A 222715-nucleotide genomic window follows, 5' to 3' on the forward strand; every position below is an offset into this window, starting at 1 on the left:
CAGCACGTTCAACTCAGAAGCCGTCAGCTTCAGATCGGCCAGCTCCGTCGCGAGCACCTGCAACGTCACATGCGTGGCCCGCTGCAGCAACACCAGCAACAACTCGTCACTTTCCACGGATCCAGATTATCCGGATCCGTAGTAATTGCCTAGGTGTTTCTGTGAGCCGCCTCACGCCGGGGAACGTCTGCCTGGATGACCTCCTCTTCTGGGTGTCCGAACAACGAGGAGGGGTCATGCGACGGATTGTTGCCGGAGTGCACATCGCGCTCGCGGCGCTGCACGTCTACTGGGCGACAGGATCGACTTGGCCTGCAGGCGATGAGCGGAGCCTGTCGCTGGCGGTTCTGAACGCTCCGGTCAGCTTCGCGCCGGCAGTGGTGTTGCCTCTCGCAGCACTGCACCTGTTCTTGGCGGGCGCAGTACTCACCAGTGCACGCTGGAGCCTCAGCAGGCTCGTGGTAGGCGGTCTGGCGGCGGGGCTGGCGGCACGCGCGGCTATTGGGCTGGTGTGGATCACTGGTGCGGGCGACGCGGGTCGTGCCTTCTACTGGCTCAACCTGGTGCTCTACACGCCGCTGTGTATCGCCCTGTGTCTTGCAGACTTGAAGATGCTAAGGATGCGGCGGCTGAAGGTAGCTGTCGTCGCGGGCCCGGTGGCTGTCGTACTGGTAGGCGCGTTGGTTGCCTACGGGTACCAGGCGACGGAGCAGCCCCACCCAAGCGCGTCGGCTGACTCCCGCTACGTGGACACTCCACTGGCGCGTGTGCACTACCTACAGCGGGGCAGCGGTTCACCGGTGGTCCTGCTGGCGCCGGGCGCTTCACCTGCCGCCGCGTGGGACACCGAGCTGAACGCGCTGGCACAGCAGCACACGGTCTACGCAGTCGACCTCCCAGGGCAAGGTGAGACACGTCTGCACGACAAGGCGTTCCCGTTCGACCTGGACGGCATGACGCAGGCGCTAGGTCAGTTCCTCGACGCCCTGCATCTCCAGAGCGTCGCACTTGCCGGCAACTCATGGAGCGGTGGCTGGGGCCTCGCTTATGCGCAGCGGCACCCGGAGCGGGTCAGCAAGCTCGTCCTGCTCGCTCCCACAGGCCTGGACGAACCGGACGCCTGGAGTTGGGAGATTCTCAAGCTCCCGCTGGTCGGCGAGGCGCTCGCGAAACTCGGGACCGGCCGCGGCACGGTCGAGTCCGCGGTCCGTGGCCTGTTCGTGCACAAGGACCTGGTCACGCCGCAGCTCGTCGACGCGATGTGGATCCCCGGAACGTATCGTGACAACGTGCGATCCCTGTACGCGCTCGAGCGCGGTCTCGACTGGAGCGTCACGGAACGCGCACTGCCGTCGACCCGGCAGCCGACGCTCGTGGTCTGGGGTGACCACGACACGATCCTGCCGGTCGAGCAGGCCGCCCGCTTCGGGAAGCTGTTGCCGAACGCAACCGTGCACGTCCTCCCCGGCTGCGGTCACGCGCTCACCGTCGACTGCCCCGGCCAGGTGTCACGGCTGCTGGCCGCCTTCGTCGAATGATCGAGGCGGCGAGGGTCCGCGCGGCCCAGCGCGGTGACAGCGTGGCGATGAACGACGTCCTGGACGCGTTGACGCCGTACGTCGGGAAGATCTGCGGGCCGATCGCGCTGGCCGACGGGCCGGACGCGGCGCAGGAGGCGCTGATCGCGATCTTCCGGGGACTCCACAGCCTGCAGGAACCCGCGGCGCTGTTCGGCTGGGCGCGTGCGATCGCCGTCCGCGAGGCGATCCGGGTCGCGCGGCGCGGGCAGCGGCAGCAGCCGGCCGAGCTCGCGGATGTCCCGGCCGCGGACGATCCGCAGCTTGCGATCGACGTACAGGACGTGCTCGAAAGGCTGTCGCCCGAGCACCGGGCGGTCCTGGTGCTGCGAGACCTCGAAGGACTGGACGAACAGGCAGCGGCCGCCGTGCTGGATGTCCCGCCGGGTACGGCGAAGTCCCGGCTGCACCGCGCGCGGGCGAGCTTTCGGAAGGCGTGGAGATCATGAACTGGCCACAGGTGGAACTCACGGACGTCGAGCGGTTCCGGGCGCTCGCGGCCGGTGTGCCGGGTGCGGCGGTCACCGAACGCGTCCTCCCGTACGAGCCCGGCCAGGTGAAGGCGATGCTCGCCGATCTCGACGTCTTCGCCGAGATCCACGCGGATCTGGAGTCGGCGACCCTGCTGGAGCGCGACGGCGACCGGGTCGTCGTCCGGGCGAAGGGAGCCCGGGGACAACGCGCACGGCTGGAAGGTCAGTTCCGTCCGGGCTGGTGCTGGCTGCAGAGCCGCTTCGTGATCATCGGTACGGCGGTCGCCGCCGAACCGGGCGGCGGCACGCGTGTTGCGCTGACCGGAGGCATTCGCGTACCGGGCCGGGCTGCGATCGTCCCGATCAGGGTGCGACAGGAGAGCGCCAAGACGCTGGACCGGCTGCAGCGGTTGCTGGAAGGTTGAGCAGGCCTGCCGGGAGTGCGGCGAGGAGGGCGTCGGCGTGGCGACGGTAGCCGAGGTTGTTGGGGTGGAACGCGTCGGGGGCGAGCAGGCCGCGCCACGGTGGGCGGGCGTATCGCGACACCTCGGCGACCGGCAGGCCGCGGGACGTGGCTGTGGTGCTGATCAGCTGGTTGATGCCCGACACGTACGGGCTCACCGCGCCGCCGATCCGCCAGAGCCGGTCCGGCACCGTCAGGTCCATCACGACAGATGACGAAGGGAGCCGGTCGATCACCTGGTGCAGGCGGTCGCGGAAGCGCTTCGGCGGTGTGGCCAGGATGTCGTTGTTGCCGATGCCGCAAGTGACCAGGGCCGGAGTCAGTCCGTCCAGCAACGGGAGCTGGTCGTCCAGCACGTGCTGGGTCTGCGCACCGGACCGTGAGAGGTTCAGCACCCGCCACGGCGTGCCCTTACGGCGCAGGGCGTTCAGCACCTGGCCGACGTACCCGTGCAACGGCGAGGACGCGCCAAGTCCTTGCGCGGTCGAGTCTCCGAGCACGACCCAGAGCGGCCCGTCGCCGGTCAGCGTCAGAGAGTTCTGCTGCGTCCAGTACTCGGCGTACGTCCGCGCCTGGACGTCGACGAGCGCCACGCCGTCCACCCAGCGCTGGATCGCCAGCCGCGAGCTGGTCCGCTCCGCCTCGCCCCACCGCATGATCGCGCGATGCAGCGCTCCGATCGGTGTCATCGATCCCCCCAGCACATGAACGGCAGGTGACCGACGAATGTACAGGCGGAAGGTTAACAACCTCTTCGACGGCTCAGAGCGCGCGCAGCAGCACCAGGCAGCGGGGAGCGAGCGGCACTGTCGCGCCGGCCTCCACCTCGGTCACCATGCTGTTGCTGGTGTCCAGCACGACCTCGTAAGCCGGTGCCCACGACGCGTCCGGTACGACGACATTGCGCGTCTCCGGTGTCGCGTTCAGAGCCAGCAGGAACGAACTGTCGGTCAGCGCGTTGCCCTCGGCGTCGGTCGCTCGCAGCGCATCGCCCCGCAGGAACATGCCGATCGTCCGGAGGCTGCCGTCGAACCAGTCCGCGTCGGTCATCTCGCCGCCGTGCGGTGCGATCCACGACAGGTCCTTGCGGCCGCCCGACACCACCGGCTGACCGGAGAAGTAGTGCCACTGGCGCAGCGCGGGGTGTGCGGCGCGCAGTGCCAGCAGCTTCTTCGTCAGCTCGAGGTGATCGGACCACGCGGCCGGCAGCGACCAGTCGAACCAGGACAACGAGCTGTCCTGGCAGTAGGCGTTGTTGTTGCCGTGCTGCGTGCGTCCGCACTCGTCGCCGGCGGTGATCATCGGGACGCCGGTCGACAGGATCAGCGTGGACATCAGGTTCGCCATCTGCTGCTTGCGCAACGCGATCACGCCGGCGTCGTCGGTCTCGCCCTCGACGCCGCAGTTCCAGGAGCGGTTGTCGTCGGTGCCGTCCCGGTTGTCCTCGTGGTTCGCCTCGTTGTGCTTGTGGTCGTAGCTGACCAGGTCCCGCAGCGTGAACCCGTCGTGCGCGGTGACGAAGTTGATCGACGCGTACGGGTAGCGGCCGTCGTCGCCGTACAGGTCGCTGGACCCGGACAGCCGGTAGGCGAGGTCCTTCACGCCGTCGGAGGTGTTGCGCCACACGTCGCGGACGCTGTCGCGGAACTTGCCGTTCCACTCCGACCACGGCGGCCCGAAGTTGCCGACCTGGTAGCCGAACGGGCCGACGTCCCACGGCTCGGCGATCAGCTTCACCCGGCCCAGCACCGGGTCGGCGGCCACCTCGGCGAGGAACGGGTGGTCCGGGATGTCGACCTCGTGCCGCTCGTTGCGCACCAGTGTGACGGCCAGGTCGAACCGGAACCCGTCGACGCCCATCTCCTCGACCCAGTACCGCAGCGAGTCCATCACCAGCCGCCGGACCTGCGGATGCGACGTGTCGACCGAGTTGCCGGTCCCGGTCACGTCGTACATCGCGGCGCCGTGCGCGAGCCGGTAGTAGGCGCGGTTGTCGATCCCGCGGAAGCTCAGGGTCGGTCCGTCGAAGCCGCCCTCGGCGGTGTGGTTGTAGACGACGTCGAGGATGACCTCGATGCCCGCGGCATGGAACGCGGCCACCATCGCCTTGAACTCGGCCACCTGCTCGCCGCGCGAACCCGACGACGAGTACGGCGCGTGCGGCGCGAAGAAGCCGAGTGTGTTGTAGCCCCAGTAGTTCGGCAGGCCGCGCGCCGCGATCGAGGGCTCGGTCAGGAAGTGGTGGATCGGCAACAGCTCGACCGACGTCACCCCGAGCTCGGTCAGGTACCTGATCACCGACGGATGCGCGAGCCCGGCGTACGTGCCGCGCTGGTGCTCGGGTACGTCGGGGTGCAGTTGCGTGAAGCCCTTGGTGTGCAGCTCGTAGACGACCGTCTCGCCCCAGTGCACCGGCTTGCTGATCGGCGGCGGGGGATCCGACGGCGCGACGACCACGCCGACCGGCACGTGCCCGGCCGAGTCGGCGTCGGAGGAGTCGTAGATCACCGGGCTCGCGTAGTCCAGGGCTCCGTCCACCGCCCGCGCGTACGGGTCGAGCAGCAGCTTCGACGGGTTGAAGCGCAGGCCGTGCGACGGATCGAACGGGCCGTGCACGCGGTACCCGTACCGCTGCCCGGCGCCCACGCCGGGCACGAACCCGGTCCAGAACTCGCCGGTGTGGGTCAGATCCAGGTTCCGCTGGCTGCCGTCGTCGGCGATCAGCGCGAGCTCGACGCGCTCGGCCGCCGGGGCCCACAGCGTGAACGTGGTGCCATCGGTCTGGACCACTGCGCCGGGACGCGGAGCGGTGCCGGCGGACAAGCCGGCAGCATCCGGGGCGGCGGTCGCTTCTGTCACCGGGACATTCTGCACAGGTCGCTGCCAGTTCACGACAGTGAGGTGGTTGTGTTCGTGAGACGGTAGTTGTGAACGCCTGTGCGCAGTGATAGGCAAGGACCGTTACTAATTTACCCACCCCAGGGGAACACATGTCGGAAGAGTTGGCCGGTCTGACTGTCGGTCTGATCGGCGCGGGCAACATCTCGCGTATCCACGCCGCGTCCTGGAAGGCCGTCGGCGCCCGGGTGCTGGTCTATTCGCTGGAGGGCGCGGAGGAACTGGCGGAGCAGTTCGGGCTCGAGGTCGTGCCGTCGCTGGACGGTGTCCTGGCCGAGGCCGAGTTCGTCGACATCGTCACGCCGTCGGCGACGCACAAGGAGATCACGCTGGCCGCGATCAAGGCCGGCAAGAACGTCATCTGCGAGAAGCCGCTGACGCTGACCGCGGCCGACTCGCACGAGGTGATCGACGCGGCCGCGGCGGCCGGCGTCCGGCTGTACCCGGCGCACGTGGTGCGGTACTTCCCGGCGTACAAGGCGGCGTACGACGCGATCCAGGCCGGGCGGATCGGCGAGGTCGCGGTGGCGCGGTTCTACCGGCAGGCGTCCTCGCCGGCCGGTGCGGGCTGGTACCGCGAAGTGGCCCGGTCCGGCGGCGTGATCATGGACCTGATGGTGCACGACCTCGACCAGGCGCGCTGGCTGTGCGGCGAGGTCGCCACCGTGTACGCCGTACAGAACCCGCCGACCGTGGACGGGGTCAGTCCCGTGAACGTCGCGGCGCACGTCACGCTGACGCACGAGTCCGGAGCGGTCAGCCACTGTCGTGCGACCTGGGGAGCAACCGGCACGACGTTCCAGACCGGCTTCTCGGTCGCCGGTTCGAGCGGCGTCCTCAAGTTCAAGTCCGACAGCGACACGGGCTACAAGGAAGAGCTGCAGAACGGCGCTACCGCAGGCGACCTGCTGATCCCGGAGTCGTCGCTGGGGGAGAGCCCGTACCTCACGCAGCTGCGTGAGTTCGCGATCGGCCTGCGCGGCGGCGCGGAGCCGCGGGTGCTCGCGTCCGACGGCGCGACCGCGGTGTACCTGGCCGAAGCGGCCCGCGCCTCGATGGAGTCGGGTCAGCCGATCGACATGAAGACGTTCGTCTCGACGGGAGCAGTGGCATGACTTTGAAGGTCGCGATCGCGTCGTTCGCGCACGTCCACGCGGGTTCGTACGCGCACCTGCTGGCGTCGTTGCCCGAGATCGACGTGCTGTCCGCCGACCCGGACGGTGCCACGGCGCCCGACCCCGGTCCGCGCGGTGCGGAATTCGCCGCGCAGTTCGGCATCCCCTACGTCGACTCGTACGACGAACTGTTCGCCTGGGGCCCGGACGCGGTGGTGGTGACGTCGGAGAACGCCGGCCACCGTGAACTGGTCGAGCGGGCCGCCGCGGTCGGTGCGCACGTGCTGTGCGAGAAGCCGCTGGCCACCGAGGTCGCCGACGGCGAGGCGATGCTCGCGGCGTGCGAGGCGGCCGGGACGATCCTGATGATCGCGTACCCGGTCCGGTTCGCGCCGTCGTACGCGCAGCTGCGGGCGAACGTCGAGGCGGGCCGCCTCGGTGACGTGTTCGCCGTACTGGGCACCAACAACGGGAAGATTCCGTACGCCGCCCGGCAGTGGTTCACCGACGCCAAGCTGGCCGGCGGCGGAGCGCTCGTCGACCACACCGTGCACTGCGCGGACCTGATCGACGGCCTGACCGGCGGCGCGTCCGCGACCCGCGTGTATGCCGCGGCGAACCGGATCCTGCACCAGGACAAGGGTGTGGAGGTGGAGACCGGCGGGCTGGTGACGATCAACTACGACAACGGGCTGCTGGCAACCATCGACTGCTCGTGGAGCGTTCCGGACAACGGCCCGACCTGGGGCGGCGTGACGCTGCAGGTGACCGGTACGAACGGGTCCGTCGAGATCGAGCCGTTCGCGACGCACGTCGGCGGCACGGACGCCGACGGCGAGGTCTTCCTCGGCATCGGCGGCAACCTGGACGCGTCGCTGCTCGACACGTTCCTGGACGCCGTCCGCACCACCGGCCCGGCGAAGCCCGGCCAGGCCCCGGCCGTCGTACCCCAGCCGGACGGCGCGGTCGGCCTCCGCACCCTGAAAATCGTCGACGCCGCCCGCCGCTCCGCGGCGTCCGGCCAGGCGGTGGACCTGTAACACTCACCAACCTGCCCGGACGGCCGTCGCCCACGCTCAGGCGCGGCCGTCCGGACTGGTTGCACGGGGTTTGATGAGTGCTGGGCGTCCGCATCCGGTACCGTTCCCGGGGATGTGACCCGTGGGTAGGCGCACAGGCAAAGGAGCGGATGCATGGGCGAGTTCGTCAATCTGACCGTGAGTGACGGGGTCGGGACGATCCGGCTGGACCGGCCGAAGATGAACGCGCTGAACGTCCAGGTCCAGGAGGAGATCCGGGCCGCCGCTCTCGAGGCGGCCGCGAGCGACGAGGTCCGGGCGGTCGTGATCTACGGCGGCGAGCGGGTTTTCGCGGCCGGCGCGGACATCAAGGAGATGGCCGACATGTCGTACGCCGACATGGCCAAGCGCTCCGGTCCGTTGCAGTCCTCGCTGTCCGCGGTCGCCGCGATCCCGAAGCCGACGGTCGCCGCGATCACCGGGTACGCGCTCGGCGGCGGCTGCGAGCTCGCGCTCTGCGCCGACTATCGGATCGCCGCCGAGGACGCCAAGCTCGGCCAGCCGGAGATCCTGCTCGGCATCATTCCGGGCGCCGGCGGCACCCAGCGGCTGTCCCGCCTGGTCGGCCCGTCGAAGGCCAAGGACCTGATCTACAGCGGCCGGTTCGTGGATGCCGCCGAGTCGCTCCAGATCGGTCTGGTCGACAAGGTGGTGCCGGCCGCCGAGGTGTACGACGCTGCCGTGGCGTGGGCCGCGCAGTTCTCCAAGGGCGCGGCGATGGCGCTGCGCGCGGCCAAGGAGGCGATCGACTCCGGTCTGGGCGTCGACCTGGCCACCGGGCTGGAGATCGAGCGCACGCAGTTCGCCGCGCTGTTCGCCACCGAGGACCGCAGGATCGGGATGAAGTCCTTCGTCGAGAACGGCCCGGGCAAGGCCGAGTTCAAGGGAAAGTAGATGTCTGCAACCGAGAAGCCGGCCGCGACTGCCGAAGAGGTCGAGGCGGCCTGGAACGACAACAAGCTCGCCCAGGTGCTCTACCACGACTGGGAAGCGTCGACGTACGACGAGAAGTGGTCGATTTCGTACGACGAACGCTGCGTCGACTACGCCCGGGACCGCTTCGTCGCGGTTGCCGGATCGCGCGGCTGGCCGTACGGCAAGACGCTCGAGATCGGCGCCGGCACCGGCTTCTTCACGCTGAACCTCAAGCTGGCGGGCGTCCTCGACGAGGCGCACGTCACCGACCTGTCGCCGGGCATGGTCGAGGCCGCGAAGAAGAACGCGAAGACGCTGGGCTTCGCGATCGAGGGCGAGGTCGCCGACGCCGAGAGGCTGCCGTACGACGACAACACGTTCGACCTGGTCATCGGGCACGCGGTCATCCACCACATCCCGGACGTCGAGCTGGCGTTCCGCGAGATGCTGCGGGTGCTGAAGCCGGGCGGCCGGTTCGTGATCTGCGGCGAGCCGACCAGGTACGGCGACTTCGTGGCCCGGCGGCTGTCCCGGTTCACCTGGTGGGCGACCACCAACGTGACCAAGCTGCCCGCGCTGGCGCACTGGCGGCGGCCGCAGGAGGAGCTCGACGAGTCGTCCCGCGCGGCCGCGCTGGAAGCGGTCGTGGACCTGCACACGTTCGACCCCGACACGCTCGCGCGGACCGCGGCGCGAGCGGGCGCGGCCGAGGTGCGGACCGTGACCGAGGAGTTGCTGGCGGCCTGGGTGGGCTGGCCGATCCGGACGTTCGAGGCCGCCGTACCGGAGCAGAAGCTCGGGTTCGGCTGGCGGATGTTCGCCTACAAGTCGTGGCTGCAGCTGTCGAAGGTCGACAAGGTGCTGTCGTCCGTCGTGCCGGACGAGCTGTACTACAACGTCTCCATCACTGGAGTGGCAAGCAAGCAGTAGGGTGTTGCGATGCGGTTGCTGTCCGTGGCGAATCTGCGCTGGGTGGTGCGCCATCGGGCGTGGACGCCGTACTACCTGAAGCGCTACTGGCGGTTCGCCTGGTTCAAGCTGCGCCACCCGCAGGTGATCACCGAGGGTTTCGTGTTCCTCGGCAAGCATCTGGAGATCGTGGCGCGGCCGGGGCACGGCCGGATCGTGCTGGGCAAGTGGGTGCACCTCGGCGACGAGACCCGGCTGCGCGCCCACGAAGGCACGCTGCGGATCGGCGACAAGGTCGTGTTCGCCCGCGACGTCACGGTGAACTGCTACCTGGATGTGGAGATCGGCGCGTCGACGCTGATCGCGGACTGGACCTACATCTGCGACTTCGACCACAAGACCGAGGACCTGGACCTGCCGATCAAGGACCAGGGCCTGGTGAAGTCGCCGGTCCGGATCGGCCCGGACTGCTGGCTGGCCACGAAGGTCACGGTCACTCGCGGTACCGACATCGGCCGCGGCGTGGTGATCGGCGCGAACAGCGTTGCCCGTGGCAACATTCCGGCGTACGCCGTGGCGGCCGGCGTACCGGCCAAGGTGCTCGGCGACCGCACCGAGCGGTACGCCGCCAACGTCGAGCGGCGCAAGTATCTGGCCGGCCTGGCCGACGCGAACGACCGGACCACCGCGCTGCTGCGATCCGGTGTGACGCCCAGTGAGAAGCCCAGCGAGAAACCCCGTGAGAAACCGTCCGTGGAGACACCTCCTGCGCCGCCGCGAAGCGTGGCGCCGGAGGATGCGGGTGGTGATGAGGTAGAAGCAGAAGGTGAAAAAGAGAGCGTGAGGGGTTCTCAAGTTACTCACCAGTCGGGCACTATGACCCCCACATCCGGTCGGACGCCCACGAGCGGATGAGCATCGGCATCGGAGAGGAGAAGTAGCGTGGCCGACCGGACCGCCGATCCAGCTGACCGGTCGCCGCTCGACCAGGCCGCGGCCGACACCTCGATCACGCAGGCGCGGACCCGCGCGGTCGATCCGGTCCCGATCGTGGCCGGGCCAGGAGCCCCCGGCGGCGCTACGTTGGAACCAGTGCTTGAAACGAACGAGTCAGACATGGGCGTGAACACCAGCGTGAACCCGGAAGCACAGGCAGTGGATGGCACCGACCGTATGGACGGTATGGACGGCGCGGACGGCAGTACGGCGGTGGCGCCGGTGGCGGGTGCCCGCCGCAGGCTGTCGCCGCGCCCGGTCCCGGTCAGCCGGCGCCGGAGACCGCCGGCCGCTGCGGTGAGCACGGACGAGGAACGGACCCCGGCTGAGGAGATGGACGACGTGGGTACGCAGGACGAGAAGGCGACGGCTGCCGAAGCCGGCAAGGCCGGTACGACGCCGGACGCCGGCGCGGCGGCGACCGGCACCGGTTCGGGTGCGGCGACCGCGACGAGGACCGCCCGGCCGAAGACGGCCGCGGAGATCGTGGCCGAGCAGCGGGCCCGGGAGAAGGCGGCCGAGGGCGCGACACCGGATGCGGCCGGCTCGGAGGATGCCGCAGCCGGTGCGCCGGAAGGCGCCGCGAAGGAGGCCGGGGACAAGAAGCCCGCTCCTGCAGCGACCTCTGGTGCGGCGACCGGCAAGCCGGTGACACCACCATCCGGTGCCTCGGGCAACAAACCGCCGGCGGCCAAGGGCGGCTCGTCGGGATCGGGGTCCGGCAAGGGCAAGCAGGCGCTGACCTCGGTCGGCTCCGGCGTCCGGAAGCTGCGCAACCTGATCGCGTCGCTGATCTGGCTGGCCGCGGTGCTCGCGGCCGCGGTCCTCGCGCTCGGTGCGCTGTTCACCGCGCTCGACCAGACCAACCAGAGCAACGAGATCGTGCGCTGGATCCTGGAGCGCGGTCACGACCTGGTCGGCCCGTTCAAGGACCTGTTCCGGCTGGAGACCGCGAAGAACACCCTGCTGGTGAACTGGGGGATCGCGGCGCTGGTCTACCTGATCGCCGGCAAGATCCTCGAGCGGATCGTCCGGCCCTAGCGTGCGGGCCTAGCCCTTCGGCCGCGCAACGAGCAGCAGATCGAGAGATTCGTCCAGGTCTCCTGGGCGGATCTCGAAGTCGGCGTACGTCGTACTCCGCACGAGCGCGGCCAGTTGGTCGTCCCACTGGTCGTGCCCGGCGGCGAGCTGTGCGTCGACACACGAGCCGTGCTGCGCTTCCCAGGACATCAGTCGTTCGCCATGGTGCAGTCCGAGCGCCTGCGTGATCACGAAATGCGGCTCGAGCAGCTCGGCGAACTCGGCGGCGGTGAGTTCGCGCGTGTGGTACCAGTTGCCGCTCGGGAAGGTCAGCCGGTTCGGCGTACTGAGGACGAGCGTCCCGTCCGGTACGAGGATGCGCGCGCACTCCGCGACGAACCGCGGCTGCTCCCACAGGTGCTCGATCGTCTGCAACGACGTGACGGTCCCGAAAGCGCTGTCGGCGAAGGGCGTCTGGACGAGATTGCCGCGCGCGGCATTGACCTGTGGATAAACCCGGCGGACGTGCCGCAACGTCGTATCTTCATAGTCGAGACCGGTCACGGAGCTCGCCCCGGCCAGCCGGAGCAACTCCGCGCCGTAGCCCTCGCCGCAGCCGGCGTCGAGGAACCGCCCGGTCCCGATCGGCAGTTCGGCCGTGATCCAGCGATAGGCGGCGTCGTGGCGCGCGAACCAATAGTTCTCGTGCCAGATCCCGGGCGCGGTCCTCTCGCCGGTGAGCGGTAACGTCTCGGTCACCTGCGTCAGACTAGTCGCATCCGAGACTGTGATGGGACTCGCACGCAGTTTATGTTTCTCGCGGGTAACATCCGTGGCAGGCTTGGCAGAGACCGTTAACCAGAAGGGGTCCCACACGCTATGAAGATCGTCGTCTGCGCGAAGTTCGTGCCGGATGCCACCGCGGACCGCCGCTTCCGCTCGGAGGACAACACGGTGGACCGGGCCGGTGTCGACGGGCTGCTGTCCGAGCTGGACGAGTATGCCGTCGAGACCGCACTCACTGTCAAAGAGGCCGGCGACGCCGAGGTGACCGTTCTCACGGTCGGCCCGGAGCAGGCCGCGGACGCGGTGAAGAAGGGTCTGCAGATGGGCGCGGACGCGGGCGTCCACGTGCTCGACGACGCGATCCACGGGTCGGACGCGGTCGCCACGTCGCTGATCCTGTCCAAGGCGCTGGCCAAGCTGGAGGCCGACCTGGTCGTGTTCGGCATGGGGTCGACCGACGGCGGCATGGGCGTCGTCCCGGCGATGGTGTCGGAGCGGCTCGGGCTGCCGGCCGTGACGCTGGGCTCGGAGGTGACCGTCGACGGGCAGACCGTCCGGATCCGCCGCGACGGTGACACCGCGAGCGAGACCATCGAGGGCACGCTGCCGCTGGTGCTGAGCGTTTCCGACCAGGCCAACGAGCCGCGGTACCCGTCGTTCAAGGGGATCATGGCGGCGAAGAAGAAGCCGGTCGAGACCTGGACGCTGGCGGATCTCGAGCTGACGCCCGAGCAGGTCGGCGGTTCGAGCGCGTGGACCGAGGTGGTCGAGGTGACCGCCCGTCCGGCGCGCACCGCCGGCACGATCGTCACCGACGAGGACGGCAGCGGCGCTGCCGGCCTGGTCGAGTTCCTGTCCACGAACAAGTTCCTCTGAGGAGCGGCTGAGTAATGTCGAACGTTCTGGTTCTCGTTGACCACACCGCGGGCACGGTCCGCAAGACGACCGCCGAGCTCCTCACGATCGCCCGTCGCCTCGGTGAGCCGGTCGCCGTGTTCATCGGCGAGGGTGTCTCCGACGCGCTGCCGGCCCTGGGGCAGTTCGGCGCGACCAAGGTGATCGCGCTGAGCAACCCGGAGCTGTCGCAGTTCCTGGTGGCGCCGAAGGCCGAGGCGCTGCAGCAGGTCGCGGCCAAGATCGAGCCGTCGGCGATCCTGATCTCGTCGAGCGCCGAGGGCAAGGAGATCGCGGCCCGGCTCGCGGTCAAGCTCGACTCCGGGCTGATCACCGACGCGGTCGACGTCCAGTCCGGCGACGGCGGTCCGGTGACGACGCAGTCGGTGTTCGCGGGCAACTTCACCGTCCAGGCGAAGGTGACGCACGGCACGCCGATCATCACCGTCAAGCCGAACGCCGCGACCCCGGAGGCAGCCGAGTCGTCGCCGGAGGTGGAGGAGTTCGACGTGACGATCTCCGACGCCGCGAAGACGGCGCGGATCACCGACTCCAAGCCGCGCGAGGCGACGGGTCGTCCGGAGCTGACCGAGGCCGCGATCATCGTCTCCGGCGGTCGTGGCACCGGCGGTGACTTCGGCCCGGTCGAGTCGTTCGCCGACTCGCTCGGCGCCGCGGTCGGTGCGTCCCGCGCGGCCGTCGACTCGGGGTGGTACCCGCACGCCTACCAGGTCGGCCAGACCGGCAAGACAGTGTCGCCGCAGCTGTATGTCGCGGCCGGCATCTCGGGTGCGATCCAGCACCGCGCCGGTATGCAGACCTCGAAGACGATCGTCGCGGTCAACAAGGACCCCGAGGCCCCGATCTTCGAGCTCGTCGACTACGGCGTCGTCGGCGACCTCCACAAGGTCCTCCCGGCTGCCACCGAGGAAGTCACCAAGCGCAAGGCCTGAGCAAGCCCCGTGAAGGCCCGGCCCGGATCATCCCTGGCCGGGCCTTCGCACGTCTCGTCCGACGCGCAGCGCATCGGCTGACCGGAACCGCTAGGTGGTCAGCTCCCGGCGGATGGCGGCCAGGTCTTCGGTGGTCGCGGCGTGCCGGGTGTCGGCGCTCTTGAGGTAGTCGGCGAGTGCGGTCGCGGCCGTGGTGCACCGCTCGTTGAGGTTGCTGACCTCGCCCGCGGCCCGTGTCCTGTCGTTGGCGACGGCTCGGCGCAGCGACAGGTAGCTGTTGAGGCCGAACGCCATCACCACCAGACCGACGACGATCCAGAACCAGTGCAGCAGCAGCCCGAGCCCGATCGCCACCACGGCGCCGCCGGCGAGCAGACCGATCGGGACGGCGCGCTGCCCGGTGGTCACGACACCGCCGGCCGCGGTGAGCGTGGAGGTCGCCTTGCCCAGTTCGAGCGGGTCGGGACCGTCGGCGCGAATCGTGATCGTGTGGCCGCCGCTCTCGACGGACACCTGCGTCGGCCCGGGGAGTTCGGCGGTCTTCGCCAAGGACTCCACCCCGGGCAGCGCCAACGGCCCGACGACGCGCAGCGCGGTCGCCGACAGGTGCGGGTCGGCGGACAGCCCGAGGTCCTCGGTGAGCAACGTGTCGACCGTGCCGGCCGGATCCTCCAGCGCCATCGCCGCCGACTCGGGTGAACCGGTGACCCGTGCCCGCAGTACGGCGATCCGGGCCAGCGTCTCGCGCTCGGGGTCGCTGCCTTCGGAGATCAGCAGGCGCAGCATCGCCGCCGGGCTGTCCTTGTCGGGCTGGCCGTCCGCGTCGGCGTCGCGACGGGACCTGCCGTCGCGACGGGATGCTGCGGCGTCGTCGGGGGTGCGGTCGGTCTTGCGCTCCTCGGGGTAGTTCAGCTCCGGGTCGGGCTCACGGGCCGCGGTGTTGCCGACGATCGTCTCGACGGCGTTCCGGATCCGGCTCAACCGGTCCCCGGCCTCGTCCTGCGGTTCGGTCGCCTTCAGTCGCGGGCCGCGCGGGCGCGACGAGCTGCCGCGCATCTCGAGCCGGGACAGCCAGGCGCCGTCGGGCGACGCGGCCGACTGCAGGCGCTTCACGACGAGCTCCAGGCCATCCGGTCCGAAGCCGCCGCGCGCGGCTGTCGTCCAAAGCACCCGCTGCACCCTGGTCAGGCTCCCGTCGGCGGCCGGCGCGCCGAACGCGACGTCCAGCCATTCGGTGCGCACCTGGTGCCGCTGCCCGAGGACCGCCAACGCCAGTGACAGGTAGATCGACGTACGGCGCTGGTCGAGCTCCATCGCCGTACTGACGGCCTGCTCGGCGGGCTTCCCGGCGTGCAGGCCGATCAGGGCTTCGGTGGCGGGACCCAACCAGTACCGGGCGACGGGCTTGCCGGTCTCCGGGAGCTCGGTGCTGGACGCCATCGCGGACAGGACCCGGGTGGCGTAGCGGCGGAGCTCGGCGGCGTCGACGAAGCCGGCCGTCTCGTGGCGGAGGTCGGACAGCTCGACGAAGGCGTCGAAGGCCCGCGTCAGGCTGTCCACCCGGTTCTGCAGGCCGCCCTGGATCCGGGACAACTGGGAACGCAGGCTCGAGGTCTCCTGCCGCGCGTACGACATCTCGCTCTCCAGGTTGGAGAGCTGCTCGTTCTGCTTGCGCTCGGTCCACCAGTCGGACATGCTCCGCCTTCCGCTCCACCGGATGTTGCTCTCCGGAAGGATGGCGGGTGAGCGGGTCATCACAACCAGACCGGCCGCCGCGAGTCGATGCCCGTGCCGTACTGCGGGTCGCCGCCGGTGACCAGGATCCAATGCTCGGTCGGGCGGGCGCGATACAGCCGGATGTCGTCGTGCAGCTCGTCGACGGAATACGCGCGCAGCTCCGGGTAGCGCGCGGCATAGAGCGCCACGCACCGCTCCAGTTCGTCGTCCGGCACCTGTGTGGCCCGGGCGCGGAAGTACACCGCCGACGCGCTGCCGATCGGGACGCTCGAGTCGAAGATCGCGATGCTGATGTCCGGCCGCTCGGCCACGTTACGCGAGTGCAGCGCGTCCGGTGACGACACCCAGTAGAACGCGTCGTGCCCGTCGGGGGTGAAGTAGACCGGCGTCACCCAGGGCAGGCCGTCGGCGCCGACCGTCCCGAGCACCAGGTACTTGTTCGCTTCGACGACCGCCGCCGCACGCCGGTCGAGGATCTCCTGGGTCATGGCTTCTCCACGTCGTACGTCAGGTGGGTCGCGTTCGGCGTGCTCGTGCTCTCGCGGGGCACCAGCCGGATCGGCGCCAGCGTGGTGCGCTCGAACAGCGGCGTACCGTCGCCGAGCACGATCGGCGCGACGTGGACGCGCAGCTCGTCCACCAGCCCGGCGTACAGGTACTGCCGGCACAGGTGCCCGCCGCCCATGATCATCACGTCCTGCGCACCCGCCGCGTCGCGGGCCAGCTTCAGCGCGGGCCGGATCCCGTCCGGTACGAACTCGAACCAGCCGTCCAGCCGGACCCGGCTCGGCGGGTTCGACGTCACCACGAAGATCGCCGGCCGCTCGCCGCTGAACCCGTCGGCGCTCCAGCCCTGCGGACCGTCGATCAGGTCGAACGTCCGGCGGCCCATCAGGACGGCGCCGATGCCCGTGGATGTGCGCTCGAACGCTTCCCGGTCCGCGTCCGTCTGCTCGCCGGTGATCCAGTCGTGCAGCGGCTCGCCGCCGATCCCGAGACCGTGCGTGAGGTCCGCGCCCGGCCCGGTGACGAAGCCGTCCAGCGACATCGTGATGTCCAGCAGTACTCGTCCCATGGTCTTCTCCTGACTTCCGAGGTTGTCGTTCCACCATCGGCGGGGGCGGTACGGAAAGTCGTCCGTACCGGCCACGGAAGGACCACGGATCCCGCATGATGGGCCAATGGCTGGTCCGAAGGACGTGTCGGCGCGGGAGGCCGAGGTGCTCGCCGCGCTCGCGGGTGACCGTTCGAACGCCCAGATCGCCCGGCGGCTGCAGATCAGCGTCCGGACCGTCGAGAGCCACATCTCCTCGCTGCTGCGCAAGTACGGCGTCGCGGACCGCCACGAGCTCGCTGCCCTGGCCGACGCGCAACCGGAGGGCTTCAGCACGCCGACCGGTCCGGGGACGACGTTCGTCGGCCGCGAACACGACCGCGCGGAGCTGATCAGAGCACTGGGCAGCAACCGTCTCGTCAGCCTGCTCGGCCCGGGGGGTGTCGGCAAGACCCGTCTTGCGCTCCAAGTCGCCGCAGAGGTCGCCGACAGGTACCCGCACGGCGGCGCCGTGGTTGACCTGGTCCCCGTACGGCCCGGCTTCGTCGTCGCGGCGGTCGCCGAGGCGCTGCAGGCCACCGAGCAACCACCGCAGACCCTCACGGACGCAGTACTCGAGCGCCTGAAGCGCGGGCGCACTCTGCTGGTCCTGGACAACTGTGAGCACCTGCTGGACGACGTAGCCGGCTTGGTCGCCCGCATCCTCACTGAGGCGACCGAGACCGCCATACTTGTGACCAGCCGCGAGCGTCTCGGCGTAGCTGGCGAGCGGCCGGTACAGCTCGGTCCGCTGATGCTGGGAAGCGAAGCAGAGCAGTTGTTCCGGGACAGGGCCGCTCTGGTCGCGCCTGAGCTGGCTGACGACAGTCAGCTCGCGCGCAAGGTGTGCGCCGAGCTGGACGGCGTACCGCTGGCGATTGAGCTGGCTGCGGCCCGTGCGGGCTCGCTGGGGCCGGACGGGTTGCTGGCAGCGCTCGACGACCGGCTGCGGCTGCTCTCCGGAGGGCGTGGGCCTGACGAGCGACACAACTCCCTGGCCCACGTGATCGGCTGGAGCTACGACCTGCTCGGTGAGGACGAGCGCAGGTTGTTCCGGCGACTCGGGGTCTTCGTCGGGGGCTTCGACCTAGCTGCGGCCGCCGGTGTGTCGCCGGACAGCACGAAGAGCGAGCTGAGCGACCTCCTCGGTCGGCTGACCGACAAGAGCCTCCTGCACCGCAGCCTGTACGCCGGGACGAGTCGCTGGCGGATGCTCGAGACAGTGCGCGTCTTCGCCCTGGAACAGCTGAAGGACGAGTACGACGAGGTCGCCGCGCTGCACGTGGCGTGGGCCGCCGCGGTGGCGACCAGGCTCGAGCAGCAACTGGAGGCAGGGGAGGACTGGCAACAGGAGTTCGACCTGCTGGCGCCCGACCTGCGCGCGGCGCGGGGCGACGTACGGCCGCTTGCTCGCACACTCGCCCACCTGACCTTCGCCCGGCGGCGCTTCCTGGAGGCGCGGGAGCACTACCTGGCCGCCGCGGACAACGCAGGCACCGCCGCTGAGCTGTACGACGATCTGCGCGACGCCGCCGATGCCGCGATGGTGGTCGCAGACGGCGAACACGCGTACCGGTTGATGATGCGGGCGGGCGCCGACGGGAACCCGGACGCGCTCGGGTACGCCGTCACGATCCTGAACCGCTACGAGATGACCGACCCCGCCAGGCTGCCGGACGACCGTGGCGCCGGACTGCTGCCCGACACCGGCGGAGACGATGTGGTCAGCGTGCCGCTCCAAGTCGCGCGGGCCTGGATCGACCGATTCGATCTCGCGTCGGCCGAGGCCGCCGTCCGCGCGGCCCGGCAGGGGACCCACCCGCTGGACCTGCTGAGCGCGCTGGACGCCTACGGCATCGCGGTCGCGGCCGCCGGGCGGCTCCGCGACGCGGACGCGGTCGCGAGGGAGCGGCTCGCCATCGCGGTCACGCTGCCCGATCACGAGCCGCGGGCCGTTGCCGAGATCGTCGACGCGTTCCACTCCGCCTCGACGTCGGCGGTCGCGGTCGGCGATCTCGTCGAAGCGGTCCGGCTGGCGCGGCTGACGGACGACCCGGTGCACGGTCACCCGTACATCACCGCCCCGCGCAAGGTTCGCGCCTACGCGCTCAGCGGGATGTTCGACGAGGCCGTGGCCGCTGCTGACGTGATGTGGAACGGCTGGCGGGCCGCCGGCTGCCCGCCGCGGGTCTGGATGGCCTCGGCCGCCGCGGCGGCCGCGCTGGCCCACGGGCTGCTCGGCACCGGCCAGGAGACGGTGTGGCAGGCCCGCGCCCTCGAGATCGCGCGCGTCACCGACCCGGCCGACGATCCCGGCCTGGCCGCGCCGGCCGCCTTCGTGGAGGCCCGGCTGCTCGTCCACCGCCACGACACCGGCGCTGCGGTCGCGGGAGCGGCGGCGGTGGTCCAGCGCGCCTTCGAGCCGTTTCCCGAGCCTTGGTGGATCCCGTACGCGCATGCCGCCGGCGCGGAGCTCGCCGTCGTGTCCGGCGATCCCGGCGCGGCGCAGTACCTCGACCGGGCGGCGAGCGAGAACGCCTGGGCCGACGCGGTCCTGCGCAGGGCCCGGGCCCGCCTGACCGGGGACCGTGCCGTGCTGGCGGAGGCGGCCGGGATGTTCGGGCAGATCGGTGCGTCCTTCGAGCAGCGGCACACGCTGGAACTCGCGCGCTGACTCCCGAGGAGCGGGAACACGGGTGCCGGACATACCCTTGAAACTGTTATGACTCCTCCCGACCGCCGCACGGTGTACCTGGACCACGCGGCGACGACTCCCATGCTCCCGGCCGCGATCGAGGCGATGACGCAGCACCTCGCCCGGACTGGTAACGCTTCGTCACTGCACGGCTCCGGCCGGTGCGCGCGGCGGACGGTCGAGGAAGCGCGCGAGTCGCTCGCCGCCTCGCTCGGGGCCCAGCCGAGCGAGATCGTGTTCACCTCCGGCGGCACCGAGGCGGACAACCTCGCGCTCAAGGGCCTGTGGTGGTCCCGGTTGGCCGCGGACCCGCGCCGGCGCCGGATCCTGCTGAGCGGTATCGAGCACCACGCGGTGCTCGACCCGGCGGTGTGGCTCGGCCGGCACGAGCACGCCGAGATCGAGTGGCTCCCCGTCGACGAGCTCGGCCGGGTCGGTCCGGACGACGTCCGGCGGGCCATCGAGCGCGACCCGGAGTCGGTGTCGTTCGTCACGCTGATGATGGCCAACAACGAGGTCGGCACGCTGCAGCCGGTCGCCGAGGTCGCCGCCATCGCGCAGGAGTACGGCGTGCCCGTGCACACCGACGCCGTGCAGGCGATCGGGCAGCTGCCGGTGGACTTCGGCGAGCTCGGCGTCGACGCGATGACGGTGTCCGCGCACAAGCTCGGCGGGCCGTACGGGATCGGGGCGCTCGTCGTCCACAAGGAGACGCAACTGACGCCGATCCTGCACGGCGGCGGCCAGGAGCGCGACGTCCGGTCCGGCACCCTCGACGTCCCCGCGACCGCCGGGTTCGCGGTCGCGGCCGAGCACGCGGTCAAGCACCAGGCCGACGAGGCGCGCCGGCTGACCGAGCTGCGCGACACCCTGATCGCCGGCATCACCGGCACGGTCGAGGGCGCGCTGCTGTCGGGGGACCCCACGGGCCGTTTGCCCGGTAACGCACACTTGTCCTTCAGCGACTGCGAGGGCGACTCGCTGTTGCTGCTGCTCGACGCACGCGGCATCGAGGTCTCGACCGGATCCGCGTGCAACGCCGGGGTCGCCGAGCCGAGCCACGTGCTGCTGGCGATGGGGTACGACGACCAGCGGGCCCGCGGCTCGCTCCGGTTCACCCTCGGGCACACGAGTACGCGCGCCGACATCGACGCCGTACTGGACACCATCGGGCCGGTCGTGGAGCGGGCGAAGTCCGCCGGTCTGCAGAACGTGGGAAGGAACACCTGATGCGGGTACTCGCAGCCATGTCGGGCGGAGTGGACTCCGCCGTCGCGGCCGCGCGGATGGCCGAGGCCGGGCACGACGTGACCGGAGTGCACCTGGCGCTCAGCCGCAACCCGCAGTCGTACCGCAGCGGCGCCCGCGGGTGCTGCACGATCGAGGACTCCCGCGACGCGCGCCGGGCCGCCGACGTGATCGGCATCCCGTTCTACGTGTGGGACCTGGCCGAGCGGTTCCACGCCGACGTGGTCGAGGACTTCGTCAGCGAGTACGCCGCCGGCCGGACGCCGAACCCGTGCTTGCGCTGCAACGAGAAGGTCAAGTTCAGCGCCGTCCTGGAGCGGGCCCTCGCGCTCGGCTTCGACGCGGTCGCGACCGGGCACTACGCGCGGATCGTGGATACGGCGTCCGGCCGTGAGCTGCACCGCGCGGTGGACCCGGCCAAGGACCAGTCGTACGTGCTCGGCGTCCTGACCCAGCAGCAGCTGGCGCACGCGTTCTTCCCGCTCGGCGACACGGTCAAGACCGAGGTCCGCGAGGAGGCCGAGCGGCGGGGGCTGTCGGTGGCGGCCAAGCCGGACAGCCACGACATCTGCTTCATCGCCGACGGCGACACCGCGGGCTTCCTCGGCGCGCAGCTCGGCGAGGCGCCGGGCGACATCGTCGATGCGCAGGGCAACAAGCTCGGCGAGCACCAGGGCACCCACGGCTTCACCATCGGCCAGCGCAAGGGCCTGCGGATCGGTACGCCGGCCGCGGACGGCAAGCCGCGCTTCGTGCTGGACATCAGCCCCGTCGACCGCACCGTCACCGTCGGCTCCCGCGAGGAGCTGGCCGTGTCGGAGCTGACCGCCTCCAAGCCCCGCTGGTGCGGCCCGCCGCCGGCCGCGGAGCTCCACGCCACGGCTCAGCTCCGCGCACACGGCGAAGAGGTGGCAGTCGTCGCTTCGGTGCTGGGCGATCAGGTGCAGGTCTCCTTCAAGGAGCCCACGTCCGCTGTCGCCCCTGGGCAGGCGGTTGTGCTGTACGACGGCACCCGTGTCATCGGCTCCGCGACGATCGACTCGGTCCAGCGCGCCACCGCCGGCGTATGACGACAACAGGCCTGGGCTCCGTCCCCGGCGACGACATCCGCGAGTGGATGCGGGCAGTACTCGAGCTGGTCGACCTCCCGTTCCTGCCCGAGCTCCCGGCGCGCCCGTACGGCGACATGCTGAGCCGGACCGTCGCCGTGCTGACGGAGCTGGCCGCGGACCTGCAGCCCGTGGGGTGGCGGCTGACCGGTGGCGGGGACGCGCGGGCCAGTCTGGATCAGCGGCGGGCGCGGGCGTTGCTGCAGGAAGACCTGGACGTGCTGGAGGAGTACGCCGACGGGTATGAGGGCCGGCTGAAGGTACAGGTCACCGGCCCGTGGACCCTGGCGGCTGCGATCGAGCGGCCGCGCGGGGACAAGGTCCTGGCGGACCACGGTGCACGGCGGGATCTCGCCCAGGCGCTGGCGGATGGTGTGCAGCAGCACGTGGCTGAGGTACGGAAGCGGGTTCCGGGCGCCGAGGTCGTGTTGCAGGTGGACGAGCCCGGGCTCCCCGCCGTACTGGCCGGGGCGGTTCCGACGGCCTCCGGCTGGAGCAAGCACCGCTCTGTCGACGGTCCTGGCGCCGTGGAGCTGCTCAGCCTGTTCACCACCGGCGGGCCGACCGTCGTTCACTGCTGCGCGGCCCGGCCGCCGATCGAGGTCTTCACCAAGGCAGGCGCGAGCGGGGTCGCCGTGGACACGGCACTGCTCAACACCGCGGCCTGGGACCAGATCGCCGTCGCAGCCGAAGCCGGCACGAGCATCTACGCCGGCGTCGTACCCACCACAGGCGCCCTGCCCAAGGCGGAACAGGCGGCCGAGCCGCTCGTACGCCGCTGGCGGGAGCTCGGCCTCGACCCGCAGTTGCTGAAGCAGGTCGTCATCACGCCGGCCTGCGGGCTCGCAGCGGCTCCGTCACCGGCCGACGCCAGGGCGCGCCTGAAACTCCTCCGCGACATCGCCGACGTGGTCGGAGAAGCCGCCGACGAATGAGCCGGAACTGTCCGTGAGGCCCCGCCTCCACACCCGCCGCCGGAGGCGGCGTGACCACGAAACGTCGGTGGGCAGTTGTAAGTTCTCTTCATGAGCGACAACGGCGGGGCTCCGGCGGATGTGCGGACGCGGCATGCGGACCTGAGCAAGGAGATCGAGGACCACCGGGCGCGGTACTACCTGGCCAGCGCCATCATCTCGGACGCCGACTTCGACGCGCTGATGCACGAGCTGCAGGGCATCGAGGAGGAGTACCCGGAGCTCCGGACACCGGACTCGCCCACCCAGAAGGTCGGCGTGCCGATCTCGACGCTGTTCACCCCGGTCCAGCACCCGATGCGGATGGAGAGCCTCGGCAACGCGTTCTCCGCCGAGCAGATGGAGGCCTGGGCGAAGCGGCTGGAGCGCGAGGTCACGGTCCAGCAGATCACCGACAGCGGGTTCCTCTGCGAGCTCAAGGTGGACGGCCTCGCCCTCGATCTCGTGTACGAGAACGGCAAGCTGGTCAGCGGCGCCACCCGCGGTGACGGCCGCATCGGCGAGGACGTCACGCCGAACGTCCGCACGATCAAGAGCATCCCGGAGCAGCTGCGCGGCGACGAGCTGCCGGCCTTCCTGGAGGTCCGCGGCGAGGTCTACTTCCGGGTCGAGGACTTCGAGGAGCTGAACGCGCAGCTCGTCGAGGCCGGCAAGGACGTGTTCTCCAACCCGCGCAACAGTGCGGCCGGGTCGCTGCGCCAGAAGGACCCGCGGGTCTCGGCCGGCCGGCCGCTCCGGTTCGTCGTGCACGGCCTCGGCAAGGTCGAGGGCCACCACATCGGCCGGCTCTCCGAGGCGTACGACCAGCTGAAGGCGTGGGGCCTGCCGGTCAGCGACCGCGCCCGGCGGGTCGGCACGCTGGACGAGGTCAACGAGTTCATCGCGTACTACGGCGAGAACCGGCACTCGGTCGACCACGAGATCGACGGCGTCGTGGTGAAGGTCGACGAGGTCGATCTGCAGCGCGCCCTCGGGTCGACCTCGAGTGCGCCGCGCTGGGCGATCGCGTTCAAGTACCCGCCGGAAGAGGTCAACACCAAGCTGATCGAGATCGAGGTGAACGTCGGCCGCACCGGCCGGGTCACCCCGTTCGCGCACATGGAGCCGGTCCGGGTGGCCGGGTCCACGGTCGAGTACGCGACGCTCCACAACGCCAAGGAGGTCGCACGTAAGGACGTCCGGCCGGGCGACACCGTCGTCCTGCGGAAGGCGGGCGACGTGATCCCCGAGGTCCTCGGACCGGTCGTCGACCTGCGCCCCGAAGGCCTGCCGGCCTGGGAGATGCCGACCCGGTGCCCGTGGTGCAACACGGTGCTGGCGCCCGCCAAGGAGTCCGACGTCGACATCCGCTGCCCGAACTCGCAGTACTGCCAGGGTCAGCTGCGCGAGCGGCTGTTCTACCTGGCCGGGCGGTCCGCGTTCGACATCGAGGGGCTCGGGTTCAAGGCGGCCGACGCGCTGATCCGCGACGGGCTGATCGCCGACGAGGGCGACCTGTTCGCGCTCACCGAGGAGAAGCTGGCCGAGAGCGCGTTCTTCACCACCAAGGCCGGGGCGCTGTCGGCGAACGCTCGCAAGCTGGTGGCGAACCTCGAGGAGGCGAAGACCAAGCCGCTGTCCCGGGCGATGGTGGCGCTGTCGATCCGGCACGTCGGGCCGACCGCGGCCGCGGCGCTCACCGAGGTGTTCGACAACATCGACGACGTGCGGGCCGCGAGCGAGCAGCAGTTGGCCGAGATCGAGGGCGTCGGGCCGACCATCGCACAGGCGATGATCGAGTGGTTCCAGGTGCCGTGGCACCAGGCGATCGTGGACAAATGGCAGGCCTCTGGCGTCGTGATGCGCGAGGAGCGCACCGGGCCGGCCTTGCCGCAGACGCTGACCGGGCAGTCGGTCGTCGTGACCGGGACTGTCGAGGGATTCAGCCGCGACGAAGCGACCGAGGCGATCGTCGGGCGCGGCGGGAAGGTCGCCGGCTCGGTGTCGAAGAAGACCTCGTTCGTGGTCGTCGGCGAGTCGCCCGGATCGAAGTACGACAAGGCCGTGCAACTCGGCGTACCGATCCTGGATGCCGCCGGCTTCCGGGTCCTGCTCGAGGACGGCGCGGACGCCGCCGCCGCGGTGGCGACCACGCCCGCGGCGGACGAGTCGTAACGATTTCGCCAGTCTGCGAACCGGATGGATCCAGTGACGGCTCTGATCCGTCCGACTGTTAACTTTGCACGTCGACACTGGGTCAGAAGGAGCAAATATGACGACGCCGCCGCAGGGACCGTGGGGTCCTGGGCAGCCGGGGGGCCAGCCAGGCGGGCAGCACGGGGGACAGGGTGGCCAGCCGCCGCAGCAGGGCGGCTGGGGACAACAGCCTCCGGGCCAGGGCGGTGGCTGGGGCCAGCGTCCGCAGCAGCCCCAGCAGGGTCAGCCGCAGCAAGGCCAGCCGCAGCAGGACCAGCCGCCGCAGCAGGGCGGTTGGGGCCAGCAGCCTGGTCAGGGGCAGCCCAGTCAGTACGGTCAGCCGCCGGCGGGCGGTTGGGGTCAGCCGCCGCAGCAGCAGGGCGGCGCCTACCAGCAGCAGTCGTGGGGCCAGCGCCAGCAGCAGCAAGGCGGGTGGCACCAGCAGCAGAGCGGTCCGGGCCAGCAGTGGCAGCCGGGCGGTCCGGGCTCCAAGGGCCCGGGTGGCATCGGCAAGGAGAAGCTCCCGCTGCTGATCGGCGGCGGCGTGGTCGGCCTTGTGGTGATCGGCCTGCTGGTGTTCCTCGGGATCCGTGCGTTCGGCGGTGACGACGAGCCCACGACGCAGCCCACGACCACCACGGAGCCGACCGGCAACGGCACCCCGAACCCGACCGGCTCCCCGTCGACGTCGGGCGGACCCGGCCAGAACGGCGAGCTCGGCAACGCGACCGGCCAGGCCAAGGCCGCGACCGAGAAGCTGCAGGGCTTCGGCTTCGGCTGCAGCGACCTGTTCAACACCGGTCAGGGCGCGCACCGCGGCTGCTTCAAGCAGGACGGCCGCAAGGAGTCCGAGGCGATCTTCCAGTTCTCGCCCGACGGCACCATCATCGCGGTCCGGCTGCAGGCCCAGGACGACGACAACTTCAACAACGCGCAGGTCTCCTTCGACCAGCTGCTGCAGGCGCTCGGCAACGACACCTTCGGCGCCGACCAGGTCAAGAAGATCCAGGAGTCGGTGAAGACCGGTCAGCGCTCCGACGAGGTCGGCACCAGCTGGGGGGAGTTCCAGCTCAGCAACCAGGGCCAGAGCGTGCGGCTGTCCGGCCACAAGTCCGGCGAGGACTCGATGGACCTGCCGGACCAGACCTTCGACACCACCCAGGCGCAGCTGGTCGCGGCGCTGAAGGCCAAGGGCTACGTCTGCACGACGTCCTGCAAGAAGGACGTCGGCAAGTACGGCTACCAGCGGGTCTTCTTCTACGCCAGCAGCGGCAAGGGCATCAAGGACATCGAGGTCAGCGCCTCCGGTGAGGCGGCGGACGCGAAGAAGGCGCTGCCGGCCGCACTCGGCGACGCGTTCGGCGCCCTCAAGGGCGGGAACATCGAGGCCGTGAAGTCGTACGTCGACGCGCACAACGACGGAAAGTCGTACGCTGCTTATGTCGGCGGGTGGAAGGTCGAGATCAGCGGGAACAGCTCGGCCAGCTACACGTCGCAGCAGGTCTCGATCTCGTACGAGTCGTTCTACGCCTGAGCATCCTGACGTAGTGGCACGGAGGACGGTGTGAAGTTCCCCCGGGAGAAGCGGGAGTCGCGGACGGTGGCCCAGCCACCGCCCGAGGCCGTCCAGCGCGTCGACGGCGGCGGGCCCTGGGGCCCGACCCAGTTCGACCTCCCGGACCGGAACGGCAGCAACAGCCAGGCGATCCTAATCGTCAGCCTGGTCGGGCTCATCGTCCTGCTGGTGATCGCCGGCCTCTGGGCCCTCGCCTACTTCCAGTTCACCTGAACCACAGCTGAGCCCCGCTCGATCCGTCGAGCGGGGCTCTCGCGTTCCCAGCACCCCCGGCCACCCCCGCCGTACGGCCGCGGACGCATCAGCACGCGAGGGGTTATCCCCTCGCGTTGGGGGTTCTCCGTTGGTCTGCGAGGGGAGAACCCCCAACACCAGGGGATAACCCGTCGGACATGACCTCGGATGCCGGCCACGCCGGCGGGCCGATGGGCCCGCGCGGTCTGGTGCGCGCGGTCAGGAGGTGGCGCGGATGGTGACGGCCAGGGAGGCCAGGTAGGACAGGCGGGCGACCTCGGAGCCCAGGAACTCGGGGCCGCCGCGACGGCCGATCACCAGGATCCGGCGGTCGGACTCCAGCGGCGCGGCGACCAGGACCGACTCCGAGAGGCCCTTGTGGTCCGGCGCCTCCAGCGTGGTCGCCTTCTCCATCGGGAGCCAGCGGCCGGCCACGTCGCCGAACTCCGGCGTCGCACTGGTCTCCAGCGCGACCTTCACCTCGCTGCCGGTGCCGTCGAGCAGCGCCGCCCAGTCCGCGTGCAGCACGGCCGGTGACTGCTCGACCAGGATGTCGATCGCGTCCGCGGGCGCCGACGTCATCTGCTCGACCGCTTCCAGGTCCATGTGCAGGCCGCCGCCCGCGCCGTACCGCGAGAACCAGATGACCTCGACGTCCGGGACGCTGTTGCAGGCGGACACCAGCCGGTCCGGGAGCACTCCCGGTGGCAGGTCGACCACGATGTCGTCGACGGCGGTGCCGTTCTCGCGCCGGTGCTCGACGATCTCGATCGCATGGATGTCGGCGTTCACCTCACCGAGGGCAGTCGCCACGGTGCCCAGCGATCCGGGTCGGTCCGGGATGATCAAGCGCAGCAGGAACACCGAACGATCATCTCCCAGCCGATCACCTTGCGCGTAACGCCTTGTCGCCGCCCATGTTACAGAGCGGTAGGGGAGGACACGCCCGCCCATCTCATCCGGCCGTTGTCCACACCCCTGGGGACGGGGAAACGCGACCGTCACACCGGACCACTAGGATGACTGGGTCGTGGCGGAAAGCGCTACGGGAAGTCCTGCGAACCATTGGATCAGTTCATGCCATCGATTACCCGCGAAGAGGTCGCGCACCTGGCGCGACTGGCGCGGATCGAGCTCACCGACGACGAGCTCGACCACCTCGCGCCGCAGCTCGACCAGATCATCACCTTGGTCGGGCAGGTCAGCCAGGTGGCGGCGGACGACATCCCGCCGACCTCGCACGCCCTGCCGCTGACCAACGTGATGCGCCCGGACGAGAACGTCCCGTGCCTCACGCCCGAGCAGGCGCTGTCCGGCGCGCCGGCCGCGGAGGAGCAGCGTTTCCGGGTGCCGCGGATCCTGGAGGAGGACTGACCATGGCCGACCTCACCAGGAAGACCGCGGCCGAGCTCGCGGAGCTGATGACGTCCGGGCAGGCCAGCTCGGTGGAGATCACCCAGGCCCACCTCGACCGGATCGCCGCCGTCGACGGCGCCGTGCACGCGTTCCTGCATGTCGACACCGAGGGCGCGCTGGCGCAGGCGAAGGCCGTCGACGACAAGCGCGCCGCGGGTGAGCAGCTGTCCCCGCTGGCCGGTGTGCCGTTGGCGCTGAAGGACGTGCTCACCCAGGAGGGTGTGCCGACCACGGCCGGTTCGAAGATCCTCGAGGGCTGGAAGCCGCCGTACGACTCGACGGTCGTGAAGCGGCTGAAGGACGCCGGGATCGTGATCCTCGGCAAGACCAACATGGACGAGTTCGCGATGGGCTCCTCCACCGAGAACTCGGCGTACGGCACCACCCACAACCCGTGGGACCTGGGCCGGATCCCGGGCGGTTCCGGCGGCGGCTCGTCCGCGGCCGTCTCGGCGTACGAGGCGCCGCTCGCGATCGGCACCGACACCGGCGGCTCGATCCGGCAGCCCGGCGCCTTCACCGGCACGGTCGGCGTCAAGCCGACGTACGGCGGCACCTCGCGGTACGGGCTGATCGCGCTGGCCTCCTCGCTGGACACGCCGGGCCCGTGTGCGCGGACGACCCTCGACGCGGCGCTGCTGCACGAGGTGATCGCCGGTTGGGACCCGATGGACTCCACCTCGATCAACCAGGACGTCCCGCCGGTGGTCGAGGCGGCGCGCAACGGTGACGTCGCCGGTCTGCGGATCGGCGTCGTGAAGGAGCTCGGCGGCGAGGGCTACCAGCCGGGCGTCGAGGCCCGCTTCCACGAGGCGGTCGAGCTGCTCACCAAGCTCGGCGCCGAGGTGGTCGAGGTCTCCTGCCCGCACTTCCAGTACGCGCTCCCGGCGTACTACCTGATCCTGCCGAGCGAGGCCTCGTCCAACCTGGCCAAGTTCGACGCGATGCGGTACGGCCTGCGCGTCGGCGACGACGGGGAGAACAGCGCCGAGAAGGTGATGAGCCTGACCCGCGAGGCCGGCTTCGGCGCCGAGGTGAAGCGCCGCATCATGCTCGGCACGCATGCCCTGTCCAGCGGGTACTACGACGCGTACTACGGCCAGGCGCAGAAGGTGCGGACGCTGATCGCCCGCGACTTCACCAACGCCTACGAGCAGGTCGACGTGCTGGTCTCGCCGGCCACGCCGACGACCGCGTTCGCCATCGGCGACCGGATCGACGACCCGATCGCGATGTACAAGAACGACCTGTGCACGATCCCGTCCAACCTGGCCGGTAACGCGGCCGCGTCGTTCCCGTGCGGCCTCGCCGACGAGGACGGCCTGCCGGTCGGTTTCCACGTGATGGCGCCGGTGATGCGCGACGACCTGCTCTACAAGGTCGGCGCCGCGCTGGAGTCCGCGCTGGCCGAGCAGTGGGGCGGCGTACTGATGACCAAGGCTCCGGAGCTGGAGGTGACCCGATGACTGCCGAGGTCCTCGAAATCGACGACGCGCTGGCGCAGTACGACCCGGTGATGGGCCTCGAGGTCCACGTCGAGCTGAACACGAAGTCGAAGATGTTCTGCGGCTGCCCGACCGAGTTCGGCGCGCCGCCGAACACCCAGACCTGCCCGGTCTGCCTCGGTCTGCCCGGCGCGCTGCCGGTGGTGAACGCGAAGGCGGTCGAGTCCGCGATCAGGATCGGTCTCGCGCTGAACTGCGAGATCGCGGAGTGGTGCCGGTTCGCCCGGAAGAACTACTTCTACCCGGACATGCCGAAGAACTTCCAGACCTCACAGTACGACGAGCCGATCGCGTTCAACGGCTGGACCGAGGTCGTCGTCGACGGCGAGACGTACCGGATCGAGATCGAGCGCGCGCACATGGAGGAGGACACCGGCAAGTCCACCCACATCGGCGGCGCGACCGGCCGGATCCACGGCGCCTCGCACTCGCTGGTCGACTACAACCGGGCCGGCATCCCGCTGATCGAGATCGTCACCAAGACGATCGAGGTCCCGCCGGCGAAGGCAGCTGCGGTCGCCCGGGCGTATGTGAGCATGCTGCGCGATCTGCTGCTGTCGCTGGACGTCTCGGACGTCCGGATGGACCAGGGCTCGCTCCGTTGCGACGCGAACGTCTCGCTGAAGCCGCACGGTTCCACTGCTCTGGGCACACGGACCGAGACCAAGAACGTGAACTCGTTCCGTTCGGTCGAGCGCGCGATCACCTACGAGATCACCCGGCAGGCGGCGATCTTGTCGTCCGGCGGCAAGATCCTGCAGGAGACCCGGCACTGGCACGAGGACACCGGCATTACCACGTCCGGCCGGGAGAAGTCCGACGCGGATGACTACCGGTACTTCCCGGAGCCCGACCTGGTTCCGGTCGCGCCGTCGCGCGAGTGGGTGGAGGAGCTGCGCGGGACGCTGCCGGAGGCGCCGTCGGTCCGGCGGGCACGGTTGCAGCAGGACTGGGGTTTCACCGACCTCGAGATGCGCGACGTCATCAACGGCAACGCGCTCGAGCCGATCGTCGCGACGGTCGAGCTCGGTGTCACACCGGCCGCCGCGAAGAAGTGGTGGCTGGGTGAGCTGGCCCGCTCGGCGAACGAGTCCGGTCAGGAGCTCGACGCGCTCGGCGTCGGCCCCGCCGAGGTCGCCGAGGTCCAGAAGCTCGTCGACGACGGCACGCTGAACGACAAGCTCGCCCGCCAGGTCTTCGAAGGCCTGCTCGCCGGCGAGGGCACCCCGGCCGAGATCATCGAGAAGCGCGGACTGGCCCTGGTCTCCGACGACTCCGCCCTCCTGGAGGCGATCGACCGCGCCATCGCCGCCAACCCCGACGTCGTCGAAAAGGTCAACTCCGGCAAACCCGCCGCCGCCGGCGCCCTGATCGGCGCGGTCATGAAGGACATGCGCGGCCAAGCAGACGCCGCCAAGGTCCGCCAACTCCTCAACGAGAAGCTCGGCATCTGATCTGATCGAGGGGGTGCAGGTCGCTGCACCCCCTCGACGGTCAGGCTGCGTTCTTCTGCTGTGAGTGGGGAGCGTCGGCGATGACCTCGCGCTCGACGCGGCCGTCGTCCACGTCGGCGGCGTCGGCGAGGAGGGTCTGGGCGACCGACAGTTCCTCGGCCGTGCAGCGGACCTCGTAGCGGGTCGGCAGGACCTCAGTGGTCACGGCTTCGGGGCGATTACGGACCAGCCCGCGGAACAGCCCCCCGAGCGCCCCGACGAGTACGCCGTACACAAATCCCCACACCACAACGGCGAGACCGTTCAGCGTCGTTTCGGCCACCAGAGTGACGAAGACCGCCGCGAGTACCCCGAGAAGCGCGCCGTGCGCGGCGCTGACCAGGGTGAGCCTCACGGCCGGGACGGTTCTGCGTCTGGTGGCCTGCCGGAGTCCGGCGCCGACGATCTCCAGGTTGGCCGCTGTCATCCCGTAGCTTCTGAGGTACTCGACTGTTCGCTGAGCATCGTCGAATCTGCTCACCGATGCGATCACGCTGTTGGGGACGCCAGACGCCTGGCCGGTCGGCATACCGATCTCCTCCTCAGGTCGTTTCCTTCCAACAAGTACCAGACGACCGAAGAGCTGAAACGGTTGACTTCTCAGGAGGTGCTGATCGTCACGCGCAGGATCCGGTCGTCGCCGTCGCGGGTGTCGCCGCGGCCGTCGGTGTTCGACGTGGTCACCCACAACGACCCGTCCGGCGCGGTCTCGACCGTACGCAAACGCCCGTACTGATTGGTGAAGAACGGCTGCGGCTCACCGACCCGCTTGCCGCCCGCGACCGGGATCGCCCAGAGCCGCTGGCCGCGCAACGACGCCATGAAGATGTACCCCTTGGCGAACGCGATCCCGGACGGCGACGCGTCGGCCGTGTGCCACTGGGCGATCGGGTCGGTCATGCCGTCGAGCTGGCTGATGCCTTCCGCAGCCGGCCAGCCGTAGTTCGAGCCGGGGGCGATCGCGTTCAGCTCGTCCCAGGTGTTCTGCCCGAACTCCGCGGCGTACAACTGGTCGCCGTCGAACGCGAGCCCCTGGACGTTGCGGTGGCCCTTGGTGATCCACACCCGCCCGTCCGGGTTGCCCGGCGCGGCCTTGCCCTCGGTGGTGATCCGCAGGATCTTCCCGCCGAGCGAGTCGTCGTTCTGCGAGTTCGGCCGGTCCGACCCGTCGCCGGTCCCGGCGTACAGGAACCCGTCCGGACCGAACCGCAGCCGCCCGCCGTTGTGGATCGCCGCGGCCGGAATCCCCTCGAGGATCACCTGCTGGTCCGACAACTTCCCGCTCTGGTACGTGATCCGCGCGATCCGGTTGTCGTCGCCACCCGAGTAGTACGCGTAGAGGTACGGCTTCCCCGGATACCCCGGATCCACCGCGAGCCCGAGCAGCCCACCTTCGGACGACGGGTTCACCCCATCCACCTCACCGACGTCACTCACCTGCCCGTCGGCGATCCGCTTGATCTTCCCCGAATCCCGCTCCGCCACCAACGCACTCTTGTCAGGCAGAAACGCCAACCCCCACGGCACCTCGATCCCCGTCGCCACCGTCGAAGCCACCGTCAACTTCACCGCCCCCACAGCCCCGCTCGCCGTACCCGAGCTCACAGTCGCCGGCGCCGTCCCCGCCCCCGACGACGAGTCCTCCGAACACCCCACCACCAACGCCAACGCCGCCACCACCACCGCAGCCCGACCGCGCACGCCCGTCTCCTCCACTAGCCCTGCCCCCAAGCTAGCGACAACCACCAGCCCGCACCGCCGGAATGACCCGACCTGCAATCAATTCGAGAGACCGCACGCCGACCCTGGCAGGACTTGATGCGCCCGGCGTATGACTCACCAGGTGGGTCTCAGCGGGAAGTGGGAGTTGCCGCGGTGGTCGGGTTTTGCGGCGAGGACCTGGTGGAGCTGGATGGTGTTGTGTTCGAAGCCGGCTCGGCTGGCGGCTAGGTAGAGGCCCCAGATCTTTGCGGTGGGGTGGCCGACCTCGGCGACGGCCTCGTCCCAGTGGGTGACCAGGTTTTCGTTCCAGGCGGTGAGGGTGAGGGCGTAGTGCTCGCGGAGGTTCTCCTCGTGGCGGACCTCGAAGCCGGCGTCCTGGGCCTCGGTGATGATGCGGCCGGAGCCGATCAGTTCGCCGTCGGGGAAGATGTAGCGGTCGATGAACGCGCCGGTGTTGCGGAACCGGTTGTCCGGCCGGGTGATGCAGTGGTTGAGCAGCCGGCCGCCCGGCTTGAGCCGGCTGTGCAGGAAACCGAAGTACGACGGGTAGTTCCGGACGCCGATGTGCTCGGTCAGGCCGATCGAGCTGATCGCGTCGAAGTCGTACTCGGGGACGTCGCGGTAGTCCAGGAACCGCACCTCGGCGCGGTTCTCCAGCCCGTCCCGCTTGATCGCCTGCGCTGCCCATTCGGCCTGCGCCGCGGACAGCGTGACGCCCAGCGCGGTGACGCCGTACTCGCGGGCCGCGTGCCGCACCATGCCGCCCCACCCGCAGCCGACGTCGAGCAGCCGCATGCCCGGCTTCAGGTCGAGCTTGCGCGCGACCAGGTCGTACTTCTCGAACTGTGCCTCTTCCAGCGTGGCGTCCGCGGTCGGGTAGACCGCGCACGTGTACGTCATCGACGGCCCGAGCACCCACTCGTAGAACGTGTTCGACACGTCGTAGTGGTGGTGGATCGCGGACTTGTCCCGCGCCTTCGAGTGCCGCAGCCCCTCGAAGGTACGCCGCCACTTGGGCAGGTGCTCCTGCGGCGGGGGAGGCGGCGGCTTCAGGTGGCTCCACCCAAGGCTGCGGAGGATCCGGACGGCCTCTGCGGCCTTCGGCCGGTGGAAGTGGAACTGATCGAGGATCAGCCGCATCAGGTCGTACGGGTTGCCCGGGTGGACGCCGGTGATCTCCAGGTCGCCCATCACGTACGCGCGGACCATCCCGAGATCGCCGGGCGCGGTCAGGATGTACGACAGCCCGCGCTCGTTGGCCAGATGCATGTGAATGGGCGAGTCCGAGGGACCCGCCTCGCTGCCGTCGTACGCCGAGAACCGGAACGGCAAAGCGTCCGGAATCACGGCCGTGAGGGCTTCGGCGATCGATACCTGCTGGGTCGCGAGCGTCGTCATCGGCGCGTCACCGCCTTTTCGTAGAGCCCGGTGAGCCGGGCGTCCGGGTCGTAGCGTTTCTTCACCTCGTCCAGCGCTGCGACGTTGTAGAGCCGGTCGAAGGTCTCACGGTCGTAGTAGGCATCGGAGTACAGCGACTTGTGGCCGCCGAAGTCGGTGACGGCGGCCTCGATCCGCCGGTTCACGTCGCCGTCGGCGGCGCCCGGCGCGATCGGCACGGTGCCCCAGAAGCCGACGTTGACGTACGTCTCGCCGGGCTTCAGTGGATACAGCGGCCAGGACGCCGCGCCGCGCAGTCGCAACGGGCAGAGCCAGACGGGCCGCATGCCCACGTTCGCGTCGAACCAGCGCAGGAACTCCGCCAGTCGCGCGACCGGGATCTCCACGTCCTGCACCACGCGCTCGCGGTCCGCATGGCCGCGGCGGCGGTTCAGCCGGGCGGCGATGTGATGCCGGTTCTCGAAGCCGACGAACTTGTAGAACACGTCGCTGCGTCGCCAGCGGCGAGGCCACAACCGCCGTACGACGGGCTGCTGCGCGCCGAACGCCCTCGAGCACCAGAACCAGTCGGTGTCCCAGCGCCACAGGTAGTCGTGGGCGGTGAGGAAGTCCCGCTGCCGCTGCTGGATCGAACGGTAGTAGATCTGCTGACCTGTGTAGTCGCTGGTGCGGATCGCGGCGTCGCTGTTGCGGCCGAGAGTGAGGTACGCCTCCGACGGGCTGAACGCGACGCCGTCGACGAAGTGCACCGGCTCACCGTCGTACGTGCCGGAGGCAACGATCTCGTCGATGGCCGGCGCGAGCTCGTCCAGGCCGAGTCGGACGTGCCGGAGCGCGACGTACGGCGAGATGCGGTCGAGTTCGATGCGCAGCCGGGTGGCGTACCCGAGCGTGCCGTAGGAGTTCGGGAACATCCGGAACAGGTCCGCGTGCTCGCCGGAAGGCTGCGCCGTGACCACGTCGCCGGCGCCGGTGAGGATGTCCAGCTCGAGCACGGACTCGTGCGGCAGGCCGGCGCGGAACGACGACGACTCGATGCCGAGCCCAGTGACCGCGCCGCCGAGGGTGATCGTCTTCAGCTGCGGCACCACCATCGGCATCAGGCCGTACGGAAGGGTCGCCGCGACCAGGTCCTCGTATGTGCACATGCCCTGGACGTCGGCCGTGCGGGCGGCCGGGTCGATGCCGAGGACACCGGTCAGCTTCGACACGTCCAGCCCTGGACGGTCGACCGCGGCCCGCGGCCGGAACAGGTTCGAGCTGCGCTTGGCCAGCCGAACGGGCTCGCCCGGCGGGATCAGTTCGTACGACTCCCGCAGCCGCCCGACGGCCTGATCGTGCGCGACCACCACCGCCCTGTCCGATGTCGAAGGCACCGATCCAGAGTACGACGACGGCCGCTCCGTGGCACCGGAGTTCAAAACTGTCCACGATCCCGAGTAGGTTGAAACGCATGGTTGACGTGGTGAAGGCATGGCTTCCGTGGGAGGACCCCGCCGGGTTCCTCGGCGGGGTGCCCGACGGGTTCGACGTGGACTTCTATGCCGGCGGCGAGCGGCCCACGTCGCTCGACGAGGTGGAGTTCTACGTGCCGAGCTACATGGGCGGCGGTGACGTGTTCGACGTCATCCGCGACATGCCGGCGCTGAAGGTCGTGCAGCTGCAGACGGCCGGGTTCGAGCACGCGCAGTCGCGGCTCGCCGACGGCGTTACCCTGTGCAACGCGCGCGGCGTGCACGACGCGTCCACGGCCGAGCTGGCGGTCGGGCTCATCCTCGCGTCGTTCCGGAACCTGCCGCGTGCGATCCGTGACCAGGAGCGCCAGGTCTGGCCGGGGTCGTACGACGAGGTCGACGACTCGCTCGCCGACCGCACGGTGCTGATCCTCGGGTACGGCGCGATCGGCGAGGCGCTCGAGCGGCGGCTGACCGGGTTCGAGTGCGACGTGATCCGGGTCGCCCGGAGTGCGCGGGACGGCGTGCACCCGATCGCGGAGCTGCCCGAGCTGTTGCCGCGCGCCGACGTCGTCGTGCTGCTGACCCCCGCGACGCCGGAGACCAAGCGGATGGTGGACGCCAAGTTCCTGGCCTCGATGAAGGACGGCGCCCTGCTGGTGAACGTCGCCCGCGGCATCGTCGTCGACACCGACGCGCTGCTCGCCGAGCTCGGGACGCGCCGGATCCGGGCCGCGCTCGACGTGACCGACCCGGAGCCGTTGCCCGCCGGACATCCGCTGTGGTCTGCTCCGAATGTGCTGATCAACCCGCACCGCGGCGGCGCCTCGACGGCGTTCGCGCCGCGGGTCGCGCGGCTGGTGCGTGCGCAGTTGCAGCGCTACGCGTCCGGGGAACCGTTGATCAACGTGGTGGCTGGGCCGCCACGCTAGAACACGCTGGGACACGCTAGGAGGAGGACGACGATGTCCGAGGCCGTACTGCTGATCGGTACCAAGAAGGGGCTCTGGATCGGCCGGAGCGACGCTGCCCGCAAGGACTGGCAGCTGGACGGGCCGGTGCCCGAGTTCGAGATGCAGGGCGTGTACGCCGTGGGCATCGACACCCGTGGCGACCGGCCTCGGCTGTTCGTCGGCGGCACCAGCGAGCACTGGGGGCCGGCGGTCTTCCACTCCGACGACCTCGGCAAGAGCTGGGCGGAGCCGCCGGAGGGCTCGATCGGGTTCCCGGAGGACGCCGACGCGTCGCTGGAGCGGGTCTGGCAGATCCAGCCGGGACCGCCCGGTCAGCCGGGCGTCGTGTACGCCGGGTCCGAGCCGCAGGCGCTGTGGAAGTCGACCGACGGCGGGGTGACGTTCGAGCTGGTCCGCGGTCTGTGGGACCACCCGCACCGGTCGGAGTGGGGCGCCGGGTTCGGCGGCGCGGCGATCCACACCGTGGTGCCGCACCCGACCGATCCCGACCGGGTGAGTGTGGCGATGTCCACCGGCGGGGTCTACCGGACCGCCGACGGCGGCGCGACCTGGTCCCCGGCGAACCAGGGGATCCAGGCGAAGTTCTTCCCGGACCCGTACCCGGAGTTCGGCCAGTGCGTCCACAAGCTGGCCGCGCACCCCGACGCACCGCAGCGGCTGTTCGCGCAGAACCACCACGGCGTGTACCGCTCGGACGACGGCGGCGCGGTCTGGACGTCGATCGCGGACGGTCTGCCGTCGGACTTCGGGTTTCCGATCGTGGTGCACCCGCACGAGCCCGAGACCGTGTACGTGTTCCCGCTGGTCGCGGACGCGAACCGGATTCCTACCGGGGCGCAGTGCCGGGTCTTCCGGTCCCGGGACGCCGGCGCCACCTGGGAGCCGCTGGCGGCCGGACTGCCCGACGTCTCCTACGTGCCGGTGCTGCGGGACGCGATGTCCACCGACACCGCCGATCCCGCCGGGGTGTACGTCGGCACGCGGGACGGCTGTGTCTACGCGAGCCCCGACGCCGGCGACGGCTGGGTCGAGGTCGCCCGGCACCTGCCCGACGTACTGACAGTGCGCGCCGCGGTGGTCGGATGATCGGCGTCCGGCTGCCCACGGTGCTCCGGCCGTTCGCGGGCGGCGCCGAGCGCGTCGAGGTCGAGGCGCGGAGCGTGGCCGAGGCGTTCGCCGCGCTCGACGCACCGCTGCGCCGGCGGCTGACCGACGAGCAGGGGGCGATCCGCCGGCACGTCAACATCTACCTCGGTGACGACAACATCCGCGATCTCGACGGTCTGGGGACGTCGCTCGACGACGGCGACGAGCTGTTGATCCTGCCCAGCGTCGCGGGCGGCTGACGGCGCGCGAAAACAAAAGACTGCACTTCCGGGCGCCGCTTGGTTAGCGTCGGGCGGCATGAGCAACGTCCTCCTGCTGACCGGGCCGTCCGGCTCCGGCAAGACGACCGTGGCGCGACTCGTCGCGACCGACGCGCCACGGCCCACGATGCACCTGACCACCGACGAGTTCTACCGCGGTATCCGCACCGGCTTCGTCGCGCCGTACCTGCCCGGTGCGGAACGCCAGAACGAGGTGGTCGTCGAGGCGATCGTGGCCACCGTCGCCGTCTATGCGCGCGGCGGGTACGACGTGGTGGTCGACGGCATCATCGGCCCGTGGTTCCTCGCCCCGTTCCGTGCGGCCGCGGCGGCGGGCGAGTGGGCGATGTCCTACGTCGTCCTGCGCCCGGACCTCGGGACGACGCTGCAGCGCGGACAAGCCCGGCCCCAGCCCGAGTTGACCGACGCCGACGCCCTCACCGGGCTGCACGGCGCGTTCGCCGACCTCGGCGCGCTGGAGCCGCACGCGCTCGACACCACCCGGCTCGACCCGGACCGAACGGCCGCCGAGGTCCGCAAAGCCGTTGCCTCCGGCTCCTACCTGCTCAACGCCAGCGGATGAGGACAGGCTGTGACCGTCGGCGCCGAGGGGTTGTGACCCTGTCCCGGCCGACCTAGATTCGCGGGTGGGGGCCGGCGGCTGGGCCGTCGCCTGGGGGGTGCCCGGGGGGAGGGGCACCTCATGCATGCATTCCTGCACCGCCTCGGTCGCGGGGCGGCACATTTCCATTGGCTCGTGATCGGCGGCTGGCTGGTGGCCGTTGTCGCGCTGTTCGTGCTCAAGGGTGCGTTCGGCGGCACGTATTCCAACAACTACACGGTTCCGGGCAGTGAGTCATCCGCTGGTTTGAACATCCTGAACAAGGACTTCAGCACCGCCGGCGGCTATTCGGGCTCGATCGTGTTCCACGCGAAGTCCGGCACGGTGGCCGAACACTCCGCGCAGGTCAAGTCGTCGATGGACGCCGTCGCGAAGCTGCCCGACGTGGTCAGCGCCGTCGACCCGCTGGCGACCTCGCAGACGGCGTACATCTCCAAGGACGGCAGCATCGTCAACGCGCCGGTCTCGTTCTCGGTGGTGCCGGCCGCACTCGACAGCTCGTACCTCGACAAACTCGACGCGGCGGTCGAGCCGGCCCGCGCGGCCGGCCTTCAGGTCGAGTACGGCGGCGGCGCCGGTCAGATCGGCAAACAGGCCGACGACCTGCCCTCGGAGGCGATCGGTCTGCTGCTCGCGCTGGTGCTGCTGTTCCTGATGTTCCGGTCCGTCGTCGCGGCCGGACTGCCGCTGCTGTCGGCGGTCTTCAGCGTCGGCGGCGGACTGGCGATCCTCGGTCTGCTCGCGGCGGTGAAGACGTTCCCGGTGTCCGCGCCGACGGTCGCGACCTTGCTCGGCCTCGGGGTCGCGATCGACTACGGACTCTTCCTGGTGTCGCGCCATCGCGAGCAGTTGGAGGACGGGATGAGCGTCCGCGAGTCGGCGGGACGGGCCGCCTCCACCTCCGGTGCGGCCATCGTGGTCGCCGGTGGGACGGTCGTGATCGCGATCCTCGGTCTGTACGTGTCCGGCGTACCGTTCGTCGGCGCGCTCGGGCTGTCGTCGGCGATCGTGGTCGCGGTCACGGTGCTGGCCGCCCTGACGCTGATCCCCGCGCTGCTGGGGCTGGCGAACCTGAAGGTCCTGAACCGCAAGGACCGGCACCACCTCACCGAGGAACGCGAACTCGAGGCCGGCCTCCCGGATGATTCCGCGGTCGCCGCGCATCGTGCGGAGGAACACGAACGCCGCGACGCCGCGCACGAGCGGAGTGCGTTCGCGCGCTGGGGCCGCAAGGTGAGCGCCCGGCCGTGGCCGTTCGGCATCGCCGCGACGCTGGTGCTGCTCGTCCTGTCGATCCCGCTGCTGTCGATGAACCTCGGCCAGCTCGACGCCGGTACCGACCCGGCCCAGGACTCCAGCCGGAAGGCGTACGACCTGATTGCGCAGGGGTTCGGCCCGGGAGCCAACGGTCCGCTGACGGTCGTCGTCCAGCTGGAGTCGGTGAGTGCGGCCGACAAGCAGTCGGTGCTCAGCGGCCTGGCTTCGACGCTGCAGAAGACCCCGGGCGTGGCCGCCGTCCAGCAGCCGAGCACGAACAGCGCCGGGACGACCGCGATCATCAACGTCGTCCCGACCACGTCGCCGTCGTCGGCCGACACCGAGGACCTGGTCAACCGGATCCGTGACGACGTGCTGCCCGGCCAGAAGGAACCGACGTACGTCGTCGGCACCACCGCCGGGTACGTCGACTTCACCGAGAAGGTGGGCAGCCGGATGCCGTGGCTGATCGGGGCCGTGGTGCTGCTCGCGTTCGTGCTGCTGACGGTGGCGTTCCGCTCGCTGCTGATCGGCGTGAAGGCCGCGGTTCTCAACCTGTTGTCGGTCGGGGCCGCGTACGGCGTGATCGTCGCGGTCTTCCAGTGGGGCTGGGGATCGTCGCTGGTCGGGATCGACGAGAAGGTGCCGATCCCGTCGTTCGTGCCGATGCTGATGTTCGCGATCGTGTTCGGGCTCTCGATGGACTACGAGGTGTTCCTGCTGTCCCGGGTGCACGAGGCCTGGATCGCGACCGGGGACAGCCACCGCGCGGTCGCGATCGGGATCGGCGCGACCGCGCGGGTGATCACCACGGCGGCCGCGATCATGATCGTGGTCTTCCTGAGCTTCGTCCAGGACGACGACCCGACGGTGAAGATGCTGGCGGTCGGCATGGCCGTGGCCGTGCTGATCGACGCCAGCATCGTCAGGATGATCCTGGTCCCGTCCGTGATGACGCTGCTCGGCCCGCGCGCCTGGTGGCTGCCGCGCTGGCTGGACCGGATCGTGCCCGACATCCAGCTCGAGGGCGGAGCGCCGTCGGCGCCCCCGGCGCCACGGGAGAAGGTGGGCTCGGCTCCCTGATCAGTGCCGGAACAACCGGACACCGGTCACGGTCCGGCGGATGCCTCGCTCGGCGCACGCCGCGGCGACCTCGCCGGACCGGATCGACCCGCCGGGCTCCACGATGTGCGTGACGCCGTACCGCTGCGCCTCGTCGACGTTGTCGCTGAAGGGGAGTACGCCGTCGGACACCATCGTGACGCCGGTGAGCGGCTCGTCCGAGCGGCGGGACCACCACAGCGCGGCCTTCTCACCGGCCAGGCGGGTGCAGTCGACGCGGGACTGCTGGCCCGCGCCGATGCCGATCGCCACCGTGTCCTTCACCATCACCACGGTGTTCGACTGGGTGTAGCGGGCGACGATCAGGCCGAGCACGGCATCGTCGGGGAGGTCGCGCGGCACCGGCAGCGCGTCGCGCTCCTGCGTAAGCCGCGCGCCGAAGATCTCCCGTACCTCCTCGGCCGGCGGCTCGAACTCCGGGTCGACCTCGAGCACCAGGTAGGTTCCGCGCTTCTTCGCGGCCAGGATCTCGACGACGCCCTCGTCGTACCCGGGCGCGATGATCCCGTCCGAGACGACCCGCTTCAGCACGCCGGCCAGCTCCAGGTCGACCGGATGCGAGACCGCCACGAAGTCGCCGTACGACGACTTCGGATCGGCGTCCCGGGCCCGGGTGTACGCCGCCGCCACGGTCTCGCCGAGCGCCGCGCCGGCGGGGGAGACGTGCTTGTACGACGCCGCCGCCGGCCTTCCGAGCGCCTGCGCGGCGTCGCGCACCAACTGCCATCCGGTCAAGGCGTCGAGGATGTTGATGTACGACGGTTCGCCCGCGACCACCGTGAACGGCGGGTGCTCGACAGCGGCCGTTTGATGAGGATTCGTTCCGTACCGCAGGCGCATCGCGACCTCCGAGTCGATCGGAGGCGCCCAGGCGGACGACGCCCTGTAGTTCGCTCCCTGGTGGTGATCCACCCTCGCCAGTCGCGGTGCGGCCAGACTACTTCGTGGCGCGGACGACGAGCATCGGCGCGTCCGCGGTCGGCGGCTCCCCGTGCCACCCGCTCTCGATCGTCACGCCGGTGAACCCGGCCTGCCGCAGATCGGCGGTGATCTCCTCGGCCGTCCGGAAGTACAAGACGTTGCGGTAGACCGCGTCGTGGCCGTCCGGGAAGACGTTGTGGGCATCGAACACCACGCGCCCGCCGGCGATCTCGATCAGCTCGAGCCACTCCTTCAGATGTCCGGCCGCGGTGTCGCGCTCGCCGTACGTCGCGTCGCTCGTCCACTGCTCCCACGCGCGGGCCGCCGGGTTGCGCGACTCGAACGCGAACATCCCACCGGGACGCAGCGCGGCGGCGAGCGCTGTCACCGACGCCTGGTGTTCCGCGACGTGCATCATCGTGTTGCCGCTGCTGACCACGAGATCCGCATCGCCGCTCGGCTCGACCACGTGATGGTCGCCGTCGATCCAGGTGACCGCCTCGGCGCCCGGCTGGCGGCGTGCGTAGCCGAGCATCGTCGGGCTCGGGTCGATGCCGATCACCGCCCGGCCCGGCGCGACGAGGGACCGGGTGAGGAGACCGGTGCCGCAGCCGAAGTCGATGACCTTCGTCGTGCCCTCGGCCAGTGACCGGTAGTAGGCGTGGTCGTCGCCCGGCGGGTTGTCCAGGTCGTACAGATGCACCAGCTGCTCGTCGCCGTACGGATCGTCAGTCACGTATCGCATGCTAGGCAGCCGCGTCGGCCGCGGACCAGGAAAAGAGGGGAGCCGGTGCGGGGGACGAGTTCCGCACCGGCTCGATCAGGGGATCAGACCGCGGAGACCCAGGCGTAGATGTCGGCGGGACGGCCGGCGTTCCCGGCGTGCTGCGGGTCGAACGGCCCGTGCTTGCGCACCTCGTTGCCCGAGTTGCCCTCGACCGTGCTGATCCTGCCGTCGGTGCCGACGGCAACGACCACGCCGGTGTGCACGCTGGTGTCGGTGTCATCCGGGCCGGTGCCGTAGAGCACGATGTCACCGGGCTGCATGCCGGTGTCGCCGTCGTGCGTGCGGCCCTTTCCCTGGCCCCAGGTGTAGATGTCGCCGGTGAAGCCGTAGTTGGGGATCTGGATGCCGGCCTGCCGCCAGGTCCAGGTGGCGAAGTGCGCGCACCACGCCTCGCACGGTCCGTACGGGTTGCAGTTGCTGCCGGGCGGTGTCTCCTGCTGGCCCACCTCGCCGTTGGCCGCGTTCACGATGGTTGTCCGGGTGTCGGCCGCGGCGGCGGTCAGCGACAGCGATCCGCAGAGGGCGACGGCAACGGCCGCCACGAGCATTCGTACCGAGAGGCGCATGGTCACTCCGATCGGGAGAGGGGGCGGTGGAAACCTTCGAGCGCGCGACCCCAGTATGTGACTGATTAACCTCACAGAGCCATTGCGGCGGCATCAAGTTACCGACACGCTGATCGTAAGACGGCTGTCCCAGATATTGAGACACAGGCGAGCCCAACTTGACCCGGTCGCCGGTTGTCGGCGAATAATGCCTACATGCGATCGATTCTCCTCGTACTTGTGCGGCGCGCCGACTGACGCGACCACAGAGTCGAGCGCGCCCCTTCAGCCAACCCGGCGGAAGGGGTTTTTTGTTGCCAATGCGACTATCTGCGACCCAGTAGCGCGGCGGGAACGACCACGAGCGAGGATGGATCGGTCGCGAAAAGCGCAGCTTTTTCGGCACAACAGCGTGACTGACTGAGGGAAGGCACTCATGAGTGAGCAGCTGACCGGGGCACAGGCTCTGATCCGCGCACTGGAACATGCCGGGGTCGACACCGTCTTCGGCATCCCGGGCGGCGCGATCCTCCCGGCGTACGACCCGATGCTCGACTCGACCCAGATCCGCCACATCCTGGTACGTCACGAGCAGGGCGCCGGCCACGCCGCCCAGGGGTACGCCGCGGCGTCCGGCAAGGTCGGCGTCTGTATGGCCACCTCGGGACCGGGCGCGACGAACCTCGTCACCCCGATCGCCGACGCGTACATGGACTCGGTGCCGCTGGTGGCGATCACCGGGCAGGTCGCGAGCGCCGCGATCGGCACCGACGCCTTCCAGGAGGCCGACATCCGCGGCATCACGATGCCGATCACCAAGCACAACTTCCTGGTCAACAACCCGGACGAGATCGCCACCACGATCGCCGAGGCCTTCCACATCGCCTCCACCGGCCGGCCCGGCCCGGTGCTGGTCGACGTGACCAAGGACGCGATGCAGACCAAGGGCGTCGACTTCCAGTGGCCGACCGAGCTCTCGCTGCCCGGCTACCGGCCGGTGACCCGCCCGCACCCCAAGCAGGTGCGTGAGGCGGCCCGCCTGATCGCCGCGGCCGAGAAGCCGGTGCTGTACGTCGGCGGCGGCGTGATCCGTGCGCAGGCCAGCGCCGAGCTCAAGGAGCTCGCCGAGCTGCTCGGCATCCCCGTCGTCACCACGCTGATGGCCCGCGGCGCCCTGCCGGACACCCACGAGCTGCACTTCGGGATGCCCGGCATGCACGGCTCGGTGTCCGCCGTCGGCGCGCTGCAGCGGTCCGACCTGCTGGTCTGCCTCGGGGCCCGCTTCGACGACCGCGTGACCGGCCGGCTCGACTCGTTCGCACCGGAGGCGAAGGTCATCCACGCCGACATCGACCCGGCCGAGATCGGCAAGAACCGCGCCGCCGACGTGCCGATCGTCGGCGACTGCAAGGAGGTCATCACCGACCTGATCGCGGCGCTGCGCACCGAGATCGCGAACACCGGCCGCACCCCGTCGTACGACGCGTGGCGCAAGCAGCTCGACGCGGTCCGCGCGCGCTACCCGCTCGGGTACGACGAGCCCGAGGACGGCACGCTGTCGCCGCAGCACGTGATCAAGCGGATCGGCGAGATCGCCGGACCGGACGCCGTCTACACCGCGGGCGTCGGCCAGCACCAGATGTGGTCCGCGCACTTCCTGCCCTTCGAGAAGCCCGGCCACTGGCTGAACTCCGGCGGTCTCGGCACCATGGGGTACGCCGTGCCGGCCGCGATGGGCGCCAAGGTCGCGCGGCCGGACAAGACCGTCTGGGCGATCGACGGCGACGGCTGCTTCCAGATGACCAACCAGGAGCTCGTCACCTGCGCGCTCGAGGGCATCCCGATCAAGGTTGCCGTGATCAACAACCAGTCGCTGGGCATGGTCCGGCAGTGGCAGACGCTGTTCTACGACAAGCGCTACTCCAACACCGACCTGCACTCGGCCCGGATCCCGGACTTCGCCAAGCTCGCCGAGGCGATGGGCGGCGTCGGGCTGCGCTGCTCGGACAAGGACTCGGTCGACGCGACCATCGAGAAGGCGATGGCGGTCAACGACGCGCCGGTGGTCGTCGACTTCGTGGTGCACCGCGACGCGATGGTGTGGCCGATGGTCGCCGCCGGCGTCAGCAACGACGAGATCCAGATCGCCCGCGACATGGCCCCGACCTGGGACAGCGAGGAACTGTGATGAGCAAGCACACTTTGTCGATCCTGGTCGAGAACAAGCACGGTGTGCTGGCCCGCGTGGCGGCGCTGATCTCGCGTCGCGGGTTCAACATCGACTCCCTCGCGGTCGGTCCGACCGAGCATCCCGAGGTGTCCCGGATGACCATCGCGGTCAGCGTGGACGAGCAGCCTCTGGAGCAGATCACCAAGCAGCTCAACAAGCTCGTCAACGTGATCAAGATCGTCGAGCTCGAGCCCACGCAGACCGTCCAGCGCGAACTGCTGCTGGTCAAGGTCAAGGCGGACACCCTGACCCGCGGACAGGTGCTGGAGACCGTCCAGCTGTTCCGTGCGAAGGTGGTCGACGTGGCACCGGACGCGATCACCATCGAGGCGACCGGCAATCCCGAGAAGCTCGAAGCCATGCTCCGGGTGCTGGAACCGTTCGGCGTCCGCGAGCTGGTGCAGTCCGGCATGGTCGCGATCGGCCGGGGCAGCCGCTCCATCTCCGACCGCACCCTGCGACCGGTCCCGGTGCCGCCGCCGCACGTCCAGTCCGGACCCCCGAACGTGCAGGCGCGACCCGCTGATCGCCAGCCTTCGCACCCGGTACCGGCGCCGCCGCCGGGCCGTACCGCCGCCGCCGTACCGAATCAACACTAAGGAGAAGTGCCCGAAGTGGCTGCTGAAATGTTCTACGACGACAACGCCGACCTGTCGGTCATCCAGGGCCGGCACGTGGCCGTGCTCGGCTACGGCTCCCAGGGCCACGCCCACGCGCTCTCGCTGCGCGACTCCGGCGTCGACGTCCGCGTCGGCCTGCCCGAGGGCTCGAAGAGCCGCGCCAAGGCCGAGGCCCAGGGCCTGCGGGTCGTCACGCCGGCCGAGGCCTGCGAGGAGGCCGACGTGATCGTCGTCCTGGCGCCGGACCCGGCCCAGCGCAAGCTCTACACCGAGGCCATCGAGCCGAACCTGGTCGACGGCGACGCGCTGGTCTTCGGTCACGGCTTCAACATCCGGTTCGGCTACATCAAGCCGCCGGCGGGTGTCGACGTGTTCATGGTCGCCCCGAAGGGCCCGGGCCACCTGGTCCGCCGTGAGTACTCCGAGGGCCGCGGCGTCCCGGTGCTGGTCGCGGTGGAGCAGGACGCCACCGGCAAGGCCTGGGACCTGGCCCTGTCGTACGCCAAGGGCATCGGCGGCCTGCGCGCCGGCGGTATCAAGACCACCTTCACCGAGGAGACCGAGACCGACCTGTTCGGTGAGCAGGCCGTCCTCTGCGGTGGCGTGTCGGCGCTGATCCAGGCCGGCTTCGAGACGCTGACCGAGGCCGGCTACCAGCCCGAGGTCGCGTACTTCGAGTGCCTGCACGAGCTCAAGCTGATCGTCGACCTGATCTACGAAGGCGGCATCGCCAAGCAGCGCTGGTCGGTCTCCGACACCGCCGAGTACGGCGACTACGTGTCCGGCCCGCGGATCATCGACGCGTCGGTGAAGGCCCGGATGAAGGAGGTCCTCGGCGACATCACCGACGGCACCTTCGCGGCCCGCTTCATCGCCGACCAGGACGCCGGTGCGCCGGAGTTCGCCGAGTTCCGCAAGCAGAGCGAGGCGCACCCGATCGAGGCCGTCGGCAAGGAGCTGCGCGGCCTGATGGCGTGGGTCAAGTCCCACGACGAGGACTACGTCGAGGGCAGCGCCGCCCGCTGACGAACACGCAGTGCAAGGCCCGGACCATCCAGGTGGTGGTCCGGGCCCTTTTCTTTGGCACAATCAGTGAGGGGTTCGTTGTGAGCAGGTGATGGGGGAGGTTTCCTATGGACGGTCGCGAGCAGCCGCGACCGCCGCGGCGGGTTCCGGCAGGCGCCGGGACGCTCACGCAGATGGAGACCCCGCGCCGCCCGGCCCACCCCTCCGAGCCGCAGCCGCGCCGCCCGTGGATCTTCGGCCGGGTCCTGGCCGGGTTCGTCGTCCTGCTGGTGATCGTCGCGGGCGGAGCCGGCGCAGGCTGGTACATCCGGCAGCAGACCCTCCGTATCGACACCGCCGCGGTGCTGGCGTCGGCCGGCCCGGCCGTCGTCCGGGTGCTCGCGAGCACGTGCGCCGGCACCGGTGAGGCCTCCGGCGTCCTGATCGACAACGGGCGGATCCTGACCGCCACCTCGGCGGTCGACCAGCCGAAATCCATCGTCGTGATGGCGCCGGACGGCCGGATCCGGCGCGCCAACCTGCTCGCCACCAGCGCGGACGGCGTCGCGATCCTGCAGTCGATCGGCTTCGACGAGTCGCCGCTGCGGCTGCCGAAGGCGGACCCCGACCCGAATGCCGAACGTGCCCTGGTCGGCTACACGGCCGCGGGCAAACAGGTCGTCAACGCGGTCGGGTCGGAGGCCGACCCCGAGGCGCTGAGCCAGTTCATGAACGCGGCCAAGCTGGGCGGCCCGGTCGTCAGCAAGTCCGGCGAGCTCGTCGGCCTGGTCACCGGCGACACCGTCCAGGCCAGCACGATCGTCGCGCTCAGCAAGCTCCGCGGATACGTCGCCCAGGCGCCGTCCGGCGTCACGGTCGGGACTCTCGGGGACTGTGCGCAGTCCCGCGGTCCGCAGGGCGCCATCGCGCCGGAGCTGCAGGTCGCCGGTACGCCGCTCGCACAGGAGGCGCGGCAGCTGCTCGCCGGCTACCTGACGCTGGAGAACCAGCAGGACTTCGCGGCGCTGCAGGCGCTGTACTCGCCGAAGTACGCCAAGGGCATGACCGAGGCCGTGGACCGGAACAAGCACCAGACCACGTACTTCTTCAACCCGCGAATCACCGACCTGGCGCCGGACGGGTCCTCGGTCCGGATGGCGTACAACGTCATGTACTCGCCCGAAGCGAAGGGCGCCGGCGGCCAGAACTGCAGCCGGCTGGACACGAGGTTCTCCCTGGTCAGGTCGCGTGGCAAGCTGGTCATCGACGCCACCAAGGCGTTGGGAGGCTCGCCCGCCTGCGACACGAACTGACCGGCATCCGGGTGCCCGCGCGGGCCGCGCGACGGACGCGGTACCATCGACCCAGCGGGCACAGCGCGGTGCTCTGTTCTTGATGAGCCCCTACCGCTTCTGCAGGAGATTCCTCCATGACTGACGTAACCCGGCCCGTCGTCCTGATCGCCGAAGAGCTCAGCCCGGCCACCGTCGAGGCGCTCGGCCCCGACTTCGAGATCCGGCACACCAACGGCGCCGACCGCGCCGAGCTGCTCCCGGCCATCGCCGACGTCGACGCCATCCTGATCCGCAGCGCCACCAAGGTGGACGCCGAGGCCCTCGCCGCCGCCAAGCGCCTGAAGGTCGTCGCCCGGGCCGGTGTCGGCCTGGACAACGTGGACGTGAAGGCCGCCACCCAGGCCGGGGTGATGGTCGTGAACGCACCGACCTCCAATATCGTCAGCGCCGCCGAGCTCGCGGTCGCGCTGCTGCTCGCCGCCGCGCGCCGGGTCCCGGCCGCGAACGAGTCGCTGAAGAAGGGCGAGTGGAAGCGCAGCAAGTACTCGGGTGTCGAGCTGTTCGAGAAGACCGTCGGCATCGTCGGCCTCGGCAAGATCGGCGTCCTGGTCGCGCAGCGGCTGGCCGCCTTCGGCATGAACGTGATCGCCTACGACCCGTACGTGCAGGCCGGCCGGGCCGCGCAGATGGGCGTCCGGCTCGCGACCCTGGACGAGCTGCTGGCGACCAGTGACTTCATCTCGGTGCACCTGCCGAAGACCCCGGAGACCATCGGCCTGATCGGCGACGAGCAGCTGCACAAGGTCAAGCCCGAGGTCGTCATCGTGAACGCGGCCCGCGGCGGCATCGTCGACGAGCAGGCGCTTTACTCGGCTTTGAAGGAAGGGCGCGTGGCCGGCGCCGGGCTGGACGTGTTCGCGGCCGAGCCGTGCACGGACTCGCCGCTGTTCGAGTTCGAGAACGTCGTCGTCACGCCGCACCTCGGCGCGTCCACCGACGAGGCGCAGGAGAAGGCCGGGATCGCGGTCGCGAGGTCGGTCCGGCTCGCGCTGTCGGGCGAGCTGGTGCCGGACGCGGTCAACGTCCAGGGCGGCGTGATCGCCGAGGACGTCCGGCCCGGTATCGCGCTGACCGAGAAGCTCGGCCGGATCTTCACCGCCCTGGCCGGCGGCGTCGCGCAGCAGCTCGACGTCGAGGTCCGCGGCGAGATCACGCAGTACGACGTGAAGGTGCTCGAGCTCGCCGCGCTCAAGGGTGTGTTCGCCGACGTCGTCGAGGACAACGTCTCGTACGTGAACGCGCCGTTGCTGGCCGCCGAGCGGGGCCTCGAGGTCCGGCTCGTCACCGACCACGACAGCCCCGAGCACCGCAACCTGATCACGCTGCGCGGCACGCTCGCCGACGGCGCCCAGGTGTCGGTGTCCGGCACGCTGGTCGGCGTCCGGCAGTCGGAGCGGCTGGTCGAGATCGACGGGTTCGACCTGGAGGTCGAGCTGTCCGCGCACCTGGCCTTCCTCACCTACGAGGACCGGCCGGGCATCGTCGGCCAGATCGGCCGGATCCTCGGCGACGCCGACGTGAACATCGCCGGCATGCAGGTCAGCCGGGACCGCAAGGGCGGCAAGGCGCTGGTCGCGCTGTCGGTCGACTCGAAGATCGAGCCGGCCGTCCTCGACGACATCAGCGCCGCCGTACAGGCCGACACCGCGCGCACGGTCGACCTCGAGGCGTGATTCACCCCAACGGCTGATTTACTGAAGGCGGTCAGCCGCCCGCAGGCGCATGGCGGCTGACAAGGGCCCGAGCTCCATAGCTCGGGCCCGCTTTCATGTCTCGGGCTGTGCCTAGTGGCGGGTGGCGAGGAGGACGGCGGCGTCGGGGGCGACCATCACCTCGACGGTGGTGAAGCGCTTGTCCATCAGCCATTCCTGGCGGAGCGTGTCGACGCGGCCCTCGTACATCGGCGGCCAGACGGCCGACGGGGTGAAGTCGTCGAGTACGACGAAACCGCCCGGCTCGACGACGTCCGCGATCACGTCGCGGGCGGACAGCTTCGCCTCGCGCGCGTCCACGAACAGCAGCGCGAACGGCCCGCGCTCGATCAGCGCGGTCCAGTCGGCCGAGACGACCTCGATCCGCTCGTCGGCGGCGAACAGCTCCGCGACCGCCTGCGCGAGCTGCGGATCGCTCTCCGCGGTGACGATGTTGGTGCCCTCACCCGCGCCGCTGCGCAGCCACGCCGAGCCGACGCCGCAGCCGGTCCCGAGCTCACCGAGCAGGCCGGTCTTCGAGGCCGCGAGGGTGGCGAGCAACCGGCCGGTCTCGTTCCTGGTGGAGCTGACGAACCCGCGCCGGCCGGACAGGCTGAGGGCCGCCGATACCAGCGGCGGCAGTTCTGGAGGAGCACTCACCGGGTGAGAGTCGCACAGGTCCGGTCCAGCGCCCGCACTGCGATCTCAGATAGCGGGACAACCTGCCCGCATGGTGGAGGAATAGTCGGATGTGCGAGTAAATTCGTGCGCATCCTGCCGCCCACGACATCCTTGGGAGGAGCAGCATGTACGAGATGTATCCAGCCAACTGGCCGGCGATCGACGCCCGCGAGCGCAAGGCGACCCGGCGTCGCCGCGCCGCCCGTCCGGCGGGTGACGAGGTCAAGGCTGTCCAAGAGGCCATGAACCGCCGCGACAATGGGGGAGAACCCAAGAAGTGAGCGAGAACAAGTTCTTCACGCTGGCCGTCGTTCCCGGTGACGGGATCGGACCGGAGGTCACCACCGAGGCCCTGAAGGTCCTCGACGCGGTAGCCGCGCAGCACGGCGTGACGTTCGAGCGGACCGAGTACGACCTCGGCGCGAAGCGCTGGCACGCCACCGGTGAGACGCTGCCGGACGCCGAGCTGGAGGCGATCCGCGGGCACGACGCGATCCTGCTCGGCGCGGTCGGCGACCCGAGCGTCCCGTCCGGCGTCCTCGAGCGCGGTCTGCTGCTCAAGCTCCGGTTCACCCTCGACCACTACGTGAACCTGCGGCCCTCGAAGATCTACCCGTCCGTCGGCTCCCCGCTGGCGAACCCGGGTGCGGTGGACTTCGTCGTCGTCCGCGAGGGCACCGAGGGCCCGTACGTCGGCAACGGCGGCGCGCTCCGCGTCGGCACCCCGGCCGAGATCGCCACCGAGGTGTCGGTCAACACGGCGTACGGCGTCGAGCGGGTCGTCCGCGACGCGTTCGCCCGCGCCCAGGCCCGTCCGCGCAAGAAGCTCACGCTCGTGCACAAGAACAACGTGCTCGTGCACGCCGGCCACCTGTGGAAGCGGACCGTCGACAAGGTCGCCGAGGAGTTCCCGGAGATCGCCGTCGACTACCTGCACGTGGACGCCGCGACGATCTTCCTGGTCACCGACCCGGCGCGCTTCGACGTGATCGTCACCGACAACCTGTTCGGCGACATCATCACCGACCTGGCGGCCGCGATCACCGGCGGGATCGGGCTGGCCGCGAGCGGCAACATCAACCCGGACCGGACCGCGCCGAGCATGTTCGAGCCGGTGCACGGCTCCGCGCCGGACATCGCCGGCCAGCAGAAGGCCGACCCGACCGCGGCGATCCTGTCCGCGGCCCTGCTGCTCGAGCACCTCGGCCTGAGCGAGGCGGCCCGCGCGATCGAGGCGGCCGTCGAGGCGGACATCGAGGAGCGCACCGGCGCCGCCCGCAGTACGTCCGAGATCGGCGACGCGATCGCCAAGCGCGCGGCGGGCTGAAGGGCGACACTCGCATGACCACTTGGCCTAGAGGTACGGTGCGCTTATGAGCGCCGATCTGCAGTTCACCGTTGAGCCCGACACCCAACCGGCCAGCGACGACCAGCGCGCCCAGATCCTGGCGAACCCGGGATTCGGGCAGTACTTCACCGACCACATGGCGATCGCCACCTGGACGGCCGAGAAGGGCTGGCACGACGCACGGATCACCGCCTTCGGACCGCTGGAGCTGTCTCCGGCGACCTCGGTGTTCCACTACGCCCAGACGATCTTCGAGGGGATGAAGGCCTACCGGCATCCCGACGACTCGATCCACCTGTTCCGCCCCGAGGCCAACGCGGTCCGGTTCCAGCGCTCCGCGCACCGGCTCGCGCTGCCCGAGCTGCCGACCGCGGCGTTCCTCGACTCGCTGCACAAGCTGGTCGAGATCGACAAGGCCTGGGTGCCGGGCGGCGGCGAGACCTCGCTGTACCTGCGGCCGTTCATGTTCGGCTCGGACCCGTTCCTCGGCGTCCGCCCGTCGGCCCAGGTCACGTACTGCGTGATCGCCTCGCCGGCCGGGTCGTACTTCGCGAACGGCGTGAAGCCGGTCCGGATCTGGCTCAGCGAGGAGTACACCCGCGCGGCCCCCGGCGGCACCGGCGCGGCGAAGACCGGCGGCAACTACGCCTCCTCGCTGCTCGCCCAGGCCGAGGCGATCGAGCAGGGCTGCGACCAGGTCGCGTTCCTCGACGCGGTCGAGAAGAAGTGGGTCGAGGAGCTCGGCGGGATGAACCTGTACTTCGTCCTCGACGACAACTCGGTCGTCACGCCGGAGCTGTCCGGCACGATCCTCGAGGGCGTCACCCGGGACTCGATCCTGAAGCTGGTCACCGACCTCGGCTACACGGTCACCGAGCGCAAGATCTCGGTCGACGAGTGGCGTGCCGGCGCGGAGTCCGGCAAGGTGCGCGAGGTGTTCGCCTGCGGCACCGCCGCGGTCGTCACCCCGGTCGCGTCGCTGAAGTGGAAAGACGGCGAGACCACGATCGGCGACGGCGACGGCGGCCCGGTCACCGCGGCCGTCCGCACCGCCCTCCTCGACGTCCAGTACGGCCGCGTGGCCGACCCGCACGGCTGGATGACCCGCATCGCCTGAGGAACGACGAACGGCCCGGTGGATCGAACCACCGGGCCGTTGTCATGTCCGGCGCTTGAGGTACCAGCCGATCGTGTTCAGCACGCCCAGCACCAGCCAGAGGCCGATCGCCAGCACCGGCGCTCCGGTCCACCCGAACTCGCTGTACTCGCCGGAGTCCGGTTTCAGCAGCACGATCACGATCGTGTCCGCGAGTCCCACGTAGGCGCACACGAACGAGGCGAGGGTCGTCGGCGCGGCCAGGGCGACCACGACGAGGACGGCGTACGCGATGAACAACCAGTTGGCGGCGCTCCCGAGAGGCTCGGCGTCCCGGGCCATGCCCAAGCCGCTGTAGATGCGCACGCTGTCGCGGCCGTACTCCCGGATCAGCCAGGTCGGCGTCAGCGTGACGAGCACGGCCAGCGCGGTCGCGTAGCCGAGCAGCTGGAAGCGCAGTTGCTCGAAGCCGTTCGCGTCGCGCGGCGGCAACGGCGCCTTCAGCACGTTCAGGTTCACGTCTTCAGGCTCGCTCACCGGTGATTTCCTGTCCCGCAGTGTCGTTTCACAGGATCTTTTCAGGTCTGAGGGTCGGACAGTTGGTCGCTGTCTGTCGCTGCGGTTCGATAGGGTCGGGCGGTATGAGCGGCTTCCCGGACGAGGTTGAGGCGTACTACGCGGAGCTGGGCGAGCGGCGCGGGTGGTCCGGGGAGACCGTCGCCGCGATCCGGTCGACCGTCGAGCTGATCCGGGACCTGGATCGCGGGACGGCGTCGCGGACGTACGGCGCGGCCGTCGACGACTACGGCACCGACTGGCTCTACGAGGCCGTCTGGCACGAGCGTGAATGGGTCGTCGTCCGGCAGCTCGGCGTCGGCGAGGACGGCGAGGTCACACGGTACTGGTGGCAGCGCCTGGAAGACGACGAGGGGATGCTCACCGACCGGTCCCTCGACCGCGACGACTGGGGCCTGCGGCCGCTCACCCGCGAGGACTTCTACACCGCCTGGGACGACCCGGGCTGGTCCCTCACCGCCTGAACAGCCGGCCCACTCCGGCCTGCCGCCGCCCTCGGCTCGCACGACGGGACGGGACTCGTTCGAGCGGATAACCCTTCGTGTTGGGGGTTCTTCGTTCTCACACCAGCGAAGAACCCCCAACACGAGCGGTTATCCGCTGGTGCGACGGATGTCGCGGTGGTGGGTGGGACCGGCAGGGAGTGCTGCACTGGGGCGGGCGCTGGAGTACTGGTCGGCGTACTGAATGTTCGTGATGCGAGACGGGGACCTCATGGTCCGGACATTGTGTGGCAGACTGCAAAACGTCATGAAGCACTATCGGGTGATTATTTCCTAGGCGCGCTCAGCAAGCTGTACCTGAGCGCGCAGACCTCTCGCACCTTGCGGGAGGTTTTTTGTTTGCCTGACAACCCCTCCGGAAGGCCGGCCCATGAGCATCTCGGACGATTTCCACGTCTACGACACCACCTTGCGCGACGGTGCGCAGCAGGAGGGTCTGGCGCTGTCCGTGGCCGACAAGATCGCCATCGCGCAGTACCTGGACGAGCTGGGGGTCGGATTCATCGAGGGCGGCTGGCCGGGCGCCGTCCCCAAGGACACCGAGTTCTTCGAGCGGGCGAAGACCGAGCTGCACCTGCGGAACGCGACGTTCGCGGCGTTCGGGGCGACCTGCAAGCCGGGGTCGGCCGCCGCCGACGACCCGCAAGTGGCCGCGTTGCGGGAGTCGGGCGCCGCCGTGGTCACACTCGTTGCCAAGAGCCACGACGCGCATGTCGAGCGGGCCCTGCGCACGACGCTCGACGAGAACTTGCGGATGGTCGCCGACACCGTCCGGCACCTCCGCGAGAGCGGCCAGCGGGTCTTCCTCGACACCGAACACTTCTTCGACGGCTATCGCGCGAACCGCGCCTACGCGCTCGAGGTGGTACGAGTAGCCGCCGAGGCCGGGGCCGACGTCATCGCGCTGTGCGACACCAACGGCGGGACCCTGCCGCGGGAACTGCAGGACGTCGTCCGCGACGTCCTCGCCTCGACCGGGGCCCGGCTCGGCATCCACGCCCACAACGACGGCGGTTGCGCGGTGGCGAACTCGATCGCCGCCATCGAGGCCGGCGTCACGCACGTCCAGGGCACGATCAACGGGTACGGCGAGCGCACCGGCAACGCCGACCTGCTGGCGGTCGTCGCCAACCTCGAACTCAAGCGGGACATGCGACTCCTCCCGCCCGGCAAGCTCGCGGACTCGTTCCGGATCGCGCACGCGATCGCCGAGGTGACGAACGTGCCGCCCTCGACCCGGCAGCCGTACGTCGGGCTGTCCGCGTTCGCCCACAAGGCGGGCCTGCACGCCAGCGCGATCAAGGTCGACCCGGACCTCTACCAGCACACGGATCCGGCTCGCGTGGGCAACGACATGCGCATGCTGGTCTCCGAGATGGCCGGCCGGGCGAGCGTCGAACTGAAGGGCCGGGAGCTCGGGTTCGACCTCGGCAACGACCGGGAGCTGGTCAGCCGGGTGACCGAGCGGGTGAAGGACCTGGAGGCCCGCGGGTACACGTTCGAGGCGGCCGACGCGTCGTTCTCGCTGCTGCTCACCGAGGAGGTCGACGGCAAGCGGCCGAGCTTCTTCGACGTCGAGTCGTGGCGGGTGATCACCGAGTCGCGCGCCGACGGCGAGGCCGTGTCGGAGTCGACGGTGAAGCTGGTCGCGGGCGGCGAGCGGGAGGTCGTCACCGGCGAGGGCAACGGTCCGGTCAACGCGCTCGACCACGCACTGCGGGCCGCGATCGAGCGTGCGTACCCGGTGGTGAACAAGTTCGACCTCGTCGACTACAAGGTCCGCATCCTCGACCAGGGCCACGGCACCGACGCGGTGATCCGCGTGCTGATCGAGACCGCCGACGGCGAGGGCTCGTGGGTGACGGTCGGCGTCGGCCACAACATCGTCGAGGCGTCCTGGGAGGCGCTCGTCGACGGCGTCACCTTCGGTCTGCTCCGCCACAAGGAGGTCGCGCGATGAGCCTGGTCGCGGTCGAACGCGCCGTCACCACCTTCTCGGCGCAGGTGGTCGAGGTCGAGGGTCTGCTGGCGCGGGTCGCCGTACTGCTGAACCCGTACGACGTCCGTGAGCTTGCGCTGTCGCTGGACGACGGCACGCTCCAGATCGTCGTCGAGGGCAACGGTTTCGACGCCGACCGGGTCGCCGCCCGCCTGGAGAAGGTGATCGGCGTCCTCGAGGTGTCCATCAGTTCCAACTGAGCAGTTCAATCTGGACAGTTCAGGCCGCCGGTGAGGTGCGGGTCGATCGGGCGGCTGGATCGCAAGCCCGCAGTTGTGGGGCATTCGTTCGGTGGGTTGATCGCGCAGAAGATCGCCGGCGAGGGCGCGGCGGTCGGTGACGCTGACGTTCGACGAGTTCAAGTACGGCTGGGCGAACGGCCTCGACGAGGAGGTGGCCCGGCAGCTGTACGACGAGTTCCACGTGGCGGCGTCCGGCGTACCGATCTTCCAGGCGGCTGTCGCCAACCTGAACCCGTTCAGCGAGACCAAGGTCGACTTCAAGGCGGCGAACAGGGGGCCGATCCTGTTGATCTCGGGGGAGAAGGACCAGACGGTTCCGCACGCGATGACCTACGCGGCCTACAGACGGCACAAGAAGAACTCCGGCGTCACCGAGTTCGTCGAGCTCCCGGGCCGCGGCCACTCACTGGTGATCGACAACGGCTGGGAACAGGTCGCCCGCACCGCGCTCGACTTCGTCCACAAGTACGCCTGAGGTGGAAGGCCCGCGGGGCGGCGAGTTGCGCCGCGGGCCTTCCGGTCTCGGTGGGTCGCCCGGCCGGTCGGGTGTCAGTCCCAGGTGAGTCCGCCGGCGGACTGGTACTCGATGACGCGGGTCTCGAAGAAGTTCTTCTCCTTCTTCAGGTCCATCACCTCTGACATCCATCCGAAGGGGTTCCGCGTTTCACCGAAGATCGGTTCGAGACCGATTTGTTCCGCTCTGCGGTCGGTGACGAAGTGCATGTACTGCTCGCAGAGGTCCGCGGTCAGGCCGAGCATGCCGTTCGGCAGCGTGGCCCGGCCGTAGGCGACCTCCAGCTCGCACGCCTCGGTCAGCATCTGCCGGACCTCGGCCTGGAACGCGGCCGTCCACAGGTGCGGGTTCTCCTGTTTGATCTGGTTGACGCAGTCGATGCCGAAGTTCAGGTGGATCGACTCGTCGCGCAGGATGTACTGGTACTGCTCCGCGATGCCGACCATCTTGTTCCGCCGGCCGAGCGACAGGATCTGCGCGAACCCGGTGTAGAACCACATCCCTTCGAACACCACGTAGAACGCGATCAGGTCGCGCAGGAACGCGGTGTCCGCCGCGGGTGTCCCGGTGCGGAACTCCGGATCCTCCAGATGCCGGGTGTACTTCAGTGCCCAGGCGTCCTTGTCGGCGATCGACGGGACCTCCCGGTACATGTTGAACAGCTCGCCCTCGTCGAGACCGAGTGACGTGCAGATGTACTGGAAGGTGTGCGTGTGCACGGCCTCCTCGAACGCCTGGCGGAGCAGGTACTGCCGGCACTCGGGGTTGCTCAGCTGGCGGTAGACCGCGAGCACGATGTTGTTGGCCACGAGGGACTCGGCGGTGGCGAAGAATCCCAGGTTGTGCTTGAGCATCAGCCGCTCGTCCTCGGTGAGGCCGTCCTTCGACTTCCAGAGCGAGATGTCGGCCTGCATGGAGACCTCGGTAGGCATCCAGTGGTTGTTGCAGGCGGCAAGGTACTTCTCCCACGCCCATGTGTACTTCAACGGCAGCAGTTGGTTGACGTCCGCGCGCGAGTTGATCATCGCCTTGTCGGCAACTTCCACCCTTGCCGCTCCAACCGAAATGGTGCTCACTGGCAGGCCTCGCAGTCCGGGTCGTCGAGGGAGCAGACCGCTCCGGTGGGTTCAGGGAGTGCTACCGGTACGGCGTTCAGACGGCCGTCGGTGCCCTGCAGAGTGGACTTCTCCACGTGGGTCGCTGACTGGGAACGTAGGTAATAAGTCGTCTTGAGTCCATAGCGCCAAGCTGACCGGTAAAGCTCGTCGAGCGCGCGGCCCGACGGTTGCGCCATGTAGAGGTTCAGCGACTGCGCCTGGTCGATCCACTTCTGCCGCCGCGACGCCGCCTTCACCAGCCAGTGCGGATCGATCTCGAAGGCCGTCGCATACAGCTCGCGCAGGTCGGCCGGGATCCGCTCGATCCGGGCGAGCACGCCGTCGTGGTACTTCAGGTCCGACACCATCACCTGGTCCCACAGCCCGCGGGCCTTCAGATCGGCGACCAGGTACGGGTTCGCGACGGTGAACTCACCGGACATGTTCGACTTCACGAACAGGTTGCTGTACGTCGGCTCGATCGACTGGCTCACCCCGCAGATGTTGGAGATCGTCGCGGTCGGCGCGATCGCCATGACGTTGGAGTTGCGGAGGCCGTCGCGCAGGACCTTCGCACGCAGCGCGTCCCAGTCCAGCTGCGTGCTCCGGTCGATGATCACGTCGCCGTCGCGCGCGGTGTGCAGCAGGTCGAGCGAGTCGATCGGCAGGATCCCGAGGCTCCACAGCGATCCGTCGTACGACGAGTAGCGGCCACGCTCGGCGGCCAGCTCGCTCGAGGCCTCGATCGCGTGGTAGCTGATCTGCTCCATCGACCGGTCCGCGAACTCGACCGCCGCGTCCGACGCGTACGGGATGCGCAGCGTGAACAGCGCGTCGGCGAATCCCATCAGACCGAGGCCGACCGGGCGGTGCCGCTGGTTGGCGCGCTCCGATTCCGGGGTGGTGTAGAAGTTCACGTCGATGACGTTGTCGAGCATCCGCACCGCGGTCTTCACGGTGTCCCGCAGCAGGTCGGCGTCGAGCCCGTCCTCGGTGAGATGAGCGACCAGGTTGACCGAGCCGAGGTTGCAGACCGCGGTTTCGTCGACGGTGGTGTTGAGGGTGATCTCGGTGCACAGGTTCGACGAGTGGACGACACCGTCGTGCTGCTGCGGCGAGCGCAGGTTGCAGGCGTCCTTGAAGGTGATCCACGGATGCCCGGTCTCGAACAGCACGGTCAGCATCCGCCGCCACAGGTCGACCGCCTTGACCCGCTTGAACACCCGGATCTCGCCGCGGTCCGCCGCCTCCTCGTACCGCACGTAGGCCGCGGCGAACGCCGCGCCGTACAGATCGTGCAGGTCCGGCACCTCGTCCGGCGAGAACAACGTCCACTCGCCCCCGGCCTCGACCCGCCGCATGAACAGATCCGGCACCCAGTTGGCCGTGTTCATGTCATGCGTCCGCCGCCGCTCGTCCCCCGTGTTCTTCCGCAGCTCGAGAAACTCCTCGACATCGATATGCCAGGTCTCCAAATACGCACAGACCGCGCCCTTACGGCGCCCGCCCTGATTCACGGCTACTGCCGTGTCGTTGGCTACCTTCAGGAACGGGACGACGCCTTGGGACTCGCCGTTGGTGCCTCGGATGTGGGCGCCGATGCCGCGGACCGGGGTCCAGTCGTTGCCGAGGCCGCCGGAGTACTTGGCGAGGAGGGCGTTGTTGCGGATGCCGGTGAAGATGCCGGACAGGTCGTCGTCAACGGTGGTGAGGAAGCAGGACGACAACTGGGGCCGGGTGGTGCCGGAGTTGAAGAGGGTCGGCGTCGAGGACATGAAGCGGAACGAGCTGAGCAGTTCGTAGAACTCGATCGCCCGCGCGTCGCGGTCGTCCTCGCGCAGCGCCATCCCCATCGCGACCCGGAGGAAGAAGGCCTGCGGCAACTCGTAGCGCACTTTGCCGAGGTGCAGCAGGTAGCGGTCGTACAGGGTCTGCAGGCTGAGGAAGGTGAAGTTCAGATCGGCGTCGGGCTTGATCGCCGCCGCGAGCCGGTCGAGGTCGAAGCGGCCGAGCTCGGGGTCGAGCTGCCCGGCGTCGATGCCCACCTGGATGTAGCGCGGGAAGTAGTCGGGGTACGCCGTGGTCATGTCGGCCTGGCTGGCCTGACGGGGCTCGCCGTGGACGCGGCCGAGCGCCTCGCGGCGGATCTGGTCCAGCAGCAGGCGGGACGTGGCGTAGCTGTACTGCGGCTCGGTCTCGACAGACGCCCGGGCGGCCATGACGAGGGCGAGCTCGACCTCGTGCTCGGCGATGCCGTCGTAGCAGGCACCGAGCGTCTCGTTCAGGATCTTCTCGGGGTCGACGGCGTCGAGTCCGAGAGCGGCCTCGGTGACGACCACCCGGAGCCGGTCGACGTCGAGCGCCGCCCGGCTGCCGTCGGCCGCGCGGACGGTGAGCGGAGGAGGATCGGTGACTCCCGCCGCGTCGGCGGGAGTGCGCGCCTTGGTCCGCTCCTCGCGATACAGGACGTAGGCGCGGGCGACCTGGTGCTCGCCGGCGCGCATCAGCGCCAGCTCGACCTGGTCCTGGATGTCTTCGACCTGCACGCTGCGGGCCCTCGCGCCGCGGCTGGTCAGGGCAGTGACGACCCGGCCGGTCAGGTCGGTCACCAGATCGCGGACCCGGTGCGTGCCGCCGGCCTCGGCACCCTCGACGGCGAGGAAGGCCTTGGTCATGGCGACGGAGATCTTGGTGGCGTCGAACGGTGTGCTGCTGCCGTCGCGGCGGACGACGGTGAGCTCCGTCCGGAGGTCTGCGGTGGCCGCAGCCGATGAGGAAGCAATGGTCACAGGTGTGTGCTCCAGGAGAGTTCGGAGACCCGGGACCACGCGAGCGGACGCACGACGGGACCGGCGGCACCGGCCGGGAACACCGCCGTCACGTCCTGCGATCCACCCGCGAGATCTCGGACCGCGTGCACCGGCGGTGCACGCGCCGGTGGCAGGTATCCGGACTCGCGGGCACCGTTCGACAGCGTGTCCGCTCACCGTTGCGGGGCAGCTCCGGAGTTGCACCGGATTCCCCTGTTGCCCCGGGACGATCAACATCTTGTGGTTTTGCTCGCCCCGAACCACCAGCAGTAGTGATGCTAGGCGGAGTCTCCTAGATCTTGTGGTAGCGCCACGCCGCGTGTCGCACATGTTGTGGTCCTCACGCCGCGACCGCGTAGAGGTCCTGCAGGGTCATGATCTCGGAGCCGTGATGGATCAGCTCACGGTTCAGCCTGAGGATGACGTGGCCGAACGGCTCGGAGGCGTCCAGTTCATTCGCCTGGCTCAGGCCGACCGTCATCGCCTCGTCCTCGTCGAGGGCGGCGATCGCGTCCCGCCAGGCCTCGACCCAGTAGGTCAGCCAGGCCACCGCATCCCGGGCGTTGCCGTGCAGGGTGATGTCGTCACGCCCCTGCCGGCTCTCGCCGAACGTCCACTCCCAGCGCTCGAAGAACATCTCGGTCAGGTGCGCGATCAGCCACGCGATCGTGCGTGGCCCGCGATGGTCCGGCTCGGCGGGCCACTGCGCGACCCACTCGCCGGAGCCGAGCGCGCGGAACTGCCCGGCATAGTGCCGCCGGACGACGGTGAGCGCCTCACTGCTCGGTCGCCAGAAGTACTGCTCGTCGGTCAGTTGGGCGAGTCGTCCGGACAGCACCATCCAGCTGAAGCCGAGCTGTCCGCGGACCATCGCCATCGCCGACGGCCGGTGCAGGATGTCCCAGTCGAACGCCTCCGGCATCACAACTCCCCTGTACGATCGAACATGTGTTCGAATTCTTGCTCGATCGCGACCGGAAAGTCAAACCACCTAGTGTGTCGGTCCTGGCCTCGACGGGACCGGTCTGCTAGGCGGCTCGACCCGGGTGTCCGCGGCCGGGCTCGCGAACCGGCGCTCCAGCAGCGTGAAGGCGTCGATCAGCTCCGGCGCCTCGTAGACGCGGTTGCGGCGCCCGTCCGTGATCTCGCGCAGGATGCCCGCCTCGACCAGCCGGGCCAGGCCCTGGTTCGCGGCCTGTTGCGAGCGGTCGATGAGCTGAGCCGCGGCGGCGAGGGTGAGGACCGGCGCGGCCGGAAGTGCCTCGATCAGTAGCTCGGCCGCGGAGCCGGCCCGCACCGGGTCCGCGCGTTCCCGCCAGGCAGCTTTCAGATCGGCGGCGGTCTGCTCAAAGCGCGCGGCCTCGGCGGTCGCGTGCGTGCAGGCGGTCGCGAACATCCGCAACCACGGGTTCGCGGCCGCGCGGGCCTTCGCGGTCGTCGCGCGTCCGACGTACCGGAATGCGGTCAGAGAGTCGACGTACTCCGCGGCGTGAGTGGCGAGTGCGAGCGAGACCGGCGGCACGGTGCGCGTGACCAGTCCGTCGGCGCGCAGGATCAGGTGGATCAGCGCGCGGCCGGTGCGGCCGTTGCCGTCGGCGAACGGGTGGATCGTCTCGAACTGCGCGTGCGCGATCGCGGTCTTGGCCAGCACCGGCAGCGGTGACTCGCGCACGAACGTCATCAGATCCGCGAGCAGGTCCGGGATCAGCTGGGCCGGCGGCGGCACGTAGTACGCCTCGGCGGGGGAGCGGCCGCCGATCCAGTTCTGCAGGTAGCGGATCTCGCCGCCGTACTCCGGGGTCGGCGAGTGCGCCATCAGCCGGCGATGTGCCTCGAGCAGGTGCTCGACCTCGAGCTTGTCGCCGGCCTGGACGGACTCGGTCACCCACGTCATCGCGTCCACCGCACCGAGGACCTCCTCGGCGGTCACGTCGTGCACGCGGTCGCGCAGTACGTCGGCCTTCAGCAGCCGGCGCGCACCGACGACGAGGCCTTCGATGTGCGACGACCCGACCGCTTCGGCGCGCAGCAGCAACCGCGCCAGCGCCTCGCTGTTGGTCAGCACGGCAGCGGTCGCGTCCAGGCGGGCCAGGTCGCCGGCGGCGTCCTCGAGCAGCGCCAGGACGTCATCGCTCAGGTCGAACTCGCGCCCGGCCAGCGGATCCGGGAAGTACAGCTCGTACGACCCGCCCAGGCGCTCCGCCCGGGTGAACCCGTCGGGGTGCCCGGGCCAGCGGTGCAACTCAACCCGTGCCATACTCTTATTCAAGCTTATCCACAAACCTTGAACAAGGGCTGCGGAAACCCAACGCTGACTGGACCCCGGTTGTGGGCACACTTCTGCCTGTGACCCTGGACGCGCAGACGCAACGGATGGTGGCCGCCAACGAGGCCGACTGGAATGCTCGCGCCCCGCTGCACGCGGCGAGCGACTTCTACGACCGGCCCGCGGAGTTCTGGTTCGCGGACTACGAGTGGGAGGATCTGGGCCCGCTCGACGGCCGCGACGTCCTGCACCTGCAGTGCCATCTGGGTACCGAGACGATCGAGTTCGCGCGCCGGGGTGCGCGCACCAGCGGACTCGACCTGTCGGAGAAGTCGCTCGAAGCGGCCCGGGAGATCGCGCGCGAGGCCGGCGTCGAGGTCGACTACCTGCACGCCAACGTGTACGACGCCGTGGGTGCGGTCGGTGGCCGGCAGTTCGACGTCGTGTACACCGGCAAGGGCGCGCTGTGCTACCTGCCCGACCTGCAGCAGTGGGCCGAGGTGGTCCGCGATCTGCTCAAGCCCGGCGGCGTCCTCTACCTCGTCGAGTTCCACCCGCTGCTCAACGCGCTCCGCGAGGTCTCGCTCCCGGGCGAGTCCGACGAGTTGGTGCTCCGGGCCGACTATCTGGAGGGGCGCGGCCCGATCGCGCACGACTCGACCGTCACCTACACCGGCGACGAGGTGCCCGGCCGCCAGACCAGCTACGAGTGGCGGCACGGCCTCGGCGAGATCGTCACCACGCTCGCTTCCACAGGCTTTCAGGTCACCGGGCTGCGCGAGTCGGACGTCCTGCCCTGGCCCCGCTGGGCGGCGATGCGGCAGACCCCGGACGGCTGGTGGCGCCTGCCGGACGACGCCCCTCGCATCCCGCTGTTCTTCGCGCTGAAGGCGATCCGATGACCCGCGCGGACCGCGAACAGGACCTGATCGCCTACTACACCGGCGAGATCCACGCCCGCGTCGGCCGGGACCTGCCCGAGCCACGTGTCGCCCGCCGTACGGCGTACCTCGATCAGCTCCGCCTCGAAGGCCGCGACACCGTGCTCGAACTCGGCTGCGGCCCCGGCCGCGACGGCCAGGCGATCGCGGCGGCCGGTTTCACCTACACCGGCGTCGACCTGTCGCCGGCCAGCGTCGAGGCCTGCCGCGAGCTCGGCCTGCACGCGGAGGCCGCGTCGGTCCTCGAACTGCCGTTCGGCGACGCGACGTTCGACGCCGGCTGGACGATGAGCACCTTGCTGCACGTGGCGGACGAGGACCTCGATCAAGCGCTGCGGGAGATCGTCCGGGTGCTCCGTCCGGGCGCGCCGCTGGCCGTCGGCCTCTGGGGCGATGTCAGCGGCAGGGAACACGTCTGGGACGACGGCAAAGGCTACGGCCCCGGCCGCTTCTTCAGCATCCGCAGCGACGAGGGGATGCAGGAAGTCCTAGGCCGGCACGGCGAGCTGGAGCAATGGACCACCTGGAACGACGGCGGCGCCATGCACTACCAATGGGCAGTGCTCCGGGTCAGCGCTTCCTAGGCCCGCGGATCGCCACGTACAGCAAGGCAACGCCGAACGCCGCGACGATCGGGCCGACGGTGGCCCAGAGGGTGCTGCCGGTCATCGAGCTGCCTTTGAGGTAGCCGAGGCCTTGGAGCGTCCAGACGCCGCCGATCGCGATGAGCAGAGCGGCGAACGCGATGGCGACGATCTTTCCCATGCAGTGAGGCTAGCCGAGCAAGTCGTCGCAGAGGTCGACGAGTTGCCGGCGGAGTGGGCGGGCGCGGTCGGCGAAGCCTCGCTGGGCGGCCGTGTACTCCGCTTTGCCGTCGGGTGTCTCGATGCGCACGGGGGAGTAGCCGAGCGGCTGGAGGTCGTACGGCGAGGCGCGCATGTCCAGCGTGCGGATGTCGCGGGCCAGCTCGAAGCACGACAGCACGAGCGAGCTCGGGGTGAACGGCATCAGCTTGCACGCCCACTTGTAGAGGTCCATGTTCGCGTGCAGGCAGCCGCCCTGTTCCAGCACCGGCTGCGACTCGCGGCTGGGCTGCAAGGTGTTCAGCGGGCGCGCCGAGTCGGTGAAGAACCGGAACGCGTCGAAGTGCGAGCAGCCGATCTTGTGCGATTCGACGACCTGATCGGTGCCCTCGGCCCCTAACCGCAGCGGCCAGGACGCATGCCGTACGTCGGGGGTGCGGTACACCATCGCCCACTCGTGCAGGCCGAAGCAGCCGAACTGGGGCTGGCGGTCGAGCGTGGACGCGAGCAGTCGGCGGATCCACCTGATGCTGTCGGCGCGGCATTCGATCTCGGCCGGATCGAGCGACGCCGTCCCGTCGACGACGACGTACCCCCGGCGATCGCCATAAGCAGCAGCCTCTTCCAGCCGCACGCCCGGCCCCGGGTGCCAGACCCGCAACTGATTGGGACGGGTCGGGTAATAGGTGAAGAGGAAATCCTCGACGGGATGTGCCTCGCGCCGCGTTCGTCGTTCCAGGTGACCGGCCAGCAGGACGTCGACGCGCGCGGTGTGCTCCTCGGCGTACGACGTCCACTCGGCCAGTGTCAGCGTGGTCATAGGTCGAGGGCGAAGGCGTACAGATCGACGCCCGGGATGGGGGCCCAGTCACGCTCCGGGAGGCGGACGAAGCCGAGCCGCTCGTAGATGCGGTGCGCGGTCGTCATGTAGGCGGCGCTGCTCATCACGATCCTGCGGTGGCCGAACTCGCGGGTGCGCTCGATGCAGCGTTCGGTGAGCGCGGTACCGACGCCGAGCCCTCGCGCACGGCCGGCGACGCCGAGCATCCGGAACTCGCCCTCGTCGTCCAGGCCGATCTCGCGGTAGACGGAGCCGACAGGACAGTAGGTGACAGTGCCCAGCAGGCCGGACGGATCCGCCGCCACCCACAGCTCGGCCTTCGCCGCCCGGTCAGCCGCGGCACGCAGCGTCATCGCGTAGTCACCGCGCACGAACCCGTCGTGGGAGTAGGCCTCCACGGTCAGGTCGCCGACGGCGTCGTACTCGGCGGGAACCGCAAGGCGGATGTCGAAAGTCACCGCCTAACTGTCTCATCCCACCCCGACGGTAGGCTCGGCCCGTGCGTATCGCCAGATTCTCCGTGGACGACGAGCCGAGGTACGGCGTCGTCGAGACCGACGACCCCGAAGGGCTCGTCGGCACTGTCAACGTCCTCGACTCGGACCCGCTCTACCGGTCGGCGCAGTTCACCGGGGAGAAGCTGCAGCTCGCGGACGTCCGCCTGCTGGCGCCGGTGATCCCGCGCAGCAAGGTGGTCTGCGTCGGCCGCAACTACGCGGCGCACGCCGCGGAGCTCGGCAACGACGTGCCGAAGGAGCCGATGATCTTCCTGAAGCCGAACACGAGCGTGATCGGCCCGCGGGACGGCATCGTCTACCCGGAGCAGACCAACGACCTGCACTTCGAGGGCGAGCTGGCGATCGTGATCGGCCGGATCTGCCGGGACCTGCCCAAGGAGCGGGTCAACGAGGTGATCTTCGGCTACACGATCGCGAACGACGTGACCGCGCGTGATCTGCAGAAGAGCGACGGGCAGTGGGCCCGGGCCAAGGGGTATGACACGTTCTGCCCGCTCGGTCCGTGGATCAGCACCGAGTTCGACGCCTCCGACGTGCGGGTCAGCACCGAGCTGAACGGCGAGCCCAAGCAGGACGGGCGGACGTCGCAGTTCATCTTCGACATCCCCGAGGTGCTGGCCTACATCACCTCGTTCACCACGCTGCTGCCCGGGGACGTGGTGCTCACCGGTACGCCGGCCGGCGTCGGCCCGATGCTGCCGGGGGACGAGGTCTCGGTCAGCGTCGAAGGCATCGGAACCCTGACGAACAGGGTGATCGTGCGTGACTGACCCCGTGCTGGGCGATCTCGAGCCGCACGAGGTGCGCGTCCGGTTCCCGCCGTCGCCGACGGGTCTGCTGACCGTCGGCAACATCCGCAGCGCGCTGTTCAACTGGGCCTTCGCCCGGCACTTCGGCGGCAAACTGGTGCTCCGGATCGAGGACACCGACACCTCCCGCAACACCGAGGAGGGCTACCGGTACACCTACGACGCGCTGCGCTGGCTCGGTCTGACCTGGGACGAGGGTCCCGAGGCCGGCGGCGAGTTCGGCCCGTACCTGCAGTCCGAGCGGATGGAGCTGTACGCCGACGTCGTCGCGAAGCTGATGGCCGCGGGCAAGGCGTACCACTGCTACTGCTCGCAGGAGGAGCTCGACCAGCGCCGCGAGGCGGCCCGCACGGCCGGCCAGCACAGCGGGTACGACGGCCACTGCCGCGATCTCACACCCGAGCAGGTGCAGGCGTACGTCGGCGAGGGCCGCCGGCCCGTGGTGCGGCTGCTGATGCCGGACCACCCGATCGTGTTCGACGACCTGGTCCGCGGCGAGATCACCTTCCTCCCGGAGAACCTCGGCGACTACGTCCTGGTCCGGGCGAACGGCTACCCGCTGTACCCGTTGGTGAACCCGGTCGACGACGCGCTGATGGAGATCACGCACATCCTGCGCGGCGAGGACCTGCTGTCGTCGACGCCGCGGCAGATCGCGCTCTACGAGGCGCTGGCCGAGATCGGCATCGGCAGCGGCCGGATCCCGCGGTTCGGCCACCTGCCGATGGTGATGGGCGAGGGCAACAAGCGGCTGTCCAAGCGGGACAAGGGATCCGGCCTGACCGAGTACGTCGACCGCGGGTTCCTGCCCGAGGGCCTGCTGAACTACCTGGCGCTGCTGGGCTGGTCGATCGCCGAGGATCGCGACGTGTTCACGATGGCGGAGATGGTCGAGGCGTTCGACATCCGCAAGGTGAACTCGAACGCGGCCCGCTTCGACCCGAAGAAGTGCGAGGCGATCAACGCCGCCCACATGCGGCTGCTCCCGCAGGACGAGTTCGCGCGGCGGATGGTCCCGTTCCTGGCCGCGGCCGGTGCGCTGCCGGCGGAGCCGTCCGCGGAGCAGCTCGCCGTCCTGCAGGCCGCCGTACCGCTGGTGCAGGAGCGGATGAACACGTTGTCGGAGTCCGACGAGATGCTCGGCTTCCTGTTCGTCGACGAGGCCGCGTTCACGGTCGATCCGGATGCCGCTGCCAAGGTGCTGACCGGTGACGCGGACGCCGTACTCGATGCTGCCGTGAAAGCGCTGTCGGACCTCGGCGGCACGGACTGGACGACCGCGGCGATCGAGGCCGCGCTCCGGGCGTCGCTGATCGACGGGCTCGGGCTGAAGCCGAAGAACGCGTTCGGCCCGGTCCGGGTGGCGATCTCCGGCCGCCGGATCTCGCCGCCGCTGTTCGAGTCGCTGGAGCTGCTCGGCCGGGACAAGTCCCTGCACCGCCTCGAGCGCGCCCGCCGTACGGCGTCATGAACGAGAAGACGGCGTTGACGCCGTACCTGCGGCTGCTGAAGAACGACGCGACCCCGCGCTCGTACGTCGTGCTCGGCGCCTTCACGATCCTCGTCGGCTGGCTGATCGCGGGCATCGTCATCCTGGGCGCGCAGATGGCGATCCGGGAGGACCCGCCGGGGACGCTGTCCTGGTTCGGGCTGCTCGCGACCAACCTGACGCTGATCCCGCTGATCCCGCTGTCGGTGTACGTCGCCCGGGGGCTGAACAAGCAGACGCCGGGTCTGCTGTCGTCGGTGGTCGGCCGGATCCGGTGGCGGCCGCTGGCCTGGTTCGCGCTCGTCGCGGTCGTGCTCGAGCTGATCTCATTCGCGATCATCCAGCTGGGCGACGTACCGCTGGCCATCGGCGAACGCCACGGCGGCGGGATGGCGCCGGACGCGATCGCGGTCGTCCTGGTCACGCTGCTGACCTCGCCGATCCAGGCCGCGGGGGAGGAGTACTACTTCCGCGGGTATCTGCTGCAGGCCGTCGGGGCGTACGCCCGGAGCTGGGTGGTGGCCGTGCTCGTCACGGGCTTGCTGTTCACCGCCGCGCACGGGATCTGGCCGTGGGAGAGCCCGGCGCTGTTCGTGGACCGCCTCGCGTTCGGTCTGGTCGCCGGACTGCTCGCCGTCCGGACCGGTGGCCTGGAGGCCGGCATCGCGTCGCACGCGGCGAACAACGTGGTGACGTTCGTGTTCGCGGCGTTCACCGACACCGTCGGGGCGAGCCTGGGTGTGAAGGACGCGCCCTGGCCGCTGGTCACGATCGACGTGCTGAAGTTCGCGGCGTTCGGCGCGATCGCGCTGTGGATGAGCGGGCGGATGAAACTCGAGACCCGCTCCGAGTTGCCGCTGAGCGCCTTGTCAGTAGGCGGTCCGCGACAGGTGTGACGGGAGTGACAACGCGCCGGAGGGGGCTCGTTTTGCTGTCCGGTCCCTGCCTCGGGTAAGCTCTCCGAGCCGGGTTGATGAGGGCGGAAACGAACTCTTCGACTCAGTGAAATGCCTTTGGGGTATGGGGTAATTGGCAGCCCGTCTGATTCTGGTTCAGTTAGTCTAGGTTCGAGTCCTAGTACCCCAGCGGATTGGACCGCACCGATGAAAATCGGTAGAGTTCAACCTCGTTGCCCGGGCGCAAAGCCCGGACGACAAACCTCTGGCCCCGTTGTGTAGCGGCCTAGCACGCCGCCCTCTCAAGGCGGTAGCGCGGGTTCGAATCCCGTCGGGGCTACCAGAGATCGACAGCCTCCCATCCGGACGGATGGGAGGCTGTCGTCATTGAGGGGCGTCATTCCGGTTTACGGACCACCGGGACCGGTTGGTGTCTGCGGGCAGCCTCGTGGGCCAGCCTCGGCGTCAGTGCCCGGCCGCCGGCGAGAAACCTCCGCAGTTGCGTGAAGCGGCCGGCCGGAAGGCTGAAGTCTGCCAACGCCCGATCCACCCGCACATGGACGCCACCCGCGACAGGCGTCGCGGTACCGACGAATGCGGCGTTCTGCTGACCGGTGAAGACCTCCGCATGCTCGTGGAACGTCAGACAGGCCCGGCCGGTGGCCGAGGCGCCGAATGAACCGGTCTGGACCACGAACCCGTCCGCGACCCGCTCGACTCCCAGCGATCGCACCGGGAGCGGCCAGCCTTCGGCATCGCGGACCGTCAGCACCGGGTTGCCGAGTCGCAGCGCGCGCTCGGCTCCCGGCCGCCAGTCGGCCGGCGGCGCGGCCCACGCCGGTGGTGCCGCCCCATCAGGTGCCGGGTCGGACGGCGGCGCGGTGACGCCGGCCGCGGCGTCCCATCGCAGCGGTTCGGCGTCGAGACGGCCGCCGGGCCACCACAGGATCCGCAGCGGCGTGACTTCGATCCACAGCCGGCTCCAGTACCACTGCTGCCGTCGTGCGACGAACCATGGCTGCCCGGCCACCGTCTGCGGCAACTTCTCCAGAATGCGACGCAGGTACAGGTCCGTGTTGCCCTGCAGATCAGCGTCCCGGACCGTCGCCAGACCCTGAACCAGCACCACCGGAGCGTCACGCAGTCCCGAACCGGTCGGATCGGAGAACAGCAGCGCCACGCGCGGGTCGTGCCGGGCACGCTCCGCCTTGGCCGGATAGGTGAGGCCGGTGCTCACGTCGATGGTCGCCGAAGCGGAGTCGTGATACGGCGTCAGCGGCCAGGTGATCGGTGCACCGGACCGGGTCAGCGACGCGTACTCGCAGGTGATGGCTCGCTCGACGATCGGCAGGACGGCAGCCGGCCAGACGGAAACCGCCTGTGTGGACAGTGCGTTCATGATTCCCCCTTGTGGTTGTGACGAGTGTCCGGCCAGGTCCTTGGGATCGGCTTGGGGTTCGGCCACAAGTGCTTTCCAAGCGGGTGCCCGCAGGGTCGGAACATCGGCTCGAAAGGAAGGAATCATCATGACGATCGTCGATCAGCGGCGGCTGCTGCCCGGACAGGCGGCCGCGCCGCCCGGCCCGGTGGACGTGACCTCGATGTACGTCGTGCACCACGCGTTCCGTCGCGACCTCACCGCGTTCAAGGCGGCCGTGATCGGCACGCCGCTGGAGGATCGCGACACCTGGCGGGCACTCGCCGGGCGGTGGGGCAAGTTCCGCGAGATCCTGCACAAGCATCACACCGGCGAGGACGCCGGTCTGTGGCCGCTGCTGATGGCCAGGGCGAACTCCGACGGCCGGGCCACGCTGGAAGCGATGGAAAGCGAGCACGCCGAGATCGACCCGCTGCTGACGTCGTGTACGGCGGGGTTCGAGCGGCTGGCGGCGTACGCCGACGCGGATGCCCGGGACGCGCTGGAGGTCCGGATGGTCGCCCTCAAGGAACACCTGACGCGACACCTCGACCACGAGGAACGCGACGCGATGGCGCTCGTCCAGCGCTACCTGGTCAACGCCGACTGGCATCGGCTGGAGCAGGAGCACTTCAAGCCCGGTTACGCTCCGCGGGACATGCCGTTCCTCGCATCCTGGATCATGTACCGGCTACCGGCCGAACACTTCGGTCAGGTCCGCGCATCGATGGCCGGCCGGCCGATGGAGCTGTTGTGGCGGCTGCTCTGGCGACGGCCGTTCGAGCGACGGGAGCGGCTGGCGTTCCGTTACGTGTGAATCAGAAGCCGCCGCGATCCCGCTGCTCCCGGAACCATCGTGCGGCCAGCGGGATCTCCCATTCCGCACACAACTCCAGCGCCCGGTCGGCGTGCCTGGTCGCAAGCTCCCGATCGCCCGTCGTCATCGCGGTCAGGGCGAGAAAGGCATCCACAGGACCGAGCGGGACGGAGAACCCCGCACTGCAGACCCAGCCGGCGAACGGGCTCAGCCACTGGTACAACGACCGTGCCGGACCCGGCTGTGCGTAGGCATAGGCGACCTCGGCGGCGGCGCAGTGCTGATGCATCGACAACCAGTCGTCGTTGGCCGGAATCACCAGCTCGCCGTTGCCGAGGGCCCGCGCCTCGTCGATGCGGCCGGCGCGGACCAGGAGCCATTGGATCGTGAGGTCGACCGGGATCGGGCTGTGCGACCCGAGCGCTGCGAAAGCCGGCGCCATCTCCGCGGTGCGACCTCGCCAGACCTCGATGCCGGCGAGGCCCGAGACCAGTGACTCCTCGCGCTGCGGGAACGACGCCCCGGCGATCAGCTCGCGCCGCTGCTCGAGCAACCGCTCCGCTTCGTCGAATCGTCCCCGCATCGCCAGCCACGGCGCCTCGAGTTCGCTGACGACCACGAGCGCGTACGCCAGCCGCCGCGGTCCGGCGATCGACCGCACCTGCCGCATCTCGTCCCACATCTCCGCGACCCGGCCGAGCTCACACGTCGCGATCACCCGGATCGTGCGGGCCAGCGCTTCGCGGACCGGATCGGCGAGTTCGACCGCGGCGGCCACGGCCTCGTCGGCCAGCCGCAGCCGGTCCGGCGCGGTGGCGGGACGCCAGGTGGCGATGAACGCGGCCTGACAGGCCCACACCAGCAGGGCGCGGTCGCCGAGCCTGCGCGCCATCGCCATGCCCTGCTCGCTCAACGCCTCCCGGTAGGCGGGTGCGTCGGAGTGATACAGCTCGGTCGCCAGCACCAGCAGCGCCCGGCAACGCAGTTCGCTGTCCTCGGCCGGCAGCTCTCGCAAGGCCCGTCGCAAGGTGCTGATGATGTACGGATCCGTCTGCCCGTACGGTCGCGTCTGCCACAAGGCGCCCTCGGTCGCGCCCACTGCCGCCCGTGTCATCCGTACGACGTCACCCAACTGCTCCGCCTCGTGCACCGCCGCGGTCAGGGCGGCGTCCAACGAAGCCCGGTCCACGGACCACCGGCACGCGTCGGCACGTGCCATCAACAGGTCGTACCGGTCGAGCGGAGTTGCGGAGCTGTCGGTCTGCTGTACGTCGAGCGCTGCCGCGAGCAACGCTGCCGCTTCGTCGTAGGCGTACAGCCGGATCGCGCGCTCGGCGGCAACGGCTGCCGCTCGCCAGGCTCGTGCCGCATGGGCCGGCCCGGCGGCCAGCCAGTGTCGTGCTGTCTCGGACGGCGCCGCGTCAGTAGCCTCGAGCACCTGGGCGATCGCCGCGTGCCGGCGAGCGCGCCGCGCCGCTGGCAGGCCGGAGTACACCACGTCGCGAACCAGCGCGTGGGCGAAGCGGAACCGCTCCACCCGCTCGCCCTCGGCGATCACACCGGCGGCCAGCGCGGGATCGAGGACGTCGAGGAGTTCGTCCGCGTCGCGGCCGGTCGCCGCGGCGAGAACCGCGAGATCGAACTCACGGCCGATCACAGCGGCTGTCCGCAACAGCTCACCGGTTGCCTGTGGCAACCGTGCGACCCGGCGCGCGACGACGTCCGTGACTGCTGCCGGCACGTCGCCGCGGCCGTCCCGGAGCAACTCGACCAGAAAGAACGGGTTCCCGTCCGTCCGCGCACGGAGCGCCTCGGCTTCCTCCGTGCCGGGCTTGTGACGGGTGGCGGCCTCGACGAGTTCGGCCGCCTCGGAGGTCGTCAATCCGTGCAGATCGAGGCGTAGCGCATGCCGCCGACCGAGGGACTCGGCAACGGCCGCGAGCTGAGCGGTGAGCTCGGGAGCTGCCCTGCGGGTGGCGACGACGAGCAGTCGTCCGGTGTCGAGCACGTCCGCGAGATGCCTCAGCAACTTGAGCGACGACGGGTCTGCCCAGTGCAGGTCGTCGAGGGCGATCAGCAGCGGGCAGGTCCGCGACGCCGCAACCAGGATGTCCGCGGTCATCGTCCACAGCCGGAACCGCGCTGCGTCGACGTCTGCCGCCGACGGTCCGACGAGTCCGGACTCCAGCAAACCGGTCAGCTCGGCGAGGTCACGCCGTACCTGCTCCGGGAGGCCGGCCTCCGCGAGGGTCCGGAGGATGCGGATCCACGGCCACAGCGGTGGTGCGCCCTCGTCCTCCGAACACCGCCCGCTGAGTACGGCGAATCCGCGCGAACGCGCCCGGGCCGCGATCTCCGACGCCAGCCTGGTCTTGCCGATGCCCGGCTCACCGACCAGTACGGCGAACTGCGGCGCCGCGGTCGCCTCGTCGAGCAGCCGTTCGAGCGCCGCGACTTCGGCGACCCGTCCGGCCAAAGGCCACTGCGCCCCGGCAACGGGCCCGGTAGGAGCTGCCACGGTCTTCGGCCGCCAGACCAGTTCGGGGTCCTGGCGGAGTACGGCGACCTCCAGCTCCCGAAGCGTCGTACCCGGGTCCAGCCCGAGCTCGTCCGCCAGGATCTCCCGAACCCGGCGCAGCGCATCAAGCGCGTCGGCCTGCCGACCGGTGCCCGCGAGCGCCAGGACACGCAGTGCCCACAGCCGCTCGCGCAGTGGATGCTCGGCGGTCAGAGCCTCCAGCTCGGCGGCCAGCGTTGCGTGTTGACCGAGCGTCAACCGGGCGATCGCGCGGTCCTCGAGAGCCACCAGCCGGAGCTCCTCGAGTCGTCCTCGTTCGGCGACGGCCGCGGGAACGTCGTCCAGATCGGAGTACGGCGTACCTCGCCACAAGGCCAGCGCGTCGTCGAGCGCCCTGACGACCTCGGTCAGCTCCAGCGGTTCGAGATCCGGCGCCGTGACCGTGCCTGACGACAGACCGAGCCGGAGATGTGCCGCATCGACCGTCGTGCTGAACCGGGCCGAGTCGAGGCAGTCCGCGGGCAGCCGCAAGGCATAGCCCGGCGCGACGGTCACCACGGTCTTCGCCAAGGTGCGAGCCGGCCGGTCCGGTTCCAGCGCCTTGCGCACGCCGGCGAGGTACACCTGCAAGGTCGGCAACGCGCTGGGCGGCGGACTGTCCCGCCAGAGCATGTCGATCAGGCTGTCCACCGGCACCGGCTGCCCGCCGTACAGCGCAAGGGCCGAAAGCAGCATGCGTTGCTTCCGGCCACCGAGTTCGACCGGCGCGCCGTCCCGCAGGACCTGAGCCGCCCCGAGAATCCCCACCCTCACCACCTGAGAGTACGTCGCCGATGCGGTGGACAGCTCAGGTCTAAGCGCTTAGTCTAACCGCTTAGACCGATCAATCGGGGCCGCTGGAGAAGAGGGAACCCCTGTGAAGCGACTACTTCCCGCCACGATCGTTGCCGTCGCTGCCCTGGTCGCCGCGTGTGGTGGCTCGCCCGACGCGGGCGCCCCGGCCGCGGCGGACCAAGGTCCGGAGACCGGGACGATCACGTTCACGGGCACCGACAACGCCGAGACGTACCAGCCCGTGATCAAGGCCTTCGAGGCGAAGAACCCCGGCATCAAGGTGACCTACACCCAGATCCCGTTCGACCAGTTCAACGCGACCATGCAGCAGCGGCTGAGCGCGAAGGACGCCGGCATCGACGTGTACACGGTCGACGAGCCGCGCGTCTCGCAGCTGGCCGCCAAGGGCTTCCTCACCGATCTGAGCGACCTCGACGAGCAGGTCAAGACGAAGTTCAGCGCGACGGCGTCCAAGACCAACCACTTCCGCGACAAGCTGTGGTCGTTGCCGATGTGGAACTCGACGCAGTTCCTCTTCTACAACAAGACCGCGCTCGCCAAGGCGAAGGTGACCCCGCCGACCGCGGACCCGCAGCAGCGCTGGACGTGGGAGCAGGTCGAGGCCGCCGGCCGGAAGGCGATGCAGTCGGGCGGCACGAAGTACGGCCTGTTCATGGAGCAGCCCGAGGCCTACTACCAGCTGCAGCCGCTGGCCGAGTCGCTCGGCGGCGGATCCGGGATCGAGGGCGACGACGCGCTCACCCCGGCGGTCGAGACCGACGGCTGGAAGAAGGCGATGCAGTGGTACGGCGCGACGTTCGCGAGCGGAATGTCGCCGCGCGGCATCGGCGGGTTCCAGACCGGGCCGGTGTTCGCCGCGGGTGATGTCGCGTTCTTCGTCGGCGGCCCGTGGGACCTGAAGATCTTCGGCAGCTCGAAGATCGACTGGGGCGTCGCCCCGCTGCCGTACTTCCAGGGCGGCAAGCCGGTCACGCCGACCGGTTCGTGGTCGCTCGGCATCAACCCGGCGTCCAAGCAGCAGGGGATGGCACGCAAGTTCGTCGAGTTCGCCACGCTGGACGCGGCCGGCAACCTGGCCACCACGAGCACCACCACGATCATCCCGGCGAATCTCGACGCGCAGAAGCAGTACACCCCGCAGCTGGACGGATTCTCCGGTACCAAGACAGCCGGCGCGGCGGCGATCACGACGTACGAGAGTGAGCACACCGCGGTGTCGCGGCCGGTGAGCGTCGGGTACATCCAGTTCGAGGAAGTCATGGGCAAGGCGTTCGCGGACATCCGCAACGGGACCGATCCGGCCGCGCGGTTGCAGGAGGCGACCCGGCAGCTGACCGACGCCTGGAAGTCCATTAAGTGAGGCAGCGGCAAGGGCTGATCGCTCTCGCGTTCCTGGCGCCGGCGCTGGTGTGTCTCGCCGTCCTGCGAATCGTCCCGGCGATCTCGGCGGTCGTCGAGAGCTTCTACACCGAGAGCCTGCTGCGCGGCGGCCGGGTGTTCGCGGGCCTGGGCAACTACACGGACCTGCTGTCGAACAAGGACTTCCGGCAGTCGGTCGGCGTGACGCTGCTGTTCACCGTGCTGGTGAACCCGATCCAGGTCGTGGTCTCGTTCCTGCTCGCGGTCCTCTTCACCCAGAGGGCCGCGGGCGCGCGACTCTGGCGCACCCTGGTCATCCTGCCGATCGCCACCCCGCCTGCGGTGTCGGCAGTGATCTGGAGCGTCATCTACCGCCCCGACGGCCTCGCGAACGGCGTCCTGGAACGGCTCGGCCTGCCCGCGCAACCTTTCCTCACCTCGCCGAGCCAGGTGCTGCCGTCGCTGATCGTGCTGCTGTCCTGGATCGGCGTCGGGTACTGGATGCTCTTCCTGATCGCGGGCATCCAGGAGATCCCGGCCGAGGTCCGCGAGGCCGCGCTGCTCGACGGTGCCGGCCCGTGGCGCCGGATGGTGTCCGTCGTCCTTCCGCTGGTCCGGCGCCCGCTCGCGTTCGTCCTGGTCGCCGACACGGTCTCGAACCTGCTCGTGTTCGCGCCGGTGCAGATCCTCACCAAGGGCGGCCCGAACGGCAACAGCAACCTGCTGATGTACGACGTGTACAGCCGCGCCTACGCGATCGGCGACATCCACGTCGCGCAGGCCGAGGTGGTCATCCTGGTAGCGCTGACGCTGGCGATCGTGGCCGGGCAGTTCCGCCTGCTGCGAGGTGACCAGTGAAGCGCGTCAGCCTCTCGGTGCTCGGCGGCGTCGTCGGCCTGCTGTTCTTCCTGCCGCTGCTGTGGGTGGTGACGAACTCGCTGCGCCCGGGCTCGGAGACGTTCGCCAACCTCAGTCCGCTGTCCTGGCAGACGTTCCTCGAGCTGCGCCCGACGCCCACCAACTACGCGTCCCTGCTGGACAGCGCGATCGGACGCGCGACGCTCAACTCGATCCTGGTCAGCGCGGCCACGGTCGTGCTCGGGCTGGCGGTCTGCGCGAGCGCGGCGTTCGGGCTCGCGGCGTTCGAGTTCCGGGGTCGCGGGCTGCTGTTCGGCGTCGTCGTCCTGAGTTTCCTGGTGCCGTTCGACGCGATCGCGATCCCGCTGTCCACGATGTTCCGGGACTGGCACCTGACGAACACGTTCGCCGGGCTGGTGCTGCCGGGGATCGGCAACGGGATGGCGATCTTCCTGCTCCGGCAGTTCTTCCTCGGCATCCCGGCCGAACTCGTCGAGGCCGGACGGCTCGACGGCCTCGGCTGGTTCGGGGTGTTCCGCTGGATCTACCTGCCGCTGTCGAAGCCCGCGCTGATCGGCGCCGGACTGATGCTGTTCCTGTTCCAGTGGCAGGCCTACGTCTGGCCGCTGCTGATCGGCACCGACGCGAAACACATCCTCGGCCCGGTGGCGTTGTCCAACCTGCAGGGCCAGAACTTCACCGACTACGGTCTCGTGTTCGCGGGCGCCGTCGTCCTCACCGTCATCCCGCTGGTGGTCATCGCCGGCTTCCAGCGGTACTTCGTCCAGTCCGTGTCGAGCACCGGACTCAAGTGAAGGAGATCCCACAGTCCATGCAGCGATCCCTCATTCTCGATACCGATATCGGCTCCGACGTCGACGACGCGATGGCGCTCGCCCAGATCCTCGGCAGCCCGGACCTCAGCCTGGTCGAGGTGCACACCGTGTACGGCGACACGCGGCTGCGGGCCCAGCTCGCCCGGCGGTACGGCGTACTGGCCGGCCGGGACCTGGACGTCGTACCCGGTCTCGCCGAACCGTTGTCGGGCCGGGAGGTCTGGTGGGCGGGGCACGAGGGCGCGCTGCACGACGACCTGTCCCAGGAGACCATCGGCGCCGGCACTGCGCCCGAGCGGCTGGTCGCACGGCTTCGCGAGCACCCTGGTGAGCTCGACGTGGCCGCGATCGGCCCGTTGACCAACGTGGCCAAGGCTTTGGAGCTCGAGCCCGAGGTGCCGCGGTGGATCCGGCATCTGTGGGTGATGGGCGGATCGTTCGGTGACGACAAGGCGGAGCACAACTTCACGTCCGACGACGTCGCCGCGCAGGCCGTCCTGAACGCGGGGATCGCGACGACGGTCACCGGGCTGGAGATCACCCAGCAGGTCACGATCGGTGCCGACCTGCTGGGGCGGATCCGGGCCGCTGGTCCGTTGGGGGCGGCGTTGGGCGCGGACATCGAGCAGTGGTGGGCGTACTGGAGCGAGACGTGGAACGTGCCGCATGACCCGGTCGCGGTGCTTGCCCTGAGTCGCCCGGAACTGTTCGAGGTGTCCGACCCCGGCCGGGTCTCGGTCGTGGTCGGGGGTGAAGGGGCCGGGCGGAGTACGTTCACCTCTGATCCAGGCGGCACGGTGCGCATCGTCACGGGGGTGGATGCGGAGCGGGTCGCGGAGGAGATCACGGGGCGGATCGTGGCCGCGGGGACGGCTTACGCTGTGCAGCGTGGGGAGATCGATGGCGACGGCGCGTGATGTCGCGGAGCGGGCCGGTACGTCCACCGCGGTCGTCAGCTATGTCTTCAACAACGGCCCGCGGCCCGTGTCGGCGGAGACCCGCCGGCGCGTGCTGGAGGCCGCGGCCGAGCTGGACTACCGGCCGAACATCCTCGCCCGCGCGCTGAGCGCCGGCCGCACGTACTCGCTCGGCCTGCTGATCCCGCAGATCCGCAACCCGTACTTCGCGACGCTCGCCGAGCACCTGGAGAACCACGCGCGCCGGCACGACCACCTGCTGCTGATCGGTGACTCGGCCGGGGACCCGGAGCAGGAGTCGGCGCACATCGGCTCGTTCATCGAGCGCAAGGTGGACGGCGTCGTGCTCGTGTCGTTGCTCGTGGAGCCGGCGATCCAGCGGTTCGCGGCCGCCGGCGTACCGGTGGTCGCGCTGCATCCGGTGCCCGACGGGGTGACGGTGTCCACGCTCTCGATCGACTACGTCGCGGGCGCGGAGGCGTCGGCGACTCACCTGCTGTCGCACGGCTACCGGACCCTCGGCGTCGTCACCGGCCCCGAGGAATCACCCGGTACGGCGGAACACCGCCGCGGCATCGAGCGCGCACTGACGGCGCATCCGCGGGCCTCCGCGCGGTACGTCGCCGCGCCCGTCTCGCGATTCGCCGCGCGGGACGCCGTACGGCCGTGGTTCGCGCAGAAGCGGCCGCCGCGGGCGATCTACTGCTCGACGGACGAGCAGGCGTTCGGCGTCCTGTTCGCGGCCTGGGAGGCCGGGCTGCGGGTGCCGGAGGACGTGGCGGTGATGGGCTTCGACGGCACCAGCGAGTGCACGGTGACGATCCCGCCGTTGGCCAGCGTGCGGCAGCCGATCGAGGAGACCGCGCGGCGGGCTGTCGAATTGTTGCTCGATCGCACCGACCCACCCGCCGCCCGCCACGTCCTCGACTACGAACTGGTTCCGAGCACCTCCTGCGGTTGCACCGAATCCGGGTAGCCTGAACGGATGGCTGTCGAGTTCAATCACACGATCGTGAATTCCAGCGACAAGTTGGCGTCGGCGCGCTTCCTGGCCGGCCTCCTGGGTCTCCCGGAGCCGAGTAGCTACGGACCGTTCGCCGTGGTGCAGCTCGGGAACGGTACGTCGCTGGACTTCGCCGATGCCCATGGACAGCCGCACTCGCAGCACTACGCCTTCCTGGTGACCGAGCAGGAGTTCGACCAGATCCACGCCCGGATCGTCGAGCGTGGCCTCACCTACTGGGCCGACCCGTTCCACCGGCGCGAGGGTGAGATCAACACCAACGACGGCGGGCGCGGTCTCTACTGGAACGATCCCGACGGGCACAACCTCGAGATCATCACCGTGCCGTACGGCGGTACCCCCTGACCGTGCCGGCCTAGGCAGGGGCCGGGCTGGAGTGGGCCGGACCTGAGTGGGCCCGCCGCACCGACAACCCGACGGCGATCAGTACGACGCCCCAGACGAGGGCCGTGACGCCCAGCAGTACGGCGATGCCGACCGCGCCCGCGCCGGGGTTGGCGGCGAAGAGGATGCCGATGAACAGCGACAGCAGGCCGCTGACGACCAGCAGCCAGCGCGGCATCACCTGCTGACTGCTGAACGCGCCCGCGAGCTCGAAGATGCCGCGGATGATCAGCCAGACCCCGAGGATCCAGGTCAGCGCCTTGGCGGTCATACCGGGACTGGTGATCGCGAAGAACGCCGCGAGCAGGGCGATCACGCCGAGCGTGATCAGCCACAGGCGGCTGCCCCCGGACTCCCGCTGGAAGGCCTGGACGATCGACCCGATCCCGTCCACGAGGGCCCAGAACCCCCAGAGCAGAACCAGTGCGATCGCCGTGTGGATCGGCCACGCGATCGCGAGAATCCCGAACACGATGCCGACCGCACCGCGCACCAGCAACATCTTCCACCCGAGAGTCAGCCAGTCCCGCTCCATGTGGACCTCCTTGTGGGTTCTTCCCTTCATGGTGATCCGGCGACGCACCTCACGGCAATGACCGGTTTACTGTGGGTGTGTGGCCCTGGCTGTCTGTCTGCTGTTCGACCGCCGCACCGATCGGCTCCTCCGGTCCCTGTGGGGCCGGCTGGAGGAACTCGGCGTGCCGACGCTGGAGACGCACACCCACGGCCACCACGTGCCGCACCTGTCGCTCGCAGTGCTGCGCGAGTGGGACCACGACAAGGTCATGAAGGCCGTGCAGCCGTTGCTGAGCGATCAGACGGTCGAGCTGTTCTTCGATGCGCTGGGCACCTTCCGGCGCGGCCGGGCCTGGTTGGCGCCGGCCGTGGGCGTCGAGGCGCTGCAGCTCCAAAGTGAAGTGGTGTCAGCGGTTGTCGATACGGGTGCTGATCTCCATCGGCACTACAGACCAGGTAGATGGGTGCCGCACTGCACTCTCGCACCACGGGTCCCGTTGGTCGCGTTGCCGGTGCTGGCCGCGGCCGTGTACGACGTACTGCCCCTCGAAGCGACCGCGGACCGTGCCGCCCTTGTCGACAGCGGCACCGGCCAACTCTGGCCGGTGCCGACGCGCGGCTAGCCGGTGGTGTATTCGACGTGGAGCAGCGCCGCCCCTGCGGGCTTTCCGTCGTAGGCGCGGGCGGTGCGATGCCCGGTGCCGGTGATGACGAGCGCCAGGGCATTGCCGCTGGCCCAGCCTGGTCTGCCGACGACCTCTCGTAGCACCGAGCTGAGATCCGGGGTGCGCTGGTTCGCTCCGGCCTCTCCGACGAGCGTCCAGGCCGCCGGAGTCCATGTGGCCGCGGCCGTACCCAGGGTTCGGGTCGACGGCTTGGTCGACGACGTGAAGGCGGCGGCGTTGTCGGCGGACTGGGCGCGGACGGTCAGGCTCGTTGCCTCGCTCTGGACCTCGTCGGCCTCGAACTGGACGTAGGCCTTGGTGACCGTGGCGCCGGCCGGGATCGTGAGGCCCGGGAAGCGGAGGCCGACCTTCTGGTTGGAGCCGTCGTACACGAGTTCGAGATCGGAGCTGGTCGCGTAGTAGCTGCCGGTGGCGGACTCTTCGACGTCGTCGGCGCCGGCCGCGATCCGGGTTTCGAGCGTGGCCGACCCTGGAGCCGGCGCTGGTTGTACGACGACCTGCACCGTGTCCGAGGCAGTCAGCTGACCATCGGACGCGGACAGCTGGAGCACATAGGTTCCGGCTGTGCCGAAGGTGGCGGTCGTGTCCACTGCCGCGGCGTTCGCGAAGCTGACGGATCCCGGGCCGCTGACTTGACTCCACTGCGTGGTGATCGGGCCGTCGTCGGTCGCGGTTCCGTCCAGGGACGCCGTGCTCGGCAAGGTGACGGTCTGGTCCGGGCCCGCATCGACGACCGGCGCGCGATTCGGCGGCGGCGTACCGGTTGTGTACTCCACGTGGAGCAGTGGTGCCCCGGCGGGTTTGCCGTCGTAGGCGCGGGCAGTGCGATGACCCGTACCGGTGATGACGAAGGCGAGTGCGTTGCCGGCGGTCCAGCCCGGCCTGCTGACGACTCCCTGTACCACTGCGCTCAGGTCTGGTGTGCGCTGGTTCGCGCCGACCTCACCCACCAGGGTCCAGGCTGCCGGTGCCCAGGAGGCAGCCGCGGCGCCGAGAGTTCGGGTCGACGGCTTGGTGGTGGAGGTGAAGGCCGGGGCGTTGTCGATCGCCTGGGCGCGGATCGTCAGGTTGGTCGCCTCGCTCTGGGTCTCGTCGGCCTCGAACTGCAGGTAGGCCTTGGTGATCGTGGCACCCGCGGGCATTGTCAGGTTCGGGAACCGCAGACCCACTTTCTGGTTCGAGCTGTCGTAGACGAGCTCTAGATCGCTGCTGGTCGCGGCGTAGCTGCCGGTCGCGGATTCCTCGACGTCGTCGGTGCTCGCGGCGATCCGCCGATCGAGGACCGACGATCCTGGCGGCGGCGCCGGCGCCACCACGATCTGCGCGGTGTCCGAGGCGGACAGGTCGCCGTCGTCGGCCGTCAGTTCCACCACGTAGGTGCCCGCCGTACTGAACGTCGCTGTGGTGTCCACCGCAGCCGGATCGGCGAACGTCACCGTCCCGGGACCGCTCACCATGCTCCACCGCGATGTCAGAACGCCGCTCGGCAGGCCGTCGTCGCTGACAGTCCCGTCCAGTGTCGCCGCGGCCGGAAGTACCACCGACAGATCAGGTCCCGCACTCACCCCGGGGGCCCGGTTCGAGGGCGCGCCGGCGTACTCCCAGTACCCGAGGTCCGGCGCCGCCCCCACGTAGTCACTCGCCGGGATGCTCAGCACCTGCTCGCCGTTCCAGGTGTACGACGACGTTCCGGCGTCGATCGCCGGGCTCCCGGGCCAGAGCCGGAAGTTCTCGTACAGCAGGGGATCGGCGAACACCGACGAGGCCGGAGGGATCCCTTCCTCGTAGTCGGCCGTGTTGTGCCAGAAGAGGTTGTAGGCCACGGCCGACGCGCCGGTGACCCGCCGGAGTGCGGTCGCCCTCGTCCCCGCGAAGATGTTGTTCAGAACAATGCTGTTCGCGCCGCCGACCACGCCGTAGTTCTCGATCGAGAAGGTGTTGTTGGTGACGTACACCCGCTCGGCCAGCGGGGCCCCGCTGAAGTCCTCGTTGGTCTGCTGGTTCGGCAGGCAGCCGATCGAGGCCGCGCCGTTGTGGTCGAAGGTGTTCCGGTCGACAGTGACGGTCCGGCTCGAGGCACCGTCGGAGTCGATCAGCTGGATCCCGTCGGAGTCGTTGCGAACGAACCGGTTCCGCCGGATCACCACGTCGAGCGCCGGGCCGACGTACGGGTACATCCGGAACTCGATGCCGTCGCCCTGGTTCTCCTGGATCGTGCTGTCCAGCAGGGTCATCGCCACCCGGCCGTTGATGTCGATCCCGTCGTCGGTGTTGGCGACGAAGACGTCGTGGTCGAAGAGCGCGGTCGAGTCGTTGCCGAAGTCCGCACCGTCGCCGTTCGCCGTCAGGCGGCTGTGTGTGACGGTCACCCGCGCGTTGCCGCGGACACCGTCGACCCCGTTCGCGATCGTCAGCCCGTTCACCACGCTGCCGGCGGAGCGCGACCCGAACTCCAGTACGGCGTTGCCCGCGCATCCGGACGCTCCACCGCAGGCGTTCGCGACGTACCCGCTCAGGACGGTCTGGTCGATGTACGCCGGATCACCTGTGGTCTGGTACCAGGAAGCGAACGTCAGCACCTTGTCCTGGACCCACACACCGCCCGTGTAGGTGCCGGGTGCGATCAGGATCGTGTCGCCGCTCGAGGCCGCCGACACCGCGGCCTGCACCGTCGGCTGGTCGGCCGGAACCCTGATCACCGCCCCGGCCGCATGAACAGGCGTGCTGGGCAGCGTGACGCCGGCGATCGCCAGGGCGATCGCAGCCAGCAGGGCGGCGGGACGACGAGAGATGCGCTCCATCTTCGGACTGTAGGAGCGCCGGCGGGGCGTCCACACCGCCCAACTGGCGTAGATCGGTCTGCTCCCCGCAGTACCGGAGATGTCTATCCGGGCAGTTACTCCGAGGCGCGGCGGAGGGCTTCGGACAGGCGCTCGGCGGCGGCCATGACGGCGGGGGCGTGCATGCGGCCGGGCTGGCGGGAGAGGCGCTCGATCGGGCCGGAGACCGACACGGCCGCGATCACCTTGCCGCTGGGGGAGCGGACCGGGGCGGAGACCGACGCGACGCCCTGCTCGCGCTCGCCGACGGAGTGCGCCCAGCCGCGACGCCGTACGCCGGCCAGGGCGGCCGCGTTGAACGACGCGTTGTGCAGACCGCGGTGCATCCGCTCCGGGTCCTCCCACGCGAGCAGTATCTGAGCGGCGGAACCGGCCGCCATCGTGAGCTGGCTGCCCACCGGGACGGTGTCGCGCAAGCCGGACGGACGCTCGGCGGCGGCGACGCACACCCGGTACTCACCCTGGCGGCGGAACAACTGCGCCGACTCGCCGGTGATGTCCCGCAGCCGTGCCAGCACCGGGCCGGCGGTCGCCAGCAGCCGGTCCTCGCCGGCGGCCGAGGCCAACTCGCTGAGTCGCGGGCCGAGCACGAAGCGTCCCTGCATGTCGCGGCCGACCAGGCGGTGGTGCTCGAGAGCGACCGCCAGGCGGTGAGCCGTCGGACGTGCCAGACCCGTGGCCGCCACGAGTCCGGCCAGGGTCGCCGGCCCGGATTCGAGGGCGGACAGCACGAGGGCTGCTTTGTCGAGAACACCGACTCCGCTAGAGTTGTCCATGAGACGATATTGCCGTCTCGAATCGTGGAACGCAAGTCGCTTCGGCAGCCCAATCGAGAGCACTGTGAGCGAAAGCACCCTCGACCACACAAACATTCTCAAGGGAGAGTCTGATGGGTAGGACGTTGTCGGAAAAGGTCTGGGATGCGCACGTGGTGCGCCATGCCGACGGAGAACCCGACCTCCTCTACATCGACCTCCATCTGGTCCACGAGGTCACCAGCCCGCAGGCCTTCGACGGGCTCCGGCTGGCGAACCGCCCGGTCCGGCGGCCGGATCTGACGATCGCGACCGAGGACCACAACGTCCCGACGTTCGACGTCGACAAGCCGATCGCCGACCCGGTGTCGCGGACGCAGGTGGACACGCTGCGCAAGAACGCCGAGGAGTTCGGCATCCGGATCCACACCCTCGGCGACCCGGACCAGGGCGTCGTGCACGTGATCGGCCCGCAGCTCGGCCTGACCCAGCCCGGGATGACCGTGGTCTGCGGTGACAGCCACACGTCGACGCACGGCGCGTTCGGCGCGATTGCCTTCGGCATCGGTACCAGCGAGGTCGAGCACGTGCTGGCCACCCAGACGCTGATGCAGGCCCGGCCGAAGACCATGGCGGTCACCGTCGACGGTGTGCTGCCCGAGGGCGTCTCGGCCAAGGACCTGGTGCTGTCGCTGATCGCGAAGGTCGGCACCGGCGGCGGCCAGGGCTACATCGTCGAGTACCGCGGCGAGGCGATCCGGGCGCTGAGCATGGAGGCCCGGATGACGATCTGCAACATGTCGATCGAGTGGGGCGCCAAGGCCGGCATGATCGCGCCGGACGAGACCACCTTCGAGTACCTGAAGGACAAGCCGCACGCGCCGCAGGGCCTCGACTGGGAGGCGGCCGTCGAGTACTGGAAGAGCCTGGCCACCGACGAGGACGCGTCGTTCGACCGCGAGGTCGTGCTGAAGGCCGAGGAGATCACGCCGTTCGTCACCTGGGGCACGAACCCGGGCCAGGGCGTGCCGCTGGCGGCCACGGTGCCGTCGCCGGACGACTTCGACAATGAGAACGACCGGGTTGCCGCCGAGCGCGCCCTGGAGTACATGGGCCTGACCGCCGGTACGCCGCTGCGCGACATCCACGTGGACACGGTGTTCCTGGGGTCCTGCACCAACGGCCGGATCGAGGACCTGCGGGCCGCGGCCGGCGTGCTGGCCGGGCGGAAGGTTGCCGAGGGCACTCGGATGCTGGTGGTCCCGGGCTCCGGACGGGTCCGCCTGCAGGCCGAGGCCGAGGGCCTGGACACGATCTTCAAGGACGCCGGCGCCGAATGGCGTGGGGCCGGATGCTCGATGTGCCTGGGGATGAACCCGGACCAGCTGGCCCCGGGCGAGCGCAGCGCTTCGACGTCCAACCGCAACTTCGAAGGCCGTCAGGGCAAGGGCGGTCGCACCCACCTGGTGTCGCCGCTGGTCGCCGCCGCGACCGCCGTCACCGGAACGCTGGCCGCTCCGGCCGACCTGCCGCCCGTCGCCGTACCCGCGAACGCCTGAGGAGCAACGGAATCATGGATGCCTTCACCCAGCACATCGGTACGGCGGCCCCGCTGCGCCGCAGCAACGTCGACACCGACCAGATCATCCCGGCCGTGTACCTGAAGCGGGTCACCCGGACCGGCTTCGAGGACGGGCTGTTCGCGGCCTGGCGCAACGATCCGTCGTTCGTCCTCAACCAGCCCGAGTACGACGGGGTCTCGGTGCTCGTGGCGGGACCGGACTTCGGCACCGGATCCTCGCGGGAGCACGCGGTCTGGGCCCTGCTCGACTACGGGTTCCGCGTGGTCGTGTCGTCGCGCTTCGGTGACATCTTCCGCGGCAACTCGGGCAAGGCCGGTCTGCTCGCGGCCCTGGTGACGCAGGAGGTCGTCGAGCAGCTGTGGACCACGATCGAGGCCGACCCGGGCACCAAGGTGACGGTCGACCTGGAGAACAAGACGATTTCGGCCGGTGACGTCTCGGCGCCCTTCGAGATCGACGACTACACGCGCTACCGGCTGCTGAACGGTCTGGACGACGTCGGCATCACCTTGTCCCACGAGGCCGACATCGCTGCCTACGAAGCAACCCGGCCGTCCTTCAAGCCGGCCACCCTTCCGGCCAAGGCCTGAAGCTCTCGCAGGGTTATCGCCCCCGTAACGTTTGGATGGCCGGGGGCGATAACTCTGGTGTTACCCTTCAGGGGTTGGAAGAACCAGGTGTGCGAGACCAAGGAGGTGAGGCGCTGATGACCAACAGCAGTGACCCCTCCAGACATACCGGTCTCGCTCGGCCTGTGGGGGGTCTTTTCCTCTAGTAGTAGCAGGGTCGGGCAGACGTGTGCTGATCACTCACCCGCACCACATCGCTCCTGGAGGACTCATGTCCGACCTGCGCCTGCGCACGTTCCGTGCGTTCAGCCGTACTCCGTCACTGCGCGCCGCCGCCCGCAAGCACGCCGCAGCCGCCGCGCCCGCGATCGAGCCGGCCGACAAGCAGCACCGCGATCCGCAGAAGCCCAAGGGACACAGCGTCGTCGACAGCGCGATCTACTGCGGCGGCAACCGGATCGCGTCCCCGCAGTCGCTCGCGGACACCTACACGGCGCTGCACACGTCTCCGCAGAGCCTGGCCTGGATCGGGTTGTACCGGCCGGACAGCCGCGAGCTCGCCTCGCTGGCGCAGGAGTTCGACCTGCACGAGCTCGCGATCGAGGACGCCAACGAGGCGCATCAGCGGCCCAAGCTGGAGCGGTACGGCGAGACGCTGTTCGTCGTGCTGAAGGCCGCGCGGTACCGGGACGCGACCGAGGAGGTCGAGTTCGGTGAGGTGCACGTCTTCGTCGGCCCGGACTTCGTGGTGACGGTCCGGCACGCCGAAGCGCCCAACCTGGCAGCGGTACGGCGCCGGGTGGAGCGCGATCCCGACCTTCTCGGCCGCGGCGCCGAGGCTGTGCTGTACGCGATCATGGACAAGGTCGTCGACGGGTACGCGCCGGTGGTCGCCGGACTGGAGAACGACATCGACGAGATCGAGACCGAGGTGTTCCGCGGCGATCCGAAGGTGTCGCGGCGGATCTACGAACTGTCCCGTGAGGTGATCGAGTTCCAGCGCGCGACCAGGCCGCTGGTCGGGATGCTCGAGCAGCTGCGCGGCGGTTTCCAGAAGTACGGCGTGGACGAGGAACTGCAACGTTCACTGCGGGACGTGGCCGACCACGTCACCGAGGTGGTGGAGAAGGTCGACGGTTTCCGCGAACTGCTCCGCGACATCCTGACGGTGAACGCGACGCTGGTCGCGCAGCAGCAGAACGAGGAGATGAAGAGCCTCGCGATCGCCAGCAGCGAGCAGAACGAAGAGGTGAAGCGGATCTCTGCCTGGGCGGCGATCCTGTTCGCCCCGACCCTGATCGGCACTGTCTACGGGATGAACTTCGACAAGATGCCGGAGCTGCATTGGCAGTACGGATACCCCTTCGCGATCGGCCTGATGGCCTTGGTGTGTGGAGGTCTGCACCAGATCTTCAAGCGCCGCGGGTGGCTCTGAAACCCCTGCTGGGACCCGTATCGGGTGAAATTGTGGCCCGAATCGCCTAAAACAAGGCAAATTTGCCGCGTTGGTGTTTGTGCATGGCGGTTTGAGTCCATAACGTTCCTGTGAGATCGAGCGCTGTGCTCGACGCCTAGTGTTCACGGAGGGAAGCAGTGAACAAGAGCCAGTTGGTCGAAGCGCTCGCAGTGCACTTCGACGGAAACCGCCGCCAGGCCCAGCACGCACTGGAGTCGGTGATCGACACCGTCCAGCGTGAGCTGACCAAAAAGGGTGGCAAGGTCGCCATCACCGGATTCGGTGCCTTCGAGGCCATCGAGCGTGGGGCGCGCATCGTGCGCAACCCGCGGACCGGTGAGACCAAGCGCGCGAAGAAGACCACGGTGCCGAAGTTCCGCGCGGGTGCGGAGCTGAAGGCCGTCGTCTCCGGTGCGAAGAAGCTGCCGAAGCTGGTCGTCCCGAAGCCGGCCGCGACCGCCACCAAGGCGGCTGCCCCGGCAAAGAAGGCCGCCCCGGTGAAGGCCGCTGCCACGAAGACCGCCGCTGCGAAGAAGACGGTCGCGAAGAAGGCCCCGGCCAAGACGGTCGCCAAGAAGGCTCCGGCCAAGACCGTTGCCAAGAAGGCCCCGGCCAAGACGGTCGCCAAGAAGGCCCCGGCCAAGACCGTTGCGAAGAAGGCGCCGGCCAAGAAGGCCCCCGCCAAGAAGACCGCGGCGAAGCGCACCGCTCGCTGATCTTCACGCACTGCGGCAGACCGCACAAAGTGCGAAGGCCGGTCACCCCGTACCAGGGGCGACCGGCCTTCGCCGTGTCTGCCCTCTGTTACAGGCGGGTGCCGAACTCCACTTTCGTCACGGTCGTTGCCGCACCCGACCCGGAGGTCTCGATCCGCACCCGCTGGCCCACCCGCAGATGGAGGACCGGGGTGTCGGAGATGGCGTGCACGGTGAACGGGAGCTCGATCCCGGTGTCCGTCAGCACGGTGCCGGAGAACGTGTCGCCGTCGTACGCGCTCACTGTCGCTTGCATGTCAGCAGGCTAGACCTTCGGTCCCGGTCGCGGCACCGAGAACCAGCGACATCACGTCCGCGGTCGCCGGGCCGACGCCGAGCTGTACGGCGTGCGCGAGATCGGCCGCGGTGTCGACGTCGCGGCGTACCGACTCGATCGCGGTCAGCTCGATCGGGACCGCGCCGGACGCCTGATGGGCCAGGGCGGATCCAACACCGAAGCGGGGATCCAGCGCCACACCGGGCCCGGCGGCGAGCAGCGTCGTCCCGGTGCCGGGCAGGTCCACCACGAACGAGCGCGGCGGCGTACACGCGGCGAGCGCGGCGGTCAGCTCGGCCGGGCGCAACGCGGGCAGGTCGGCCGACAGCGCCACGACACCGTTGCCTGCGAACTCGGCAGCCGCCACAGTTGCTCCATGCAGCAAGGCTTCGTTCAGACCGGCGGCGGGCAGGTCCGGGACCACGCGCGCGCCGGCGGCGGTGACGTCCGCGGCCACCAGCGCGTCGTCGGTGACCACCAGCACCATGTGCACCAGGGGAGAGGCCAGAGCGGCCGCAGTAGTGTCGACAGCGAAGGCACGGGCCAGCTCGGGACGGTGCTGAGGGTAGGCCGGAGCGAGCCGGCTCTTTGCGATCGCCGTACGCTTCACCGGGATCACCAGGGTCCAGGGAGCGACCTGTAGGTCTGCCATCAGGCAGGATTCTCCCATGACCGACGGCGGGTACGAGCACCAGGAGGCAGCTGTGGACGCGAGGCAGGCGGATCCACGGCCGCCGCGTGGGTTCTGGTTCGGGGTGATCGTCGCGCTCGTGAAGCCCTTCATGATCGCGTTCACCAAGTGCCGGTTCACCGGCCGCGAGAACATGCCGCGGTCCGGCGGGGTGGTGTACGTGCCCAACCACATCTCGCACTTCGACCCGGTGGTGCTCGGGTACTTCATCTGGGAGTGCCGGCGGATCCCGCGGTTCCTCGGCAAGGCGTCGGTGTTCAAGATCCCGGTGCTCGGCACGATCATCCGCGGCGCCGGGCAGATCCCGGTGTACCGGGACTCCGCGCAGGCCGCGGACGCGTTCCGGGACGCGGTGGCCGCGGTCGAACGCGGTGAGTGCGTGGGCGTGTACCCGGAGGGCACGATCACCCGCGATCCCGCGATGTGGCCGATGACCGGGAAGACCGGGGCCGCGCGGATCGCGTTGATGACCGGCTGCCCGGTGATCCCGGTCGCGAACTGGGGAGCGCAGGAGATCCTGCGGTCGTACACCGGGAAGATGCGGTTCCGGCTGCTGCCGCGCAAGACCCTGCAGGTGCGGGCCGGGAAGCCCGTCGACCTGAGCGCCTTCGAGGGCAAGCCGCTGACCAACCAGCTGTTGCACGAGGCAACCGAGGTGATCATGGCCCGGGTCGCCGAGACGCTCGGCGAACTGCGCGGCGAGGAACCGCCCAAGGAGCTCTACGACCTCCGCAAGGCCCGCAAAGCCGAAGGCGAGGAGAAGGCATGACGGTACTGATGCCACGCCTCCGGCGCGGCAGGTCATCGGGCTTCGACTCCCGTTCTTCCCTCGTCGCTTCGGTCGCTACGCTCCCTACGCTCCTCAGTCCAGAACGGGAGGCCCGATGACCAAGGTCGCGGTGTTCGGCGCGGGTTCTTGGGGGACGGCGTTCGCCACGGTGCTGGCGAACGCGGGGAACCAGGTGTCGGTGTGGGCCCGGCGGGAATCGCTGTGCGAGGTGATCAACACCCGGCACGAGAACGCCGAGTACCTGCCCGGAATCCGGCTGTCCGAGGCGATCACCGCGACCCACGACCCCGCCGAGGCGGCCGACGGGGCGGAGGCCGTCGTCCTCGCGGTGCCGTCGCAGTCGTTGCGCGACAACCTCGCGGACTGGGCCGGCGTGCTGCCGAACGCCGTACCGCTGGTCAGCCTGATGAAGGGCGTCGAGCTCGGGACGACGAAGCGGATGAGCGAGGTGATCGCCGAGCTCACCGGCGCCGGCCCGGAGCGGATCGCGGTGGTCTCGGGCCCGAACCTGGCGCGCGAGATCGCCGAGGGGCAACCGGCTGCCTCGGTGGTGGCCTGTGCGGACGAGGGGACGGCGGCGCGGTTGCAGAAGCTCTGCCATTCGCCGACGTTCCGCCCGTACACGAACAACGACGTCGTCGGCTGCGAGCTCGGCGGCGCCTGCAAGAACGTGATCGCACTCGCGGTCGGTATGGCGGTCGGGCTCGGGTTCGGCGACAACGCCCGGGCCTCGGTGATCACCCGCGGACTGGCCGAGATCGCCCGCCTGGGGACGGCGCTGGGCGCCGACGAGCACACGTTCTCCGGGCTGGCCGGACTCGGCGACCTGGTGGCGACCTGCTCGTCGCCGCTGTCGCGCAACCGCACGTTCGGCGAGAAGCTCGGCCAGGGCATGACCGTCGCGGACATCGCGAGCGGCACCCGTCAGGTCGCCGAGGGTGTGAAGTCCTGCGCCTCGATCAGCGAGCTGGCGCACCGGCACGACGTCGAGATGCCGATCGCCGAACACGTCACCAAGGTGGTCGCCGGCGAGATGACCCCCAAGGACATGCTCTTCAGCCTGGTCTCCCGCTCGGCGAAGTCGGAACGCTGGGGATGATCCCGGAGGCGTTCGCCAAGGTCACCGTCGAGCGCGAAGGCGCTACTGGGCAGGCGTGGCTCGACGAGCTGCCCGGGATCGTCGAGGACCTGCTGGACCGCTGGGAGCTCCAGCGCAACGGCGACGTACTGCACGGCCAGGTCGGCGTGGTGGTGCCGGTGCGTGGAGACGCAGTGCTCAAGGTGTCCTTCCCGCATCCCGGCAACGTGCACGAGCCGGATGCTTTCGAGGCCTGGGACGGGCGTGGCGCGGTGAAGCTGTACCGGCGCGACGACGCCCGGTACGCGATGCTGCTCGAGCGTACGAACACCAGCACACTTGCCGAGCACATGGGTGAGATGCTCATCCCCGCCGACGCTGTCGACGCCGCGGCGATTGCCGGGGATCTGCTCCGTCAGTTGACGATCCCGGCGCCGGCCGGACTGCCGCGCATGTCCGATCAGGCCGGCGCGTGGGCCGAGCAGTTGCACCAGGACGCGGCCGAACTCGACCATCGGTTGCCATCCGCGGTCGTGGACCAGGCGCTGTCGGTCGTCGAGGACCACTGCCGCGAGCAGCCGGAGACCTTGATCCACGGTGACTTCCATGCGCGGAACATCCTGCGGGCGGACCGCGAGCCCTGGCTGGTCGTCGACCCGAAGGGGTACGTCGGCGATCCGGCGTACGACGCGGCGTTCTTCCTGCGCACCCGGGCGTACTACCTGTTCGTCGGTGGCCTCGCCGTCGACGAGCTGATGCCGTATCTGGACAAGGAGCTCGAGCGGTTCGCCGAGGCGTCGGGGATCGACGCCGAGCACATCCGCCGCTGGACGCACCTGGTCATCGTCCAGTCGGCGTTCTGGACCCGCCGGCACGGCTTCGGCCGCGCCCGGAGCGGCGACCACCTCGACGAAGTCATCACGCTCATCGACAAGATCGCGACCACTTGGGTCAGCTGAGCGTGTGGGCGACGACGAGCGCGGCCGCACCCAGCAGGGCGGCGTCCCGGCCGGTGCGGGACGGGACCACGCGCAGATCGGTCGTGGCCAGGGGCAACGACCGGGCGTAGACGGTTTCGCGGAGGCCGGCCAGCAGACTGTCGCCGGCTTGGGCGAGGGAGCCGCCGACCACGATGACCGACGGGTTGAGCAGGCTGACCGCGGCGGCCAGGACGGTACCGATCTCGCGGCCGGCCTGGCGGATCGCGGTGGTCGCCTCGGTGTTGCCGGCCCGGACCAGGTCCACGATGTCCTGGCTGGTCTCCCTTCCGAGCTTGGATGCGAGCGCGGCCGCGGAGGCGATCGCTTCCAGGCAGCCGGTGTTGCCGCAGCGGCACAGCTCTGTATGACCCGGCGCCTGGATGTGGCCGATGTCCCCGGCCGCACCCTGCGCGCCGCGGTGCAACCGGCCGCCGCTGATCACGCCCGCTCCGATGCCGGTGGCAACCTTCACGAACAGCAGGTGCTCGACGTCCGGGTACGCCGTCGCGTGCTCGCCGAGCGCCATGATGTTCACGTCGTTGTCGACCAGCACCGGCCCGGGCAGCTCCCGGCGCAACCGGCCGACGACGTCGTACGAGTCCCAGCCGGGCATGATCGGCGGATGGTTCGGCCGCCCGGTGCTGTGCTCGACCGGGCCTGGTAGCCCGACGCCCGTTCCGGCCAGATCCGTGCGGGACCGCCCGGCTTCCTGCAGCAACGCCTGACCGGCCGCGGCCACGGCGTCGAGGACGACCTCCGGCCCCTCGGCGATCGCCAGGCGGCTCGTCGTGCGATGCAGGATCGCACCGGTCAGATCGGTGAGCGCGACCGACAGATGAGTCGCGCCGACGTCCGCGGCGAGCACGAGCCGAGCAGTCGGGTTGAACCGGAACCGCGCCGGTGGCCGCCCGCCGGTCGAGGCCGCTTCGCCTGAGGGCACCACGAGCCCCTCCGCGAGCAGTGCCTCGATCCGCCCGGTCACCGTGGACCGTGCGAGGCCGCTGCGCTCGATCAGCTCGGCCCGGGTCCGCGGCTGCCCGTCGAGGAGCAGTCGCAGCACCGCGTCCGCCGTACCGATAGCGCTCATCACCCGGACTTTCGTCGTACTGGCCGTGGACTTTTGCTTGACAGGGTTCAAAAGGGTCCCATAGCGTCCTTCGACGTGTCCACCAATGCGCGAAAGCTCAGGGTCGGGATCGTCGGTGGCGGGTTCATGGGCCGGGTCCACGGCCGGTCCGCGCTGGTCTCGGGAGCGACCGTCGTCGGTGCCGTCGGCTCGTCGCCCGCGCGGGCCGAGGCCGCGGCCGAGGCGACCGGCGCCGAGCGCGGGTTCGCGAGCCTGGACGAGCTGCTGGCCGCCGACATCGACGTCGTGCACATCTGTACGCCGAACAACACGCATCGCGATGTCGCGCTGAAGGCGTTCGAGGCGGGCAAGCACGTGGTCTGTGAGAAGCCGCTGGCCACCTCGGCCAAGGACGCCACCGGACTGGCCGCCGCAGCGCACGAGGCGGGCCTGGTCGGCGCCGTGCCGTTCGTCTACCGCTACCACCCGATGGTCCGCGAGCTGCGCACCCGGATCGCCGCCGGCGACGCAGGTGTGATCACCAGCCTGCACGGCTCGTACCTGCAGGACTGGCTCGCCGGTGCGGACGACCAGAACTGGCGCGTGGACGACACGACCGGCGGGCCGTCGCGGACGTTCGCCGACATCGGCTCGCACTGGTGCGACCTCACCGAGTTCGTCACCGGCGACCGGATCGCCGCGATCAGCGCGCAGCTGCGGACGGTGCGGGCGCAGCGCGGCGGCGTCGAGGTCCGGACCGAAGACCTCGCGACCGCGCAGTTCCGGACCGAGGCCGGTGTGGTCGGGACGATCGTGGTCAGCCAGGTCGCGGCCGGCCGGAAGAACCGGCTGTACCTGGAGGTCTCCGGCACCGAGTCGAGCTTCGGCTTCGACCAGGAGGACCCGGACCGGCTCTGGGTCGGCCGCCGCGACGCCTCGCAGCTGCTCACGCGGGATCCCGAGACGCTCAGCCCGCCGGCCGCGCGGGTGAACCGGCTGCCGGCCGGTCACGCACAGGGGTACCAGGACGCGTTCGACTCGTTCGTCGCCGACAGCTACGCCGCCGTCCTGGGCGACCGCCCGGACGGCCTGCCCGATTTCGCCGCCGGAGCGCGGTCCGCCCACGTGGTCGACGCCGTACTGCGGTCCGCCGCGGACGGCAGCGCCTGGATCACCGTCGACAACTCCTAGGAGCCTTTGAGATGCCTCGTCCGATCACTCTCTTCACCGGTCAGTGGGCCGACCTGCCGTTCGAGGAGGTCTGCCAGTTCGCGTCCGAGGCCGGGTACGACGGCGTCGAGATCGCCTGCTCCGGTGACCACTTCGACGTCCAGCAGGCCGTCGACGACGACTCGTACGTCCAGGGCCGCAAGGACATCCTGGAGAAGTACAACCTGCAGGTCTTCGCGATCTCCAACCACCTGGTGGGGCAGGCGGTCTGCGACGACCCGATCGACTTCCGGCACCAGGCGATCGTGCCGTCCCGGATCTGGGGCGACGGCGACGCCGAGGGCGTCCGGCAGCGCGCCGCCGAGGACCTGAAGAACACCGCGCGGGCGGCCGCGAAGCTCGGCGTGAACACCGTCATCGGCTTCACCGGCTCGTCGATCTGGCAGTACGTCGCGATGTTCCCGCCGGTGCCCGCGGAGCGGATCGCGGCCGGCTATCAGGACTTCGCCGACCGCTGGAACCCGATCCTCGACGTGTTCGACTCCGAGGGTGTCCGGTTCGCGCACGAGGTGCACCCGTCGGAGATCGCCTACGACTACTGGACCACCACGCTCACGCTGGAGGCGATCGGGCACCGGGAGGCCTTCGGCCTGAACTGGGACCCGTCGCACATGGTGTGGCAGGACATCGACCCGGTCGCGTTCCTCTGGGACTTCAAGGACCGGATCTACCACGTGGACTGCAAGGACACCCGGATGCGCGTGGGCGGCGGCCGCAACGGCCGGCTCGGCTCGCACCTGCCCTGGGGCGACCCGCGGCGCGGCTGGGACTTCTACTCCACCGGTCACGGCGACGTGCAGTGGGAGGACTGCTTCCGCGTGCTGAACTCGATCGGCTACGACGGCCCGATCTCGGTCGAGTGGGAGGACGCCGGTATGGAGCGCAAGGTCGGCGCGGCGGAGGCGGTCAACGTCATCCGCGCCTTGGCCTTCGACAAGCCGGAAGCCGCCTTCGACGCGGCCTTCGCGACAGACAAGTAACTAGCGGTTGTCGCGCCCCGCGACGAAGCCCAGCGTGACCTGCGTGGCTGCGAGTACGGCGAACACGACGAGCGTCGTACTCCAGCCGCCGGTCACCTGGACCAGGTAACCCGCAACGACCGGACCAGCTGCGGCGAGCGTGTAGCCGACCGCTTGTGCCATGCCTGACAGCTGGGTGGTTTCGTGGTGGCCGCGGCCGCGGAGGCTGATCAGCGAGAGCGCCGCGACCAGCCCGGCGCCCTGGCCCAGTCCGCCGACGACTGCCCAGACGATCGCCAGGTGCGGCGCCAGCAGCAGACCGAGCAGGGCAACGAGGATCGGCGTACTCGCCGTCATCAAGCCGGCCCGCTGGTTCGTCGGATGCTTCAGCAGCAGCGGGATGCTGAGCCCGCCGATCAGCCCGAACACCTGGAAGACGAACAGGTGCACACCGGTGGACCGCTCGGAGACGTCGCCGGTGGTGATCTCGATGGTGGGCAGCCAGTTCACGAACAGGTAGAAGCTCGTCGACTGCAGTCCCATGAAGCCGGTCACCAGCCAGGCCATCGGCTGCCGCCAGACGCTCACCGGCGGGGCCTCGTCGGCTGCTCTGGCGGGCGGCATCGGCTCCGGTGACAGCGTCCGCGGCAGCCAGATCACGGCGACCACGACGGCGAGCCCGCCCCAGACCGCCAGGGACAGTCGCCAGTCGACCGCGTCGGCGATCGGTACGGCGAGGATCGAGGCGATCGCCGCGCCGCCGGTGATGAAGGCCGTGTAGATACCGGTCGCCCGCGAGACGTGGGCGGCGTAGTCCCGCTTGAGGATGACGGGCACCAGGACGTTGCCGACCGCGATCGCGCCGCCGACGACGGCCGTGCCGATCCACAGCCCGGCCTGGCCTGTGTACGGGCGGAGCGCGCTGCCGGCTGCGAGCACCAGCAGCGAGACGAACACCGCCCGCTCCATGCCGAACCGCCGGGACGCGAGGTGGACCAGGGGAGAGGCCGCCGCGAAGGCGAGCAGCGGCAGCGTGCCCAGCAGGCCCTGCGCGGCCTCGCCGAGTTGCAGGTCGAGGCCGATCCGGGGCAGCACCGGACCGACCGCGGTCAGTGCCGGCCGCAGGCTCAGCGCAACCACGAAGGCGGTCGCGGTGATCAGCGACGACCGCCCTCGAGTCATCGGTTCGGTCAGCACTGCCACGACACACCTCTCCTGAGCTCTCGTGTAGATGTCCTACATTTATATACTGTAGGGCATGACGATGAACGGTCCGGTGCGCCAGGTGCCGCTGGCGCTGCAGGTCTCGGAGCAGTTCCGGGCGCAGATCGAGTCCGGCGCCTGGCCGCGGGGCACGCGGATCCCCGGCGAGAATCAGCTCGCGAGCGAGCTCGGCGTCAGCCGCGGCACGGTGCGGGAGGCCCTGCGATCCCTCAGCCTGACCGGTCTGCTCGAGCCGCGCGTCGGCGACGGCACCTACGTCCGCGCGACCAACGAGATCACCGGCGTCCTGGTCCGGGACGAGCTCTCGGCGTCACTCACCGACGTCCTCGACGCGCGCGCCGGCATCGAGGCGGCCGCCGCCCGGCTCGCCGCCCAGCACGCGGCATCGGCCGACCTGACGCCGCTCACCGACGCGCTCGAGGCCCGCGCCGCGGCGCTCGCAGCGGACGACCTGGACGCGTTCGTGATCGCCGACACCGACTTCCACCGCGGTGTCGTCGCCGCGAGCCGGAACCCGTTGCTGCTGCGGCTGTACGACGCGCTCGCCGAGGTGCTCGCCGCGTCGATCCAGCAGACCGCGACGATCCCCGAGGACCACCGGATCCTCGATGCGCACCTCGACGTCCTGGAGGCGATCCGCGTCGGCGATCCGGAGGCGGCGAGTCAGGCGTCGTACGCGCTGATCGAGTCCGTCAAGATCGCGGGATCCGGCCAGTAGTAGCGGAAGCAGGCGGGTTGTCCGTTGAGCCGGCGCGGGTCGCCGCCGGGCGGCGGGACGTCTTTGCGGTCGCCGCGGATCCCGCAGCGCGCCTCGTAGAACGCCTGCGCGGCGGTGTTCTGCTCGAGCACCCAGAGGAAGATCCCGGTGTCCCGGACGTGCTCCGCCGTGAGCGCGAGCAGCCGGGTGCCGATCCCTTGCCGCTTGAGCGGTGCCCGGACGTGCAGGTTGTCGACCAGAGCGCCGTACTTCGGGTCCGCGTCGAACACCACGTGCGCGAGCCCGATCAGCTGCCCGTCATCCTCCGCCACGGTCGTCCGCGTGCCCTCGCGGGCCGCAAGCCGCCGGGCCCACATCGCGCCGAGGTACTCCGGCGACTCGTCGTCGAGGAAGGCATCGGCGTACGCGCCGCGGTAGTGCCGCCGCCAACTGTCGCCGTGCAACTCCGCGACCGCCGCCGCGTCCTCTGCTCCAGCTACCCGGAAGGTCGTCATCCCACGATTCGTATCACCGGGGAAGGACGTCGCCGGGCGCTGTCCGGGTGGTGGTCGACAGCACCCGGGCGAAGACGGCCAGGCACGCCGCCAGAGCGGTGACGACGACGAACGAGACGGTCAGGCTGCTGGCCTGCGCGATGCCGCCGATGATCGACGGCGCGACCAGGCCCGACGCGTACGTGATGGTGGCGACGCCCGCGATCGCCTGGCTCGCGTTGTCGCCGGTGCGGCCGGCCGCCGCGAAGGCGAGCGGTACGACGACCGCGATCCCGACGCCGATCAGGCCGAAGCCGGCCATCGCCACGGCCGCGTTCGGCGCGACGACCACGAGCAGGCCGCCGAGCGTCGCGATCACGCCGCTCCAGCGCACCGTACGGACCGCGCCGAACCGGTCGACCACCGCGTCGCCGGTGAGTCGCGCGATCGCCATCGTCAACGCGAACCCGGTCGTCGCACCGGCCGCGACGCCGGCCGAGCTGTCCAGGATGTCGCGCAGGTACACCGCCGACCAGTCCAGGCTCGCGCCCTCGGCGAACACCGCGCAGAACCCGACCGCACCGATCAGCAACGCCGACTTCGGCGGCAGCGCGAACCGCGCCGGCGGCTCCTCGTCGTCCTCGGGGTGGATGTTCAGCACGAACTGGCACACCACCGCGCCGACGAGCGTGAGCACGACGGCGGCGATCACGTGATGGACCTGGGCGCTGAGGTTCTTGTGCGCCGCGATCGTCCCGACCGCGGAGCCGAGCAGGGCGCCCGCGCTCCACAGGCCGTGCAGCCCGGACATGATCGACTTCTTCAGCCGGTGCTCGACCTCGACGCCGAGTGCGTTCATCGCAACGTCGGCCATCCCCGCCGTACCGCCGTAGATCAGCAGGGCGGCGCAGAGCGTCAGCAGGCCCGGCGCGAACGACGGCAGGATCAGCGACAGCGTCCAGAGCGCGAGCAGCCCGCGGAGCGCGTTCCGGGTGCCGAACCGGTGGCTGACCCGGGCGGCCAGCGGCATCATCAGCGCCGCGCCGAGGGCCGGGAACGCGAGCGCCAGCCCGAGCTGGCCCGCGGACACCCCCGCGTGCTCCTGGATCCACGGGACCCGGGTCGCGAACGACCCGGTCACCGCTCCGTGCACGCAGAAGACGGCGGCCACGGCGTACCGCGATCGCCGGACGAGTGTGGTGTCATCGGTCACAAGCAAACACGCTATCTGTTTGAACGATCAGGCGGATGGTAGTTTTTTGCGCATGAGAAGTGCGGAACGGCACCAAATGATCGTAGAGCGACTGCAGGCCGTCGACCGAGTGTCGGTCCAGGAGCTGGTCGAGGCGACCGAGGCCTCCGACATGACGGTACGCCGCGATCTCGACTTCCTGGCCGCGCAAGGCGTCCTGAAGCGGGTCCACGGCGGCGCGGTGTCCGCGATGCCGTCCGGTCTCGAGCCGCCGCACTCGCTGCGCGCCCAGGCCGCCGTCGCCGCCAAGCAGGCGATCGCCCGCGCGGCCGTCGAGCACCTCCGCGACGGCGAGACGATCGTGCTCGACAGCGGTACGACGGCGCTGGAGACCGCGAAACTGCTGCACGACCGCGCGCTGACGGTGATGCCGCTCTCGCTGCACGTCGCGCACGAGCTGGCCGACGCGCCGCGGATCCGGCTGCTGATGCCGGGCGGCGAGGCCCGCAAGGGTGAGCTGTCGCTCGTCGGTCCGCTGACGGTCGCCTCGCTCCGCGCGCTCCGGTTCGACGCCGCCGTCCTGAGCCCGTGCGCCTTCAGCCTCGACGCGGGGCTGACGGCCTTCGACCTGGGTGACGCCGAGGTCAAACAGGAAGCTCTGAAGGTCGCCAACCGATCCATCGTGCTCGCCGACGGCGCCAAGTGGGACCGGGCCGCGCTCGCCTACGTCTGCGCCGCCGACCGCCCCGATCTGATCATCACCGACGACTCCGCACCCGAGGACCAACGAACCTTGCTGACCCAACGCGGCACCCTCGTAGAGGTGGCCTCTTGAGCGCCACTGACATCCAGCTCCAGACCGCACCGCCCCGAGCCGCCCGTGTCGCCACCTGGCTGTACTTCGGCCTGAACGGCTTCGCCGTCGGGATGTGGGTGGTGCACATCCCGAGCATCGAGCAGGCGACCGGGATCACCCACAGCACGCTCGGGCTGCTGCTGCTCGTCCTCGGCGGCGCCGCGTTCATCGGCATGCAGGTCGCCGGTCCGCTCGTCGACAAGCTCGGCCAGCGCCGCCTCGTCCCGGCCGCGGGCATCCTGCTCGGCATCGCGCTCGCCGGACCCGGCCTGGCCACCAACTGGTGGACGCTGGGGCTCACGCTGATCCTCGTCGGCTTCGGCAACGGCTCGATCGACGTCGGCATGAACGCGCAGGCCGTCGTCGTCGAACGCGGCTACCCGCGACCGATCATGGCCGCCTTCCATGCGATGTGGTCGATCGGCGGCGCGATCGCGGCCGTCATCGGCGCGGCCACGCTGCGCGCCGGCGTACCGACCGAGGTGACGCTCGGCCTGGCCGGCCTGGTCTGCATCGTGCTCTCGCTGGCCGCCAGCCGCTTCTTGCTGGAGGCAACCGTCTCCGACGAGGACGCGGACGACGCGGCACCGCGGGAGAAGCCGCCGGCGAAGCTGGTCTGGGCGCTCGGCGGGCTCGCGTTCGGCCTGATGCTGTCCGAGGGCGTGGCCAACGACTGGGCCGCGCTGCACTTCCGCGACATCCTCGACACCTCGGTCAGCACGGCGGCCTACGCGTACGGCGCGTTCGCGGTCGCGATGACCGTCGGGCGGTTCCTCACCGACCGGGTGGCCGCCGTCGTCGGCCCGGCCGCGATCGTGCGCTGGGGAGCCGCAATGGCCGCGGCCGGTCTGACCCTGGTGATCGTCGTGCCGTGGGTGCCCGTCGCGCTCGTCGGCTGGGCGGTCTTCGGCCTCGGCCTCGCGGGCGGCGTACCGCAGCTGTTCACCGCCGCGGGCAACCTGGACCCGCGCTCGTCCGGCGCCCTGATGGCCCGTGTCGTCGGTCTCGGGTACGTCGGCCTGCTCGCCGGGCCGGCGCTGATCGGCGGCCTCGCGCACTGGATGCCGCTGAACATCGCGTTCATCCTGCCCGTGGTGCTGTGCGTGCTGACGTTCTTCGGCGGGCCGGTGCTCAACTCGAAGCGCTGAGGGCCTGCTCCAGGTCGGCCCACAGGTCGTCGGGGTGCTCGATACCGACGGACAGCCGGATCAGGTCCTCGGGGATGGTCGGCACCTCGATCGGCCAGCGGCGGCGGCGCTCCAGCATCGACTCGACGCCGCCGAGGCTGGTCGCGTGCACCCACAGCTGCGTGCACTCGCAGAGCTTCTGGGCGCCGGCCGCGTCGCCGCCGAGCTCGAAGGCGAGGATCGCGCCGAAGCCGGACATCTGCGCGGCGGCGCGGTCGTGTCCCGGGTCGTCCGGCAGGCCCGGGTAGCGGACCCGGCTGACCCGCGGATGCGCGCGCAGCCGCTCGGCCAGGAACAGGGCGTTCGACTGGGCCCGCTCCAAGCGGAGGGCGAGCGTGCGCAGGCCGCGGAGCGCCAGCCAGGCCTCCATCGGTCCCGGGATCGCGCCGAGACTGCGGCGGCGGAGCTCGATCGCCGACCACAGGTCTTCGTCCGCGGTGACGACGGCACCCAGGACGACGTCGGAGTGCCCGGCGATGAACTTGGTGGCCGAGTGCATCACGACGTCCGCACCGAGCCGCAGCGGCTGCTGGAGCAGGGGAGTCGCGAACGTGTTGTCGACGACCACGGTCGCGCCCGCGGCACGACCGGCCGCGGCGAGCGCCGGGATGTCGGCGACCTCCATCGCGGGGTTGGTCGGCGACTCGATCCACAGCAGGTCGGCGCCGTCGACTGCCCGGACGGCCGCGTCCGTGTCGGCTATGCCGACCCGGTCGACCGTCAGCCGGCCGGTGGCCGCCTGCTGATCGAGCAGCGCGAGGACACCGGAGTACCCGTGCTGCGGCGCGACCACCCGGCCGCCGACCGGGACCAGGTCGATGACGGCCGCGGCGGCCGCCATCCCGGACGCGAACGTCAGCCCGCGACCGCCCTCGAGCTGCCCGAGGGTCTCCTCGAGCGCGGTCCACGCGTCGTTCCCGAACCGCCCGTAGCCGCGATCCCCGCCGGCGACGTACGTCGAGCTGAACACCGGGGACTCGCCGAGCGGCGCGTTCGGCACCCGCTCGGGCCGGCCCGCGTGGACGACGACGGTGGACGGATCGAGGTCAGGAGTCATGCCCGAATTGTCCCTGGCCGCTCGGCGGGGTCAGAGCGCGGGGGAGGCCGGTACGCCGGGCAGCGGGACGCCGCCGGCGCGCAACAGCCGCATCGCCCGCCGGGCGAGTGTCTTCGCGTCGACGGTGCCGGGGCTGTCGACCCAGACGCGGACCACGTTCTCGATGATGTTCATCGTGATGCCGGCGGACAACGCGGCGACGAACTCGATGCTGCGCAGGTCGTCGCCGGGCAACCGGCGTACCAGCACGTCGGCGAGGTCGTTGCGGAAGCGCCAGATCAGCTCGTTGAGGTGCGCGCTCACGGACGCGGTCTGTTCGGCCAGGTCGAACACCGCGCGGATCCGGTCCGGGTTGCGCTCCAACTGCTCGAGAACCCGCTCGATCACCGCGCACAGGCCGTCCGGCAGGTTCATCGCGGGCTGGTCGTGGAACCAGCTGACCGCGTCCGCGAGGCACTCGTCGACGAACTCCAGGACCAGCCCTTCCTTGGTCGGGAAGTACCGGTACAGGGTGCTCGGCCCGACCTCGGCGGCCGCGGCGATCTGCTCGACCGTGGTGCGGCCGAACCCGTTGTCGCTGAACAGCTCGAACGCCTTGTCCGCGATCAGCCGGCGGGTCCGCTCCCGCTTCACCTCGCGCAGTCCCATGGCGGGCAGGGTACCGCCTGCGACGCGCCGCAGGGTGTTCCTTATCGGGAGCGTCAGCCATATGGTAGTCACTACCAAATTCCCGTTGGGGGTGGCGATGACCGAGAGCTTTCCCGTCGGCAGACCGTCCGGCTGCCCGTTCGACCCGGCGCGCGAGTACGCCGCGTACCGCCGGACCGAGGAACTCGCGAAGGTGGCGACGCCGGCCGGTGTCGACGCCTACGTGATCAGCCGGTACGACGACGTCCGCACGCTGCTCCGGGACAACCGGCTGAGCTCGCGACTGGCGCCGTCCGATCACGTCGTCCCGGACGCGGATCTGGAGCGGGAGGTGGAGTCGGGCTCGATCCTGCAGGTCGACGGCGCGGCGCACAAACGCCTCCGCAGGCTGCTGGCGACCGAGTTCGCGGCGCGGCGGATGGAGGCGATGCGGCCGCGGATCGCCGCGATGATCGACGAGCGGATCGACGCGATGCTCGCCGCCGGAGGACCCGTCGACCTGGTGAAGGAGTTCGCGCTGCCGATCCCGTCGCTGGTGATCTGCGAACTCCTCGGCGTCCCGTACGCGGACCGCGACGAGTTCCAGGAGCGGAGTGCGTTGCTCGTCCGCGTCGACGGCTGGACCGACGAGATCGGCCGGGCCAGTGACGAGCTGAACCAGTACATCCTCGGGCTGGTGCTGGCCAAGCAGGCCAGGCGCGAGGACGACCTGCTGTCCCGGCTGATCACCCGCGGCGAGGAGTCCGGTACGCCGCTGAGCCTGGAGGAGCTCGTCACGGTCGGGGTCACCTTGCTGATCGCCGGCCACGAGACGACCGCAAACATGATCGCGCTCAGCACGCTCGCGCTGCTGCGCAACCCTGACGAGCTCGCCAAGCTGCGATCCGATCCGACGCTGGCGCCGGCGGCGGTCGAGGAGCTGTTGCGCTACCTGTCCGTCGTGCACTTCGGGCTGTTCCGGCAGGTGACCGACGAACTGCCGGTCGGATCCTCGACGATCGAGGCCGGCGGGTTCCTGATCGCGGCGCTGTCCTCGGCGAACCGTGACGAGACGGTGTTCCCGGACCCCGACCGGCTCGACGTGGAGCGCGAGGCCGCGGCGCATGTCGCCTTCGGGTTCGGACCGCACCAGTGCCTCGGCCAGCAGTTGGCGCGGGTCGAGCTGCAGGAGGTCTTCACCCGGCTCTTCACGCGCATCCCGACCCTGCGGCTCGCCGTACCGTTCGAGGAGATCGACTACAGAAACAACACGCTCGTGTACGGAATGGCAGCGTTGCCAGTCGCCTGGGACGCCCCGATCTGAACATCTCTTAACCGAACCCCGGTCGGAACCAGATCTCCGGGCCGCTACAGTCGAGCCGGTGAGTGAGTACTCAGAAGGTCAGCGCAAGCCCCGGGTCGCCGTCGTCTTCGGCGGCCGGTCGAGCGAGCACGCCATCTCGTGCGTGACCGCCGCGAACGTCCTGCAGGTCATCGACCGGGACAAGTACGACGTGGTCCCGGTCGGCATCAGTACCAGCGGGCACTGGGTGCTGGAGAGCGGCGACCCGGAGCGGCTGTCGATCACCGACGGCAAGCTCCCCGAGGTCGACGTGACCGCGATGCCGGTGCTGTTCGGCGCGAACCGCGAACTCGTGGTCAGCGAGCCGGGCCAGGTGCCGAGCACGCTCGGCGCGGTCGACGTGGTCTTCCCGCTGCTGCACGGCCCGTGGGGCGAGGACGGCACCATCCAGGGCCTGCTCGAGATGTCGGACATCCGGTACGTCGGTTCCGGCGTCCTGGCCAGCGCCGTCGGCATGGACAAGCACTACATGAAGGTCGTCTTCGAGGGCGCCGGGCTCGAGGTCACGCCGTACGTCGTGATCCGCGACCGGGACTGGATCCGGGACCCGGAGGCGTGCCGCGCGTCGGTCGACGCGCTCGGCTACCCGGTGTTCGTGAAGCCGTGCCGGGGCGGGTCGAGCCTCGGGATCAGCAAGGTGACCAGCCGCGACGAGCTCGACGAGGCGGTCGCGGTGGCGCGGGCGCACGACCCGAAGGTGATCGTCGAGGCGTCGGCGAAGAGCCCGCGGGAGATCGAGGTCGGGGTGCTCGGCGGGCCGGCCGGCCGCGCCCCGGAGGCCAGCGTCTGCGGTGAGATCGCGGTGTCGGGCGGCGGGCACGACTTCTACGACTTCGAGACCAAGTACCTGCCGGAGGGCGAGGAGTACACGGCGCTCTCGGTGCCGGCCGGCCTGCCGTCGGAGATCGCGGACGAGATCCGCGCGAAGGCGCTGATCGCCTTCGACGCGATCGAGGCCGAGGGTCTGGCGCGCGTCGACTTCTTCCTGGACGCCGACAACCGGGTCGTGATCAACGAGATCAACACGATGCCCGGCTTCACGCCGACCAGCATGTTCCCGCGGCTGTGGGCGGCGTCCGGCAAGGACTACGCGACGCTCGTCGAACACCTCCTCACCCTGGCGATGACCCGCCCGACCGGCCTGCGCTGAGAGTCGCGCGGTGGTCCTGGTCGACACGCAGCACGGGCCTGTTGCCGGGACCGACGCGCTCGCGTTCAAAGGCATCCCGTACGCCGCGCCGCCGGTCGGGCCGAACCGCTTCCGGCCGCCGATCGCGCCGGAGCCGTGGACCGCGCCCCGGGACTGCCGCGGCTACGGGCCGACCGCGCCGCAGACCGCGCCCGAGGGCGTGATCGGCGCGCTCGTTCCGCGGGTGATCGTCCCTGGGGACGACTACCTCAACCTCAACGTGTGGACGCCGGCGCTCGACGGGCAGGCGCCGGTGATGGTGTTCGTCCACGGCGGCTCGTTCACGAGCGGGTCCGGAGCGTTGTCGGTGTACGACGGCTCGCGGTTCGCGCGTGACGGCGTCGTCCTGGTGACGATCAACTACCGGCTGGGCGCCGACGGTTTCCTGTGGTTCGGCGACGGGACGCCGAATCTCGGGCTGCTCGACCAGATCGCCGCGCTGACCTGGGTCCGCGACAACATCGCCGCGTTCGGCGGCGACCCGGGCAACGTGACGATCTTCGGCGAATCCGCCGGGGCGATGAGCGTGTGCACGCTGCTCGCGATGCCGGCCGCCGACGGGCTGTTCCGGCGGGCGATCGCGCAGTCGGGCGCCGGGCACAACACGATCAGCGCGGCGAGCGCTCGGACTGTCGGTAACCGGCTGGCGGCGATGCTCGGCACGGCGCCGACGCGCGAGGCGATCGCGGCCGTGCCGGTGCCGAGGCTCCTCGCCGCACAGGACAGCCTCAGTCGGCAGGTGATGGCCAGGCCGCGTGCCAAGGTGTGGGGCGATGTTGCCCGGACACTGCTGCCGTTCAGCCCGGTGGTCGACGGTGAGCTCCTGCCTGCCGCCCCCATCGGCGGAATCCGGCCGGACGTCGACCTGATGATCGGCACGAACAGCGAGGAAGCCCGGCTCTTCCTGGTCCCCACCGGCCTCGCCTCGCGTCTCAACACGCCCGCGCTGTACGCCGCGGCCGCGCTTCGCTTCGGGCTGCCGGCCCGCGGTGTCCGTCGCTACCGGGCGAATCGTCCCGGCTCCACGCCAGGCGACGTCCTGGCCGCGATCATGACGGACTCGTACTACCGCATCCCCGCGATCCGGCTGGCCGAGGCCCGGCCCGGCGCTTTTGTGTACGAGTTCGGCTGGAGGTCGCCTGCCTGCAACGGGACGCTCGGCGCCTGCCATGGCCTCGAGCTCGGGTTCGTCTTCGACAACCTGGACGATCCTGCGGCGACGCCGATGCTCGGCGCCGCCCCGCCGCAGCACCTCGCGGACCTCATGCACCGGACCTGGATCGACTTCGCCCGCACCGGCGACCCCGGCTGGCCGCCGTACACCCGCGAGCACCGCGTCAGCCGTCATTTCAACACCGCTTCCGGCACCACCACGAACGACCGCGTCGACGAACGCCTCGCTTGGCCTCGCCGCTGAGCAGTCACAGCCTGTCGGCCCGGGCACGCAGGTAACGCTGTTGCGGGACGCTCGTCGTCCGCGTCGCCGCCTGCTCGTACGCCGCTCGCGCGCCGGGCACGTCACCGGACATCTCCAGGAGATGTGCCCGGACGGCCGGCAGCCGGTGGTCGGCGGCGATCCGCTGGTCGTGCTCGATCGAGCCGAGCAGCGCCAGCCCGTCGTCAGGTCCGCGCGCCATCGCGACCGCGACCACGCGGTTGAGCGCGACCATCGGATTGTCGGTGAGCTGCAGCAGCACCTCGTACAACGCGACGATCTGCGGCCAGTCCGTCTCCTCGGCCGTCGGCGACTCGTCGTGCACGGCCGCGATCGCCGCCTGCAGCTGGTACGGCCCGACCGGTCCTCGGGGCAGCGTTCGCGTGATCAGCTCGACGCCCTCGCGAATCAGCTCCGGGATCCACAACGACCGGTCCTGCTCCGCCATCGGCACTAGCTCGCCGAGCGGCCCCGTCCGCGCCGGCCGACGGGCGTCGGTGAGCAACAGCAACGCCAGCAACCCGGCGACCTCGGCGTCGTCCGGCAGCAGCCGGTGCAGCATCCGCGCCAGCCGGATCCCTTCGGCGGCCAGCTCGACCCGCTGCAGGCTCGGCCCCGTCGTGCTCGTGTAGCCCTCGTTGAAGATCAGGTACACGACCTTCAGCACCGCGCCCAGTCGCTCATCGCGGTCGGCCGGCAGCGTGAACCGCGCGCCGCTGTTCTGCACTGTCGTCTTCGCCCGGGTGATCCGCCGCGTCATGGTTGCCTCCGGCACCAGGAACGCCCGCGCGATCTCCGCCGTCGTCAGACCACCGACCGCCCGCAACGTCAACGCGATCTGCGACGCCGGCGACAGCGACGGAGGACAGCACAGGAACAACAGCACCAGCGTGTCGTCCGTGTCCCCGACGGACTCGCCCTGCGGCGCCCAGGCAGCGACCCGGTCCTCCCGCCGCTGACGAGCCTGCTCCCGCCGGAGCAGATCCGTCAGGCGGCGCGAGGCGACCGTGATCAACCAGCCCCGCGGACTGTCCGGCACGCCGTCCACCGGCCACTGCTGCGCCGCCGCGAGCAGCGCCTCCTGCACCGCGTCCTCAGCCGTGTCGAAATGCCCGAACCGCCGGACGAGCGCCCCGAGAACCTGCGGCGCCAGCTCCCGCAGCAGTTCGTCGAGAGCGCCACTCATGTCCGGTCACTCCACCAGCTCGTCGCGCCCCTCGACGATCGGCCGGATGTCCGCATACGCGGTCGCGCGGGCGAACTCGGGCGCCGGCGTGTCCCCGAGCCGCGCCGCGATCTCGGTGGCCCGGTCGAACGACTCGCACTCGACGATCCAGTACCCCGCGAGCACCTCCTGCGTCTCGGCGTACGGCCCGTCGGTCACCACGGACTGCCCGTCCTTCGACCCCAGCCGCCGGGTGAGCACCGGCGCCGCCAGCCCACGCGTCTCGACCAGCTCCCCGGACTCGACCAGGTCGTTGTTGAACTTCTCCATGAACGCCCCCATCGCCGCGAAGTCCTCCGGCTTCCACGCCGGCTTCGCGGTGTCCTTCCCCGCCATACCGTCGTAGTCCTGCTGCGACGCATACGTCAGGATCATGTACTTCATCAGCTTCTCCCGTCGTCCGAGCACCCACCACCGGGCACTTCCACCCGAGACGTCGCCCCCGCGCGCCGCAACCGGACACGAACCAGCAGACGATTTTCGATCTCGCCAGGGAGTATGCCAACCGGCAGAAGTCCCGGGGCCCGGCCGCCGTCAGCCGCCGCCAATTGGTGACCTGCGACCGGCTACCTGTCCCCACCCGGAGCCCGCACTTCATGGGTTCACCCCGCAGGTTGTCCGTTCGCCGCTCGCACACCACGGGTGAAGGGGCAACGGCGAAGGTGAACCCCTGAAACGGTCGGGAGGGGGCGCAGCGCTGCGCGGGTTGTCAGGTGCAGGGTGTGACGAGTTTGTTGTGTTTCTGGACGGCGTCCGAGACGTCGGTGAGGGCGTTGGCTTCGGGGGAGTACTTGGAGGGGACGGCGACCTCGAAGTAGAGGGTGCGGCCGATGGTGGTGAAGATGAAGCCGTTCTGGACCTGTTTGGCGAACCAGCCGACGCCGTTCACCTCGAAGCACTGGGACTGGGCCTCGGCCATGCCGGCGGGGGCGGCGACGCCGCAGGCCATCTCGATGGGCGGGTCGCCGTACGCCGTGGTGAGCGGGCTCTTCGGCGAGGTTTCCCGGCGCTCGGCGTCCAGGACTTTGTCGGGGAGGGCCTTGATCAGGTCCGCGCAAGCGGCCGCGACCTCGGGGCCGGGGGAGGGGACGGGGACGGGCGTCGCGCCGGGGCTGCACCCGGCGACCAGCAGCAGCGCGAATGCCGCGGCCACGCCCCGGGACACGCCGGACCGCAGGAACGGGACCGGCCCGGCCGCAGCGGCTCGGGCGCGCGCCGATCCGGCGAACAGGTGCTTGGGCATCCGAAGAAGTGGCGTGCCGGGGCTCAGATGTGGACGACGGGGCAGGTCAGCGTGCGGGTGATGCCGGGGACGTTCTGGACCCGGGCAACCACCAGTTTGCCCAGCTCGTCGACGTTGCGGGCTTCCGCGCGGACGATCACGTCGTACGGACCGGTGACGTCCTCGGCCAGGGTGACTCCCTGGACCTCGGCGATCTGTGCGGCGACGTCGGCCGCCCGGCCGACCTCGGTCTGGATCAGGATGTAGGCCTGGACCACCACGTCGTTCTCCACTCAGTCGTCCTCAGCTGGGCTCCAGCCACAGTACTGCCAGGTGGCTGGGCGTACTCGTTGCCCGGTCACGGTACCGCCTAGACTCCGGTCAGCGATATGGGAGGTCTGCTGACGTGACAGAGACGTTGGGGAGCACGGGTGAGTTCGGCCTGATCGCGGCCGTCACCAAGGGGCTGTCCAAGAGTGAGGACGTCCTGGTCGGTCCTGGCGACGACGCTGCCGTGATGGCGGTGCCGGACGGCCGCATGGTGATCACGACGGATCTGCTGGTCGAGGGCCGGCACTTCCGCCAGGACTGGTCGTCGGCGTACGACGTGGGCCGCAAGGCCGCCGCGCAGAACCTGGCCGACGTGGCGGCGATGGGCGCCCGCCCGACCGCGCTGGTGGTCGGTTTCGGCGGCCCCGCCGACCTGCCGACCGCCTGGGCCCTGGAGCTGAACCAGGGCCTGGTCGACGAGTGCGATCTGGTCCGGGCCAGCATCATCGGCGGCGACACGGTCCAGTCCGACAAGATCGTCGTCTCGGTGACCGCGTTCGGCTCGCTGGACGGCCGTGCGCCGCTCCTGCGGTCCGGTGCCCGCCCGGGCGACGAGGTCGCGTACGTCGGGCGCCTGGGCTGGGCGGAGGCGGGCTGGACGGTGCTGGCGCGCGGGTTCCGCTCACCGCGGGCCGTCGTCGAGGCACACAGGCGCCCGCAACCGCCGTACGCCGAGGGTCCGCGGGCTGCGCTCGCCGGAGCCTCTTCGCTGTGTGACGTGAGCGACGGCCTGCTGGCCGACCTCGGCCACATCGCGACGGCGAGCGAGGTGATCATCGACGTCCACACGAAGGCGCTCACGGTGCCCGAGCCGCTGCAGGCGGTGGCCGCCGCGACCGGTGTGGACGCGCTGCGCTTCGTGCTGACCGGCGGCGAGGACCACGCCCTGGTCGGTACCTTCGAGCCGGCCGACGTGCCCGAGGGCTGGACCGTGATCGGCTCGGTTGCTGAGGGCAACGAGGAACGCCCGCCCGGGACCGTGACCGTCGACGGCTCGCCGTATGCTGCGGAGACCGGCCACGCCCACTTCAGGAGTTGAGATGCCGCCCCCCAGAGTGCTGACGATCGCCGGCTCCGACTCAGGTGGCGGAGCCGGCATCCAGGCGGACCTGAAGGCGATGCTCGCCAACGGCGTGCACGGCATGAGTGTGCTGACCGCGATCACCGCGCAGAACAGCCTCGGCGTCCAGGGCGCCTGGGAGCTGCCGGCGGAGCAGGTGCGTGCGCAGTTCCGCAGTGTGGTGGACGATATCGGCGTCGACGCCGTGAAGACCGGCATGCTGGCGTCCGAGTCGATGGTCCGCGTGGTCGCCTCACTGCTGCGGACGCTGCCGCCGGAGGTGCCGGTCGTCGTCGATCCGGTGTCGGTGTCCAAGCACGGCGACGCGCTGCTCGCGGCCGACGCGATGGAGGCCGTGCGCACGGAGATCGTCCCGCTCGCCACGGTCCTCACACCGAACCTGACCGAGCTCGGACCGGTCTCCGGTGTCGACCTGGAGACGGTCGAGGACCGGGAGCTCGCCGCGAAGGCGCTGCTGGACGCAGGAGCGGACTGGGTGCTGGTGAAGGGCGGTCACGACGTCGGCACGGCGTCGGTCGACGTGCTGCACGGTCCCGGCGTACGGCGTGCGTACAGCGCGGTCCGCGCCGACAACAGGCACACGCACGGCACGGGCTGCACGCTTGCGAGCACCATCGCGTCGTACCTTGCTCGTGGGTACGACGTACCGAGTGCTGTGGGCGCGGCGAAGGAGTACGTGACCGGTGCGATCGGGGCCGGGTTCGCGCTCGGCGACGGTATCGGTCCGGTCGATCACGCGTGGAGATTCCGAGGGAGTGCCACTTGAGCAAGCAGCAGCCCCCAGTCGACGGGTACTGCGAGCAGTGCGGTTTCAACTACGACACCGGTGACCTGCAGGGCACGGTGACCCTGCTCATCCGGCAGTCGGCGGACTGCAGCATGGCGCTGACGAAGGCAGCGGCCGGTCCGGACCCGAATGTGGTGCGGCTGCGGCCTGAGCCGGAGGTGTGGTCCGCGATCGAGTACGCGTGCCATGTCCGCGACGTCCTCGAGGTGCAGCGGCACCGGATCGCGCAGTGTCTGGCCGAGGACCGGCCGGTGTACGCGCCGATGGACCGCACCGGCCGGGTGAAGCAGCAGAAGTACGAGGACCAGGACCCGATGGAGGTCGCCGCCGAGCTGGTCCGCTTCGCCAAGGAGTTCGGCGCCGCGGCGCGGGTCCTCCGGCCGCAGGAGCTGGGCAAGCTCGGCCTCTACAACTACCCGGTCCGCGCACCGCGCACCCTCGGCTGGATCATCCGCCACACCGCCCACGAGATCCAGCACCACCGCCACGACATCATCGAGATCCTGGCCCAGGTGGAGCCTCCGATCGTCCCCAAGCCGACGGTGGACGAGGACGCCGGGGAGGTCCGGTCGCCGGATCTCGAGCCGTCTCAGGAGGCGTGAGCCGCGAGCTCCCGCACGATCGGGTCGCGGGCGGCCTCGAGCCGGCGCATCACCTGCGGAATCGGCGTGCGGTTGAGCTGTCCGGTCACGCCGAGGATGAGCTGGTCGTGCGGCGGCCCGAGGCGGATGGCGCCGCACCACCAGCCGAGCCGCGCCTCCTCGTACTCCGTCGCCCGGCCGGTCTCCGCCGCCTGGCGGACGCGCGCCTCGTACCTGCCCGGGAGCGTGATGGTGCGGGCAGTGTGCCGCGGTAGCCCGCGGCGCAGGACCCGTTCCATCGCCTCGGGATGGTCGACCGCGACGAGTTGGGCGCCGGCCATCCCCGGAAAGGTGTCGTACTCGAACCGCGTGGGCCACTCGCGGGCCATGAACCGGCCCTGCGGACGATCGTGGGCGGAGTCGGCGATGGCGAGGTAGCCGGTCGCGTCGGTGTGCGCGACCCAGGCGATGGCGCCGGTGCGTTGATGCAGCTCGTGCAGGAACGGCCGGATCAGGTCGGACTTGCAAGCGAGCCGCTCCGCGGTCCTGGCGAAGGCGCGCATCCGAGATCCGAGTTGGTAGCCGGCAAGGTCACGCTCCAGCAACCGCCGGCGGACGAGGTCGTCGGCGATCCGCCGGACGCTCGGCTTCGGGATGCCGGTCAGCTCGGTCAGCCTGGCCAGTCCCGTCGGCGCTCCGGTCTCGGCGAGCACGTCCAGGATCGCGAGCACCCGCCCCGTCACGGTGTGGTCGTCCATCTCCGGCCCCCTGTCCCCTGTGCTCCTTCCAGGGTGGCAGCTCAGCGTGTCGGTGTGCAGCCGATTTTGTGATCCTGCCGTGTCACTGAGTGACCCGCGACGCGTGCCCGGCGCCGATCGTGGTGGCGATAGTTGTCGCAACCAACGGGAGGGGACGGCGATGGCCGAGCAGAACGAATGGCGTTTCTGCACCAAATGCAACAGCTTGTTCTACAACGGGTACGACGCGAAGGGCGCCTGTGCCGCGGGCGGATCGCACACCGCGATGGGCTACGACTTCATGCTGCCGTACGACGTGGCGCCGACGGCGTACGCGCAGGACGGCTGGCGCTTCTGCACGGGGTGCCAGGCGATGTTCTACGACGGGTCGCCGGACCAGGCGCCCTGCCCCGCGGGCGGGAGCCACGCCGCCGCGGGCTTCAACTTCGTGCTGCTGCACGACGTGCCGGGAACGCCGACGGCGCAGACGGAGTGGCGCTTCTGCGGCGGCTGTCACGCCATGTTCTACGACGGGTACGACGACAAGGGGCGGTGCCCGCGCGGCGGCGCGCATGCCGCGCTCGGGTACGGATTCGTCCTGCCGCACAAGCCGGACGGCGAGGTGCCCGCACCGGTCGTGGCGCTGCGCTACACCGGGATGATCTGCTTCGGCGAGGTGGACGTCGAACTCGACGGCGAGGACGAGATCTACATCCTGACCACCGCGATCACCTCGGAGAACGGCAACCCGGTCGTGCGGACCGAGCGGCACCCGATCGGTGTCGGGACCTACGAGCACGTCAACCAGGGCGGATCGTGGGACGGCCCGGTCGCGGCCTGCTACCAGGGCCCGGCGCAGGACGTGTCGATCGTGGTCACGGTGATGGAGCACGACGAGGGCGATCCGGACAAGTACCGCGAGACGGTCGAGTCGGTGGCGCGGGCCGGCTCCATCGCGCTGCTCGGCGCCGGGATCCCGGTTCCCGACTGGGCGGAGAAGCTCGCCGTGGACCTGGTGAACGGCCTGCTGGATCTCGGCGACGACAACCTCGGCGTGGTCTCGAAGTCCTTCCGGCGCAGCGAGTTGCTGGCGGAGGCGGACAAGCCGCGGCTGGAGGAGCAGGGCGTGAAGTACACCTGGTTCACGATGCACAACGCCGAAGGTTCGACGTACAAGGCGTACTTCGACGTCGTGCCGGCCTGAGCCCCGCTCTCAGGACCGGTGGGCGACCCAGGCCGCGATCGCCGGTTCGCTGGTGAGGTGGTCCAGCGCGAGTGCGGCCGCGCCGCGGAGCGGGCCGTCCGGCTGGTGAGTGGCCTGGAGTACTGGCGGGGGAGCGCCGCGGTGGAACGTCATGAGACCGCTCAGGTAGGCCTCGGTGAACGTGTCCTCGGCCGCGGCGCGGAGGGGTATCGCCAGACCTCCGATGGTCACTACGTCCGGGTCGTGCGCGTTCACCAGACCTGCGATGCCGTAGCCGAGCGCCGTGACCACCTTGGTCACGGCTGCTCGGGCAGCGCGGTCCGTGCGCCGGAGTACCTCTTCCGTGTACGCAACGGGGTCGTCCGGCGTCGGCTGCTTGAGGTGGCGTGCCAGGGCGCGTCCGTCGATCTCCAGGTCCCAACAGCCGCGTGCACCGCATGGACAGGGGCGAGAGCGGTCACCGAGGGGCATGTGGCCGTACTCACCGCCGGCTCCCGACGCGCCCTGTGCCGGTACGCCGTCGATCAGCAGCGTCCCGCCGATACCGACCTCGATGATGAGGTGCACCGCCGTACCAGCTCCGGCGGCTGCGCCTGTACGAGCTTCGGCCACGCCACTCAGCGTCGCGTCGTTGCCGGCGAGCAGCGGCACGCCCGTGCCTTCAGTGACCTGCGTGAGGTCCAGCTCTACCCACTCGAGAGTGGGAGCCTGCATCAGGTGGTTGTCGCGGACAGTGCCCGGTACGGCGAGGCTGACCATCTGGAGCCGAGCGCCGTACCGCTGCTTGGCCTGCTCCACCTCGCGTCGTAGGTTCTTCAGCACGACCTGTGCGCGCCGACTGCGGTGCCGCTTGTTCTGCGGGTCCTGCAGTGAACCGTCGAGCGCTACGACCGCACTGCGCCAACTGCTCTGCCGCAGGTCCAGTGCCAGCACCACAGGGCCTTGCGGATGCGGCTGCAGCACTGTTGTCGGCCGGCCGCGTCCCTGACTGGGGGCAGGTACTTCTGTCAGCAGATGTACGTCGCGTAGCCGAGCGGTCACCTCTGTCGCCGACCCGGTGCTCAGGCGCAACGCCCGCGCGACCGCGGCCCGGGTGATGCCGGGCTGACGGGTGAGCTGGGTCAGGACGTCCGCAGCCGTCTGCCATTGCCCCCGGCGCACTGGAGTCATCGGTGTCCTTCCCCTTATGCTCGGAGGACGAGTTTAATGGGAGGGGTCATGGAGATCCGGGACATCCGCGCCGTGCTGTTCGACATGGACGGCACGCTGGTCGATTCGGACGCGGTCGTCGACCGGAGCTGGAGCCGTTGGGCGACCGAGTTCGGCCTGGTGCCGGCCGAGGTGCTCGCGGTCGCGCACGGCAACCCGGCGATGGCGACCGTGGCGCACTTCCTGCCCGACGCATCGACGGCCGATCGGACCGCGGCGTGGGCCCGGGCGTTCGATCTCGAGGTCAACGACGTCGCCGGTGTGGTGGCCAAGCCGGGTGCGCTCGACCTCCTCGGCACGCTGGAGCGGATCGGCCTGCCGTGGGCGGTCTACACCAGTGCGCCGGCCCAGCTCGCGAAGGTGCGGCTGACCGCGGCCGGGATCGCGCCGTCGGTCCTCGTCACGGTCGACGACGTCAGTCGCGGCAAGCCGGACCCCGAGGGGTACCTGCGGGCGGCCGAGCTGCTCGGCGTACCGGTGAAGCGCTGCCTGGTGGTCGAGGACACGGTGGTCGGACTGTCGGCCGGGCAGGCGTCGGGTGCGCTGACGGCCGGGCTGAAGGGCATCCCGGCGGACATCGAGCTGCCTGACCTGCACCGCCTCGATGCGCTGTTCAAAGGTCTGGAATGACCGCGCAGGCTCCGGTACAGGCTGGGGCCCGCGCCGACGAGGTGCGGATCGGTGTCGCGCTGTCGGCGATGGGGTTCGTGCTGGCCGGGCTCGGGGCGTGTGTGGCGATCCTCGCGCGGGATCTCGACGAGCCGACCAGCCGGCTGGCGCTGCTGTCGTCCGGGTTCGCGGTCGGGCTGCTGCTGGTGGCGGTCGTCGGCCCGCGGATGCTCCGGCGGTGGCAGATGCCGACGGTTCTCGGGCTCGGCTCGGTCGTCTGCGCGCTGGGTGCGGTCCTGATCGCGGTCGCCCCGTCGTACGGCGTCGCGATCGCCGGCGGCCTCCTGGTCGGTCTCGGTGGCGCCCTGCTCGTCCTGGTCGCCCCGCTGATGCTCAACGGCCCGGCGGCCGCCGCCCGGCTGAGCCGCGTCAACGCGGTCGCCAGCGGGACCGGAATCCTGGCGCCGCTGGCGATCGGCACGCTGGACGGTCTGGGCCCCAGCGGACGGCTGGCCATGCTCGCCGCAGCCCCACCGCTCCTCGCGCTCGCTCTTCTGACCCGCCGCTCCAAGGCAGGGAAGCGAACCCAAGACGTCGAGCCGCCCGTGCCCGTCCTGATCGACTCCGCCCCGGCCGTCGGACTGGGCCGGAAGTGGCGCCGAGTGGGCCGGCGGGTCGTTGTCGACGTGGGGGTCGGTTGGCTGCGCGTCGTGCTCGCCGTGGCCGTGGAGTTCTGCTTCGTGGTGTGGGCGGTGGCTCGGCTGGTGGCTGCCGGCCTGCCGACGGCGACCGCCGCGCTGCTGGGCAGTGCGTTTCCGATCGGTATGGCGGTCGGCCGGGCGATCGGCCCGATCCGCTGGCGCGGCTGGTCGCCGGTGTTCCCGTCCGGCCTGCTCGCCGCGTGCGGGACCTTGCTGGTGAGCATGGTCGACGTACCGGCCGTGGTCGCCCTCGGACTGGTCGTCGCGGGTCTCGGCGTCGCCCCGCTGTATCCGGTGACGCTCGCAGCCCTCGTCGCGATCCCTGGCATCAGTTCGGCCCGGCTCGCGGCGGTCGGCGCGATGGCCTCCGGTACGGCGATCCTGGTCGCGCCGGCGCTGCTCGCCGTCCTCGCCCGGGTCGTCGACCTGCGGACGGCGTACCTGGTCACGCTGCCGCTCATCGGCGTACTTTTTCTGCTGAGCCGTCGATCCGACCGGGCCGCGTTCGTATAGGGGTGAACGAGCCCGAAACGACGAACGAGGTGGCGTGATGTCCGAACTGAAGCTCCTGCTGGACGGCCTGGCCTTCCCCGAGTCCGCGCGCTGGCACGACGGCCGGCTGTGGTTCTGCAACTGGATCGAGCAGCAGATCGTCGCGGTCGACGCGGCCGGGAAGACCGAGACCTTCGAGGTGCCGGTCGAGCGCCTGATGGGCTGGTCGATCGACTGGTCGCCGGACGGCCGGCTGCTCGTCACCGGCGACAAACTGCGCCGCTACGAGCCGGACGGATCGATCACCGTGCTCGCCGACCAGGGCGCGAACGAGCTCGTCGTGGATGCCCGCGGCAACATCTACCTGAACGGCGCGGACTTCGACTTCGTCGGCGGCGAGGAGCCGGTGCCGGGCTGGATCCGGCTGGTCACACCGGACGGTCAGGTGCGGGAGGTTGCCGACGACATCCAGTTCCCGAACGGCATGGTGCTGACCCCGGACGGGCGGACGCTGGTGATCGCGGAGTCGTTCGCCGGCCGGCTCACCGCGTTCGACGTCGCGCCGGACGGCGGGTTGTCGAACCGCCGCGTGTACGCCGAGAACCTCGGCCCGGACGGCATCGTGCTCGACGCCGAGGGCGCGATCTGGTCGCAGACCTGGGGCGGAGGCGTGGTCCGGGTGACTGCGGGCGGCGAGATCCTGGAGCGCGTCGACATCCCCGAGAACCGGGCGCCGTTCTCGCTCACGCTGGTGGACTTCGACGGACCGGCGCTGTGCGTGCTGACCGCGGAGTGGCGGATGGACGACAGCATCGCCGACAACTTCGGCCGCCTCACCGATGGCCGGCGGACCGGGCAGGTGCACACGATTCCGGTCGCCGTCCCGCCCGTTGCTCGCTAGCATCGCGGGCATGGAGTGCTTCGCCGCCGGGCGTACCCGGCGCTGACCCCGGCCTGTCGCTGCCTGCGTGCCTGCGACGGGCCGGGCGCGCCTGCCCGTTTCCTTCATTTGTGAGAGGCACACTCCATGCAGATTCGTTCGTACGTCGACGGCGACCTGGCCCGGCTCGTCGACCTCACCATCGACACGTTCGGGCCGTTCTACGAGGAATCGTTCCGGCCGCTGGTCGGTGACCTGATCTTCACCCGCCAGCACGGCGACTGGCGCGGCGACTACCGCAGGCAGCTGCCCGGGTTGCACGATCCGGCGGCGCACAGGTACGTCGCCGTGGCGGAGGTCGACGGCGTACCGGTCGGGTACGTCGCCTGGCACCTCGACACCGAGCGCCGGCAGGCCACGGTCGAACTGCTCGCGGTCGCACGCGAGCATCGGCGCTCGACCATCGCGACCGCGCTCTGCGAGCACGCGTTCGCCGCGATGCGCACCGAGGGAGCGCAGTACGTCGAGATCGGCACCGGCGGCGACGCCTTCCACGCCCCGGCCCCTAAGGCTTGGCGTGCTTGCCGACCATCCGGACGAGGGTGTCCGGTGGGATGACCTTGACGTGCGGTGCGAGGCCGTCGACGACCGTGAGGACGTCGTCGACGGACTTGCTCCAGGCATGCCACACGACGATCGAGTAGCCGGCGGTCGAGAACGGGTTGCGGGTCGCGGTGTTCAGCTCGGCGGTGACCGACGCCTCGTCGGCGCCGTCGAGCCCCTCCCAGAGCATGGTGCGTGCGGAGATCACCGGCTTCCCCTCGGACCACACCACCTTGCCCTTGAGGCCGTCGTACCGCGAGTACTCGAGATAGACGAGGCCGTCGATCTCGGGACGCTTCAGGTACGACGACCACAGCCGGGTGTTCTCGAACGCGTCGAAATCGATGATCTGCGCCACCGAGAGATCGGACCGGCCCATCGCCTGCGCGAGCGCCGCGGTGTGCTTGTCCAGCGCGGCGGCGGGGTAGCGGCTCGGGTACATGTACCCGCCGCCCGACGGGCCGACGACCCAGCGATCTTTCCGCGACTGGTCGTAGAACCACCGCATCACCGACGGCGCCAGGTCGATCAACGACGGCGAGATGCCCCAGCCGAGATCGACTTCGCCACGGCGCGGACTGCCGAACCAGCGCGGATCGGTCGGGAAGTCGCCGAGTGCCCACTGGATGTTGTCCCCGTCGGTGATCAGGAAACTCACGTAGTGCGCGTCCGGATCCGGCTCCGGGAGCTTGGCGGAGACCTGTTGCGTCACGCGGTCCTCGCGGATGCCCGACAGGACCGACAAGTTGCGGGCGTGGTCGGCGGGCAGGGCTTTCACGCCGGTGGCGGAGTTGACGCCGATGAAGGCGTCCTCGCCCGCCGAGGCGTCGCCCCAGCCGATGACGGTGCCGTCGTCGTCCAGTGCTCCGACCACGCCGGCGCGGAACTCCGAGTTGCCGTCGAAGAAGGCGAGCGCCCCCGCCATCGTGACGTAGTCGCGGAGCCGCTCCGGGATGTCCGCGCGCTGCTCGACCACGACGTCATGCCGCAGCCGGGGCCAGTAGGTCTCGAACACCCAGCGGTCGTCCTTGTCCCGCACGTCCAGGACCTTGCGCAATCCGTTGCGGATCGCGAGTGCCTCCAGGCTTTCCTCGACCGCCACGGCACCTGTCACGCCGGCGAGCGTGGTCGCGACGTTGACCGACGGGGTTCCGGCACGAAACAGAACGTAACCGCGGACGCCGGACCGGCTGACGGTCTTCCACAGGTCACCGGTGCGCGCCCGGACGCCGTACCGTGCCACGAGGTCGTCGAGCCAATGCTGGTACCCGAGCCCGGGCAGGTTGAGGTAGAGCGATTCGCCGCCGCGCCGGGCCAGCAGGCCCTGCAGCGTCGTCGCCAGGGTCCGCTCGGGCAGGCTCAGCGAGGACTCGTCGAAGACGTTCAGCAATTGCGGCCGTTGCCCCTTGGGGTACGCCGACGGAGCGGGTGCGGCGCCGAAGGCGAGGGACGGCGAGACGGTGGCGGCGAGCCCGAGCCCGGCGGTGAGACCGAGGGCGTGGCGGCGCGAGAGTCGGCGATCGGACATGGGGTGCCTCCAGGGAGCGGCTGGTGGACTGTCCTACGTTGTCAACAAGGGGCGACGATGCCACAGCCCCCGCGCCGTCACAAGACCTCAGACCGGAATCGGCAGGCCATGCCGCCGAAGAAGGTCCGCCAGAGCTGGTACGCCGGCGGACAGGTCGTAGTACTCCGCACGCAGCCCGACGCTCAGCGCACCGGCCACGTTGTCTTCGTTGTCGTCGATGAACAGCACGGCCGGCGCCGGCACCCGCAGGGCGCCGAGGATCGCCCGGAAGTACGCCGGATCCGGCTTGGCCAGCCCGAGGTCGCACGAGTAGAACGTCTGGTCGAACCACGCGCCGTACCCGCGTTCGTCCTGCATGATCGCCCGCCGGTACGCCTGCTGGTTGGTCGCGAGGTGGCACCCGACGCCGGCCGTGCGCAGCGACTGGATCAGCGCGATCACCGCGGGCTCGGCGTCGAACCAGTTCCACGGCTCGAGGGCGTCGGCGAGCGATGCCGGCGAGTCCCAGCGCCGCAGGACGTCGGCCACCGCGTCGCGGAAATCGCCCTTGCCGACGAGCGCCGGCTTCTCGGCCCGCATCAGGTCCGCGACGAACGCCTCGCCGTCGGCGGGCACGAGCGCGGTCAGGCGCGACCACCAGTCCCGGGACGGGCGCTGGACGACCCCATCGGCATCGAAGAGGACGGCGGAGACGGCGGGTGAGCTCATGCCGTCATCTTGTCACCGGACCTTGACCGGTTCAGTCGGTATGCGCTTACCTACTGGCTACGTAAACATATGTGGACACCTTCCGGCGAAAACCAACAGAAAGCGCCAGGTGAGGCTATGACCCTGAGCAGAAGGCACTTCCTCGCGGTCGGCACGTCAGCAGCAGCAGCCGCAGCCGCCGCGAGTCTCACCGGCTGCGGATCCCGCAGCTCACTGGGCGGATCGCACGAGCTCAGCATGTGGACATGGGTCGGATCCGTCAACGACGACCTGATCGGCCAGGCAGAGCAGGCGATCCCCGGGTTCGACGCCATGAAGCTGGCGATGACCCGGATCGGCTCCAACTACAAGACCAAGGTGCTGACCGCGCTGGCCGGCAAGTCCCTCGTCCCGGACATCGTCGCGATCAACGACGACGTCGCGACCTACTTCCCGAACGCCGACCAGTTCCACGACCTGTTCGAGCTCGGCGCGAAGGGCCTCGAGAAGGACTTCCTGCCCTGGAAGTGGAAGCTCGGGATCACGCCGGAGAACAAGATGATGGCGTACCCGATGGACACCGGGCCGACCGCGCTGTTCTACCGCAGCGACATCCTCACCAAGGCCGGTGTCGACATCGATCCGGCCGCGGTCGCGGAGCTCGCGCCCGACTGGGACGCGTACATCGAGCTCGGCAAGAAGCTCAAGCAGGCCGTGCCGGGCTCGGCCATCACCGACAACATCAGCGGGATCTTCGACTACCGGATGGCGCAGCAACCCAAGCGTTACATGACCGAGGACGGGCAGTACATCGGCGACCAGGACCACGTCCGGCAGGCGTTCGACCTGGCCGTCCGGGTCGTCAAGGAAGGCCTCTCGGCGAACGCGCAGAACTCGACCGACAAGAACGCGGTCGTCACCAACGGCAAGCTCGTCGCCTACAACGCGGCCGTCTGGTGGGCCCAGCTCGGGCCGAAGAACGCGGCGCCGAAGACCAAGGGACTCTGGCGGGTGACGGCGGCTCCTGGTGGCGCCGGCAACCGCGGCGGGTCCTTCCTGGCGATCACGAAGTACTGCAAGAACCCCGAGGCCGCGTTCGCGTTCATCAGCTGGCTGGAGTCGGCGAAGAACCAGGCCCAGGCGTTCCTCGACCCGGTGCTCTTCCCGTCGACGCCGGCTAGCTACACCGACCCCAAGCTCGCGGCGCCCGACCCGTTCTTCGGCGGCCAGAAGATCGTCGACGTGTTCGCCGAGTCCGCGAAGAAGTACCCGGGCGCCTTCTTCTCGCCGTACGACAGCATCGTCGGTACGCCGATCGGCAAGGAACTGGTGAACGTCGAGGCCTCCGGCAAGGACCCTGACGTCGCCTGGGCGGACGCCCAGCACCAGGTCGAGCGGGAACTCACCCGGGCGGGGGCGATCTGACATGGCCGTGACCAGCAAGACGGCCCCAGTTGCCGTCACCGCGACGGCCATCCCCGCGGAGAAGCCGCCGAACAAGTACCGCCAGGCCCTTCCGCAGTACGCCGCCGTCGCGCCGTTCTTCGTCCTGTTCGCGATCTTCGGCGCGTTCCCGGTGCTGTTCTCGATCTGGATCTCGTTCCACTCCTGGGACGGCATCGGGCAGATGACCTGGGTCGGCCTCGAGCAGTACCGCTACCTGCTCAGCGACGCCACGTTCTGGCAGACGATCGGGAACACCCTGATCATCTGGGTGCTGTCCACCGTGCCGATGCTGCTGCTCGCGCTGGTGATCGCCAACGCGCTGCACAACGCGACCCGGCTGCGCACCTTCTACCGGATCGCGTACTTCATCCCGAACGTCACCTCGGTGGTCGCGATCACCCTGGTGTTCGGCTCGATCTTCAGCAACAACTTCGGCCTGCTGAACGCGTTCCTGCAGTCGATCGGAGTCGGCCAGGTCGAATGGCTGACCTCGCCGTGGGGCATCAAGATCGCGATCGCGACGATCGTCACCTGGCGCTGGGTCGGCTACAACGCGATCATCTACCTGGCCGGCCTGCAGGCGATCTCGGCCGACGTGTACGAGGCCGCCAAGGTCGACGGCGCCAGTCCGCGGCAGACGTTCTGGCGGATCACCGTGCCGATGATGCGGCCGGTCATCCTGTTCACCGCGGTCACCTCGACGATCGGCGGTCTGCAGATCTTCACCGAGTCCCGGGTGCTGTTCGGCGACACCAACAACATCGGCGGACCCGGCGACGCCGGTCTCACCATCGTGTCGTACCTGTACCAGAGCGCGTTCATCAAGAACCAGTTCGGGTACGGCGCCGCGATCGGCTGGGCGCTGTTCATCCTGATCGTGCTGTTCAGCATCATCAACTGGCGGCTGATCGGCGGCACCGACGACGAACGCCTGACCCGACGCGCCGCTCGGCGGGTGGAACGCAGGATCGCAGCCCAGAATGCCAAGAGGGAGGCCGCAGATGTCCGTTGAACGCGTGCGCACTGCCGTCGGTCACGTCGTGCTGATGCTTGGCGTGCTCGTCTCCCTGTTCCCGTTCTACTGGATGGTGGTGATGGCCTCCAACACCACCCCGGACATCTTCAGCTACCCGCCGAAACTCGTGATCGGCTCGCACCTGTTCGAGAACATGGGCAAGGTGCTCGACAACATCGACTTCTTCGGCTCGATGCTGCTCACGCTGGTCGCGTCGCTCGGCGTCACCGTGCTGGTGCTGTTCTTCGACTCGCTCGCCGCGTTCGCGTTCGCGAAGTACCAGTTCCCCGGCCGGAACCTGCTGTTCGGGATCCTGCTCGCGACCTTCATGATCCCGTCCCAGCTGGCGCTGGTGCCGCAGTTCGTGACGCTCGCCGAGTTCGGCTGGATCGGGTCGCTGAAGGCCCTCATCGTTCCGGGCGCGGCGAACGCGTTCGGGATCTTCTGGATGCGCCAGTACGCCAAGGGCGCCATCCCCGACGAGCTCATCTCGGCCGCCAAGGTCGACGGCGCCGGGTTCTTCCGGCAGTACCTGACCGTCGGCCTGCCGGTGCTCCGGCCCGGTCTGGCCTTCCTCGGGATCTTCACCTTCATCAACGTCTGGAACGATTACCTCTGGCCGCTGATCGTGATGACGGACCCGAACCGCCTCACCCTCCAGGTCGCCCTCGACCAGCTCAACGGCATCTACGGCACCGACTACTCGATGGTGATGGCCGGTGCGCTGATGAGCGTCATCCCCCTGATCGGCGTCTTCCTGATCGGTGCCCGCTCGTTCATCGCGGACCTCGCAGCAGGCGCCATGAAGTTCTGACCCGAAACCACAACCAACAACGGGATCTCCTTTGACTGACCACAAGCTCCGCTGGGGCATCATCGGCACCGGCAACATCGCGTCCCGGTTCGCCAGTCAGGTGCCGACGTCGGCGACCAACGAGGTCGTCGCCGTCGGCAGCCGGTCGCTGGAGTCGGCGAACTCGTTCGCCGACAAGTGGGACATCGCCAACCGGCACGGCTCGTACGACGACCTGCTCGCCGACGAGGCCGTCGAGGCGGTGTACATCGCCACCCCGCACCCGATGCACGTCGAGTGGGCGATCAAGGCGGCCGAGGCCGGCAAGCACGTGCTGTGCGAGAAGCCGCTCGCCATCAACCGGGCGTGGGCCGAGGCGATGATCGAGGCCGCCGTACGCAACGACGTCTTCCTGATGGAGGCGTACATGTACCGGTGCCTGCCGCAGACCAAGCTGATCACCCAGCTGGTCCGCGACGGCGAGATCGGCGCCGTCCACCAGATCCAGGCCACGTTCGCGTTCGCCGCCGGGTACCGGCCGGAGAGCCGGATCTTCGCCGACGACCTGGCCGGCGGCGGCATCCTCGACGTCGGCGGGTACCCGGTGTCGATGGCCCGGCTGATCGCCGGCGCCGCGATCGGGCAGCCGTACGCCGAACCGGCCGCCGTGAACGCGGTGGGCCATGTCGGCGAGACCGGCGCCGACGAATGGACCGTGGCGACGCTGTTCTTCGACGGCGGCGTCACCGCACAGGTCAGCACCGGCGTCCGGCTCGCCGACCGGAACCAGGTCCGGATCTACGGCAGCAAGGGCTACCTCCAGGTCGACGACCCGTGGTTCGGCGGCGACGGCAAGCCGAACAAGGTCGTCCTGCACAAGGTAGGGGAGGAGCCGCGGGAGCTGTCCGCGGAGCCGGCCCTGATCTACACGGCCGAGGCCGAGGCGGTGCAGGCGGCGATCGCCTCCGGCGCGCAAGAAGCGCCGGAGATGAGCTGGGCGGACACGCTCGGCAACCTCACCGTCCAGGACCAGTGGCGGGCCGCGATCGGGCAGCAGTACGCGAGCGAGCGGGACGACGCGATCATCCCGACCGCGACCGGCCGGCCGCTCAGCCGGCGCGCCGACGCCCCGATGACGTACGGCACGGTGCCGGGCGTCGACAAGCAGGTCTCCCGGCTCGTCATGGGCGTCGACAACCAGCAGACGCTGCCGCACGCCGCGGTGATCTTCGACGACTTCGTCGAGCGCGGCGGGACCACCTTCGACACGGCGTACATCTACGGCGGCGGGCGCGGTGAGAAGCTGCTCGGGCAGTGGATGACGTCGCGCGGCAACCGCGACGACGTCGTGGTGATCGGCAAGGGCGCGCACACGCCGTACTGCGACCCCGAGTCGATCACCCGGCAGTTGCACGAGAGCCTCGAGCGGCTGCAGACCGACCACGTCGACCTGTACTTCATGCACCGCGACAACGAGGACATCGCGGTCTCGGAGTTCGTCGACGTCCTCGACGAGCACTTCAAGGCCGGCCGGATCAAGGCGTTCGGCGGCTCCAACTGGTCCACCGAGCGCTTCGACGAGGCCAACGCGTACGCCGAGGCGAACGGCAAGCAGCCGTTCACACTGCTGAGCAACCACCTCAGCCTCGCGCGGGCGTACGACGTACCGTGGGCGGGCTGCCGGCACGTCAGCGACGACGCGTCGCAGAAGTGGCTGCGGGAGCGGCAGGTCGCGCTGTTCCCGTGGTCGAGCCAGGCGCGCGGGTTCTTCACCGGGCGGGCCAAGCCGGAGGACACCTCGGACGCCGAACTGGTGCGCTGTTTCTACTCCGACGAGAACTTCCGTAGGCTGGACCGGGCGCGGGAGCTCGCGGCGGCCAAGGGCGTCGAGCCGACGGCGATCGCGCTGGCCTGGCTGTTGCACCAGCCGTACCCGGTGTTCCCGCTGATCGGGCCGCGGCACGTGAGCGAGACCCGGACCTCCACGCCGGGGCTGTTGGTCACGCTCACCGAGGACGAAGTGGCCTACCTCACTGCCTGACGGCCGAATTGGTGGGCGGCTGACACCCATGTAACATGATCTGTCGGAGTAACGACCCTGAACACGGAGAATCATGTCTAAGAAGTGCGATGTCTGCGGCAAGCAGCCGACGTTCGGCAACAGCGTTGCCCGCCTGGGTAAGGGCGCGATGATCCGCCGGGTCAAGGCTCGCACGCCGCGGCGGTTCAACCCCAACATTCAGCCGGTCAAGGCGCTCATCAAGGGCACCCCGACCCGGATGAAGGTTTGCACGTCCTGCATCAAGGCCGGCAAGGTCCAGCGCGTCGTCGGCTGATCTCAGCTTTCACTCCGTGTAGGGCCTTTCGGACAGGCGCCCGGGCAACAGCCCGGGCGCCTATTCGCGTTCCCGGGCGCTTGAGTCTGCCCGCTCCCGCCGCAGTACACGCGGAGGGATATCCCCTCGGGTTGCGGGTTCTCCGGTCGTATGCGAGCGGAGAACCCACCAGAGGAGCGGATATCCCCTCGCGTGGGAGCCGACGGCGGGCCGACCGGCGTCTCCGGGCGCCTCTTCACGTCTCCGCGCGGCCCCGCGCGGCGCATCCAGGCACGGCGGGGCATTTGAGTGGTTAACCCCTGCGGGAGGCCGTTCGCCCTCGGTGTGCAGGGGGTGAAGGGGCCGGGTGAGTGGTTAACCCCTGAATTGGCCGCCTGGCGGGCCGCCCCTCGCCGGGCTGGGCTGGTGGGGGCTGATGGGGACTGCGTGGGCAGGTCAGCGGTGGTGGGCGATGACGGTGATTTCGTTGCGGTTGTGGTGGAGCTGGCGGGCGTGGCGTACGTCGTACTGCTCGCGGAGCACGTCGAGGCCGCGGCGGGCGCCGTCGAGCGGGTTCCGGCCGCCGCCCTTCAGCGTGACGATCGCCAGACCGTCGCGGCGCAGGTGCCCGGCCGCGTCCAGCATCATCCGGGCGCTCGTCACCTGGTCCATCCGCATGTCGTTGACGACCACGTCGAAGCGCACCCGGTTCGCGGCGAAGAACCGGCCCGCCGTCGTCGCCTCGTGGTGGATCCGGCGGTCGCCGCGCAGCCGCGGATCGAGCGCCCCCGGGTCGACCGACCACACCTCCTGCCCGTGCTGCCGCAGGATCCGCGTCCAGCCGCCCGGTGCGGCGCCGAGGTCGACGGCCTTCCCGTGCGCGGGCAGCTCCAGCCCGAAGGTCGCGATCGCCTCCTCCAGCTTGAACTCCGACCGCGACACCCGCTCGTCGCCGCGGGCCAGCCGCATCCGCCCACCCGGCCAGTCCGACAGGCTGTCCGCGCGCCGGTTCAGCCCGAGCAGGATCGCCTTCCGGCCGACGAAGCACGAGACGACGTACTCCTGCCCGGAGCGCGTGACGGCCACGCCGCGGCCGGTCAGGGCCTCCTCGATGCGGTGGTAGTACGACCCGCCGGTCCCGGCGTCGTCGGTCCAGGCCTGGACCGCGAGCGCCTCGGGGTACTGCGGAAGCTCACCCAGGATCACCTCGGCGAGCTCGTACGACGGCGGCAGCTCCTCGAAGCTCGCGATCTCCTCGGTCAGATGCCGGACGAACATGATCCGCCCCGCGTCGCAGGCCGCGGCCAGGTCGCGCACCGACGGCCCGTCGACCCGCCCGAGCTCCGCGCCGACCCGCTGGATCCGCACCTCGCGCCCGAACTCGCCCCGGATCTCGCGCACGGCCAACTCGTAACTGTCGGCCGCCGCCGAGAACAACACACTCCTGCCACCGCTCACCCGGGAACCCTACGCGTTAGCCTTCCGGGCGTGGAGGAACTGACCGTTGAGGTGCTGCGAGCCTGGGCCCGGACCGCGCTGGCCGATCTGGCGCTGGCGCGGACCGGGATCGACGAGCTGAACGTGTACCCGGTGCCGGACGGCGACACCGGCACCAACCTCTACCTGACCTGGGAAGCCGCCTGCGACGCGCTGCCCAAGGGCGAGCTGAGCTTCACCGAGGCGATCCAGGCCTTCGGCCGCGGCGCGCTCCTCGGCGCCCGCGGCAACTCCGGCGTGATCACCTCCCAGCTGATCCGCGCCTGCGGCCTCCGCCTCGACGAGAACCTGCCGCACGACCGCGAGAGCGGCGTCCTGGCCGACCCCCGGATGAGCGAGGCCGCCGCGTTCGCCGACGCGCTCACGTACGCCGCCGACGCCGCGTACGGGGCCGTCGCGCAGCCCGTCGAAGGAACCATGCTGACCGTCGCCCGCGCGGCCGCCACCGGCGCGATGACCGCCGCCAACGACGGCAAGACCCTCGCCGACGTCTGCCTCGCCGCGGTCGCCTCCGCCCGCCAGGCGCTGAGCAGGACGACCGAGCAGCTCGACGTACTGCGGCGCGCGGGCGTCGTCGACGCCGGGGGAGCAGGTCTCGTGGTGATCCTGGGCGCGATGGAGTCGGTGCTCACCGGCCGGCACGTGCGGGTCGACGTCCCCGCCCGGGTCGAGCCGCAGGGCGACAGCGCCGAGAGCCAGGACGGGCCGGCGTACGAGGTGATGTACCTGCTCGACGCGTCCGACGACAAGATCGGCGACTTCCGGCAGAGCCTGGCCGCGCTCGGCGACTCGGTCGTCGTGGTCGGCGGCGACGGGCTCTGGAACGTCCACGTGCACACCGACGACGTCGGCGCCGCGATCGAGCACGGCATCGACATCGGCCGCCCGCACCGGATCCGCGTCACCCACTTCGACGACCAGACCCACCACCACGAGCCGGCTCCCGGCCGGGCGGTGATCGCGGTCGTCGCCGGCGACGGACTGGCCGGCCTGTTCGCCGAGGCCGGCGCCCGGATCATCCGCGGCGGCCCCGGCCGGCGCTGCTCCACCGGCGAGCTGCTGCAGGCGATCGAGCAGTCGCAGGCGCCCGAGATCGTGATCCTGCCCAACGACCAGGACTCGATCGCGGTCGCCGAAGCCGCCGCCACCGCCGCCCGCCAGGACGGCCTCCGGGTCGCCGTGATCCCGACCCGCGCGCAGGTCCAGGGCCTCGCCGCGATCGCCGTCCACGACCCCGAGCGCAGCTTCGACGACGACGTCGTACACCTGTCGGCCGCCGCCGGGCAGACCCGGCACGGCGCCGTCACGATCGCGGTCAAGGACGCCTGGACGATGGCCGGCCGGTGCCGGATCGGCGACGCGCTCGGTGTCGTCGACGGCGACTTCGCGCTGATCACCGACGACCTCGAGGCGGCCGCGCTCGGCGTCGTCGACCGGCTGCTCGGCGGCGGCGGCGAACTGCTCACCGTCGTCACCGGCCGGGACGCCGACCCGGCACTGGCCGACGCCGTGGAGCGCCACGTCCGCCGGCACCGCAAAGATGTCGACGTCATGGTGTACGACGGAGGACAGGACAGGTATCCGCTCCTGATCGGGGTCGAATGAGTGGTGTTGGAATGAGTGGCGATATGGACCGCAAGCTCCGGGACTTCCTCGGGGCGAAGACGGCGAAGACGTTCGCGGAGGTGCTCGAGATCGAGACCGTCGGCGAACTGCTGCGGCATTACCCGAGGCGGTACCTGAAGAAGGGCGAGCTGACCCCGTTCGACGAGCTGGAGGTCGGCGACCAGGCCACCGTCAACGGCCGGGTCAAGAAGGTCACCGCCCGGACGCTGGACACCAAGCTCGAGATCAAGGCCGAGGATGCCTACAAGTTCCGCAAGAAGCGGACGATCACCAAGGTCGTGGTCACCGACGGCCGCAACGACATCGAGCTGGCGTTCTTCAACCAGCCCTGGCTGCTGGAGAAGCTGAAGCCGGGCACCGCCGCCCTGTTCTGGGGCGAGGTGACGATGTTCCGCACCACCATGCAGCTGAAGAACCCGGGCACCGAGGTGCTCGACGAGGAAGACCTCACCGAGGCCGAGATCGAGCGCCGGGCCCGGCCGTTCCGCCCGCTCTACCCGGCGACCGCGAAGTTGCCGACCGCAACGATCGAGCGGTCGGTCAAGATCGTCCTGGACAGCCTCGACGACCGCGTCGAGGACCCGATCCCGGACCTGATCCTGCGCAGCGAGCAGCTGATGGGGCTCCGCGAGGCCCTGCAGAAGGTGCATCTGCCGGACGCCGAGAAGGACATCGACGACGCGCAGCGGCGGTTCCGGTTCGAGGAAGCGCTGGTGATGCAGACGATCCTCGCCCAGCGCCGCGCGGTGACCGACGCGCTGAACGCCGTACCGCGGCCGCGCGTGACGGGCCGCTTGCTGGACGAGTTCGACCAGCGGCTGCCGTTCGCGCTGACCGAGGGCCAGGCCGAGGTGGGGGAGGAGATCTTCGCCGACCTCGCGCGGCCGCACCCGATGCACCGCCTGCTGCAGGGCGAGGTCGGCTCCGGCAAGACCGTCGTCGCGCTGCGGGCGATGCTGTCCGTGGTCGACAACGGCGGCCAGGCCGTCCTGCTCGCGCCGACCGAGGTGCTCGCCGTCCAGCACCACAAGACGCTCACCAAGATGCTCGGCGACCTGGCCGAACAGGGCATGCTCGGCGGCGCGGAGAACGCCACCAAGGTCGGGCTCCTGACCGGCTCGCTGAACGCCGCGGGCCGCCGTACGGCGATGCTCGACGCGGCCAGCGGCGCGGCCGGGATCGTCGTCGGCACGCACGCGCTGCTGGAGGACAAGGTCCAGTTCGCCGACCTCGGGCTCGTCGTGGTCGACGAGCAGCACCGGTTCGGCGTCGAGCAGCGGGCCGCGCTGAGCGCGAAGTCCGGCGACAACACCCCGCACGTGCTGGTGATGACCGCGACGCCGATCCCGCGGACGGTCGCGATGACCGTGTTCGGCGACCTCGCGGTCTCCACCCTCACCCAGCTCCCGGCCGGCCGGTCGCCGATCCAGTCGTCCGTGGTCCCGGCCAAGGAGCGGCCCGACTGGCTCCAGCGGGCCTGGGCGCGCGTCCGCGAGGAGGTCGCGAAGGGCCACCAGGCGTACGTCGTGTGCCCGCGGATCGGGGACGACGTGAAGAACGCGACCGACGAGGAAGGCGAGCTGGTCGCCGACGACGAAGAAGGCAAGAAGCAGGCCCGGCCGCCGATCTCGGTACTGCAGGTGTCCGAGGCGCTCGCCGAGATCCTGCACGACCTGCGCGTCGAGATCCTGCACGGGCGGCTCCCGGCCGAGGAGAAGGACGCCGTCATGTCCCGGTTCGCGGCCGGTGAGATCGACGTCCTGATCGCGACCACGGTGATCGAGGTCGGGGTCGACGTCCCGAACGCCTCGACGATGGTGATCATGGACGCCGACCGGTTCGGCATCTCGCAGCTGCACCAGCTGCGCGGCCGGGTCGGCCGCGGCAAGGTGCCCGGGCTGTGCCTGCTGGTCACCGACCTGTGGGCAGGCTCCACGTCGTACGGGCGGCTGGACGCGGTCGCGTCGACGACCGACGGGTTCGAGCTGTCGAGGATCGACCTGGAGACCCGCCGGGAGGGCGACGTCCTCGGCGTCGCGCAGTCCGGCCGCCGTTCGAGCCTGAAGCTGCTCAGCGTGCTCCGCGACGAGGACATCATCCTCGCGGCCCGGCACGTGGCGAACTCCATCGTCTCGGTCGACGCCGAGCTGGCCGAGTACCCGGCGCTACGGTCCGTCGTCCGCAGCGCGCTGGAGTCCGAGACCACCGAGTATCTGGAGAAAACTTGACGCGCATTGTCGGCGGAGCGGCGGGTGGGCGGCGGATCGGCGTACCGCCCGGGAGCGGGACGCGGCCGACCGCGGACCGGGTCCGGGAGGCGCTGTTCTCGTCGCTGGAGTCGGAGTTCGGCAGCTTCCACGGGCTCGCCGTGCTCGACCTGTACGCCGGATCGGGCGCGATCGGGCTGGAGGCGCTGTCCCGAGGGGCCGCGACGGCCGTTCTGGTCGAGTCGGACCGGCGGGCCGCCGACGTGATCGCCGCCAACATCAAGGTGGTCGGTCTGCCCGGCGCCACGCTGCTGACCCGGCCCGTGGAGAAGGTCACGGCCGGTGAGCCGCCGGCGGTGTTCGACCTGGTGTTCGCGGACCCGCCGTACAAGCTCGAGACCGTGGAGCTGCAGGACGTCCTGACCGACCTGGCCGCGAACGGCTGGCTCGCCGGCGACGCGGTCGTGGTCGTCGAGCGCGGGAAACGCGAGCCGTGGGACTGGCCGGAGGGATTCGCCGCGCTGCGCGACCGCAAGTACGGCGAGGCCCGGCTTTGGTACGGTCACCGCCATGAGTAAGGCGGTCTTTCCAGGGACCTTCGACCCGCCCACGGTCGGGCACCTCGACATCGTCACCCGGGCGGCGGCCGCCTTCGACGAGCTGATCGTCGCGACCGGCGTGAATCAGTCGAAGAACCGGTTGTTCGGCCCGCAGGAGCGGATCGAGATGCTCACCGAACTCGTCGCCCCGTTCCCGAACGTCCGCGTCGGCGGTTTCGAGGGGCTCCTGGTCGACTACTGCCGGGCCGAGGGCGCCGGCGTGATCGTGAAGGGCCTGCGCTCGGCCGCCGACTACGACTACGAGTTGCAGATGGCGCAGCTGAACCGGCGGATGACCGGGGTCGACACGTTCTTCCTGCCGACCGCGCCGGAGAACGCTTTCATCTCCTCGAGCTGGGTGAAGGAGATCGCCCGCCTCGGCGGCGACGTCAGCACGTTCGTGACATCGGCCGTTCACGCTCGGTTACTGGACACGCTCTAGCATCCCCCGGATTGGGCGCGAAGCCGCGGAGTTGGTAGTCTTGACAACCGGTCTCGACGAGACCGAGTTCATGCCTGCCCACGCCTGAAAGGTTTGCTCTGAGCGTCTTGGACCCGCGGTCCCCTCTCGTGATCGACACGCACGAGCTGACACGCCGCGCCGGGTCCCAACGCGAAGTCACCTTCACGGCGCCGGCGCCGGCAGATCTCGGAATCGACGTGATCGGCGTCCCCGAAGGCGATCCGATCCAGTTCGATCTACGGCTGGAATCGGTGGTCGAAGGGGTGCTCGTCACCGGAACGGCCCGCGGCCGCCTGGTCGGGGAGTGCGCGCGGTGCCTGGTCGATATCGAGGACGAGTTCCTCGCTGACGTCCAGGAGCTGTACGTCTATCCGGAGAGCGACGCCGAGCCGGACGAGGCCAGCCGGATGGAGGGCGATCTGATCGACCTCGAGCCGGTGCTGAGGGACCAGGTGGTGCTCGCACTGCCGTTCCAGCCGTTGTGTACGGACGACTGTCCAGGTCTGTGCCCCGACTGCGGGGTTCGCCTGGCGGACGAGCCCGGCCACAAACACGAGGAGCGGAGCGACCCGCGCTGGGCCGCCCTCGGCGGACTGCTCGACGACAAAGAGCAGGACAACTGAAGACAGCTCCACCAGCAGTACCGAAAACGTCAGACTGAGCCGGCCGGGTCCACCAAGGCCTCCGGCCGAACCGAGGAGTCATAACCGTGGCCGTTCCGAAGCGGAAGATGTCGCGCAGCAACACCCGCAGCCGCCGGGCCCAGTGGAAGACCACTGCCCCGTCGCTGGTCACCTGCGTGAACCCCGCCTGCCGCGCGAAGCACCTGCAGCACACCGTTTGCCCGAACTGCGGCCAGTACGGCGCCAAGGGCGAGCGTCGCCAGGTCGTCGAGAGCTAAACGGCACCAACCCAGTGAACTCTGCCAACGAAACGGGGCTCTACGCCGAGCTGAACCAGCGGCTCGGCGTATCGCTGGCTGACGAACTACTGGAGCACGCCTTCACCCACCGCTCGTACGCGTACGAGAACGGTGGGCTGCCGACGAACGAGCGGCTGGAGTTCCTCGGGGACTCCGTGCTCGGCGTCATCGTCACGGAGTCGCTGTTCCGGAACCACCCGGACCTGAGTGAAGGCCGCCTGGCCAAGCTCAGGGCCGCGGTGGTCAACATGCGTGCGCTCGCGGGTGTCGCCCGCGAGCTCAAGCTGGGCAAGTACCTGCGGCTCGGCCGCGGGGAAGAGGCCACCGGCGGCCGGGACAAGTCGTCGATCCTCGCCGACTGCGTCGAGGCGCTGATCGGCGCCGTCTACCTGGACCGCGGCTTCGAGGTCGCGGGCGGGGTGGTGCACCGGCTGTTCGACGACCTGATGGAGTCGTCGGCCCGGCTCGGCGCCGGCCTGGACTGGAAGACCTCGCTGCAGGAGCTGGTCGCCCAGCTCGGCGTCGGCGTGCCGGAGTACGTGATCTCGGAGTCCGGACCGGACCACGCGAAGACGTTCGAGGCCCGGGTCCGGATCGGCTCCGACACGTACGGTCACGGCATCGGCCGGAGCAAGAAGGAAGCCGAGCAGCAGGCCGCCGAGACTGCCTGGAAGGCTCTGCGCGCCGCGCATCCCGACAGCGTGGACCCCTCGCAATCCTGAGTTGCCCGAGCTCCCGGAAGTAGAAGTCGTACGGCGGGGTCTGGCCGAGTTCACCACCGGCCGGACCATCGAGTCCGTCGAGGTGCTGCACCCGCGCCCGGTACGGCGGCACGCCGCCGGGCCGGAGGATTTCGTGTCCCGGCTCAAGGGCCAGGTGTTCGCCGAACCCGCCCGCCGCGGCAAGTACCTATGGCTGCCGTTGACGTCCGGTGATGCGGTACTCACCCATCTCGGAATGAGCGGGCAGTTCCGGGTCCAGCCGGTCGGCGCGCCCGACGAACCCCATCTGCGGGTCCGGTTCCGGTTCGCCGACGGCGGCGGAGAGGTCCGTTTTGTGGACCAGCGGATGTTCGGTGGTCTGTCCTACTCCGAGGGCGGCGCCGAGTTGCCCGCCGAGATCGCCCATATCGCCCGCGACCCGTTCGATCCTCTGTTCGATCAGGACGCGGCGGCCGCCAAGATCCGCCGGCGGCGTACCGGGCTGAAGCGAGCGCTGCTCGACCAGACCGCGGTCAGCGGGATCGGCAACATCTACGCCGACGAGGCGTTGTGGCGCGCCAAGCTGCACTACGCGCGGGCCACCGAGACGCTGAAACCCTCGCAGGTAAAGGGGATTCTCGACCAGGCGCAAGCGGTGATGGCCGAGGCACTGACCGTTGGTGGCACCAGCTTCGACGCGCTGTACGTCAACGTGAACGGCGAGTCCGGATACTTCGAGCGCGGCCTCAACGTCTACGGGCAGGAGGGATCGCCGTGCCCGCGGGACGGCCGGCCGATCCGTCGCGAACCGTTCATGAACCGTTCGTCGTACCGGTGCCCGAAATGTCAGCCCGTCCCGCGCCATGTTCGCTGGTGAGCGAGGTATCGTTAATAAACGTGGCCCAGGTTGACCGGTCGGCGTCGGCGGTGTCACCCTGAAAGACGGCACAACTTTTCAGCGCTCCGTCTTGGACCTCGACCTGGAGCGCATCGGCCAGAACCCTTCCGGAGGACAGCACAATGGCCAAGGCTCTTCTAGGGCATCTTGGAGGCACTGACCCGCGCATGCTCGAGCAGGTTCGTCTGCTCAACCGGCGTGTCGCAGATCTGGAGGCGCACGTGATGCGCCTGCAGGCAGAGAACGACCACCTGGTGGCCCAGATCCACGAGGGTCGGCTGCTCACCGTCGACGAGGCGCTGCGCACTCCCGCCTCGGTCTGACGCGGCAGAGGTACTTTCTTTACCGTCACTACACTCTGTACGGCGGTGGCCCCCGTCCGGGCCTCCGCCGGTTGTGTGTTCACCGAATGTTGTGCTCCCAGATCTTCCGCCGGCCGTCTCCCACCGGCCTGGCCTCCGCCGGATTCCGCAGATCTCTTTGTAGACTGCGAAGCGGAACAACTTCCCCCGGGTAGCGGCAGCGTGACGAACAGCTACGGCGGTTCCTTCGGTACCGTCTGTCCTTTCACGGGTTGGAGACCTTCGCCTTGTACCTGAAGAGCATGACGCTCCGGGGCTTCAAGTCGTTCGCGTCCGCGACGACGATGAACTTCGAACCAGGCATCACCTGCATCGTCGGACCGAACGGTTCCGGAAAGTCCAACGTCGTCGACGCACTGGCCTGGGTGATGGGGGAGCAGGGCGCCAAGTCGCTGCGCGGCGGCAAGATGGAGGACGTCATCTTCGCCGGCACCTCCGGCCGCGCCCCGCTCGGCCGCGCCGAGGTGGTGCTCACCATCGACAACACCGACGGCGCGCTGCCGATCGAGTACGCCGAGGTGACGATCAGCCGGACGATGTTCCGCAACGGCGGGTCCGACTACCAGATCAACGGCCAGAACTGCCGCCTGCTCGACGTCCAGGAGCTGCTCAGCGACTCCGGTATCGGCCGCGAGATGCACGTCATCGTCGGCCAGGGCCAGCTGGACTCGATCCTGCGCGCCACGCCGGAAGGCCGCCGCGGGTTCGTCGAGGAGGCCGCCGGCGTCCTGAAGCACCGCAAGCGCAAGGAAAAGGCGATCCGGAAGCTGGAGGCCACCGAGGGCAACCTGCACCGGCTCGGGGACCTGATCACCGAGATCCGCCGGCAGCTCAAGCCGCTCGGGCGCCAGGCGGAGGTGGCACGCCGCGCGGTGACGATCCAGGCCGAGGTCCGCGACGGCCGCGCCCGGCTGCTCGCCGACGACATCGTCCAGGCCCAGTCCGCGCTCGAGGCCGAGCTGCGGGACGAGGCCCGCCTGACGGAGCGCCGTACCGAGACCGAGGCGAAGCTGCGCGAGGCCCGGGAGCTGGAGGCGGAGCTCGAGGACGCGCTGCGCGAGGACGCGCCGGCGCTGCAGGCCGCGCAGGACACCTGGTATCAGCTGTCCGGCTTCAGCGAGAAGATCAAGGGCACGGCGCGGATCGCGGCGGACCGGATCCGCTCGCTGAACGACGAGGCCGAGGACGGGCCGCGCTCGGGACGTGACCCCGAAGAGCTCGAACTGGAAGCCGCCCGGGTCCGCGAGACCGAGGCCCAGATCGAGGCCGAGGTCGAGGCGCACTCCGAGCTGCTCGCCGAGTCCGTCGAACGCCGCCAGCAGCTGGAGGCCCAGGAGGCCGAGGAGGAGCGCCGGATCTCGGCGCTGATCCGGGCCGCCGCCGACCGCCGCGAGGGCCTGGCTCGGCTGACCGGTCAGGTGAACGCGCTGAAGAGCCGCGCGGCCGCCGCCGAGTCCGAGATCGGCCGGCTGGCCACCAACAGGCGTGAGGCCGAGGCCCGGGCCGCGAAGGCCCAGCACGACTTCACCGCGTTGGAGACCCAGGTCGCCGGGCTGGACGCCGGCGAGAAGGGCCTCGACGACCAGTACGAGGCCGCCCAGGCCGTTCTCGACGAGATGGACGAGCGGCTGGCCAAGGTGCGGGCCGAGGAGCGCGACGCCGAGCGTGAGCGCACCGGTCTGGCGGCGCGGAAGGAAGCCCTCGAGCTCGGCCTGAACCGCAAGGACGGGGCCGGCGCGCTGCTGGCCGCCTCCGAGCAGGTGAACGGCCTGATGGGGTCAGTCGCCGCGCTGCTGAGCGTCCGGTCCGGGTACGAGACCGCGATCGCGGCGGCGCTCGGCGAGGCCGCGGACGCGGTCGCCGTCACCCACACCGACGCGGCGCTGCACGCCGTCGGGCACCTCAAGGAGCACGACCTCGGCCGCGCCGGGCTGCTCCTCGGCGACGCCCCGACCGACGACTACGCGCTGTGGCCGGCGCTGCCGTACGGCGCGTCGTACGCCGTGGACGTCGTCGACTGCCCGGAGACGCTGCGGCCCGCGCTGCGGCGGCTGCTGCGCAAGGTCGCGGTCGTCGACGACGTGAACGCGGCCCGGTCCCTGGTCCGCAACCTGCCCGACGTCACCTGTACGACGCGTGCGGGCGACGTCCTCGGCGCGCACTTCGCGTACGGCGGTTCGGACGCGGCGCCGAGCCTGATCGAGGTGCAGTCCGCGGTCGACGAAGCGGCGGAGAAGCTGACCGAGGCGACGGCGCGCAGCGAGCGGCTGGGGTTCGAGCTGCAGGCCCTGGAAGACGAGCGGGCCCGGCAGAAGGAGTCCGTCGAGATCACGCTGGCCCGGCTGCACGAGTCGGACGCGGCGATGGCCGCGGTGGCCGAGCAGCTGGCGCACTTCGGGTCGCTGGCCAAGGCGTCCCGCGGCGAGGCACAGCGGATGGCCGAGGCGATTGCGGCGGCTGAGGAGGAGCGCGACAAGAACCTGTCCGGCCTGGCCGAGCTCGAAGAGCGGCTGATGGACGCCGAGGCGTTCGACGAGGAGGGCGACGAGCCCGACACGTCGCAGCGCGACCGGCTGGCCGAGGAGGCCAAAGCAGGGCGCGCGGCCGAGATGGAGGCGCGGCTGGCGCTGCGGACCACCGAAGAGCGGGCCCGGGCGCTGTCTGGGCGTGCGGACTCGCTGGAGCGCGCGGCCCGGCAGGAGCGCGAGGCACGCGCCCGGGCGATCGCCCGCGCGGCGCGGCGGGCCCGGCAGGCGGAGGCGGCGCAGGCCGTACACCTGGCGGCCGGTCACGTGCTGGCGCGGCTGGAGCAGTCGCTGCAGCTGGCCGCGTCCGAGCGGGCCACGATCCAGGCGCAGCGCTCCGACCGGGAGCAGGCTCTCGCGCAGGCGCGGTCCGCGACCCGGAACCTGAGCTCCGAGCTGGAGCAGCTGACCAACACCGTGCACCGCGACGCGCTCGCGCGCGCCGAGCAGAAGATGCGGCTCGAGGCGCTGTACGAGAAGGCGCTCGGCGAGCTCGGCATCGAGGTGGACGCGCTGGTCGCGGAGTACGGGCCGGACCAGCTGGTGCCGCCGCTGCCCAAGGCCGGCGAAGAGGAGACGCTCGAGCTGGAGGGGGAGCCGTTCGACCGGACCAAGGTCGAGAAGCGGCTCAAGCAGGCCGAGCGGGCGCTGAACCAGCTCGGCAAGATCAACCCGCTCGCGCTCGAGGAGTTCGAGGCGATGGAGGAGCGGCACCGGTTCCTCTCCGAGCAGCTCGAGGACCTGAAGAAGTCCCGGCGGGACCTGATGGACATCGTCAAGGAGGTCGACGAGCGGGTCGAGCAGGTCTTCACCGAGGCGTACCGGGACGTCGAGGCGGCGTTCGAGCACGTGTTCAGCCGGCTGTTTCCGGGCGGTGAGGGCCGGCTCGTGCTGACCGACCCCGACGACATGCTCGCCACCGGCATCGACGTCGAGGCCCGCCCGCCGGGCAAGAAGGTCAAGCGGCTGTCGCTGCTGTCCGGCGGCGAGCGGTCGCTGGTCGCGGTCGCGTTCCTGGTCGCCCTGTTCAAGGCCCGCCCGTCGCCGTTCTACATCCTCGACGAGGTCGAGGCCGCCCTGGACGACACCAACCTCGGCCGCCTCCTGGAGATCTACGAGGAACTCCGCGAGAACAGCCAGCTCTTGGTCATCACCCACCAGAAGCGCACCATGGAGGTCGCCGACGCCCTGTACGGCGTCACCATGCGCGGCGACGGCGTCTCCGCGGTCATCTCCCAGCGAATCCGCGAACCCGAACCCGTCTAGGCCGTGATCGTCATCGAGGCGAGGTGGTCGCCGTCGATGGTGAAGGTGAAGTGGGACGGGCCGTTGAAGCCGTCGCCGCCTACCTGTGTCAGGACGGTGAGGGGGTTGCCCGGGGTGGTGACCTGGGTGCCGGTGAAGGTGGCGCGTTTGCCGATCAGTTCGTTGTCGCTCCAGGAGCGGATCCGGTCGTGGCCGCGGAACTCGCGGCCCCAGTCGTCGACGTAGCCGTCCTCGGCGAACGCTGCCACGAACGCGTCGTTGTCCAGGGCGTCGATCGCGTCGAGCGCGCGCCGGACGGCTGCGGGGATCTCTGCGGGCTTGTCTGGGCTCATGCCGGTGACGATAACCCTCGCGGTTGAACCGGTTGCGGGATCCGCACGTATGGCGGGTGACGGATCGGGCGACCGAGGAGGATTCCGATGAAGCGACTGGGCAGTGTGATCGCTGCGTCCGTGCTCGGACTGGCCGGGCTGACGGCCTGTGGAGGTAACGACTCGGGGTACGGCTCCGGTTCGGGCTCGGCGCCCGCCGCGTCCGCGGCGCCGGCCGCGACGAAGCTGACCGTCGCGGAGGTCGGCGACTACGGCAAGATCGTTGTCGACGGCAAGGGGCGGACGGTGTACGTGTTCGACAAGGACACCTCCGGTACGTCGAACTGCTCCGGGGACTGCCTGGCGAAGTGGCCGGCGGTCGCGGCCGGTGCGGGGACGCCGCAGCTCGACGGCATCGACGCGTCGCTGGTCAGCACGGTGAACCGCTCCGACGGCACCAAGCAGCTGGCCATCAAGGGCATGCCGCTCTACCTGTTCGCCAGCGACAGCCAGCCCGGTGAGGCCAAAGGGCAAGCTGTCGGCGGTGTCTGGTGGGTGGTCGGCGCGGACGGCCAGAAGATCACCACCAAGCCGGGCGCTTCCGGCAATGGCTACGGTTACTGATCCGACTGGTGCCGTTGTGGTGTGGGCGCCGACCGATCCCGGTATCGTGCGGTCGGTGGGTGACAACCCAGCGCCGCACGACGCCGAGACGCTGATCCGCATGCTGTACGCCGAGCACGGCCGCAGCCTGCTCGCGTACGCGACCCGCCTCACCGGTGACCGCGCCGCGGCCGAGGACGTCGTGCAGGAGACGCTGCTGCGGGCGTGGAAGCACGCGGACGACCTGACCGGCGGCAGAGGGTCGGTGCGGGGCTGGCTGCTGACTGTCGCGCGCAACCTGGTCACCGACCGGGCCCGGGCGCGTGCGGTCCGGCCGGCCGAGGTGGCGGACGTCCTGGACCGGCCGCCGGTCGAAGGAGACCATTCCGAGTCCGTCGTGAACACCATGGTGGTGATGGACGCGCTGGACACGCTGTCGCCCGAGCACCGCGACGTACTCGTCCAGCTGTACTACCGCGGCCGGTCCGTCGCCGAGGCCGCCAAGGAACTGGGGATTCCGCCGGGTACGGTGAAATCGCGTTCGTACTACGCCCTCCGAGCTCTGCGCGCGGTGATGGCAGGGAAAGCAGCGGAGGTGTCCCATGAGTGAGCACGACCGTACGCAGCTGGGTGCCTACGCCCTCGGGGCGCTGGATGCGGCCGAGGCCGAGGCCGTCGACGAGCACCTGGCCACCTGTGCGGAGTGCCGCGCGGAGCTGGCCGAGCTGACCGAGGTGAAGGACTTCCTCGGCGAGGTGCCGCCGGAGGCGTTCCTGGACGGACCGCCCGAGGACGGCGACCTGCTGCTGCAGCGCACGGTGCGGGAGGTCCGGGAGCCTCAGGTGCAGGCACCGCCGAAGCGTCGTTCCCGCTGGTTGCTGATCGCCGCGGCCGCGGTCGTGGTGGCCGGTGCGCTCGGCGGAGGCGTCGTCCTCGGCCGGTCGACCGCACCGGCAGGCGATCAGCCTGTTGCGGGATCCAGGCAGGTCACGACCTCGGACACGAACACCGGCGCGACCATGGCCGCCACGGTGGAGCCCCGCGCGGGCTGGAGCTGGGTGCGGGTAGAGGTGACTGGCCTGCAAGCCGGTGACGAGTGCGAGATGGTCGTCACCGATAAGGACGGTGAGGCCTGGATCGCGGGCAGCTGGCTGGTGTCGGAGAAGGCCGCGAAGAGCGGGAGCACGTTCGGCGGCGGTGTGCTGGTTCCACCGGATCAGGTGCGCTCGGTCGAGATCAGGACGGTGCAAGGAAGGCATCTGATCACAGCCACCATCTAACCCGGTTGCGGGACACGAGAGGATGGAGCTGTGGCTACTACCTCCGAGGACCTGCGAGAGCGCCGGAAGAACGCAGCGGATAGCTGTGAGCGCTGGCTGTCGCATCGGCGCGTGCCGGCACCGGACCGGTTGCGGCAGCTCGCTGAGGTCGCCACAGACGACGAGGTCGATGGCTACGGCAACGGCGGTGAGGTCGCCGCGCTGGAGCGAGAGGTTGCGGACCTGCTGGGCAAGCCGGCCGCTGTGTTCATGCCGACCGGCATCATGGCCCAGCAGAGCGTCCTGCGCGTGTACGCCGACCGTGCGGGCACCAGCCGGGTCGCGGTGCACGGACTCGCCCACCTGCTCGTCCATGAACTGAACGCGCTGGAAGAGGTGCACCGCCTGCGCATCGAGCGGCTGACGTCGGAGCCACGCCAGCCGCGGCCGGACGAGCTGGCCGCGATTCCGGGCAAGCTGGCCGCGGTCACGCTGGAGCTGCCGCTACGGGACGCCGGGTTCGTGCTGCCGACCTGGGACGAGCTGGTCGTGTTCTCCGAGTCCTGTGCGGAGCGCGGCGTACCGCTGCACCTGGACGGCGCACGGTTGTGGGAGAGCACGCCGTACCTCGAGCACAGCCTCGCTGACATCGCCGCGCTGGCGTCGACGGTGTACGTGTCGTTCTACAAGGTGCTGGGCGGTATCAGCGGGGCAGCGCTCGCCGGCCCCGAGGACGTGATCGCCGAGGTACGGCGATGGCAGCGCCGGCTGGGCGGCAACCTGTACTCGCTGTTCCCGTACGCCGTCTCCGCGCGCCACGGACTGCGGACGGTGCTGCCGCTGATGGACGACCTGTACCAGCGTGCCGTCGAGGTCGCAATGGCCTTGCAGAGCGAGGGTTTCCGCGTCTTTCCCGAGCCGCCGCACACGAATTCGCTCCGCGTCTACGCGCCGCGCCCGGCCGAGTCGATCGAGCAGGCGGCCGTCGAGCGGATGGAGCGCACCCGCGAGGCGTTGTGCGGTGCGTGGCGGCCGGCCGACGTCCCCGGGTGGTCGTGGGTCGAGCTGGTGATGACGCCGGCCACACTGGACTGGCAGGTCGGCGAGATCGCCAAGGCGTTCCGGGAACTTCTGGTGCGCTGAGCGCGTCAGGCAAGGTGTTGGTAGTGGGGATTCGGGGAGAGAAGTGCTGACATTCGTCGTCACCATGGTCGTTCTGCTGGTTCTGTCGGGCCTCGTGCTGCTCGCCGTGGCACGCGGTGAGGGGAAACATTTCGGGTAGCCTCCCGTCATGAGGCGGCTGATCTTCCAGGAGTACGTGACGCTCGACGGGTACGCCGCCGGGCCGGACGGCGGGCTGGAGTTCTTCGACGCGATCGGTGCGGCTCCCGACACCGACAACCTCGAGCTGCTCGACAGCGTCGACACGATGCTGCTGGGCGCCGAGACGTACCGGCTGTTCGCGGGGTTCTGGCCGACCGAGGCGTCGGCCGGTGAGCCGATCGCCGAGAAACTCAACGCGCTCCGGCTGGTGGTGGTTTCGACGACCCTGGCGAGTGCGCCGTGGGGCGATTACGAGCCCGGCCTGGTGGTCCGGGACCTGGACGCGGTGCGTGCGCTCAAGGCGGAGCAGACCGGCAAGGACATCATCCTCTGGGGCAGCATCACGCTGTTCCAGTCGTTGCTGCGGGCCGGGCTCGTCGACGAGGTGCAGCTGCGGATCTGTCCGGTGCTGCTGGGCGCCGGGAAGAGCGCGTTCCCGAGCGGCGGCTCACCGGTGGCGCTGGAGCTGATCGAGGCGCGTCCGTGGGGCGTGGGCGGCGTGCTCGTGCGGTACCAGCCCGGCAACTGACCCGGCTAGCTGACCGCGTCGACGATCGCCTTCACGATCGGCGCGGCGACGGTGATCGTCGGCACCACCAGCAGCGCGGCTGCGGCGGCGTACGTGATGGCGGAGAGCGTGGGCTCGTTGGCCGGCGGTCCGGCGAGTCGTTGCACTCTGAGGACAGTGGCGGACTTGGCTGCGGCCAGGGCTGCCTCCGGAGCGGGTGCACCGGCAAGTGCGACCAGGGCACGCGCCAGCGGGCGGGGACCGTTGCGGCGGCGTGCGTCGTCGTCAGCGAGCAGCTCCACCAGCGTGCGCGCCTGCTCCAGCGCGACGTCACTACGCACCCAGCGTGGGAAGGCGTGGTGCAGAGCGGTGAACTCCTCCAGCACCAAGTCATGACGCGCTCGCAGATGAGCCTGCTCATGCGCGAGCACGGCCTTCAGCTCACTGTCGTCGAGTCGATCCAGCGCGCCGACCGAGACGACGACCCGGGCGCCCCGCAGCGCCGGCAGGCAGTACGCCAGTGGTGTCTCCTCGGCCAGCACCCGGAGTCCGGGGATCAGGCCGTCAGGCGTTGCCAGTACGTCGACCAGATCGCGGTGCCGCCTGCGTCGCGCCCGCGTACCGACAGCCACGCGGCCGATCGCCCACAGCAGTCGCACGACGACGAGTGCGACCATCGCGAGGATCACCGCGGCCAGCAGGTCCCGTGGCGACGACGGGTCGAACCGCGGCTCACCAGGCCGGCCGGCGATCGAGTAGGACAGCGCGATACCGGAACCGAGCGCGGCCAGTACGGCGGCCAGCGCGATCGCCTGCCACAGGATCACCGCGGCGCGCGGGACCCGGTACGGCCAGTCGGAACGAGCCAGCAGGGCCGGTGCCGGGCCGGTGAGCACCAGCGCCAGGACGGCCAGCAGGACCGCGGCGGTCACCCGGCCGGCTCCTTGCCGTCCAGCTGGGCCAGGGCCTCGCGGAGCAGCGCCGCTTCCTCGTCGGACACCTGACCGACGAAACGGACCAGAGCCTCCCGGCGGTCGCCCGCACGGTCGAGCGCGTCCCGCATCAGGCCGGCGGCCATCTCCTCGCGGGGTGCGGCGGCGCGGTAGCGCCAAGCCTTGCCGTCGCGCTCGCGCTCGGTCAGCTTCTTCTTCGCCAGCCGGTCCAGGACGGTCATCACGGTCGTGTAGGCGAGCTCACGGGTCCGCGCCAGCTGCTCGTGCACCTCGCGCACGGTCAGTGCCTCCGGCGCCGCCCACAGCCGTTCCATGACCAGCCGTTCCAGGTCGCCCAGCGGCCGCGGTGCTCTCTCCTCACTCGCCACGTGACCAGTATAACTACGCGTCGTAGTAGATCCGCGCTAGCATCTACTACGACACGTCGTAGATGCCCCGGGGAGGGCTTTGTGGACACCCTGGATCTGGCCCGCTGGCAGTTCGCGATCACCACCGTGTACCACTTCTTCTTCGTACCGGTGACGATCTCGCTGGTCGCGATCACCGCCGGACTGCAGACCGCCTGGTACCGGACCGGGAAGGAGAAGTACCTCCGGCTGACGAAGTTCTACGGGAAGCTGTTCCTGATCAACATCGCGATGGGAGTCGTCACCGGGCTCGTGCAGGAGTTCCAGTTCGGGATGAACTGGAGCGACTACTCGCGGTTCGTCGGGGACGTGTTCGGCGCCCCGCTGGCGCTGGAGGGGCTGCTCGCGTTCTTCCTCGAGTCGACGTTCATCGGCTTGTGGATGTTCGGCTGGGACCGGTTGCCGAAGCTCGTGCACCTGGGCTGCATCTGGATGGTGGTGCTCGGCACGCAACTGTCGGCGTACTTCATCCTCGCGGCGAACTCCTGGATGCAGAACCCGGTCGGCTTCCGCGTGAATCCCGAACGCGGCAGGGCGGAGCTCACGGATCTGTGGGCGGTGCTGACCAACAAGGTGGTGCTGGTCACTTACCCGCACACGATTTTCGCCGCCTTCATGGTCGGCGGCGCCTTCGTCGCCGGGGTCGCGTTGTGGCACCTGCTCCGCCGGCCGGACACGGATCGGGCGGTGTTCCGCTCGGCGCTGAAGATCGGCGCGTCGATCGTCCTGGTCGCCAGTGCGGGTGTCGCGATCAGCGGTGACCTGCAGGGCAAGGTGATGACCGAGGTGCAGCCGATGAAGATGGCCGCGGCCGAGGCGCTGTACGAGACCGAGAAGCCGGCGTCCTTCTCGGCGTTCACGATCGGCACGCTGGACGGGTCGAAGGAGATCTTCTCGATCAAGGTGCCGTACCTGCTGTCGTTCCTGGCCACCGGGCACTTCGACGGCGAGGTGAAGGGGATCAACTCGCTGCAGGACGCGTACGAGCAGCTGTACGGGCCGGGGTCGTACAAGCCGAACATCCCGCTGACCTACTGGACCTTCCGGCTGATGATCGGGGTCGGGATGGCGTCGGCCGCGGTCGCGCTGTGGCTGCTGTGGACCACGCGCCGCGGCCGGGCGCCGGCCCGGTGGCTGATCTGGCTCGCGGCCCCGCTGCCGCTGCTGCCCCTGGTCGCGAACACCTTCGGCTGGATCTTCACCGAGACCGGACGGCAACCCTGGCTGGTGTTCGGTCTGTTGCCGACGGCATCGGGCGTCTCACCCGGGACGACCAGCGGCGAGGTGATCACGTCGCTGGTCGGGTTCACCGCGCTGTACGGCGTACTCGCGGTGGTCGAGACCAAGCTGCTGTTGCGGACGATCCGGGCCGGCCTGGCCGGGACGGACGCGCCACCGCCGGACACGGAGCCGGAACAGCCCGACAAGCCGTTGTCGTTCGCGTACTGAGGGGTTCGAGATGGAACTGACGACTGTGTGGTTCGTCGCGATCGCGACACTGTGGACCGGGTACTTCGTACTCGAGGGCTTCGACTTCGGCGTCGGGATGCTGTACCGCGTGCTCGGCCGGAACGAGCCCGAGCGCCGGGCCGCGATCAGCACCATCGGGCCGGTCTGGGACGGCAACGAGGTGTGGCTGATCATGGCCGGCGCGGCCACCTTCGCGGCCTTCCCGGAGTGGTACGCGACGCTGTTCAGCGGGTTCTACCTGCCGTTGTTCGCGATCCTGGTCGGGCTGATCCTGCGCGGTGTCGCCCTGGAGTACCGCGGCAAGCGCGACGAGCCGGTCTGGCGGTCGCGGATGGACGCGATGATCGTCGTCGGCTCGCTGCTGCCGGCCCTGCTCTGGGGTGTTGCCTTCGGCAACATCGTGCGCGGGGTGCCGCTGGACGCCGACCACGAGTACGTCGGGAGCTTCGGGACGCTGCTCAACCCGTTCGCCCTGCTCGGCGGGCTGACGTTCGTCGCGGTCTTCGTCACCCACGGCGCGATCTTCCTCGCGCTGCGCACCACCGACGACCTACGGGTCCGCGCCAACCGGCTCGCCACCTGGACCGGTGCGCTCGCCGCCGTCCTCGCGATCGCCTTCCTCGCCTGGGCGCAGGCGTTGCGCGGCGACACCGTCTCGGTGGGGATCGCGATCGCCGCCGTGGTCGCCTTCGCCGGCGGCCTGGTCGCGAACGTGCTGCGCCGCGAGGGCTGGGCCTTCGCCGGTACGACGTTCGCGATCGGGCTGGCCGTCGTGTCGCTGTTCGTCGCGCTGTTCCCGGACGTGATGCCGTCGACACTCGATCCGGGGTCGACGCTGACAGCGGTCGAGGCGGCGTCGTCGGCGTACACGTTGAAGGTGATGACGATCATCACGGCGATCTTCATGCCGCTGGTGCTGCTGTACCAGGGTTGGACCTATTGGGTGTTCCGTCAGCGGGTCGTGGTCGCGTGAAGCCGCTGGACCCGCGGCTGCTGAGGAGGGCTCGCGGCGCCCGGGTCTTCCTGGCGGCGTCAGTCGTGATCGGTGTTCTCAGCGGCGTGCTGATCATCGTGCAGGCGGTGCTGCTGGCGCATGGCATCGCGGGCGTCGTACTGCGGGGCAGTGGAGTGGTCGCAGTCGCCTGGGGCCTTGCTGCTGTCATCGCCGGGCGGGCGTTGCTGGTGTGGGCGCAGGAAGTGGTCGCGCAACGCGCTGCGGCCGCTGTGAAGTCCACGCTGCGACGCCAGGTGCTCGAGCACTCACTGAAGCTCGGACCGGTGTGGCTGAGCGGTGAACGCAGCAGTGCGCTGACAACCCTGCTGACAAAGGGCCTGGACGACCTGGACCCGTACTTCGCCCGCTACCTGCCGCAGCTGGTCCTGGCCTCCACGGTGCCGGCCGGCGTGATCGGTTGGATGGCGACCGGGGACCTGATCGCGGCCGGGACCGTGCTGATCACGTTGCCGTTGATCCCGATCTTCATGGCGCTGATCGGCTGGGTGACTCAGGCGCGCAGTCGGCAGCGCCAGCACGCCCTGGCCGTCCTGGCGCATCACTTCGCGGACGTGGTCGGTGGGCTGACCACGCTGAAGCTGTTCGGTCGCGCGAAGGCTCAGGAGCAGGCCGTACGACGGGTGACCGACCGGCATCGCGCCGCGTCGATGGGCAGCCTGCGGATCGCGTTCTTGTCATCGTTCGCCTTGGAGCTGCTCGCGAGCCTGTCAGTGGCATTGGTTGCCGTCGGCGTCGGTCTCCGGCTGGTCGACGGCAAGCTGGGGCTCGAGACGGCCCTGATGGTGCTGATCCTGGCGCCAGAGGCCTACCTGCCGTTGCGACAGGTCGGCATGCAGTTCCACGCCAGTGCGGACGGGATGGCGGCGAGCGAAGAGGTGTTCCGCGTGCTGGAGACACCGCTGCCGGTGCGTGGCGACCGCATCGACGTACCGGACCTGAGGGTGAGCTCGTTGCACCTGTACGACGTGACCGTGCGCTATCCGGGGCGGAACGAGCCGGTGCTGGACGGGTTCGACCTGGAGGTGCGCCCGGGCGAGGTGGTGGCGCTGATAGGCCCCAGTGGTGCCGGCAAATCGACAGTGCTCGCCGTACTGCTCGGGTTCGTCCAGCCGGAGCATGGCGTGGTCGTCGCCGGTGGCAGTGCGGCTGACGAGTTCGACCCGGCGGAGTGGAGACGGCAGTTCGCGTGGGTGCCGCAGCGCCCCGGACTGCGGCTGGGGACCGTTGCCGACAACGTACGGCTCGGCCGGCCGGATGCGTCGGACGACGAGGTGCGCCTCGCGCTCCTCACAGCGGGCGCCGCCGACCTGCCCCTCGACAAGGCAGTAGGCGAGCAGGGCCAGCAACTGTCAGGCGGCCAGCAGCGCCGAGTAGCCCTGGCCCGGGCCCTGGTCACCAACGCTCCAGTCCTCCTCCTGGACGAGCCCACAGCCGGCCTGGACAGCAGCACAGAAGCTGAAGTGATCGCCGGCCTGCGCGCCAGCGGCCGAACAGTCCTGATGGTCGCTCACCGTCCCGCGTTGATCGCGTCAGCCGACCGCACGGTCGACGTAGCCGTCCGAGAGTTGGTGAACGCGTGAAGCGGGCAATCGTCCTTGATCCCCTCGCCCGCCCGCAGGGCGCCGTTTGGTGGCGGCTGGCGTTGGCGCTGGTGCTTGGTGTTGCGGCGGCCGGGTCGGCTGTTGCTCTGCTTGCTACCTCGGCCTGGTTGATCACGGCAGCGTCGGCGCAGCCTCCGGTGTTGCTGCTGATGGTGCCGATCGTGGCGGTACGTGCCTTCGGTGTCGGGCGCGGGGTGTTCCGGTACGTCGAGCGCCTCGTCGGCCACGACGCGGCGTACCGGGTGCTGGGGGAGACCCGCGCACGGATCACCGGACGGCTGGAGAAGCTCGCACCGCTCACCTCACAGCGAAAGGGCGACCTGCTCGCTCGGCTGGTGCTGGACGTGGACGCGGTCCTCGACCTCTGGCTGCGAGTCCTCCTTCCCGCCACTGTCGCCGCCGTGACAGCAGCTGCCACAGTGGCGCTCCTCGCGATCCTCCTGCCAACAGCCGGTGCAGCGGTCGCGGTGGCAGTCCTGATCGCGTGCACCGTCGTACCGTGGCTGACTGCCCGCACCGCGGAGCGGGCCGAGCGCAATCTGGCCGGTGCCCGTGGTGATGTCGCAGCCACGACGACCGAGGCCCTGCTCACGGCAGCCGACGTGGTCGCCTACAACGCGATCGACACGGTGCTGGACGACTTCAGCCGCCGTGACGCGCGCCTGGCCGCGGCTGAACGCCGGTCGGCCTGGAGCGCCGGCCTCGGCAGCGCACTCCTGGTCCTGTGCGTCGGCGGCGCGAGTATCGCCGCCCTGGTCCTCGGGAGTACGGCGAACATCACCGGCGCCGTCTTCGCCGTACTGGTCCTCACCCCGCTCGCCCTGGCCGACGTGCTGGGCGGACTCCCTGCGGCAGCCCAGCTGGCCATCCGCGTACGGGCGTCCCTCGACAGAGTCCAGGAACTGGTCGACACGCCCTCGTCGGTGTCCGAGCCTGTCGAGCCGCTGCCGCTCCCGGCTGGACGCGACCTCCAGGTGCGGCTGCTCCGAGCCGGGTACGACGACAGCGACGTGCTCGACGGACTGAATCTCGACCTGCCCGCCGGGAGCCGTGTGGTGATCACCGGGCCGAGCGGCTCCGGCAAGAGCACGCTGGCGTCGGTGCTGCTGCGGTTCCTCGAGCCGCGCGGGGGAGAGGTGCTGCTGGACGGTGTCGACGTGGCCAGGCTCCAAGGCGATCAGGTTCGCTCCGTCGTCGGGCTGCTCACCCAGGAGAGTCACGTGTTCGACACGAGCATCCGGGAGAACCTGCTGCTCGCGAAGCCGGGGGTCAGCGATCTCCGGCTGTGGGAGGCGCTCTACCGGGCACGGCTCGGGCTGCTCGTCGAGAGTCTCCCGGACGGCCTGGACACCATGGTCGGGGAGCACGGCGCGCGGCTGTCGGGCGGTGAGCGCCAGCGCCTCGCGTTCGCGCGGCTGCTGCTCGCGGACCGCGACGTACTGGTCCTGGACGAGCCCACGGAGCACCTGGACGAGGAGACCGGCCGTGCGTTGCTGGCCGACCTGTTCGGGGCCGCGGGCGACCGGACTGTGGTTCTGCTCACGCACCGGCCGGAGCTGGTGCCTCCTCACGTAACGCGACAACAGGTTTGCCTGACGTGACAAATGCGGGCGGCGGGCCGGGTGTCTGTCAAGATGGGGAATCGTGTTGACCCCACTGCTCGTCTCGCTGCTCCTCCCGCTGCTGACCGACCAGGCTCTGATCACGATCGTCGTCGCGATCGCTGTCGTGCTGGTCGTCGGCACCACCGGTCTGGTCGTCGCACGGCGGCGCCGCGCCGAGCTGCCGCCGGCTGCCCCGAAGCCCTCGGTCGAGGCCCCCGAGCCGAAGGTCGGTGAGGACGCGGAGGAGCCGCGGGACACACCGACCCGCACGCTGGAGGACACCGAGCTTCCGGAGTCTGCGGCCGCCGGGACGACCGTCGAGAAGCCGGAGTCCGCGCAGGGCCGCCTGGTCCGGCTGCGGGCCCGTCTGGCCCGCTCGCAGGGCTCGCTCGGCAAGGGCCTGCTAGCGCTGCTGTCCCGCGACAAGCTGGACGAGGAGGCGTGGGAGGACATCGAGACCACGCTGATCACCGCCGACGTCGGTGTGGCGCCCACGCAGGAGCTGGTCGACAAGCTGCGCACCCGGATGCGCGTCGAGGGCGTCGGCGCCGCCGAGGCCCGCGAGATCCTCCGCGAGGAGCTCATCGACTTGGTCAACCCGTCGCTGGACCGGTCGCTGAACGTGACCCGCAAGGAGGCGCAGCCGGCCGTCGTACTGGTCGTCGGCGTGAACGGGACCGGCAAGACCACCACGGTCGGCAAGCTGGCCCGGGTGCTGGTCGCGGAGGACAAGCACGTCGTCCTGGGCGCCGCGGACACGTTCCGTGCCGCCGCGGCCGACCAGCTGCAGACCTGGGGTGAGCGCGTCGGCGTCCGGACCGTGCGCGGGTCGGAGGGCGGCGACCCGGCCAGCATCGCGTTCGACTCGGTCAAGCAGGGCATCGAGGAGGAGGCGGACGTCGTCCTGGTCGACACCGCCGGCCGCCTGCACACCAAGACCGGCCTGATGGACGAGCTCGGCAAGGTGAAGCGGGTGATCGAGAAGACCGCCGAGGTGGACGAGGTCCTGCTGGTCATCGACGCCACCACCGGCCAGAACGGCCTGACCCAGGCGCGGGTGTTCGCCGAGGTCATCGACGTCACCGGCCTGGTGCTGACCAAGCTGGACGGTACGGCGAAGGGCGGCATCGTGATCGCGGTGCAGCGCGAACTCGGCGTCCCGGTGAAGCTGGTCGGCCTGGGGGAAGGACCCGACGACATGGCACCCTTCGACGCGGAGCAGTTCGTCGACGCCCTGCTGGACTGATGTAGAGAACCCGCTCGCGGCTTCGTCTCCCGGGTAAAGGCTCCACGAGGAGGAGAAGAACATGACCAAGTTCATGCTGCTGATGAACATGGACGGCGGTAACTGCGACACCCCGATGCTGGAGTGGGACAAGGCCGACATGGACGCCCACATGAAGTACCTGGGCGACCATGTGGAGCGGCTGCGGCAGAGCGGTGAGCTGGTCGAGGTGAACGCCCTGAGCTGGCCCAAGCACGCCAAGGTGGTTCGCTCGACCGGTGTCAGCGCGCCGGTGCTGACCGACGGCCCGTACGCCGAGTCCAAGGAGATCCTGGCCGGGTACACGATGGTCGACGTCGAGTCGGAGGAGCGCGCGCTGGAGATCGCGGCCGAGCAGTCCGCCGCGCCGGGGCCCGGCGGCGTACCGCTGGAGCAGCCGATCGAGGTACGCCGCCTCATGGAGTCGGATGGCGATCTCCACGACTTCTGACCACGCTGACGGCCCGGGCCACGAGCTGGAGGACCTGCTGCGCGAGCTGACGCCGCAGGTCCTCGGCGCGGTCGTGCGCTGGTCCGGTGACTTCGCAGCGGCCGAGGACGCCGTGCAGGAGGCACTGCTCGCCGCGGCGACCACCTGGCCGCGCGACGGCCGGCCGGACAGCCCGAAGAGCTGGCTGATCCAGACGGCGTCGCGGCGGCTGATCGACGAGGTCCGCCGGCAGCAGGCGCGCCGGCGCCGTGAGGAGCGGGCGGCCCTGCGCGAAGTGCCGCTGGGAGAGGTCGAGGAACACGACGACACGCTGCGGCTGCTGTTCCTGTGCTGCCACCCCGCCCTCACACCTGCTTCGGCGATCGCGCTGACGCTGCGGGCGGTGGGCGGTCTCACCACCGCCGAAATCGCGACCGCGTACCTCGTGCCCGAAGCGACGATGGCCCAGCGGATCAGCCGGGCGAAGTCGAAGCTGAAAGGCGCCAGCTTCGAGCTGGACACCGACCCGGACCGGCTGCGCAACGTGCTGCACGTGCTGTACCTGATCTTCAACGAGGGTTACACCAGCACGAGCGGACCCGAGCTGCACCGCAGCGATCTGTCCAGCGAGGCGATCCGTCTGACGCGCGCCGTACGGGCCCAGCTGCCGGACGACGGTCAGGTCACCGGACTGCTCGCGCTGATGCTGCTGACCGACGCACGGCGTGCCGCACGCACCGGCAAGACCGGAGAGCTCATCCCGCTGGCAGAGCAGGACAGGTCGCTGTGGGACCGCGACCAGATCACCGAGGGCGTCGCGCTCGCGGTCGAGGCGTTCGAGACGCCGCCGCTCGGCGAGTACCAGCTCCAGGCCGCGATCGCCGCACTGCACGACGAGGTGGACCGCGCCGATGACACCGACTGGCCGCAGATCCTAGCGCTCTACGGCCTGCTGGAAGACCTGTCCGGCAACCCGATGGTGAAGCTCAACCGGGCGATCGCGGCCGCCATGGTGGACGGCCCCGATGCCGGCCTCAAGCTGCTCGAACCGCTCGACGAGGAACTGGCCGGCCACTACCGCCTCGACGCCACCCGCGGTCATCTCTACGAGATGCGCGGCGACAACGAGGCCGCCGCCGAACACTTCCGGGCGGCCGCCCGCGGTACGACGAGTCTGCCGGAGCGCGACTACCTGATGACCAAGGCCGCGTCGCTCAGCTGATCAGCTGTACTGCCCGAAGACGGTCAGGTCGTCGTCCGTTGCCAGCAGCAACCGCAGCAGGACGCGCGCCTTGTACGGGTCCAGGAAGCCGCCGTCGATCAGCCCGCGCTGCAACAGGTCCGTCTCCGAGCCGGGGGAGTTGTACGTGTTGCGGACGATCGAGCCGGCGCCGGTGCGCGACGTGAGGACCACCGGGATCTGCGCTGCCAGCTCACCGAGCACCGGTGCGAGCTTGGCAGGCACGTGCCCGACGCCGTACCCCGCAACGACCAGACCCTGGTGCGTGTCGGCCAGGCCCTGCAGCAGTACGCCGTCGTCGTCCAGGGTGACCGTGTAGAGCGCGACACGGATGTTGTCGAGTTCAGCAGGCTCAGCGCTGCCCTGCACGCCGTCCAGCCGCAGCGGACGCGTCAGGACGCGGACCTGGCCCTCGACCACGTGGCCGATCGGGCCGGTGTTGGGTGACACGAAGGTCGCCGTACTGGTGCTGTGGGTCTTGCGCACCCAGCGGGCCGCATGGATCTCTTCCTTGAAGACGACCAGTGCGCCCAGGTCGCGGGCCGCGGGGGAGCAGGCGACACGGAGCGCGGCCAGCAGGTTCGCCGGGCCGTCCGGGCCGGCCAGTGTCGGGTTGCGCATCGCTCCGGTGAACACGAGCGGCTGCGGGTGCGGCCACACCAGGTCGGCGAGGAACGCACTCTCCTCGAGCGTGTCGGTGCCCTGGGTGACGACGACGCCGACGGCTCCGGCAGCGACGGCCTTGGAGGCGGCGTCGACGACTTCGAGGATCTTGGCGGCGGTCAGGTTCGCGCTCGGGACCTTCTCGATGTCCTGGATCTCGACCGGATGGCCCAGGTCGGGCAGCCCGGGCATGGCGGCGGTGAGGTCGTCACCGGTCAGCCGATGGGCGCCTGCCATCGAGATGGTCCCGCCCAACGTGAACAACGCGACGCTCACTGCTTGTCTCCTATCGGGTCCGCGCTCTGACGTGCATCCGCTCCCCTTGCGGGCCGTATAGACATAGCAGTTCTGCCGGTCCAGGGCCCGGGTTGGCGAACCAGTGCGGCACCCGGCAGTCGAACTCGACCGCTTCGCCCTCCTTGACGACGAAGTCCTGGTCGCCGAGTTTCAGCCGGATCCGTCCCGACAGCACGTAGAACCAGTCGTAGCCCTCATGGGTCTTCTGCTCCACGTCGTGGCCCGGGTAGCCCTCCGGCAGGATCTGCTTGAACGCCTGCAGCCCGCCCGGCCGCCGGCTCAGCGGGATGTGCACGGTGCCGTGCCGCTTGATCGGCTTCGGGTAGATCCGCGGGTCGCCGGTCGGCGGTGCGTCCACCAGCTCGTCCAGCTGCACCTGGTGCGCCCGAGCCAGCGGCAGCAGCAGCTCCAGCGTCGGCCGGCGCTGCCCGGACTCCAGCCGGGACAGGGTGCTGACCGAGATGCCGGTGGCCTCGGAGAGCTGGGCGAGGGTCGTGCCGCGCTCGCCGCGGAGCGCCCGCAGCCGCGGCCCGACCGACTCGAGAACGTCCTCGTCGTTTGCCATACCGGCAACAGTACTTGTCGAAAATGAAAATCACCACGCACCCTGGGGCAGACCTGGAGAACAACGGAGGAGTCCCGAGATGACGAAGTACGACGTGATCGTGATCGGCGGCGGTGCGGCCGGGCTGAGCGGAGCGCTGGCGCTGGTCCGGTCCCGCCGGTCGGTGCTGGTGATCGACGACGGTTCGCCGCGGAACGCGCCCGCCGACGGCGTGCACAACTTCCTGACCCGTGACGGCGTACCGCCGCGCGAGCTCTACGCGATCGGCCGCCAGGAAGTGGAGGGGTACGGCGGTGAGTTCGTCGACGGCACCGTGACAACGGCCCGGCGCGACGAGCAAGGGTTCACAGTGGAGCTGGTGGACGGTACGGCGTACCGGAGCAGGCGGCTGCTGCTGACGACGGGCCTGACCGACGTGCTCCCCGACGTACCCGGGCTGGCTGAGCGATGGGGCAAGGACGTGGTGCACTGCCCGTACTGCCACGGGTGGGAAGTGCGCGACCAGGCGATCGGTGTGCTGGCGACCAGCCCCATGGCACTGCACCAGGTGCAGCTGTTCCGGCAGCTGAGCGATGACGTGACGCTGTTCCTGCACACTGCGCCCGAGCCGACCGACGAGCAGTGGGAGGAGCTGGCTGCTCGCGGAATCTCCGTGGTGCAGGGAAAGGTCGAGCAGCTCGAGGTGACCGACGACCGGATCACCGGCGTGCGGCTGGAGGGCGGCAAGGTCGTTCCGCGGCAGGCGCTGGCGATTCAGACCACCGTGCGGGCCCGCGCGGGCTTCCTGGCCGACCTGGGTCTGGAGCCCACCTTGGTGGAGTCGAACGGCGTCGAGGTCGGCACCGCGGTCCAGGTCGACGGCATGGGCGCCACGCAGGTCCCTGGTGTGTTCGCGGCCGGCAACGTCGCCAATCCGATGGCTCAGGTGATGCCCTCCGCGGCGGCCGGACTGATGGCCGGGGCCGGCCTCAACTTCGACCTGATCTCCGAAGAGACACGGTTGGCAGTAGCAGCCCGCAGTAGTTGAGGAGTTGAATGGGGCTGGGAGGGTGGATGCGCGACACGGTCGACCCGGACTTCGCCTCGTTCGTCGATGCGCGGCAAGGCAGCTGGCTCCGCACGGCGTACCTCGTGTACGGCGACCTGCACCGGGCTGAGGAGCTGCTGCTGCACGCCTTCACGCAGTTGTCCGTGCGCTGGGCGAGGGTGGACGACCCGGATGCGTTCGTCCAACGCCTGCTCTACCAGCCGGCGCTGCGTCCGTGGAACCGCGCGAAACCGTTCCCGGACGACGAGGACCCGATCAGGGCCGCCCTGGCCGAGCTGACGCCCGCGCAACGCACCGTGTTCGTGCTGCTGCACTTCGAGGAGCTCACCGAGTTCGAGGTGTCCGACCTGCTCGGGATGTCCCAGACCGCCGTGCACGCGAACGGCATGAGCGCCTTCGGCCGGTTCCGTACGGCGCTGGGCGCGGGCGACTGGCGTGATGCCCGATGAGACGCGAGGACGTCCGGCCGCTGCTCCTCCAGACGACCGATCTGCTGTCGGAGCCCGACCTCGCCGACGCCGCCTGGGCGGCCGGTCTGGTGGTCAACCGGCGCCGGCGGCGGCTGACGGCGCTCAGCGTGATCGCGGTCATCGCACTGGCCGTCGTCGCCTCGATCCTGATCGGAACCGGGACCCGCGGCAGGGCCGACATCACGCCGCCGCCGACACCGCCCGGATACATCGAGTCGTCGGGGAAGATCAGCGGGATCGACTTCTGGGTGGCGCCGCCGCCCGGCAGCGAGCGCTTCCTCGACCGGCTGGAGACGCCGCTCGGTGATCGGCTGGACCTGCCCCACAAGGTCCGCCCACTGGCGAAACACACCCTGCACAACATCGCGGCGGTCCTCCTGGTGAAGCACGGCGACCGCTATGCGCCGCTCCTGCTCGGCGCGGACGGATCCTGGGCCCAGGCGGACGTCGGTCTCGCGCCGGTCGACAACGGCCCGCCGCTGAGCCCGGGCGCGATCTCTCCGGACGGCCACGTCGCCGCCTTCCCGCAGCCGGGCGCGCTGGTCACGGTGGACGCGACGACGGCGCAGATCGCCCGGTTCCCGCTGCCCGGCGGCGACTACCTCAGCGTGTCCTGGGTCGCCGACGGGCGGTGGGCCCTGGTCGGCGGGCGCGATGCGACGTACCAGGTGCTCGTCGGCGAAGGCGGCTACGGGGAAGACCCGGTATTCCGGGTCGCGGCGACCAGGGACCCGAACGAGGCCACTTCACCGTTCCGCATCCAGACCGGGGCCGTGATGCGCTACATGTTCAACGGCCAGTGGATGGAGGACAACCCGCTCACGCTGCCGGTCCGGTCCTGGCAGGGCCAGACGTTCTCGTCGATCACCGGCGCGGCCCGGGTCTTCGTCTCGGAGACGCTGCCACAGGTTCCGACCCGTGTGTCGCAGCCGCAGGTGGTGGCGGCGATCTCCACGCTCAGCACGATGCCCAGCCGGCTGCTGGTGCTCGGCGAACCACAAGACAGTCCCCCGACCCAGGAGGGGGCGGGGGACCGTCCGTTCGTGCGTGAGGTCGGTTGCTGCGCCGTACTCGGCTGGTACGACGACAACAACGTCCTGTTCCGGGTCCGTGGCTGGGTCTTGGCCTGGAACCTCGACAGTGGCCGGGTCCGACGCGTCACCGAGTTGGGCGTGGACCAGGTTGCTCTCGGGCCTGGACTACGGCCCTGAGGTCGGCATCTCGAGTACCGCGCGCAGGGTGATGTCGGCCAGGCGGTCGGCATCCTCCGGCGGCGGCATCGGCTGTCCGGTCAGGGCGCGAATCACGAACACCCCGGCCATCCATTCCACCATCAGCACCGGGTCGGCGGTGCTCTTGATCGGTTCACCGCGCTTCCTGGCGCGTTCCAGTGCTTGTCTGGTGAGTTCGATCCGACGTTCCAGCACTCCGCGGTAGATCGCCGCGGACCGCTCGTCACGGGTCGCTTCCGAAACGGCCAGGCGGATCATTGCCCGGCCGTAGTCGCTGTTCGCGAACGCCAGCGCGACCCGGTAGACCTGGCGCAGGTCTCCCGCGATCGAACCGGTGTCCGGATCCGGGATCTCCAGATCGAACAGTTCGGCCATGGCGTCGTTGGCGAGCAGCTCCTTGCTGGCCCACCGGCGGTAGATCGTCGCTTTGCCCACTCCCGCGGCCTCCGCGACGTCGTCCACCGTCATCCCGTCGAATCCCCGCTCCAGCAGCAGTTGCACGGCGTACCGGCGGATTCTCGGCTCCGCTTCCGGGTCCCGTGGCCTGCCGCGTCGCGGTCTCACCCCGTAGTTCGGCTCCATTTCGTCGTCCCCAGCTCGGACGGGGGCAGTGGCGCGGCTGCACCCCGTGTGGTCCAGGCCAGAGTGCCACACTCCGGCCCCTAGTGGCTTGTGTCACCTCGATGTCACCTGGGAGCCCGCTTTGTCACATGCCTGAAACAAACCGACCGATCGGCTGAAACGGCGCGCCGACACCGTTTGCGGTGTGGCCGAGCGGCGGGCTCCCCGGCGTTGTGGAGACCTCCCGACTGAGGACGCCGGCCACCCCCAGTTCGATGGAAGGGATGACGTTGATGGAGATCAACGCCGGCGATACCGCCTGGGTTCTGGCTAGTGCCGCCCTGGTGATGCTGATGACCCCGGGCCTGGCTTTCTTCTACGGCGGCATGGTGCGCGTGAAGAGCGTGCTGAACATGATGATGATGAGTTTCGTCACCATCGCCGTCGTCACCATCATGTGGGTGGTGGTCGGCTACTCGCTGACGTTCGCCGGTGACACCGGGCACGTGATCGGGAACTTCTCCGAGGTCGGGCTGAAGGGCCTGCTCGCGCCGGAGGCGGTGAGCGGGACGACGCCCACGCTCGCATTCGTCGCCTTCCAGCTGATGTTCGCGATCATCACCCCCGCGCTGATCTCGGGCGCGATCGCCGACCGGGCCACGTTCCGCGGCTGGATCGTGTTCGTCGTCGGCTGGACGCTGCTGGTGTACTTCCCGGTCGCGCACTCGGTCTGGTTCCTGGACGACGGCAACGGCGGCTGGATCGGCGACAAGCTCAAGGCGATCGACTTCGCCGGCGGTACGGCGGTGCACGTGAACGCCGGTGCCGCCGCGCTCGCGCTGGCGATCGTGCTCGGCAAGCGGATCGGCTGGAAGAAGGACCCGATGCGTCCGCACAGCCTGCCGCTGGTGCTGCTCGGCGCCGGTCTGCTGTGGTTCGGCTGGTTCGGCTTCAACGCCGGCTCCGCGCTGAGCGCCGGCACCACCGCCGCGGTCACCTTCGTGAACACCCAGGTCGCCACCGCCGCCGCGGTCATCGGCTGGCTGATCGTCGAGCGGCTGACGCACGGCAAGGCCACCACGCTGGGCCTGGCGTCCGGCGCCGTCGCCGGTCTGGTCGCGATCACCCCGTCCTGTGGCGCGGTCACGCCGGTCGGCGCGATCATCCTCGGCCTGTTCGCCGGTGCGATCTGCGCCTTCGCGGTGTCGCTGAAGTACAAGCTCGGCTTCGACGACTCGCTCGACGTGGTCGGCGTGCACCTGGTCGGCGGTCTGTTCGGCTCGCTGGCGATCGGTCTGCTCGGCTCGGCGGCGGCGCCGTCCGCGGTCAACGGCCTCTTCTACGGCGGCGGCGTCTCGCAGCTCGGCAAGCAGGCGCTGGCCAACGTGGTGGTCGGGATCTACTCCTTCGCCGTAGCCTTCATCCTCGGCAAGGTCATCGACAAGACCATCGGCTTCCGGCTCAAGGAGGACGACGAGGTCACCGGCGTCGACCAGGTCGAGCACGCGGAGACGGCGTACGACTACCTCAGCGCCGCAGGTCTGCGCGGTGCGCTCTCCACCCGGCCCGCGCCGGCGCCCGTCGCGGCCGAGCAGGAGAATGGCTCCACCGAGGCGTCCGAGAAGGAAGGTGTCAAGGCATGAAGCTGATCACCGCGGTGGTCAAGCCGCACAAGCTGGAGGACGTCCGGGCCGCGCTGGAGACGTTCGGCGTCACCGGCATGACGGTCACCGAGGCGAGCGGCTACGGCCGGCAGAAGGGCCACACCGAGGTCTACCGCGGCGCCGAGTACGAGGTCGACCTGGTGCCGAAGGTGCGGCTCGAGGTGGTCGTCGAGGACGGCGACAGCGCCGACGTGGTGGACGTGATCGTGAAGGCCGCGCAGACCGGCAAGATCGGTGACGGCAAGGTCTGGGTCACCCCGGTGGAGACGATCGTCCGGGTCCGGACCGGCGAGCTGGACGGAGACGCGCTCTAGATGCAGGACCGGGCAGAGCAGCGGCGTGGCCGCGCCGAAGAGGCGGACGCGCTGCTGCAGCTGCTGCTCGCGAAGGCTTGCGACGCCCTCGGTGTGCCCACCGAGGGCGTCGCGCTGGTCGCGGTGGGCGGCTACGGACGTGAGGAGCTGTCGCCGTACAGCGATCTCGACGTGATGCTCGTGCATGCCGAGGGCTATCCGCGCATCGACGAGCTGGCTGCGCAGATCTGGTATCCGCTGTGGGACTCCCGGACCAAGCTGGACCACAGCGTGCGCACGCTGGCCGAGGCTCGGGACGCCGCGGCGGCTGACGACAGGGTTGCCCTGGGGCTGCTGGACGCGCGGCATGTGGCGGGGGACTCGCACCTGACGCTGCAGCTGCGGTCGGTGCTGATGGCCGATTGGCGGCGTACTGCGAAGTCACGGCTGCCCGGTCTGGCGCAGGCGTGCCGCGACCGGGCATCCAGTGTCGGAGAGCTCGCACATCTCGCGGAGCCCGACCTGAAGGAGGCGTACGGCGGTCTGCGCGACGCCGTCGTACTGCGGGCGTTGGTGGCGTCGTGGCTGGTCGACGTACCGCATCCGGTGCTGGAGCGGGCGCGACGGGACCTGCTCGAGGTCCGCGACGTCCTGCACGAGGTGGCAGGGCGGGCGACAGACCGCCTGGTTGCCGACCTGGCCGGTGAAGTGGCGGCCGGGCTCGGGTTGGCGGGGCGGGACGAGCTGCTGCGGCACGTGTACGCGACGGGCCGGACGCTGGCGCACGTGTGCGACGTGTCCTGGCGGCGCGTCGAGAGCTTGATGACCAAACCGCCACGGTCCCGGCGCAGGCAGCGCACCGGTGGACCGTTGCTGCTCGCACTGGACGAAGGCGTGGGGCAGCACGAGGGTGAGGTCGTGCTGATGCCGGACGCGCGTCCGGAGCGGGACGTTGTGCTCGGTCTGCGTGCTGCTGCGGTCGCTGCCGACCGGGAGCTCGTGTTGTCGCCTGCTGTCTGTGCACGGCTGGCGGCGTCGGCAGCAGACTTGCCAGAGCCGTGGCCGGGGGAGGCGCGGCGCTTGCTGTGCGCCCTGCTCGGCGCGGGCCATGGGCTGCTCGAGGTGTGGGAGGCCCTGGACCAGGCCGGGTACATCTCCCGGATCCTGCCCGAGTGGGATGCGGTCCGGTTCCGGCCGCCGCAGTCGGCGATCCACCGGTTCACCGTGGACAGGCACCTGCTGGAGACCTGCGTCGAGGCGTCGGCGATGGTCCGCGACGTACGGCGCCCTGACCTGTTGCTGGTCGCCGCTCTGCTGCACGACCTGGGCAAGGCGCTCGACGGCGACCACAGCGTCACCGGTGCGGGCATCGCGGCCCGGGTGGCGCGCCGGATCGGCTTCAGCGAGGCTGACTCCGACACCATCACGCTGCTGGTCCGGCAGCACCTGATGCTTGCGCAGGTCGCCACCCGGCGCGATCTGGAAGACCCGATGACCGTGGACATGGTGGTCGGGATCGTGCGTAGCACGGAGACCCTGGACCTGCTGGAGGCCCTGACGTACGCCGACGCGCGGGCCGCTGGTCCGGCCGCGTCGTCGCCGTGGCGCATGCGGCTGGTCGGTGAGCTGTGCCGGCGCGTGCGCAGTGAGCTGGCCGGCGGTGGCGAGAGCATGTGGGCCGAGACGCCGCCCGTTCCGGTGCCGGTGCTGCACCAGGTCGTCGGCGTGGGCCGGCTTGGTGTCACCGTGAGCGATCACCACGGGGACCTGCGGGTGAACGTCGCTGTACCGGACCAAGTTGGCACGCTGTCGACCGTCGCCGCCGTGCTCGCGGTGGAGCGGCTGGCTGTGCGGTCCGCGGTCATCACGTCCGTCGACGGCCTGGGCATCTCGCAGTGGACCGTCGCGGGCTCGCCTCCCGACCCGGTGCGGCTGCGTGACCGGCTGGCTGTGGCGTTGCGTGACTCTGCCGACGTCGTACGCCGGTTGGCTGCAAGGGACTCGTCGCGACCTCGTGTTGCCAGCCGGGTCGACTTGCTGCCTGAGGCCTCGGAAACCGCCACTGTGCTGCAGGTGCGGGCGCATGACCGTCCAGGGCTGCTGTACGACGTCACAGCGGCCATCGCGGCGACTGGTGCCGACATCCGCTCCGCTCACGTCAGCACGCTCGGTGCGGAGTGCGTCGACGTCTTCTACCTCACCGACCGTCACGGCGCGCCACTCGAACCTGAGGACGCGCGGACGACAGCAAAGTCGGTGCTGGATCGACTGAGCTTCTAGGCTCCCTCTGTGGATGTTGTAGAGGCACTGCAGCGACAGGCGATCGCGTGTGAGGGTCTGGGGTCCCCGATGTATGCCGAGTTGCTCCGGCTGCTCGTGGACGACTACGAGGTCGGTGGGGTCTCGGGCGAGGTACTGGCCGAGTACGAGGGCCGTTCGTTCGGTGAGGCGATCGGTCTGCGGCTGCTGGCGGCTGTGCACGGCATGGTGCTGTCCGGCACCGCACCGGAGCTGGCGGCGTTCTACCCGAGCGCCGGCGGGGCCTGGGACCCGGTGCTCGGCTGGGAGGCGTTCGAGCAGCTGCTGCAGTCGCGGCTGGGCGAGGTGCGGTCACTGCTGACACAACCGCCGCAGACGAACGAGGTCGGCCGGTCGGCTGCGCTGTACGGCGGTCTGCTGCAGCTGGTCGAGGCAGTCCCGCTGCCGGTACGGCTGTTCGAGATCGGCGCCAGCGGGGGACTGAACCTGCGCGCCGACCGCTTCCGGTACGTGGCGGACGGGACGTCGTACGGGCCTGCTGACAGTCCGGTCGTGTTCGAGTCGGCCTGGTCCGGACAGGTGCCGTCGGTAGAGCTGCGGATTGCGGAACGGGTCGGCTGCGACATCGCGCCGGTGAACCCGTTGACGCCGGACGGTGCGCTCACGCTGACGTCGTACGTCTGGCCGGACATGCCCGATCGCCTGACCCGGCTCCGCGGCGCGCTGCAGGTCGCCCACGAGGTCGCGGCCGACGTACGCCGTGAGGACGCGGTCTCGTTCCTGAACGGGCTGGAGCTGTCGGAAGGACACGTCACCGTTGTCTGGCACTCGATCATGTGGCAGTACCTCCGCCGTGCCGACCGATCAGCGATCCAAGCCCGGTTGGCGGAGCTCGGCGCGCAGGCCACCGAGTCCGCGCCGTTGGCCCACCTCAGCCTCGAGCCGCACGCCGTGATGACCCACGGCCGCGGCACGGACGGCTACGAGTACCGCGTGGACCTGCAGACCTGGCCGGACGGCAAGACCCGCGCTCTGGGCACCGCGGCTCCCCACGGCCAGGACCTGGTCTGGGGCTAAGCGCTCCGGCGGGTAGCGCGCATCTCCTGGAACAGCTCGAACTCACCGTCGGGTGCCGCGCTGAATCCCTGCCAGTGGAAGGAGGCCGGAGTCACGTCGGTGAACGTCCACCGCGAGCGCGTGCCGTTGGCATCCGTGCCCTCCTGGATCATGCCGCCGGAGCCATCGGGGCGTCCTGTCTGGATGAAGTACGACGGGAGGTTCGGAGAGATCCACGTGATCTGCCACAGGCCGGTCTGTACGTCGTACATGCGGACTGTGGTGCCGGGGAAGCGTCCTTGGAAGTCCGGGCAGTGCAGCACGTCCTGCACCACCCGTCCGCCCAGGGTCCAGCCGAAGTGCCACTCACCCTCGGCAGTGCGCCATACCCCGTCGGCGAACCTGTAGCGGTTGCTGATGTCCCAGGAGCCGACCAGCCGCCCGTAGAGCATCAGCGCCTCCGCGTGCTCCGGGTCCGGGCCGTCTGCGGTCAGCAATTGCAGCACGTTCAGACCTCCTGCAGGGCTGCGACGAGGGTGTCGGTGAGTTCGGCGGCGTAGCGGCCGTCGGGGTCGAGGTCCGGATCGAAGATGCCGATGTCGAAGCCGACGCACCGGGGTGACGCGAGCAGCGGGCGGAGGAGCGCGCGGAGCTGGTCGTGGTCGATCCCGCCCGGGTCCGGGCTGTCCACGGCCGGCATCACCGCGGCGTCGAGGATGTCGACGTCCAGGTGCACCCAGAACCCGTCCAGGTGGTCGAGGTGCGCGAGCGTCCCGCGAGCCGCCGCGTCCGGGTCCTCGGCGATCTTCGCCGCCGGCCACACCGGGATGCCCGCCTTCTCGACATCGCCGACGTACTCGTCGTCGGCCCGGATCCCGAGCAGCACCGCGTCGGTGTCGAGCGTGTACGGCCCGAGCCCTTCGAGATCGGTCAGGTCCGCCTGGCCCCGCCCGGTGACCAACGCCAGCGCCTCACCGCCGGCGGCCCCGACGTACGGCGAGTTGCCGACGGTCCGGAAGTCCGAGTGGCCGTCGAGGTACACGACGCCGTACCGCCCGAGCCGCTTCAGCCCCAACGCCGGCCCGAGCAGGTTGCTGCACTCACCGCCCAGCAGCACGACGAACTTCCCCTGCCCGACGAACCCGGCCACCCGATCCGCGACCTGCACGGTGTACCGCGCCATCGCAGCCGCGTTGAACACGCCGTCGCCCGGAGTCCACCCGGCCAGGTCGTACCGCGGCGGCGTCACACAGCCGCCGTCCTCCGCCCCGATCCGCGCCACGAAGCCCCGGTCCCGCACCGCGCCCGCCAACTTGTAGCACCCCGGAACCACACCGGGAGCCGGCGCCCGCAACCCCAGGTTGGACGGCCCGTCCAGCACAACCCGCATCCGTATCCCCTAACCGGTATATGCACTTCAACCGGTTAGATGCTGGCTGCCGGGGTCACGGCTTGTCAACGCCTTTCGCTTCCGGCGGCTCGCCCCACGGCGCGCCCTCGGCCGGCCACCTCTCGGACGCCTCGAGACCACGCGTCAACCCACGAATCGCGATGCTGTCTGCCCCCGCCCGATCCGCGATCGCCCAGACCTCCCGCCGAGCCCGCGCGAATTCAGCCAGCCGCTCGGCCTTCGTCCCACGTTCCAGATCCGCTGAGTCCAGGACCCGTAACGCCTCAGCCATCTCGGCCGACTGCTCGCTCCCCATCTACCCTCCACCGTTCGAACCCGTCGCCGGCACGTTAGCGCCACAAGCCGCAGCCGAGCACGAACATCGCTGCGGTTCAGGTGCGGTGCTGCCGGTCAGTGGCCGTGCTCGATCGGACCGGTGGTGCGGCCGGGAGTGGCGCGCTGGGTTCCGGGACCTGCCGGCGACCCTGCCCCACGCGAGCCGTCTCCGAGTGACGGCTTCCGATGAGTCGCCTCGGCTGCGGGGGCCTGTGCCCCGAGGAACCGCATGGGGTCGTTGGCGGAGGCCGGTGCGGCTGCACCGGCCGGAGCTTGCTGCCCCGACGCACTCGTTGTTCGGCTCGGTGCCGCACCATCGACGCGGGAGTCCGCGGCGGGCGGTGGCAGCTTGCTGAGATCCACGTCGGCCGCGCGAGTGCGGTTCTGCGGATCGTTGAGCTGCTCGGCCTGCTGCTTGGCGATCTCGAAGTTCGGGATCTTCGCCGGACAGGGTTCGGCCGGGTTCTGGGCGTAGTGCTCCCGGATCCGGGCGGCCGCGTTGTCGAGCGCCTGGGTCGTCTGCCGCGCGGCATCGTGGCCGACCACTGGCTGCTGCTTGTGGAGCTCGTCCCACTCCGGGCTGACCATCGCATTGATCAACTCGGCGCGTGCGGCCTGCTGGTGCTGAGGATCCGGCGGGACGACGTCGCCGAGCTTGTTCTTCACGATCTCGTCGGCGATCACGTCCCAGCGCATCACCACCGGCTGATCGATGGCACGGTCCGCCAGCGCGTCCTTGCCGTCGGGTCCGGCGGCGTACTCCAGCAGTGCGTCGGTGGCGCGGTAGGCGGCCGGGTACTCAGGCTTCGCGTCCGGCAGCTCGCCGTACCCGGCGGACTCGGCGAAAACCGCGACATCCTTGACCGCGACGAATTCGGTCAGGCCCTCGTCGAGCGCCTTGGAGTGCCGGGAGCGTACGGCGTTCGGCTCCTTCGGGGCGTCCACCGGGACGCGGGCGTGGTTTGTCTCGTGCAGGATGGTCGAGAGGGCCTGGACCTGATCGTGCGGGTTCGCGTCCGGCCCGAGCTGGTCGAGGACCAGTTCCCTGGACAGCTTGAACGATCCGTCCTGCTGCTGGAACGCACCCCACCCGCCCTCGCCGGAGGTCGCGTAGAGGTCGCCTTTCCACAGATCCGTCTCGTTCGGCCGCAGCGCCCGTGCGGCCTTGTAGAGCTCGGCGAAGCGCCGGTACTCCTCGGAGTCCCGATCGACCAGGGTCACGGCCATCTGTCAGTGACCGCTGGAGTCCTGTGGCCGGCCGAGCGGCCAGTCAGGGTCGCGGAGGTTGTCCTCGAGGTGTTCCAGTACGCGGGTCAGGCCGCGGATGCTCGCGGCTTCGTCGGCGGCGGCACGGTCGGCGATCTCGAAGATCTTCCGGCGTGCTTCGGCGAGGATCGCGATGCGCTCCTCGTCGGACCCCGGCGCCGCGTACGCCGCGTGCTCGATCGCGACGGCTTCCTGCATCAGCTCGCTGGGGGGCTCCGGCGGGACGGCGTATCCCGGCAGCCGCGTGATCAACGCCGCGGCGACCCGGCGGTCCTCGTCGGACTCGAGCTCCGGCAGGAGGTCGCGCAACGACTGCTCGGCAGGGCCGACCGCGGCAAGACCGTCGCGACGGATCCGCCGTTTGGCGGCGTTGTGTGCGTTGTTGAACTCGTTCAGGCGCATCGTCCCTCCATCTCCACAGCCTATCGGCGCGCGGATTCACCGGTACCGCGCGAGCGCGGTGACGGATCCGGGGGAGAACGCGTCGTTGAAGGCTGGGACGTCGAATGGCACGTGGTGGCTCCTGGGGTGGGGACGGGGATCACGGGTAGCGAGCGGAGGAGGTTGCTTGCCGGAGTTATCCACAGGTTGCGGGGCCGGTAGACTCGGGGAGTTCATCGCTTCGACGAAACGGACTGTTTCTCGTGTTCGACACGCTCTCCGATCGGCTCTCCACCGCGTTCAAGAACCTGCGGGGCAAGGGCAAGCTGACCGACGCCGACATCGACGCGACCGCCCGGGAGATCCGGATCGCGTTGCTGGAGGCCGATGTCGCGCTGCCCGTCGTGCGGGAGTTCATCGCTGCGGTCAAGGAACGCGCCGGCGGGGCCGAGGTGCGCGGCGGGCTGAACCCGGCGCAGCAGGTCATCAAGATCGTCAACGAGGAACTGATCAACATCCTCGGCGGCGAGACCCGCGAGCTGCGGATGGCCAAGAAGCCGCCGACGGTGATCATGCTCGCCGGTCTGCAGGGCGCCGGTAAGACCACCCTGGCCGGAAAGCTCGCGAAGTGGCTGCGGGAGACCAAGCACCAGACCCCGATGCTGGTCGCCGCCGACCTCCAGCGGCCGAACGCGGTGACCCAGCTGCAGGTGGTCGGCGAGCGCGCCGGCGTCCCGGTGTTCGCGCCCGAGCCCGGTAACGGCGTCGGCGACCCGGTCGAGGTCGCCCGCAAGGCGATGGACGAGGCGCGCGGCAAGCAGCACAGCGTGGTCATCGTAGACACCGCCGGCCGGCTGGGCGTCGACGAGGAGCTGATGAAGCAGGCCGCGGACATCCGCGACGCGGTCAGCCCGGACGAGATCCTGTTCGTCGTCGACGCGATGATCGGCCAGGACGCGGTCACCACCGCGCAGGCCTTCCTGGACGGCGTCGGCTTCGACGGCGTGGTGCTGTCCAAGCTCGACGGTGACGCCCGCGGTGGCGCCGCGCTGTCGATCGCGCAGGTGACCGGCCGCCAGGTGATGTTCGCCAGCAACGGCGAGAAGCTCGAGGACTTCGACGTCTTCCACCCCGACCGGATGGCGTCGCGCATCCTCGGCATGGGTGACGTGCTCAGCCTGATCGAGAAGGCCGAGCAGACCTTCGACGCCGAGGAGGCCGCCAAGACCGCGGCCAAGCTGGCCAAGAAGGGCGGCAAGGACTTCACGCTGGACGACTTCCTGGCCCAGATGCAGTCGGTCCGGAAGATGGGCCCGCTGACCAAGATCTTCGGCATGCTGCCCGGTGCGAACCAGTTCAAGGACCAGCTGGAGAACTTCGACGAGCGCGAGATCGACCGGATCGAGGCGGTCATCCATTCGATGACCCCGGCCGAGCGCGCCGACCCGAACATCATCAACGGCTCCCGCCGGGCCCGGATCGCGAAGGGTTCCGGGACCGAGGTGGCCACCGTCAGCGGGCTGGTCGAGCGGTTCTTCGAGGCCCGCAAGATGATGGCCGCGATGGCGTCCGGCAAGGGCATGCCGGGGATGCCCGGGATGCCGGGAATGCCCGGCATGGGCGGCGGCGCCCGGAAGGCCAAGCAGCAGCAGAAGAAGGGCAAGAAGCGCGGCTCCGGCAACCCCGCCAAGCGGGCGAACCAGGCCGGCCAGCAGCCGCAGGCTCCGGAGCCGGGTCAGTTGCCGGCCGCGTTCGGCGGGCAGAACGGCGGCGACTTCGAACTGCCGGACGATTTCAAGAAGATGCTCGGCGGTAACTGAGCTCCGGCCTTTCCCGAAAGTGCACATCTGTCATCCGTTCACCCGACGCGGTGGGCGGATGACTGCTTCTACGGTGGTTCCGCGAAGACAGTGGCTCACCGGCACGGGTTGTCGGCGACCTCCAGGCGACTAAGATCGTGCCTACGCACGGAAGACACACCACCTGCGGAATGCGTCGAGGACGGTTCGGATGAGGCAGCAGTTCAAGAACCTGGACACCTGGCGGGGAAAGCTGACCGCCACCTGGGTCTGCCTTGCCCCGCCCACCGCCATGGTCGCCGTGTTCGTGGTCGGCGGAGTCACCTCGAACACGTTCATCGTCGACGCGCACGCGCTGTCCGCCCCGCGCCAGGACGCGGTGTTCGACGACCTGGCGAACAATGTGCCCCAACAGCCGGGCGTCGACGGCAGCCTGCCGACGCAGGACAAGTCCACGGTCCAGGTTCCCGTCACGGGGACGACGGACGGCACCGTGCAGCCGATTCCCGGCGCGTTCGGGAACGCCTCGGGCATCCCCGGCACCGTGCTGGCGGCGTACCAGAAGGCCGCGCGGGACCTGGCGATGTCGATGCCAGGCTGCCACATCACCTGGCCGCTGCTGGCCGGGATCGGCAAGGTCGAGTCCGGCCACGCCAGCGGCGGCAAGGTCGACGCGAACGGCAACACCCGCGGCAAGATCCTCGGCCCGGTCCTGGACGGCGGCCCCGGGATGGCGGCGATCGCCGACACCGACCAGGGGCTGTACGACGGGAGTGCGACCTGGGACCGCGCGGTCGGGCCGATGCAGTTCATCCCGGGCACCTGGAGGGCGTTCGGTGCCGACGGTAACGGCGACGGGGTCAAGGACCCGCACAACGTGTTCGACGCGGCGCGCGCGGCCGGCGACTACCTCTGCTCCGGCGGGGCGAACCTCGCCGACCCGCAGGGCCTGGTCCAGGCGGTGCTGCGCTACAACCACTCGATGGACTACGTGTCGACCGTCCTGCGCTGGATGCAGTCGTACAGCAACGACACCGTGAGCATCCCGGACAAGCCCGGCATCATCGACACCCCGGACGACGACGGCAACGCCGACGACCGCGAGTCGACGCCGACGTCGACTCCGCCGACCACTGCGCCGCCGACGACGGTTCCGACCACGGCGCCGACGACCGCGCCGACGAGCTCCAGCCCGACCGCCGCGCCGAGCTCGACGCCGACGTCCCCGCGGCCATCGAACAGCCCGGCGACGTCCACGTCCACACCGCCCGCCACCTCGAAGCCGACCAGGCCGCCGCTGAGCCCGCCGCCGAGCAGCCCGACCAAGACGCCGACGAGCCCGCCGACGACGCCGACGACGCCCACGGAGTCGCCGACCAGCACGCCGACCTCGCCGACGACCTCGCCGTCGGGTGACCCGACGAGCGACCCGACCTGCACCCCGGCGACGACCACCGCGCCGACCAGCAGCCCGACGCTGACACCGACGCCGGAGCCCTGCAGCACGACGTCCCCGCAGGGTGAGTCGTCGGCCAGCCCGAGCGACGCACCCTCGGCGGCCGGCTGAGGCCCGATCGGTTCAGGCCGACTACGGCCGGTAAGGTGAGGTAGCGGCGATCGTTACCTCGGTGCCGGTTTTCCGAGGGGTTTCTGGGCGGCGTAACTTTGCGTCGTCTTGATGTAACTTTCTGGCGCGTGGTTCGTTGAAGGGGCTATGCGCCTAACCCGTAGTGGTAACCGTCGGGTCAAAATCATCATCGCTTCTTTGTGTACGGCCCCGCTCCTGGTCGGGGCCATCGTGACCGTCGCCTCGGGGGGAGCCGGTGCCTCCGGACCGCTCGAGGCGGGCAGCCCGGTCGCCCCGTCACCCGGGGCCGGGCTGAACAGTGGCGAGTTCGACGAGCTGACGATGATCGTGCCGCAGCGTCCCGGTGTGGACGGCCGGCTCGGATCCGACAAACCTGCCCGCGACGACGTCCCCGTGCAGGGGGCCACCGACGGCCGCTCGGTCGTGCGTCCCGGGCGGCCGGGAGCCGTGAACGGCATCCCGCGCGGGGTGTTCCCCGCCTACCGCCGCGCCACCGCCAACCTCGCGGTCGTGCGGCCGAACTGTGGGCTGACCTGGCCGTTGCTGGCCGGGATCGGCAAGGTCGAGTCCGACCACGCGAGCGGCGGCCGCGTCGACGTGGCCGGCACCACCCGCGGCCGGATCCTCGGCCCGGTGCTGAACGGCCGGCACGGCAACGGCCGGATCACCGACAGCGACAAGGGCAAGTTCGACGCCGACCAGACCTGGGACCGGGCCGTCGGGCCGATGCAGATCATCCCGCAGGTCTGGGACGAGTTCGGGGCCGACGGCAACGGCGACGGCTACCGCAACCCGAACAACGTGTACGACGCGGTCACCACGGTCGCCGTGGTGCTCTGCGCCGAGGGCGACGACCTGCGCCGGCCGCGCGATCTGGTCTCCGCCCTGCTGCGGTACCAGCACTCCAAGGACTTCGTCGCCACGGTGCTGAAGTGGATGCGCGTCTACAGCAAGAACGCGGTCCTCGTGCCGAACGCGAAGGGCAACATCTCGACCGCGAAGACGAACGGCAACGCCGAGCGCCGGGTCGACCCGCGCCAGGTGCCGGACGTTCCGGACGACACCACGACGCCGACGCCAACGCCGACCGCGGTGCCGACGACACAGCCGCCGGTGGTGCCGACGTCCACGCCGGACGACCGGACGACCGTGCCGAAGCCGGCCGGGACGCCGACCGACACCCCGACCAGGACGCCGACGAAGACCCCGACGAAGACCCCGACCAAGACACCCACCAGGACGCCGACGAAGACGCCGTCGCCGACGCCCACCCCGACTCCGACTCCCACCCCGACCCCGACGCCGACGGCGACCCCGACGGAGACCCCGTCCGGGACCCCGTGCGCCGGTAACGAGACCACCACCCCGACCTGCACGCCGGGCGGCGGCTCGCACGGGTAGCTCGCACCGGTAGCTCGCACCGGGTAGCTCGCACCGGCAGCGCCTCGCCGGATACCGTCAGCCGTATGACGGTTTTGAGGCTCGTCGGCACGGTGCTGCCGGCTGGTGAGCAGCAGGAGATCCACCTCAGCGGTGGGCTGGTCGTCGACCGGCCCACCGCTGCTGATGTGACGACCGTGCACACCGGCGGCTGGATCGTGCCCGGCCTGGTCGACGCGCACTGTCACATCGGCCTCGACCAGCACGGCGGCGTCGACCGGGAGATCCAGGAGCAGCAAGCGATCGCCGACCGGGAGGCCGGTGCGCTGCTCGTCCGGGACGCCGGCTCGCCGGTGGATACCCGCTGGATCGACGACCGTGCGGACCTGCCGAAGATCATCCGGGCCGGCCGGCACATCGCCCGCTCGAAGCGGTACATCCGCAACTACGGCTGGGAGATCGAGCCGGAGGAACTGGTCGCGTACGTCGAGCAGGAGGCCCGGCGCGGCGACGGCTGGGTCAAGCTGGTCGGCGACTGGATCGACCGCGACGCCGGCGACCTGACCCCGTGCTGGCCGGCCGAGGCGCTGAACGCCGCGATCGCCCGCGCCCACGAGCTCGGCGCCCGGGTGACCGCGCACGTGTTCGGCGAGCACGCCCTCCCGGATCTGCTGGCCGCGGGCATCGACTGCCTCGAGCACGGCACCGGCATCGAGCCCGGTTTGCTCGCCGGGATGGCCGAGCGCCAGGTGGCCGTCGTACCGACAATGATCCAGCTCGAGCACTTCCCGCAGTACGCCGAGCAGGCCGCGGCCAAGTTCCCGATGTACTCGACCCACATGCGTGACCTGTACGAGCGCCGCTTGCACCGTTTGCGGGATGCGTTCGAGGCCGGCGTCCCCGTCTATGCGGGGACCGACGCGGGCGGTGTTCTCGGGCACGGCCTGGTGGCGCAGGAGATCCAGGCGCTGACCGAGATCGGGATGTCGGGGGAGCAGGCGCTCGCCGCGGGGTCGTGGGCGGCCCGGGCCTGGCTGGGCGCACCGAGCGAGCTCGCCCCCGGCGATCCGGCCGATCTGGTCGTCTACGACGAGGATCCGCGGGCGAATCCGGCCGTGCTGACCCACCCGCGTCTGATCGCGCTGCGTGGAAGCGTGATCTTCTCCCGGTGACGGGAAGAAATTCACTCAAACACTGGAATCAGCGGAAGATCTTCCCTTAGCGTGGCTCTCGGGACCGCCGACGCCCCTCGGCGGACCAGACACGGGAAGGAACCGCCCCGATGGGTAAAACCGCCCTGATACCCGCATTCCTGGCCGTCGGCGCACTGGCCTTGACGGCTCTGCCGAGCAATGCGGCCCAGCCGCCGTCCGAGTCGGAGCTCGCCTCCGCGTTCCGGGCCGCCTCCGCGAAGTACGACGTACCGCGGGAAGTGCTCGTCGGCGTCGGGTTCGCCGAGACGCATCTCGACGGCCACGACGGCACACCGAGCCAGGCGAACGGCTACGGCGTGATGCACCTGGCCGCCAACAACGTGAACAAGACGATGTCCGAGGCAAGCAAGCTGACCGGTCTGCCGGTCGCGACGCTCTCCAAGGACGACACCTCGAACGTCCTCGGCGCCGCCGCCGTCCTCGACTCGTACGCCGATCAGGCCAAGCTGACCGACCGCGGCGACCTCGCTAAGTGGTACGGCGTGATCGCCAAGTACTCCCACTCCGCCGACGCGTCGACCGCGCGGCTCTACACCGACGAGGTCTACCGGATCATCGCGCGCGGCGTCCGTACCGCGGGCGTCTCGACAGACCCGAAGGCGGTCACCCCGGACCGCGGCGCGTACGCGAAGGCCGCTCCGCTCGGGACCGCGGCCGTCGACTACCCGGGCGCGATCTGGAACCCGGCCAGCACCAGCAACTACCGCGTCGGGCGGACCGCGGCGATCACCACGATCGTGATCCATGTGACCCAGGGCTCGTACGCCGGCACGATCAGCTGGTTCAAGAACCCGTCGGCACAGGTCAGCGCGCACTACGTGGTCCGCGCCAGCGACGGCGAGGTCACCCAGATGGTGGCCGAGAAGGACACCGCGTGGCACGTCCGGACCGAGAACCCGTACACGATCGGCATCGAGCACGAAGGGTTCGTCGACCAGCCGTCCTGGTTCACCGACGCGATGTACCGTTCGTCGGCCGCCCTGACCCGCAACATCGCCGACCGGCGGGGCATCCCGAAGGACCGGGCCCACATCAAGGGCCACAGCGAGATGCCGAACAACGATCACACCGACCCGGGGCCCAATTGGAACTGGGACTACTACATGCAGCTGGTGAACGGCGGCGACCCGAACCCGCCGGAGTACAACTTCACCACCTGGGGCAGCGGCGTCAACGTCCGCTCGGCGCCGAAGCTGTCCGCGTCGGTCGTCACCACGCTGCCCGGCCCGACCCAGGTGTTCGTCGAGTGCCAGGTCCAGGGCGACACGGTGACCGCCAACGGCTACACCAACAACTGGTGGGCCAAGCTGCGCGACCAGCACGGCTACATGACCAACATCTACATCGACGACCCGAACCAAAAGCTGCCCGGCGTACCGGATTGCTAGAAGGCGAAAGGTAGAGCCTGCTGTACCGACTGCGGTTGCCGCCGTGCCGCAGGATGGGTGCATGCTCACGAAGATCCTCTCCCGGGGTGGTCCGGCCGCCGGCTATCTGGTGATCCGGTACCTGAAGTCGGTCACGTTGCTGGCCGCGACACCGATCAGCCTGCTGCTCGGCTGGATCATCCCGGGCGTCACCGCCGGCCTGGTGAAGCTCGCCAACAGCGAGCGGTACCGGGCGGCGAAGTACCTCGGCATCCCGCAGGCCGAGGAATTGCCGCCGGCCCTGCCGCGGCAGCCCGGCGACGTCACGACGCTGTTCCGGGACAAGTCGTTCAAGCGCAGCCTGCGCTGCCTGCTGATGCCAGTAGCGATGATCCCCGAGCTGCTCGTGGCCGTCATCGCGGTGGTCGGTGCGCCGGCGGCGATCGTCGGTATGCTGCTGTGGTGGCTCGACCCGGGCAACTTCAGCCTGATGGGTCTCGACGTCGACAACTGGTTCGAGGCGCTCACGCTCGGCCCGCTGCAGGTCGGAGTCAGTCTGTGGTTCCTGGGGCGGGTTGCGCCCGCTTTGGCTCGCGGTCACGCCAAGGCGGCGCTCCGGTTGCTCGCGCCCAGCCCGGACCAGCTCGAGACGGCCAGGCTGGCGCAGCGGGTCGAGGAGCTCACCAAGAGCAGGGCAGGTGCTGTCGACTCGCACGGTGCCGAGCTGCGCCGGATCGAGCGCGACCTGCACGACGGGACGCAGGCCCAGCTGGTGTCTCTGGCCATGCGGATCGGCATCGCGAAGCAGACCATGGCTGAGGACCCGGAGAAGGCCGCCAAGCTGCTGGACGACGCCCGTGACGGCGCAGAGCAGGCCATGACCGAGCTGCGCGGCGTACTGCGGACGATGTACCCGCCGATCCTTGCGGACCGCGGTCTGGCCGGAGCGGTGTCGGCACTGGCCGCCCGGTGTCCGCTGCCGGTCGAGCTCCGCATCGGTGCGCTGGGCGAGGTCCCGGCAGCAGTCGAGGCCGCTGCGTACTTCGTCGTCGCGGAGTCGCTCACCAACATCACGAAGCACAGTGCGGCGGGGCATGTCGACATCCAACTCGAACGGCGTGGTCCCGAGCTCTACCTGGCGGTCACCGACGACGGGATCGGCGGAGCGCGGGTCAATGCCCAGTTCGGTGCGCAGTCCGACCTGCTGGGCCGGGGGAGCGGACTGCATGGCATGCTCCATCGCGTGCAGGCGATCGACGGTCAGATGGAGCTGCAGAGCCCGATCGGCGGGCCGACCACCGTCGAGGTGATCCTTCCGTGCGGGTGATCATCCTCGAGGACAACCCGATCCTCGCCGAGGGCCTCAGTCTGCTGCTCGACAACTCCGGCTTCCAGGTCGTCGCCGTCGCCACCGACGCGGACGAGTTCGCCAAGGCGGTCGACGAGCACCCGGTGGACATCGCGGTCGTCGACGTACGGCTGCCCCCGACCTTCACCGACGAGGGCCTGCGAGCCGCGATCGAGGCGCGCCGCGTCCGGCCGGGGCTTCCGGTGCTGGTGTTCTCGCAGTACGTCGAGGAAGTGTACGCCGCCGAGCTGCTCGCAGCCGGCAGCGAGGGCGTCGGCTACCTGCTGAAGGACCGGGTCTCGCGCGTCGACGAGTTCCTGGAAGCGGTACGACGGGTCGCGGCCGGCGGGACCGTGCTCGACCCGGAGGTGGTCAGCCAGCTGATGGTGAAGCGGAGCAGCCCGCTGGACCGGCTGACGCCGCGCGAGCGTGAAGTCCTCGCGCTGATGGCCGAAGGCCTCGGCAACACGGCGATCGGGGAGAAGCTCGTCATCTCCGACGGCGCGGTGCACAAGCACGTCGGCAACGTGTTCCTCAAACTCGACCTCCCGCCGACGGACTCCGGTCACCGCCGCGTCCTCGCCGTTCTCGCCTACCTCGGCCTGTGAACCCTTGACGCGCCTGACAACGTAGGCCACTCTCGATCTGAGAGCGCTCTCATCCACCGAACCGCCCCTAGGTGAGGAGAGTTCAGATGAAGGTCCTCCTGGCCGCCGTACTCACGGCGGCTGTCCTGACTGTGCCCGCGCAGGCGCTGGCCGAGCCTCTGGCCGTGCCCGGCCAGTCCGCGGCAATGCAACGCGACTTCGGGCTGACCGAGCAGCAGATGCAGCAACGGCTGGCAGCCGAGACCTCCGCGGCGAAGCTGTTGCCCGCGGCCCAGAAAGCAGCCGGTGCCGCGTACGGCGGCGCCTGGTACGACGTCGCCACGCAGAAGCTGGTTGTTGGCGTGGTCGGCTCTGCGCGTACTTCCGCAGTACGCGCAACCGGAGCGCAAGTGGCCGCCGTACCCGTGCCGGCGAAGGCCCTGGACCAGCGGAAGGCTGCCGTCGACAAGCTGGCCGGCAAGGCAGTGCCGGCTGCGATCAGCGGGTGGGCAGCTGACCCGCGGACCGGCAGCGTGGTGGTCAACGTCCAAGCAGGTAAGCGTTCCGCGGCCGTCGACGCGTTCGTCGCCAAGGTCGCCAAGGCCGGTGCGGTGACGGTCAAGGAGGTCGCGGCGCAGGCCCCGCGCACCTTCGCGGCCGGGACGGTCGGCGGCGACCCGTACTACGTCAGCAACATCCGCTGCTCGATCGGCTTCTCGGTGTACGGCGGGTACGTCACGGCCGGCCACTGTGGCCGGAGCGGCATCGTGCGCGGCTGGGACGGCTCCGACCAGGGCTCGTTCCGTGGCTGGTCGTTCCCCGGCAACGACTACGCGTGGGTGGCCACCGGCTATGGCTGGTGGACCGTGCCGGTGGTGCTCGGCTGGGGACAGGTGAGCGACCAGTTGGTCCGCGGCTCGTGGGAGGCGCCGATCGGCTCGTCGGTCTGCCGGAGCGGTTCGACCACGCACTGGCACTGCGGCACGATCCTGGCCAAGAACGAGACCGTGAACTACGGCAACGGTCAGCTGTTCTACGGCGCGACCAAGACCAGCGTCTGCGCCGAGGGTGGTGACTCCGGTGGGTCGTTCATCACCGGTGACCAGGCGCAGGGCGTCACGTCCGGCGGCTGGGGCAACTGCAGCAGCGGTGGCGAGACGTGGTTCCAGCCGGTCAACGAGATCCTGCAGGCGTACGGCCTGACGTTGCACACCGCCTGAACGGCAGTGGGATCCCCTTGCACGCAAGGGGATCCCACTGGTTCAGCAGATCGGTACGCCAGGTAGCTGCGCGTTCGGGTCGTCGATGTAGATGTTGCTGATGAACCCGTTCTGGTCACGCAGCTTGGACCACCAGCTGTTGGTGTAGCCCTCGGCGTTCACGGTGTCGCCCTGCTTCTGGCAGAGCACCCACACCGACGTCGGTCCGGCCAGCGTGGTCACGACCGGCGAGCTCAGATGCGCGTCGGAGCGGACGTTCACGCCGGAGCCCCAGGTCATGTAGTTCTTGCCCGGGCCGGAGCAGCCGTTGTCGCTGGTGAGGAAGTAGGAGCCGTACGAGCCCGGGTAGGCCAGTGCCGACCCGTTGATGACGATGTTCTGCCCGATGCCGTTGAGCAGCTGCTCGTAGTGGATGTGCGGGCCGGTGGAGTTGCCGGTGCTGCCGGTGACTCCGATCTGCTGGCCCTGCGAGACCTGCTGGCCGTTGCCCACCGAGTACGCGGACAGGTGGAAGTAGTAGGTCTTCCAGCCGCCGCCGTGCTCGATGGCGATGTAGTTGCCGGCGCCGCTCGGCTGCGAGTAGCGGTACGCCGTACCGCCGGCGGACGCGAGCACCGGCGTACCGTTCGTCGTCCCGCCGTCGGCGCGGACGAAGTCGAGTGCGCGGCGGACCTCACCGGAGTGGTGGCTGTAGGTCCAGCGTTGGCCACAGGGGAACGGGGCCTTGAAGTTCGGCGCGGCCTGCGCCTGCGTCGGCACCGCCACCAGGGCGGCGGCGCCGAGCAGGAACGCGGCGAGTACTGCGAGGATTCTTCTGGGCGGCATGAGGCTCAGTGTCAGCCGTCAAGCAGCACCCTTCAACGGTTTGCGTCTGTAGTTAATTGTCAGGCCGACTCGTCGGCCACCGGCTCCAGCTTGGGGGTCTGGTCCTTCTTCGTGGCCAGCGAGTCGATCAGCTGCTTGGCCAGCGCGAAACCGGAGCCGCCCATCGTGATCGTCTTCACCAGGGTGTCCTCGATGCCCTGGGCGCCGTTCAGGACCACCATGTTGCCGACCTTCTCGAACGAGCCGGCGGCCGCGGAGACGATCTCCGGGTAGGCCTCGGCCAGCTGCTGCGCGACGACGGCCTCGGTGTTGGTGGCCAGCGCCTCGGCGCGCGCCTTGATACCGGCGGCCTCGGCCATCGCCTTGGCCTGCACCGCGGACGCCTCGGCCTTACCGGTGAGCTCGGTGGCCTTCGCCTGCGCCTCACCGCGGAGCTGGACCTCGCGGGCGTTCGCCTCGGCGGCCGCGATCTGCGCGTCCCGGGCGGCCTGGGCCAGCGTGCGCTGCCGGTACGCCTCGGCGTCGGCCGGCTTCAGCACCGACGACTCCAGCTGCTTCTCGGCCAGCGACGCGTTCAGCTTCGCGGTCTCGGTCTCGGCGACGACGACCTCCTGGCGGGCCAGCGCCTCGGCCAGCGGGCCGGACTGCGAGGCCTTCGACTTCGCCTGGTCGACCTCGGCCTGGTAACCGGCCTGGGCGATCGAGCTCTCCCGGACAGCCGCGGCCTTCTGGGCGGCGGCGGCCTGCTCGCGCTCGGTCGCCTCCCGGTCCCGCTCGGCCTGGGCGATCCGGGCCGCGGCCTCGACGGCGGCGGCCTGCGGACGGCCGAGGTTCTTGATGTAGCCGGACTCGTCGTCGATCTCCTGGATCTGCAGCGAGTCCACCACCAGGCCGAGCTTCTCCATGTCCCCGGCCAGCGAGCCGCGGATGTTGGTGGTCAGCGTCTCCCGGTCGTGCAGCATCTCCTCGACCGTGGTGGAGCCGACGATCGCCCGCAGGTGACCCGCGAACAGTTCGTGGATGGTGCCCATCACCTGCTCGTCGCTCTGCTCCAGGAACCGCCGGGCCGCGTTCGCGATCGAGCCGTAGTCGTCACCGACCTTGTAGGCCGTGACGCCCTTGATGTGCAGCGGGATGCCCTGGCTGGACACGCAGGTCACGGTCAGCGGCGTCGCACGGATGTCCAGCGGCAACCGCCGTACCGTCTGGAAGCCGGGCAGCACCGCGGTGCCGCGGCCGACGACGATCTTGAATCCGAGGGTCTCGTTGACCTGGTCGGTGCTCGAGTGCGCGCCGAGGCCGGAGATGATCAGCGCCTCGTTCGGCTCCGCCACCCGCCAGACCATCCGGAACAGGATCAGAAGGACGACCACCGCGACCGCCGCGATGATCAGGTACGTCCAGAGCATTTCCCCTCCAAGGGAACGTCAATTAAAGGGCGCGAGCGACGTACACGGTGCGGGGCGGGTCGAAGTCGACCACGACCACCTGCGTCCCCACCTCGAGCACCTCGTCGGTCGCCGGGTAAGCGTAGAAGGCCTCGGTGGCACCCCGGACCGGCAGCATCACCTCGCCGACGATCCCGGGTGCGATCCGGCCGATCACCCGCCCCCGCTTGCCTGTCATGTGTCCCTCCGACGTCGCCGCGCACGATCCAGTTCCCGAAGCCTACGTTGTCGATGGCTTGTGGCCGGACCCGCAACGGCCGCATTGTTGGAACAGCGGCCTGGGGGTGGGGAGGGGCCATGGCTGGGGAGGTCCGGGTCGAGGTCGTCGACAGCAGCGTGGACACCGAACGGCTCGAGGTACTGGCGCTGCTGCTGCGCCAGGAGTTGCTGATGCTCGACGTCCGGTCGGTCGAGCCGTACGCCGAGGGCGAGGCGCCGCCGGGTTCGAAGGGCGGACTCGCCGCGGTGGCCGGCGTGCTGAGCGTTTCGCTGGCGCCCGGACTGCAGGCGATCGGCGGGGTCGTCGGGGTGATCCGTGAGTGGCTGCGCCGGTCCGCCGGCGGGCGATCCGTGAAGGTCACGATCGACGGCGACGTGATCGAGCTCACCGGCGCCTCCGACGATATGCAGCAACAGCTCATCGACACCTTCGTCCGACGGCACGCCGGAGCGGACGTGTGACATGTCCGGCGCGCGTATCGCCCTCGTGGTGGCCAACGATCATTACGACGATCCGGGACTGCGCAGCCTGGTCGCACCGGCGCACGACGCGGCCGCACTGGCCGAGACGCTGGCGGATCCGTCGGTGGGCGGGTTCGAGGTCCGGGTCCTGCGCAACGAGTCCGCGCAGGAGATCCGGGTCGCGGTCGAGGACTTCTTCGCCGACCGGCAGCCCGAAGACCTGTTGCTGCTGCACTTCTCCTGCCACGGCCTGAAGAACGCGGCCGGCGAACTGTTCCTGGCGGTCGCGGACACCAAACCGGCCCGGCTGGCGTCGACAGCGGTCGCCGCCGACTTCGTCAACCGGCAGATGTCGGACAGCCGGGCGCAGCGGATCGCCCTGTTCCTGGACTGCTGCTACGGCGGCGCGTTCCCGCGCGGCATGGTCGTGCGTGCGGCCGGTGAGGCGCAGGTACGGGACGCGTTCGCGGGGCAGGCCGATGTCGGTGGCGGCCGTGGCCGGGTCGTGGTGACGGCGTCGAGCGCGATGGAGTACGCGTTCGAGGGCGGACAACTGGCGTCGGACGCGACGCCGGTCCCGTCGGTGTTCACCGGTGCCGTGGTCGACGGCCTGACGACGGGCGAGGCGGATCGGGACGGCGACGGCTGGGTCGGCCTCACCGAACTGGTCGGGTACGTGACGGACCGGGTCCATCGGGTGACGCCGAACCAGAACCCGCAGATGTGGACGTTCGGCGCCCAGGGCGAACTGCTGATCGCGCGCAGCCGGATCCGCCGGATCACGCCGACGCCGTTGGCGCCGGAGCTGGTCTCGGCGCTGGAGAGCCCGTTGCCGGCGGCAAGGTTCGGTGTGGTCGACTACCTGCGCGAGCGCCTCGCCGGCGCCGATCTGGGCCAGGCGTACGCCGCCTGGCAGGCGCTGCAGCCGATGGTGAACGACGACAGCCGACGGGTCGCGATGGCCGCGGCGGAGGCGCTCGAGGAGGCCGTTCCGCGGGTGACACCCGAGGCGCTCGACCTCGGCCCGGAGGGTGCCGAAGTACGGCTCGAAGGTCCGCCGATCGTGCAGACCGCGGTCGCGACGTCGAGCGTGGAGTGGCTGAAGGTCCAGCAGGACGGCGACGTCATCACGGTTCGTGCCGATGCGTCCGGCGAGAGCGAAGCGACGGTGATCGTCAGCGGACCGACCGGCGAGCGGACGATCCCGGTCCATCTGACGTTGCCGGACACCGAGTCCGAACCGCCGCCGCGCCCGCCGGAACCGGAGCCCGAGCCGTCGCCCGAGCCCCCGCCGGTCCCCGAGCCACCGCGGCGCACACCGTCACCGTCGCACCAGGTTCCGTGGTGGATCGTCGGCGTTCTGGTGGTCGGTGCCGGGCTGCTCATCTACCTGAACTGGCCCGGGCAGGCCAACTCGCGCAAGCTCTGGGTCGACGATGACACCGGCTGGTACGTGTACCGCAGCTCGGGGGACCCGATCATCGTCTCGTCGTTCGCGATCCTGCTCGCGAGCCTGGCGGCCCGGTCCGCGCGGCCCGTCGTCCTCGGCGTCATCGCGGGATGTCTCGCCGCGATCCTCGAGGACGGCGTGCTGATCCTTGTCGGCGGCATCTCGTCCAGCGAGAGCGTGAAGCTCTTCGGCATCTGGACCGACGAGACCACGGCGTGGCTACTGACCGGCGCGATCGCCGTGGTGCTGGCCGCTGTACTGCTCCTCTACTACCGGCCTGACCGGCTGCCGCTGTGGCCCGTCCCACGAGTAGCGGCGGTCCTGGTGATCGCAGGGGGCGTGCTCTTGATGCTCAGCGCGCTGTTGCAGGACTCCAGCGGTGTGTCCTTCTTCCACGTCACAATGCTGGCCGCGCTGGAGCCACTCGTCGCGGTCGCGCTCGGCTGGTGCGCCTTGGCGTCGAAGTGGGGCTCCGACGCCGGCAACTGGCTCAGCGCGACCGTGACGACGTACGCCCTGATCGGCATCCTCTCCGTGATCCCTGCCGCAACCCAGGCGGACACCCCGTCCGTCTTCGTCGTCGCGCTGCTCGGCAACCTACTGATCATCGCCGGCGTGCTCAGCCGCGGACTGCGCCTTCCGTCGCACCCTTGATGAACTGGCGGGCGAAGATCGCGAAGACGATCACCAGCGGGACCATCGCCATCAGCGCACCGGTCATCACCATGCTGTAGTCCACACCGTGCGAGCGGTTCAGCGTCGACAGGGCGACCTGCAGCGTCACGTGGTCCGGGTTGGTCAGCACGATCAGCGGCCACATGTAGTCGTTCCAGGAGCCGACGAACGTGAAGATGCCGAGGAACGCCAGCGCCGGCCGCGCGGATGGCAGCGCGACGTGCCAGTACGTGCCGAAGAAACCGCAGCCGTCCAGCGTCGCGGCCTCGACCAGCTCGTTGTGGATCGAGTTCTGGAAGTACTGCCGCATCCAGAAGATGCCGAACGCGTTCGCCGCGCCGGGAATGATCAGCGCCTTCAGCGAACCGACCCAGCCGAGCAGCGCCATCGTCTGGAACTGCGGTACGGCGGCCAGTTGCGCCGGCAGCAGCATCGTCGCCAGCAGGATCACGAACAGCGCGTTCCGCCCCGGGAACCGGAACTTGGCGAACGTGAACGCCGCGAGCGAGTCGAAGAACAGCACCAGCAGCGTCGTGGAGACCGCCACGACCACGGTGTTCGCCATCGACTGGAAGAACGCGACGTTCTCCAGCACCTGCCGGACGTTCTCCCCGAAATGCCCGCCGAACGTCAGCTTGGGCGGGAAGCGGTAGATGTCCGCGGTCGTGTTCGACGCCATCAGGATCGTCCACACGAACGGGAACATGAACACCAGCAGCGCCAGAACGAGCGCCGCGTGCAGCGCGAGACCGCGCAGCCGGTACCGGGTCATCGATCCTCACCCCGTCCGCGGAAGATCCGCCAGTTGATGGCCGTGAACAACAGCACCAGCGCGAAGATGCTGAGCGCGATCGCCGCCGCGTACCCGTAGTCGTTGTCCAGGAACGCGGCTCGGTAGAAGAACAGCACCACGGTCATGCCGCTCTGACCGGTGCCGCCGCTGTTGCCGACCATCACCTGCGGCTCGGTGAACGTCTGCAGCCCGCCGATCGTCGACATCACGACCGTGAACAACACAACGGGACGCAGCTGCGGCAACGTGATCGCGAAGAACGTCCGGACCGCCCCGGCCCCGTCGACCTTGGCGGCCTCGTACTGGTCCTTCGGGATCGCCTGCAGCCCGGCCAGGTAGATCAGCGTGTTGTACCCGACCCACTGCCACACGATCATCGTGGAGATCGCGATCTTGATGCCCCACGGCTGCCCCAGCCAGTCCTGCTGCGGGATGCCGAGCGACCGCAGGGCGGCGTTCACCAGACCGAAGTTCGTGCTGAAGATCGAGCTGAAGAAGATCGCCATCGCGACCAGTGACGTCACGTTCGGGATGAAGTACGCGATCCGGTACACGTTCGTGAACCGGACCGCGGACTGCAGCATCACCGCGAGCAGCAGCGCGAGCACCAGCGTCGGGACCGTCGACATCAGGAACAGGACGACGGTGTTCTCCAGCGACTGCCAGAACGTCGGGTCCTTGACCAGGAACGCGAAGTTGTCCAGCCCGGTGAACCTGCGGGCGCTCAGGCCGTCCCAGCGCTGGAAGGCCAGCACGATCGTGGACAGCATCGGGTACAGCCCGAACACCGCGAACAGGAGGAAGAACGGTGACAGCGCCAGGTAGAACCGCCAGTACGACCAGATCCGCCGTCTCGGCGCCGCTGTCGTCGCCCTGGCGGCGGGCACGGTCACGGTCGCGGTCATGGGGCCTCCCGTCCTGGACCGAGGAGCGGAGGGAGCGTAGCGACCGGAGCGACGAGGGAAGGACGGGAGTTACAGCCCCATGACCCGCCGCGCCGGAGGCGTGGCATCGGTAGAGTCACTGCACTCCCTGTCGTTTGGCGATCGCCTTCGCCTTCGAGACCGCGGCCGACCACGCCGCGTCCGAGGTCTTGGCGCCGGTCTGCACCGTCTTCAGCTCGTCGTGGAACGGCGCCGCGACCGAGTCGTCGTACGGGCTCTGGTACGCGACCGGGATCGCCTTCGCAGCCGGCCCGAACACGTCGATCGGGACCTGGCCGCCGAAGAACTTGTCGGCCGCCTTGAGCTGGGGCTTGTCGTAGGCCGCCGGCGTCGACGGGAAGATCTGCGCGTCGGCGAACGCCTTGGCCTCGTTGTCGGGGCTGAGCATGTACTTGATCACATCGAACGCCTTCTGCGGATCGGCCGCGTTCTTGGTGATCGCGAGGAACGAGCCGCCGAAGTTCGCCGGGCCGCTCGGCGTCGCCGCCAGCCGCCACTTGCCGGCGCTGGACTTCACCGCGGACTTGATGTCCAGCGCCACCCAGGCGGCGCCGATGTGCGCGGGGACCGTGCCCTGGTCGAGGCCGGCGTTCCAGTCCGGGCTGCCGCTCGGGGTCTTGCCGTCGATCTTCAGCGTCATCGCCTTGACCGAGGTGTCCCAGGCCTTCCGGATGTGGTCCTGGTCGCCGATGAACTTGTTGTCCTTGGAGATGTACCGCTCGGTGCCCTGGCCGACGACCATGTCGTAGAGGTCGGTCGCGTCCCAGACCAGCAGCGCCTTCGGGTTCTTCGCCTTCAGCTGGACCCCGGCGTTGAAGAAGTCGTCCCAGGTCTTCAGCTGTGCGGCCACCTGGGCGGGGTCGCTCGGCAGGCCGGCCGCGGCGAAGATGTCCTCGCGGTAGTACAGCGCGGTCGGGCCGACATCGATCGGCAGGCCGATCACCTTGCCGTCGAGGGTGGTCGCCTGGTTGACCTTCCACTCCAGGTAGTCGCCGAGGACCGAGTCCGCGCCGACGGTCTTCAGGTCGACGAAGCGGTCGGCCTGCGGCAGCAGCGACGCGATGTCCTCGCCCTTGATGCCGGTGATGTCCGGGATCCCGGTGCCGCCGTTGAACGTGGTGACCAGCTTCTGCTTGAAGTCGCCGCCGATCTCGGAGTACTTGATCTTCGGGTCCGGGAAGTGCGCGATCGTGTCGTCCAGCACCGACTTGCCGAGGCCTCCCGGCCAGCACCACATCGTCAGCTCGGTGGTGGTGTTCTTCTTGGCCGTCGTACCGGTGGTGTTCATCCCGGACGAACAGCCGACGAGGCTGCCGCCGAGCACGGCCGTGAAGCCCCCGAGCAGCGTCCGACGTGAGAGCTCCATGGTTCTACCTTCCTGAGTGTGCGCTGATCAGCGCTTGGAGGTTCTGGTCTTCGGGATGCGCGGCCTGCCAGTCCGCGAGGTCGGCCCAGCGAGGTGCGGCGTCCGCGCCGCCGAGCCGGGTGACGGAGAGCGCGGCGGTGAGCGCGGCGAACCGCACCCGCTGCGCCGGCGGCAGTCCCCAGAGCGTGGCGGCGATGAAACCGGCGGCGAACACGTCACCCGCCCCGGTGGTGTCCGCCGCCGGGACCGGAAACGCCGGTACGGCGATGTGCTCGCCGGTACTCGCGTCGAGAGCGATGGTGCCCGCCGCGCCGTTGGACACGACCACCAGCGGAACCCGCTCTGCCAGCCGGCGCAGGGCCTGCTCCGGCGAGTCGGTCCGCGTGTAGGCCATCGCCTCGTCGGCGTTGGGCAGGAACACGTCGCAGTGCTGGAGCTGGTCGAGGACGGCCGGGTCCCACTGCTCGGTCGGGTCCCAGCCGACATCGGCGAACACCACGCTGCCGGCCGCCTTCGCCTTCGCCAGCCAATCGTTCGGCCAGGGTCCGATGTGCGCGGCGACGGCTCGGGCAGCCGGCGGCGTGGTGATCAGCTCGTCGGCCGACAGCAGGGGTGACGTGCCCCTCGTGACCAGTGCCCGGTCGTTGTCATAGGCAAGGGCCACGGTGAGCGGCGTCTGCCAGCCGGCGAGTCTGCGGGAGAGTGACAGATCGATGCCCTCGGCGCTCAGGTATCCCCAGACCTGGTCGCCCGTGGCGTCCGCACCGAACGCCGCGGCCATGCCGGTGCGCAGTCCGAGCCGGGCCAGCGCCACCGCGAAGTTCGCGATGCCGCCGGGGCTCTCGTGCGACTCGGTGGCCCAGACCTCGGTGCCAGGCCGCGGGGGAGTGGGCAGGCCTAGCACCAGGTCCTTGAATACCAGACCAGACACGACCACATCCAGAACCGGTACGTCCAGCTCGTGCATGGCTAGCCACACTCCGTCAGGCTCGATCAAACTCGTTCATGAATCTTGAAACTCTTGCTCAGGATCCGCAATACCTGATCACAACTTTGACTAAAAATGATTGAGTTTGCGTGATACGGTCTCTCTGTGTTGCCGAAGCAGCGACAGGATCAGATCGTTCGTGCGCTCCGGGCCGATGGGGCCGGGGGCGTCAAGGTGCTGGCCGGGAAGCTCGGCGTCAGCGAGGCCACCATCCGGCGCGACCTCGAGCAGCTGCACGCCGAGGGCCGCCTCACCCGGGTGTACGGCGGTGCGCTGGCGGTCGACGGCGGCGACGAGCCGTTCGCTGACGTCAACGCCGTGCACGCCGAGGAGAAGGACCGGATCGCGCGCCGCGCCGCCGAGCTGGTCGCCGACGGCGAGTCGGTGCTGCTCGACATCGGCACGACGGCGCTCCGGGTCGCGCAGCACCTGCACGGCCGCTCGCTGACCGTGGTGACCAGCAACCTCGCCGTACTGGAGGAATTGCAGAACGACGAGCAGATCGAGCTGATCGTGCTGGGCGGGTTCGTGCGCCGCAGCTACCGGTCGCTGGTCGGCTACCTGACCGAGGAGAGCCTGCGGCAGATCCACGTCGACTGGCTGTTCCTGGGCACCAGCGGCGTCCGACCGGACGGCCGGGTGATGGACAGCACGATGATCGAGGTGCCGGTCAAACGGGCGATGATCAACGCCGCCGACCGCGTCGTCCTGCTCGCCGACCGCACGAAGTTCCCGGGCCACGGCGTCGCCCGTGTGTGTGAGCCGGGGGAGCTGACCATGGTGGTGACCGAGCCCGACGCCGACGAGGCGACCCGTGCCCAACTGACCGAAGCAGGAGTAGAGGTGGTCCTCGCGTGAAGCTGACGATTCTGGGCGGGGGCGGCTTCCGGGTTCCGCTCGTCTACCACGCCCTCCTGGGCGACCGCGGCCCCGGCCGCATCACGTCGGTGGTCCTGTACGACACCGACTCGTCCCGGCTGTCTGCCATCGCAGCCGTCCTCCGCCAGCAGGCAGCAGACACCGCCGACGCGCCCGTCGTGACGGCGACCACGGACCTCGACGAGGCCCTGCGTGGCGCCGACTTCATCTTCTCGGCGATCCGGGTCGGCGGCCTCGAAGGCCGGACTGTGGACGAGCGGGTCGCGCTGGACCTCGGCGTCCTCGGCCAGGAGACGGTCGGCGCCGGCGGTATCGCCTACGGCCTGCGCACGCTCCCGGTCGCGGTCCAGATCGCCCAGCGGATCGCGGCCGTCGCCCCGGACGCCTGGACCATCAACTTCACCAACCCCGCCGGCATGGTGACCGAAGCCATGATCCCGTTCCTGGGCGATCGGGTGATCGGTATCTGCGACTCGCCGTCGGGCCTGGGCCGGCGCGCGGCGCTGGCGCTCGGAGTGGACCCGTCGACCGCGTTCTACGACTACGCGGGGCTCAACCACCTCGGCTGGCTGCGCGGGCTGCGGTCCGGCGGTGTGGACCGGCTGCCCGACCTGCTGCAGTCGTCCGATGCTCTGAGCTCCTTCGAGGAGGGCCGGCTGTTCGGAGCGGACTGGCTGCGATCGCTCGGCTCGATTCCGAACGAGTACCTGCACTATTACTACTTCGCGCGCGAGACGCTGGCCGCCGTCCAGGGGGTCCGGCAGACGCGCGGCACCTTCCTGCTGGAGCAGCAGTCCGCGTTCTACGCCGAGACCGGCAAGCACCCGGACCAGGCGCTGGAGCTGTGGCAGAAGACCCGGGCCGAGCGCGAGTCGACGTACATGGTGGAGAGCCGTGAGGTCGCGGACGCGGGGGAGCGCGACGAGCGCGACATGGCGGCCGGCGGGTACGAGCAGGTCGCGCTGTCGCTGATGCGGGCGATCGCGCACAACGAGCGCGCCTCGCTGATCCTGAATGTCCGCAACCGCGGCATCCTGCACCACCTCGACGACGACGCCGTGGTCGAGATCCCGTGCACCGTGGACGCCAACGGGGCGCTGCCGGTGGCGGTGTCCCAGCTCACGGACCACCAGGCGGGCCTGATCAGCGCGGTGAAGGCGGTCGAGCGGTCCACCATCGAAGCGGCGACCGCGGCGTCCCGCTCGGCGGCGCTGAAAGCGTTCGCCTACCATCCGCTGGTCGACTCGGTGACGGTGGCCCGGCACCTGCTCGACACGTACGTCGAGCAGCTGCCGAACCTGGCGTACCTGCGCGCGTGAGGCCGATTGGTCCGAGCGGTGCGGAATCTGGCACAATGGCCTGCTGAGTCCGTCCTGGTTCGTGCAGCCCTCTAACTCCACGGCCCGGTCGGCCCATCGAGTCTCACTCCGTTGTCCCCACGACGCTGTGCTGCTCACCCAGTCTGTAATTCCAAGGGAGACCACCCGAAAGTGGCAGTCAAGATCCGTTTGAAGCGCATCGGCAAGAAGCGCACCCCGCACTACCGCATCGTCGTGATGGACGCCCGCACCAAGCGGGACGGCCGGGCGATCGAGGAGATCGGGATCTACAACCCGAAGACCGAGCCCTCGTTCATCCGCGTCGAGTCGGAGCGGGCGCAGTACTGGCTGGGCGTCGGCGCGCAGCCGAGCGAGGCCGTCGAGGCGATCTTCAAGGCCACCGGCGACTGGCAGAAGTTCAAGGGCCAGGACGCCCCGGCGCCGCTGCGGGTCGCCGAGCCGAAGCGCGACAAGCAGGAGATCTTCAACGAGGCGCTGGCCGAGGCCCACGGCTCGCTGAAGACCGAGGCGGTCACCGCCAAGAAGACCGCGAAGAAGGCCGAGAAGAAGGACGACGCCGCCGAGGCCCCCAAGGCTGACGAGGCGAAGGCCGAGGAGCCGAAGGCCGACGAGGCTGCGGCCGAGACCACCGAGGCCTGACGATGATGGAGACCGAGGCGCTCGAGCACCTGGTCCGAGGCATCGTGGACAACCCCGACGACGTCAGCGTCCGGGCCCGGAACCTGCGGCGTGGCCGCACCCTCGAGGTGCACGTCCACCCCGACGACATCGGCAAGGTGATCGGCCGCAACGGCCGCACCGCCACCGCGATCCGCACCGTCGTCGGCGCCCTCAGCTCCGAGTCCTCGCTGCGCATCGACTTCGTCGACGAGTTCAACCGGCGTCCGCGCCGCTGAGCTCAGCAGTCCTCCGAAGGGCCGCCCCCCGCTGTGGGGTGCGGCCCTTCACTTCGTACAAAGGAGTAGTGCACGTGTTGGTGACTGTCGGGCGGATCGGCCGGGCGCACGGGATCAGGGGCGAGGTCGGTATCGACGTGCGGACCGACGAGCCGGACCGCCGGTTCGCGGACGGCGAGGTCCTGGTGACGGACGCCAAGGTGTCCCGGAGGCTGACCGTGGCCGCGAGCCGCTGGCACAGCGGACGGCTGCTGGTGAAGTTCGCCGAGGTGCCGGACCGGACCGCCGCCGAGCAGTTGCGCAACCTGTTCGTGCAGTGCGAGGTCCCCGACGACGAGCGACCCGAGGACCCGGAGGAGTACTACGACCGCGACCTGGTCGGGCTCGCGGTCCGGACCACCGACGGCGCCGAGGTCGGCGAGGTGACCGACGTCGTGCACCTGCCGTCGCAGGACCTCCTCGAGATCCGGCGCACCACGGGCAACCTCGTGCTGGTCCCGATGGTCGAGGAGCTGGTCCCGGAGATCGACATCGACAAGCGGTACGTCGTCGTGGCGGACCGGCCCGGACTGCTCGACCCAGAGGGCGCAGAGGTGGTCCAGACCGAGCCGGGGGACTGACATGCGGCTGGACGTCGTCACGATCTTCCCCGAGTACCTGGCCGCGCTGGACGTGTCTCTGGTCGGGAAGGCGGCCAAGGGCGGTCTGCTGGACATCCACCTGCACGACCTGCGCGAGTGGACGCACGACCGCCACCGCACCGTCGACGACACCCCGTACGGCGGGGGAGCGGGGATGGTGATGAAGCCGGAGCCGTGGGGCCAGGCGCTGGACGCGGTCGCGCCCGTCGACGGGCCGGCGCAGCCGCGGCTGATCGTGCCGACCCCGGCCGGGCGTCCGTTCACGCAGTCGCTGGCCTATGAGCTCGCGGCCGAGCCGTGGCTCGCGTTCGCGTGCGGTCGGTACGAGGGCATCGACGCGCGCGTGGCGTCGTACGCGGCGGAGCGGATGCGCATCGACGAGGTCTCCATCGGCGACTACGTCCTGAACGGCGGCGAGGTCGCCGTACTCGTCATGGTCGAGGCCGTGGCGCGTCTGCTGCCCGGCGTGATCGGCAATCCGGATTCGCTCGCGGAAGAGTCGCACTCGGGCGACGGCCTGCTCGAGTACCCGGTCTACACGAAGCCGCCGAGCTGGCGCGGGTACGACGTACCTGAGGTGTTGCTGTCCGGGAACCACGGCCTGATCGCCGACTGGCACCACGAGGAAGCGGTACGGCGTACTGCGGAACGCCGGCCCGACCTGCTCGCGGCCTGGGGCGACGTGCTCGCGGACAAGGACGACACCAGCGGGGTCCGCCTGCTGCCGGCCACCGCGGCCGATGCGGGCGAGATCCACGTGTTGCAGCTGGCCGCCTTCCTGTCCGAGGCGCGGCTGTACGACGACTACACGATTCCGCCGCTGACCGACGACCCCGCCGCCACGGCAGCGCGTCTCGAGCGGGGGACCGTCCTCAAGGCTGTCGCGGGCACCCGCATCGTCGGCTCGGTCCAGCTCCTCGTCGACGGCGCCGAGGGGCAGATCGAGCGCCTGATCGTGGCCCCGGACTGGCAGGGGCGTGGCCTCGGCGCCCGGCTGCTGCGCGCCGCCGAGCAATTGGCTCCCGCCGAGGTCACCTCGTACACGCTGAACACCGGGGCGCTGAGCGAGCGCAATCTGGAGCTGTACCGGAAGGCGGGCTACCGGGAGATCAGCCGGGCGGCGCAGACGCCGAAGGTCGACCTGGTGCGGCTCGGCAAGCGGCGTCGCCGTAAGTGACGTCCGGCTGCTCACAGTGCGCATGCAACGACCGCGGATTTCGTCACCGTGTGGGGCGTATGGCAAGATTGTCTGCTGCTGCCCTTCGGTGCTCCTGCCACAGGGGGTGACCACCGACCGGCAGCCTTTTGATGACTTCATCACCACCGACATTCGTGGGTGACCTGTGGCACGCGCGAGAAAGAGACCCCTGATGAGCAACGTCCTGAACGAGCTCGACAATGCGAGCAAGCGCGACGACATCCCCGCCTTCCGCCCCGGTGACACCGTCAAGGTGCACGTCAAGGTCGTCGAGGGCAACCGGTCCCGCGTCCAGGTCTTCCAGGGTGTCGTGATCCGCCGCCAGGGTGGTGGCCTGCAGGAGACCTTCACGGTCCGCAAGGTCAGCTTCGGCGTCGGCGTCGAGCGGACCTTCCCGCTGCACACCCCGATCGTCGAGAGGATCGAGGTCGTCACCCGCGGCGACGTCCGCCGCGCCAAGCTGTACTACCTGCGCGAGCTGCGCGGCAAGGCGGCGAAGATCAAGGAGAAGCGCGAAGTTCCGGCTTCCTGACGCCGCGTAGCGACGACGGTCACCGATGGCGCCGAGCACTGCGACTCGCGCTCGCCCTCGCCCGGTCTCGAAGAGGGCACGTCGCAGCAAAGGACGTCACCGCAGGCTGAAGCAGCGGAATCCGCTGCTCAGCCTGCTCGTCGAGATGAGCACCGTCACGGTGCTCGCGCTCGTCATCACCGTCGTGCTGCGGCTGTTCGTCGCGGAGGCGTTCTACGTCCCGTCGGAGTCGATGTACGACACGCTGACCAAGGACGACCGGATCCTCGCCGAGAAGATCAGCTATCTGCACCGCGATGTCGACCGCGGCGACATCATCGTCTTCAAGGACCCCGCCAACTGGCTGAACGAGGAACAGGCCCAGCCGGGCGCGGTGCGCCGGATCGGTGAGTTCGTCGGCATCCTGCCGCGCAGCGGCGAGGGCCACCTGGTGAAGCGGGTGATCGGCGTCGCCGGCGACCGGGTGATCTGCTGCAACAAGGACGGCCAGATCACCGTGAACGGCATCCCGCTGGACGAGCGGGAGTACCTTTTGAAGGACGCCAAGCCGTCGGAAATGCCGTTCAACGTGCTGGTGCCGGCCGGCCATCTGTGGGTGATGGGCGACAACCGGGCCGAGTCGGCCGACTCCCGTGCGCACATGGGCGGCCCCGGTGGGGGCTTCGTCCCGGTCGAGAACGTGGTTGGCCGGGCCTGTTGCGTAATCTGGCCGTCTGACCGGATGACGATGCTGCGTCCTCCGGAAACCTTCAAGAAGCCGGGGCTGAAGAAGTGACCGATACACCGACCAAGTCGGACGCCAAACCCGCTCATCGCTCGGGCTTCGCGGCCGCTGCCCGCGAGTTCGTGCTGATCGTGGTCGGTGCCCTGATCGTCTCCTCGATCCTGCGGGCGTTCGTCGGGCAGATGTTCATCATCCCGAGCGAGTCGATGGAGAACACCCTGCTGGTCGGTGACCGGGTCGTGGTCGAGAAGCTCACCGACGTCAAGCGCGGCGACGTGGTCGTGTTCGAGGACCCGGGCGGCTGGCTCGGCGCCGAGGAGAGCGGCCAGAAGCGCGGCTCGGTCGGCCGGTTCTTCGAGATCGTGGGTCTGCTGCCGGACTCCAGCCACGGCCACCTGATCAAGCGCCTGATCGGCATGCCCGGCGACAAGGTCGCCTGCTGCGACTCCAAGGGCCGGCTGCTGGTGAACGGCCAGCCGCTCGACGAGACCAGCTATCTGTATCCGGGCGACGCCCCGTCCCAGATGGAGTTCCAGGTCACCGTCCCGGCCGGCCGGATCTTCGTGATGGGCGACCACCGCTCCGCCTCCGGGGACTCCCGCGTCCACCTGCAGGACCTCGACGCGAACGGCAGCAATCAGGGCGACGCGGCGTTCGTGCCGCTCGACAAGGTCACCGGGCGGGCGATCATGATCGTCTGGCCGTCGAGCCGCTGGGGCAAACTCGGCGTACCGGACACGTTCAAGGCGGTGCCAGCCGCCGGCCCGGCGCCGGACAAGCCCTCGATATCCCTCACACCGCCGCCTAAGTGAGCCGCTGCCGGCTCTGGTGCCTAGGGTGGGATGTGTGATTCGGAGGGCTGGATGAGCGCGCTGCCGCGCGGGAGCACGGTCCGGCGGGACGCCGGGCTGTACGGGTACGAGCGGGCCCTGCGCCGCGTCGGGCTGGACCCGATCGCCGGCGTCGACGAGGCGGGTCGTGGGCCGTGCGCCGGGCCATTGGTGGCCGCGGCGGTGATCCTGCCCGAGGGCAAGCGCGGCCAGATCCCGGAGCTCGCGGACTCGAAGCTGCTCACCGCGAAGGCGCGGGAGCGGTGCTACGACGAGGTCCGCAAGCGGGCTCTGGCCTGGTCGGTGGTGTCGATCGAGGCGGCGGAGTGCGACCGGCTCGGCATGCACGTCGCGAACGTGGAGGCGCTCCGGCGGGCGCTGTTCCGCCTCGACGTCCGCCCGTCCTACGTGCTGACAGACGGGTTCGGCGTCGACGGCCTTGACGTCCCGGGGCTGGCGATCTGGAAGGGCGACCGCGTGGCGGCCTGTATCGCTGCCGCGTCAGTGATCGCGAAGGTGACCCGGGACCGCGTGATGGAGCACTGGGACAAGGTGTACCCGCAGTACGGGTTCGGGATCCACAAGGGGTACTGCACCCCCGAACACCAGGCCGCACTGGACGAATACGGTCCGTGCCCGCAACATCGACGCCGGTTTGAGAATGTCCGCCGCAGTCTGAAGCCCGTTATGGGACAGAATGTGACCAGTCCCACCGGAGTGGAGAGCCGATGAGCGCTGACGACCTTGAGAAGTACGAGACCGATATGGAGCTGCAGCTCTATCGGGAGTACAAGGACGTCGTCGGGATCTTCAAGTATGTCGTGGAGACCGAACGGCGCTTCTACCTGTGCAACGCCGTCGACCTGAAGGTCCGCACCGAGGGCGGCGACGTGTACTTCGAAGTGACGATGGCCGACGCGTGGGTCTGGGACGTGTACCGTTCCGCCCGCTTCGTCAAGAACGCGAAGGTCGTCACCTTCCGCGACGTCAACATCGAAGAACTCGCCAAGTCCGACCTGGAAGTCCCCAAGGACTCCGACTTCGGTCGCTGACCGGTCGGCGGTTGTCCACAGGCGGAAAACGAGGTCCGTTTCCGAGGCCTGATCCCGGCATCTTCTCTGCCGGAGGTGGTCATCGATGCGGACCAGCAACACCGTCGGACGGTACGGCGAAGATCTCGCCGCTAGATATCTCAGCACGCACGGTTTCGCCGTGCTCGAGCGCAACTGGCGCTGCGAGCTCGGCGAGATCGACATCGTCGCTCGCGAAGGCGGCACCCTCGTCGTCTGCGAGGTGAAGACCCGGCGCGGGCTGAACTACGGCTCTCCGGCGGAGTCCATCACCTACCGGAAGCTGGCGACTCTCCGGAAGCTGGCCGGCCGCTGGCTGCAGACGCATGAGCTCAGACCGGCCGAGATCCGGATCGACATCATCTCGGTCCTGTTCGACCGCAACACGCCACCCAGCGTGGACCACGTGCGGGGAGCGAGCTGATGGCCCTCGCACAGACCTGGTCGGTCGCCCTGGTCGGCCTGGAGGGCCACCTCGTCGAGGTCGAGGCCGATATCGCCCAGGGCCTGCCGAAGACGACGCTGATCGGTCTCCCCGACACGTCGCTGTCCGAGGCCCGCGACCGCGTCCGCGCCGCCGTGGTGAACAGCGGCGAGCGATTCCCGGACCGCAAGGTGACCATCGGCCTCTCACCCGCCACGCTGCCCAAGACCGGATCCCACTACGACGTCGCCATCGCGTTGTCGCTCCTCACCGCGGCTGGCGCGGTCGATCCGGCCGTGCTCCGCCGGACGGCGATCATCGGCGAGCTCGGCCTCGACGGCCGGATCCGCGAGGTCCGCGGCGCCCTCGCGATGACGCTCGCCGCCGCACGGGCCGGCTTCGACCGCATCGTCGTCCCGGACCTCAACGTCGGCGAGGCCCGCCTGGTCCCCGGCATCGAGGTGTACGGCGCTCGCTCGCTGCGCCAGGTCCTCGCCCTGCTCCGCGGCACCGAGATCCCCGACGAGGCCCCGCCGCGCGCCGAGCCGCGCCTGGTGTCGGAGTCGCTGATCCGGGTCCCAGGTGTCGATCTCGACGACGTCATCGGCCAGCGCGAAGGCCGCCGGGCGATCGAAGCCGCGGCCGCCGGCGGCCATCATCTGTTCCTGCACGGCCCACCGGGCTCCGGCAAGACGATGCTCGCCGAGCGCCTCGCGGGACTGATGCCCGACCTCAGCACGGACGACTCCCTCGAGGTCTCCGCCGTGCATTCCCTGGCCGGCCTCCTCACGAACGATGCCGAGTTGGTCCTCCGTCCGCCGTTCATCGCGCCACACCACACCGCGTCCCTGGCCAGCCTGGTCGGCGGCGGCTCAGGCATGCTGAGGCCAGGCGCCATCAGCTGCGCGCATCGCGGCGTCCTGTTCATCGACGAAGCGCCCGAGATGCATCCGCTGACCCTCGACACGCTCCGGCAGCCACTCGAGTCCGGCTTCGTCGAGATCCACCGGGCCGTGGCCGTCGCCAAGTTCCCTGCCCGCTTCATGCTGGTCCTGGCCGCCAACCCGTGTCCGTGCGGTCTCTCCGGCACCAGGGAGGGCATCTGCAGCTGTTCGCCGCAGCACCTCGCGCGTTACCGGCAGCGCATCAGTGGCCCGATCAAGGATCGGCTCGACATCCAGCGCCAGATCCTGCCGGCCGCCCGCACCGTCGCCGACGGCGAGCCCCCGGAGTCGACCGCGACCGTAGCCGCCCGCGTGCAGGCCGCCCGCGACCGCCAGCTCCACCGCTACCGCGACACCGCCTGGACTTTGAACAGCGAGATCCCCGGCCCCGTCCTGCGCCGCGATCACCCGCTGGACAAGGCCAGCCAACGCCTCCTCGAAGACCACTACACCGCAGGCCGCCTCACCGCCCGAGGCTTCGACCGCGTCGTCCGCCTCACCTGGACCCTCGCCGACCTCGCCGGCCTCCCCGCCCCAACCGTCGAGCAAACCCACGAAGCCTTCCAACTCCGCTCCGGCGAGCCGCTGACGCCCCTCTCCGACCACCGCCCCCTCAAAGGACCCACCCAATGACACCGACCTACGCCCTGTTGCCCGAATCGCTCGCCACGCCAGGTGGCGCCGGGGGAGCGGGCACGCGAGTGCCCGACAGCGGTTCCTCGCCCGGTGCCGAAGGCTTCGGATCCGGCCAAGGAACCGGCGGCTCGGAGCTAGTTGCTGGCGGCAACGGAGATGACGAACGGCTGGCCCGCGTGGGCTTGTCGCGGGTGATCGAGCCGGGAGACCTCGCCGCGTTGACGGCGTTCGACGGCCTGCACCCGGTGGAGATCTGGGACCGCCTCCAGCGCAATGCGCCCGGCCTGGAGCGCTGGTCGACCCGACTCGCCGCGGCCAACCCGCACCGCGACCTCGACCGAGCCGCAGCCGCCGGCGCGCGATTCGTGATCCCCGGCGACGACGAGTGGCCGGAGCAGGTCGACGTACTCGAAGAAGCCGGCCAACTGACCCGCCGCGCCGGAGTGCCGTTCGGCCTCTGGGTCCGCGGCCGCGCGAACCTCCGCCGCGCCCTGACCAGCTCCGTCGCGCTCGTCGGCGCCCGCGCCTGCTCGTCGTACGGCGAACACGTGGCCGCCGAGCTCTCCTGCGGCCTCGCCGACAACGGCGTCACCATCGTCTCCGGCGGCGCCTTCGGCATCGACGCAGCAGCCCACCGCGGAGCCCTTGCCGCCGACGGCGTGACGATCTCGGTCCTTGCCTGCGGCGTCGACGTCAGCTACCCGAGACGCAACTCCGCCCTCTTCAGCCGGATCGCCGAGGACGGCTTGATCGTCGCCGAACTCCCGCCCGGCTGTGCCCCGACCAAGCTCCGGTTCCTCGCTCGCAACCGGCTGATCGCCGCCATCACCCAAGGCACCGTCGTCATCGAAGCCGCCGTCCGCAGCGGCGCCCTCAACACCGCCGGCTGGGCCGACCAATGCGGGCGCCCGGTCCTCGCCGTCCCCGGCCCGATCACGTCCCGCATGTCCGCCGGCAGCCACCTCCTCGTCCGCGAACGCAACGCCGTCCTCGCCACCAACGTCGCCGACATCATCGAGGCGATCTCCCCCTTCGGCACCAACCTGACCCAACCGCCCCGAGCCCCCCAAACCCTCACCGACACCCTCGACCCCGACCTCCAACGAACCCTGGACGCCGTCCCCGTCCACAACCCCGCCCCCACCCACCGCATAGCCACCACCGCGGGCCTCGATGTCCCCACAACCCAACAGTGTCTGGAAACCCTCACCACCCTGACCCTCATAACCCAAACCCCCACCGGCTGGCACCTGAACCCCACCCCGCCGCGCGGCTGTTAGCTCAAGGCCCAACGTCGCATCCGACTCGTGCTGAATCTGGTCAGCGCGTCGGCTCACTGGAACGACCGGTGACGGTGGTGGTCACCGGGTATCTGCAGCGCCACCTTCGCTGGGGCCGTCGTTCCGCTGCGCGGGCGGAGTGCTGAGCAGGTCAGCTGCAAGCTCGTCGAGGCGGTGACGCCACGTCGTCAGCGCTTCATCCGGACTGCTCAGACCGGACTGGGTGAGGATCAAGCGAGCGCCGTGACCAGTGCCCTGCGTCAGCTCCCAGCGGACCCTCCCGCCGCCGGACAGCTCGTAGTCGAGAACCTTCGGCTCAGACCGTTCGATGACGGTGCCCTCGCTGGGCAGATGGGACCAGACGACTTCGGCCGGGCGTGTCAGCTGCCGTTCGAACCGGACGCTCCAGCCGTCCGGCGTCTGCTCGGCCGACCCCTGATTCAGCCCGAGCAACTCCACGAAGCGGTCGTGCAGCGAACCGGTGTCCGGCTCGACGTCGATCGACTTGCCGTCCAGGACCATCTCCATCCCGTCCAGACAAAGCGTCCACCCGGAAGCGAAACTCGCCGCACCGAAACGGTCGTCGAAGGTGTGGCTCATGACGAGCAAGCAACCGCCGTCGGCCGGAAGGAGCTCCCACCGCAGCACTTCGCCGTTCCAGGTGATCGCGAACACGCGCGGCGGATCGAACTCGAGCACCTCACCGCCGCCTGCCGGCTCACCGTCCATCAGGTACTCGACGGTGCTGCCGATGCGCGGCTGCAGGTTGACCGAGGCCGGGAACCAACGACCCAGTTGCTCCGGCTCGGTCAGGGCCCGCCACACCTTCTCGGCCGAATGCCGGAGCCGGCGCTCCATCCGCAGCACCGAGCGACCTTCGATCGTTCGCAGGGTCTCGTTCGCCATCGTCAGCCTTCCGTTTCCGCCGGACCGGTGTCCGGCATCGTGTCCAGGTGGTCTTCGAGGTCGTCCAGCGCGCGATCCCACAGCAGCCGGTACGGATGCAGCCAGGCGTCGAGCTCGCGCAACGGCCCGAGCCTCAGCTCGTACCACCGCCGCTGCGCGTCCACCCGGACGTCCACCAGCCCGGCCTCACGGAGCGCCCGCAGATGCTTCGACACCCCGGGCTGGCTGAGCCCGAGCTCATCGGTCAACTCCCCGACCAGGTGCGGCCGCCGCCGCAGCAACTCCAGAATCTGCCGCCGCCGCGGCTCAGCCAGAACTTCAAAAGGTGCGCCCACGAAGCCAACATACTCCTGCAGCTATATAACCACAATTGCATGTACGGGTATCGAACCTGCTTGTTCGACCCTGGTGGCCGCGGTCGGCCTCGAGGACCCGACCCCGGTCAGGAGCTGCGATCTGCGCCTTCGTGGCAGGCCTCTCTGCCCCGATCGGGAGCCGATCTCATGGGATGAGGATCAGCTTCTCCCGCGTGCCGGCCTCGAGTTGACGGTGGGCCTCGGCGGCTTCGGGAAGCGGCAGGGTCCGCTGTGCCCGAAGCCGTAGCCGTCCGGCCGCGAGCATCTGCATGGCCTCGGCGAGCGCGGCCGCCGCCGCTTCCGGGCGCGGACCGGACAGGCGTACGCCGAAATCGGCCGCCCGCGGATCGGAGAGACTGACCACCCGCCCGGGATCGCCGACCGCGGCCAGAGCCTGTCGAAGCACCCCCGTTCCGGCCGCATCGATCGCCGCGTCAGCCCGGACCGTATCGCCGAGCTTCACCGGCTCGGCGCCCAGTTCGCCGACCAGCCGCTCGTCGTGGTCGCGGACCACGCTGAGCACCTGAGCGCCCCGGGCCACCGCCAACTGGGTCGCGATGATGCCGACCGATCCTCCGCCGCCGAACAGCAGCAGCGTCTGCCCGCGTTCCAGCCTGACGTCATCGAGTACCCGGACAGCCGCCTCGGCCGACGCGGGCAACGCGGCAGCGTCCTCCCACGACACGCCCGCCGGCTTGGCGGTCCAGATCTCCGCGATCGCGAACTCGGCATAACCGCCCAGGCTCAGCAGTTGCGCGGCAATCTCGTCGCCCACCGCCACCCCGGTGACGCCAGGCCCGACCATGTCCACGGTGCCCGCCGCCTCGAAGCCAAGTACGCCGCCCGGCGCTGCTCCGAATGCCCGCAAATGGCCGGAGCGGATCGCCAGGTCGGTGGGACCGACCCCCGCCGCAGCCACCTTCAGCCGTACCTGCCCCGGACCTGGCTCAGGCGGGGTGACCTCCCGCCAGAGCAACACCTCGGGCCCCCCGAAGTCGGTCAACACAACTGCGTTCGACATGCTCTCTCCTTGATGACAAATCGTTCAAATGTGCGTTCTTGGCTCAACCCCGCCAGCAGCGGACCTAACTGCCTTTCATGCGGTGACGGCAGCGGACGACCTACCAAGCCAACCGCCGCCCACAGGTCGACAGCAGCCCGCCTCCGGCCGAACACAAGGTTCTTCAAGGCGCTCTCCGCGTTCCCCCAGTCGTTCACCTGACGACCGAACGCCTCGCCTGCGAGCGCGCAGCCCTCGGGCGCGGAGACCCGAGTCTGAAGTGTGAGTTGATCGACAGCTTCCCGACCAGGCACGTCGTGGCGGTCGAACGTACCCGCCCGGCCTGCGCCCGGCCCGCGGTCAGTCCGAGCCGGGGTCGCTCCCGCGCTCGACAAGCTTCCCGCCGACCAGGCACGTCGTGGCGTGCGGCACGTGGTTGCCTCGGCCGCTGACCTGGCGACGTTCACTGGTTGACCCGATTCGGACGAGCCTGCCGGCTAGCGTCGCGGCGCTGACGGCGGTGGACTGCCACCAGTTGCCGCCCCGCCGTGGGTTCGTCGTCGGTGTCGGTGGCGCCGCCGATAGCTGACGCCGCCGCAGTGGGTTCGCCGCTGGCGGTTGTTGCGTCAGCGGTTGGCCTCCGGCGGTTGTTCCAAGAGCTCGCCGTCGGCGGGCGTTCTGGGCGACAGGGCTGTCGTCGGGGTCAGACCTGGCTGGCGCCGCCGTCGACGTAGATTTCGGCGCCGGTCATGTAGGCGCTGGCCGGCGTGGCCAGGAACAGGACCGTGGTGGCGATCTCGTCGGGGGCGCCCAGGCGGTTCATCGGGACGCCTGACGCGAGCCCCTTCAGGAGTTGGGCGGCGTCCTCGGGGCTGGTGGCAAGGCCCGAGAGGCCAGGCGTGTTGATCGGGCCGGGGGCGATGGCGTTGACGCGGATGCCGCGCTCGACCAGCTCGGCCGCCCAGCTGCGGGTGAACGAGCGTACGGCGGCCTTGGTGGCGGCGTAGATGCTGAAGGCGGGCGCGGCTTTGACGTCGATGTTGGAGCTGGTCAGGATCACCGACGCGCCGGGGTTGAGCAGCGGCAAGGCCTTCTGCACGGTGAAGATCGTGCCGCCCACGTTGGTGCTGAAGGTCGTCGCATAGTGGTCCCAGGTGACATCGGGCAGGGCCGAGAACTCGCCGCCACCGGCGTTGGCGAAGAGGATGTCCAGGCCCTGGCCGCGGGCGGAGATCGCGGCGTAGACGCTGTCCAGGTCGTCGAGGTTGGAGACGTCGGCCTGGATCGGGGTGATGGTGTCGGAGGCCACGGCGTCCAGGGCTTCCTTCCGCCGGGCGGTCACGAAGACGTGTGCGCCCTCGCTGGCCAGCAAGCGGGCGGACGCGAGACCGATGCCAGAGGTGGCGCCGGTGACGAGGGCGGTCTTGCCGTCGAGCTGTCCCATCAGAAGTTCTCCTTGGTGAGTTCGGAAAGGTGGGTGGGAAGGAGGGAGTCGGACCCCAGGACGTGCAGGGCCACGTGGTCGGCGCCGGCCTCGACGTGTGCGCGGACGTGGTCGCGGATCTCGGCGATGTCGCCGTGCGCGACCAGAGCGTCGATCAGGCGGTCGCTGCCGCCGGGGACCAGGTCCTGGTCGGTGAAGCCCAGGCGACGCAGGTTGTTGCGGTACGCCGGAAAGCCGATGAACATGCCGATCTCCGCGCGGGCGATCGCTCGCGCCTTGTCTGGATCGGTTTCGAGCACCACGGCCTGATGTGGTGCGATCAGCGGGCCCTTGCCGACGCGAGCACGTTCGCGGGCCACGTAGGTGGGCGTGACCAGGAACGGATGCCAGCCGGCGGTACGGGCAATCGCCAGATCGATCATTTTGGGCCCGAGGGCGCCGAGCAGCAGGCGATCGGCGGGGATGTCGAGCTGGTCGAGGTAGCGGCTCATCGACGTGATGGGGTTGCCGTAGTCCTGGCCACGCGAGGCAGCGCCGGCGGCGTTGCCGATGCCGAGTCCAACCAACAGTCGGGAGGCGTCGAGTCCGGCGACCCTGTTCGACAGCTCTTGCGGTGACTGACCCCAGATGTTCAGGACGCCCGTGACGATCGTGCTGTGCGGCGCGGCCTCGAGCAGGTGCTCGACGTCGTCCAGGGCGCCCGTGCCGTCGAGACCCGGAATCCAGAAGGTGTCCCAGCCGGCGGCCTCGAGATCGGGCAGCGCCGGGTGGCCCCGGAACCGCATGCTCCAGAGCCCTACGTGCTTCATGGCGATCCTCCAAATTATGTACCGTTCGGTATGGAAAGGAACGTTAGCACCTTCCGGGATACTTCTGTACCGAACGGTTAGAATCAGTGGTGTGACGGTGAAGACACGAGGACGGCCGCGGGCCTTCGACCCGGACGCGGCGCTCGACCGGGCCATCGAGGTGTTCTGGGAGCACGGCTACGAGGGCGCGTCGCTGGCCGATCTGACCGACGCGATGGGGATCAACCGCCCGAGCATGTACGCGGCCTACGGCAACAAGGAGGAACTGTTCCGCCGGGCCGTTGCGCGCTACGCGGAGCACGACATGGCGTACGCCCGGGAGGCGCTCGCGGAGCCGACCGCGTACTCGACCGTCGAAAGGTTCTTGAAGGCGAACGCGGATGCGCTGACACAGCCCGGCCGCCCGGCAGGCTGTCTCTCGATCCAGGGCGGCCTGGCCGGCGGGAGCGACAACGGTCAGGTGGCGCAGTTCTTGGCCACGAGCCGCCTGGCCGGCGAGCAGCAGCTGGCCGAGCGCCTGGCCCGCGCGGTCGACGAGGGCGACCTGCCCGCCGACACCGACCCGGTCGACCTCGCGCGCTACGTGATGACCGTGAGCGAGGGAAACGCGGTCCACGCCGCCGCCGGTGCCGACCGTGCAAGCCTGTACGCCACGGTGGAGATCGCCCTGCGCGCCATCCCCAAACCCTGACCGCTGCGCTCTTCCCAGATCCTGGGCGCTGCGCGTCCCATCCGGGGTATGGGCGGGTGCGCGTTCTTCCCGGAGCCTGGGCGGTGCGCTTCCTTCCTGGGGCGTGGGCGGCGCGCGTTCTTCCTGGGGCGTGCGGTGCGCGCCTTTCCCAGTGCCTGGGCGCTGCGCCCTTTCCAGATCTCGGGCGGTGCATTCGTCCGCAGCGAAGAGCCCGCGAGACGGCGGTGCAGGTCGGCGGCCGGGGCGAGCAGCAACGTCCGCAGCTACGCGGCGGGTCGGCCGGAGGACATCCGGGCCGTGGCCAGGCGAGGCGGGCGGTGGCCGGGCGGACCGTGGCCAGGGGAAGTGTGTGGGGCGACGCGGAGGTGCGGAGCGAGGCGGGGGCGTGGCCCGGCGAAGGCGGGGCGGTGGCCGGGCGGGGCGTGGCCAGGCGACGAGGGGCCGTGGGCGGGCGGGGTGTGGTCAGGTGAAAGGTGCGGCGAGGCGGTGGCTGGGGCGGTGGCCCGGCGGACCGCGGCCGGGGAAGTGTGTGGGGCGGGGCAGGGGCGTGGCCCGGCGAAGGCGGGGCGGTGGCCGGGCCAGGCGGGGCGGTGGCCGCACGGACCGCGGCCAGGTGAAGGGTGTGGGGGCCTGGGCGTGGTCAGATGAAAGGTGGGGGCGCGGCGATGGCTGGGTGAGGTGGGGCGGTGGCCGGACGGACTGTGGCCAGGTGAAGGGTGTGGGGGCCTGGGCGTGGTCAGATGAAAGGTGGGGGCGCGGCGATGGCTGGGTGAGGTGGGGCGGTGGCCGGACGGACTGTGGCCAGGTGCAGGGTGTGGGGCGAGGCGGGGGCGTGGCCAGGCGAATGGCGAGGGCTAGGCGGGGGCGTCGCCGGAGGAGGGGATCGGCGCGGCGCCCGGGCGCGGGCGAGGGCGTCACGTTAGGTCGCCTGTGGCGGTGTGTTCAAGGTGCGCGTGATGATTGGCGGTTCGGTCTACGACCGCCGGGCGCTTCTGGCGTGGCAGGTTGGTCGGTGGCTTGGTCTGGCCGGGGCTGTGCCGTGGCCACCTACGGCCAACGCGGTCACCAGTTGACGCGTCGGCCTGATTGTCTGCGGATGCGTGGCGGTTGGTGGGTGGTTAGTTGCGCATGTGTTTGCCGCGGGTGGGTTTTTGGGGTGCTTCGGGTGGGGTGCGGATGGCTCGGAGTTCGGTGGGGCGGTCGTGGTCGCGGATGGCTTGGAAGCCGCCGGTTCCGGGGTCGGTGTCGCCGAGGTCGAAGTCCCAGCTGTCCTCGTTGGCGAGGCGGCTGTGCCAGCGGCCGTAGAGGCCGTAGATCGCGATGCCGATGACCATCCAGACGCCGAACTTGGTCCAGGTGCTGATCTTCAGGTTGAGCATCAGCCAGACCGTCGCGGCCAGCGACAGGAGGGGGATCAGCGGGACCATCGGCACCCGGAAGCCGCGCTCCAGGTTGGGCTCGGAGCGGCGCAGGGTGAGCACGCCGATGGCGCAGAATGCGAAGCAGAACAGGGCTCCGATGACCAGCAGTTCCTCAAGCTCCAGGACCTTCGGGTAGAGCGTGAGGGCGACTGCGGCGATGCCGGCGGCCGTTGCGGCGCGGGCGGGGGAGGAGTAGACCCGGCTGACCCGGCCGAGGCTCTTCGGGAGCAGGCCGTCGCGGCCCATGTTGAACAGGACCCGGCTCTGCGCGATGAGGACCACCATGATGACGGTCATCAACGCAAGCAAGGCGCCCAGGTTGACCACCTTCGCGGCCCATCCGACCCCGACCGCGGCCAGGGCTTCGGAGACGGGTGCGCCGCCGCCGAGCTTGCCGTACGGGCGCATGCCGACCAGGACGACGGCCATCGCGATGTAGAGGATCGTCACGGCGCCGACGCCGAGCAGCATGCCCTGCGGAACGGTCTTGCGCGGGCTGCGGGCGTCCTCGGACGCGGTCGCGATCAGGTCGAAGCCGATGTAGGCGAACACGATCGTGCTCGCGGCGGTGAAGATGCCCATCGTCCCGAACGAACCGAACGACGAGTCCAGGATCCAGCCCAGCAACGTCGGGCTCGCGGTCGCGGGCGCTGCTCGGGCCGGCGGGACGAACGGGTGGTAGTTGTCCATGTTGATGTGCGCGGCACCGACGATCACCACCAGCAGGATCACCGCGACCTTCGCGATCACGACGACGGTCAGCACCCGGGCCGACAGCTTGGTGCCGGTCACGATCAGCGCGGTGAGGATCAGCAGCAGCAGCGGGGCGACGAGGTTCACCTTGGCCTCGGGACCGAAGAACTGCGCCACACCTTCGGGCAGCGTCACTCCGAATCCGTCCAGGGTGGCCAGGAAATATGCCGACCAGACGCGGGCGACGATCGCCGCCGCGGTGACGAGCTCGAGGACCAGTGCCCAGCCGACCAGCCACGCCCACGCCTCGCCGAAGGTGACATAGCTGAACGTATAAGCGCTACCGGAAACCGGGATCGTGGACGACAGCTCGGCGTAACAGGCCGCGGCCAGCACACAGACGATCGCGGCGATGACGAACGACAGAATCACTGCCGGTCCGGCGACATTCGCCGCCTGGACGCCGCTGATGCTGAAGATGCCGGAGCCGATCATCACGCCCAGGCCGAGTACGACCAGGTCGCGACGACCGAACAGGCGCGGCAGACGGTGCCGCGCATCCTCGACTCGAGTGAACGCCGACTCGACCGGCAGGCGCCGGCCTACGGTCTGTCCGTTCGCTGAGGGGGCCATGGTCAGGGGTGCCTCCGTTGCTACTAGGGCAATCGGGCCGAACAGTAGTCGACCGTTGGGCTATCGACCAGACCTCCTCTGCTCGGCGTCCGCGCGGTGGCTTGCGATGCCGGGCCACCTCACGCATCGTCGAGGCATGACGCCGGGCGAAGTCAGTGGAAACCGTTCCTGGCCGGAGGGTTTCGCTGCGTTACTGGCTGACTACGAAAGGCATCTGACGGCGGAAAGAGACCTCAGCACTCACTCGGTGAGAGCCTACATCGGAGACGTCGCGGATTTACTCGAACATTTGATTCGGCTTGGTCACGATGATCTCGGGCAGTTGGACATCCGGGGATTACGGTCCTGGCTGGCCAAACAGCAAAGCCTGGGGAAATCCCGCAGCACGATGGCTCGCCGTGCGACGGCCGCCAGGGTGTTCACCGCGTGGGCGCAGCGGACCGGGCGCATCGATACGGATCCGGGAGCGCTGCTGGCGAGCCCCAAGGCGCACAAGAGCCTCCCCGGGGTGCTCGGCGAGGCCGACACCCGGGCCGTGCTCGACGCAGCCGGAGTCGCGGCGGACGACGGCAGTCCGGTCGGGCTGCGGGATCTCGCGATCATGGAGTTGCTCTACGCAACGGGTATTCGCGTCGGCGAGCTGTGCGCCCTCGATGTCGACGACGTCGACCGGGAACGTCGCGTCGTACGAGTCTTCGGCAAGGGGCGGAAGGAGCGGTCGGTCCCGTACGGCGTGCCGGCCGGGCAGGCGCTCGAGCGATGGCTGTTCGAGGCGCGGCCGAAGCTGGTGCGCGAGGGGAGTGGGCTGGCGGCCTTTCTCGGGGCGCGTGGCGGCCGGATCGACCAGCGGACCGTCCGGCGGATGGTGCACCAGCGGATCGCCGTCGTCGACGCGCCCGATCTCGGTCCGCACGGACTGCGTCATACCGCGGCCACGCATCTTCTCGAGGGCGGCGCGGACCTGCGGAGCGTCCAGGAACTCCTCGGGCACGCGTCGCTCGCGACCACGCAGATCTACACCCACGTCTCCACCGATCGCCTTCGGCAGGCCTACCAGCAGGCCCATCCGCGGGCCTGAGGGCATGCGCTCGGGGTGTTCGGGCCGAGGGATGTTCGCGGGTGATGCGGCGTGTGGGCGCCGGGATGCGGCAGACTGCGGGACATGCGGGTTTCGGCGAAGTCTGACTATGCGTTGCGAGCTCTGATCGAGATCACCCAGCGATGGGTCGCGGGCGACCCGGCGGTGGTGTCGGCCGAGGAACTGAGCCGGGCGCAGGGCATTCCGCACGGGTTCCTCCAGGGCATCCTCGCCGACCTGCGCCGGGCCGGCGTGCTGTCGAGCCAGCGTGGGCAGTCGGGCGGCTGGCGGCTGGCCGTCGACCCGAACGAGATCTCCGTCGCCGACGTGATGCGGGCTGTCGACGGCCCGATCGTGAGCATCTCCGGCGTCCGGCCGGAAAGCGTGACGTACAACGAGCATGCGGTCGTCCTGCAGCGCGTCTGGATCGCAGCGCGCGCCAGTCTGCGGGACGTCCTCGAGAACACCACGCTGGTCGATCTCGCCAAGAACAAGCTGCCGGCCGGCGTGGAGCGCCGCTCGCGCGACGAGGACGCCTGGCAGGCCCGGGTCCCCGGGAGCTGATCCAGTGTTACAGTCGTGGCTTATATAAGCCATGACTGAGGGAGATGGGCGATGCAGCAGATCAAGACGTTCCTCATGTTCGAGGGCGGCGCGGAGAAGGCGATGAGCTTCTACCAGTCGCTGTTCGACGATGCCGAGGTCGTGTCGATGGTCAAGTACGGCGCCGAGGGGCCGGGGCCCGAGGGCTCCGTGATGGTCGCCGTCTTCCGGCTGGCCGGGCAGGAGTTCATGTGCAGTGACAGCTACCTGCATCATGGCTTCACCTTCACTCCTTCGATGTCGTTGTTCGTGGACTGCAGGGACGAGGCAGAGCTCGAGCGGTTGTACGGCGCGTTGAGCGAGGGTGGCGGCGAGCTGATGCCGCTGGGGGACTACGGGTTCAGCAAGAAGTTCGGATGGGTGAACGACCGGTACGGGGTGTCGTGGCAGCTGAACCTGCCGCACGAATGAGCCCTATTCACGCCTGATCAGCAGGCCGGCGGTCAGCGTGAGCGCTGCCGTGGCGGCGATGACGAGCTTGGCCGCGCGCCGGCTGCCGTCGGGCGGGTCGCCTGCCGGTTTGTCAGCTGGGTTGCCGACTGAGTTGACGGCTGGTTGGGCGGCGAGCGGAAGTAAGCGGATCGGGCGGCGGGGGAGCAGGGTGAGGGGATTCAGGTACCGCTTGCCCTGCAGGAGGCCCCAGTGCAGGCAGGCTCGGGGCAGGCAATGCGAGTCAGCGGCGGACAGGCGGCCGATGACGGTGCCGGTGGTGACGGTGGCTCCGACGGCGACCTCGGGGACGACCGGTTCGTACGTCGTACGGCGGGGGCCGGTCGTGATCGTGACGACGCCACGGCCGGCGAGCGGGCCGGCGTAGGTGACTCGGCCGGGAGTGGCGGCGAGGACGGGCTGGCCGATGCGGCCGGCGAGGTCGACGCCGCGGTGGCCGGGGAGCCAGGGTTTCGCGGGTAGCTCGAAGCCGCGCACGATCTCGGGGCGCGGCTGTAACGGCCAGACGGCAGGGGGTGTGGGTGGGAGGGCGGCGAGGGTCAGGACGGCGAGGGTCATGCCAGGGAAGATGCCGTGGTCGGGGCCGGATTCGACCGGCCGAATCCGGAATTGTGGACAACGAGGGCCGGTTCGCGTCCGGCGGCCGTGGTCCCGTACACTTCCGGTGGCGCCACACCCAGGTGGGGCGACTACGCATGCCCGCACAAGTGCGTCGGTTCCAGCGGTCCCGGAGTGATCCGGGCGGAGTCGCGCGACGGGCATCAGGAGCTGCGGATCATCCGATCCGAGGCGAGACAACCGAGTAGACCCGGGACGACCCGGGTCGCAATAAGGAGACACCTCATGGCCGTCGTGACCATGAAGCAGCTGCTCGAGAGCGGCGTGCACTTCGGGCACCAGACCCGGCGCTGGAACCCGAAGATGAAGCGCTACATCCTCACCGAGCGCAACGGCATCTACATCATCGACCTGCAGCAGTCGCTGTCCTACATCGACCGCGCGTACGAGTTCGTCCGCAGCACCGTGGCGTCCGGCGGCGCGATCTTGTTCGTCGGCACCAAGAAGCAGGCGCAGGAAGCGATCGCCGAGCAGGCGACCCGGGTCGGGATGCCGTACGTGAACCAGCGCTGGCTGGGCGGCATGCTGACGAACTTCCAGACCGTGAACAAGCGGCTCCAGCGCCTCAAGGAGCTCGAGCTCATCGACTTCGACGACGTCGCCGCCTCCGGTGTCACCAAGAAGGAGCTGCTGCAGAAGCGTCGCGAGCACGACAAGCTGCTCAAGACCCTCGGCGGTATCCGCGACATGGCCCGGGTTCCGGCCGCCGTGTGGATCGTGGACACCAAGAAGGAGCACCTCGCCGTCGACGAGGCGCGCAAGCTGAAGCTGCCGATCATCGGCATCCTGGACACCAACTGCGACCCGGACGAGGTCGACTACCCGATCCCGGGGAACGACGACGCCATCCGCTCGGTCGGCCTGCTGACCCGCGTGGTCGCCGACGCCGTCGCCGACGGCCTGATGGGCCGCTCGGGCCAGGGCGCCGCCGCGGCCGGTGAGGAGCTGGGCCAGGAGGAGCCGCTGGCCGCCTGGGAGCGCGAGCTGCTGGAGAGCCAGAACAGCGGCGCTGAGGCGAAGGCCGCCGAGGCCACCCCGGCGACCGACGCCGCTGAGGCTGCCCCGGCGACCGACGTGCTGACCGAGCCGGTCGCGACCGACGCTGTGGTGACCGAGGCCAAGGCCGAGGAGACCCCGGCCGTCGAGGAGACCCCGGCCGTCGACGCGCCGAAGGCCGACGAGGCGCCGAAGGCCGACGAGGCCTGACAGCCCGTATGCCGCCCGGTTCACGCCGGGCGGCGCCGGGCTACGCCGCGAGGCCTCGAAGCGGGGCCTTGCGGGCAGCCCGTCCACCCAGCCGCACCAGACAAGACGAGAGAACGAGGAATGGCGAACTACACCGCCGCTGACGTGAAGAAGCTCCGCGACACCACCGGCGCGGGCATGATGGACGCGAAGAAGGCGCTCGAGGCCACCGACGGCGACTTCGAGAAGGCCATCGAGGAGCTGCGCATCAAGGGCGCGGCCAAGGCCCAGAAGCGTGGCGCCGAGCGGTCCGCCACCAACGGCCTGGTGGCCGCGGCGGAGAACGCGCTGGTCCAGCTGAACTGCGAGACCGACTTCGTCGCCAAGAACGAGCAGTTCCAGCAGCTCGCCGCCGACATCGTCGCGCACGCCGCGGCGAGCAAGGTCGGGGACGTCGAGGGTCTGCTCAACGAGAAGCTCACCGACGGCAAGTCGGTCGCCGAGAACATCGAGGCGCTGGCCGCCGTCATCGGCGAGAAGCTGGAGCTCGGCAAGGTGGCCGTCTTCGACGGCAAGGTCACGGCGTACATGCACAAGCGGGCCGCGGACCTGCCGGCCCAGGTCGGCGTGCTCGTCGAGTTCGAGGGCGACGACGTCGAGGCTGCCCGGGGCGCCGCCATGCAGGCCGCCGCGATGCGCCCGCTGTACACCACCCGCGACGAGGTCCCGGCCGAGACGGTCGAGAACGAGAAGCGCATCGCCGAGGCGACCGCGCGCGAGGAGGGCAAGCCGGAAGGCGCCCTGCCGAAGATCGTCGAGGGCCGGGTGAACGGGTTCTTCAAGGACGTCGTGCTGCTGGAGCAGCCGTCGGTCACGGAGAACAAGAAGTCCGTGAAGGCTGTGCTCGACGAGGCCGGTGTCACCGTGAAGCGGTTCGCCCGCTTCGAGGTCGGCGCCTGATCCCGCGAAGGATCTGAGCACACAGTCAACGAACGAGGAGGCCGGAATCGTGACGGAAACCCTGGGTACCGAGACGAGTCCGGCCTCTTCGCCGTTCTCGCCCGCCTATCACCGGGTGCTGCTGAAACTCTCGGGTGAGGTGTTCGGCGGCGGCAAGCTCGGCGTCGACCCCGACGTGGTGAACTCGATCGCCAAGCAGATCGCCGACGTGGCCCGGTCCGGCGTCCAGGTCGCCGTGGTGGTCGGCGGCGGCAACTTCTTCCGCGGCGCCGAGCTCCAGCAGCGCGGGATGGAGCGCAACCGCGCCGACTATATGGGCATGCTCGGCACCGTGATGAACTGCCTGGCGCTGCAGGACTTCCTGGAGAAGCTCGGCATCGAGACCCGGGTGCAGACCGCGATCACGATGGGCCAGGTCGCGGAGCCGTACATCCCGCGCAAGGCGGAGCGGCACCTGGAGAAGGGCCGCGTGGTGATCTTCGGCGCCGGCTCCGGCATGCCGTACTTCTCCACCGACACGGTCGCCGCCCAGCGGGCGCTGGAGGTCGGCGCCGAGGCCCTGCTGATGGGCAAGCAGGGTGTCGACGGCGTCTACGACTCCGACCCGAAGAAGAACCCGGACGCGGTGAAGTTCGACCAGCTGTCGTACGACGACTTCCTGGCCCGCGGGCTCCGGGTCGCCGACGCCACCGCGATCAGCCTGGCCCGCGACAACGCCCTGCCGATCGTCATCTTCGGTCTCGAGGAGGGCAACATCGCCCGGGTGATCCACGGCGAGAAGATCGGTACTGTCGTCTCCCGGGGGCAATAACCGGGCGTAGCACGGCGTACCACTAGGATCGTTGGACACAGGCGAAGTAGGACCGGCCGCGCCGATGCGGCCTGAGGAAGCGAGGAATGTCGTGATCGACGAAGCTCTCCGCGATGCCGAGCAGAAGATGGCCAAGGCCGTGGAGGTTGCGAAGGACGACTTCGCCGCGATCCGCACCGGCCGGGCGCACCCGCAGATGTTCGCGAGCATCCTGGCCGACTACTACGGCAGCCCGACTCCGCTGCAGCAGCTGGCCGGTTTCCAGGTGCCGGAGCCCCGGACCGTGCTGATCTCGCCGTACGACAAGGGTGCGATGGCGGCGATCGAGAAGGCGATCCGCGACTCGGACCTGGGCGTGAACCCGGGCAACGACGGCGCGGTGATCCGGGTGGTGATGCCGCAGCTGACCGAGGAGCGGCGCAAGGAGTACATCAAGGTCGCGAAGACCAAGGCCGAGGAAGCCAAGGTCTCGATGCGCAACATCCGCCGGCACGCCATGGACCAGGTGCACAAGACCGTCAAGGACGGCGACGCCGGCGAGGACGAGGGCAAGAGTGCTGAGAAGCGGCTCGACGGGTTGACGAAGAAGTACGTCGACTCCATCGACGAGCTGCTCAAGCACAAGGAAGCCGAACTGCTCGAGGTGTGATGGGCGTCGAGAGCACGCCTGCGCCGAGCCCCAGCCCGAGCCGTGCCGGGCGTAATCTGCCTGCGGCGATCGCGGTGGGGGTCGGGCTCGGCGCCCTGATCCTCGGATCGCTGTACTGGCAGAAGGTCCTGTTCGTCGTTCTCGTGCTGGTGGTCGTCCTGGTCGCGGTCGACGAGATGATGAAGGCGCTGCGCACCGGCGGCGCGGTGATCCCGCGGGTCCCGCTGTTCGCCGGTACGGCGGCCATGCTCGTGGCGGCGTACTTCGGTGGACCGATGGCGCTGCTCGTGGCGCTCGGCATCACCGTCCTCGGGACGATCTTCTGGCGGATGCCGGGTGGATCGGTCGGGTTCGTCCGGGACGTGAGCGCCGGGGTGTTCCTGATCGGCTACGTTCCGCTGCTCGCCGGGTTCGCGATCCTGCTGGTGCAGCCGGAGGCGGACGGGCCGGGGCGCGTGGTGACGTTCTTCCTGGTCGTGGTCGCGAGCGATGTCGGTGGCTACGTCGCGGGCGTGCTGTTCGGCAAGCATCCGATGGCGCCGACGATCAGTCCGAAGAAGTCCTGGGAGGGCTTCGCCGGCTCGACGCTCGCGTGTATCGGGGCCGGGATCGCGTCCGTCGTCTTCCTGCTGGACGGTGACTGGTGGGCCGGCGCGATCGTCGGCGCGGTCGCGGTGGTGACCGCGACGGTCGGCGACCTCGGCGAGTCGATGATCAAGCGCGACCTGGGCATCAAGGACATGTCGAACCTGCTGCCCGGTCACGGCGGCGTGATGGACCGGCTGGACTCCCTGCTCGCGACAGCGCCGATCGTCTGGCTGCTCCTTCATCTGCTGGTGAAACCATGACCGTTGCTCCGGACGGACGGTCGCTGGTCGGCGACGTCGTGCGGCTCGATCGGATGCAGGAATCCGACATCGACGAGCTGTATGCCGCGATCGGCAACGAGCAGGTGTACGCCGGTGGGTTCGGCGGCGGGCCGGCCGCGATGCCGGCGAGCGCGGACGAGATGCGCGCGAAGTGGATCCCGGCCGCGGCCAAGCGGTTCGCGTACGTCGTCCGACTGGTTGCCGACGGCACCGTCGTCGGTACGTCGAGCCTCGGCGACGTCGACGTGCTGAACGAGCGAATCCACCTCGGCTGGACGGGGTACGCGCCGGCTGTCTGGGGTACGGCGGTGAATCCGGCCACGAAGCTGCTGCTGCTCGAGCACGCCTTCGAGGTGTGCGGATTCGGTCGCGTGAAGATCCAGACCGGATCGAAGAACACCCGCTCCCAGGCGGCGATCGCCAAGCTCGGCGCGACCCGGGAGGGCGTGCTGCGCCGGCACATGCTGATGGCCGACGGCTCGTTCCGCGACACGGTGGTGTTCTCGATCCTGGCCGACGCGTGGCCGGATGTGCGGAAGCGGCTGGAGGACCGGATCAGCCGGTGAGCTTCGCCAGCGCGGCGTAGTTCGCCAGTAACGCGCCACGGTCGAAGGTGTTCGTGGTGATCAGCAGTTCGTCCGCCGCGGTCCGTCGTACCAGCTCGCCGAGCGCTTCGTCGACGTCCGCGGGCGTTCCGTAGATCTGGCCGCGGAGCGCGTTCTCGAAGAACTCCTGCTCCCGCGCGGTCATCGACTCCGGCACGTCGGGCTGCAGCGGGGGGAACACGCCACGGGTCCGCGAGTACGCCGCTGACCATGCCTCGGGCAACAAGAGCTGCCGCGCGGCCTCGGTGGAATCGGCGATCGCGGCGGTGACAGCAAGGATGACGTACGGCTCGGACGCCCAGGCGGACGGCCGGAACGTGCTCCGGTAGTCCTCGAGCAGCGCGGCCGAGTCGGGGCGCGCGGCCAGCACCAAAGGCAGGCCCAGCGTCGCCGCGATGGAGGCGCCCTCACCGACGGCCAGGATGAACGGCGGGATGTGCAGCCCTTCGCCTGGTCGGGCGTGGACGTCCGACGTGCCGGCGAGGTACCCGAGGAGCTCCTGTACCTGCGCGGTGAAGTCCTCCGCCGCGTCCTTGCCGACACCGAGCGCGCGCCGTACGCCGTTGGTGAAGCCGACCGAGCGCCCGAGCCCCATGTCGATCCGGCCCGGGGACAACGACTCCAGTACGCCGAACTGCTCCGCCACGACGAGCGGGTTGTGGTTCGGCAGCATCACGCCGCCGGTGCCGACCCGGATCCGGTCCGTGCGGGCGGCAACAGCCGCGGCCAGCACTGTCGGCGCGGAGCCGACCACTCCTGGCACGCTGTGGTGCTCCGACACCCAGAAACGCTTGAAACCAAGCTCTTCCACCTGCTGAGCGACATCGACGGTCGCCCGCAGTGTCTCCGCCTCGGACTCGCCGGCCCGCGTCCGCGAGCGGTCCAGGACTGACAGCGGCACGGAGAGCATGCAGAGTCCAACTGACGCGCTGGAGCCGTCATTCCCCCAGCAGCAGCCGCAACTCTTCGCGGAACCGCGCGCCGTCCGGGAGGGGAGCGAGGAACTCCCGTTCCACCTCCAGGCGGATCCGCTCGGCCGAAGCGAACGTCGACTCGCCTTGCGGCGTCAGTGCGACGACGTTCCGCCGCCGGTCCTCGGCGCGGCGCCGGCGTTCGACGAGCCCGCGGTCCTCGAGTCCGTCGAGCAGGTCGCCGATCGACGTCCGGTCCACCCGCAGCCGGGCCGCAACCTCCAGTTGGGACAGCGGCTCGCCGGCCGCGATCGCCGACAGCACGGCCAGGTCCCGCCCGGTCACGCCGTACGGCGCCAAGGCCGCGGTCTGCGCCTCGGTCAGCTGCGCGAGGACGTGTTTCAGCAGGTACCCGAGCCGGTCAGCCATACGTCAAATCTACCGGGCAACTGATCGTCAGTTGCCCTGATCATCAGTTATCCTGACGATTATGGAACTGACGTTCGGTCTGAAGACCACCCCGATGCACGTCCCGTACGCCGACATCCGCCGCGTCTGGCTGGAGGCGGACGAGGAGCCGCGAATCCGCGACGCCTGGCTGTGGGACCACTTCCTCCCGCTCGCCGGCCCGAAGAACGGCGACGTCCTCGAGGGCTGGACCCTGCTGACCGCGCTCGCCGCGCAGACCAGCCGGCTCCGTCTCGGCCTGCTGGTCACGAGCAACCGGATCCGCCCGCCGGCCGTCCTCGGCAAGATCGCCGGCACCCTGGACGTGATTTCCGGCGGCCGCCTGGTGATGGGTCTCGGCGCCGGCGGCACCCACCAACCCACGGGCCCGAATCCCGCGATCGAGGAGTACGCCGCCTACGGGCTGACGCTCGTGCCGCCTGGGGAGGGGGTCGAGCGGCTGCGTGAAACGATCGAGATCCTGCGCCTGATGTGGAGCGAGGACGAGTTCGACTTCGACGGCCGGTATTACACACTCGAGCGCACCCGCAGCGCGCCGAAGCCGGTCCAGGCCGGCGGCCCGCCGCTGCTGATCGGCGGCTGGGGAAACCGGATGATGCGGCTGATCGCGGAGTACGCCGACATCTGGAACATCAGCGGCCCGCCGCACACCGACCTCGACACGCTGGCCGATCGGGCCCGCCGTCTGGATCTGGAATGCGAGCGGATCGGACGCGACCCGTCGACGATCAGCCGCTCGCTGCAGCAGATCGTCTCGTACGACGACCCGGCCGGGACCCGCGAGATCGTACGGAAGGCCGTCGGCCTCGGCTTCGACCACATCGTCCTGTCGCTGCCCCGGCCGTACCCGGAGCGGGCGGTGCGCTGGCTGGTCCGCGAGTTCATCGAGCCTTTCGACTGATCTGAAAAGGGTTGGTGATTTTTTCACCACACCGCAACACGTCGTGTCAGGATCAAACCGGACGATCCGCCCCGGTCGTCCAGTGAGGAGCCGACATGATTCCCACGACGAAGTTCAAGGCCGCCCTGTGCGGTCTCGCCCTCATCATGGCCGCAGCGCTTCCGGTGAACGCGGCCACCGCCGCACCGCAAGCTGCAGCACAGGCTGTGTCCGCGGAAGCGATCGCGGCGAGCAAGCCGGTCCCGAAGCTCGGCTACTCGACGCAGACCCTCAAGACTCTGAACATCGACTTCCAGTATCAGCAGACCGGCTACTGGTGCGGCCCGGCCGCGACCCGGATCGCGCTCTCGGCCCGGATCTCCCCGCCGAGCCAGCAGCAACTGGCCAACGAGCTGCCCACCACGACCAACGGCACCGACTGGATCGGTCAGGTCACCCGGGTGCTCAACAACCACCTCGGCACCGGCTGGTACGAGACCAAGGAGATGCCGAACGACCCGCCCACCCAGGCGCAGCGTGACCTGCTCTGGCGCGACGTCGTCCTCGACATCAACAACAACTACCCGATCGTCGCCAACATCGTCGCCCCGGCGAGCAACCACCCGCCGGGCTACCCGAACTACACGATCTACCACTACTTCACGGTGATCGGGTACGACGACAGCGACCAGACCGTCCTGATCGCCGACCCGGCCGGCTTCGCGCCTACCGCGACGTACTGGCTGACCTTCAACCAACTGGCCACCCTCATCCCGCCGAAGGGCTACTCGGCCTGACGCCCGCTTTGTGCACCAGGTCCGCGTACGGCGACCGCGCTGAGACACGGATCTGGTGCACAACGTCGGCCGGTACGGTGAGGGCGTGAGTCGAGCGCCGCGGTTGGAGATCGAGTACTGCACGCAGTGCCGGTGGCTGATGCGGGCGGCGTGGACCGCGCAGGAGCTGCTGACGACCTTCCCGAAGGAGCTCGGCGAAGTGGCGCTCGTGCCGGGGACCGGGGGAGTCTTCGACGTCAGCCTCGACGGGGAGCTGTTGTGGTCGCGGAAGGCCGAGGGCGGGTTCGCCGAGATCCCGTTCCTGAAGCAGCTGGTGCGGGACCGGATCGCTCCGGACCGCAAACTCGGGCACTCCGACCGCAGGCCGGGTGACGCGGGTCATGGGATGTGAATTTGTGAAGCGTCCTGCCGACGGGCGACAATAGGTCGGTTATGTCTACCTCCCTGCCTCTTGTGTTCGATGAGCCGCGCCGTGCCAAGAAGCCGCCGCGGCACCTGGCCGATCTCACCGGGGAGGAACGGCGGACGGCGGTGGCCGCGCTCGGCGAGCCCGCGTTCCGCGCCAAGCAGCTGTCCAACCACTACTTCTCCCGGCTGGTGTCCGACCCCGCCGAGATGACCGACCTGCCGGCCGCGACCCGCGACAAGCTGGTGGCGGACCTGATGCCGCCGCTGCTGACCCGGGTCCGCGACCTGGAGTGCGACAACGGGGAGACCCGCAAGACGCTCTGGAAACTGCTCGACGGTTCGCTGGTCGAGTCCGTCCTGATGCGGTATCCGGGCCGCGCGACGATGTGCGTGTCCTCGCAGGCCGGCTGCGGGATGGCGTGCCCGTTCTGCGCGACCGGCCAGGGCGGCCTGACCCGCAACATGACGACCGCCGAGATCGTCGAGCAGGTCGTCGACGGCGCCCGGGCGCTCGCCCGGGGCGAGATCGCCGGCGGCCCGGGCCGGGTGTCGAACATCGTGTTCATGGGCATGGGCGAGCCGATGGCGAACTACAAGGCCGTGATGGGCGCCGTCCGGCGGTTCACGGACCCGTCGCCCGAAGGCCTCGGGATCTCCGCGCGCGGCGTCACCGTGTCGACGGTCGGGCTCGTACCGCGGATCAACCAGCTGGCGACCGAGGGGATCCCGGTCACGCTCGCGCTGTCGCTGCACGCGCCGGACGACGAGCTGCGCGACGAGCTGGTGCCGATCAACAACCGCTGGAAGGTCGACGAGGTCCTGGACGCGGCCTGGGGGTACGCGCGGCAGACCAAGCGGCGGGTCTCGATCGAGTACGCGATGATCCGCGACATCAACGACCACGCCTGGCGGGCCGACCTGCTCGCCGAGAAGCTCAACGCCCGCGGCGACTGGGGCTGGGTGCACGTCAACCTGATCCCGCTGAACCCGACACCGGGCTCCAAGTGGACTGCGTCCGACCCGGCCGACGAGCGCGAGTTCGTCCGCCGCCTCGAGGCCGGCGGGATCCCGGTCACCGTCCGCGACACCCGGGGTCAGGAGATCGACGGCGCCTGCGGTCAGCTCGCCGCGAGCGAGTCCTGATGCTGAAGCCCGAGTTCCGGGTGCGCCGGCTCGGGCAGCGCTACGACTGCGGCCAGGTGGACGCCTTGGTGGCGCGCATCCTCGCGACGGCCGAGCGCCGGTCCGTCGGGCCGGACGTCACCCGCGATGAGATCCGCGGTGCTGCCTTTCGTACGCCGCTGCTCGGGCCCGGGTATCCGGTCGAGGACGTCGACGATTTCCTCGCCGAGGCAGAACGCTGGTTGCCCGGGCGACCGGCGGCTGAGCCCGCGGTCGCGGCGGAGCCCGGGGGACGTCCGGCGCCGCAGTTCACCACGGTCCGGCTGCGTGAGGGGTACGCCGTGGACGAGGTCGACGATTTCGTCGACCGCGTGATGGCGACCGTGAACGGCCGCCCGGTCAGCCGGCCGGTGACGACGCAGGAAGTCCGCGGGGTGCAGTTCAGCCCGACGCGGCTCTCCGAGGGGTACGACATCGAAGAGGTCGACGCGTTCCTCGACACCGCGGAGGCATGGCTCAGCGGAGCTCGGTGAGGAGCTTCGCGAGCGCGGCCGGCTGGGAGAACATCGGCCAGTGGCCCGTGTCCAGCTCCAGCAGCTCCCAGGACGGGGACGAGAGCTGCTCGACCACGGCCGACGAGGGCGTCGCCCCGTCCATCAGGCACTTGATGTACGTCGTGGGCAGCTCGCCGATCGGCTTGGTCAACTGAGCCGGCTCGGTGATCGATCGGCCGGGATGCGGCGTACCGCGCTCCAGAATCAACGCGACGCTCTCGTCGGACAGGTCCTGGCCGACATAGTCCTCCGCGGTCAGCGGCGGCCAGTAACCGTCGGCGCTCTCCATCTGGCCGCGGACCCAGGCCTGACCCTCCGCCGACCAGCCGTCCACGAAGGACTGCCCGTCGGCCGGGATGTTCGAGTCGACGTACACCACCCGGCGCAGCCGGTCGCCGATCCGGCCCGCCGCCTGCCCCACCGGGATCCCGGAGTAGCTGTGCCCGGCGAGCACGACGTCGCGCAGGTCGTTGTCCTCGACCACGGCCACGACGTCCTCGACATGCTGCTGCTGCCCCGCGTCCTCGCCGTGCCGCTCAGCCAGCCCGCTCAGGGTCACCGCATACACGTCGTGGCCCTCGGCTCGCAGCACCCCCGCGACCTCGTCCCAGGCCCACGCCCCGAGCCACGCCCCCGGCACCAACACAAAGTTCGCCATGCTGCGCACCGTAGACCACCCCACCGACAAACCGACCCGCTTGCACGGGCGCCGGTCCGAACCGGCATGATCGAGCGGTGAAGATTCTCTCGATCCAGTCCGCGGTCGCGTACGGGCATGTGGGCAACTCGGCCGCTGTGTTCCCGCTCCAGCGCATCGGCGTGGAGGTGCTGCCGGTCTACACGGTGAACTTCTCGAACCACACCGGGTACGGCGCGTGGCGGGGCCCGCTGATCAGTCCGGACGACGTGCGCGAGGTCCTGCTCGGGATCGAGGAGCGCGGGGTCCTGCCGCAGATCGACGTGGTCCTGTCGGGCTACCAGGGCGGCGAGGGGATCGCCGACGTCATCCTGGAGGCGGTCAAGCGGGTCAAGGCGGCCAATCCGGCGGCGGTGTACTCGTGCGACCCGGTGATGGGGAACGCGAAGTCCGGCTGCTTCGTCGCTCCCGCCATCCCGGTGCTGCTGCGCGACCGGGTGGTTCCGGCGGCCGACATCATCACACCCAACCAGTTCGAGCTGGGCTTCCTGACCGGCACCGAGCCGGACACTCTCGAGTCCACGCTGGCCTCGGTGGAGCTGGTGCGCGCGACCGGGCCGCGGACGGTGCTCGTCACCAGCGTCGAGCGTCCCGACCGCGAGGACGGCACGATCGAGATGCTGGCCGTCGACGACAGCGGCGCCTGGCTCGTGCAGACGCCACACATCCCGATGAAGGCGAACGGCTCGGGTGACGTGACGGCAGCGCTCTTCACGGCGCACTACCGCCGGACCGGCGATCTGGCCGAGGCGCTCGCCCGGACGACCTCGAGCGTCTTCGACCTGCTCACACGCACCCACGAATCGGGGGAGCGTGAACTGCAGCTCGTCGAGTCGCAGGACGCGTACGCCGCCCCGCAGATGCAGTTCACGCCGCGCCAGGTCGCCTGACTGGTTCGCTGACCCGGGCCGCTGACCCAGACCCTGACCCAAACCGCTGGCTCAGACCGCCGCGAGGATTCTCGCCAGCTCGGCCGGCTGAGAGAGCATCGGCCAGTGGCCGGTCCGCATCTCGACCAGCTGCCACTGCGGTGACTTCAGCTCCTGCTGTACGTCGGGAGCGGGCTCGTCACCTGCCATGAGGCATTTGACGTACGTCGTGGGCAGCTCACCGATCGGTCTGGCCAGCCGTGCGGGCTCCGTCAGCGTCAGGCCGGGGTGCGGCGTACTGCGGGACACGAGCTGGCTGACCGCCTCGTCGGACAGGTCCTGGCCGACGAAGTGCTCCGCTCCGGCCGGCAGCCAGGTGCCGTCGCCTTCGAGCAGTTGCTCCTCCAGCCAGGCCCTGTCGTCGCCTGACCACCCGTCGGCGAACGAGAGGCCGTCAGCCGGAATGCTCGAGTCGACGTACACGACGTGGCGCAGCCGGTCTCCGATCTGCCCGGCTGCCTGCCCGACCGGGATCCCCGAGTAGCTGTGCCCGACCAGCACCACGTCGTACAAGTCGTTGCCCTCGATCACCGAGACGATGTCGTCGACGTGCTGTTGCTGCCCGATCCGCTCCGAGCCTGGCACCTGCCGCTCCGCCAGTCCGCTCAGCGTCACCGCGTACACCGCATGCCCGCCGTCCCGCAGCCTCTCCGCGACGGCGTCCCAAGCCCAGGCTCCCAGCCGAGCCCCCGGTACCAACACGAACTCACCCATGGAGACCATTCTCAGCCGACGAGGGCGACGGCGTCGTC

At 69.9% G+C, this 222715-nt stretch carries 223 protein-coding genes, 2 tRNA genes, 1 pseudogene and 2 riboswitches (2 of these 228 running past the window's edge); of the genes and pseudogenes, 150 read left to right on the forward strand and 76 right to left on the reverse strand.

The window, feature by feature from the left end; all coding sequences use genetic code 11:
• On the reverse strand, nt 1-117 hold the 5' end (the start) of the coding sequence (locus AB0I12_RS17625) for a MarR family transcriptional regulator (protein ID WP_359930305.1). The gene continues 297 nt to the left of window position 1, outside the view; the window shows 117 of its 414 coding nt (coding positions 1-117); it begins with the start codon at nt 115-117; its stop codon lies beyond the left edge, outside the window.
• A 119-nt stretch (nt 118-236) separates the two neighbouring features.
• Between AB0I12_RS17625 and AB0I12_RS17630 the strand changes: the two genes are divergently transcribed.
• Genes AB0I12_RS17630 through AB0I12_RS17640 form a run of 3 tightly spaced genes read left to right on the forward strand, consistent with a single transcriptional unit; the run spans nt 237 to nt 2475 of the window.
• A complete protein-coding gene (locus tag AB0I12_RS17630) occupies nt 237-1538 on the forward strand; it encodes an alpha/beta fold hydrolase (protein WP_359930308.1) in 1302 nt (433 codons plus the stop codon).
• Nucleotides 1535-2026, forward strand: coding sequence for an RNA polymerase sigma factor (locus AB0I12_RS17635; protein WP_359930311.1), 492 nt, complete (start codon nt 1535-1537; stop codon nt 2024-2026). The genes AB0I12_RS17630 and AB0I12_RS17635 overlap by 4 nt, the downstream gene beginning before the upstream one ends.
• Nucleotides 2023-2475 (forward strand): hypothetical protein, encoded by a 453-nt coding sequence (locus AB0I12_RS17640; protein WP_359930314.1) that lies wholly within the window; start codon nt 2023-2025, stop codon nt 2473-2475. The genes AB0I12_RS17635 and AB0I12_RS17640 overlap by 4 nt, the downstream gene beginning before the upstream one ends.
• Here the strand turns inward: AB0I12_RS17640 and AB0I12_RS17645 are convergent.
• Nucleotides 2414-3202, reverse strand: a complete 789-nt coding sequence (locus AB0I12_RS17645) for an SGNH/GDSL hydrolase family protein (RefSeq protein WP_359930317.1) — start codon at nt 3200-3202, stop codon at nt 2414-2416. The two genes, AB0I12_RS17640 and AB0I12_RS17645, sit on opposite strands and share 62 nt — an antisense overlap.
• Before the next feature lie 73 nt (nt 3203-3275).
• Nucleotides 3276-5372: a glycogen debranching protein GlgX gene (glgX, locus tag AB0I12_RS17650; RefSeq protein ID WP_359930320.1), complete on the reverse strand. Its 2097-nt coding sequence runs from the start codon at nt 5370-5372 to the stop codon at nt 3276-3278.
• Nucleotides 5373-5503: 131 nt separating this feature from the next.
• Between glgX and AB0I12_RS17655 the strand changes: the two genes are divergently transcribed.
• The 6 genes from AB0I12_RS17655 to AB0I12_RS17680 all read left to right on the forward strand — a co-directional run bounded on the left by AB0I12_RS17655 (nt 5504) and on the right by AB0I12_RS17680 (nt 11466).
• A complete protein-coding gene (locus tag AB0I12_RS17655; RefSeq protein WP_359930323.1) occupies nt 5504-6526 on the forward strand; it encodes a Gfo/Idh/MocA family oxidoreductase in 1023 nt (340 codons plus the stop codon).
• Nucleotides 6523-7566, forward strand: coding sequence for a Gfo/Idh/MocA family oxidoreductase (locus tag AB0I12_RS17660; RefSeq protein ID WP_359930325.1), 1044 nt, complete (start codon nt 6523-6525; stop codon nt 7564-7566). The genes AB0I12_RS17655 and AB0I12_RS17660 overlap by 4 nt, the downstream gene beginning before the upstream one ends.
• Before the next feature lie 153 nt (nt 7567-7719).
• Complete coding sequence (locus AB0I12_RS17665) at nt 7720-8499, forward strand: enoyl-CoA hydratase-related protein (protein WP_359930328.1); 780 nt, start codon at nt 7720-7722, stop codon at nt 8497-8499.
• On the forward strand, nt 8500-9450 hold the full coding sequence (locus AB0I12_RS17670) for a class I SAM-dependent methyltransferase (protein WP_359930331.1): 951 nt from the start codon (nt 8500-8502) through the stop codon (nt 9448-9450).
• A gap of 9 nt (nt 9451-9459) precedes the next feature.
• Nucleotides 9460-10344 (forward strand): acyltransferase, encoded by an 885-nt coding sequence (locus tag AB0I12_RS17675; RefSeq protein ID WP_359930334.1) that lies wholly within the window; start codon nt 9460-9462, stop codon nt 10342-10344.
• Nucleotides 10345-10371: 27 nt separating this feature from the next.
• Complete coding sequence (locus tag AB0I12_RS17680) at nt 10372-11466, forward strand: hypothetical protein (RefSeq protein WP_359930337.1); 1095 nt, start codon at nt 10372-10374, stop codon at nt 11464-11466.
• 9 nt (nt 11467-11475) lie between these two features.
• On the opposite strand, the gene AB0I12_RS17685 is transcribed toward AB0I12_RS17680, so the two are convergent.
• The gene (locus tag AB0I12_RS17685; protein WP_359930340.1) at nt 11476-12204 is read right to left on the reverse strand and encodes a class I SAM-dependent methyltransferase; all 729 of its coding nucleotides are present in this window, start codon (nt 12202-12204) and stop codon (nt 11476-11478) included.
• Nucleotides 12205-12324: 120 nt separating this feature from the next.
• Here AB0I12_RS17685 and AB0I12_RS17690 point away from each other — a divergent pair, with 120 nt between their 5' ends.
• Together AB0I12_RS17690 and AB0I12_RS17695 are read left to right on the forward strand one after the other, a co-directional pair.
• A complete protein-coding gene (locus AB0I12_RS17690) occupies nt 12325-13107 on the forward strand; it encodes an electron transfer flavoprotein subunit beta/FixA family protein (RefSeq protein WP_359930343.1) in 783 nt (260 codons plus the stop codon).
• 14 nt (nt 13108-13121) lie between these two features.
• Nucleotides 13122-14078, forward strand: coding sequence for an electron transfer flavoprotein subunit alpha/FixB family protein (locus AB0I12_RS17695; protein WP_359930346.1), 957 nt, complete (start codon nt 13122-13124; stop codon nt 14076-14078).
• Nucleotides 14079-14168: 90 nt separating this feature from the next.
• Here AB0I12_RS17695 and AB0I12_RS17700 read toward each other — a convergent pair whose 3' ends face one another.
• Genes AB0I12_RS17700 through AB0I12_RS17710 form a run of 3 tightly spaced genes read right to left on the reverse strand, consistent with a single transcriptional unit; the run spans nt 14169 to nt 16890 of the window.
• On the reverse strand, nt 14169-15773 hold the full coding sequence (locus tag AB0I12_RS17700; RefSeq protein ID WP_359930349.1) for a hypothetical protein: 1605 nt from the start codon (nt 15771-15773) through the stop codon (nt 14169-14171).
• A gap of 59 nt (nt 15774-15832) precedes the next feature.
• A complete protein-coding gene (locus tag AB0I12_RS17705) occupies nt 15833-16303 on the reverse strand; it encodes a pyridoxamine 5'-phosphate oxidase family protein (RefSeq protein ID WP_359930352.1) in 471 nt (156 codons plus the stop codon).
• Nucleotides 16300-16890 (reverse strand): dihydrofolate reductase family protein, encoded by a 591-nt coding sequence (locus AB0I12_RS17710; protein ID WP_359930355.1) that lies wholly within the window; start codon nt 16888-16890, stop codon nt 16300-16302. Before AB0I12_RS17710 ends, AB0I12_RS17705 begins: the two co-directional genes overlap by 4 nt.
• Before the next feature lie 106 nt (nt 16891-16996).
• Here AB0I12_RS17710 and AB0I12_RS17715 point away from each other — a divergent pair, with 106 nt between their 5' ends.
• From AB0I12_RS17715 to AB0I12_RS17745, 7 genes are all read left to right on the forward strand, one after another.
• Nucleotides 16997-19582, forward strand: coding sequence for a LuxR C-terminal-related transcriptional regulator (locus AB0I12_RS17715; RefSeq protein ID WP_359930358.1), 2586 nt, complete (start codon nt 16997-16999; stop codon nt 19580-19582).
• Between the two features lie 48 nt (nt 19583-19630).
• The gene (locus AB0I12_RS17720) at nt 19631-20833 is read left to right on the forward strand and encodes a cysteine desulfurase family protein (RefSeq protein ID WP_359930361.1); all 1203 of its coding nucleotides are present in this window, start codon (nt 19631-19633) and stop codon (nt 20831-20833) included.
• The gene (gene mnmA, locus AB0I12_RS17725; protein ID WP_359930364.1) at nt 20833-21921 is read left to right on the forward strand and encodes a tRNA 2-thiouridine(34) synthase MnmA; all 1089 of its coding nucleotides are present in this window, start codon (nt 20833-20835) and stop codon (nt 21919-21921) included. Before AB0I12_RS17720 ends, mnmA begins: the two co-directional genes overlap by 1 nt.
• Nucleotides 21918-22895: a methionine synthase vitamin-B12 independent gene (locus AB0I12_RS17730; protein ID WP_359930365.1), complete on the forward strand. Its 978-nt coding sequence runs from the start codon at nt 21918-21920 to the stop codon at nt 22893-22895. Before mnmA ends, AB0I12_RS17730 begins: the two co-directional genes overlap by 4 nt.
• 90 nt (nt 22896-22985) lie before the next feature.
• Nucleotides 22986-25088: an NAD-dependent DNA ligase LigA gene (gene ligA, locus AB0I12_RS17735; RefSeq protein ID WP_359930368.1), complete on the forward strand. Its 2103-nt coding sequence runs from the start codon at nt 22986-22988 to the stop codon at nt 25086-25088.
• A gap of 97 nt (nt 25089-25185) precedes the next feature.
• Nucleotides 25186-26643, forward strand: a complete 1458-nt coding sequence (locus AB0I12_RS17740; RefSeq protein ID WP_359930371.1) for a hypothetical protein — start codon at nt 25186-25188, stop codon at nt 26641-26643.
• A gap of 30 nt (nt 26644-26673) precedes the next feature.
• Nucleotides 26674-26898 (forward strand): hypothetical protein, encoded by a 225-nt coding sequence (locus tag AB0I12_RS17745; RefSeq protein ID WP_359930374.1) that lies wholly within the window; start codon nt 26674-26676, stop codon nt 26896-26898.
• Between the two features lie 240 nt (nt 26899-27138).
• Here the strand turns inward: AB0I12_RS17745 and AB0I12_RS17750 are convergent, their stop codons facing one another.
• A complete protein-coding gene (locus tag AB0I12_RS17750; protein WP_359930377.1) occupies nt 27139-27783 on the reverse strand; it encodes an ACT domain-containing protein in 645 nt (214 codons plus the stop codon).
• A gap of 213 nt (nt 27784-27996) precedes the next feature.
• Here AB0I12_RS17750 and gatC point away from each other — a divergent pair, with 213 nt between their 5' ends.
• The 3 genes from gatC to gatB are packed head-to-tail and all read left to right on the forward strand — an operon-like array spanning nt 27997 to nt 31294.
• Complete coding sequence (gatC, locus tag AB0I12_RS17755) at nt 27997-28293, forward strand: Asp-tRNA(Asn)/Glu-tRNA(Gln) amidotransferase subunit GatC (RefSeq protein ID WP_350274544.1); 297 nt, start codon at nt 27997-27999, stop codon at nt 28291-28293.
• A gap of 2 nt (nt 28294-28295) precedes the next feature.
• Entirely contained in the window at nt 28296-29801 is a 1506-nt protein-coding gene (gene gatA, locus AB0I12_RS17760; protein ID WP_359930381.1) for an Asp-tRNA(Asn)/Glu-tRNA(Gln) amidotransferase subunit GatA, read from the forward strand.
• Nucleotides 29798-31294 (forward strand): Asp-tRNA(Asn)/Glu-tRNA(Gln) amidotransferase subunit GatB, encoded by a 1497-nt coding sequence (gene gatB / locus AB0I12_RS17765; RefSeq protein WP_359930384.1) that lies wholly within the window; start codon nt 29798-29800, stop codon nt 31292-31294. Before gatA ends, gatB begins: the two co-directional genes overlap by 4 nt.
• A 40-nt stretch (nt 31295-31334) precedes the next feature.
• Here the strand turns inward: gatB and AB0I12_RS17770 are convergent, their stop codons facing one another.
• From AB0I12_RS17770 to AB0I12_RS17785, 4 genes are all read right to left on the reverse strand, one after another.
• Nucleotides 31335-31760 (reverse strand): hypothetical protein, encoded by a 426-nt coding sequence (locus AB0I12_RS17770; protein WP_359930387.1) that lies wholly within the window; start codon nt 31758-31760, stop codon nt 31335-31337.
• A 173-nt stretch (nt 31761-31933) separates the two neighbouring features.
• The gene (locus AB0I12_RS17775; protein ID WP_359930390.1) at nt 31934-33034 is read right to left on the reverse strand and encodes a PQQ-dependent sugar dehydrogenase; all 1101 of its coding nucleotides are present in this window, start codon (nt 33032-33034) and stop codon (nt 31934-31936) included.
• A gap of 135 nt (nt 33035-33169) precedes the next feature.
• The gene (locus AB0I12_RS17780) at nt 33170-34453 is read right to left on the reverse strand and encodes a cyclopropane-fatty-acyl-phospholipid synthase family protein (RefSeq protein ID WP_359930393.1); all 1284 of its coding nucleotides are present in this window, start codon (nt 34451-34453) and stop codon (nt 33170-33172) included.
• The gene (locus tag AB0I12_RS17785) at nt 34450-35829 is read right to left on the reverse strand and encodes an FAD-binding oxidoreductase (protein WP_359930395.1); all 1380 of its coding nucleotides are present in this window, start codon (nt 35827-35829) and stop codon (nt 34450-34452) included. The genes AB0I12_RS17780 and AB0I12_RS17785 overlap by 4 nt, the downstream gene beginning before the upstream one ends.
• Nucleotides 35830-35906: 77 nt before the next feature.
• On the opposite strand from AB0I12_RS17785, the gene AB0I12_RS17790 reads away from it, so the two are divergent.
• The 5 genes from AB0I12_RS17790 to AB0I12_RS17810 all read left to right on the forward strand — a co-directional run bounded on the left by AB0I12_RS17790 (nt 35907) and on the right by AB0I12_RS17810 (nt 41210).
• On the forward strand, nt 35907-36839 hold the full coding sequence (locus AB0I12_RS17790) for a 2-hydroxyacid dehydrogenase (protein WP_359930398.1): 933 nt from the start codon (nt 35907-35909) through the stop codon (nt 36837-36839).
• Nucleotides 36840-36872: 33 nt separating this feature from the next.
• Nucleotides 36873-37967 carry an exo-alpha-sialidase gene (locus AB0I12_RS17795; protein WP_359930401.1) on the forward strand — a complete coding sequence of 365 codons (1095 nt, stop codon included), beginning with the start codon at nt 36873-36875 and terminating at the stop codon, nt 37965-37967.
• Complete coding sequence (locus tag AB0I12_RS17800; protein WP_359930404.1) at nt 37964-38227, forward strand: MoaD/ThiS family protein; 264 nt, start codon at nt 37964-37966, stop codon at nt 38225-38227. The genes AB0I12_RS17795 and AB0I12_RS17800 overlap by 4 nt, the downstream gene beginning before the upstream one ends.
• Nucleotides 38228-38285: 58 nt before the next feature.
• The gene (locus tag AB0I12_RS17805) at nt 38286-38831 is read left to right on the forward strand and encodes an AAA family ATPase (protein ID WP_359930407.1); all 546 of its coding nucleotides are present in this window, start codon (nt 38286-38288) and stop codon (nt 38829-38831) included.
• A gap of 120 nt (nt 38832-38951) precedes the next feature.
• A complete protein-coding gene (locus tag AB0I12_RS17810; protein WP_359930410.1) occupies nt 38952-41210 on the forward strand; it encodes an MMPL family transporter in 2259 nt (752 codons plus the stop codon).
• On the opposite strand, the gene AB0I12_RS17815 is transcribed toward AB0I12_RS17810, so the two are convergent.
• The 3 genes from AB0I12_RS17815 to AB0I12_RS17825 form a co-directional block, all read right to left on the reverse strand.
• Entirely contained in the window at nt 41211-42089 is an 879-nt protein-coding gene (locus AB0I12_RS17815; protein ID WP_359930413.1) for a 5-aminoimidazole-4-carboxamide ribonucleotide transformylase, read from the reverse strand.
• Between the two features lie 18 nt (nt 42090-42107).
• Nucleotides 42108-42184: riboswitch (ZMP/ZTP riboswitch) on the reverse strand.
• Nucleotides 42185-42186: 2 nt separating this feature from the next.
• Entirely contained in the window at nt 42187-42915 is a 729-nt protein-coding gene (locus AB0I12_RS17820) for a class I SAM-dependent methyltransferase (RefSeq protein ID WP_359930416.1), read from the reverse strand.
• 83 nt (nt 42916-42998) lie between these two features.
• Complete coding sequence (locus AB0I12_RS17825; protein WP_359930419.1) at nt 42999-43523, reverse strand: CHAP domain-containing protein; 525 nt, start codon at nt 43521-43523, stop codon at nt 42999-43001.
• 415 nt (nt 43524-43938) lie between these two features.
• Between AB0I12_RS17825 and AB0I12_RS17830 the strand changes: the two genes are divergently transcribed.
• From AB0I12_RS17830 to serA, 5 genes and pseudogenes are all read left to right on the forward strand, one after another.
• Nucleotides 43939-45690, forward strand: a complete 1752-nt coding sequence (locus tag AB0I12_RS17830; RefSeq protein ID WP_359930422.1) for an acetolactate synthase large subunit — start codon at nt 43939-43941, stop codon at nt 45688-45690.
• Nucleotides 45690-46193: pseudogene (gene ilvN / locus AB0I12_RS17835) on the forward strand (acetolactate synthase small subunit); the annotation flags it as partial. The gene AB0I12_RS17830 and the pseudogene ilvN, both read left to right, overlap by 1 nt.
• Before the next feature lie 165 nt (nt 46194-46358).
• Complete coding sequence (ilvC, locus tag AB0I12_RS17840; protein WP_359930900.1) at nt 46359-47378, forward strand: ketol-acid reductoisomerase; 1020 nt, start codon at nt 46359-46361, stop codon at nt 47376-47378.
• A 107-nt stretch (nt 47379-47485) separates the two neighbouring features.
• A complete protein-coding gene (locus tag AB0I12_RS17845) occupies nt 47486-48670 on the forward strand; it encodes a trypsin-like peptidase domain-containing protein (RefSeq protein ID WP_359930425.1) in 1185 nt (394 codons plus the stop codon).
• Nucleotides 48671-48786: 116 nt separating this feature from the next.
• Nucleotides 48787-50385, forward strand: coding sequence for a phosphoglycerate dehydrogenase (gene serA, locus AB0I12_RS17850; protein WP_359930428.1), 1599 nt, complete (start codon nt 48787-48789; stop codon nt 50383-50385).
• A 111-nt stretch (nt 50386-50496) separates the two neighbouring features.
• Here serA and AB0I12_RS17855 read toward each other — a convergent pair whose 3' ends face one another.
• Nucleotides 50497-51063, reverse strand: a complete 567-nt coding sequence (locus AB0I12_RS17855) for a class I SAM-dependent methyltransferase (protein ID WP_359930431.1) — start codon at nt 51061-51063, stop codon at nt 50497-50499.
• A 146-nt stretch (nt 51064-51209) separates the two neighbouring features.
• Between AB0I12_RS17855 and AB0I12_RS17860 the strand changes: the two genes are divergently transcribed.
• The 3 genes from AB0I12_RS17860 to AB0I12_RS17870 are packed head-to-tail and all read left to right on the forward strand — an operon-like array spanning nt 51210 to nt 53549.
• The gene (locus AB0I12_RS17860; RefSeq protein ID WP_359930434.1) at nt 51210-51365 is read left to right on the forward strand and encodes a hypothetical protein; all 156 of its coding nucleotides are present in this window, start codon (nt 51210-51212) and stop codon (nt 51363-51365) included.
• On the forward strand, nt 51362-52411 hold the full coding sequence (locus AB0I12_RS17865; RefSeq protein ID WP_359930437.1) for a 3-isopropylmalate dehydrogenase: 1050 nt from the start codon (nt 51362-51364) through the stop codon (nt 52409-52411). The genes AB0I12_RS17860 and AB0I12_RS17865 overlap by 4 nt, the downstream gene beginning before the upstream one ends.
• 46 nt (nt 52412-52457) lie before the next feature.
• Entirely contained in the window at nt 52458-53549 is a 1092-nt protein-coding gene (locus AB0I12_RS17870; RefSeq protein ID WP_359930440.1) for a branched-chain amino acid aminotransferase, read from the forward strand.
• Nucleotides 53550-53591: 42 nt separating this feature from the next.
• Here AB0I12_RS17870 and AB0I12_RS17875 read toward each other — a convergent pair whose 3' ends face one another.
• A complete protein-coding gene (locus AB0I12_RS17875) occupies nt 53592-54065 on the reverse strand; it encodes a hypothetical protein (RefSeq protein WP_359930443.1) in 474 nt (157 codons plus the stop codon).
• A gap of 104 nt (nt 54066-54169) precedes the next feature.
• On the opposite strand from AB0I12_RS17875, the gene AB0I12_RS17880 reads away from it, so the two are divergent.
• The 4 genes from AB0I12_RS17880 to AB0I12_RS17895 all read left to right on the forward strand — a co-directional run bounded on the left by AB0I12_RS17880 (nt 54170) and on the right by AB0I12_RS17895 (nt 57323).
• Nucleotides 54170-54568, forward strand: coding sequence for a hypothetical protein (locus AB0I12_RS17880; protein ID WP_359930445.1), 399 nt, complete (start codon nt 54170-54172; stop codon nt 54566-54568).
• Between the two features lie 409 nt (nt 54569-54977).
• Nucleotides 54978-56567, forward strand: coding sequence for a citramalate synthase (cimA, locus tag AB0I12_RS17885; protein WP_359930448.1), 1590 nt, complete (start codon nt 54978-54980; stop codon nt 56565-56567).
• Nucleotides 56564-56806 carry a hypothetical protein gene (locus AB0I12_RS17890; protein WP_359930451.1) on the forward strand — a complete coding sequence of 81 codons (243 nt, stop codon included), beginning with the start codon at nt 56564-56566 and terminating at the stop codon, nt 56804-56806. The genes cimA and AB0I12_RS17890 overlap by 4 nt, the downstream gene beginning before the upstream one ends.
• A 136-nt stretch (nt 56807-56942) precedes the next feature.
• Nucleotides 56943-57323, forward strand: coding sequence for a hypothetical protein (locus tag AB0I12_RS17895; protein ID WP_359930453.1), 381 nt, complete (start codon nt 56943-56945; stop codon nt 57321-57323).
• Between the two features lie 74 nt (nt 57324-57397).
• On the opposite strand, the gene AB0I12_RS17900 is transcribed toward AB0I12_RS17895, so the two are convergent.
• The 4 genes from AB0I12_RS17900 to AB0I12_RS17915 all read right to left on the reverse strand — a co-directional run bounded on the left by AB0I12_RS17900 (nt 57398) and on the right by AB0I12_RS17915 (nt 63526).
• Nucleotides 57398-58474 (reverse strand): ribonucleotide-diphosphate reductase subunit beta, encoded by a 1077-nt coding sequence (locus AB0I12_RS17900; RefSeq protein WP_359930903.1) that lies wholly within the window; start codon nt 58472-58474, stop codon nt 57398-57400.
• Nucleotides 58435-61248, reverse strand: coding sequence for a ribonucleoside-diphosphate reductase subunit alpha (locus tag AB0I12_RS17905; protein ID WP_359930456.1), 2814 nt, complete (start codon nt 61246-61248; stop codon nt 58435-58437). Before AB0I12_RS17905 ends, AB0I12_RS17900 begins: the two co-directional genes overlap by 40 nt.
• Nucleotides 61249-61380: 132 nt before the next feature.
• Nucleotides 61381-61549, reverse strand: a riboswitch (cobalamin riboswitch).
• A gap of 60 nt (nt 61550-61609) precedes the next feature.
• Entirely contained in the window at nt 61610-62191 is a 582-nt protein-coding gene (locus AB0I12_RS17910; RefSeq protein WP_359930458.1) for a DinB family protein, read from the reverse strand.
• Between the two features lie 69 nt (nt 62192-62260).
• A complete protein-coding gene (locus tag AB0I12_RS17915; RefSeq protein WP_359930461.1) occupies nt 62261-63526 on the reverse strand; it encodes a Fic family protein in 1266 nt (421 codons plus the stop codon).
• An 89-nt stretch (nt 63527-63615) separates the two neighbouring features.
• Here AB0I12_RS17915 and AB0I12_RS17920 point away from each other — a divergent pair, with 89 nt between their 5' ends.
• Both AB0I12_RS17920 and AB0I12_RS17925 read left to right on the forward strand, forming a co-directional pair.
• Entirely contained in the window at nt 63616-64437 is an 822-nt protein-coding gene (locus tag AB0I12_RS17920; protein WP_359930464.1) for a class I SAM-dependent methyltransferase, read from the forward strand.
• Nucleotides 64434-65060 carry a class I SAM-dependent methyltransferase gene (locus tag AB0I12_RS17925; protein WP_359930467.1) on the forward strand — a complete coding sequence of 209 codons (627 nt, stop codon included), beginning with the start codon at nt 64434-64436 and terminating at the stop codon, nt 65058-65060. The genes AB0I12_RS17920 and AB0I12_RS17925 overlap by 4 nt, the downstream gene beginning before the upstream one ends.
• Here the strand turns inward: AB0I12_RS17925 and AB0I12_RS17930 are convergent.
• Genes AB0I12_RS17930 through AB0I12_RS17940 form a run of 3 tightly spaced genes read right to left on the reverse strand, consistent with a single transcriptional unit; the run spans nt 65047 to nt 66578 of the window.
• A complete protein-coding gene (locus AB0I12_RS17930) occupies nt 65047-65241 on the reverse strand; it encodes a hypothetical protein (RefSeq protein ID WP_131463818.1) in 195 nt (64 codons plus the stop codon). The two genes, AB0I12_RS17925 and AB0I12_RS17930, sit on opposite strands and share 14 nt — an antisense overlap.
• A 9-nt stretch (nt 65242-65250) precedes the next feature.
• Nucleotides 65251-66099 (reverse strand): 3-methyladenine DNA glycosylase, encoded by an 849-nt coding sequence (locus AB0I12_RS17935; RefSeq protein ID WP_359930471.1) that lies wholly within the window; start codon nt 66097-66099, stop codon nt 65251-65253.
• Complete coding sequence (locus tag AB0I12_RS17940; RefSeq protein WP_359930474.1) at nt 66096-66578, reverse strand: GNAT family N-acetyltransferase; 483 nt, start codon at nt 66576-66578, stop codon at nt 66096-66098. The genes AB0I12_RS17935 and AB0I12_RS17940 overlap by 4 nt, the downstream gene beginning before the upstream one ends.
• A gap of 41 nt (nt 66579-66619) precedes the next feature.
• On the opposite strand from AB0I12_RS17940, the gene AB0I12_RS17945 reads away from it, so the two are divergent.
• From AB0I12_RS17945 to AB0I12_RS17965, 5 genes are all read left to right on the forward strand, one after another.
• Nucleotides 66620-67408, forward strand: coding sequence for a fumarylacetoacetate hydrolase family protein (locus AB0I12_RS17945; protein WP_359930477.1), 789 nt, complete (start codon nt 66620-66622; stop codon nt 67406-67408).
• Nucleotides 67401-68918, forward strand: a complete 1518-nt coding sequence (gene gltX / locus AB0I12_RS17950) for a glutamate--tRNA ligase (protein WP_359930480.1) — start codon at nt 67401-67403, stop codon at nt 68916-68918. The genes AB0I12_RS17945 and gltX overlap by 8 nt, the downstream gene beginning before the upstream one ends.
• Nucleotides 68915-69832, forward strand: a complete 918-nt coding sequence (locus AB0I12_RS17955) for a type II CAAX endopeptidase family protein (RefSeq protein ID WP_359930483.1) — start codon at nt 68915-68917, stop codon at nt 69830-69832. Before gltX ends, AB0I12_RS17955 begins: the two co-directional genes overlap by 4 nt.
• A 118-nt stretch (nt 69833-69950) precedes the next feature.
• A tRNA-Gln gene (locus tag AB0I12_RS17960) sits at nt 69951-70022 on the forward strand.
• 77 nt (nt 70023-70099) lie between these two features.
• Nucleotides 70100-70175 (forward strand) — tRNA-Glu (locus tag AB0I12_RS17965).
• Between the two features lie 54 nt (nt 70176-70229).
• Here the strand turns inward: AB0I12_RS17965 and AB0I12_RS17970 are convergent.
• Complete coding sequence (locus AB0I12_RS17970) at nt 70230-71231, reverse strand: hypothetical protein (RefSeq protein WP_359930486.1); 1002 nt, start codon at nt 71229-71231, stop codon at nt 70230-70232.
• Nucleotides 71232-71358: 127 nt separating this feature from the next.
• Here AB0I12_RS17970 and AB0I12_RS17975 point away from each other — a divergent pair, with 127 nt between their 5' ends.
• Nucleotides 71359-72066 (forward strand): hemerythrin domain-containing protein, encoded by a 708-nt coding sequence (locus AB0I12_RS17975; RefSeq protein WP_359930489.1) that lies wholly within the window; start codon nt 71359-71361, stop codon nt 72064-72066.
• A gap of 1 nt (nt 72067) precedes the next feature.
• Here the strand turns inward: AB0I12_RS17975 and AB0I12_RS17980 are convergent, their stop codons facing one another.
• Nucleotides 72068-75397 carry a BTAD domain-containing putative transcriptional regulator gene (locus AB0I12_RS17980; protein ID WP_359930492.1) on the reverse strand — a complete coding sequence of 1110 codons (3330 nt, stop codon included), beginning with the start codon at nt 75395-75397 and terminating at the stop codon, nt 72068-72070.
• Nucleotides 75398-75500: 103 nt separating this feature from the next.
• Here AB0I12_RS17980 and AB0I12_RS17985 point away from each other — a divergent pair, with 103 nt between their 5' ends.
• Genes AB0I12_RS17985 through AB0I12_RS18010 form a run of 6 tightly spaced genes read left to right on the forward strand, consistent with a single transcriptional unit; the run spans nt 75501 to nt 80778 of the window.
• On the forward strand, nt 75501-76799 hold the full coding sequence (locus AB0I12_RS17985; protein WP_359930495.1) for a sugar ABC transporter substrate-binding protein: 1299 nt from the start codon (nt 75501-75503) through the stop codon (nt 76797-76799).
• Nucleotides 76796-77656, forward strand: coding sequence for a sugar ABC transporter permease (locus AB0I12_RS17990; RefSeq protein ID WP_355699157.1), 861 nt, complete (start codon nt 76796-76798; stop codon nt 77654-77656). The genes AB0I12_RS17985 and AB0I12_RS17990 overlap by 4 nt, the downstream gene beginning before the upstream one ends.
• Entirely contained in the window at nt 77653-78471 is an 819-nt protein-coding gene (locus tag AB0I12_RS17995; protein ID WP_359930498.1) for a carbohydrate ABC transporter permease, read from the forward strand. The genes AB0I12_RS17990 and AB0I12_RS17995 overlap by 4 nt, the downstream gene beginning before the upstream one ends.
• Before the next feature lie 17 nt (nt 78472-78488).
• Nucleotides 78489-79409, forward strand: a complete 921-nt coding sequence (locus AB0I12_RS18000; RefSeq protein WP_359930500.1) for a nucleoside hydrolase — start codon at nt 78489-78491, stop codon at nt 79407-79409.
• On the forward strand, nt 79381-80385 hold the full coding sequence (locus tag AB0I12_RS18005; RefSeq protein ID WP_359930502.1) for a LacI family DNA-binding transcriptional regulator: 1005 nt from the start codon (nt 79381-79383) through the stop codon (nt 80383-80385). The genes AB0I12_RS18000 and AB0I12_RS18005 overlap by 29 nt, the downstream gene beginning before the upstream one ends.
• Before the next feature lie 9 nt (nt 80386-80394).
• Nucleotides 80395-80778, forward strand: coding sequence for a VOC family protein (locus AB0I12_RS18010; RefSeq protein WP_359930505.1), 384 nt, complete (start codon nt 80395-80397; stop codon nt 80776-80778).
• 10 nt (nt 80779-80788) lie between these two features.
• Here AB0I12_RS18010 and AB0I12_RS18015 read toward each other — a convergent pair whose 3' ends face one another.
• Nucleotides 80789-81352 carry an HdeD family acid-resistance protein gene (locus tag AB0I12_RS18015; RefSeq protein WP_359930508.1) on the reverse strand — a complete coding sequence of 188 codons (564 nt, stop codon included), beginning with the start codon at nt 81350-81352 and terminating at the stop codon, nt 80789-80791.
• A gap of 79 nt (nt 81353-81431) precedes the next feature.
• On the opposite strand from AB0I12_RS18015, the gene AB0I12_RS18020 reads away from it, so the two are divergent.
• Nucleotides 81432-81956, forward strand: coding sequence for a 2'-5' RNA ligase family protein (locus tag AB0I12_RS18020; protein WP_359930511.1), 525 nt, complete (start codon nt 81432-81434; stop codon nt 81954-81956).
• On the opposite strand, the gene AB0I12_RS18025 is transcribed toward AB0I12_RS18020, so the two are convergent.
• Complete coding sequence (locus tag AB0I12_RS18025) at nt 81953-84820, reverse strand: right-handed parallel beta-helix repeat-containing protein (protein ID WP_359930513.1); 2868 nt, start codon at nt 84818-84820, stop codon at nt 81953-81955. The two genes, AB0I12_RS18020 and AB0I12_RS18025, sit on opposite strands and share 4 nt — an antisense overlap.
• 95 nt (nt 84821-84915) lie before the next feature.
• Nucleotides 84916-85635 carry an IclR family transcriptional regulator gene (locus AB0I12_RS18030; RefSeq protein ID WP_130387568.1) on the reverse strand — a complete coding sequence of 240 codons (720 nt, stop codon included), beginning with the start codon at nt 85633-85635 and terminating at the stop codon, nt 84916-84918.
• A gap of 113 nt (nt 85636-85748) precedes the next feature.
• Here AB0I12_RS18030 and leuC point away from each other — a divergent pair, with 113 nt between their 5' ends.
• From leuC to AB0I12_RS18050, 4 genes are all read left to right on the forward strand, one after another.
• Nucleotides 85749-87173: a 3-isopropylmalate dehydratase large subunit gene (gene leuC, locus AB0I12_RS18035; protein ID WP_359930517.1), complete on the forward strand. Its 1425-nt coding sequence runs from the start codon at nt 85749-85751 to the stop codon at nt 87171-87173.
• A 14-nt stretch (nt 87174-87187) separates the two neighbouring features.
• Complete coding sequence (leuD, locus tag AB0I12_RS18040; RefSeq protein ID WP_355699165.1) at nt 87188-87787, forward strand: 3-isopropylmalate dehydratase small subunit; 600 nt, start codon at nt 87188-87190, stop codon at nt 87785-87787.
• Nucleotides 87788-88037: 250 nt separating this feature from the next.
• On the forward strand, nt 88038-89201 hold the full coding sequence (corA, locus tag AB0I12_RS18045) for a magnesium/cobalt transporter CorA (RefSeq protein ID WP_359930520.1): 1164 nt from the start codon (nt 88038-88040) through the stop codon (nt 89199-89201).
• Between the two features lie 158 nt (nt 89202-89359).
• Complete coding sequence (locus AB0I12_RS18050) at nt 89360-89938, forward strand: HU family DNA-binding protein (protein WP_359930523.1); 579 nt, start codon at nt 89360-89362, stop codon at nt 89936-89938.
• An 88-nt stretch (nt 89939-90026) separates the two neighbouring features.
• Here the strand turns inward: AB0I12_RS18050 and AB0I12_RS18055 are convergent, their stop codons facing one another.
• Together AB0I12_RS18055 and cofC are read right to left on the reverse strand one after the other, a co-directional pair.
• Nucleotides 90027-90233: a hypothetical protein gene (locus AB0I12_RS18055; protein ID WP_359930526.1), complete on the reverse strand. Its 207-nt coding sequence runs from the start codon at nt 90231-90233 to the stop codon at nt 90027-90029.
• A gap of 1 nt (nt 90234) precedes the next feature.
• Entirely contained in the window at nt 90235-90906 is a 672-nt protein-coding gene (cofC, locus tag AB0I12_RS18060) for a 2-phospho-L-lactate guanylyltransferase (RefSeq protein ID WP_359930529.1), read from the reverse strand.
• A 16-nt stretch (nt 90907-90922) separates the two neighbouring features.
• On the opposite strand from cofC, the gene AB0I12_RS18065 reads away from it, so the two are divergent.
• From AB0I12_RS18065 to AB0I12_RS18075, 3 genes are all read left to right on the forward strand, one after another.
• The gene (locus AB0I12_RS18065; RefSeq protein ID WP_359930532.1) at nt 90923-91714 is read left to right on the forward strand and encodes a lysophospholipid acyltransferase family protein; all 792 of its coding nucleotides are present in this window, start codon (nt 90923-90925) and stop codon (nt 91712-91714) included.
• Nucleotides 91715-91829: 115 nt separating this feature from the next.
• Complete coding sequence (locus AB0I12_RS18070; RefSeq protein ID WP_359930535.1) at nt 91830-92834, forward strand: NAD(P)H-dependent glycerol-3-phosphate dehydrogenase; 1005 nt, start codon at nt 91830-91832, stop codon at nt 92832-92834.
• Nucleotides 92831-93772 carry an aminoglycoside phosphotransferase family protein gene (locus AB0I12_RS18075; protein WP_359930538.1) on the forward strand — a complete coding sequence of 314 codons (942 nt, stop codon included), beginning with the start codon at nt 92831-92833 and terminating at the stop codon, nt 93770-93772. Before AB0I12_RS18070 ends, AB0I12_RS18075 begins: the two co-directional genes overlap by 4 nt.
• Here AB0I12_RS18075 and AB0I12_RS18080 read toward each other — a convergent pair.
• A complete protein-coding gene (locus AB0I12_RS18080) occupies nt 93765-94880 on the reverse strand; it encodes an ROK family transcriptional regulator (protein ID WP_359930541.1) in 1116 nt (371 codons plus the stop codon). The two genes, AB0I12_RS18075 and AB0I12_RS18080, sit on opposite strands and share 8 nt — an antisense overlap.
• A gap of 75 nt (nt 94881-94955) precedes the next feature.
• Between AB0I12_RS18080 and AB0I12_RS18085 the strand changes: the two genes are divergently transcribed.
• Nucleotides 94956-96050 (forward strand): Gfo/Idh/MocA family oxidoreductase, encoded by a 1095-nt coding sequence (locus AB0I12_RS18085; RefSeq protein WP_359930544.1) that lies wholly within the window; start codon nt 94956-94958, stop codon nt 96048-96050.
• A gap of 11 nt (nt 96051-96061) precedes the next feature.
• Nucleotides 96062-97069 (forward strand): sugar phosphate isomerase/epimerase family protein, encoded by a 1008-nt coding sequence (locus tag AB0I12_RS18090; RefSeq protein ID WP_359930547.1) that lies wholly within the window; start codon nt 96062-96064, stop codon nt 97067-97069.
• Here the strand turns inward: AB0I12_RS18090 and AB0I12_RS18095 are convergent, their stop codons facing one another.
• Nucleotides 97070-98251, reverse strand: a complete 1182-nt coding sequence (locus AB0I12_RS18095) for an MFS transporter (RefSeq protein WP_359930550.1) — start codon at nt 98249-98251, stop codon at nt 97070-97072. It abuts the gene before it with no gap.
• Nucleotides 98252-98306: 55 nt separating this feature from the next.
• Here AB0I12_RS18095 and AB0I12_RS18100 point away from each other — a divergent pair, with 55 nt between their 5' ends.
• Nucleotides 98307-98990, forward strand: a complete 684-nt coding sequence (locus AB0I12_RS18100; RefSeq protein ID WP_359930553.1) for an FCD domain-containing protein — start codon at nt 98307-98309, stop codon at nt 98988-98990.
• Here the strand turns inward: AB0I12_RS18100 and AB0I12_RS18105 are convergent.
• Complete coding sequence (locus tag AB0I12_RS18105; RefSeq protein WP_359930556.1) at nt 98936-99484, reverse strand: GNAT family N-acetyltransferase; 549 nt, start codon at nt 99482-99484, stop codon at nt 98936-98938. The two genes, AB0I12_RS18100 and AB0I12_RS18105, sit on opposite strands and share 55 nt — an antisense overlap.
• A gap of 13 nt (nt 99485-99497) precedes the next feature.
• Nucleotides 99498-100676: an MFS transporter gene (locus tag AB0I12_RS18110; RefSeq protein WP_359930559.1), complete on the reverse strand. Its 1179-nt coding sequence runs from the start codon at nt 100674-100676 to the stop codon at nt 99498-99500.
• A gap of 76 nt (nt 100677-100752) precedes the next feature.
• On the opposite strand from AB0I12_RS18110, the gene AB0I12_RS18115 reads away from it, so the two are divergent.
• Nucleotides 100753-101490, forward strand: coding sequence for a DeoR/GlpR family DNA-binding transcription regulator (locus AB0I12_RS18115; protein WP_359930562.1), 738 nt, complete (start codon nt 100753-100755; stop codon nt 101488-101490).
• Nucleotides 101487-102659: an MFS transporter gene (locus AB0I12_RS18120; RefSeq protein WP_359930564.1), complete on the forward strand. Its 1173-nt coding sequence runs from the start codon at nt 101487-101489 to the stop codon at nt 102657-102659. Before AB0I12_RS18115 ends, AB0I12_RS18120 begins: the two co-directional genes overlap by 4 nt.
• Here the strand turns inward: AB0I12_RS18120 and AB0I12_RS18125 are convergent.
• Entirely contained in the window at nt 102643-103755 is a 1113-nt protein-coding gene (locus AB0I12_RS18125) for an aminotransferase class I/II-fold pyridoxal phosphate-dependent enzyme (protein ID WP_359930567.1), read from the reverse strand. The two genes, AB0I12_RS18120 and AB0I12_RS18125, sit on opposite strands and share 17 nt — an antisense overlap.
• Before the next feature lie 30 nt (nt 103756-103785).
• Nucleotides 103786-104403: a TetR/AcrR family transcriptional regulator gene (locus tag AB0I12_RS18130; protein ID WP_359930570.1), complete on the reverse strand. Its 618-nt coding sequence runs from the start codon at nt 104401-104403 to the stop codon at nt 103786-103788.
• Nucleotides 104404-104500: 97 nt separating this feature from the next.
• Here AB0I12_RS18130 and AB0I12_RS18135 point away from each other — a divergent pair, with 97 nt between their 5' ends.
• Genes AB0I12_RS18135 through AB0I12_RS18145 form a run of 3 tightly spaced genes read left to right on the forward strand, consistent with a single transcriptional unit; the run spans nt 104501 to nt 108351 of the window.
• Nucleotides 104501-105706, forward strand: coding sequence for a cytochrome P450 (locus tag AB0I12_RS18135; protein WP_359930573.1), 1206 nt, complete (start codon nt 104501-104503; stop codon nt 105704-105706).
• Nucleotides 105707-105764: 58 nt separating this feature from the next.
• A complete protein-coding gene (locus AB0I12_RS18140) occupies nt 105765-106895 on the forward strand; it encodes a D-alanine--D-alanine ligase family protein (protein WP_359930576.1) in 1131 nt (376 codons plus the stop codon).
• 10 nt (nt 106896-106905) lie between these two features.
• Entirely contained in the window at nt 106906-108351 is a 1446-nt protein-coding gene (locus AB0I12_RS18145) for a carboxylesterase family protein (RefSeq protein ID WP_359930579.1), read from the forward strand.
• Nucleotides 108352-108355: 4 nt separating this feature from the next.
• Here AB0I12_RS18145 and AB0I12_RS18150 read toward each other — a convergent pair whose 3' ends face one another.
• From AB0I12_RS18150 to AB0I12_RS18165, 4 genes are all read right to left on the reverse strand, one after another.
• Nucleotides 108356-109555, reverse strand: a complete 1200-nt coding sequence (locus AB0I12_RS18150; protein WP_359930582.1) for a sigma-70 family RNA polymerase sigma factor — start codon at nt 109553-109555, stop codon at nt 108356-108358.
• 6 nt (nt 109556-109561) lie between these two features.
• Nucleotides 109562-109978 (reverse strand): YciI family protein, encoded by a 417-nt coding sequence (locus AB0I12_RS18155; protein ID WP_359930585.1) that lies wholly within the window; start codon nt 109976-109978, stop codon nt 109562-109564.
• A gap of 325 nt (nt 109979-110303) precedes the next feature.
• A complete protein-coding gene (locus AB0I12_RS18160) occupies nt 110304-110837 on the reverse strand; it encodes a DUF3515 domain-containing protein (RefSeq protein ID WP_359930588.1) in 534 nt (177 codons plus the stop codon).
• 23 nt (nt 110838-110860) lie between these two features.
• Nucleotides 110861-111094, reverse strand: coding sequence for an Lrp/AsnC ligand binding domain-containing protein (locus AB0I12_RS18165; RefSeq protein ID WP_198682133.1), 234 nt, complete (start codon nt 111092-111094; stop codon nt 110861-110863).
• A gap of 128 nt (nt 111095-111222) precedes the next feature.
• Here AB0I12_RS18165 and AB0I12_RS18170 point away from each other — a divergent pair, with 128 nt between their 5' ends.
• From AB0I12_RS18170 to AB0I12_RS18180, 3 genes are read left to right on the forward strand one after another with little or no spacing between them, the layout of a single operon-like run.
• Entirely contained in the window at nt 111223-112185 is a 963-nt protein-coding gene (locus AB0I12_RS18170) for a thiamine-phosphate kinase (RefSeq protein WP_359930591.1), read from the forward strand.
• Nucleotide 112186: 1 nt separating this feature from the next.
• Entirely contained in the window at nt 112187-112993 is an 807-nt protein-coding gene (gene thiD, locus AB0I12_RS18175; RefSeq protein ID WP_359930594.1) for a bifunctional hydroxymethylpyrimidine kinase/phosphomethylpyrimidine kinase, read from the forward strand.
• Nucleotides 112990-113616, forward strand: a complete 627-nt coding sequence (locus AB0I12_RS18180) for a DinB family protein (RefSeq protein WP_359930597.1) — start codon at nt 112990-112992, stop codon at nt 113614-113616. The genes thiD and AB0I12_RS18180 overlap by 4 nt, the downstream gene beginning before the upstream one ends.
• On the opposite strand, the gene AB0I12_RS18185 is transcribed toward AB0I12_RS18180, so the two are convergent.
• Nucleotides 113604-114353: a helix-turn-helix domain-containing protein gene (locus tag AB0I12_RS18185; protein ID WP_359930600.1), complete on the reverse strand. Its 750-nt coding sequence runs from the start codon at nt 114351-114353 to the stop codon at nt 113604-113606. The genes AB0I12_RS18180 and AB0I12_RS18185 overlap by 13 nt on opposite strands.
• Before the next feature lie 160 nt (nt 114354-114513).
• Between AB0I12_RS18185 and AB0I12_RS18190 the strand changes: the two genes are divergently transcribed.
• Nucleotides 114514-115536 carry a hypothetical protein gene (locus tag AB0I12_RS18190; RefSeq protein ID WP_359930603.1) on the forward strand — a complete coding sequence of 341 codons (1023 nt, stop codon included), beginning with the start codon at nt 114514-114516 and terminating at the stop codon, nt 115534-115536.
• A gap of 9 nt (nt 115537-115545) precedes the next feature.
• Here the strand turns inward: AB0I12_RS18190 and AB0I12_RS18195 are convergent, their stop codons facing one another.
• Nucleotides 115546-116706, reverse strand: coding sequence for an ROK family transcriptional regulator (locus tag AB0I12_RS18195; protein ID WP_359930606.1), 1161 nt, complete (start codon nt 116704-116706; stop codon nt 115546-115548).
• 48 nt (nt 116707-116754) lie between these two features.
• Here AB0I12_RS18195 and AB0I12_RS18200 point away from each other — a divergent pair, with 48 nt between their 5' ends.
• The 4 genes from AB0I12_RS18200 (at nt 116755) to AB0I12_RS18215 (ending at nt 120045) form a co-directional block, all read left to right on the forward strand.
• Entirely contained in the window at nt 116755-117375 is a 621-nt protein-coding gene (locus AB0I12_RS18200; RefSeq protein ID WP_359930609.1) for an HAD-IA family hydrolase, read from the forward strand.
• Complete coding sequence (locus tag AB0I12_RS18205) at nt 117372-118568, forward strand: MFS transporter (protein WP_359930612.1); 1197 nt, start codon at nt 117372-117374, stop codon at nt 118566-118568. The genes AB0I12_RS18200 and AB0I12_RS18205 overlap by 4 nt, the downstream gene beginning before the upstream one ends.
• Nucleotides 118569-118605: 37 nt before the next feature.
• On the forward strand, nt 118606-119448 hold the full coding sequence (locus AB0I12_RS18210) for an SMP-30/gluconolactonase/LRE family protein (RefSeq protein WP_359930615.1): 843 nt from the start codon (nt 118606-118608) through the stop codon (nt 119446-119448).
• Between the two features lie 126 nt (nt 119449-119574).
• Nucleotides 119575-120045, forward strand: coding sequence for a GNAT family N-acetyltransferase (locus AB0I12_RS18215; RefSeq protein WP_359930618.1), 471 nt, complete (start codon nt 119575-119577; stop codon nt 120043-120045).
• Here AB0I12_RS18215 and AB0I12_RS18220 read toward each other — a convergent pair.
• Nucleotides 119993-121558: a GxGYxYP domain-containing protein gene (locus AB0I12_RS18220; protein WP_359930621.1), complete on the reverse strand. Its 1566-nt coding sequence runs from the start codon at nt 121556-121558 to the stop codon at nt 119993-119995. The two genes, AB0I12_RS18215 and AB0I12_RS18220, sit on opposite strands and share 53 nt — an antisense overlap.
• An 87-nt stretch (nt 121559-121645) precedes the next feature.
• On the reverse strand, nt 121646-122266 hold the full coding sequence (locus tag AB0I12_RS18225) for an HAD-IA family hydrolase (RefSeq protein WP_359930624.1): 621 nt from the start codon (nt 122264-122266) through the stop codon (nt 121646-121648).
• A 117-nt stretch (nt 122267-122383) separates the two neighbouring features.
• On the opposite strand from AB0I12_RS18225, the gene AB0I12_RS18230 reads away from it, so the two are divergent.
• From AB0I12_RS18230 to rpmB, 5 genes are all read left to right on the forward strand, one after another.
• On the forward strand, nt 122384-123670 hold the full coding sequence (locus tag AB0I12_RS18230) for an ABC transporter substrate-binding protein (protein ID WP_359930627.1): 1287 nt from the start codon (nt 122384-122386) through the stop codon (nt 123668-123670).
• 1 nt (nt 123671) lies between these two features.
• A complete protein-coding gene (locus tag AB0I12_RS18235; RefSeq protein WP_359930630.1) occupies nt 123672-124703 on the forward strand; it encodes a sugar ABC transporter permease in 1032 nt (343 codons plus the stop codon).
• Entirely contained in the window at nt 124693-125520 is an 828-nt protein-coding gene (locus AB0I12_RS18240) for a carbohydrate ABC transporter permease (protein ID WP_359930633.1), read from the forward strand. Before AB0I12_RS18235 ends, AB0I12_RS18240 begins: the two co-directional genes overlap by 11 nt.
• 31 nt (nt 125521-125551) lie before the next feature.
• Complete coding sequence (locus AB0I12_RS18245) at nt 125552-127540, forward strand: aldo/keto reductase (RefSeq protein WP_359930636.1); 1989 nt, start codon at nt 125552-125554, stop codon at nt 127538-127540.
• A gap of 73 nt (nt 127541-127613) precedes the next feature.
• Entirely contained in the window at nt 127614-127835 is a 222-nt protein-coding gene (rpmB, locus tag AB0I12_RS18250; RefSeq protein WP_131463921.1) for a 50S ribosomal protein L28, read from the forward strand.
• Between the two features lie 435 nt (nt 127836-128270).
• On the opposite strand, the gene AB0I12_RS18255 is transcribed toward rpmB, so the two are convergent.
• Nucleotides 128271-129272 (reverse strand): SAM-dependent methyltransferase, encoded by a 1002-nt coding sequence (locus AB0I12_RS18255; protein WP_359930639.1) that lies wholly within the window; start codon nt 129270-129272, stop codon nt 128271-128273.
• A gap of 30 nt (nt 129273-129302) precedes the next feature.
• Between AB0I12_RS18255 and AB0I12_RS18260 the strand changes: the two genes are divergently transcribed.
• The 10 genes from AB0I12_RS18260 to smc all read left to right on the forward strand — a co-directional run bounded on the left by AB0I12_RS18260 (nt 129303) and on the right by smc (nt 140880).
• A complete protein-coding gene (locus AB0I12_RS18260; RefSeq protein WP_359930642.1) occupies nt 129303-130916 on the forward strand; it encodes a DAK2 domain-containing protein in 1614 nt (537 codons plus the stop codon).
• A 23-nt stretch (nt 130917-130939) separates the two neighbouring features.
• Entirely contained in the window at nt 130940-133165 is a 2226-nt protein-coding gene (recG, locus tag AB0I12_RS18265; RefSeq protein WP_359930644.1) for an ATP-dependent DNA helicase RecG, read from the forward strand.
• Nucleotides 133162-133722 (forward strand): 16S rRNA (guanine(966)-N(2))-methyltransferase RsmD, encoded by a 561-nt coding sequence (gene rsmD, locus AB0I12_RS18270; protein WP_359930647.1) that lies wholly within the window; start codon nt 133162-133164, stop codon nt 133720-133722. The genes recG and rsmD overlap by 4 nt, the downstream gene beginning before the upstream one ends.
• Complete coding sequence (gene coaD / locus AB0I12_RS18275) at nt 133715-134185, forward strand: pantetheine-phosphate adenylyltransferase (RefSeq protein ID WP_359930649.1); 471 nt, start codon at nt 133715-133717, stop codon at nt 134183-134185. The genes rsmD and coaD overlap by 8 nt, the downstream gene beginning before the upstream one ends.
• Nucleotides 134186-134313: 128 nt before the next feature.
• Nucleotides 134314-134829 (forward strand): DUF177 domain-containing protein, encoded by a 516-nt coding sequence (locus AB0I12_RS18280; RefSeq protein ID WP_359930652.1) that lies wholly within the window; start codon nt 134314-134316, stop codon nt 134827-134829.
• 86 nt (nt 134830-134915) lie between these two features.
• A complete protein-coding gene (rpmF, locus tag AB0I12_RS18285; RefSeq protein WP_130387616.1) occupies nt 134916-135107 on the forward strand; it encodes a 50S ribosomal protein L32 in 192 nt (63 codons plus the stop codon).
• 14 nt (nt 135108-135121) lie between these two features.
• Nucleotides 135122-135850, forward strand: coding sequence for a ribonuclease III (gene rnc, locus AB0I12_RS18290; RefSeq protein ID WP_355699209.1), 729 nt, complete (start codon nt 135122-135124; stop codon nt 135848-135850).
• A gap of 1 nt (nt 135851) precedes the next feature.
• Nucleotides 135852-136706 carry a bifunctional DNA-formamidopyrimidine glycosylase/DNA-(apurinic or apyrimidinic site) lyase gene (gene mutM / locus AB0I12_RS18295; RefSeq protein WP_359930657.1) on the forward strand — a complete coding sequence of 285 codons (855 nt, stop codon included), beginning with the start codon at nt 135852-135854 and terminating at the stop codon, nt 136704-136706.
• Nucleotides 136707-136894: 188 nt separating this feature from the next.
• Complete coding sequence (locus AB0I12_RS18300) at nt 136895-137050, forward strand: hypothetical protein (protein ID WP_238151152.1); 156 nt, start codon at nt 136895-136897, stop codon at nt 137048-137050.
• A gap of 266 nt (nt 137051-137316) precedes the next feature.
• Nucleotides 137317-140880 carry a chromosome segregation protein SMC gene (smc, locus tag AB0I12_RS18305; RefSeq protein WP_359930905.1) on the forward strand — a complete coding sequence of 1188 codons (3564 nt, stop codon included), beginning with the start codon at nt 137317-137319 and terminating at the stop codon, nt 140878-140880.
• Here the strand turns inward: smc and AB0I12_RS18310 are convergent.
• Nucleotides 140877-141212, reverse strand: coding sequence for a nuclear transport factor 2 family protein (locus tag AB0I12_RS18310; RefSeq protein WP_359930660.1), 336 nt, complete (start codon nt 141210-141212; stop codon nt 140877-140879). The two genes, smc and AB0I12_RS18310, sit on opposite strands and share 4 nt — an antisense overlap.
• Before the next feature lie 87 nt (nt 141213-141299).
• Between AB0I12_RS18310 and AB0I12_RS18315 the strand changes: the two genes are divergently transcribed.
• The 5 genes from AB0I12_RS18315 (at nt 141300) to AB0I12_RS18335 (ending at nt 144905) form a co-directional block, all read left to right on the forward strand.
• Nucleotides 141300-141815 carry a hypothetical protein gene (locus tag AB0I12_RS18315; RefSeq protein ID WP_359930663.1) on the forward strand — a complete coding sequence of 172 codons (516 nt, stop codon included), beginning with the start codon at nt 141300-141302 and terminating at the stop codon, nt 141813-141815.
• 55 nt (nt 141816-141870) lie between these two features.
• The gene (locus AB0I12_RS18320; RefSeq protein ID WP_359930666.1) at nt 141871-142404 is read left to right on the forward strand and encodes a sigma-70 family RNA polymerase sigma factor; all 534 of its coding nucleotides are present in this window, start codon (nt 141871-141873) and stop codon (nt 142402-142404) included.
• Nucleotides 142397-143074, forward strand: a complete 678-nt coding sequence (locus AB0I12_RS18325; protein ID WP_359930669.1) for a zf-HC2 domain-containing protein — start codon at nt 142397-142399, stop codon at nt 143072-143074. The genes AB0I12_RS18320 and AB0I12_RS18325 overlap by 8 nt, the downstream gene beginning before the upstream one ends.
• 111 nt (nt 143075-143185) lie before the next feature.
• The gene (locus AB0I12_RS18330) at nt 143186-144196 is read left to right on the forward strand and encodes a beta-eliminating lyase-related protein (RefSeq protein WP_359930672.1); all 1011 of its coding nucleotides are present in this window, start codon (nt 143186-143188) and stop codon (nt 144194-144196) included.
• Between the two features lie 148 nt (nt 144197-144344).
• Entirely contained in the window at nt 144345-144905 is a 561-nt protein-coding gene (locus AB0I12_RS18335; protein ID WP_359930674.1) for a dihydrofolate reductase family protein, read from the forward strand.
• 5 nt (nt 144906-144910) lie between these two features.
• Here the strand turns inward: AB0I12_RS18335 and AB0I12_RS18340 are convergent, their stop codons facing one another.
• Together AB0I12_RS18340 and AB0I12_RS18345 are read right to left on the reverse strand one after the other, a co-directional pair.
• Nucleotides 144911-145816, reverse strand: coding sequence for a M56 family metallopeptidase (locus AB0I12_RS18340; RefSeq protein ID WP_359930677.1), 906 nt, complete (start codon nt 145814-145816; stop codon nt 144911-144913).
• The gene (locus AB0I12_RS18345) at nt 145813-146205 is read right to left on the reverse strand and encodes a BlaI/MecI/CopY family transcriptional regulator (protein WP_359930680.1); all 393 of its coding nucleotides are present in this window, start codon (nt 146203-146205) and stop codon (nt 145813-145815) included. Before AB0I12_RS18345 ends, AB0I12_RS18340 begins: the two co-directional genes overlap by 4 nt.
• An 81-nt stretch (nt 146206-146286) precedes the next feature.
• On the opposite strand from AB0I12_RS18345, the gene AB0I12_RS18350 reads away from it, so the two are divergent.
• From AB0I12_RS18350 to AB0I12_RS18380, 7 genes are all read left to right on the forward strand, one after another.
• A complete protein-coding gene (locus AB0I12_RS18350) occupies nt 146287-147693 on the forward strand; it encodes a cytochrome ubiquinol oxidase subunit I (protein ID WP_359930682.1) in 1407 nt (468 codons plus the stop codon).
• A gap of 10 nt (nt 147694-147703) precedes the next feature.
• Nucleotides 147704-148687, forward strand: coding sequence for a cytochrome d ubiquinol oxidase subunit II (cydB, locus tag AB0I12_RS18355; protein ID WP_359930685.1), 984 nt, complete (start codon nt 147704-147706; stop codon nt 148685-148687).
• On the forward strand, nt 148684-150309 hold the full coding sequence (gene cydD / locus AB0I12_RS18360) for a thiol reductant ABC exporter subunit CydD (RefSeq protein WP_359930688.1): 1626 nt from the start codon (nt 148684-148686) through the stop codon (nt 150307-150309). Before cydB ends, cydD begins: the two co-directional genes overlap by 4 nt.
• Nucleotides 150306-151931 carry a thiol reductant ABC exporter subunit CydC gene (gene cydC / locus AB0I12_RS18365; RefSeq protein WP_359930691.1) on the forward strand — a complete coding sequence of 542 codons (1626 nt, stop codon included), beginning with the start codon at nt 150306-150308 and terminating at the stop codon, nt 151929-151931. The genes cydD and cydC overlap by 4 nt, the downstream gene beginning before the upstream one ends.
• A gap of 46 nt (nt 151932-151977) precedes the next feature.
• Nucleotides 151978-153180, forward strand: coding sequence for a signal recognition particle-docking protein FtsY (gene ftsY / locus AB0I12_RS18370; RefSeq protein WP_359930908.1), 1203 nt, complete (start codon nt 151978-151980; stop codon nt 153178-153180).
• A 61-nt stretch (nt 153181-153241) separates the two neighbouring features.
• Nucleotides 153242-153649 carry a YciI family protein gene (locus AB0I12_RS18375; RefSeq protein WP_359930694.1) on the forward strand — a complete coding sequence of 136 codons (408 nt, stop codon included), beginning with the start codon at nt 153242-153244 and terminating at the stop codon, nt 153647-153649.
• Complete coding sequence (locus tag AB0I12_RS18380; RefSeq protein WP_359930697.1) at nt 153627-154850, forward strand: sigma-70 family RNA polymerase sigma factor; 1224 nt, start codon at nt 153627-153629, stop codon at nt 154848-154850. The genes AB0I12_RS18375 and AB0I12_RS18380 overlap by 23 nt, the downstream gene beginning before the upstream one ends.
• Here AB0I12_RS18380 and AB0I12_RS18385 read toward each other — a convergent pair whose 3' ends face one another.
• A complete protein-coding gene (locus tag AB0I12_RS18385) occupies nt 154851-155807 on the reverse strand; it encodes an asparaginase (protein ID WP_359930699.1) in 957 nt (318 codons plus the stop codon).
• A gap of 10 nt (nt 155808-155817) precedes the next feature.
• Nucleotides 155818-156393 (reverse strand): helix-turn-helix transcriptional regulator, encoded by a 576-nt coding sequence (locus AB0I12_RS18390; RefSeq protein ID WP_359930702.1) that lies wholly within the window; start codon nt 156391-156393, stop codon nt 155818-155820.
• A gap of 79 nt (nt 156394-156472) precedes the next feature.
• Here AB0I12_RS18390 and AB0I12_RS18395 point away from each other — a divergent pair, with 79 nt between their 5' ends.
• The 3 genes from AB0I12_RS18395 to AB0I12_RS18405 are packed head-to-tail and all read left to right on the forward strand — an operon-like array spanning nt 156473 to nt 159122.
• Complete coding sequence (locus AB0I12_RS18395) at nt 156473-157420, forward strand: NAD(P)/FAD-dependent oxidoreductase (RefSeq protein ID WP_359930705.1); 948 nt, start codon at nt 156473-156475, stop codon at nt 157418-157420.
• A gap of 26 nt (nt 157421-157446) precedes the next feature.
• Nucleotides 157447-157890 carry a sigma factor-like helix-turn-helix DNA-binding protein gene (locus AB0I12_RS18400; protein WP_359930707.1) on the forward strand — a complete coding sequence of 148 codons (444 nt, stop codon included), beginning with the start codon at nt 157447-157449 and terminating at the stop codon, nt 157888-157890.
• The gene (locus tag AB0I12_RS18405; protein ID WP_359930710.1) at nt 157887-159122 is read left to right on the forward strand and encodes a hypothetical protein; all 1236 of its coding nucleotides are present in this window, start codon (nt 157887-157889) and stop codon (nt 159120-159122) included. The genes AB0I12_RS18400 and AB0I12_RS18405 overlap by 4 nt, the downstream gene beginning before the upstream one ends.
• Here the strand turns inward: AB0I12_RS18405 and AB0I12_RS18410 are convergent.
• A complete protein-coding gene (locus AB0I12_RS18410; protein WP_359930713.1) occupies nt 159111-159644 on the reverse strand; it encodes a TetR/AcrR family transcriptional regulator in 534 nt (177 codons plus the stop codon). The two genes, AB0I12_RS18405 and AB0I12_RS18410, sit on opposite strands and share 12 nt — an antisense overlap.
• Before the next feature lie 344 nt (nt 159645-159988).
• Between AB0I12_RS18410 and AB0I12_RS18415 the strand changes: the two genes are divergently transcribed.
• Genes AB0I12_RS18415 through AB0I12_RS18430 form a run of 4 tightly spaced genes read left to right on the forward strand, consistent with a single transcriptional unit; the run spans nt 159989 to nt 164997 of the window.
• Complete coding sequence (locus AB0I12_RS18415) at nt 159989-161347, forward strand: ammonium transporter (RefSeq protein ID WP_359930716.1); 1359 nt, start codon at nt 159989-159991, stop codon at nt 161345-161347.
• Nucleotides 161344-161682 carry a P-II family nitrogen regulator gene (locus AB0I12_RS18420; protein WP_131346991.1) on the forward strand — a complete coding sequence of 113 codons (339 nt, stop codon included), beginning with the start codon at nt 161344-161346 and terminating at the stop codon, nt 161680-161682. Before AB0I12_RS18415 ends, AB0I12_RS18420 begins: the two co-directional genes overlap by 4 nt.
• On the forward strand, nt 161683-163941 hold the full coding sequence (locus tag AB0I12_RS18425) for a [protein-PII] uridylyltransferase (protein WP_359930720.1): 2259 nt from the start codon (nt 161683-161685) through the stop codon (nt 163939-163941). It begins immediately after the preceding gene.
• Nucleotides 163942-163950: 9 nt separating this feature from the next.
• Nucleotides 163951-164997, forward strand: a complete 1047-nt coding sequence (locus AB0I12_RS18430; protein WP_359930722.1) for a DUF2332 domain-containing protein — start codon at nt 163951-163953, stop codon at nt 164995-164997.
• On the opposite strand, the gene AB0I12_RS18435 is transcribed toward AB0I12_RS18430, so the two are convergent.
• The 5 genes from AB0I12_RS18435 to AB0I12_RS18455 form a co-directional block, all read right to left on the reverse strand.
• Nucleotides 164994-165482: a hypothetical protein gene (locus AB0I12_RS18435; protein ID WP_359930725.1), complete on the reverse strand. Its 489-nt coding sequence runs from the start codon at nt 165480-165482 to the stop codon at nt 164994-164996. The genes AB0I12_RS18430 and AB0I12_RS18435 overlap by 4 nt on opposite strands.
• A gap of 2 nt (nt 165483-165484) precedes the next feature.
• On the reverse strand, nt 165485-166366 hold the full coding sequence (locus AB0I12_RS18440; protein WP_359930727.1) for an arginase family protein: 882 nt from the start codon (nt 166364-166366) through the stop codon (nt 165485-165487).
• 55 nt (nt 166367-166421) lie between these two features.
• Nucleotides 166422-166682, reverse strand: coding sequence for a hypothetical protein (locus tag AB0I12_RS18445; protein ID WP_359930730.1), 261 nt, complete (start codon nt 166680-166682; stop codon nt 166422-166424).
• A 95-nt stretch (nt 166683-166777) separates the two neighbouring features.
• Nucleotides 166778-167929 (reverse strand): hypothetical protein, encoded by a 1152-nt coding sequence (locus AB0I12_RS18450; RefSeq protein WP_359930732.1) that lies wholly within the window; start codon nt 167927-167929, stop codon nt 166778-166780.
• 3 nt (nt 167930-167932) lie between these two features.
• Nucleotides 167933-168370 (reverse strand): hypothetical protein, encoded by a 438-nt coding sequence (locus AB0I12_RS18455; protein ID WP_359930734.1) that lies wholly within the window; start codon nt 168368-168370, stop codon nt 167933-167935.
• A 242-nt stretch (nt 168371-168612) separates the two neighbouring features.
• Between AB0I12_RS18455 and ffh the strand changes: the two genes are divergently transcribed.
• From ffh to AB0I12_RS18495, 8 genes are all read left to right on the forward strand, one after another.
• On the forward strand, nt 168613-170169 hold the full coding sequence (gene ffh, locus AB0I12_RS18460; RefSeq protein WP_359930737.1) for a signal recognition particle protein: 1557 nt from the start codon (nt 168613-168615) through the stop codon (nt 170167-170169).
• Between the two features lie 190 nt (nt 170170-170359).
• Nucleotides 170360-171715: a lytic murein transglycosylase gene (locus AB0I12_RS18465; RefSeq protein WP_359930740.1), complete on the forward strand. Its 1356-nt coding sequence runs from the start codon at nt 170360-170362 to the stop codon at nt 171713-171715.
• A 231-nt stretch (nt 171716-171946) separates the two neighbouring features.
• Entirely contained in the window at nt 171947-173137 is a 1191-nt protein-coding gene (locus tag AB0I12_RS18470) for a lytic transglycosylase domain-containing protein (RefSeq protein ID WP_359930742.1), read from the forward strand.
• 65 nt (nt 173138-173202) lie between these two features.
• Nucleotides 173203-174288: an amidohydrolase family protein gene (locus AB0I12_RS18475; RefSeq protein ID WP_359930744.1), complete on the forward strand. Its 1086-nt coding sequence runs from the start codon at nt 173203-173205 to the stop codon at nt 174286-174288.
• Between the two features lie 110 nt (nt 174289-174398).
• Nucleotides 174399-175718, forward strand: a complete 1320-nt coding sequence (locus tag AB0I12_RS18480; protein WP_359930747.1) for an N-acetylmuramoyl-L-alanine amidase — start codon at nt 174399-174401, stop codon at nt 175716-175718.
• 61 nt (nt 175719-175779) lie between these two features.
• A complete protein-coding gene (locus AB0I12_RS18485; protein WP_359930750.1) occupies nt 175780-177024 on the forward strand; it encodes a histidine kinase in 1245 nt (414 codons plus the stop codon).
• Nucleotides 177015-177653, forward strand: coding sequence for a response regulator transcription factor (locus tag AB0I12_RS18490; RefSeq protein ID WP_359930753.1), 639 nt, complete (start codon nt 177015-177017; stop codon nt 177651-177653). The genes AB0I12_RS18485 and AB0I12_RS18490 overlap by 10 nt, the downstream gene beginning before the upstream one ends.
• 86 nt (nt 177654-177739) lie before the next feature.
• Nucleotides 177740-178852: a S1 family peptidase gene (locus AB0I12_RS18495; protein ID WP_359930756.1), complete on the forward strand. Its 1113-nt coding sequence runs from the start codon at nt 177740-177742 to the stop codon at nt 178850-178852.
• Nucleotides 178853-178894: 42 nt separating this feature from the next.
• Here AB0I12_RS18495 and AB0I12_RS18500 read toward each other — a convergent pair whose 3' ends face one another.
• Genes AB0I12_RS18500 through AB0I12_RS18510 form a run of 3 tightly spaced genes read right to left on the reverse strand, consistent with a single transcriptional unit; the run spans nt 178895 to nt 181303 of the window.
• Nucleotides 178895-179677: a peptidoglycan DD-metalloendopeptidase family protein gene (locus tag AB0I12_RS18500; protein WP_359930759.1), complete on the reverse strand. Its 783-nt coding sequence runs from the start codon at nt 179675-179677 to the stop codon at nt 178895-178897.
• Between the two features lie 59 nt (nt 179678-179736).
• On the reverse strand, nt 179737-181086 hold the full coding sequence (locus AB0I12_RS18505; protein ID WP_359930762.1) for an SPFH domain-containing protein: 1350 nt from the start codon (nt 181084-181086) through the stop codon (nt 179737-179739).
• 22 nt (nt 181087-181108) lie between these two features.
• Nucleotides 181109-181303: a hypothetical protein gene (locus AB0I12_RS18510; RefSeq protein ID WP_359930765.1), complete on the reverse strand. Its 195-nt coding sequence runs from the start codon at nt 181301-181303 to the stop codon at nt 181109-181111.
• A 119-nt stretch (nt 181304-181422) separates the two neighbouring features.
• Between AB0I12_RS18510 and AB0I12_RS18515 the strand changes: the two genes are divergently transcribed.
• Together AB0I12_RS18515 and AB0I12_RS18520 are read left to right on the forward strand one after the other, a co-directional pair.
• A complete protein-coding gene (locus tag AB0I12_RS18515; RefSeq protein ID WP_359930767.1) occupies nt 181423-181806 on the forward strand; it encodes a hypothetical protein in 384 nt (127 codons plus the stop codon).
• Nucleotide 181807: 1 nt separating this feature from the next.
• Nucleotides 181808-183910 carry a caspase family protein gene (locus AB0I12_RS18520; protein ID WP_359930770.1) on the forward strand — a complete coding sequence of 701 codons (2103 nt, stop codon included), beginning with the start codon at nt 181808-181810 and terminating at the stop codon, nt 183908-183910.
• On the opposite strand, the gene AB0I12_RS18525 is transcribed toward AB0I12_RS18520, so the two are convergent.
• From AB0I12_RS18525 to AB0I12_RS18540, 4 genes are all read right to left on the reverse strand, one after another.
• Nucleotides 183876-184703: a carbohydrate ABC transporter permease gene (locus tag AB0I12_RS18525; protein ID WP_355483564.1), complete on the reverse strand. Its 828-nt coding sequence runs from the start codon at nt 184701-184703 to the stop codon at nt 183876-183878. The genes AB0I12_RS18520 and AB0I12_RS18525 overlap by 35 nt on opposite strands.
• Nucleotides 184700-185629 (reverse strand): sugar ABC transporter permease, encoded by a 930-nt coding sequence (locus tag AB0I12_RS18530; protein ID WP_359930774.1) that lies wholly within the window; start codon nt 185627-185629, stop codon nt 184700-184702. The genes AB0I12_RS18525 and AB0I12_RS18530 overlap by 4 nt, the downstream gene beginning before the upstream one ends.
• A 115-nt stretch (nt 185630-185744) precedes the next feature.
• Nucleotides 185745-187034, reverse strand: coding sequence for an extracellular solute-binding protein (locus AB0I12_RS18535; RefSeq protein ID WP_359930777.1), 1290 nt, complete (start codon nt 187032-187034; stop codon nt 185745-185747).
• Nucleotides 187035-187038: 4 nt separating this feature from the next.
• Nucleotides 187039-187965, reverse strand: coding sequence for a PfkB family carbohydrate kinase (locus AB0I12_RS18540; RefSeq protein WP_359930780.1), 927 nt, complete (start codon nt 187963-187965; stop codon nt 187039-187041).
• A 162-nt stretch (nt 187966-188127) separates the two neighbouring features.
• On the opposite strand from AB0I12_RS18540, the gene AB0I12_RS18545 reads away from it, so the two are divergent.
• From AB0I12_RS18545 to dprA, 14 genes are all read left to right on the forward strand, one after another.
• The gene (locus AB0I12_RS18545; protein ID WP_359930783.1) at nt 188128-188880 is read left to right on the forward strand and encodes a DeoR/GlpR family DNA-binding transcription regulator; all 753 of its coding nucleotides are present in this window, start codon (nt 188128-188130) and stop codon (nt 188878-188880) included.
• On the forward strand, nt 188877-190220 hold the full coding sequence (locus AB0I12_RS18550) for a 6-phospho-beta-glucosidase (RefSeq protein WP_359930785.1): 1344 nt from the start codon (nt 188877-188879) through the stop codon (nt 190218-190220). The genes AB0I12_RS18545 and AB0I12_RS18550 overlap by 4 nt, the downstream gene beginning before the upstream one ends.
• A gap of 171 nt (nt 190221-190391) precedes the next feature.
• Nucleotides 190392-190880, forward strand: coding sequence for a 30S ribosomal protein S16 (rpsP, locus tag AB0I12_RS18555; RefSeq protein WP_355483573.1), 489 nt, complete (start codon nt 190392-190394; stop codon nt 190878-190880).
• A 5-nt stretch (nt 190881-190885) separates the two neighbouring features.
• Entirely contained in the window at nt 190886-191137 is a 252-nt protein-coding gene (locus AB0I12_RS18560; protein ID WP_131292053.1) for an RNA-binding protein, read from the forward strand.
• 74 nt (nt 191138-191211) lie between these two features.
• A complete protein-coding gene (gene rimM / locus AB0I12_RS18565) occupies nt 191212-191757 on the forward strand; it encodes a ribosome maturation factor RimM (RefSeq protein WP_359930789.1) in 546 nt (181 codons plus the stop codon).
• Nucleotide 191758: 1 nt separating this feature from the next.
• Entirely contained in the window at nt 191759-192955 is a 1197-nt protein-coding gene (gene trmD / locus AB0I12_RS18570) for a tRNA (guanosine(37)-N1)-methyltransferase TrmD (protein ID WP_359930791.1), read from the forward strand.
• Between the two features lie 193 nt (nt 192956-193148).
• On the forward strand, nt 193149-193508 hold the full coding sequence (gene rplS, locus AB0I12_RS18575; protein WP_355699266.1) for a 50S ribosomal protein L19: 360 nt from the start codon (nt 193149-193151) through the stop codon (nt 193506-193508).
• A 145-nt stretch (nt 193509-193653) separates the two neighbouring features.
• A complete protein-coding gene (gene lepB, locus AB0I12_RS18580) occupies nt 193654-194283 on the forward strand; it encodes a signal peptidase I (RefSeq protein WP_359930794.1) in 630 nt (209 codons plus the stop codon).
• Entirely contained in the window at nt 194280-195044 is a 765-nt protein-coding gene (gene lepB, locus AB0I12_RS18585) for a signal peptidase I (RefSeq protein WP_355699268.1), read from the forward strand. Before lepB (AB0I12_RS18580) ends, lepB (AB0I12_RS18585) begins: the two co-directional genes overlap by 4 nt.
• 51 nt (nt 195045-195095) lie before the next feature.
• On the forward strand, nt 195096-195794 hold the full coding sequence (locus tag AB0I12_RS18590; protein ID WP_359930797.1) for a ribonuclease HII: 699 nt from the start codon (nt 195096-195098) through the stop codon (nt 195792-195794).
• The gene (locus tag AB0I12_RS18595) at nt 195791-196114 is read left to right on the forward strand and encodes a DUF2469 domain-containing protein (RefSeq protein WP_012922325.1); all 324 of its coding nucleotides are present in this window, start codon (nt 195791-195793) and stop codon (nt 196112-196114) included. Before AB0I12_RS18590 ends, AB0I12_RS18595 begins: the two co-directional genes overlap by 4 nt.
• Nucleotides 196115-196199: 85 nt before the next feature.
• Nucleotides 196200-196556, forward strand: a complete 357-nt coding sequence (locus AB0I12_RS18600; RefSeq protein ID WP_359930802.1) for a YraN family protein — start codon at nt 196200-196202, stop codon at nt 196554-196556.
• Nucleotides 196556-198133, forward strand: a complete 1578-nt coding sequence (locus AB0I12_RS18605) for a YifB family Mg chelatase-like AAA ATPase (protein ID WP_359930805.1) — start codon at nt 196556-196558, stop codon at nt 198131-198133. Before AB0I12_RS18600 ends, AB0I12_RS18605 begins: the two co-directional genes overlap by 1 nt.
• The gene (gene dprA, locus AB0I12_RS18610) at nt 198130-199416 is read left to right on the forward strand and encodes a DNA-processing protein DprA (RefSeq protein ID WP_359930808.1); all 1287 of its coding nucleotides are present in this window, start codon (nt 198130-198132) and stop codon (nt 199414-199416) included. The genes AB0I12_RS18605 and dprA overlap by 4 nt, the downstream gene beginning before the upstream one ends.
• An 81-nt stretch (nt 199417-199497) precedes the next feature.
• Here dprA and AB0I12_RS18615 read toward each other — a convergent pair whose 3' ends face one another.
• From AB0I12_RS18615 to AB0I12_RS18635, 5 genes are all read right to left on the reverse strand, one after another.
• Nucleotides 199498-200322, reverse strand: a complete 825-nt coding sequence (locus AB0I12_RS18615; RefSeq protein WP_359930811.1) for an SRPBCC family protein — start codon at nt 200320-200322, stop codon at nt 199498-199500.
• A gap of 2 nt (nt 200323-200324) precedes the next feature.
• Nucleotides 200325-200657 carry a metalloregulator ArsR/SmtB family transcription factor gene (locus AB0I12_RS18620; protein WP_355699274.1) on the reverse strand — a complete coding sequence of 111 codons (333 nt, stop codon included), beginning with the start codon at nt 200655-200657 and terminating at the stop codon, nt 200325-200327.
• A 166-nt stretch (nt 200658-200823) separates the two neighbouring features.
• Nucleotides 200824-201681 carry an NADP-dependent oxidoreductase gene (locus AB0I12_RS18625; protein WP_359930814.1) on the reverse strand — a complete coding sequence of 286 codons (858 nt, stop codon included), beginning with the start codon at nt 201679-201681 and terminating at the stop codon, nt 200824-200826.
• Nucleotides 201682-202381: 700 nt separating this feature from the next.
• Nucleotides 202382-203122, reverse strand: a complete 741-nt coding sequence (locus tag AB0I12_RS18630; RefSeq protein ID WP_359930817.1) for an SDR family oxidoreductase — start codon at nt 203120-203122, stop codon at nt 202382-202384.
• Nucleotides 203122-203931, reverse strand: a complete 810-nt coding sequence (locus AB0I12_RS18635; RefSeq protein ID WP_359930820.1) for a TIGR03620 family F420-dependent LLM class oxidoreductase — start codon at nt 203929-203931, stop codon at nt 203122-203124. The genes AB0I12_RS18630 and AB0I12_RS18635 overlap by 1 nt, the downstream gene beginning before the upstream one ends.
• Before the next feature lie 91 nt (nt 203932-204022).
• Here AB0I12_RS18635 and AB0I12_RS18640 point away from each other — a divergent pair, with 91 nt between their 5' ends.
• Entirely contained in the window at nt 204023-204622 is a 600-nt protein-coding gene (locus AB0I12_RS18640; protein ID WP_359930823.1) for a TetR/AcrR family transcriptional regulator, read from the forward strand.
• A gap of 1118 nt (nt 204623-205740) precedes the next feature.
• Here AB0I12_RS18640 and AB0I12_RS18645 read toward each other — a convergent pair.
• Nucleotides 205741-207369: an amino acid permease gene (locus AB0I12_RS18645; RefSeq protein ID WP_359930826.1), complete on the reverse strand. Its 1629-nt coding sequence runs from the start codon at nt 207367-207369 to the stop codon at nt 205741-205743.
• A gap of 136 nt (nt 207370-207505) precedes the next feature.
• Here AB0I12_RS18645 and AB0I12_RS18650 point away from each other — a divergent pair, with 136 nt between their 5' ends.
• The 3 genes from AB0I12_RS18650 to AB0I12_RS18660 all read left to right on the forward strand — a co-directional run bounded on the left by AB0I12_RS18650 (nt 207506) and on the right by AB0I12_RS18660 (nt 209461).
• A complete protein-coding gene (locus AB0I12_RS18650) occupies nt 207506-208447 on the forward strand; it encodes a tyrosine recombinase XerC (protein WP_359930829.1) in 942 nt (313 codons plus the stop codon).
• Nucleotides 208448-208531: 84 nt separating this feature from the next.
• A complete protein-coding gene (locus AB0I12_RS18655; protein WP_355483615.1) occupies nt 208532-209011 on the forward strand; it encodes an Rrf2 family transcriptional regulator in 480 nt (159 codons plus the stop codon).
• Nucleotides 209012-209062: 51 nt separating this feature from the next.
• A complete protein-coding gene (locus tag AB0I12_RS18660) occupies nt 209063-209461 on the forward strand; it encodes a VOC family protein (protein ID WP_359930833.1) in 399 nt (132 codons plus the stop codon).
• Nucleotides 209462-209464: 3 nt separating this feature from the next.
• Here the strand turns inward: AB0I12_RS18660 and AB0I12_RS18665 are convergent, their stop codons facing one another.
• Nucleotides 209465-210058, reverse strand: a complete 594-nt coding sequence (locus AB0I12_RS18665; RefSeq protein WP_359930836.1) for a M23 family metallopeptidase — start codon at nt 210056-210058, stop codon at nt 209465-209467.
• Nucleotides 210059-210343: 285 nt separating this feature from the next.
• Here AB0I12_RS18665 and rpsB point away from each other — a divergent pair, with 285 nt between their 5' ends.
• The 6 genes from rpsB (at nt 210344) to AB0I12_RS18695 (ending at nt 215158) form a co-directional block, all read left to right on the forward strand.
• On the forward strand, nt 210344-211324 hold the full coding sequence (rpsB, locus tag AB0I12_RS18670) for a 30S ribosomal protein S2 (RefSeq protein ID WP_359930839.1): 981 nt from the start codon (nt 210344-210346) through the stop codon (nt 211322-211324).
• Nucleotides 211325-211444: 120 nt separating this feature from the next.
• Nucleotides 211445-212263, forward strand: coding sequence for a translation elongation factor Ts (tsf, locus tag AB0I12_RS18675; protein WP_359930842.1), 819 nt, complete (start codon nt 211445-211447; stop codon nt 212261-212263).
• Between the two features lie 49 nt (nt 212264-212312).
• The gene (gene pyrH / locus AB0I12_RS18680; RefSeq protein ID WP_355699286.1) at nt 212313-213074 is read left to right on the forward strand and encodes a UMP kinase; all 762 of its coding nucleotides are present in this window, start codon (nt 212313-212315) and stop codon (nt 213072-213074) included.
• Nucleotides 213075-213168: 94 nt separating this feature from the next.
• Nucleotides 213169-213723 carry a ribosome recycling factor gene (gene frr, locus AB0I12_RS18685; RefSeq protein WP_355699360.1) on the forward strand — a complete coding sequence of 185 codons (555 nt, stop codon included), beginning with the start codon at nt 213169-213171 and terminating at the stop codon, nt 213721-213723.
• Nucleotides 213723-214571 carry a phosphatidate cytidylyltransferase gene (locus AB0I12_RS18690; RefSeq protein ID WP_359930845.1) on the forward strand — a complete coding sequence of 283 codons (849 nt, stop codon included), beginning with the start codon at nt 213723-213725 and terminating at the stop codon, nt 214569-214571. The genes frr and AB0I12_RS18690 overlap by 1 nt, the downstream gene beginning before the upstream one ends.
• A complete protein-coding gene (locus tag AB0I12_RS18695) occupies nt 214568-215158 on the forward strand; it encodes a GNAT family protein (RefSeq protein ID WP_359930848.1) in 591 nt (196 codons plus the stop codon). The genes AB0I12_RS18690 and AB0I12_RS18695 overlap by 4 nt, the downstream gene beginning before the upstream one ends.
• Here the strand turns inward: AB0I12_RS18695 and AB0I12_RS18700 are convergent.
• Nucleotides 215148-216107: an LLM class flavin-dependent oxidoreductase gene (locus AB0I12_RS18700; protein ID WP_359930851.1), complete on the reverse strand. Its 960-nt coding sequence runs from the start codon at nt 216105-216107 to the stop codon at nt 215148-215150. The genes AB0I12_RS18695 and AB0I12_RS18700 overlap by 11 nt on opposite strands.
• A gap of 28 nt (nt 216108-216135) precedes the next feature.
• On the reverse strand, nt 216136-216537 hold the full coding sequence (locus tag AB0I12_RS18705; protein ID WP_359930854.1) for a MarR family winged helix-turn-helix transcriptional regulator: 402 nt from the start codon (nt 216535-216537) through the stop codon (nt 216136-216138).
• 61 nt (nt 216538-216598) lie between these two features.
• Between AB0I12_RS18705 and AB0I12_RS18710 the strand changes: the two genes are divergently transcribed.
• From AB0I12_RS18710 to AB0I12_RS18730, 5 genes are all read left to right on the forward strand, one after another.
• Entirely contained in the window at nt 216599-217477 is an 879-nt protein-coding gene (locus AB0I12_RS18710; protein ID WP_359930857.1) for an LLM class flavin-dependent oxidoreductase, read from the forward strand.
• A gap of 95 nt (nt 217478-217572) precedes the next feature.
• A complete protein-coding gene (locus tag AB0I12_RS18715) occupies nt 217573-218253 on the forward strand; it encodes a C39 family peptidase (protein ID WP_359930859.1) in 681 nt (226 codons plus the stop codon).
• 85 nt (nt 218254-218338) lie between these two features.
• The gene (locus AB0I12_RS18720; RefSeq protein ID WP_359930862.1) at nt 218339-218644 is read left to right on the forward strand and encodes a SelT/SelW/SelH family protein; all 306 of its coding nucleotides are present in this window, start codon (nt 218339-218341) and stop codon (nt 218642-218644) included.
• A 41-nt stretch (nt 218645-218685) separates the two neighbouring features.
• Complete coding sequence (rlmN, locus tag AB0I12_RS18725; protein ID WP_355483639.1) at nt 218686-219804, forward strand: 23S rRNA (adenine(2503)-C(2))-methyltransferase RlmN; 1119 nt, start codon at nt 218686-218688, stop codon at nt 219802-219804.
• Entirely contained in the window at nt 219804-220316 is a 513-nt protein-coding gene (locus AB0I12_RS18730) for a DivIVA domain-containing protein (protein ID WP_359930865.1), read from the forward strand. The genes rlmN and AB0I12_RS18730 overlap by 1 nt, the downstream gene beginning before the upstream one ends.
• Here AB0I12_RS18730 and AB0I12_RS18735 read toward each other — a convergent pair.
• Complete coding sequence (locus AB0I12_RS18735) at nt 220300-220995, reverse strand: alpha/beta fold hydrolase (protein ID WP_359930868.1); 696 nt, start codon at nt 220993-220995, stop codon at nt 220300-220302. The genes AB0I12_RS18730 and AB0I12_RS18735 overlap by 17 nt on opposite strands.
• Nucleotides 220996-221072: 77 nt before the next feature.
• Between AB0I12_RS18735 and pdxY the strand changes: the two genes are divergently transcribed.
• A complete protein-coding gene (gene pdxY, locus AB0I12_RS18740) occupies nt 221073-221924 on the forward strand; it encodes a pyridoxal kinase PdxY (protein WP_359930871.1) in 852 nt (283 codons plus the stop codon).
• A gap of 51 nt (nt 221925-221975) precedes the next feature.
• Here pdxY and AB0I12_RS18745 read toward each other — a convergent pair whose 3' ends face one another.
• Entirely contained in the window at nt 221976-222677 is a 702-nt protein-coding gene (locus AB0I12_RS18745) for an alpha/beta hydrolase (protein WP_359930874.1), read from the reverse strand.
• A gap of 11 nt (nt 222678-222688) precedes the next feature.
• A protein-coding gene (locus tag AB0I12_RS18750) for an LOG family protein (protein WP_359930877.1) crosses the window boundary here: on the reverse strand, nt 222689-222715 show its 3' end. It continues 1068 nt past the right edge of the window; the window shows 27 of its 1095 coding nt (coding positions 1069-1095); the start codon falls outside the window, past its right edge; the stop codon is at nt 222689-222691.

Source organism: Kribbella sp. NPDC050459 (assembly GCF_040655315.1).
GTDB lineage: Bacteria > Actinomycetota > Actinomycetes > Propionibacteriales > Kribbellaceae > Kribbella.

Excerpts from the sequence above, each read along its gene's own strand:
- AB0I12_RS17630 (WP_359930308.1), top strand. The coding sequence starts at position 237 with ATGCGACGGATTGTTGCCGGAGTGCACATCGCGCTCGCGGCGCTGCAC.
- AB0I12_RS17635 (WP_359930311.1), top strand. The coding sequence starts at position 1,535 with ATGATCGAGGCGGCGAGGGTCCGCGCGGCCCAGCGCGGTGACAGCGTG.
- AB0I12_RS17640 (WP_359930314.1), top strand. The coding sequence starts at position 2,023 with ATGAACTGGCCACAGGTGGAACTCACGGACGTCGAGCGGTTCCGGGCG.
- AB0I12_RS17645 (WP_359930317.1), bottom strand. The coding sequence starts at position 3,202 with ATGACACCGATCGGAGCGCTGCATCGCGCGATCATGCGGTGGGGCGAG.
- AB0I12_RS17655 (WP_359930323.1), top strand. The coding sequence starts at position 5,504 with ATGTCGGAAGAGTTGGCCGGTCTGACTGTCGGTCTGATCGGCGCGGGC.
- AB0I12_RS17660 (WP_359930325.1), top strand. The coding sequence starts at position 6,523 with ATGACTTTGAAGGTCGCGATCGCGTCGTTCGCGCACGTCCACGCGGGT.
- AB0I12_RS17665 (WP_359930328.1), top strand. The coding sequence starts at position 7,720 with ATGGGCGAGTTCGTCAATCTGACCGTGAGTGACGGGGTCGGGACGATC.
- AB0I12_RS17670 (WP_359930331.1), top strand. The coding sequence starts at position 8,500 with ATGTCTGCAACCGAGAAGCCGGCCGCGACTGCCGAAGAGGTCGAGGCG.
- AB0I12_RS17675 (WP_359930334.1), top strand. The coding sequence starts at position 9,460 with ATGCGGTTGCTGTCCGTGGCGAATCTGCGCTGGGTGGTGCGCCATCGG.
- AB0I12_RS17690 (WP_359930343.1), top strand. The coding sequence starts at position 12,325 with ATGAAGATCGTCGTCTGCGCGAAGTTCGTGCCGGATGCCACCGCGGAC.
- AB0I12_RS17695 (WP_359930346.1), top strand. The coding sequence starts at position 13,122 with ATGTCGAACGTTCTGGTTCTCGTTGACCACACCGCGGGCACGGTCCGC.
- AB0I12_RS17700 (WP_359930349.1), bottom strand. The coding sequence starts at position 15,773 with ATGTCCGACTGGTGGACCGAGCGCAAGCAGAACGAGCAGCTCTCCAAC.
- AB0I12_RS17705 (WP_359930352.1), bottom strand. The coding sequence starts at position 16,303 with ATGACCCAGGAGATCCTCGACCGGCGTGCGGCGGCGGTCGTCGAAGCG.
- AB0I12_RS17710 (WP_359930355.1), bottom strand. The coding sequence starts at position 16,890 with ATGGGACGAGTACTGCTGGACATCACGATGTCGCTGGACGGCTTCGTC.
- AB0I12_RS17715 (WP_359930358.1), top strand. The coding sequence starts at position 16,997 with ATGGCTGGTCCGAAGGACGTGTCGGCGCGGGAGGCCGAGGTGCTCGCC.
- AB0I12_RS17720 (WP_359930361.1), top strand. The coding sequence starts at position 19,631 with ATGACTCCTCCCGACCGCCGCACGGTGTACCTGGACCACGCGGCGACG.
- mnmA (WP_359930364.1), top strand. The coding sequence starts at position 20,833 with ATGCGGGTACTCGCAGCCATGTCGGGCGGAGTGGACTCCGCCGTCGCG.
- AB0I12_RS17730 (WP_359930365.1), top strand. The coding sequence starts at position 21,918 with ATGACGACAACAGGCCTGGGCTCCGTCCCCGGCGACGACATCCGCGAG.
- ligA (WP_359930368.1), top strand. The coding sequence starts at position 22,986 with ATGAGCGACAACGGCGGGGCTCCGGCGGATGTGCGGACGCGGCATGCG.
- AB0I12_RS17740 (WP_359930371.1), top strand. The coding sequence starts at position 25,186 with ATGACGACGCCGCCGCAGGGACCGTGGGGTCCTGGGCAGCCGGGGGGC.
- gatC (WP_350274544.1), top strand. The coding sequence starts at position 27,997 with ATGCCATCGATTACCCGCGAAGAGGTCGCGCACCTGGCGCGACTGGCG.
- gatA (WP_359930381.1), top strand. The coding sequence starts at position 28,296 with ATGGCCGACCTCACCAGGAAGACCGCGGCCGAGCTCGCGGAGCTGATG.
- gatB (WP_359930384.1), top strand. The coding sequence starts at position 29,798 with ATGACTGCCGAGGTCCTCGAAATCGACGACGCGCTGGCGCAGTACGAC.
- AB0I12_RS17770 (WP_359930387.1), bottom strand. The coding sequence starts at position 31,760 with ATGACAGCGGCCAACCTGGAGATCGTCGGCGCCGGACTCCGGCAGGCC.
- AB0I12_RS17780 (WP_359930393.1), bottom strand. The coding sequence starts at position 34,453 with ATGACGACGCTCGCGACCCAGCAGGTATCGATCGCCGAAGCCCTCACG.
- AB0I12_RS17790 (WP_359930398.1), top strand. The coding sequence starts at position 35,907 with ATGGTTGACGTGGTGAAGGCATGGCTTCCGTGGGAGGACCCCGCCGGG.
- AB0I12_RS17795 (WP_359930401.1), top strand. The coding sequence starts at position 36,873 with ATGTCCGAGGCCGTACTGCTGATCGGTACCAAGAAGGGGCTCTGGATC.
- AB0I12_RS17800 (WP_359930404.1), top strand. The coding sequence starts at position 37,964 with ATGATCGGCGTCCGGCTGCCCACGGTGCTCCGGCCGTTCGCGGGCGGC.
- AB0I12_RS17805 (WP_359930407.1), top strand. The coding sequence starts at position 38,286 with ATGAGCAACGTCCTCCTGCTGACCGGGCCGTCCGGCTCCGGCAAGACG.
- AB0I12_RS17810 (WP_359930410.1), top strand. The coding sequence starts at position 38,952 with ATGCATGCATTCCTGCACCGCCTCGGTCGCGGGGCGGCACATTTCCAT.
- AB0I12_RS17815 (WP_359930413.1), bottom strand. The coding sequence starts at position 42,089 with ATGCGCCTGCGGTACGGAACGAATCCTCATCAAACGGCCGCTGTCGAG.
- AB0I12_RS17820 (WP_359930416.1), bottom strand. The coding sequence starts at position 42,915 with ATGCGATACGTGACTGACGATCCGTACGGCGACGAGCAGCTGGTGCAT.
- AB0I12_RS17825 (WP_359930419.1), bottom strand. The coding sequence starts at position 43,523 with ATGCGCCTCTCGGTACGAATGCTCGTGGCGGCCGTTGCCGTCGCCCTC.
- AB0I12_RS17830 (WP_359930422.1), top strand. The coding sequence starts at position 43,939 with ATGAGTGAGCAGCTGACCGGGGCACAGGCTCTGATCCGCGCACTGGAA.
- ilvC (WP_359930900.1), top strand. The coding sequence starts at position 46,359 with ATGTTCTACGACGACAACGCCGACCTGTCGGTCATCCAGGGCCGGCAC.
- AB0I12_RS17845 (WP_359930425.1), top strand. The coding sequence starts at position 47,486 with ATGGACGGTCGCGAGCAGCCGCGACCGCCGCGGCGGGTTCCGGCAGGC.
- serA (WP_359930428.1), top strand. The coding sequence starts at position 48,787 with ATGACTGACGTAACCCGGCCCGTCGTCCTGATCGCCGAAGAGCTCAGC.
- AB0I12_RS17860 (WP_359930434.1), top strand. The coding sequence starts at position 51,210 with ATGTACGAGATGTATCCAGCCAACTGGCCGGCGATCGACGCCCGCGAG.
- AB0I12_RS17870 (WP_359930440.1), top strand. The coding sequence starts at position 52,458 with ATGAGCGCCGATCTGCAGTTCACCGTTGAGCCCGACACCCAACCGGCC.
- AB0I12_RS17880 (WP_359930445.1), top strand. The coding sequence starts at position 54,170 with ATGAGCGGCTTCCCGGACGAGGTTGAGGCGTACTACGCGGAGCTGGGC.
- cimA (WP_359930448.1), top strand. The coding sequence starts at position 54,978 with ATGAGCATCTCGGACGATTTCCACGTCTACGACACCACCTTGCGCGAC.
- AB0I12_RS17890 (WP_359930451.1), top strand. The coding sequence starts at position 56,564 with ATGAGCCTGGTCGCGGTCGAACGCGCCGTCACCACCTTCTCGGCGCAG.
- AB0I12_RS17910 (WP_359930458.1), bottom strand. The coding sequence starts at position 62,191 with ATGCCGGAGGCGTTCGACTGGGACATCCTGCACCGGCCGTCGGCGATG.
- AB0I12_RS17915 (WP_359930461.1), bottom strand. The coding sequence starts at position 63,526 with ATGGCACGGGTTGAGTTGCACCGCTGGCCCGGGCACCCCGACGGGTTC.
- AB0I12_RS17925 (WP_359930467.1), top strand. The coding sequence starts at position 64,434 with ATGACCCGCGCGGACCGCGAACAGGACCTGATCGCCTACTACACCGGC.
- AB0I12_RS17930 (WP_131463818.1), bottom strand. The coding sequence starts at position 65,241 with ATGGGAAAGATCGTCGCCATCGCGTTCGCCGCTCTGCTCATCGCGATC.
- AB0I12_RS17935 (WP_359930471.1), bottom strand. The coding sequence starts at position 66,099 with ATGACCACGCTGACACTGGCCGAGTGGACGTCGTACGCCGAGGAGCAC.
- AB0I12_RS17955 (WP_359930483.1), top strand. The coding sequence starts at position 68,915 with ATGAACGAGAAGACGGCGTTGACGCCGTACCTGCGGCTGCTGAAGAAC.
- AB0I12_RS17970 (WP_359930486.1), bottom strand. The coding sequence starts at position 71,231 with ATGAACGCACTGTCCACACAGGCGGTTTCCGTCTGGCCGGCTGCCGTC.
- AB0I12_RS17975 (WP_359930489.1), top strand. The coding sequence starts at position 71,359 with ATGACGATCGTCGATCAGCGGCGGCTGCTGCCCGGACAGGCGGCCGCG.
- AB0I12_RS18000 (WP_359930500.1), top strand. The coding sequence starts at position 78,489 with ATGCAGCGATCCCTCATTCTCGATACCGATATCGGCTCCGACGTCGAC.
- AB0I12_RS18010 (WP_359930505.1), top strand. The coding sequence starts at position 80,395 with ATGGCTGTCGAGTTCAATCACACGATCGTGAATTCCAGCGACAAGTTG.
- AB0I12_RS18015 (WP_359930508.1), bottom strand. The coding sequence starts at position 81,352 with ATGGAGCGGGACTGGCTGACTCTCGGGTGGAAGATGTTGCTGGTGCGC.
- AB0I12_RS18025 (WP_359930513.1), bottom strand. The coding sequence starts at position 84,820 with ATGGAGCGCATCTCTCGTCGTCCCGCCGCCCTGCTGGCTGCGATCGCC.
- AB0I12_RS18030 (WP_130387568.1), bottom strand. The coding sequence starts at position 85,635 with ATGGACAACTCTAGCGGAGTCGGTGTTCTCGACAAAGCAGCCCTCGTG.
- leuC (WP_359930517.1), top strand. The coding sequence starts at position 85,749 with ATGGGTAGGACGTTGTCGGAAAAGGTCTGGGATGCGCACGTGGTGCGC.
- leuD (WP_355699165.1), top strand. The coding sequence starts at position 87,188 with ATGGATGCCTTCACCCAGCACATCGGTACGGCGGCCCCGCTGCGCCGC.
- corA (WP_359930520.1), top strand. The coding sequence starts at position 88,038 with ATGTCCGACCTGCGCCTGCGCACGTTCCGTGCGTTCAGCCGTACTCCG.
- AB0I12_RS18055 (WP_359930526.1), bottom strand. The coding sequence starts at position 90,233 with ATGCAAGCGACAGTGAGCGCGTACGACGGCGACACGTTCTCCGGCACC.
- cofC (WP_359930529.1), bottom strand. The coding sequence starts at position 90,906 with ATGGCAGACCTACAGGTCGCTCCCTGGACCCTGGTGATCCCGGTGAAG.
- AB0I12_RS18065 (WP_359930532.1), top strand. The coding sequence starts at position 90,923 with ATGACCGACGGCGGGTACGAGCACCAGGAGGCAGCTGTGGACGCGAGG.
- AB0I12_RS18070 (WP_359930535.1), top strand. The coding sequence starts at position 91,830 with ATGACCAAGGTCGCGGTGTTCGGCGCGGGTTCTTGGGGGACGGCGTTC.
- AB0I12_RS18075 (WP_359930538.1), top strand. The coding sequence starts at position 92,831 with ATGATCCCGGAGGCGTTCGCCAAGGTCACCGTCGAGCGCGAAGGCGCT.
- AB0I12_RS18080 (WP_359930541.1), bottom strand. The coding sequence starts at position 94,880 with ATGAGCGCTATCGGTACGGCGGACGCGGTGCTGCGACTGCTCCTCGAC.
- AB0I12_RS18090 (WP_359930547.1), top strand. The coding sequence starts at position 96,062 with ATGCCTCGTCCGATCACTCTCTTCACCGGTCAGTGGGCCGACCTGCCG.
- AB0I12_RS18100 (WP_359930553.1), top strand. The coding sequence starts at position 98,307 with ATGACGATGAACGGTCCGGTGCGCCAGGTGCCGCTGGCGCTGCAGGTC.
- AB0I12_RS18105 (WP_359930556.1), bottom strand. The coding sequence starts at position 99,484 with ATGACGACCTTCCGGGTAGCTGGAGCAGAGGACGCGGCGGCGGTCGCG.
- AB0I12_RS18115 (WP_359930562.1), top strand. The coding sequence starts at position 100,753 with ATGATCGTAGAGCGACTGCAGGCCGTCGACCGAGTGTCGGTCCAGGAG.
- AB0I12_RS18125 (WP_359930567.1), bottom strand. The coding sequence starts at position 103,755 with ATGACTCCTGACCTCGATCCGTCCACCGTCGTCGTCCACGCGGGCCGG.
- AB0I12_RS18130 (WP_359930570.1), bottom strand. The coding sequence starts at position 104,403 with ATGGGACTGCGCGAGGTGAAGCGGGAGCGGACCCGCCGGCTGATCGCG.
- AB0I12_RS18135 (WP_359930573.1), top strand. The coding sequence starts at position 104,501 with ATGACCGAGAGCTTTCCCGTCGGCAGACCGTCCGGCTGCCCGTTCGAC.
- AB0I12_RS18150 (WP_359930582.1), bottom strand. The coding sequence starts at position 109,555 with ATGAGTGGCGCTCTCGACGAACTGCTGCGGGAGCTGGCGCCGCAGGTT.
- AB0I12_RS18155 (WP_359930585.1), bottom strand. The coding sequence starts at position 109,978 with ATGAAGTACATGATCCTGACGTATGCGTCGCAGCAGGACTACGACGGT.
- AB0I12_RS18160 (WP_359930588.1), bottom strand. The coding sequence starts at position 110,837 with ATGCCCAAGCACCTGTTCGCCGGATCGGCGCGCGCCCGAGCCGCTGCG.
- thiD (WP_359930594.1), top strand. The coding sequence starts at position 112,187 with ATGCCGCCCCCCAGAGTGCTGACGATCGCCGGCTCCGACTCAGGTGGC.
- AB0I12_RS18185 (WP_359930600.1), bottom strand. The coding sequence starts at position 114,353 with ATGGACGACCACACCGTGACGGGGCGGGTGCTCGCGATCCTGGACGTG.
- AB0I12_RS18190 (WP_359930603.1), top strand. The coding sequence starts at position 114,514 with ATGGCCGAGCAGAACGAATGGCGTTTCTGCACCAAATGCAACAGCTTG.
- AB0I12_RS18195 (WP_359930606.1), bottom strand. The coding sequence starts at position 116,706 with ATGACTCCAGTGCGCCGGGGGCAATGGCAGACGGCTGCGGACGTCCTG.
- AB0I12_RS18200 (WP_359930609.1), top strand. The coding sequence starts at position 116,755 with ATGGAGATCCGGGACATCCGCGCCGTGCTGTTCGACATGGACGGCACG.
- AB0I12_RS18205 (WP_359930612.1), top strand. The coding sequence starts at position 117,372 with ATGACCGCGCAGGCTCCGGTACAGGCTGGGGCCCGCGCCGACGAGGTG.
- AB0I12_RS18210 (WP_359930615.1), top strand. The coding sequence starts at position 118,606 with ATGTCCGAACTGAAGCTCCTGCTGGACGGCCTGGCCTTCCCCGAGTCC.
- AB0I12_RS18215 (WP_359930618.1), top strand. The coding sequence starts at position 119,575 with ATGCAGATTCGTTCGTACGTCGACGGCGACCTGGCCCGGCTCGTCGAC.
- AB0I12_RS18220 (WP_359930621.1), bottom strand. The coding sequence starts at position 121,558 with ATGTCCGATCGCCGACTCTCGCGCCGCCACGCCCTCGGTCTCACCGCC.
- AB0I12_RS18225 (WP_359930624.1), bottom strand. The coding sequence starts at position 122,266 with ATGAGCTCACCCGCCGTCTCCGCCGTCCTCTTCGATGCCGATGGGGTC.
- AB0I12_RS18230 (WP_359930627.1), top strand. The coding sequence starts at position 122,384 with ATGACCCTGAGCAGAAGGCACTTCCTCGCGGTCGGCACGTCAGCAGCA.
- AB0I12_RS18235 (WP_359930630.1), top strand. The coding sequence starts at position 123,672 with ATGGCCGTGACCAGCAAGACGGCCCCAGTTGCCGTCACCGCGACGGCC.
- AB0I12_RS18240 (WP_359930633.1), top strand. The coding sequence starts at position 124,693 with ATGTCCGTTGAACGCGTGCGCACTGCCGTCGGTCACGTCGTGCTGATG.
- rpmB (WP_131463921.1), top strand. The coding sequence starts at position 127,614 with ATGTCTAAGAAGTGCGATGTCTGCGGCAAGCAGCCGACGTTCGGCAAC.
- recG (WP_359930644.1), top strand. The coding sequence starts at position 130,940 with ATGGACCGCAAGCTCCGGGACTTCCTCGGGGCGAAGACGGCGAAGACG.
- coaD (WP_359930649.1), top strand. The coding sequence starts at position 133,715 with ATGAGTAAGGCGGTCTTTCCAGGGACCTTCGACCCGCCCACGGTCGGG.
- AB0I12_RS18300 (WP_238151152.1), top strand. The coding sequence starts at position 136,895 with ATGCTCGAGCAGGTTCGTCTGCTCAACCGGCGTGTCGCAGATCTGGAG.
- AB0I12_RS18310 (WP_359930660.1), bottom strand. The coding sequence starts at position 141,212 with ATGAGCCCAGACAAGCCCGCAGAGATCCCCGCAGCCGTCCGGCGCGCG.
- AB0I12_RS18315 (WP_359930663.1), top strand. The coding sequence starts at position 141,300 with ATGAAGCGACTGGGCAGTGTGATCGCTGCGTCCGTGCTCGGACTGGCC.
- AB0I12_RS18325 (WP_359930669.1), top strand. The coding sequence starts at position 142,397 with ATGAGTGAGCACGACCGTACGCAGCTGGGTGCCTACGCCCTCGGGGCG.
- AB0I12_RS18335 (WP_359930674.1), top strand. The coding sequence starts at position 144,345 with ATGAGGCGGCTGATCTTCCAGGAGTACGTGACGCTCGACGGGTACGCC.
- cydB (WP_359930685.1), top strand. The coding sequence starts at position 147,704 with ATGGAACTGACGACTGTGTGGTTCGTCGCGATCGCGACACTGTGGACC.
- AB0I12_RS18375 (WP_359930694.1), top strand. The coding sequence starts at position 153,242 with ATGACCAAGTTCATGCTGCTGATGAACATGGACGGCGGTAACTGCGAC.
- AB0I12_RS18380 (WP_359930697.1), top strand. The coding sequence starts at position 153,627 with ATGGCGATCTCCACGACTTCTGACCACGCTGACGGCCCGGGCCACGAG.
- AB0I12_RS18390 (WP_359930702.1), bottom strand. The coding sequence starts at position 156,393 with ATGGCAAACGACGAGGACGTTCTCGAGTCGGTCGGGCCGCGGCTGCGG.
- AB0I12_RS18395 (WP_359930705.1), top strand. The coding sequence starts at position 156,473 with ATGACGAAGTACGACGTGATCGTGATCGGCGGCGGTGCGGCCGGGCTG.
- AB0I12_RS18400 (WP_359930707.1), top strand. The coding sequence starts at position 157,447 with ATGCGCGACACGGTCGACCCGGACTTCGCCTCGTTCGTCGATGCGCGG.
- AB0I12_RS18405 (WP_359930710.1), top strand. The coding sequence starts at position 157,887 with ATGAGACGCGAGGACGTCCGGCCGCTGCTCCTCCAGACGACCGATCTG.
- AB0I12_RS18415 (WP_359930716.1), top strand. The coding sequence starts at position 159,989 with ATGACGTTGATGGAGATCAACGCCGGCGATACCGCCTGGGTTCTGGCT.
- AB0I12_RS18420 (WP_131346991.1), top strand. The coding sequence starts at position 161,344 with ATGAAGCTGATCACCGCGGTGGTCAAGCCGCACAAGCTGGAGGACGTC.
- AB0I12_RS18425 (WP_359930720.1), top strand. The coding sequence starts at position 161,683 with ATGCAGGACCGGGCAGAGCAGCGGCGTGGCCGCGCCGAAGAGGCGGAC.
- AB0I12_RS18440 (WP_359930727.1), bottom strand. The coding sequence starts at position 166,366 with ATGCGGGTTGTGCTGGACGGGCCGTCCAACCTGGGGTTGCGGGCGCCG.
- AB0I12_RS18445 (WP_359930730.1), bottom strand. The coding sequence starts at position 166,682 with ATGGGGAGCGAGCAGTCGGCCGAGATGGCTGAGGCGTTACGGGTCCTG.
- AB0I12_RS18450 (WP_359930732.1), bottom strand. The coding sequence starts at position 167,929 with ATGGCCGTGACCCTGGTCGATCGGGACTCCGAGGAGTACCGGCGCTTC.
- AB0I12_RS18455 (WP_359930734.1), bottom strand. The coding sequence starts at position 168,370 with ATGCGCCTGAACGAGTTCAACAACGCACACAACGCCGCCAAACGGCGG.
- AB0I12_RS18465 (WP_359930740.1), top strand. The coding sequence starts at position 170,360 with ATGAGGCAGCAGTTCAAGAACCTGGACACCTGGCGGGGAAAGCTGACC.
- AB0I12_RS18475 (WP_359930744.1), top strand. The coding sequence starts at position 173,203 with ATGACGGTTTTGAGGCTCGTCGGCACGGTGCTGCCGGCTGGTGAGCAG.
- AB0I12_RS18480 (WP_359930747.1), top strand. The coding sequence starts at position 174,399 with ATGGGTAAAACCGCCCTGATACCCGCATTCCTGGCCGTCGGCGCACTG.
- AB0I12_RS18485 (WP_359930750.1), top strand. The coding sequence starts at position 175,780 with ATGCTCACGAAGATCCTCTCCCGGGGTGGTCCGGCCGCCGGCTATCTG.
- AB0I12_RS18495 (WP_359930756.1), top strand. The coding sequence starts at position 177,740 with ATGAAGGTCCTCCTGGCCGCCGTACTCACGGCGGCTGTCCTGACTGTG.
- AB0I12_RS18500 (WP_359930759.1), bottom strand. The coding sequence starts at position 179,677 with ATGCCGCCCAGAAGAATCCTCGCAGTACTCGCCGCGTTCCTGCTCGGC.
- AB0I12_RS18505 (WP_359930762.1), bottom strand. The coding sequence starts at position 181,086 with ATGCTCTGGACGTACCTGATCATCGCGGCGGTCGCGGTGGTCGTCCTT.
- AB0I12_RS18510 (WP_359930765.1), bottom strand. The coding sequence starts at position 181,303 with ATGACAGGCAAGCGGGGGCGGGTGATCGGCCGGATCGCACCCGGGATC.
- AB0I12_RS18515 (WP_359930767.1), top strand. The coding sequence starts at position 181,423 with ATGGCTGGGGAGGTCCGGGTCGAGGTCGTCGACAGCAGCGTGGACACC.
- AB0I12_RS18520 (WP_359930770.1), top strand. The coding sequence starts at position 181,808 with ATGTCCGGCGCGCGTATCGCCCTCGTGGTGGCCAACGATCATTACGAC.
- AB0I12_RS18525 (WP_355483564.1), bottom strand. The coding sequence starts at position 184,703 with ATGACCCGGTACCGGCTGCGCGGTCTCGCGCTGCACGCGGCGCTCGTT.
- AB0I12_RS18530 (WP_359930774.1), bottom strand. The coding sequence starts at position 185,629 with ATGACCGCGACCGTGACCGTGCCCGCCGCCAGGGCGACGACAGCGGCG.
- AB0I12_RS18535 (WP_359930777.1), bottom strand. The coding sequence starts at position 187,034 with ATGGAGCTCTCACGTCGGACGCTGCTCGGGGGCTTCACGGCCGTGCTC.
- AB0I12_RS18560 (WP_131292053.1), top strand. The coding sequence starts at position 190,886 with ATGGAGACCGAGGCGCTCGAGCACCTGGTCCGAGGCATCGTGGACAAC.
- trmD (WP_359930791.1), top strand. The coding sequence starts at position 191,759 with ATGCGGCTGGACGTCGTCACGATCTTCCCCGAGTACCTGGCCGCGCTG.
- rplS (WP_355699266.1), top strand. The coding sequence starts at position 193,149 with ATGAGCAACGTCCTGAACGAGCTCGACAATGCGAGCAAGCGCGACGAC.
- lepB (WP_359930794.1), top strand. The coding sequence starts at position 193,654 with ATGAGCACCGTCACGGTGCTCGCGCTCGTCATCACCGTCGTGCTGCGG.
- AB0I12_RS18590 (WP_359930797.1), top strand. The coding sequence starts at position 195,096 with ATGAGCGCGCTGCCGCGCGGGAGCACGGTCCGGCGGGACGCCGGGCTG.
- AB0I12_RS18595 (WP_012922325.1), top strand. The coding sequence starts at position 195,791 with ATGAGCGCTGACGACCTTGAGAAGTACGAGACCGATATGGAGCTGCAG.
- AB0I12_RS18600 (WP_359930802.1), top strand. The coding sequence starts at position 196,200 with ATGCGGACCAGCAACACCGTCGGACGGTACGGCGAAGATCTCGCCGCT.
- AB0I12_RS18605 (WP_359930805.1), top strand. The coding sequence starts at position 196,556 with ATGGCCCTCGCACAGACCTGGTCGGTCGCCCTGGTCGGCCTGGAGGGC.
- dprA (WP_359930808.1), top strand. The coding sequence starts at position 198,130 with ATGACACCGACCTACGCCCTGTTGCCCGAATCGCTCGCCACGCCAGGT.
- AB0I12_RS18615 (WP_359930811.1), bottom strand. The coding sequence starts at position 200,322 with ATGGCGAACGAGACCCTGCGAACGATCGAAGGTCGCTCGGTGCTGCGG.
- AB0I12_RS18630 (WP_359930817.1), bottom strand. The coding sequence starts at position 203,122 with ATGGGACAGCTCGACGGCAAGACCGCCCTCGTCACCGGCGCCACCTCT.
- AB0I12_RS18635 (WP_359930820.1), bottom strand. The coding sequence starts at position 203,931 with ATGAAGCACGTAGGGCTCTGGAGCATGCGGTTCCGGGGCCACCCGGCG.
- AB0I12_RS18645 (WP_359930826.1), bottom strand. The coding sequence starts at position 207,369 with ATGGCCCCCTCAGCGAACGGACAGACCGTAGGCCGGCGCCTGCCGGTC.
- AB0I12_RS18650 (WP_359930829.1), top strand. The coding sequence starts at position 207,506 with ATGACGCCGGGCGAAGTCAGTGGAAACCGTTCCTGGCCGGAGGGTTTC.
- AB0I12_RS18655 (WP_355483615.1), top strand. The coding sequence starts at position 208,532 with ATGCGGGTTTCGGCGAAGTCTGACTATGCGTTGCGAGCTCTGATCGAG.
- AB0I12_RS18660 (WP_359930833.1), top strand. The coding sequence starts at position 209,063 with ATGCAGCAGATCAAGACGTTCCTCATGTTCGAGGGCGGCGCGGAGAAG.
- AB0I12_RS18665 (WP_359930836.1), bottom strand. The coding sequence starts at position 210,058 with ATGACCCTCGCCGTCCTGACCCTCGCCGCCCTCCCACCCACACCCCCT.
- rpsB (WP_359930839.1), top strand. The coding sequence starts at position 210,344 with ATGGCCGTCGTGACCATGAAGCAGCTGCTCGAGAGCGGCGTGCACTTC.
- tsf (WP_359930842.1), top strand. The coding sequence starts at position 211,445 with ATGGCGAACTACACCGCCGCTGACGTGAAGAAGCTCCGCGACACCACC.
- AB0I12_RS18690 (WP_359930845.1), top strand. The coding sequence starts at position 213,723 with ATGGGCGTCGAGAGCACGCCTGCGCCGAGCCCCAGCCCGAGCCGTGCC.
- AB0I12_RS18695 (WP_359930848.1), top strand. The coding sequence starts at position 214,568 with ATGACCGTTGCTCCGGACGGACGGTCGCTGGTCGGCGACGTCGTGCGG.
- AB0I12_RS18700 (WP_359930851.1), bottom strand. The coding sequence starts at position 216,107 with ATGCTCTCCGTGCCGCTGTCAGTCCTGGACCGCTCGCGGACGCGGGCC.
- AB0I12_RS18705 (WP_359930854.1), bottom strand. The coding sequence starts at position 216,537 with ATGGCTGACCGGCTCGGGTACCTGCTGAAACACGTCCTCGCGCAGCTG.
- AB0I12_RS18710 (WP_359930857.1), top strand. The coding sequence starts at position 216,599 with ATGGAACTGACGTTCGGTCTGAAGACCACCCCGATGCACGTCCCGTAC.
- AB0I12_RS18715 (WP_359930859.1), top strand. The coding sequence starts at position 217,573 with ATGATTCCCACGACGAAGTTCAAGGCCGCCCTGTGCGGTCTCGCCCTC.
- rlmN (WP_355483639.1), top strand. The coding sequence starts at position 218,686 with ATGTCTACCTCCCTGCCTCTTGTGTTCGATGAGCCGCGCCGTGCCAAG.
- AB0I12_RS18730 (WP_359930865.1), top strand. The coding sequence starts at position 219,804 with ATGCTGAAGCCCGAGTTCCGGGTGCGCCGGCTCGGGCAGCGCTACGAC.
- AB0I12_RS18735 (WP_359930868.1), bottom strand. The coding sequence starts at position 220,995 with ATGGCGAACTTTGTGTTGGTGCCGGGGGCGTGGCTCGGGGCGTGGGCC.
- AB0I12_RS18745 (WP_359930874.1), bottom strand. The coding sequence starts at position 222,677 with ATGGGTGAGTTCGTGTTGGTACCGGGGGCTCGGCTGGGAGCCTGGGCT.